Origin of the sequence: Conchiformibius steedae, from assembly GCF_014054725.1 — a bacterium.
Classification (GTDB): Bacteria; Pseudomonadota; Gammaproteobacteria; order Burkholderiales; family Neisseriaceae; genus Conchiformibius; species Conchiformibius steedae.
In genome coordinates this window covers 1,661,058-1,891,743 of sequence record NZ_CP059563.1, presented here as the reverse complement: position 1 = coordinate 1,891,743, position 230,686 = coordinate 1,661,058, and the positions used below count along the sequence as shown (strand labels likewise).

The following is a 230,686-nucleotide window of genomic DNA, read 5'->3' as shown; positions in this document are numbered from 1 at the left end:
TTTCCATAATCAGGACTTTCGGGTAAACGGGAAAAGACGGATAGAATTATAGTGAATCCGCCCAGTTTTTCCTATGGTGCTTTTAAGGAAGCGTCAAAACAGGGACCCACACCGCTAATTTGTTCCTGCTGCGCCTCAATCCATTCTTCGCAACGTGCCATCAATGCCACTTCATCGCCGCTGCTGTGGCGCACGGGTTCGCCAATCACCACTTGCACCGTTCCAGGGTATTTTAGAAACGAATTGCGTGGCCAATATTCGCCGCTGTTGTGCGCCACAGGCACCAAATCCATTTCAAATAATTTTGCCATACGCGCCGCGCCCAATTTGTATTTGCCGCGCGTGCCTGCTTTTACCCGTGTGCCTTCGGGAAAAATGGTAATCCAAAAGCCTTCGTTTTTGCGTGCCAAACCCTGCTGCATCAGTTGCTGGGTGGCTTTTGCCCCCGCTTTGCGGTCAATGCCAATGGTTTTTGCCAACTTTAAGCCCCAGCCGAAAAACGGAATTTTAAACAATTCTTTTTTGGCAACATAAATTTGCAGCGGAAAAATTTCCTGTAATGCTAAAGTTTCCCAACCGCTTTGGTGTTTGGCGCAAATGATGGCGGGCGCAGACGGAATATGTTCCTGTCCTTGTACTTCATATTTCAGCCCGATAATGTTTTTCAAACACCACAGCAGCAGCCGCGCCCATGCCCGTCCTACCTTATTCGGACCTTGCCGAAACAGCATGGCGGGTATCACACATAAAAACATTAAAATCGCGCTTACCGACAAAATCAGCCAATAAAGCAAATTACGCATCAGCAGCATTTTTCCGCTCCGCAAAAGCATACAAAGCGGCGATTGTACAAGTGGCAGACGGAATTTGCACAGTTTTTACGGTTTCAACACTTGAATTCGCCGTTTTTTTTGCGATAATCGGGGTGTCCGTCTGTGTTGGCGGACGTTTTTCAACACACACCACCAAAAGGACAGACTTAGTGAAACGCATTGCTTTATTTTTGCTGACCAACTTGGCCGTTTTAGCGGTTATTACCATTATTTTCAGTGTTTTCGGATTGGGAAGAAGCACATCGCTGGGCGGAATGCTGGCGGGTGCGGCGGTTATCGGTTTTACTGGCTCGATTATTTCGCTGCTGATGTCAAAATGGATTGCCAAAAAATCCGTTAATGCCCAAGTAATTGAACAGCCTGCCAACGAAACCGAAGCATGGCTGGTGCAAACGGTGGAAAACCAAGCGCGTCAATGGAATTTGAAAACCCCCGAAGTGGCGATTTATGATTCGCCCGAAATGAACGCTTTTGCCACAGGCGCGAGTAAAAACAATTCGTTGGTGGCAGTAAGCACAGGTTTGCTGTCGGGCATGACCCGCGATGAAGTGGAAGCGGTGCTGGCGCACGAAATGGCGCACGTCGGCAACGGCGATATGGTGACGCTGACGCTGATTCAGGGCGTGGTCAATACCTTTGTGGTGTTCTTTGCGCAACTGATTGCCCAGTTTGTATCGGGCTTTTTGAATCAAAATGATGAAGGCGAAGAAGGCGCACAAGGCGGCGGTTTGGTGTATTTTGCCGTGAATATGGTGTTGCAGATTTTGTTCGGCTTTTTGGCAAGCCTGATTACCATGTGGTTCAGCCGTCAGCGCGAATACCGTGCTGATGCGGGCGCAGCCAAATTGGTGGGCGCACCGAAAATGATTGCTGCTCTGGAGCGTTTGCGCGGTAACGGCAGCGACTTGCCCCCCGAAATGGAAGCCATGGGCATTTCCAGCGCCGAAAAAGATTCTATGTGGAGCACCCACCCCAGCTTGGATAACCGCATCGCTGCTTTGCAGCAGCTGTAATCCGATTGCTTCAGTCAATCGCGCCGCCCGATAGGTTTCGGGCGGTTTTTTGTTATACTCGCGCTTTAATTTTTGCTGTGAAAGGCGACAAAATGAGCCATCATAAACTGATTATTCTCGGTTCGGGTCCTGCGGGCTACACCGCTGCCGTGTACGCTGCCCGTGCCAATTTGCAACCCGCACTGATTACGGGCATGGCACAAGGCGGACAGCTGATGACCACCACCGAAGTGGATAACTGGCCTGCCGATGCCGAAGGCGTGCAAGGTCCTGAACTGATGGCACGTTTTCAGGCACATGCCGAGCGTTTTGGTACGGAAATGATTTTTGACCAGATTCAGCGCGTGTATTTGCAAAACCGTCCGTTTACGCTGGTGGGCGATGCGGGCGAATACACCTGCGATGCCCTGATTGTTGCCACGGGCGCATCTGCCAAATATTTGGGTTTGGCGGGAGAAGAGCAGTTTGCGGGTCGCGGCGTGTCGGCGTGTGCCACTTGTGATGGATTTTTTTACAAAAACCAAAATGTTGCTGTAGTGGGCGGGGGCAATACAGCGGTGGAAGAAGCCCTGTATCTTGCCAATATCGCCGCCAAAGTTACCCTGATTCACCGCCGCGACAGCTTCCGTGCCGAAAAAATCATGGTGGACAAGCTGATGCGCCGAGTGGAAGAAGGCAAAATTGAGTTGAAACTCAATGCCGAAGTTGCCGAAATTTTGGGCGACGACATGGGCGTAAACGCCTTGCGCCTGAAATTAGCAGACGGCAGCAGCGAAGAATTGGCGGTACAAGGTTTGTTTGTCGCCATCGGACACAAACCAAATACCGATATTTTTCAAGGACAACTGGACATGGACGAAACAGGCTATCTGAAAACACGCGGCGGCAGCGGCGACAATGTGGGCGCAACCAATATTGAAGGCGTGTGGGCGGCGGGCGATGTCAAAGACCACACCTACCGCCAAGCCATTACCAGCGCGGCATCGGGTTGCCAAGCCGCTTTGGATGCCGAACGCTGGCTTGACGGACAACGTTAATGGTGCATGAAACCAGCCTGATTACTTTGTTTATATTGGGCTTTTTGGGCGGAACGCACTGCGTGGGCATGTGTGGCGGATTAAGCAGCGCATTTGCCCTGCAACTGCCGCCCAATGTGGGGCGTATCCGCCTGATTGTGCTGTTAAATCTTGGCAGAATCGCCAGCTATGTGCTGATTGGCGCATTGATGGGCGCATTATCGCAAGCGGGCGGGCTGTTGGACCACACCCGCAGCATACAAACGGTTTTATTGTTGTTTGCCAATGTGTTGCTGCTGCTGACGGGGCTGTATTTGGCGGGTTTGTCCCGCGCCGCCGCGCTGGTGGAACACATCGGCAAACCCGTTTGGCAGCGGCTCAACCCTGTGTTAAACCGTTTACTGCCGATTCGCTCGGCAACAAGTTGTGTGGCGGTGGGGATGCTGTGGGGCTGGCTGCCCTGCGGTTTGGTGTACAACGCGGCTTTATATGCTTTAGGCAGTGGTTCGGCGGTGCAGGGCGGGGCGTATTTGCTGGCGTTTGGGCTGGGCACGCTGCCGAATTTATTGGCAGCGGGGATTTTTGCGGCGCAATTGCGCGGTTTTTTACAAAAACGTGCGGTGCGTTTGGCGGCGGGGCTGATGGTGTCGGCGGCGGCGGTTTGGCAGTTGGTGCATATTTTCTATCGGTTATTTTAATTAAAAATAAAAAATCTGCTTGAAACTGATTGTGTTTCAAGCAGGTTTTTTACGGTTCACGCAAACGCTCGCTTAAAGTTTGCAAAATATCGCCTAACATTTTACGGTCGCTTTCGTGCAAACGGGCGAATAAATGATACAAGCGGCGGGCTTGGTCGTCTGCCAGCGGACTGTTTTCGTCCAATAAATCTGCGCTGGAACAACCTAATATTTCAGCCAATTGGTATAAACGGGCAACGGTAGGCATTACCAAACCGCGTTCCATGCGCGACACTGCCACATAGCCGATGCCAAGTTGTTCGGCAACTTGTTCCTGCGTTAAACCTGCCTGTTGGCGACGGCGGGCAATGCTTTGTCCGATTTGGCGGCTGATGGCGGAAAGGTCGGGCGTGTTCATAATTGAGATTGCATTATTTGGAATGAGGGTAAAAATACTTAAATCCCCATCACAGGCAATAATAAAGGCACAAATATCGCCGTTAAAATCCCATTAAAAATCAGTCCCAGGCTGGCATAGGCGGCGAATTTACGACTTTTTTCCAGCGAAGCGGCAATGCCCATCGCGTGCGATGCCGAACCCATAGACATACCTTGCGACATCGGTTTGCGTACCGTACTCATCCGCATCATGCGGTAGCCTGCCATTTGTCCGATCATGCCTGCGGCAATCACGGTGGCAGCGGTAATCGCAGGAATCCCGCCCATGGATTTGGTGATTTCAATGGCAATGGGGTTGGTAACGGATTTGGCTGCCAAACTAATCACCACTTCGCGCTGTGCGCCCATCAGTTTGGCAATCCACACGGCGGTAACAATGCCCGTGATGCTGCCCGCGCCTTGCGACAACACAATCGGCAGCCATTGTTTGCGGATTTTTTCCCAATTGATATAAAGCGGTACGGCTAAACCCACTACGGCAGGTTTTAGCCAGAAATCAATCAGTTCTGCCGTTTCGTGGTAAACGGGGTATTCAATCCCGCATAATTTCAGATACACAATCACGACCACAGTGGTCATGACTACGGGGTTAAACAGCACGCTGCCTGTACGCGCCCGCAGCAGATTCGCTGCCCAATAAGCGGTAATGGTAATCCACAGCAGTACGGCAGGATGTTTGAGCATATCCATCAGCGTTTCCTTAACCATTCGTGGGTTTTGCCTGTTACAAACATGACGGCGGCGGTGCTGAAAAAGGTTGCCAGTGTGATAGACCAAAAATCTTTGGCAATTAAATCCAAATAACTCATCACTGCCACACAGGGGGGGACGAGGAATAGGGCGAGGTTTGCCATCAACACATCTACCAGCTGCATCAGCCACGAGGCTTTTACCCAGCCTGCCTGCAATGCGCCAAACAGGAAAAACATGCCGAAAATACTGCCCGGAAATTTTAATTGGGTAAAGTAAACCACGGCTTCGCCTAGGGCGAGAAAACCGAAAATAATGCTTAATGCGCGTATGGTGTACATAACGATAAAGGGGAAGTTGCGCCCGTGGTGGGGAACGGGCGGGGTTGGACGGGAAACGGGTTGATATAGTTGATTAAAATGGCAACGATACCGCGTTGCCAACGCCCTGATGTACTGTTTGTGCACGGCGGGCGTTGTTGCCTTGTCTCGTTTTGATTTTTATCCACTATAGCTTTTCCAGCACGGCTGCCAAACGGGCGGCAGCGGCTTGGGTGTCGGCAAGTTTGTCTAATCCGAACAAGCCGATGCGGAAGGTTTGGAAGCGGTCGCCTTCGTTGCATTGCAGCGGTACGCCTGCGGCAATCTGCATGCCTTGGGCGGCGAATGCGCTGCCGTTTTGCAGGTCGCTGCGGTGGGTATAAACCACCACCACACCGGGGGCTTCAAAGCCTGCTGCTGCGACGCTGGGGAAGCCGTGTTGGGCGAGTAGGGCGCGTACTTGTGCGCCCAATTGTGCTTGACGGGTTTTTAAGGTATCAAAACCAATGCTTTTGGCTTCTTCAAGGGTTTGATAGAGGGTGTAAAGGGCATCGGTGGGCGGGGTGGCGTGATAGGCGTGTGCGCCGTTTTCAAAGGCTTGCATAATGGCAAGCCATTTTTTTAAATCGAGGGCAAAGCTGTCGGATTGGCTGTTTTGAACCTGTGTGTGGGCGTGTTCGTTTAACAGGACGATGCCGCAGCAGGGGGAAGCACTCAAGCCTTTTTGCGGGGCGGAAACAATGATGTCAATGCCTAAGTCGCGCATATTCAACCACATACAGCCTGATGCAATGGCATCAATCACCAATAATGCGCCCACGGCATGTGCGGCTTCTGCCAAACGGCGGATGTAGCTGTCGGGCAACATCATGCCTGATGCGGTTTCCACATGGGGGGCAAACACCAAATCGGGTTGGTAGCGGGCGATGTGTTCGCACACTTCGTCAATGGGGGCAGGGGCGAAAGGGGCGTGGTCGTTATCGTGGGTGCGGCGGGCGGCGCAAACGTGGGTGTCGGCAGCCAGATTGCCTTGTTCCAGAATTTGTGTCCAACGGAAGCTGAACAGTCCGTTACGCACAATCAGGCATTTTTTTCCACGTGCCAATTGGCGTGCCACGGCTTCCATGCCCGATGTGCCGCTGCCCGGAACAAGGGCGCAGTGGTCGGCGCGGTAAAGCGATTTGAGTGTGTCGGAAACGCTTGCCAGCGCGTGGCGGAACTTTTGCGACATGTGGTTGAGGGCGCGGTCGGTGTAAACAACGGAATATTCAAGAAAACCGTCGCCATCAATTTCGGGGCGGGGCAAAACGGACGACATGGGGAATCCTCCTGCGGGTGGGTTGTAGTGAATGCTAGTGGCGAACTATAGCAGCACGCAGGGCTGGGGTAAAGACGGCGGCAGCGGGAAAGTCTTCACACAATTTAAAACAATTTAACTCAATCATATACAAGCCTACATAAAGATAAAGGTTTGCAAATAGTAATGGTTTGCATTAGTATTGGGATTATGAGAAACGAACGCCCCATCAAAATCGGAATTGTGTTGGCGGTGAGCGCACTGCATGCTGGATTGCTGGCTTTGATGTGGTCGCCCGCGCCGCCCAAGCCGACCTTGGAAGTGGAAAACCTCACTTTCATTGATTTGGATGCCGCCGCAGGCGATGCCGATGCCGCCGACGGTGCGCCTGCTGCTGCCGATTCCGCACCGCCGCCCGCGCCTGTGAAACCGCAGCCGCCTGCCCCAAAAGTCAAAAAACCCGACCCGCCCAAAAAACCACCACCGCCCAAACCGCAGCCCAAACCCGAAGTGGCGCAGGTAAAAGCCGTGGAAAATGAGCGTAAACCCGCCGATTTGAGCTCCCCGCCCAAACCTGAAAAGCCCAAGCCACAGCCCAAACCGCCTAAAGAACCCCCTGCGCCCAAACCCGAAAAACTCGAAAAATCCGAACCGCCCAAAGAGCTTCCCAAGCTTGAAAAACCCAAATTGGAAAAACCCAAGCCCGAAGCCCCCAAAGTCGAAGAAACACCTGCTGCACCGCCTAAAGCTGAAAGCAAATCCGAATTAAAAGCCCCGCCCCGCCGCAGCGACAACGCAGCAGGCGAAGGCAAAGAAGGTTCGCAAGGCAATAAAGGCAAAGACGCAGGCGAAAGCAAAGGCAGCGGCAACAAAGCCCAAGCAGGCGGACGTGCAGACGGCGGTGGCGGCAGTGACCCCAACAGCAAAGCCCCCGGCAATGGCGCAGGTAAGCAAGGTGGCGACCCGAGCAAAAAAACGGGTGACCCCAACGGTAAAGGCAAAAGCCATTCTGGTGGCACGCTGGACGGCGGACGCATCAGCGCCCCCAACCCCGTCTATCCCGCCCACATGGAAGAAGAAGGACTGGAAGGCAGCGTCCGCGTAACCTTTGTGGTGGAAGCCAACGGCAAAGTCAGCAGTGCCAACGCCAGCGGCGGTTCACTGCGCGAACCCGCCTTTGTCAAAGCCTGTATTAGTGCCGTGAAAAAAGGCAGCTACCGTCCCAAAACCGAAGACGGCGAACCGCGGCGCACCAAGTTCAACACTACCTGCAATTTCACCCTGCGGTAGTTTGCCATCAACCAATACCCAAAAGGAAATCAAATTATGAATTTAGGTTTAATGTTTAAAAGCGGCGACCCCGTGCTGATTGGCGTATCGCTGATTCTGGTACTGATGAGCGTTGCCACATGGGCGTTGCTGATTTGGCGCGTGATTAAAATTCAACACGCCAAAAAATCCAGCCGCACCGCCTGCGAAGCCGTGCGCATGGCAGAATCGCTGGACGTAGCCGAAAGCTATGCCAAACAATTTGATTCGCCCGTGAGCGAGCTGGTGTTGGATGCCGTTGCCGCCAACCGCCGCTACAACGAAAGCCAGCAAACCATGCTGTCTGCCAGTCTGCCCAAAAACCAATTTTTGGAACGCGAAATCAGCCACAGCATCACCAAAATCCTCAACCGTTACGACAGCGGCTTGAGCATCTTGGCATCGGTGGGCGCAACCGCACCGTTTATCGGCTTGTTGGGAACCGTATGGGGCATTTATCACGCCCTGATTAACATTACCGCCAGCGGACAAATGAGCATCGCCGCCGTTGCAGGACCCATTGGTGAAGCCTTGGTGGCAACCGCATTCGGTTTGTTTGTCGCCATTCCCGCCGTATTGGCGTATAACTACTTTACCCGCGTCAATAAAACCTTTGCCCGTTATATGAACGAATTTGCCCACGATATGCACCTGTATCTGCTCAACGGCAAAGACGGCAAAGCCCCGTCCGAGCCTGTCCAAAAAGCAAAAAAATAAAGGAGGAACATTATGGCGTTTTCAAGCAACAGCGGCGACGACGATACCCCGATGGCAGACATCAACGTTACCCCTTTAGTGGACGTGATGTTGGTCTTGCTGATTGTGTTTATGATTACCATGCCCGTGCTGACCCATTCCATTCCCTTGGAATTGCCCACCACTTCGCAAAAGGCAGATGAAAAACCCAAGCAGGACATCAAACCGCTTACCATCGCCATTGATAAAGAGGGCGTGTACCGCATTGGCGCGGAATCACAAGATGCAGTGGATTTGGAAGCCGTTAAAAGCCATTTAAAACAAGTGGCAAAAGACAAACCCGATACCGTGGTTGCCATTTCTGCTGATAAAGAAGTGCCTTACGATTTTGTCGCACAAGTGCTGGATGCCGCGCGTGAAGCCAAATTAGGCAAAATCGGTTTTGTGACCAAAGTGGAGCAGGAAAAAGCCCAATAAGGTTTTGGATGCCCACACCAAACGCCTGCCGCTTACCCCACGGCAGGCGTTGCCATATCCAGCCGCAGCAAAATCCGCTACAATCCGTCTCTTTGAATTCACACGGTAAAAACCATGGAAACCGAAATCGTTAATCAACTGCACAGCACCCTAAACGATTTGGCACAACGTAATCACGACATCCGCAATTATTTGGACTATCAAGGCAAAAAAGAACGCTTGGAAGAAGTGGTGGGTTTGTCGGAAGACCCCGAACTGTGGAACGACCCCAAACGCGCCCAAGAAATCGGTAAAGAACGCAAAATTTTAGAAGGTATTGTTTTAACGCTGGACAATATTGAAAACGGCATCGCTGACAACCGTGAACTGATTGACATGGTGGTAGAAGAAAACGATGCCGAAGGTTTCGCCGCCATTCAGCAGGATGTGGCGGATTTGGAAAAACAAATGGCAGATTTGGAATTTAAACGTATGTTTAACCAGCCTGCCGATGCCAATAACTGCTTTATTGACATTACCGCAGGCGCAGGCGGTACGGAAGCCGAAGACTGGGCGGGTATGCTGCTGCGTATGTATTCGCGCTATGCCGATGCCAAAGGTTTTAAAGTAGATATTTTGGAAGAAGACGAGGGCGAAATCGCGGGCATTAACCGCGCCACCGTGAAGCTGGAAGGCGAATATGCCTATGGATTGCTGCGTACCGAAACAGGCATTCACCGCTTGGTGCGCCATTCGCCATTTGATTCCAATAACAAACGCCATACCTCGTTTGCATCGGTGTTTGTTTATCCCGAAGTGGACGACAGCATTGAAATTGCCATCAATCCTGCTGATTTGCGTATTGATACCTACCGCGCATCGGGTGCAGGCGGACAGCACATCAACAAAACCGATTCCGCCGTGCGCATTACCCATGAACCCACAGGCATTGTGGTGCAATGTCAAAACGACCGTTCCCAACATGCCAACAAAGCAGCGGCGATGGATATGCTTAAATCCAAGCTGTTTGAACTGGAAATGCGTAAGCGCAACGAAGAAAAACAAGCTTTGGAAGACGGCAAGTCCGATGTGGGTTGGGGACACCAAATTCGTTCTTATGTATTGGATTCTTCACGGATTAAAGACTTGCGTACTGGCTATGAAGTGGGCAATACCAAAGCGGTATTGGACGGCGATTTAGACGGTTTTATTGAAGCCAGCTTAAAGCAGGGCGTGTAGGTTTTTTAAACACTGTTCCCTCCCCCGTCAAGACGGGGGAGGGCTAGGGTGGGGGTAATATGCAGCTGATACAAAAATTTTTGCTGCCTGAAAGAATAAAATGATAACGGAAATAATTGATTTTATTTTGCACATTGACAAACATTTGGTGGCATTGTCGGTGCAATATGGCGCGTGGCTGTATGCCTTACTGTTTCTGATTGTATTCTGCGAAACGGGCTTGGTGGTGACGCCGTTTTTACCAGGTGATTCGCTGCTGTTTGCGGCGGGGGCTGTGGCGGCGGCTTCTGCAGGCGCGTTAAACGTGCATATTATGGCAGTGGTGCTGCTGGCGGCGGCGATTATCGGCGATGCGGTTAATTTTGCCATTGGCAAATATTTTGGCGAAAAGCTGTTTGCCAACCCCGATTCCAAAGTGTTTAAACGCGAATATTTGGACAAAACCCACGCTTTTTACGAAAAATATGGCGGAAAAACCATTATTTTGGCGCGTTTTGTGCCGATTGTGCGTACCTTCGCGCCATTTGTGGCGGGTATGGGCAAAATGCACTACGGACAATTTATCCGCTACAATATTATCGGTGCGCTGGCATGGGTGTTATCGCTGACGTATTTGGGTTATGGTTTTGGTAATTTGCCGTTTATTAAAGATAATTTTGGCAAGGTGGTGATTGGCATTATTATTGTTTCGGTGCTGCCGATGGTGGTGGAAATGATTAAAGCCAAGCGTGCCAAATCTCCAAAATCTAATTGATTTAAAAACACCGCAACGGAAATTAAACCGTTGCGGTGTTTTTTATTGATTTTAATCCACTATAGTTGATTAAAATCGCAACGATACAGCGTTGCCAACGCCCTGATGTACTGTTAGTACACGGCGGGCGTTGTCGCCTTGTCTCGTTTTTATTTTTATCAACTATATATCATTAGGCGGAAATTTTTTGTGCCAATTCGCCTGCTGCGTATTTGGCAGCCATTTTTTCCAGCGAAACGGGTTTGATTTTGCCTGCCTGACCTTCGCAGCCGAAAGCCAGATAGCGGTCAATACAAATTTGTTTCATGGCTTTCACGCTTTCGCCCAAGTATTTGCGCGGGTCAAATTCGGCGGGGTGCTGCGCCATAAAGCGGCGGATAGCCCCTGTGGAAGCCAAGCGCAAATCGGTGTCGATATTCACTTTACGCACGCCGTGTTTGATGCCTTCTACAATTTCTTCTACGGGTACGCCGTAGGTTTCGCCGATATTGCCGCCGTGTTCGTTAATCACTGCCAGCCATTCTTGCGGTACAGAGCTGGAACCGTGCATCACAATATGGGTGTTGGGCAGGGCAGCGTGAATTTCTTTAATGCGGTCAATCCGCAGCACGTCGCCTGTGGGCGGACGGCTGAATTTGTATGCGCCGTGGCTGGTGCCGACCGCAATCGCCAGTGCGTCCACGCCCGTATCGCGCACAAAGCGCACGGCATCTTCCACACTGGTAAGCATTTGGTCGTGGCTCAGTTTGCCAACCGCACCGATGCCGTCTTCTTCGCCCGCTTCACCCGTTTCCAAGTTGCCCAATACGCCGATTTCGCCTTCTACCGATACGCCGCAGGCATGGGAAAACGCCACCGTTTGACGGGTAACGCCCACATTGTAATCATAATCGGCGGGGGTTTTGCCGTCTTCCATTAGCGAGCCATCCATCATCACCGAGCTGAAACCCAGTTGAATGGCGCGTTGGCACACGGCGGGGGACGTGCCGTGGTCTTGGTGCATCACCACGGGAATATGGGGGAATTCTTCTACGGCTGCCAAAATCAGATGGCGTAAAAAGGGCGCGCCTGCGTATTTGCGCGCGCCTGCGGAAGCCTGCACGATAACGGGCGAATTGACTTCGTTCGCCGCTTCCATAATGGCGCGCATTTGTTCCAGATTATTAACGTTGAAAGCGGGCAGACCGTAGCCGTTTTCGGCGGCGTGGTCTAATAATTGGCGCATGGATACCAGTGCCATGGTGTTGCTCCTTGTAACGGGTTATAGCGTGAAACGCGGGCATTATAGCAGGGATTGGACAGCGTTTGGGCTTGGGCTTACGGCAAAACGTTCGGGCGCACGGGTGCATGGTATCGGATAAATCATTTATCTGTTTGACAAATATTGCTAAAATGTAGCAGGATTTAATGGGGGGCGCATAATGTATGATGATGATATTGATACCATGACCACTGCGGAAGTGTGGCAGGAACGTTGGCAGGCGTATAAAAAGCCGATTAAGATTTTGTTGGTTGGTGTGCTGATAGGACAGTTGTTCAGTCCTGATATTGCATGCAGCGTACGTTATTGCCCCTTACCTGAAGAGATAAGCACATTGCAGTATATGGTTTTTATGTTTGGTATGAGTTATAGCTTTATTTTTCCAATTTGGATATATTGTATTTGGTTAAAACGCAAATACGAAGCAGACGGGCATTTGGATTAAAACCTACTGTTATTTTAGGCTTTGGAATGTGCGGTGCTGCGGTTTAAATAATGCGCCACCAATCTTAACAACCATCAAGAATATGGAGGGCGTGTGATGTATGATGATGATATTGACACCATGACCACTGCGGAAGTGTGGCAGGAACGTTGGCAGGCGTATAAAAAGCCGATTAAGATTTTGTTGATAATTATACTGATTGCATTTCTGTTCCGACCCGAATGGGATTGTACAGGTAAGGAAGGACGGGCTTGTCCTACGTCTGAAGATATGACGGCATTTGAAAATTTTGTTTTTATAACCGTTATGTCGTATGGGGTGTTTATTTTTCCCGCTTGGGTGCGCTTAATTTATTGGGGGCGCAAATACGAAGAAGACGGGCATTTGGATTAAAACCTACTGTTGGTTTTATGATTTTGCCCGCGCCGTTGCCTGATTTAAATGATAGACGGCAACGCCCAGCAGCAAGCCCCAAAATGCGCTGCTGATGCCGAGCAGATTCATGCCCGATGCGCTTGCCAGCAGGGTAATCAGTGAGGCTTCGCGGGTGGATTCGTCCTGCCATGCTGCCCATAAATTGCTTTGCAGGGTGCCAAACACGGCAATGCCTGCCAATGCTGCCAATAGTTCTGCAGGCAAGGCGGCAAACAGCGACACCACCATGCCGCCCGCCGCGCCCAAAAACAAATACATCACGCCCAACAACACATTGGCAAGATAGCGTTTTTGTGGGTTTTCATCTACATCTGCGCCCATGCAGATAGCGGAACTGATGGCAGCCAAGTTCACCATAAACGCGCCAAACGGGGCAAATAATACGGTAGCGGCAGCGGAACTGCTAACCAAAGGTTGCGCGGGCGTTTGGTAACCGTAGGCGCGTAAAATCGCCATTCCAGGGACGTTTTGGGTGGCGAGCGAAGCAATAAACAGCGGAATGCCAATGCCAATCATATGTCCCCAATGAAATTCGGGCGACACCCATTCCAGCACAGGCGGCGCAGCTTGGATTTTGGCGGTGTCTGCCAAACCGCCGAATACGGCGTAGCCGCAACCCACCACCAGCATCAGCAAAATACTGTAGCGCGGAAAACGGATTTTACTGAGCAAATATACGCCCAACATCACGCCCACCAGCACGGTCTGCTTTTCCATGGACACAAACACGCGGCTGCCAAAGTTAATTAAAATCCCCGCCAACATTGCAGATGCCAAAGTTGCGGGAATGCGCCGCACCAAGCGGTCAAAAAATCCCGATGCCGACACCACCCACATCAATCCCCCCGCAAACATAAACGCGCCCACCGCCTGCGCCAGCGAAATCCCCTGTAAACCCACCATCATCGCCGCACCGGGGGTACACCATGCCATCATCACGGGTGCTTGGTGGCGTATGCTTAAATATAGCGTCAGCACCCCGCACACCAGCCCGATAATGGTAAACCATGAAGCGATTTGGTTTTGCGTTGCGCCAAAGGTTTGCGCAGCTTGGAAAATAATCACTGCGCTGCTGCCATACGACACCAATAATCCAGCCACGGCAGCGGCAAAATGGGACGGGGTAAACGGTTGGCGGTTCATGGTATGGCAAACAGGCGGGAAACGGCGGGAAAATCGGTGTGCGCGGGCAATAGGGCGCGGTTGGCGGGATTGGCAGAAAAATCTGCCAAGATTTTTTGGATTTGCGGGTGGTTGCGGGTGTGACGGAACACAAAATAATCGGCGATGATGTCTGCCTGCTGTTCCATATTAAATTGGCTAAATGTGTGATGTTGAGCAAGCTGGCTGTGGTAGCGGTAGCAGATATTGTTTTTATAACCGCCTTTACACGCCAAAATGCTGCCGTCCAGCCACAGCTTCAGTCCCAGCGCGTGTTGCCAGATATGGGTCATTTCGTGGATAAATAAATGCTGTGCGCTGATGTCGGCAGCAGCAAAATCGCTGCGGTAGAGCGAGGGCGGAAAGTGCATGGTGCCAAAAGGCGACATGGCAACACGCCCGTTTTGCAGTAGGGGGATTAAACGTCCGCGGTGAACGCGCACACGCGGATAGTCAATGCTGTGACCGAACACGCTGCGTGCCAGTTCGGTTTCGGCGGGGGTAAGGGGGCGGAACATGGCAAATCCCAAACGGTTTTTTGGGGGATTGTAGCAGAAGCGCGGGCGAATTCCGATAAAAAGGGTGCGTGAATACACACGCACCCTTTGGGTTTAAGGCATCAGCATACCGCCGTTTACATGCAGGGTTTGCCCAGTAATATAACGTGCTTGCTCGGAAGCGAGAAAACACACGGCATCGGCAATATCCTGCGCTTCGCCGAAATGTCCCAGCGCGGTTTGCGCTTCAAACATTTTTCGTGTTTCTTCGGGCAACACGCGGGTCATATCGGTGTCAATAAAACCGGGGGCAACGCAATTAACGGTAATGCCGCGGCTGCCTGCTTCACGCGCCAGCGATTTGGAAAAACCTGCTAAAGCGGCTTTGGCGGCGGCGTAGTTGGTTTGTCCCGCATTGCCCATCGTGCCGACTACGGACGTAATGGTAATAATGCGTCCTGCGCGTTGCTTCATCATGCCGCGCAACACGGCTTTGCTGGCGCGGAACACGGATTTTAAATTGACGTCCATCACCGCGTCCCAATCTTCTTCTTTCATTCGCATCAGCAGATTATCGCGGGTAATGCCTGCGTTGTTCACCAAAATATCAATTTTGCCGTATTGCTTTTCCACTTCGGCAATCAGGTTTTCTACTGCGCTGTTTTCGGCGGCGTTTAACACGCGCCCTGCGCCGCCTGCCGCGCTCAAACGCTCGCCGATGGCGGCTGCGCCGTTTTCAGAAGTGGCGGTACCGATAACGGTTGCGCCTGCTTGGGCGAGGGTGTTGGCAATGGCTGCGCCGATGCCGCGTGATGCGCCCGTTACCAGAGCGACTTTGCCGTTTAAATCGTAAGACATGGTTTTTCCTTAATTGATTAAAATAAAAATTTCAGGCTGCCTGAAAACGCTTATTGCGGCGTAATCCGTTTATACCCTTTGTCTATCATACATTGGTATCGGCTTTCCCTTGTTTTGGTTTTGGCAATGCAGTCTTTGTGGTCAAGATACTTTTGGCTACCATCATCGCCATCTTTTTCCAGTGTCCTAATATCAATCACAGGGCAATCAATATAAGTGAGATGCTGAACACAACCTGTTTTAGAATCGTAATAACAAGCATTTAGTAATAAAACAGGCAGTAAGGCAAGGATTTTATACATCTTTTCGTCCTTTTATCGCTGATGCGCCAAACCGTTAATGGGATTAGGCTGGGTGGGCGTGGGCAAAGGCTGCTACGGCTTCCTGCGATACCAGCGCGGTACACACGGCGGCTTTGTCAATGCGTTTTGCCAATCCTGCCAATACTTTGCCAGGACCGCATTCGGCGGATTCGGTGATGCCTTCGCGCACCAGTTGCGCCACGGTTTCCGTCCAACGCACGGGGCTGTAAAGCTGGCGTACCAAAGCATCTTTGATTTGTTCGGGGCTAGAGTAAGCAGCGACATCGGCGTTGTGCAATACGCGGATTTGCGGGGCTTGGAACGTGATGCCGTTTAAATAGTTTGCCAATTCGTCTGCGGCGGGGCGCATCAGGCGGCAATGCGACGGCACGGACACGGGCAGCGGCAGGGCGCGTTTAGCACCTGCGGCTTTGGCGGCTTCGGCGGCGCGGGCAACGGCTTGGGCATCGCCTGCAATCACCACTTGTCCGGGTGAATTAAAGTTTACCGCTTCCACCACGCCGCCTTGTTCGGCATCGGCGCAGATTTGGCGCACGCTGTCATCGTCCAAACCCAACACGGCTGCCATTGCGCCTTCGCCTGCGGGAACGGCGTTTTGCATCAGTTCAGCGCGTTTGCGTACCAAGCGCACGGCATCGGCAAAATCCAAAACGCCTGCTGCCACTAAAGCGGTGTATTCGCCCAAGCTGTGTCCCGCCACCGTATGCGGCGCAGCACCACCCGCCGCCAGATAAGCGCGGTAAGTTGCCACGCCTGCGGTCAGCATCAGCGGTTGGGTATGGACCGTTTGCGCGATGATTTCGGCATCGCTGCCGTTCATCATTGCCCACAAATCTTCGCCCAAGGCGGCAGAAGCTTCAGCAAAAGTGTTTTGAACCAGCGTATTGCCGTCAAAACCGTTCATCATATTCAGGCTTTGCGAGCCTTGTCCTGGGAAAAAAAAGGCAAAAGCAGACATGAAAAATCATCCTTTTTTTGGTTAGAATAGAAAAACTAATTTTACACCATGATACGGCTGTGCAGAAATAGGCTATTTACTCTGCCAGCAAACGCGCAAACCAGCGGTTAAGCAGCAGCGCCACGGCGCACAAATGCGGAAAATACGTCCAAGAACCGCGCACCTGTTCGTGCATCAGCACATGGCGCACAAAATCCAATACATATTGTCCCATGCTGCTGTGGCGGCAATCGAACCAGCACTGCTGCCAATGCCATTGCAACATGGCAACAGGCACCAGCAGCAGTGCCAAAGCAAACAATACGGCATAAATCTGCGCCAAATACAGCAAATAGCGCAATAAGGCTTTTTTCAGAATATGCAAAACAAACTCCTGCGGCAAGGTGCGGAAGATGGCGCATTATACCGCCACGAAAGGCGCGTTCTCAAACCAAACTGCCCGCAGCGGACGATATCCGTTGCGGGCAGGGGTGGGGGTTAAGGCTTATTCGGCTTTTTCAGCAGCCACAGGCGGCTCGATTAAGGCTTTGATGGACAAACGCACGCGACCGCGGTCGTCCACTTCCAAGGCTTTCACGTTGACCGACTGACCCACTTGCAGATAATCGGATACGTTTTTCACGCGCTCGTGGGCGATTTGGCTGATGTGTACCAAACCGTCTTTTCCGGGCATAACCGACACAATCGCGCCCACATTATTATCCAGCAGTTTCACCACCGTGCCTTGATACACTTTACCCACTTCCACTTCGGCGGTAATCTGCTCAATGCGTTTTTTCGCGGCTTCGCCTGCTTCAGAAGTGGTGGCAGCGATGGTAACAGTGCCGTCGTCAGCGATATTGATTTCCGTGCCTGTTTCAGAGGTGATGCCGCGAATGGTTTCGCCGCCTTTACCAATCACTTCGCGGATTTTTTCGGGATTGATTTTCATGGTAAACAGGCGCGGTGCGTGTTGCGACAGGGCTTGTGGACCTGCCACGGCGTTTTGCATTTGTTGCAGGATATGCAAACGCGCTTCTTGTGCTTGCGCCAAGGCAATCTGCATGATTTCTTTGGTAATACCTTGGATTTTGATGTCCATTTGCAGCGCGGTTACGCCGTTGGTCGTACCCGCCACTTTAAAGTCCATATCGCCCAAGTGGTCTTCGTCGCCCAAAATATCGGTCAGCACGGCAAATTTATTGCCTTCCAAAATCAAGCCCATGGCTACGCCTGCAACGTGTGCTTTCAAAGGCACGCCCGCAGACAACAGGCTCAAACAGCCGCCGCACACGCTCGCCATAGAAGACGAACCGTTGGATTCGGTAATTTCCGATACCACGCGCATGGTGTAGCTAAACTCTTCGGCAGGGGGCAGCACGGCAACCAAAGCGCGTTTTGCCAAACGTCCGTGACCGATTTCGCGGCGTTTGGGCGGACCAACGCGACCCACTTCGCCAGTAGAGTAGGGCGGGAAGTTGTAATGCAGCATAAAGCGGTCGCTGTATTCGCCGCTCAAGGCATCGATAATCTGCTCATCGCGTGATGTGCCTAAAGTGGCAACCGCCAAGGCTTGGGTTTCGCCACGGGTAAACAGGGCAGAACCGTGGGTGCGCGGTAACACATTGGTTTGAATGTTAATCGGACGCACGGTGCGGGTATCGCGCCCGTCAATACGCGGTTTACCTGCCAAAATCTGTCCACGCACCACATCGGCTTCCAGCTGCTTGAAAATGCCTTTGATTTCGTTGGCTTTCAGCGTGTCGGTGTCTTCGTTAATCAAAGCGGCTTCTACGGCTGCCCATGCTTCGGCAATTTTCGCGCCACGTGCTTGTTTTTCGCGGATTTGGAAGGCTGCTTGTACGGTTTCGCCTGCGATTGCTTTAATTTGTGCAACCAGTTGTTCATCGGCAACGGGGGCTTGCCAATCCCATACGGCGGGATTAACTTCATCTGCCAATTCGTTGATGGCGTTAATCACGGTTTGCATTTGTTCGTGACCATAAACCACTGCGCCCAACATGATTTCTTCCGACAAAATATCGGCTTCTGATTCCACCATCAACACGGCTTGCGCGGTACCTGCCACCACCAAATCCAAGCGCGAACGGTTTAATTGCGCTTTAGTGGGGTTTAATACATAAGTATCATTCACATAACCTACACGCGCCGCGCCAATCGGACCAGCAAACGGCACACCGCTTAACACCAGCGCGGCAGATGCGCCCAACATGGCGGGAATATCGGAATCAATTTCGGGGTCCACCGATAACACAGTCGCCACAATTTGAATATCGTGATAAAAACCTTCGGGGAACAGGGGGCGAATCGGACGGTCAATCAAACGGCTGGTTAAAATTTCTTTTTCGCTTTGTTTGCCTTCGCGCTTGAAAAAACCGCCGGGGATTTTGCCTGCGGCGTAAGTACGCTCAAAATAATCTACAGTCAGCGGGAAAAAGTCTTGTCCTGCTTTCACTTCTTTATTGGCGGTTACCGCCACCAAAACCACGGTGTCGCCCATTGATACTTTAACGGCAGCCGCCGCTTGGCGGGCGATTTCGCCCGTTTCAAAGGTTACGGTTTGATCGCCGTATTGAAAGGATTTGGTAAATTTTTGAAACATATTTGTCTTTCCTAAATAATTTGTTTTTGCCTGAAACACTAACCATGCACACTGAGCCAATGCACATGGTTAGGGTTTCAGGCAGACGCTTGCCACCGCAGCGGCGGGCGGATTTTAACACAACGGCAATCGCGGCGGGCAGGCAAATGGTGTGAAAACAAATCAAAAAATGAAGAACGGTAAATTAACAGCCTAAAACATCATCGCGCCACGCCTGTTTTTTGTAAAACGTTGTCAAACGGCGGCTACGGCGGAATCCGAAACGTCCGCGCGCGTGGAAATCTGCCAGCAGTAACAGGGCTTCTTGGCTGCGCCCCGCTGCGGCTTGCTGTAAGTAGGCAAGTCCGCGCTCGGTTTCGCGGGTTTGGAACAGGCAGCGTTGCGCCATTTCGCACAGGGCGTGGGGATAGTGCTTTTTCAGCGATAAGGACAGCAAACGGGCGGCTAAAGTGTGATTTTGGGGTAAACCTTCCAAGCCGTGTTGGAAAAAATGTGCCAAATCATATAGGGCTGCAGGGTTGCCCAAACGGGCAGCGGCACACAGATGTTGCACATAATGTGCCTGCTGTGTGCTTTCGTGGTCTTCGGCGCAGAGTATATGGGCGAAACGGTGGTGTTCCGCGCCGTTTAGCCGTGTTTTGGCAAGATAGGGCGCGGCTTCGTGGCGGTATTCGGCAGCACAGTAAACCATGCGGGTGTGCGCCAATTGGGGATAGGGGTGCTGTTGCCAATAACGATAGGTATTCACAACAAACCTTTACCGTGCATTTGTGGCAGCGGCGCGGGGTGTTTGGACGAAGGCAAATACACTTCACGCGCCAGTTTGTGCGCGGCATCTTGGCGGGCGGTATGGGCTTGGGCGGCGGGTGTGCCGTTCAGCGACGACCATTTGTCGTGATGTTGTGCGGTTTTCAGCACTTCGGGCGGACGGTCGGGCTGCCACGGTGTGCGGGCGGCAGCGGCAGCGATATTGTGCTGTGCTGCGTGTCCGCGTGTTTGCAAAATTTCCAATAAATCCAATGCTCGCGCCGCCAATACTGCCAAAGTAGGCGAATCAATACGCACGGTTTGCACGCCTTTGATTTTGTCGGATAAGTCATTAAAATTGGGGAATAATCCGCCAATCACGCCACCCAATGCCGTTCCCAGGCCCAAAGATAAACCCATGGTCAGCGTGTCTATCCCCAAGCCGATGAGTGCGCCTGTGGCTGCGCCGCGTGTGGTGCGGATGCCGTAGTGCTTGAGCTGGCTGCTGTCAAAGGGATTCTGTTCCAAAACATTAAGCTGCCATTCGCTGCGGGTGATTTCACTGCGGTAAAAACGGTAACGCTTGAGCATTTGCTCGTGCAATTGGCGTTCCAAATCACGCACGGATTGGTGCATGTGTTGTTGCAATTGGGGCAGCTGTGTGGCATCGGTTAAACCTTGTGCATAAGCGGCGGTGTCCAGCAGGAAGTGGGCGATGTCCAAACGCGATTGCTTGTCCAATTCTGCCCATTCGCGCCGCCGTGCGGCAATTAGGCGTTCGGGAATGCCGCGTTGGGGCAACATGGTTGCCAAGTTTTCCCATAAGCGCATTTCGCCTTCAAAATCAAATGCCACGGTATCAAAACTGCCCGAAACGTGCAGATTGCGCCGCGCCAGCATTTCCTGCCACGCGCTTAAATCCTGTCCGTGGGTAAAGTTAAACACGGGCATCACAGGCTTGGCGCACCATGACAGAATGGTGAGTTCGTCCTTGTATTTGGGCAAAACGGGTTCGCGGGCATCAATCACATACAGTGCCATATCGCTGTGTATCAATTGGCGCAATACTTTGGCTTCTTGGGAAAATTCGTTTTGCGCGGCGGGGCTTTGCAAAAAAATCCGCAAACGTTCAATACCGTCGCGCTGCGGCGAGGTTTCGCTTTCCAACCAATCCAAAATCCCGCCTGCGTCTTCCAAGCCGGGGGTGTCGTACAGGCGGATAAGGGGCGTGCCGCCGTCGGTAATCACGGCTTCTTCAACGTGGCGGGTGGTAGCGGCGGCGTTGCGTACTTCGCCAAACGCATCATCGCGCAGCAGGGTACGCATCAGCGAAGTTTTACCTGTGTTGGTGTGACCGACTACGGCCAAAGAAAGGGTTTCGGACATAAAGGCTTCCTGAACATTGAATACGCGGCATGATTTTTATGGTTGGCAAATCGGGCAAAGTGCCGCCGTATCGCAAATCAAACAGTTTAACAGTTTAAAAGATTTTGCCCCCGATTGTATAATTGACCGCGTTTATTTTCCACACTTTGCCCGCAAGAACCTTTGCCTCGTGTTGGCGCGTGTCGCCATTTTGCCTACCTGCGCCACAGGCAAACCGTTTCAGAAAGCCCCTTATGTCTCAAAACATCCGCTGCCCCCACTGCCAAACCCCTTTTACGCTGGACGAAAGCGCTTACAACCACATCGCCGAACAAGTCCGCAGCCACGAGTTTCACCAAGAAATTGAACAACGTCTCGCCCAAGAACAACACAAACACCGTCAGGATTTACAACTGACCGCTGAGCGCGTGCAACACAATTGGGAACAAAAACTGGCTGAAAAAGAACGCGAACTGCTGATTCAGCAGCAAAAAAACAGCCAATTGGCAGAGCAGGCAGAACAGTTGCGCCGCAGTCAGGAATACGCTGTTCAGCAGGCATTAAACGACAAAGAAAAAGAAATCCTGCAACTGCATAACCAGCTTGCCCAAGCCGCTGCCGCCACCGAATACGCCAAACAGCAAGAACAACAGCGTTTAGCCGAGCAACTGCATGCCAAAGAACGTCAAATTCACACCCTGCAATCGCAGCAGCAGTTATTGTTGGCAGAAAAAAAACAAGAATTGGCGCAAGCTGTGTGGACGGCGCAGCAGGAAAGGGCGCAGTTGGAAAACCAATTGCGCCAGCAGCAAGACCGTCACGAATTGGACAAACATCATTGGAACGAACAGCACCGCCGCGCCCTAGAGCAAAAAGACGAAATGATTGCCTATTACAAAGATTTTAAAGCGCGTCAATCCACCAAAATGTTGGGCGAGAGCTTGGAACAGCATTGCGAAACCGAGTTTAACCGCATTCGCACCGCTGCTTTTCCGCTGGCGCAGTTTGGCAAAGACAACGATGCCAAAAGCGGCAGCAAAGGCGATTACATTTACCGCGAATTTGACGAAGCGGGCGCGGAAATCGTTTCCATTATGTTTGAAATGAAAAACGAAGGCGACGAAACCGCCACCAAAAAGAAAAATGAACATTTTTTCAAAGAATTGGATAAAGACCGCCGCGAAAAAGGCTGCGAATACGCGGTGCTGGTGTCGTTACTGGAAGCCGATAGCGAGCTGTATAACAACGGTATTGTGGACGTATCTTATGCTTATCCGCGTATGTATGTGATTCGTCCGCAGTTTTTTATTCCGCTGATTAGTATTTTGCGGAATGCAGCTTTACATTCGCTGCCGTATAAGCGCGAAGTGCAGCAGATGCGCGAACAAAATATTGACATCACCACGTTTGAGCAGGATTTGGAAAACTTTAAACATGCGTTTGGGCGCAACTATCGTCTTGCCAGCGAAAAATTTAAAACGGCGATTGAAGAAATTGATAAAACCATCAGCCATTTGGAAAAAACCAAAGCGGCGTTGCTGTCGTCTGAAAACAATTTGCGCCTAGCCAACGATAAGGCGGAAGATTTGACGGTGAAAAAATTGGTTCGCAAAAACCCGACCATGAAAGCGAAGTTTGATGCGTTGAATCATGAGGGGGATTGATTGTATTTTTTCTGAAAATTAGCCCTCACCCCAGCCCTCTCCCAAAGGGAGAGGGGGAAAGGTGTGGGAAAGTTTACACTGCGCTGACGCTTAATGCTTGTCCTGCTTTGTGCCAATGTTCGGCTTCGGCGGTAAGCGCGGCGGCGGTTAGGGGGTTGTCGTCTAACCAGCTTTGCGGCAGGCGCAGGGTGTAGTGTTTGCCTTGGCGCGATAAGGCGGCTTGGTCGGGCAGGGTAACGGGCAGGCGGGCGCGGCAGAACAGTACCGCCAAGCGCAACACCAGCACGGCACGCCACAGCAGTTCATCGTTTTTGATGATGTCGTGCATTTTTTTCAGGTCGCCGCGCTGACCTATGGCAAGGGCAGACAAAATATGTTGTTCGGGACGGGAAAACCCCGGCATATCGGCTTGTTCAAGAATATAGGCACTGTGTTTGTGGTAGGCGGTGTGGGCGATGTCCAGCCCGATTTCGTGCAGCATGGCTGCCCAACGCAGGCTGTCCTGCCAGCGGGCGGGCGGATTATCGTCGGCGGATACGTCTGTCCAAAAACGCTGCGCCAAACGGTTTACCCGCGCCGCTTGTTTGGTGCTGACGTGGTAGCGGTTTTGAAACTGCTGGGCGGTTTGTTCGCGCATATCGGTATCGGGATTACGCCCGATTAAGTCGTAAAACACGCCATCGCGCAAAGCGGCTTCGGTAAATTCCATGCTGGCGATGTCCAGCTCCTCAAACACGGCGGTCATTACCGCCAAACCGCCTGCAAAAACATCAATTCGTTCGGGTTTTAAACCTGCCAATTTGGCTTTTTTCACGCTGCCTGCGGCGGCGATGCGCTCTGCCAGCTGGTGCATGGCGGTTAGTGTGATGGTGTCGCCCAAGCCTTCGGCGGCAATCACATGGGCGATGGATTTGGCTGTGCCCGATGTGCCGAGTGTGATGTCCCAGCCTTCGCGTTTGTAAAATTTGGCGATGCGCTGGATTTCGCTACGCGCGGCGTGAATGGCGGCTTGAAAATTTTTGCGGTTGGCTTTGTCGGTAAAAAAACGCCCCGAATAACTCACACAACCTAAAGGCAGGCTTTCGGTCAAAATCGGATGCAGGGTGCTGCCGATAATAAATTCGGTAGAACCGCCGCCAATATCCACCACCAGCATTTTGCGTCCTTCGGCGGGATAGGTGTGTACCACGCCTGTGTAAATCAAACGCGCTTCTTCGCGCCCTGCAATCACTTCAATCGGAAAACCCAAAGCGGCTTCTGCCTGCGGTAAAAACGTGGCGATGTTTTTTGCCACGCGGAAAGTATTGGTGGCAACGGCACGGACACAAGCAGGGTCAAAACCGCGCAGCCGTTCGCCAAACTGCGCCAAGCATTCCAAAGCGCGGGTTTGTGAGGCTTGGTCAAGGTTTTTTTGCGCGTCCAAACCCGCAGCAAAGCGCACCATGTGTTTAATATTTTCAATAATTTGAATTTGACCGTTGCGGATTTGGCAAATTTGCAGACGGAAGCTGTTGGAGCCTAAATCAACAGAAGCGAGCATGGAAGAGGTATTCATAACAACAAATAGAAAAAACGCAGTTGGAAAGGCGCGTATGGTAGCGCAATTTCCACAGGCTTGGCAGCAGTAAAAAAGCTGCCCGCAGGGGCAGCTTGAAAAAGGGCAAAACAGAAGGCTGTTAAACGGCAGCGTTTTCCGATATCGCCATCAAATGCGCGTTACCGCCTGCGGCAGCGGTGTTGGTGCTGGTGGCGCGTTCGGCGAACAGCGGCAGAATATCAATTGCGTTGCTGCCGTCAATCACGCGCACCAGTGCGCCCGAACGGGCAGCGAGAGCGGTTTTTTGTTCCACATCGGGCAAATCCAATGCCAACACAGACAAAGTGCTGTGTTCAGGCTGACGGTGAACCACAATCAGTCCTTGTGAATCAGGGGCGAGCGCGGCGAGCGGGTGGTCTTCGCCGACTACGGTTTGAATGCCCGCCAATGCCAGCCAAATCAAGGCTTCCCAAGCGCGTTCGCGGCTGCCGCCGTACAGCCAAACTTGCGCGGGCGCGTGCCACGACAAGACGTTTTCTTCGCCTGTCGGACCATCCAGCACCGCTTCGGCATGGCGCAAGGTGTGCAAACGCGCCTGTCCCAATACTGCTGCTAAACGCAACACGGTTTCTTGTTCAAAACCGCTTTGGCGGATTAAGTGTTCCAACACGGCAGCGGCGTTATCGTCTGCCGTACCGTTGCGGGTAAGCGCGGGCAACTGCCATGAGCCTTGGCTTAAACGCTGCAAGTAAAACGCGCCGCCTGCTTTCGGTCCTGTGCCAGACAAACCGTGTCCGCCAAACGGCTGCACGCCCACCACCGCACCGACAATATTGCGATTAACATACACATTGCCTGCTTCAATATGCGCGGCGATGTGCGCCACGGTTTCATCAATGCGGCTGTGGATGCCGTGGGTCAGCGCATAGCCTTTGGCATTGATTTGGCGGATTAAATGGTCTAATTCGCCCGCGCGGTAACGCACAACGTGCAACACGGGACCAAACACTTCGTGTTGCAAATCGTTTAAATCGGTCAATTCCAACAGGGTGGGTGCAACAAACGTGCCTTGAGCGCAGCTTTCGGGCAATTCGGTTTGGTAGAAACTGCGGGCGCGGGTTTTGACGGCATCAATGTGTGCCAACAGTTTGGCTTGGGCTTCGGCATCAATCACAGGTCCGACATCGCTTGCCAAATCCCACGGATTGCCCACGCGCAATTCGCGCATCGCGCCGCGAATCATGGTAAGCAAACGGTCGGCAACGTCTTCCTGCACACACAGCAGGCGCAGGGCGGAACAGCGTTGTCCCGCGCTGTCAAACGCGGACATCAGCACATCAGCGCAAACCTGTTCGGGCAGGGCGCTGCTGTCGGCAATCATGGCGTTTTGTCCGCCTGTTTCGGCAATCAGCACGGGCAAATCGGGGCGTTGTGCCAAAGTTTGGTTAATCAACCGCGCCACTTCGGTTGAACCTGTGAAAATCACGCCCGCAATGCGTGTGTCTTGGGTGAGTGCTGCGCCCACGTCGCCCGCACCCAATACCAATTGCAAGGCGTTTTTGGGAATGCCTGCTTCGTGCATCAGCTGAACGGCGCGATAGGCAATCAGGCTGGTTTGTTCGGCGGGTTTGGCGACCACGGTGTTGCCCGCTGCCAAGGCGGCGGAAACTTCGCCGATAAAAATCGCCAAGGGGAAATTCCACGGGCTGATGGCGGCAATCACACCCAAAGCAGGACGGGAAGCGCACACGGTTTCGGCTTGCGCGGCATAGTAACGGCAAAAATCCACCGCTTCGCGCACTTCGGCAACGGCATTAGACAGGGTTTTGCCTGCTTCGCGCACCGCTAACATCATCAGTTCGGGCGCGTGTTGTTCCAATAAATCGGCGGTACGGCGCAAGCAGTCGGCGCGTTGTGCAGCGGGGGTTTGCGACCAATTTTTATACGCTGCGCCCGCCGAACCGACCACCGTTGCCACCGCATCGGCATTTAAAAACGCCGCTGTTCCCACCACATCGGCATGATGGGCGGGATTGCGTACTTCGCGGGCTGCGGCGGTATCGGCTTTTTTCAGGCGCGATGTGACCAAAGATTTGGCGGCGAGCGGGGTTTGCGCGGCGGCGTTCATGGCTTGCTGCAAAGCGTTTAAGGTATTTTCATTGCTTAAATCCCAGCCCTGCGCGTTTTCCCGCGCTGCGCCATACAAACGGCGCGGCAGCGGCACACCCGCGTGCATTGCCCCTGCGTCTGCTTGTGCAGCGGCAACAGGCGATTGCAACAAAGTATCCATATCAGTGTTTTCATCAACAATCTGATTGACGAAAGACGAATTTGCCCCGTTTTCCAACAAACGGCGCACCAAATACGCCAACAGCGTTTCGTGCGTACCGACAGGCGCGTAAATGCGTACCCGATGCGGAAAACCGCTGCTGCCAATCACTTGGTCGTACAGCGTTTCGCCCATACCGTGCAGGCATTGGCATTCGTATTCTTTGTCTTTGCCCAACTGCATAATCGCCGCCAAAGTCAGCGCATTGTGGGTGGCAAACTGCGGATAAACCGCGTCTTGCGCTGCCAACAGCTTGCCCGCGCAATGCAGATACGACACATCGGTATGTGCTTTGCGGGTGTAAACGGGATAGCCGTCCAAACCCTCTACCTGCGCCCATTTGATTTCGCTGTCCCAATACGCGCCTTTTACCAGACGAATCATCAGCTTGTGCTGGTGTTTGCGTGCCAAGTCCACCAAATAATCAATCACAAACGGGGCGCGTTTCTGATACGCCTGCACCACAAAACCAATGCCGTCAAAGCCCGCCAAATCGGGGTCGGCAAGCAGTTTTTCCATCAAATCCAGCGACAATTCCAAACGGTTGGCTTCTTCGGCATCAATGTTTACGCCGATTTGATAGCTTTTTGCCAAAATAAATAATTGTTTTAATTTGGGATAAAGCTCGTCCATCACGCGGGCGTGTTGGGCGCGGGCATAGCGCGGGTGCAGCGCCGACAGTTTGACAGACACGCCGTTGCTGTCGTAAATGCCTGCGCCTGCGGCATGTTTGCCTACGCTGTGTACGGCATTGACATAGTCTTGATAGTAGCGTTCGGCATCGGCTTGGGTCATGGCGGCTTCGCCGAGCATATCAAAGGAAAAACGGTAGCCGCGCTGTTGGCGTTCCTGACCGTTTTGTAAGGCTTCGGCAATGGTTTCGCCCGTTACAAACTGTTTGCCTAACAAACGCATGGCGTAATCGGCAGCAGCGCGAATCAGCGGTTCGCCGCCTTTGTTTAACAAACGGGTAAGCGTTGCACCCAAGCTGTCGCCACGCTGCGGCAGCGCGGAAAATTTGCCTGTCAGCAGCAAGCCCCACGCCGCCGCATTAACAAACAAAGACGGGCTTTGTCCAACATGGCTTTGCCAATCGCCTTTGGCGAGTTTGTCGCGGATGAGTTTGTCGCGGGTGGCGGCATCGGGAATCCGCAGCAGGGCTTCTGCCAAACACATCAGGGCAATGCCTTCTTCGCCCGACAAGGAAAATTGGTGCATCAGCGCATCTACCCCGCCTGCCTTGCTGCGGCTGTCGCGGATTTGGCGCACCCAAGCCTGCGCTTGTGCGGTAGCGGCTTGTTCTTGCGCGGGCGACAGGGGCATATGGGCGAGCAAATCGGCAACGGCTTCGGCTTCATCGCGGCGGTAGGCAGCGGTAATGGCTTGACGCAAAGGATTGGACGGGTCGTGGGCGAATTGGAACATAGTGGTTTTTTCCGCAAATAAAAAATCGGTACAGTAAACTGCTTAATTTTAACAAAATCAGGCTATCAATGCGAATGGCGCACAGTGTTAGCCAAACAAAACGCTGTCCTTGTGGACAGCGTTTTGTCTAAAAAGTAAACGGCATCAAGCAGCCGTTTCGCCTGCAGGTAACTGGTTTTTCAGTGTCGCCAACAAATCGCGCAATAAATCAATTTCGCGCTGTTGCGCTGCTGCCAGTTCGTCAAAATGCCGTTGTTTTTGCGACATAAGTTCCTGCTGGTAAGCCAGTTCTTGTTTTAAATTTTTGATTTCGTGCAACAGCTCTTCCGCACCGTTGTAGTAGGTGTGATGATTGGGGCTGTCTTGGTTAATCAGGCAGACAACGCTTTGTTTTAAATCTTGAAAATCTTTTAATCGGTTTTGGCGTGCGATATAGACAGTATCCGTATCCGCCGTAATTAAATCCGCCACATCCATACCGAATACCGCCGCAATCTGTTCCAGCTTGGGAATATCCAAACGCCGTTTACCGCGCTCGATTTTGGCATAGCCGTTTACCGACATACCCAATTTGGCTGCCATTTCTTCTTGAGAAAAACGCTTGATTTCGCGCAAGGTGCGTACTTTTTCGTTAATTTCCATAATAAGGGACTTTTTGGGCGGGTAAGGGGGACAGTTTGTTGGTGGTATTGGTGGACTGCTGTTGTTATTCTAACAGAATTATAGAGTCGGAAAAGAACGGGCATGGGCTTAAGCCTGTGCTTCTGATTAATTTTTTGTAAAATAAGGAGTTTGAATAATGTATGGTAAAGTGTGGGTGTGCGGGCTGGTGTCGGTACTGGCGTTGGCATCGTGTCGTTCCTTGCCTGAGCCGACTGATTGGCAAGCCATCGGCGGCAGTCGTGCCGATGGTACGGTACGGGTGGCATACGAAAAACATTTTAAACAGCGGCTGACACGCAACGAACAACAGGCACAACATATTGCCTACCAACGCTGTAAAGTATGGGGTTTTACGGGCGCGGAATCGTTTGGTGGCAGTACGCGCAGTTGTGTGGAACGCCATCCTAAAGGCGTGTGCCTGATTTGGCAGCATGTGCGCGAATATCAATGTACCGACCACCATCAGGACAAACCCGCTGCCGTGCAAAAAACGCAAGACGGACAGGGTAATGTGATTATCAACTTAAGCCCGATTAACAAATAAAAATTGTTTTTTGATTGCGCCGTTGTCTGACAACGGCGTTTTTTACGGTTTGCCAAACAGGGATTGCCGTGAAAAGCCCATCAGCAGCGCGATACCGCTTAAAGTGCAGCACAACATCATGGTGGTCATCACAGCAGCCGTGCCGTTGTGCAGTTCGGTGGCGGTAAAGGCAACGGCAGCGGCAATCAGCGATTGCGTGGCGAGCAGCAGGGCATTGGCGCTGCCACCCGCTTGGCTAAAATGTTCCATAAACAAAGCCTGCGTATTGGCAACAATTAAGCCCTGTGTGCCAACGGATACCATACACCACGCCAACATCCACGCCATTGGCGGTAAACCGTGCCACGCGCCCGCAGTCAGCATTATATTGGCGCACAATTGCACGGCAATGCCTGCCAATAAAATATTTTTCGGCTCGCTGCCGTGGCGCAAACGCCATGCGGTGGTGCGGTTAAACAGTGCCATCACAACAATATTGCCCGCAAACGCCCATGCGTACTGGTGCTGGCTTAAACCGTATAATTTCATGTAAACAAAGGGGGATTCGGTAAGAAACACCAGCATGGACGAAAAAGAAGCGGCTTGCAGGAACAAAAATCCCAAAGCGGGGCGCGTGGTCAAAACACTGCGGTAACGCGCCAGCACGGTGTGTAAAATATCGCGGGTAAACGGTTCGGCGCGTTTGTGTTTGGGTAGGAAAACCCTTATCAAAACAAATGCCAATGCGCCATAAGTCAGCAAAAAACCGAATATCAAACGCCAGCCGCCAAGGTGTTCTAGCAGCGAGCCAATCAGCGGCGCAAGCGAGGGCGCAGCCATCATAATAATGCCAATTAAAGCAAACATTTGTGCGGCTTCGCGCCCGTGGTAGTTGTCGCGCACCACTGCGCCCACCACCACCGATGCCATGCCTGCGCCCACCGCCTGCACCAGCCGCAGCAGCAAAAGTTGATTGGCGGTCTGCACCAAAATCAGTCCGATGCTGCCGAGCATATACACGCCCAAACCCGCCAATGCCAAGTTTTTACGCCCTTTAATGTCGGACAGCGAACCACCGAGCAACTGACCGACTGCCACACCCAAAATAAAACTGCTGAGGCTTTTTTCAATATGGTGGATATCGGCGTGAAGCGATTCCGCCATTTGCGGCAGCGCGGGCAGGTAGGCATCAACGGAAAAGGGCATAATCGCCACCAGCATGGCAAGCAGGAATGCCATTTGGCGGTCGGTAAGCGGGGGGCGGACAGCAGGGGGCATGGTATTGCCTTTTTGCGAATGGATAAGGGTATGCAGCGGCAACGGTAAAATACATAGCAATTCAGGCAACCCGATAAAAAGGTTGCCTGAAAAATTGGTCGGAATGAGAGGATTCGAACCTCCGACCCCTTCGTCCCGAACGAAGTGCGCTACCGGACTGCGCTACATTCCGAAAAGAGATGCCATTATACGCGCCAAGCGGGTGTTTGGCAAGCGTGAATTATCGGCGGCGCGAACCGGGCAGGGGCATATCCGCCCATTTTAAAATATTGGCGACTTCAGCGGGATTGAGTTCGTAAAACTGCCCGCGTTTCAAACGGTTGGGCAAGCCAATCGGACCAAAGCCCGTGCGCACCAAGCGGCTGACGGTTAAGCCCAAATGTTCAAAAATGCGCCGTACTTCGCGGTTGCGCCCTTCTTTAATCACCACGTTATACCAACGGTTTGCACCTTCGCCGCCTTGTTCGCGGATGCGTTCCAGTTTTGCCAAACCGTCTTCCAACATCACACCTTCTTCGGTAAGCTGGCGCATTTGTTCGCTGTCCAATCCACCCAACACACGCACGGCGTATTCGCGTTCCACTTCAAAGCTGGGGTGGGCGAAACGCTGCACCAATTCGCCCGATGTGGTCAGAATCAACAATCCGCAGGTGTTGATGTCCAAACGTCCGATTGCCACCCAACGGCTGCTGGCAGCTTGCGGCAAACGGTCAAACACACTGATGCGCCCTTGTGGGTCGTTGCGCGAAACGATTTCGCCTTCTTGTTTATAATACAAGATGATGCGTGGTAAACGGTCTGCCCATTTTAACTTGATTGCCGTGCCTTTTACGGTCACTTGGTCTTCGGGGGAAACCTTGTCGCCCAAGCCTGCAGTACGCCCGTTGATGCTTACCCAGCCGTTTTCAATCCATTGTTCCATTTCGCGGCGCGAACCGACACCCGAAGCGGCAAGGGCTTTTTGCAGGCGCACGGGTTCAATGCGCGACAAATCGGTGCGTTGTTCTTTTAAATCGCGGGAACGGTCTTGAATTTTTTGATTGGGGGCGCGTACCACCAATTTTTTGGCGCGGTTGGCGCGGGTTTTGGCGGGGGCTGGCGCATCGGTTGGGCTTTCGCGGCGGCGCACGGTCGCAGCAGGACGGCGTGATGGTTTTTTCGCCGTGCCATCACGAAACTCGCGCTTGCTTTTTGGGGTTTTGTTTTTCATAAAAAAATGCTTTATTTGCTATTCGCTGTTAAATACTTCGCCCAATTCCGCCAAAGGGGGCAGGGCGTTCAGGCTGTCCAGCCCGAAATCACTTAAAAAAGCAGCGGTGGTCGCCCACAAAGTAGGCTTGCCGATGCTGTCGCGCTGTCCTGCTGCGGCAATCCAACCGCGTTCCTGCAACACCTGCATCACGTTTGGCGAGACGGAAACGCCGCGCACTGCTTCAATATCGCTGCGCGTAACAGGTTGTTTATACGCAATAACTGCCAAAGTTTCCAGCACGGCGCGGGAATAACGCGGCGGACGTTGCTGCTGCCACTGCCCCAAACGTGCAAACGCTTCGCCGCACACTTGAAAACGCCAACCCGCAGCGGTTTGAACCAATGCCAAACCACGGTTTTGCCAACGCTTTTGCAAATTCTGTAGATAAAGCTGCAAGGCTTCAGGCGATGCGGGCGGTTCGCACAAGCGGCACAAAGCGGCTTCGTCCACCGCTTCGGGCGCAGTCAGCAGCGCGGCTTCCAGCAGCATTTCGGGCGACAGGTTCATGCAGTGGCTGGAAAATTAACGGCGTTTGCGACCACCACCGATGCGGCTGGGGCGTTGGTGATTGCTGGGCGCAGCCTGTTGGGTGGGACGGTACTGCTGTTGTGCGGGCTGGGCGGCACGTTGGTCGGGAGACTGCTGTTGCGCGGGTGCGTTGGCAGGCACAAACGGTTTGTTTTGTGGCGCGGCGGCAGCGGGTTTGGGCGGCGGAACTTGGCTGGGGTGCTTCGCCTGATAATCCTGATGCACACGCTCAACCGCTGCCGTGGGTTTGGGAGCAGGTTCGTATTTGTTTTTATTCATGGCATTAGCCGCCAAATAGCCTGCCGCCGCGCCCAATGCGCCATACAGCAGCCAACTGCCTGTGTCGGGGTCAAAAGTATATTGCTGGCCGTCTTTGCCTTGCACCACTTCACCCGCTTTGGCGGCTGCCTGCGCTTCTTTGGGAATGGTATTGGCTACTTCCGAAGCCGCCAATTGATACACCTGCGCCGCAGAAGAAGCTGCTTGAGCCACAGCCGAAGCGGCTTGTGTGCCTGCATTTTGCACTTCGCCCTGCAAACGTTTGATTTCCGCTTCCTGTTTCAGCAGTTCAATTTTCTTTTGGTTTTCTTGGATTTGCTTGTCTTGCTCGTTTTGCTGACCGCCGCAGGCAGCCAACAACATTGCTGCACCGACATAAGCCAATATTTGTTTTTTGTTCATGGGGGTTGTCCTTTGATGTTTGTGTGATCACACAGAATTCGCTAGAACGGCTATTGTAGCCGAAATCGGCGGATTTAGCGCGTTTGGCGGATGGTGTTTTATGCCTGTCCCGTTCTCGCCGCTTTTTTGGCTTCACGCGCTGCCTTTAATTCCGCTTCTTTCTGACGCGCCGTTTTCAGCCAGCCCGCCCATTGATTGGGCGTTTCCAGTGTGATGCGCCCAATGTGTCCGCCGCGAAAATCGCCCAACACCGCTTCGGCGGCTTTTTGATAATTGACACGCCCGCCGCCCAGCAATGCGCCGCGTTTTTGCGCCACCCATTCCAACCACGCCACATCGTCCCAATGGCTGGACGGGTCGCGGTCGGGCTGGTAGCGTTCCTGTAACAAGGGCAGGTAGTGACGGCGCAAATAATCCAGCAGCACCAACGCCACTTCTTCCTCGTCCAAAGCATTGCGCCCCACCGCGCCGCTTGCCGCCAAATTGTAACCGCCTTGTTCCACAATAATTTTTGGCCACAACATGCCGGGCGTGTCGTACAGCCAGAAATCGTCTGCCAAAAACAAACGCTGTTCGGCTTTGGTAATCCCCGGTTCGTTACCCGTTTTGGCGGATTTTTTGCCTATCATGCCGTTGATTAAAGTGGATTTTCCCACATTGGGAATACCGCAAATCAACACGCGCAAAGGTTTGTCCAAACCGCCGCGCTGCGGCATCATCTGGCGGCAGGCACGGGTGATTTTGGCGGTGGCATTGGCTTCCGATGCGTCCAATGCCAAAGCTTGCGTGTGTTCGCGGCTGTTAAATTCGTTGAGCCACAAGGCAGTACGTTCGGGGTCTGCCAAATCCTGTTTATTGAGGATTTTCAGCTTCGGCTTACCGCGTGAAAGCTGCGCCAGCAAAGGGTTTTCGCTGGAAGCGGGCAAACGTGCGTCCAGCATTTCAATTACCATATCAATGCTTTTGATGCGGTCGGCGATGGCTTTTTTCGCCTTGTTCATGTGTCCGGGAAACCATTGAATCGCCATGATTATTTTCTCAAACAAAAAAATGCGCATACCCGATTACGGATATGCGCCAAGTCTACAAAGGAGAAATAGAGGAGAAATATTCCAACGCATTGCTGCGTCAGAACAGAAGCCATTATGCGGCTTCGGCGCACTGCTGTCAAATTAAGATTCGCCGTGTTTGCATCATTTTTTTATAAGAAACATCAAGATTTGTAAAATGCTGCCACGGCAAAAACTTTATTTACGCGCGTCTTTCAACATTTTTTGGTGGTTTGCCAGCAGTTTGTTAAACGCCAGCATCAACTGCTCTTCGGTAAACGGCTTGCAGATAAAGCCCCGTGCGCCGTATTGCAATGCCCGCAGCCCCGTTTGACGGTCCGACAGCGCCGACACCACCAAAATGCTGACATCCGAACTCAAAGCGCGGATACGCTTGATGCATTCCAAGCCGTCCACTTTGGGCATGGTCAAATCCATGGTAATCAAATCGGGACGGTGCTGCATAAACAGTTCCACCGCGTCTTCACCGTTGGAAGCGGTGGCGACCACTTCAATATCCATATTGTCCATGCTGCGCTCGATGCGGTTGCGGATGATGTTCGAGTCGTCAACAATCATGAGTTTGGTCATTTTGCTTTATCCGTGTGTTTATTGTTTTGCTTTCGGGAACTTAATGCTAAAGCGGGTGTATTGGTGCTGGGCAGTGGCAATATTCATTTTGCCGCCCATGCCGTGTACGGTTTCTTTGATGATACCCATACCCACCCCCTTGCCAGCGTCTTCGGTGGCCTCGTCCAAAGTGGAAAAACCGTCGCCCAACATCATCATCAGCAGTTGGTTTTTGTTCAACTGCGCGGCTTGTTCGGCGCTATATTGCCCGCTTTGTACGGCTTTGGCGCGAATGGCTTCAAAATCAATGCCGTTACCGTCGTCTTCGGCAACCAGCATTAGGTGCTGTTTGTCTTTGTCTTCGCTGATGCTCAGTTTCAAACGTCCGGTTTCGGGTTTTTTGCGTTCTTGGCGTACTTCGGGAGACTCAATGCCGTGAATTACCGCATTGCGTAAAATCTGCATGGCAATATCCTGTACAGCCTGCCATTGCTTGCCCGTTACACCGTGTTCTTGGTCAAAGCCTTGCACCGAAAGGGTAACTTTTTTACCCGAACGTTCGGCAATATCGCTGACAAAACGCTGCAGGTGCAAAGCCTGTGCATGGGCAAACTGCACCGAAGCGGGTGTATTGGCAGAATGCGCGGTTTGTTTGGCGTTCAAGATTTCCTTGTTTTGGCTGCGGTTCAAACGTTCGCTGTAGTTGTCCAAAATGTCTACCAAACGGTATAAATCTTCCAACAGCACCACCATACCCAAAAAGTCCTGACCGCTCAAGCTGCTTTGGCGGCGCAACATGGCAAGTGTGTCTTCCACCGTTTCGCAAATATCCACCATGCGGCTCAAATGCAGTGCCGAAGCCTCGCCCTTGATGCTGTGGATACCGCGTCCGATATAATTGACTTTGGTTTTCAATTCCATCTGTCCCGTTTCGGGTGATTTGAGCGCAGTATTGATTTCTTCCAAACGTTCTTTGCTCACGCGGATAAAGTTTTCCAACACCATACCATCGGTATTCAAAATGGTGTTGAGCATTTCCAACTCGCGTTTTTCCTGTTCTTTTTGTGCTTCCAAGCTCGATTGCAGCATTACCGTTTCGGTACTGTCCACCACGTTGACCAAAATCCGTTCAATTACACCATTATTGGTTACGCGGAAAAACTTAAAGTCCAAATACTTGGGCGTGCTTTCGTTTTCGGGGATAAAGGTAATGCGGTGTAGCGGGTTCAAATCCTCAATCAAATCTTCCACCACCCAATCGCTGTAGAGCTGCTCCACGAAAATACGGGTGGTTTCCAATTCGCTTTCCGGCACAATGCCCGCAATCACGTCCAAAAAGTTTTTTCCGCCAATGTCTTTTTGCCCCAAAATTTCTTCCAAACGCGCCGAATATTCGTGTCCGATTTCAAAATCTTTATTCACCAAGAACAAGCCTTCGCGCACAGACGACATGATTTCGCCCATTTCGCGGTTGGCGATTTCCAGCAGCTCATCACTTTCTGCTAAACGGCGCAGCGCACCGAATACAATCAGACCAAACAGGGCAAATGCCAGCACAATGCCTGCCAGCTGTACGCGTTCCCATACGGCGGTTTCATCGGCAATCTGCCCGTGCAGGATTTGGGTAAGGTGTTCGGTTTCGGTCAGCAGCGATTGGTTGTACAAACGGGTGTATTCCACCAGATAATTACTGGTTTTGGCATTGATATAGCCTGCGCCGATGTCTTGCAGGTAGTTATCTAACAAACCCAAATAAGGTGTCCAATACACATTGAGCTTTTCAACGTGCTTGCGCACATCGGGGTCTTGGCTTAACTGCTTGTCGATATGGGCTGCGGTTTCGTTGGGCAGTTTGATTTCGCCGCCTTGTTGTAGTGCTTCCAATGCCTGTTCAAACTGGTTGCGGTATTGTTTGATTTCGCCGATGCGGTACAGCATTTCCTGCGGCAGCGTATTCAGGGCAACGCGCCCGTCTGCGGTGGCGGAAGCAGCCATGGCTTCTCGCAGGTACAAATCGGTATCCATCAGGTTTTTGGACATTTGCTGTACCAGCACGCCCTGACGGGTGGAAGCATCAATAATGAGGGCGTGGTTGGTAAAATAACGCGTGGCAAAAAAGCTGAAAATCAACAACAATACGTTTAATGCCAAAAAGACGCCAATCAACAGCACCAAAACGCGGTATTTTTTGATGCTGCGGTTAAAAAATCGGCTGTGAAACATAATGCAAGCCCTTTTGTTTTTGTTTCATCAAAGTGTGGGGGCAACGGGCGTGCCGTTGCGCCGACAGAATCAGTTGCCGGAAGGCAGGAATTGGGCGAGGTTGGAGGTGTCGATATCCTGATAGGGGACTTTTACCACGCGGTATTCCATACTGTGACCGATGCCGTCTGCCGCGTCTTTGCCTGCGGCGAGGTTGGCGCCCATGTGCAGCGCGGTACGCGCCTGTTCGCGGAAATCGTTAAACACCGTTCCTGCCAAATCGCCGCTTTGCATGGCGCGTAAAGCAGGTTCGGAACCGTCAATGCCGAATACGGGCAAACGGATATTGTTTTGTTTTAACACATTGATGGCACCCAATGCCATGCTGTCGTTGTTGGCAAGCAGCACTTCCACACCGGCAAATGCGGGCGATTTTACCCATTCGCCCACCACTTCTTCGGCGGTGGTTTGATTAAACATGGCGGTTTGCTGGAACAATTGCTGTACGGGTACGCCCAATTTGGGATAGTGTTCCATCGTGCCTACCGACCATTTGGTACGCGCCATCGCGCCTTCGTGTCCCGGTGTGCCTTCCAACATGGCATATTGGATAATGCCGTCGCCGTTTTTATCCCAAGCGGGATTGGCGCGCCAGCCTTTGAGTACCTGACGCCCCTGCAGCATGCCTGCCTGCACCGAATCGCCTTCTACCATATAGGCATCGTTACAGGAAGCCAGCGGACGTTTGCCGGGGTGGTGGTCGATATACACCACGGGGATTTTGCGTTTGCACATGGTTTGCAAAAATACGGGACCTTGTGCCACGTCTGCCAAATTTACCACCAAGGCTTTGGCATTTTTATCCAACATATTGTTCAGTTGGGTATTTTGTAAATCTTGGTTATTGCGGGCGCTGTCAAGCAGCAGGGTAAGGGTAGGTTGTTGTTTGGCGGTTTCGGCAAAAGAATCGTACATGCCTTTAAAAAACGGATTGGTTTCAATGCTGCTGACCGATGCGCCAACTACGGCAGTGGGAAACGGACCGTTGGTATCGTGTTGGTGGTCGCGCTGTTTGCTGCAAGCTGCCACGGTGAGCAGGACACACAAACCTGCCAAACCTTTTAACAGGGTTTTGTCTGCATTCATCAAAGTTCCTTTTCGTTTCAAAACCCCGTAAGGGGTGCTATGGTCTTGCTTTTTTGATTGGGAACGAAACCGAATCAAAAACGCGCACCGAACCGGCAAGGGGCGGGCATGATTCGGTGGATGGGGAATTTGGTGGTTAAATCGGGTAAAAATACCTGATTTATATTGTATTTGTTTGTTTGTTTGTTTGTTTGTTTGTTTGTTTGTTTGTTTGTTTGTTTGTTTGTTTGTTTTATAAAAATAAGAAAAAACAATTGTGGCACATTATAATCATATCTGCTGCTTGTGCCAAGTTTTGTAAAGAATACAAAAACAAACGCTTTGTATTTAACCTTTTTTTACGCGCAGGCGTGTGGTATGGGGGCAACGGCTTTGTTTGGGTGTACTTTTGCCTTTGGGGTTTTTCGGCTAAAATCGCGCATTCCAACTCAGGTTTTGAATCATGACTAAGTTTATTTTCGTTACCGGCGGCGTTGTCTCCTCTTTGGGTAAGGGCATCGCCGCCGCTTCCATTGCCACGATTTTGGAATCGCGCGGGCTGAACGTTACCATGTTGAAGCTCGACCCATATATCAATGTGGACCCCGGTACGATGAGTCCGTTTCAGCATGGCGAGGTGTTTGTTACCGACGACGGCGCGGAAACCGATTTGGATTTGGGACATTACGAGCGTTTTATCAATGCCACCATGACGCGCTACAACAGCTTCAGTTCGGGGCAGGTGTATGAAAACGTGATTGCCAAAGAGCGCCGTGGCGATTATTTGGGCGGAACGGTGCAGGTGATTCCGCACATTACCGACGAAATCAAACGCCGTATTCACGAAGGCGCGGGCAATGCAGACGTGGCGATTGTGGAAATCGGCGGAACGGTGGGCGATATTGAATCGCTGCCGTTTTTGGAAGCGATTCGGCAGATGCGTTCGCAATTGGGGCGCACGCATTCTTTGTTTGTGCATTTGAGCTATGTGCCGTTTATTGCGGCGGCGGGCGAAATCAAAACCAAGCCCACGCAGCATTCGGTAAAAGAACTGCGCGAAATCGGCATTCAGCCCGATGTGTTGATTTGTCGCATGGACAGGGTATTGCCCGAAGAAGAAAAACGCAAAATCGCGCTGTTTTGCAATGTGGAAGAACGTGCCGTGATTGGCTGTTACGATGCGCCCAGTATTTACGAAATTCCCGAAATGCTGCATTCGCAAGGCATTGACACCATTTTGTGTGAGCAATTGCAATTAACGGTGCGCCAAGCAGATTTGACCGAATGGAAAAAAATCGTTTACGCGGTACAAAATCCGCAGCATGTGGTCAAAATTGCGATGGTGGGCAAATATGTAGATTTGACCGAATCGTATAAATCGCTGACGGAAGCCTTGAAACACGCGGGCATTCACACGCAAACCGATGTGCAAATCACTTATATTGACAGCGAATCGATTGAAAAAGACGGTACGGACTGCTTGAAAGGTTTTGATGCGGTGCTGGTACCAGGCGGATTTGGTTTGCGCGGGGTGGAAGGCAAAATCGCGGCGGCGCGTTTTGCCCGCAAAAACGGCGTACCGTATTTGGGCATCTGCTTGGGTATGCAGATTGCGCTGATTGAATATGCACGTGATGTGGCGGGTTTGGCGGGCGCGAATTCCACCGAGTTTGACCCGAAAACGCCTGCGCCTGTGGTGGCTTTGATTGACGAGTGGCAAACGGCAGACGGTGCGGTAGAGCAGCGTGATGAACACGCGGATTTGGGCGGCACCATGCGTTTGGGCGCACAAGAAGTTGAGTTGAAAGACGACAGCTTGGCGGCGAAAATTTATGGGGCAAACCGTATCCGTGAACGCCATCGCCACCGTTATGAAGTGAATAACGGCTATGTGCCGCAGTTGGAAGCGGCGGGTTTGACCATCGGCGGGGTATCGGCTGGGCGTGAGCGTTTGGTGGAATGTATTGAAATTACGGGACATCCGTGGTTTTTTGCCTGTCAGTTCCATCCTGAATTTACTTCTACGCCGCGCAAAGGGCATCCTTTGTTTAATGCGTTTGTGAAAGCCGCGCAAACGCAGCAGCAGTAAAAAAACGCGCCCTGTAGTGATACGGGGCGCGTTTGGTTTATTTGTTGGATGGGGTGGGCAATTCGTCTAAATCGGCGGGGGCAAGCACCATTTTTAATTTGGCATGCAGTTTATCTTCTGTGTCGTATTTGATTTGAAACCACCAAAACGCGCCTTTTTTTACCGACCAAATATGCGGTTGCGCCCAATTGCCGTTTAGCAGAAAGGCGCAAAGCTGTCCTATCCACGGCTGGTGTCCGACAATGAGGGCGTGTCCTTCGCTGCCGAGGTTCTTAATCAGCGCGGGCAGGGTGCGGGCATCTACATCGGGATTGAGCGCGGGGGTAATGTGGTAATCTTTAAAGGCTTTGCCCAAGCTGTCGGCGGTTTGCTGGCTGCGGGCGGCTTGGGAAACGTAAATGCGGGTGTCGGCAGGCAGTTTGCCACGCAGATAGGCTGCGGCTTTTTTTGCCTGTTTGTGTCCTTTGCGGGTAAGGGTGCGCGGCAGGTCGCGCCCGTCTGCTTGGGCTTCTTCGGCTTCGGCGTGCCGCCATAAAATCAGGTTGAGAGTCATGTCGGTTCCTTGTCGGGTTGTTCGGGGGACGATGTTTGCGCTTCTTCGGCTTCTGGGATGCAGGGACGCTGACGGCGTTGGCGGAAAAAGCTGCGCATCAGTTCTTGCGACTGCTCTGCCATAATGCCGCCGAGTACGGCGGTGTGGGCGTTAAGCGTTTTTAGGGCAAACAGATTGGTAATGCTGCCCGCCGCGCCAGTTTTGGGCTCGGGCGCAGCGTAAATCACGCGGCGCACTCGTGCCTGTATCAAGGCAGATGCACACATACAGCAAGGCTCTAGGCTCACATACACATCGCAGTCGTTCAAACGGTAATTGTGCAGCATTTTGCCTGCTTTTTCCAAAGCGAGGATTTCGGCGTGTGCGCCCACGCTGTTGCGGGCGATACAGGCGTTGCCCGCGCCTGCGATGATGTTGCCCTTATGCACCACCACCGCACCCACGGGGATTTCGCCCGCTTCGCCTGCGCGTTTGGCTTCCAGCAGTGCCACGCGCATCCATTTTTCCATTTCATTGGGCGGGGGGAACAGGGCAACAGGCGGACAGTCGCGCAGGCGTTGTTCCCAAAGGGTGCGAGCGGAATCGCTTAATTGTGCCGTGTGTTCCAAGCCTTGCGCCAAGGCAACCAATTGCCAAAACACGCGCTTGGTGATGCCACCATTTTGCTTGAGCAGTAAAAACACACGGCAGGGGTCGGCATGGCGCAAGTCTTGTGCGTTGCGGATACCAAAGTGCGCCAAATTGGTTTGAACCTGTTTGGGCAGGGGTGGAAAAATATCCAACATATCAGCCAAAGATTCCACGCAAGGCAAAGAACGCACCCACCGACAGCAGCGATGCGGCAGGCAGGGTAATCACCCACGCCAAACCAATGGGTTTCATCATTTGCCAATTGGCATTTTTATTCACCAAACCGATGCCCAAAACCGCGCCCACCAAAATATGCGTGCTGGATACGGGCAAACCCATCACCGAAGCCGCCATCACCACCGTAGCGGCAGACAATTCGGCGGTAAAGCCAGACGAAGGATGTAATTCCGCCAAGCCTTTACCCACGGTTTGAATCACTTCTTTACCGATAAACCATAAACCCACCACCAGCGCCACGCCAAAAGTCAGCATGGCAACAGGGGGAATAGATGCACTCGCGCCAATATCGTTGGTACGCAGCACGTCCATAATCGCAGCAAACGGACCGATGGCGTTGGCAATATCGTTGGCACCGTGGCTAAACGCAAAACCCGCAGCAGTAAACACCTGCATCCACGAAAACATCAAAAAGGTGGATTTTGCCAAATCTTTGCGCTTGAGTGTGCGTGCGTAAATAAAGGTTGCCAACCAAATAAACGCGCCCACCATCAAGATAATCAAAGTGTTGGTTAGGGTGCTCATGCCCAGTTTGAGGTTTTGCAAGCCTTTAAACAGCAGCATGGCGGTAATCATCATGCCTGCCAGCGAGGAAATCACAGGCACCCACGATTCTAGGGCTTTGTATGCGCCAATGGTGTTTTTTTGGCTTTCAATTTCGTATAAGCGTTTGTAGTAATTGGATTCTAACTCGGAAGGGTCAAAATCGGATTTGGACGAGTAAATCTCGGCATCGCGTGCCATGGCGGCGGCAATACGCGGTTTTTCTTCGGGGGAAAGGTCTTCAAATTTTCTTTTATGTTCTTCTTTATAACGTTTTTTCTCGGCTTTGATTTTTTTGAGGGCTTCATCGGCTTTGTCGTTGTAGTCCAAAACGTGTTTTTTGACCAATGAAAACAGGAAGTAGGAAACTGCACCGCCCAGCACAGGCGACAACACCCACGAGACAGCAATCGCGCCAATTTTTTCCCATTTCACCAATGCCAAGGCATTGGCATTGGGAATCAGCCAGCCCAATGCCAGCGAGCTGCCGACAATGCCGCCAATAATGGAATGGGTGGTGGAAACGGGCAGCCCTTTATAAGTGGCAAACAGCAGCCACAGCGCAGCAGCCAACAGCGCGGACATCATAATAAATACCAAATCCAAAGGCTGCATGGGGAGGGCGTTGAGATTGACGATGCCGTTGCGGATGGTGGCAGTTACTTCGCCGCCTGCCAGCACCGCGCCACTGACTTCAAACACCGCCGCCACCATCAGCGCTTGCGGAACGGTAAGCGTGCCGGCACCCACCGATGTGCCAAAAGAATTGGCGACATCATTGCCGCCGATATTAAACGCCATAAACACACCGAAAAACGTTGCTAATAAAAACAACGTGGTATGATTTTGGTGGGTGTAGCCCAAACCCCAATACACAAAATATCCAACCATCACCACCAACATTACCGCAAACAGGGTGTTGGTTTTACGCATGGGTGCAGCAGCAGGCGAAGCCTGTAACATAGTTTTTTCCTTGCAGTAGAGAGAAAAAGTCGGCGGCAGGGCAAATGGCGTAAAAAAAGTGCCCACGCAACAAACACAACGGATGCGGCACTGTTTTCATTTTGACCATGATTCCTTTATCGGGTTTGAAACCCCGCGCAACGGGGCGGTATAATGCCAGTTTGCCGACCCGAAACACCGCTTTAAATCCAGTGTTTCAGCGTCAAACCGCCTATAGAAATTATAACCAACGGTAAGCGTTTGTAAAAGCCCCAAACGGCAGATTTACGGCGTGTTTTGCCCGTTTGCCAATACCGATTTGAAACCCCGAAGGAAATTTATGTCCAAGCGTCAAGATATTTTGCAGTATTGCGATGAAGTGTTGCAAACCGCGCTGTTTAAAGACTATGCCCCCAACGGCTTGCAGGTGGAAGGCACAGAACAGGTTGATAAAATCATTACCGCCGTGACTGCCAGCCGCGCCGCGATTGATTACGCTGCCGCCCAAAACGCCCAATTATTGCTGGTGCATCACGGTATGTTTTGGAAAAGCGAACCTGTTACCATTACGGGATGGAAAAAACAGCGTATTGCCGCGCTGTTGGCGCACAACATCAATATGGCGGGCTATCATTTGCCTTTGGACGCGCACCCCGAATTGGGCAACAACGCCCAATTGGCACAACTGTTTGATTGGAAAATTGAAAAGCGTTTTGGCGAGCAAAACCTGATGAATATCGGCGAATTGCCCAGCAGTCAGAACACGCTTGCCAAGCTGTTGGCGGCGGTGGCGGAAAAACTGGGGCGCGAAGCGGTGTTTGCAGGTGCACCCGAACAGCCTTTAAAACGGATTGCGTGGTGTACGGGCGGGGCGCAGGGCTTTTTTCAAACGGCGATTGATGCAGGCGCAGACGTGTATCTAACAGGCGAGATTTCCGAAGCGCAATATCATCTTGCCAACGAAACAGGCGTGGCGTTTGTGTCGGCGGGGCATCACGCCACCGAGCGCGGCGGTATTCGTGCTTTAGGCGAGGCTTTGTCGGCACAATTCGGTGTGGAATGCCTGTTTTTTGATGAAGCCAATCCTGCGTGAAACTGCGTGTAAAAATAACGTCAATTTTTACAATAGGCGTGGCAGTTGCGTTATAGTATGTGTTTTATTTTGATTATTTTAAGGAGCAAACAATGAAACTGTTTCAATCGGCAATCGTAGTGGCTGTGGCTGCTGCTTTGGGCTTGAGCGGCTGTGTAACCAATCCGAATACCGGCGAGCGCAGCGCCAGCAAAACAGCGGTTTATGGTGTGGGCGCAGCCGTTACCTGCGGCATTATCGGCGCGATTACCCACGGCAGCAAAGGTGCGCGTAATTCGGCTGCGGCATGTGGCGCAGTGGGTGCGGGTGTAGGCGGTTACATGGACTACCAAGAGAAAAAATTGCGCGAATCGCTGGCAAATACCGGTGTGGAAGTGGCGCGTGAAGGTAATCAAATCAAGCTGACCATGCCCGAAAGCGTAACGTTTGCCACAGGACGTTATGATTTATCGCCGCACGCGCAAAGCTCTTTGGACAAAGCCGCGCAAACTTTGGCAATGTACACCGATACCACCATCAGCATCATCGGTCATACCGACAGCACAGGTAACGATGAAATCAACAATCCCTTGTCGCAAAACCGTGCCAATTCTGTGGCGCAATACCTGAACAGCCGTGGTGTGGCAGCCAGCCGCATGAGTGTGGCAGGACGCGGTTCTTATCAGCCCATTGCTTCCAATGCCACGCCTGAAGGACGCGCCCAAAACCGTCGTGTGGAAATCCTGATTAACCCCAAAGCCAACTAATTTTTTTACTTTATCAGTATAAAAACAAAACACCATGAAAATTAAATTTTCATGGTGTTTTTTTACTTATCCGAATACAGATTGCCGCATTAGCCCTTGCGTTTTGCCGCTTGGTCTACGCGTTCGCGCAATTCCTTGCCCGGTTTGAAATGGGGGACATATTTGGCAGGCACGTCCACGCGCTCACCGGTTTTCGGATTGCGGCCGATACGCGCAGGGCGGTGGTTTAAATCGAAGCTGCCGAAGCCGCGGATTTCAATGCGCTGACCGCGTGCCAGCGAGCGTGTCATGGTATCTACCAAAACTTTGACACTGTATTCGATGTCTTTGTTTTGCAGTTGGGCATGGCTGTTTTTTTGCATAAACAGGTCTGCCAAACGTGCCATCAGTTCGGATTTGGTCATAGCTTAACCTACTTAGTTTATTGTTTACCCAAAGAAGCTTTCAGCAAGTCGCCCAAGCTGGTGGTACCCGCATTGGCAGCAGAAGCCGCATTAACGGATTTGAGTGCGTCGCGGTTGTCTTTTTCGTCTTTGGCTTTAACAGACAGTTTGATGTTGCGGCTCTTACGGTCAATCGTGATGATAACCGCTTCCACTTCATCGCCTTCTTTCAGCTTGGTGGACAAATCTTCCACGCGTTCGCTGTCAAATTCGGAAGCGGGCAGGTAGCCTTCCACTTCTTCCGCCAGCTCAATCAATGCGCCTTTGGCTTCCACAGACTTCACAGAACCTTTTACCAGTGAACCTTTGTCGTTTACGCTGATAAAGTTACCGAAGGGGTCGCCTTCCAGTTGTTTGATGCCCAAAGAAATGCGTTCTTTTTCCACATCAATGGCCAACACAACGGCTTCCACTTCTTCGCCTTTTTTGTATTTGCGAACCGCTTCTTCGCCGCTTTCGCTCCAAGACAAATCAGACAGGTGTACCAAGCCGTCGATATTACCAGGCAAGCCCACGAATACGCCGAAATCGGTAATGGATTTAACCGCGCCTTTGATTTTGTCGCCTTTATTGTAGTTGGCTTCAAAATCTTGCCACGGGTTGGCTTGACATTGTTTCATGCCCAAGCTGATGCGGCGTTTGTCTTCGTCGATGTCCAAAATCATCACTTCTACTTCGTCGCCCAATTGAACAACTTTGCTCGGATGAACGTTTTTGTTGGTCCAGTCCATTTCGGAAACGTGTACCAAACCTTCGATGCCTTGCTCGATTTCTACAAACGCGCCGTAGTCGGTCAGGTTGGATACTTTGCCGAACAGACGGGTGCCTTGCGGATAGCGGCGAGCCAAACCGTCCCACGGGTCTTCGCCCAGTTGTTTCAAGCCCAGAGAAACACGTTGTTTGTCTTGGTCAAAGCGCAATACTTTGGCTTCCACTTCTTGACCCACTTCCAGCACTTCGCTGGGGTGTTTCACGCGGCGCCATGCCAAATCGGTGATGTGCAGCAAGCCGTCGATGCCGCCCAAGTCCACAAACGCACCGTAATCGGTAATGTTTTTCACGATGCCTTTAACGATGGTGTCTTCCTGCAGGTTTTCCAGCAGGGCTTTGCGCTCTTCGCCCAAGGTTTCTTCCAGCACGGCACGGCGGGAAACGACCACGTTATTGCGTTTTTTGTCCAATTTAATCACTTTGAATTCAATTTCTTTGCCTTCAAAGTGTGAGGTGTCTTTTACGGGGCGGATGTCCACCAGCGAACCGGGCAGGAAAGCACGGATGCTGTTAATCATCACGGTCAAGCCGCCTTTTACTTTGCCATTGATAAAGCCGGACAGGATTTCGCCGTCTTCCATGGCTTCTTCCAAACGAATCCAATCGGCGGCGCGGCGGGCTTTGTCGCGGGACAATTTGGTTTCACCGAAGCCGTTTTCAACAGATTCGATGGTAACGGTAACAAAATCGCCTACTTTAACTTCCAATTCGCCTTGGGGGTTTTTGAATTCGGCGATGTCAATCAGCGATTCGGATTTCAATGCGGCATTGACGATTACGAATTTATCGGTAATCTCAACAACTTCTGCGGTGATGATTTCACCGTGGGTCATTTCTTGGGTGGCTGAATACTCTTCAAGCAACTGGGCAAAATTTTCCATGTGGTCTTGCTTTCAATGCACCGCCAAGGGGCGCGGGGGTGGGGGGTTATCAAATGCCGCCGTCCTTGGCACGGGGGCATACATAAGTAATTCTTTCGCTTACACCTGTTTGTGTGGCAAATGGGCAGGTTTGAACAAAAATAACAAATTTCAAACGCTGTGCTTTTCAAAATTTTTTGTTGAAAAACAAAATGTTTTTTATTTTTGTGCCTATCACAGGCGTTGTGAACGCGCATTATAAAGCAAAATTATTTTTTGTGATACCAATCAAGCACTTTTTTTACCGATTCTTCAATACTTAATGCAGAGGTATCCAGCAGCAGGGCATCGGGCAACTGGCGCAGCGGGGCAACGGGGCGGCGGCGGTCGGCTTCGTCGCGTGCTTCAATATCGGATAGAATCCGTTCAAACTCAATGCCTTCTAATGGTAAGCCCAATTGCTTGGCACGGCGTTCGGCGCGGATGTGGGCATCGGCAGTCAGAAAAATTTTCAATTCGGCATCAGGAAAAACGATGGCGCCGATATCGCGCCCGTCTGCCACCAAGCCTTGTGCGCTTAAAAAATCGCGCTGGCGTTGCAGCAGGGCGGTGCGGACGGCGGGCAGGGCAGCCACGGCAGATGCGCCCATGCCGATGCTTTCGCTGCGGATGGCGGCAGATACGTCGTCGCCTGCCAATAAAATGCGCCCGTCAATAAATTCGGCGGGCAGTTCGGCGGTGAGTTGGGCGAGGGCAGCTTCATCCGTCCACTCAATGCCTTGATTTTGAGCGTAAAGCGCGGTTAAGCGGTAGAGTGCGCCCGAATCCAAATAGGCATAACCCAACGCGGCGGCAACACGGGCAGCCACCGTGCCTTTGCCCGAAGCGGAAGGTCCGTCAATCGCGATGACTTTTTGCATGCTTAATCCTTTATTTATTTGAAAATTAGCGCTTAAGTTCGTCAGTCAATTTTTGCAAAAACGCCAGCCGTTCGGCGCGAATCATGCCTTGTTCGGCAGCGTTTTTCAGGGCGCAAGCAGGTTCGGCGCGATGGCTGCAATTGTGAAAACGGCATTGTCCCAACAGCGGACGCATTTCGGGGAAATACTGTGCCAATTCTTCTGCGGCGATGTGGTGTAAACCGAATTCCTGCAAACCAGGGGAATCAATTAACTGCGTTTCCGAATCCAAATCATACAGTTGGGCGTGAGTGGTGGTGTGTTTGCCACTGCCCAAAGCTGCTGATAAATCCCCCGTGCGGGCGTGATTTTGTCCCAATAGCGCATTGGTTAGCGTGGATTTCCCCACCCCGCTTGCGCCCAATAAAATATTGCTTTTGCCTTGCAACAGCGGGGGCAGTTCCGCTACCGAATGCAAAGCCGACAACGTCGTTACACGGTAAGACAAGGCGCGGTACGCTTCCAAACGCGCCAACCAATCGGCTGTTTCGGGTAAATCGGTTTTATTAACAACGATTAAGGGTTCAACGCCCGCTGCTTCCGCCGCAATCAATGCCCGTTGCAACAAGATTTCGTTGGGTGCGGGAACAGCAGCCGTAACAATCAGAATCTGCTCAACATTCGCCGCAATTAATTTGCTTTTCCAAGCATCTTGGCGGTAAAGCAGGCTGTGGCGCGGCAAATATTCTTCAATCACTGCCTGTGCGCTATTTAATATGCCAATACGCACAAAATCGCCACAGGCAAAATCGCTGCGTTTGCTGCGGGTGCTGGCTTCGTAAGTGGTGCCGTCTGCCAGACGCACGGTGTAGCGGCGACCGTAAGCAGCGGTAATTTGTGCCGTATTTTCAGGCGCATCGCTTGGAAAAAAGTGGTGCTTCAAAACAGCTAAACCTCAATTTTGTTGGGCGTAAACGTTTCCCATTTATTGCATGCGGGGCAGTGCCAGAAAAATACCTGCGATTTAAAATGGCAGTGGCGGCAGCGGTACATCAGCGATTTTTGCAATTGTCGTCCCACAATCCCGCGCATCATGTCGGCATCGGCTTTCCAAGCGGGATTCAAATCACTGATTTGTAAACCCAATAAACGGTAAACGCCGTTTAAATCGGGCTTGGCGCGTACCCGTTCCACCGCAGCGGCATTGGCAGCGGCTTCGCCGTGCAGCAGCAGCGATTTTTCATAAATCACATTCACCAAATCCAATTGCGGGAAAGTCTGCGCGTAACCCATCAGCACGTTCAGTCCTTCCTCGCCCTTGCCTTGGGCATCGTAAGCATCGTACAAACGCTCGCCCACCATGCTCAAATAAGCGTAGTTCTGCTTTTCAATCGCAGTATAAGCGGCGACAGCAGCAGGGTAATCGCCTGTTTTTTGGGCAATATCGCCCAATATCATATTGGCACGGGTGCATTTTTTATTGGCATCTAATGCGGTCAGGGCGTGGGTGCGGGCTTGCTCCCAATCGGAACGGAACAAGGCAGCTTGCGCCATTTCGCAATAAAATTGCGCGATTTCAAACTGATAAGTTTGTTCATCATGCGCCAGCAGCTTGGCGGTGGAAACGGCTTTTTCCCAATCCCTGTCCTGCTGGTAGATGTTTAACAGCACTTCGCGGGCAGGTTTTGCCATATTGCTTTGTTGCAAATCCAAAAAAATGCGTTCTGCCCTGTCCACCAAACCCGCGCTTTGATAGTCCAAACCCAATTCGTACTGAACCTGTTCGCGCCGTTCGCCCACCACATCGGGCGAATGCAGCAGGGCTTGGTGCATGGCGATGGCTTTGTCGTTTTCGCCGCGCTGACGGTAAAGTTTGCCCAAGGTTAAACTGGGTTCGTAGGGGTTTTGTGCCTGTTCCACCGCTTCGGCAAGCTGGCGGGCGGCTTTGCCGCTGTTGCGCGACACCATGGCATCCAAGCTGCCGTAAAAGCCTGTCGGCACGGTTTTGGCTTGTTTTAACACGGTTTTCATGTCAATACGCGCAGCAAACCAGCCCATGCCGAAAAACACGGGCAGCAGCGCGATGGGCAGCAGCAGCTGCCAAAGTTCCCAATCGCTCATTCAAACATCCTGCTGCGGGTTTATTTGTGTGCGCCTTCAATCGGTTGTGGGGCAGACAAGTCTTGGGTGGTCAAACGGGCGGTTTTTTCTACTTCGTGGCGCAAGCGGTTGTTTTCGCTTCGTAAACGCAAAATGCGCCCAAACATGGCAAACATGCCGAATACCGCACCAATCACAAACATACCAAACATCACCACAATCAGCGGCAGTTGTACTTCCTGTCCAGGTAGATAGGCGAAATTAACGCGGTTGGTATTGATAAATGCCAGCACCAACAACAACAGCAAAATAAACAGCTTGATAATTAAAGAAATGATTTTAAAAAATTTCATAATGATTCCTTTTGTGTTTGGCGGGGCAAGCCGCCGCGTGTTCAATTTGGGGTGCAGACGGGCTCTGTTCCCAATCGGGGCGTAAGTGTAAACGATTTGGCGTTTTTGTGATACGGTTTGCGCTGTTGTATGTGGAAAGAAAAATATGGCGGTATAATGTGGCGGAAACTTTCCGCATTCCGCGCCGCAGCGTGCGGAAACATCAGAAGCAAACCACAGGAGAAACCTTATGACTACCCCCACTATGGACAACCGTGACGGCAAAATCTGGTACAACGGCGAACTGGTTGAGTGGCGCGATGCCAAAACCCATGTTTTGACCCATACCCTGCATTACGGTATGGGCGTGTTTGAAGGCGTACGCGCTTATGAAACCGCCAAAGGCGCAGCCGTGTTCCGCCTGCACGACCACACCCGCCGCCTGTTTGATTCCGCCAAAATTGTCGGCATGAAGCTGCCGTTTACCGAAGAACAAATCAATCAGGCGCATTTGGATGTTGTGAAAGCCAACAACCTGAAATCCTGCTATTTCCGCCCGATGGCGTTTTACGGTTCGGGCAAACTGGGCATTGCCCCCAAGCCCGATGATGTGCAAGTGATTGTGGCGGCGTGGGCGTGGGGCGCGTATTTGGGCGAAGAAGGTTTAAAACGCGGTATCCGTTGCAAAATCAGCAGCTTTACCCGCCATCACCCCAATATCACCATGATTAAAGCCAAAGCCAACGGCAATTATATGAATTCCATTATGGCGAACAGCGAAGCGGTACGCGGCGGTTACGACGAAGCCATTTTGTTGGATGCACAGGGCTATGTGGCGGAAGGTGCGGGCGAAAATATTTTTGTGGTGCGTGGCGGCAAGCTGTACACCCCTGCCTTGGACGTGGCATTAGACGGCATCACCCGCCGCACCGCCATTGCCATTGCCGCCGATTTGGGCTTGGAAGTGATTGAAAAACGCATTACCCGTGATGAGCTGTATATCGCCGACGAAGTGTTCTTTACAGGTACAGCGGCGGAAATTACCCCCGTACGCGAAATTGACGACCGCAACATCGGTGCAGGCGAGCGCGGCGAAATCACCGCCCAAATCCAGCAACGTTTCTTTGATATTGTGGAAGGGCGCGATGAGCGTTACGCCGATTGGCTGACTTATGTTGCCTGATAGCAGAGTGGTGAAATAGCTATTGATTACCATGCTCCTGTATTAGGGCGTGTCCCTATTTGCTTTGCCAAGCGGTTTTTTGAGTAGAAACCCGTGTATGCAAGGCAAAAATCCGCGCAAGGTTGAACACCTTGCAAGGATTTTTAACGCGGCAGACGCGGATTTGCGCCAAAAATACCGCCGCATAAGTAAATAGGGGCACGCCCTACAGTAAGAAATTTTTATTTAAGTAGATAGGGGTGAAGTTGAACCTAAATCAACTTAATTTAATAATTATGAGTATTATGGTAATTTAAATTAAAGTTTTTTGAAAGTTAATATTTATTTTATTTAAGGAGTTGTTAATGCTTAATAATAAGAAGAAAAGGAAAAAGAAAAAAATGAAAAGAGGCAAGCAATCTATTCTTTTTCTAACAAAGTTTCGCCAAAAACTATTTGGGTGTCATGGTTCAAGTATAGGTGATGAGTTGCCGCCAAAAGGGTCGGCGCAATTTATTGGTCGTATAGAAGAGTTGCCGCCAAAAGGGTCGGCGCAATTTATTGGTCGTATAGAAGAGTTGCCGCCAAAGGAGTCGGCGCAATTTATTGGTCGTATAGATGAGTTGTTAGCTAATCAATGTAACTTTTCTGATGGTGAGAAGTGTCTTATTTCATCACAAGTTTATAAAAATAAATATGGGACTGAGTGATTCATCATAATATAAAATTGCCGCGCTCTGATGTTTTCAGAGCGCGGTTTTGTTTGTGAATAAAGAAATTTTATTGAAAAACTGAAAATATTAAATTAAACAGAATAATATCAGGGCAAAACCGCCGAAACCGCCATAAAAAACGCAATTTTGCTGGTAAAACGCGACATCATTGCTTACAATCAAAAAGAACCTTTCGGGTACGCCCGAGCTTTTCCAACCTTTCCAAAGGAGACACCGATGCACTTGAAAGCCGCCTTGTTTTCCCTGCTTTTGCTGCCCGCGCCCGCCATGGCGGCGGATATGGACGGTTCGCAATTGAGCTTGTTGTGGGGCATTCCCTTTGCCCTGATTTTATTGTCTATTGCCACTGGTCCGCTGTTTTTTTCCCATACTTGGCACCATCATTTCGGTAAAATTACCGCTGTATGGACATTGTTGTTTTTAATACCGTTTACCATTGTATTCGGTATTTCCAAGAGTATTCATGTGGTGGCGCATGCTTTGGTGGCGGAATACATTCCGTTTATTTTGCTGCTGTGGGCGCTTTATACCATTTCGGGCGGGATTTTGGTGTGGGGCAACCTGCACGGCAGTCCCAAACTCAATACCTCGATTTTGGCAATCGGTACGGTGTTGGCATCGGTTATGGGGACAACTGGCGCAGCGATGCTGCTGATTCGTCCGCTGTTGAAAGCCAACGACAACCGCAAACACAAAGTGCATGTGGTGGTGTTTTTTATCTTTTTGGTGGCGAATATCGGCGGTGGTTTAACCCCGCTGGGCGACCCGCCGTTGTTCTTGGGCTTTTTAAAAGGCGTGGACTTTATGTGGACGGTGGTGCACATGAGCGTGCCTGTGTTAATCAGCAGCGTGGTTTTACTGACTGCTTTTTATTTTCTGGACCGCCACTATTTTTCGCAAGAAGACGAAATCGAGAAAAAAGACCCCACTGCCGACAGCAAATTGCAATTGTTCGGCAAATGGAACTTTTTGTTGCTGGGTGGTGTGATTGGCGCGGTGCTGCTGTCCGGTTTGTGGAAACCCAATCACCCCGGTATTGACGTATTGGGTACGCCCTATCTGCTGCCTAATTTGGTGCGCGATGTGATTTTGATTGTGTTGGCAGTTGTGTCGCTGAAAATCACGCCCAAGCAAGTGCGTGCGGGTAACGAATTCAACTGGGACCCGATTGCCGAAGTGGGCAAGCTGTTTTTGGGGATTTTCATTACCATTGCCCCCGTGTTGGCGATTTTGCAGGCAGGTTCAAAAGGTGCGTTTGCCCCTTTGATTGCCATGGTGCATAACAGCGCGGGCGAGCCGATTAACACCATGTATTTTTGGATGACGGGCATTTTGTCGGCGTTTTTGGATAATGCCCCGACTTATCTGGTGTTCTTTAATATGGCGGGCGGCGACGCCCTTACCCTGATGCGCGGCGAGTTGTTCCATACTTTGCTGGCGATTTCTATGGGTTCGGTGTTTATGGGTGCGCTCAGTTATATCGGTAATGCGCCGAATTTTATGGTAAAAGCGATTGCGGAACAGCGTAAAGTGCCGATGCCCAGCTTTTTTGGTTATATGCTGTGGTCGTTTGGTATTTTGGTGCCGCTGTTTGTGGTGCATACGTTTATTTTCTTTGTATTTGAGTGGTTTTAAACGCTTGGGCGGGGCGCGGGTCGCCCCGTTTTATAGTTGATTAAAATTGCAACGATACGGCGTTGCCAACGCCCTGATGTACTACTGTACACGGCGGGCGTTTTCGCCTTGTCTTGTTTTTATTTTTATCAACTATATATTTGGAAACAATATGATGAAAAAATTATTTGTGGGTATGGTATTGGCGGGATTATCGGCAACTGCTGCGGCTGCGCCTTCTGCTTGCGGAAAATTGGTGAATGACGGCATGACTTTGAGTGCCTATACCGCACAATGCGCCGCGTATGGCGACGAAGCCCGTTACCGCCGTTTTGTGAAAGCGACTGCTGCCAATTTCAATCAAATCAACACGCAAAATTGTCGTGATACCGAAGTGAAAAGTAAAGACGGCTTGCCGCATCCTGCGGCGCGTATTTTGGGCAAAGCAGGCAGCGAACGCACACCCGAAGTATTGGCGTTTTGCGTGGAGCACCGCCGTCAGGCAGAGCAGTTATTGCGCGATTATGGTGCGTAAAACGTGAAACTATTGAAATTTTTACAGGCACAGGGCATAGGCAGCCGCAAAATCTGTCAAAAGCTAGTTAAAAGCGGGAGGGTGCGCATCAATGGCGAAGTGTGGAGCGACACCGAACAAGACACGGGCGAAGTCTGCAGCTTACATATTGATGACGAAGATGTGTGGCTGATGCCCCTGCCGTATTATTATTTGGTGCTGAACAAGCCTGCGGGTTATGAAGTGTCGCAACGTCCGCGCGATTATCCCAGTGTGTTTGCGCTGCTGCCCGAGCGTTTGCGCGATACAGGCGTGCAAGCAGTGGGGCGGTTGGATGCGGACACCACAGGTGTTTTGCTGTTTACCAATGACGGTACGTTTAACCACCGCATGACTTCGCCCAAACATCAGGTTGCCAAATATTATGCGGTTACGCTGAAACACGATGCCGATGACGGTTTGTGTGCGCGTTTGCAAGCGGGGGTGCTGCTGCACGATGATGATGAAACCGTTGCCGCCGACCACGCCGAGCTGCTCAATCCGCGCCAACTGCGCCTGTGCATCAGCCAAGGCAAGTATCATCAGGTGAAACGCATGGTGGCAGCCGCGGGCAACCGTGTGGAAAAACTGCACCGCGAACGCTTCCATATTTGGGATACGCAGGGTTTGGCAGCGGGCGAATGGTGTTTTGTTACGCCCGCTACATCGGCTTTGTGCGGATAATGCCACCATTTGCAGTTATTTTTTGGTTAAGAGCTTACCAAAGAACTCAAATTTCTTTACAATAGCAATTAATTTTAACCCCATTCATCAGCACAAGCCTGACACACCATTATGCAAATTACCGACCTGCTTGCATTCGGCGTGAAAAACAAAGCGTCCGACTTACACCTTTCCGCCGGGCTGCCGCCCATGATTCGCGTTCACGGCGATATCCGCCGCATCAACCTGCCAGAGATGTCTTCCGAAGATGTCGGCAATATGATTAGCTCGGTGATGAACGACCAGCAGCGCAAAAGCTATCAGCAAAATCTGGAAACCGACTTCTCGTTTGAGCTGCCCAGCGTGGCGCGTTTCCGTGTGAATGCGTTTAACACCAACCGCGGACCTGCTGCCGTGTTCCGTACCATTCCCAGCAAAGTGCTGACTTTGGAAGAACTGAAAGCACCGCGCGTGTTCCAAAAAATTGCCGATACCCCGCGCGGGTTGGTGTTGGTTACTGGACCCACGGGTTCGGGTAAATCCACCACCTTGGCGGCGATGATTGACTATGTAAACCAAAACCATCCCGGTCATATCTTAACCATTGAAGACCCGATTGAATTTGTGCATCAAAGTAAAAAATCACTTGTCAATCAGCGCGAATTGCACGAACATACGCACAGTTTTGCCAATGCCTTGAAATCCGCCCTGCGTGAAGACCCCGATATTATTTTGGTGGGCGAGATGCGCGACCCCGAAACCATCGGTTTGGCACTGACTGCCGCCGAAACGGGTCACTTGGTGTTCGGCACCCTGCACACCACTTCTGCCGCCAAAACCGTTGACCGTATTATTGACGTGTTCCCCGCAGGCGAAAAGGAAATGGTGCGTTCCATGCTTTCCGAATCACTGCGTGCGGTGATTGCACAAACGCTGATGAAAACCAAAGACGGCAACGGACGTGTGGCGGCGCATGAAATTCTGATTTCTACCGCAGCGGTGCGTAACCTGATTCGCGAAAACAAAATTGCCCAGCTTGGCTCGGTACTGCAAACCGGTCAAAACTTCGGTATGCAAACCCTTGACCAATGTTTGCAGGATTTGGTACGCCGTGGCGTGGTGTCTTTGGAAGCAGCTCGTGCCAAAGCCGCCAACCCCGATATGATTTCCTAATTTGTCTTTTTTAAGAATTGATTATGACTCAGCAAAACCAACAACCGCAAGATTTGACCGCACTGCTTTCCGGCTTGGTAAGCGACTACAAGTCCAACCACCCCGAAATGGCGGCCAAAGAGCGGGCGCAGGCGCGATTGGCGGCCAGCGAAGCGGTATCGCGGCGCGAAATGCCCACTGTGGCGGCGGGCGACCCCGCTTTGGCCTTGCGTACGCCCGCCCTGCATCCTTTGCTGGAAAAAATGGCAGTGGAATGCGAAAAACGGCTGGCATCGGATATCTTTATCAGCGCAGGCTTTCCGCCCTCGTTTAAAATCAATGGCGAACTGACCCCCGTGCCTTTAAAAGTGCTGACTGCCATTGATACGCAGGCATTGGTGTATTCCACCATGACCCCCGAACAGCGCATCAAATTTGATAAAGAGCTGGAATTGAACTACTCGGTTCAGTCGGCAGACGGCACGCGTTTCCGTGTCAATGCCTATCACGAACAAGGGCGGGTAGGCATGGTGTGGCGGCGCATTACCACCAAAATCCTAACGGTGGACGAATTAAAATTACCGCAAGGTTTGAAAGACTTGGCGATGCAGCCGCGCGGATTGTTGGTGCTGGCGGGCGCGACCGGTTCGGGTAAATCTACCTCAATGGCGGCGATGCTGGACTGGCGTAACAAACACGCCGCAGGTCATATTGTGACCATTGAAGACCCTGTAGAATACCTGCACAAACCGATTAAAAGCATCTTTACCCAGCGCGAATTGGGTGCAGACACCAACAGCTGGTCCATGGCGGTACAATCGGCGATGCGTCAAGCGCCCGATGTGGTGTGCGTGGGCGAGGTGCGTAACGAACACACCATGGAATACGCCTTGCAACTGGCGCAAACCGGTCACTTGTGTATTTTTACCATTCACGCCAACAACGCCGTGCAAGCCATTGAACGGATTTTGAACTTTTATCCCGAAGAGCGACATCAGCAGGTATTGATGGATTTGGCATTGAATACCGTGGGCATTATCGGACAGCGTTTGGCGCGTTTGAAAGAAGGCGGACGTACCGCAATTGTGGACTTGCTGATTAACACCCCCGCCATGCAAGACCATATTTTCAAAGGCGAACTGATGGAATGTATCGCCTTGATGGCGCGTTCGGAAACAGACGGTATGCAAACTTTTGACCAAGATTTGTTCCGCTTGTACACCGAAGATTTGATTACTTATGATGAAGCCCTGCGCCAAGCCGAATCGGTAAACGATTTGCGCCTAAAAATCAAATTGTGGGAAGAAGGTCAGGCAAGTACGCATATCTTTGACCGTGTGAACGATTTGGATTTGATTTAAATCCGATTGCTGTCAGGCTCAGCCGCAAAACCGTTATTTCGTTTTGCGGCTGAAGTTTTTATTCTTATATCAATATTTTGGAATCCAGACCATGAATTACCGTTTTACGCTGCCGTCTTCTTCGGGCGAGGTGTTTGACAGTGCCGACCATCTGCCGCTGGTGGTGTATTTTTATCCGAAAGACCATACCGCAGGTTGTACCACTGAAGGGATTGAATTTAATCAATTATTGCCTGAATTTGCTGAATTGGGTTATACCGTGGTAGGCATTTCCCGCGACAGCGTGAAAACCCATCAGAATTTCTGCCAAAAACAAGGTTTTGCTTTTGAATTATTAAGCGATGCCGATGAAACCGTATGCCGTTTGTTTGATGTGATTAAACTGAAAAAGCTTTACGGTAAAGAATCTTATGGTATTGAACGTAGTACCTTTGTTTTGGATACGCAGGGACAAATTGCGCACGAATGGCGCAAAGTGAAAGCGGCAGGACATGCCGAAACCGTATTGCAAACCCTGAAAGGCGCAGCATGAAACCGATTCTTCCCCCCGAGATGCTGGGGATTTTGGGTGGCGGACAATTGGGTAGTATGTTTACCGTGGCTGCAAAAACAATGGGTTATCAAGTAACGGTGTTAGACCCTGATGCCAATGCGCCCGCTGCGCGTTTCGCTGACTGCCATTTGTGTGCGGCGTTTGATGATGCTGATGCTTTGGCGGAATTGGCAAACTGCGCTGCCGTTACCACCGAATTTGAAAATGTGGATGCGGCGGCGATGCGTGAATTGGCGCGGCATACGCGGGTTTCGCCCAGCGGTGACTGCGTGGCGGTAGCGCAAAACCGCATTATTGAAAAAGGACGGGTACGCGCAGCAGGATTGCAAACAGTTGAATATCAAGTAGTTATGTCGGAAATGGACATTAATGAAAGCTGCGCTGCGCTGTTGCCTGCGATTTTAAAAACCGCCACTTTGGGTTATGACGGCAAAGGGCAGGTGCGCGTGAAGACTTTGGATGAAGCCCGCGCGGCGTTTGTCTCTTTGGGTGGTGTGCCGTGTGTGCTGGAAAAAATGGCGGATTTGCGCGGCGAAATTTCTGTGGTGGTGTGCCGTTTGGACGCGGAGCATACCGCTGCTTACGATGCGGCGGAAAACCATCATGAAAACGGTATTTTGGCTTATTCCGTTGTGCCTGCGCGTTTGCCTGCTGCGGTGCAGGACGAGGCACGAAAGATAGCTTTGCAATTGGCGCAGGCTTTGGATTATGTGGGTGTGCTGGCGGTGGAAATGTTTGTAGTGGGCGATGATAAGCAGTTGTTGGTTAATGAAATTGCGCCGCGTCCGCACAATAGCGGACACCATACCATTGATGCTTGCGCCGCCAGCCAGTTTCAACAGCAGGTGCGTTTGATGTGCGGTTTGCCGCCTGCCGATACGCGCCTGTTGTCGCCTTGCTGCATGGCGAATATTTTGGGCGATGTCTGGGGCGCAGACGGGGCGCAACCTGCTTGGGAAGCGGTTTTAAATCATGGTTCTGCACATTTGCATCAATACGGTAAAACACAGGCGCGGGCAGGGCGCAAAATGGGGCATTTTACCGTGTTGGCGGAAAATGCCGATGCCGCGTATGCAGCGGCGCAGCAGTTGCATGGGCAATTAGCTGTAAAATGAAGATTTTAATTATTGCGCCGTCGTGGATTGGCGATTGCATTATGACGCAACCTTTGCTGCGCCGCTTACACGCACGCCACGGCACAGGCTGTGTGATTGATGTGTTTGCGCCTGCGTGGTCGCAAGCGGTGTTTGCGCGTATGCCCGAAGTCAATGAAATTTTGCCTAATCCGTTTGCCCACGGCGCATTGCGTTTGCGTGAACGCTGGCGTGTGGGGCGCGAACTGGGAAAGCGCGGTTATGAACAGGTGATTGTGTTACCGGGGTCGCTGAAATCAGGTTTGATTGCGGCGGCAACGGGCATTAAGCAGCGCACGGGCTATGTGGGCGAGCAGCGTTATTTTTTATTAAACGATATTAGAAAGTTAGATAAAGCGGCTTTGCCTTTGATGGTGGAACGTTACACCGCTTTGGCAGACCCTGCTGGCAGTCCCGTTGCCAAATCTGCGCCGCCGCGTTTGCAGATTGCGGCGGATACGCAGGCGGCGGCGTTGGCAAAGTTTGCTTTAAACAGGGAAAAACCCGTGTTGGCATTGTGTGCGGGCGCGGAATACGGCGCGGCAAAACGTTGGCCGCCGCGCCATTTTGCCGAAACGGCACGCCATTTTGCCGCGCAGGGCTGGCAGATTTGGCTGTTCGGTTCGGCAAAAGATGCGCCTGTATCGCAACAAATCAATGAGTTATCGGGAAATATCTGCACCGATTTATGCGGCAAAACCGACTTGGCGGAAGCGGTGGACTTGCTTGCCTGCGCCGATACCGCCGTTTGTAACGACAGCGGTTTGATGCACTTGGCGGCGGCGGTGGGTTGCCGTGTGGTGGCGGTGTACGGTTCCAGCAGCCCCGAACACACGCCGCCTTTAAGCCCCAATGCGGTGATTGCCACCCTAAACCTGCCGTGTAGTCCGTGCTTTAAGCGCGAATGTCCGCTCGGGCATACCGATTGTTTGGAAAAACTGTTGCCTGAACAAGTGATTACTTTGGCGGAACGTTTATAATGGGCGCAGCAGAACGTTTAAACAAGCTGGTGCTGATTGGCGTGGGACTGATTGGCGGTTCGTTTGCCTTGGATTTGAAACGCTTGGGGCGGGTGGCGCAGGTGGCGGGGGTGGACGTGGACGGCGATAATCTGCAACGTGCTTTGGAACGCGGCGTAATCGACCAAGCCCATCACGCCATTGATGCTGCCGCTTTGAACGGTGCGGATATGGTGCTGATTGCCACGCCTGTGGCGGCGTTGCCTGCCGTGTGTCATGCCTTGCAGCCCCTGTTGCCGCCTGATGCGCTGGTGAGCGATGTTGGCAGTACCAAACGTTCCGCATTGGCAGCATTTCAAAACCATTTGCCACAACATTTTTCCCGATGCGTGGCGGCGCACCCAATCGCGGGTTCTGACCGCAGCGGCGCATTGGCGGCACAATTTGGTTTGTATCGCGGCAAAAAACTGATTGTCTGCCCGCATTCTGCACAACACCGCAGCAGCCTTGATACCGTATGTGCCTTGTGGCAGGCAGTGGGCGCGGAAATTTACCAAATGAATGCAGACGAACACGATGCTGTGTTCGCCGCCGTGTCGCATCTGCCGCATTTGCTGGCGTTTGCCTATGTTCATCAATTGCTTGACCATCCGCAGGGCGAGCATTATCTGCAATTTGCGGGTAGTGGTTTCCGCGACTTTACCCGCATCGCCGCCAGCCACCCGCAAATGTGGGCAGACATCGCCTTGGAGAACCGCGCTGCCCTGCTGGAGCTGCTAAACGGGCAGCAACAACAACTGGCGCAATTGCAACACTGTCTGCACACAAGCGACCGCGCCGCGCTGCTGCGTTATTTTGCCGAAGCACAAACCGTGCGCGAAAATTGGCAAAATCATCATTAAAATTCAATGAAAAAACGCAGCTGCTTATCTGTTTAAGCAACTGCGTTATCAAGCTTAATGCACTTTAATCGTCGTCATTATCGCTTTTTTTCTTTTTCGGAGCAGGCTTTTTCGCTGCCAATCCCAAAGATTTTTGCCATTGTGCGGGCTGTTTCAGCAATTCAAGGGCTTTACGCAATTGGTCGTCTTTTTCGGGATTGGGTTTGCGGCGGGAAGACAAATCCTCATCGTCTTTTTTGTCTTTGTCTTTTTTCTCTTCCGCTTTGGCGTGGTTGTCGTCCACCAAACCGCCTTTTACTTCATCATTACCCAAAGGATTGCCGATGTGTCCTTTCAAATCGGCTTCGCGGCTTTCAAAAGTACGGTTTTTGTCTGCCACTTCCACATCAGGCACAATGCCCGTGGCTTGAATAGAACGGTCGTTGGGGGTGTAATACAGCGCCGTGGTAATTTTAACCGCGCCGCCGTTGGACAAGGGAATCACCGATTGCACCGAGCCTTTACCAAAGCTGCGTGTGCCGACAATCACGGCGCGTTTGTGGTCTTGCAATGCACCTGCCACGATTTCCGATGCCGAAGCCGAACCCGAATTAATCAGCACGGTAACGGGCATTTTTTTGATTTCAGGCGGCAAATCCGCCAAGGGGTCTGCGCCCGCGCTTAAAATATAATCTTCAGGTTGGGCTTTGAGCAGCATGGAAGGCTTGTTGTCGCGCCCCTTGGTGCTGACCACCACATCATCGGATTTTAAAAATACCGCCGATACGCCCACTGCGCCGTTGAGCAAGCCACCGGGGTCGTCACGCAAATCCAGCACCATGCCTTTTAAGGGTGCGCCGTTTTCGCGGGTCAGCGCACTAACGGCTTCCGCCACAGCAGGCACGGTGCGTTCTTGGAACTGGCTGACGCGGATATAGCCGTAACCGTTTTCCAGCAGATGATGGCGCACGCTTTTTACTTTGATGATGGCGCGGGTGAGGTTAATTACAATCGGTTTGGTGCTGTCTTTGCGTGAGAGGGTAAGGGTGATTTTGGTCCCCGGTTTGCCGCGCATTTTCTTCACGGCTTCGGTGGTGGTCATGCCGCGGGTGGATTCACTGTTGATTTTGACAATCAAATCGCCGCTTTTGATGCCTGCGCGTTCGGCGGGGGTGTCTTCAATAGGGGCGATGATTTTGATAAAGCTGTCTTCCGAACCGATTTCCATGCCCAAGCCGCCAAATTCGCCGCTGGTGCTTTCCTGCAATTCCGCATAGCCTTTTTTATTCATGTATTCGGAATGCGGGTCCAAACCTGCCACCATGCCTTTCATGGCGTTTTCCAGCAGTTTTTCATCGGTTTCGGTATTAACGTAGTTGGCCTTGATTTGACCGTACACTTCTGCCATGGTGCGCAGCGATTGAATCGGCAGGTTGCGTTCGCTTTTGGGTTCGGCGGCGAAACTCTGTACGCCAATGCTTAAGGCGATGCCGCTGATGGCACCCATGGTGTAGATGGCAATTTTTTTCAAAGTATTGGGTTTTTGTGGCATGGTTTTCTCTTTGTTTGCGTGTCGCAAAAGGCATAAGGGTAGGCGATTTTGCCTAAATAGGGAAGGGGCAAAGCTGCAAAATTGCGAAAAAACACAGCAGCAGCGTGTGTTGCGGCGGCGGCGGTCAGGGTGTGTGTCGGCATTTGTCCACACACGTTGGGAACACAGCGGGCAATAGTGCCAATAGTCTGTCTGCATTATACTTGACCAAATTAGTAGGATATTGCACAATCTGCGCCGATTCAGCCAACCCGTCCGCCATTATGCGACTGACCACCAAAGGGCGTTTTGCCGTTACTGCCATGATTGATTTGGCAATGCACGCACAAGAACGCGCCGTGAAACTCAATGCCATTAGCCAACGTCGGCAGATTTCGCTGTCGTACTTGGAACAGCTGTTTGCCAAGCTGCGCCGTGCAGGTTTGGTAGAAAGCGTGCGCGGACCGGGTGGCGGCTATGTATTGGCACGACCGCCCGAACAAATCAATATTGCCGAGATTATTTTTGCTGCCGAAGACCGTTTGGACGCCACCTTATGCAGCGGCAAATCCAACTGCGAACGCGGACAAGCCTGTTTAACCCATCAGCTGTGGGAAAACCTGAACCGCACCATTAACGATTATTTAAGCGGGATTACTCTGGCAGGTTTATTGGACGAACAGCAGCAAAACCGCGAACACACCATTTCCATTACCCATATACATTAAATTTTTGAGAGAAACACAACCATGACCGTTAAAACCCCCATTTACCTTGACTACGCCGCCACTACCCCCGTTGACCCGCGCGTTGCCGAAAAAATGATTCCCTACTTAACCGAATTGTTCGGCAACCCCGCATCCAACAGCCACAGCTTCGGTTGGACGGCAGAAGAAGCCGTAGAAAACGCCCGCGCCGAAATCGCCAAACTGATTAACGCCGATGCCAAAGAAATCGTGTTTACCAGCGGTGCAACCGAATCCAACAACCTTGCCATCAAAGGCGCAGCGCAGTTTTACAAAACCAAAGGCAAACACCTGATTACCGTCAAAACCGAACACAAAGCCGTATTGGACACCATGCGTGAATTGGAACGCCAAGGCTTTGAAGTGACCTATTTGGGCGTAAAAGAAAACGGTTTGCTGGACTTGGACGAGCTGAAAGCCGCCATCCGCCCCGATACCATTTTGGTTTCCGTAATGTGGGTAAATAACGAAATCGGCGTGATTCAAGACATTCCCGCCATTGGCGAAATCTGCCGCGAACGCAAAATTATTTTCCATGTGGACGCGGTTCAGGCAGCAGGCAAAACCCCGATTGACGTAGAAGCCGCCAAAGTGGATTTATTGTCTGTTTCCTCACATAAAATTTACGGTCCGAAAGGCATTGGTGCGCTGTATGTGCGCCGCAAACCGCGTGTGCGCTTGGAAGCGCAAATGCACGGTGGCGGACACGAGCGCGGTTTCCGCAGCGGCACTTTGCCCACCCATCAAATTGTCGGCATGGGCGAAGCCTTCCGTTTGGCGCGTTTGGAATTGGAACAAGACCGCGCCCACGCCTTCAAATTACGCGAAATCTTCTTAAAAGGCATTGAAGGCATTGAAGAAGTGTACATCAACGGCGACTTGGACAGCCGCGTACCCACCAATTTGAACGTCAGCTTTAACTATGTGGAAGGCGAAAGCCTGATTATGGCGGTGAAAGAACTGGCGGTTTCCAGCGGTTCGGCGTGTACTTCCGCCAGCTTGGAGCCCAGCTATGTGCTGCGTGCCTTGGGTCGCAACGACGAATTGGCGCACAGCTCGCTGCGGATTACCTTTGGTCGCATGACTACTGAAGAAGAAGTTGCCTACGCTGCTGAACTGATTAAATCCAAAATTGACAAACTGCGCGAATTGTCGCCGTTGTGGGAAATGTTTAAAGACGGTGTGGATTTAAGCAAAGTGGAGTGGGTGGAACACTAAATTTTTTCAGGCTGCCTGAAAAATGTGTAGGTTGGGTTGAAGCGCAAGCGTAAACCCAACTGGATTGTTGGAAATCAGGTTGGGTTTCCACTTTGTTCCAACCCAACCTACCAGTGCTAAATTTTTTCAGGTTGCCTGAAAAATGTGTAGGTTGGGTTGAAGCGTAAGCGTAAACCCAACTGGATTGTTGGGAATTAAGTTGGATTTTCACTTGATTCAACCCAACCTACTAGTGTTATCTAAAATATATTTTTTGCTTTTAGGTAGCTTATTGTAAATACTTAAATTATTTAGAAATGAGTATTCTATGTTTATTAAAAAATTATTTAAATCTCTATCCAAATCTCATTTGGATGCAGTAAATAACGATGAGCAGTCTATTGTAGTTCAGACAAACATAAAAGAAATGACTGATGAAGAAATAAAGTTTGAGAAATTTAAGGAAGAAGTTCATAGGAACTTAAAAAAATTGGATAAATCTACTTTAAAAAAAGGTACTGTTTTATATAGAGGTACGGATAAATCCTCCTTGGTACATAAAAATGATAGGGAGCATGAGTATTGGTATAGTTTATATGAGAATACTGCTCAAGGGTATCCAATGAGTACTAATAAGGGTACAAGAAATTTATATCAATTAGAATTAATAGAAGACTTGGAGCTTTGTAATTTTACAAACTTGCTTGATGACTCTGATGTAGATTATAAAGAATTTAAGGGTGTGGCAACAGATGTCATGATTTTACATTCCCATTTTTTCCCCATGGATTCGAAGCCTAAGAAAATGAATAATGATTATGTAGCTGCCATAAAGAACTATAATGAAATTAATGGTAATAGATTCATTCATGGATTCTATAGAGATCATCTTGGAAAAGGAAAAAATGAAATCTTTATCCTAAACCCAAGCGAACTTTTACACAAAGTAGTTAAGATTATTAAGTAATCAAACTCTAGTAGGTTGGATTGAAAACCCAACAAAATCCATATTTTGAATATATTGTGTTTAACAACCCAACCTACCATAATTGTACAAACACGCCATCTTTTCAGGCAGCCTGAAACCTTTTTTATAACCTAATTTTAAAACACAAGGAAACACATTATGGCTTACAGCGATAAAGTTATCGACCACTACGAAAACCCCCGCAATGTCGGTTCGTTTAACAAAGACGACAGCGATGTCGGCACAGGCATGGTGGGCGCACCTGCCTGCGGCGACGTAATGAAGCTGCAAATCAAGGTAAACGAACAAGGCGTGATTGAAGACGCCAAGTTTAAAACCTACGGTTGCGGTTCGGCGATTGCCTCTTCCAGCCTGATTACCGAAATGGTAAAAGGCAAAAGCTTGGACGAAGCCTTGGCAATTAAAAACGCCGATATTGCCGAAGAATTGGAACTGCCACCCGTAAAAGTTCACTGCTCGATTTTGGCAGAAGATGCGGTAAAAGCGGCGATTGCCGATTACCGTCAGAAACAACAGGCTGCGGCTTAATCCCCAACCTTTCGGGCTGTCTGCAACAGGCAGCCCGAATCATCATAAAAGGCAGATTGAAGATGATTACTCTCACCGAAAAAGCCGCCGAACATGTCCGCAATTTTCTTGCCAAACGCGGCAAAGGCGAAGGCATCCGCTTGGGTGTGAAAACCAGCGGTTGTTCGGGCATGGCGTATCAGTTGGAATTTGTGGACGAGATTCAGCCCGAAGACCAAGTGTTTGAACATTATGGCGTAAAAGTATTTGTTGACCCGAAAAGTCTGGTGTATTTGGACGGCACGCGCTTGGATTACACCAAAGAAGGTTTGCAGGAAGGCTTTAAGTTTGACAACCCGAATGTGAAAGACGAATGCGGTTGCGGCGAAAGTTTCCATGTGTAGCGGGCTGTGGGTATAATCGCGCTTTTTGATTTGGCGGTTTTGTTTATGCCTGTATCTTCTGTGATTCGTGCCGCTGCGTGTGTGGCGGCTTTATTGTGTGTGGCGGCGTGTGGTGCGCCTTCTAGCAAAACCCAAGTGTGCCGCGATGTAAAAGCGGGACAGTATTGTGTGCAAAGCGGCGATTCCTTGAGCCGTATTGCCCAGCGTTTTCAAACCGATGTGGCGCGTTTAAAAGCTGCCAACGGTTTGCGTAGTGATGTGATTCGTCCAGGCGATGTGCTGAATTTGCCGAAAGCGGCGCGTGTGCCATCTTCCACGAATTTTGTGCCTGCCGTACCGCCGCGCCGACAAACGGTAACGGCTACGCCTGCCACGCCTGTTGCCGCTACAGGATTGCGTTTGCAATGGCCTTTGCGCGGCAGTATTGTAGTGCCTTACGGTGCGAATAATAAGGGGATTGATATTGCTGCGCCGCGCGGGGCGTTGGTGTATGCGGCGGCAGACGGGACGGTAATGTATTCGGGTGAGACGGTGGCGGGCTATGGCAAATTGTTGTTAATTCGCCATAACGACAGCACAGTAACTGCTTATGCCAATAACGACAGCTTACTGGTGCATGAGGGCGCAACGGTGAAAGCGGGGCAGATTGTGGCATCGGTGGGCGACAGCGAACGCAAAGACGGGCGCACGGCATTGCACTTTGAAGTGCGGGTAAACGGTAAGCATGTGAATCCGAATTTGTATTTGCGTTGAATAGATGGTTAATTGGCGTAAGTAGCTTGGGTTGAGGTGTAGTATCAACCCAACTAAAATGTTGGGTTACGGCTTTGCCTAGCCCAACTTATAGGATGGATAAACCGCTTGATGCTTACATACGCTAAAACAAAAATATGCACCAATCTACGCTGCGCTGCGCGGGTGGTGCGCTGCGACAATCTGCTTCAGGCGTTCGTCTGCCACATGGGTGTAAATTTGGGTGGTGGCGATGTCGGCATGACCCAGCAGCATTTGCACGGTACGCAAATCTGCGCCGTATTTAACCAAATGGGTGGCAAAAGCATGGCGCAAACCGTGTGGCGATAATTGGCGGATGCCTGCGTGTTCGGCGTAATGTTTGACAATCATCCATGCTAACTGACGGCTGATGCCGTCTTTTTTTTGTCCGACAAACAAGGCATCGCAGCGTTTGCCGTTTAAAATTTGCGCCCGTGCTTCGTGCAGGTAACGCCCCAGCCAGTGCGCGGCTTCTTCGCCCAATGGCACAATGCGCTGTTTGTCGCCTTTGCCGATGGTATTGACCAAGCCTTTGTGCAGGTTGATTTCGTTGATATTCAGTTTAACGGCTTCGCTGACGCGCAAACCTGTGGCGTATAGGGTTTCCAATAGGGCTTTGTCGCGCAAGCCTAGAGGGGTTTCGGTGTCGGGTGCGTCCAGCAGGGCATCAATTTGGGCTTCGGTGATGATGGCGGGCAGGTGGCGGGCGGTTTTGACGGCTTTAAGGTGTTTGGTGGGGTTGTCGGGGCGGCTGCCGTTTTCTTCTAACCAGCCGTACAGCCGTTTGCAGGCGGAAAGGGCGCGGTTTTGCGAACGGGGTTTTTCGTCAGGGCAATACACGGCGGCGGCGAGTTGGGTTTCATCGGCGCGGATAAAATCGCTGCCTTGCGCTACCAGCCGTGCCAACACTTTGTCCAAATCGCGGCGGTAGGCTTCCAAAGTATTGTGCGACAACCTTTGTTGTAGCCATAAATGTTCTAATAGGTTTTCTATTAAATCGTTCATTTTTAATGTGTTTAAAGTTTAAATAATTGCTGGTAAAACTTGTTGCGGCAGCGGCAAACGGGTTAGAATGCGCCGTTTATATCATCAGGTTAAAACGATGGATTTCCAACACAGCCCCGAACAATTGCTTCAGGCGGCGGCGCAGGCTTTGGATTGGGCGAAACGCGGCGGCGCAACGGCTGCCGAAGCGGAATTAAGCGAATCGCTGGGACAAAGCGTGCAGGTGCGTTTGCAGCAAACCGAACAAATTGAGCACCGCGAAGACAAATCGCTGGATATTACCGTGTATGTGGGGCAGCGCAAGGGCAGTGCCAGTACCGCCGATTTGTCGCCCGAAGCTTTGCAAAGCACGGTACGCGCTGCTTTGGATATTGCCCGTTATACCGCCGAAGACGATTGCGCGGGTTTGGCAGATGCCGAGCAAATGGCGCAGGTGTTTGGCGATTTGGACCAAGACCACCCGTGGCAGTTAAGCACCGAAGCGGCATTGGAACAGGCGCAACGCTGTGAAGCGGCGGCATTGGCGCAAGATGAACGGGTCAGCAATTCGGAAGGCGCGGCGGTGCATACGGGGCGTTTTCAATATGTGTATGGCAACAGCCACGGCTTTTTGCAACACCGTTGCGGTACGCGCCACAGTATTTCGTGCAGCGTGGTTGCCGCGCAAAACGGGCAGATGGAACGCGATTACTGGTACGACACCGCTTGTGATGCAGCCGCCTTGGAACAGGTGGAACACATCGGGCGCACCGCTGCCGAACGTGCTTTATCGCGCTTGGGTGCACGTTCTGTGCCGACAGGCAGCTATCCCGTGTTGTTTGACCGCACCGTATCGGGCAGCTTAATCGGGCATGTGGTGGGCGCGTTAAGCGGTGGCGCATTGTACCGCCGCAACAGCTTTTTGTGCGACAGTCTCGGCAAACGCATTTTGCCCGAATGGTTGCAGTTGCGCGAAGAACCGCATTTGCCGCGTGTGATTGGCAGCACCTATTTTGATGCCGAAGGCGTTGCCACGCAAGCACGCACCGTGATAGACGGTGGTGTGGTACAAGGTTATTTTTTAGGCAGCTACAGCGCCCGCAAGCTGGGTATGAAAAGCACGGGCAACGCAGGCGGCGCACACAATCTGCACCTAAATGCCACTTGCGCCGACCAAGCCGCTTTATTGCAGCAGATGGGCAGCGGTTTGCTGATTACCGAACTGATGGGGCAGGGCGTAAATCTGCTGACAGGCGATTATTCGCGCGGTGCAGCGGGTTTTTGGGTGGAAAACGGCGAGATTGCCTATCCCGTGAGCGGCATTACCATTGCAGGACGTTTGCCCGATATGCTGCTTAACATCGCTGCCACCGCCGATGACGCATTGCGGCGCACGTCTGGCAAAATCGGCTCGGTGCTGGTGTCGGAAATGACCGTAGCGGGCGCGTAGTCTGCCACATCACGCACCAGCGCAGTGCGTTTGCAAACCCCTTCTTTACGGTTACAATACCGTCCGTTTAATTTTTATTGAAAAGTGTTTCGCGGGAAAATGCCATGACGACAACAGTAACATTCGCCAAAATGCACGGCTTGGGTAACGATTTTATGATGGTGGACGGCGTAAGCCAAGCATTTGATGCCGCCACCGCACCGATTGCCCGCTGGGCCGACCGCTGCACAGGCATCGGTTTTGACCAACTGCTGCTGGTAGAACGCCCCCACAGCGGCGAAGCCGATTTCCGCTACCGTATTTTCAACGCCGACGGCGGCGAAGTGGAACAATGCGGCAACGGAGCGCGTTGTTTTGTTAAATTTGTGGTGGAACAAGGTTTAACCGACAAACGCGAAATCACCGTAGAAACTGCCAAAGGCATCATCAAACCACGCCTGAACGAAGACGGTTCCGTAACCGTAAACATGGGCGAACCCACTTTCGTTCCCGAGCAAATTCCCTTTGTGTTACGCGCAGGCGAAAGTGCCGAAGCCGTCAGCCATATTATTGTGAATGGCTTGGACAGCGCCGAAATGAGCATGGTGGGCATGGGCAATCCCCACGCCGTGATGCTGGTGGGCGATGCCGAAACCGCACCCGTTGCAGCATGGGGCGAAGCCCTGCAACGCCATCCCCGTTTTCCGCAGCGGGTAAATGTCGGTTTTATGCAAGTGGTGGACAAACAAAATATTATTTTGCGCGTTTACGAGCGTGGCGCGGGCGAAACCCAAGCCTGCGGCACAGGCGCGTGCGCCGCAGTGGTGGCAGGTGTGCGTTTGGGTTTGCTGGAAGCGGGTGCAGACGTGCGCGTACAACTGCGCGGCGGCGACTTAACCATTTCTTGGCGCGAAGGCGAACCCGTGCTGATGAGCGGTCCAGCCGTGCGCGTATTTGACGGCGAAGTTCACTATTGATGGGCGCATGGCTGACGCTGCTGGCAAGTGCTGCGGTGCTGGCATCGGCGTGGCACAGCCGCGCTTGGGGCTTTATTGCAGGTGTGTTGGCGGCGTGTGTGGGCTTGTCGGGCGCAGCGGCGTGGCTGTTTGGCGGAATCGGATTGCAATGGCTGTGGCAACAACCGTTTTTATGGCTGCATGTGTGCGTATTTGCCGGTGCGCTGGGTTTGCTGATAGGCAATTTGGAAAACGAAGACCAAGGCTTATGGCGAATCCGCCGCAGCAACGGTTTTTTAAGCCTGCTGGCGTGCTCATCGCTGCTGCAACACTTGGGCTGCGTGTTGTTGGCAATATTGATTTATCTGCAATATCCCGCAGGTGGTGCACCCGTGCTGATGGTGCGTTTGGCGCAGTTTTACTGGTTTGACCCGCAAACGTGGTGGCTGATGCAAGTGTGGCTGATGGGCTTGTTTGCCTTGCACCGCTGCCTAGTGTGCCGACAAAGCGCCAATGTGTTTGGCGTGTGGCAGTTGCAAGCAGGATTTTTATTGGCGTTGCTGTGGCAGTTTGTGCATATCAGTGGTTTGGGTGTGTGGCTGATGTGGCGTTGGTTTTCATAAGGGCAACAGATGACAGATACAGATAAACATTTTTCCCAAAATATCATCAGTGCCTTACCTGCGTTTCGTGTGGCAGGTGTGGGCGCATGGTGTCATGCCGATGCTTATGCCGACACGGTGGCACAGTTGCAGGCGCGTTGGCAGCAGGAAGCGTGGGCGCAAGATTTGCCTGCGTTCAGCCGCAGCCTGTATTGCGCCCGCCGTGTGGCAGCAGACGGACGTTTGCAGCTGGTGTGGGGCAGTTTGTGTACGCCCGATGCAACCTTACCCGATGAAGCAGCGGAAATCTGGCTGCCGCCGCAGCAATATCAAGTATTTGAATGCAATGAAATATTGCCCCTAGCAGAAATATGGCAGCAAATCCAACACCATGCACCAAACGGCGAACCATACGGCGGTTTTGAAAATTATTCCCCGCAAGGCGGCGTGCGCCTGTATATCGGCATGGGCGGAACAGTGGAAATGGACGAAGAAATCATAGATGAATAAACCCATTCAGGTGCGCGTGGTGGCGCACCTTTTTTGTATAGTTGATTAAAATCGCAACGATACCGCGTTGCCAACGCCCTGATGTACTGTTCGTACACGGCGGGCGTTGTCGCCTTGTCTCGTTTTTATTTTTATCAACTATATTTGCGCTTTCATGCCAAGCTAGGCAAATTGTGCAATAACCCGTATAAATTTATAGAGAGCGTGCTATGTCCAATCAGGTTTATGTTTGTCAATTTTCATTCGGTAGTGTGCAACAATATGATATGGAAGCCAGTGTTAAAGGCAGTGGTTTGATGTACCCAGAAATTCGGGGTATTTTGGGAATAGGACTGGAAACAGAAACACCTGAAGTTCAAGAAAAGAAGAGAAAGTATTTTCCTTTTGCTTTAGAATTAGAAAAAACAAACCATTTTGCTATACAAAGTAAGATTATTCCTAATGCGCTATGGGTGGGCATTTATCAAAATGAAGCAATCAAATTGCCTACTCATGAAGATTATATATTCAGTATCTGGAGTGGAGGAAGAATATTCAATCCGTCTTGTGCAGCTATCTTAAAACAGCACCGACTAGGCGAAAACATCCTGACACCTGTGCAAATTTATGATTTATCAACAGGTTGTTTGGCAAGTGATGAAACGTATTACTTTCTCAATCTGTATGAAAGACGAATGTGCGTTTGCGAAACCTAAGCCACACCCAGATTAAAACCCATACCTGACATCACACATGGTTTTCGTATTGCCAGCAGTGTTTTCTATGATGGGGAACTGAATATTGATAAACATACTTTAAATTGTGATGTGGATTTATGGTCTGACCCCAGACTGATTGGATATTTTTTTATGTCAGAAAATTTATACCAGTCTTTATCTAAAGTAGGAATGATTGATAAATTTAGTGCATATACTTGCAATCTGATTGAATGATTGCTTGGGTTAGGCATTGCCGTAACCCAAGTTTGCTAAATAATGGTTTGGTTTTGCTAAAAAATTATTGAATATTCAAGGGTTCAAAGGCTTTAACGGTGTCGTCCACCGCTTTTACGCGCTGTAAAAAGGCTTCCAGCAAATGCAGCGGTAGGGCGCTGGCACCATCGCATTTGGCGTGGTCGGGGTTGGGGTGGCTTTCTAAAAACAAACCTGCCAAGCCTGTTGCCATGCCTGCCAGTGCCAAATCCAATACCTGTGTGCGCCGTCCGCCTGATGCGGCAGAACCTGCTTCGCGCTGTTGTAGGGCGTGGGTGGCATCAAAAATAATCGGTGCATCGGCGCAAGTGCGTTTCATCACGCCAAAACCAAGCATGTCCACCACCAAATTGTCGTAACCGAACTGGCTGCCGCGTTCGCACAAAATCACTTGGCTATTGCCTGATTCTTTAAATTTTTCCACAATATTTGCCATTTGCTGCGGGCTGAGAAACTGCGGTTTTTTAACGTTTATCACGCGCCCTGTGGCTGCCATGGCTTGCACCAAATCGGTTTGTCGTGCCAAAAATGCGGGCAGTTGCAATACGTCTGCCACTTCGGCAGCGGGGGTGCATTGGTAGGGTTCGTGGACATCGGTAATCACGGGAACATGAAATTCGCGTTTAACGGCAGACAAGATGTCTAATCCTGCTTCCAAACCCACGCCGCGATAGGAATGTACGGACGAGCGGTTGGCTTTGTCAAACGAGGCTTTGAAAACATAGGGAATGCCCAGTTTGGCGGTAACGCGTACATAGTGTTCGGCGGCGTATAGGGTAGAATCCAAATCTTCTAATACGTTGATGCCGCCAAATAAAACAAAGGGCAGGCGGTTGGCGAGGGTGATGTTTTGAATGTGCAGGGTGTGCATGGTGGTACTCGGAAAAAAGCGCGGCGCAAAGCGGCGTTTGCCGTACAATACGCGGGGTTGAAAAACAATGATTTTACCGCTGATAAGGGCGGTTTTAAACCAAAAAGGAAACTTGATGAATATTTTGATTTCTAATGATGACGGCTATCGCGCTCAAGGCATCGGCATTTTGGCGCGGGTGGCAGGCGAATTTGCCAATGTGCGCGTGGTCGCGCCCGAACGCAACCGCAGCGGCGCGAGTAATTCGCTTACGCTGGACCGCCCTTTGCGTATCCGCCATGCCGAAAACGGTTTTTACTATGTAAACGGCACGCCAACCGATTGTATTCACATGGGATTGCATATCCTGCCGAAAGAGTGTCACCCCGATTTGGTGCTGTCGGGCATCAACCACGGCGCGAATATGGGCGACGACACGCTTTATTCAGGCACGGTGGCAGCGGCAACGGAAGCATTTTTAATGGGAATTCCTGCGGTGGCGTTTTCGCTGGACAGCCACGATTTTCCCGCTTATGCCGAAACAGCGGAGCGGGCAGTGTGGATGTTGCTCAAGCATTTGCTCAAACAGCCGCCTACTGCGCCCGTGTTGTGGAACGTGAATATTCCCGCTGTTGCGCCCGAAGATTTACAAGGGATTAAAATTACCCGTTTGGGTCGCCGCCACCATATTCAAAACGTGATTCCCAGCAGCGACCCGCACGGCGAAGCGATTTATTGGATTGGTCCGGCGGGCGCGGTGTCCGACAATGAAGCAGGTACGGATTTTGCCGCCACCGAAGCGGGTTTTATCAGTATTACCCCTTTGCAGGTGGATTTAACCGCTTATCCGCAAGCCGATGAATTACAAAAATTTTGGCAGGCATTATTATGAAATATTTACTTTGGGTAACAGCATTGGCGTTGGTGTTGGCGGGCTGTGCGCGTCCGTATGCGGCGGTGAATGCCTCTAATCACGGGGTATCGGGCAGCGTGGGGCAAACTTTCCGTTGGTAGTACCGATTAGCCGATAACCATTTAAGCAAGTGGCTTAAAGCAAGCTGCTTGCTTAAAATTTTATTGATTAAGCAACTGACATTCCCACAAATCCATCAAATGGGTCAATCCTGCTTGTTGTAAAGACTTCATCAGTCTATCTGAAATATATAATTCACCTGATAAAGATGGCTCTGCCCATAAATCAACAGGACACGATAAGGCTTTATCCGAATATGTATAGTTAGCATGAACTGCTTCTGTATGTGCAGCTTGATAAATATCAATCCCATCTTTTGCATAAACAAAATAGGGCTTGGGATTCATTAAATCAGGTAAAAAATACTGATGTTTTTCCACAATATTGAGTAAATAATAGCTTGTGTCATTAACATATTCATGATGAACCAAATCAAAAAAACGTATGGGAATCACTTGGGTTTTGCCTAAATCATGACTTTTTAAAATATTGGCAAAGCGTTCACTCATAATCATATAGCCCCCGCCAATTTGAAAAAAATCAGGTAGAACAGTATTTCTATCATAGTCAAAAGTAACATACATGGTGGCAGGTAATAAACTCTTATCAATAGGGTAAAAAGAGCGATACCGTTGTTGTTGCTTGCTGCCTTTTTGAACATAAGCCCACATTTCATCATCTTGTTCTGGGGTTCTATCTTCTGATTTAATTTGATTTAAAGCAAACCAATAGGCAAAATCGTTTTCTTCATTAAAGCCTAAATCAAAAAAATAGAAAAGACTGTCCAGTTGTTTAGCCAAATTCATATACCAAACTTTTTGATTACTCATTTTTCGCTCAAAATAAAAGTGGAACAATAAATAGTTGGGTTTACGCTGTGCTTTAATCCAAGCTATATAAGCTAATAGTTATTGACAAGAAATAAAATTAAAGTAATTGTCCATACATAGGATAATTGGGATTTTGTACGATTGTTCTATATAAGGATTCTCTGTGTGAAATTAAAAAATCAAATAAAGTGCCAAATTCCCTTACTGTTTCCTGATTGGTATCCCATTCATACACAATATCATTGTTTTCTGCTGCAAACATAAAATAAGAAATCATATGTTCGTTCATTCCAGCTATATTAATCATTTTTTTCTCAACAATATTGCCAACGATGTTAATGAAATATTGACAGTCTTGGTCATTATATAAAGCTATTCTTGCTTGTTCCCCAAAAGAATATTCTGTACCTGTGCTATATACATATATATCACTACCCGAAACCAATCCGCCTGAACATTTTCCCATTGTCATCAATAATTCTTTAAATTGACCATGAATGGGGAAATTGTATTTTTGTTCAATTTGTTTGATTTCGTCTTCTGTATAACCCCGTATCAGTTCAGGCTTATCGATAAAACCATCATAAGGGCTTTTGATGGATAGTAGGATTTTTACCAAGTTGCTCATTAATCACTCTTTAGGGATTGTATTTGTTGAGTTGTGTTTGATATGACTTAAGAATCATTTATTTAATTTTTACAATTTTGGATTGTAATATTTATACCATTCTTACCATCGCAAGTCGTTTGGACGGGTCGTTTAATTATCCTGATGCAGCAGTTGGCGCAAACGGTACAGTTCGTCTAATGCTTGGCGCGGCGACAGAGTGTCGGGGTCAAGATTGGCTAATGCGCTTAACAGCGGATGGGTGGGCGTGTCGTTTGGGGTTTCGGCGGGGGTGTCGGGGGGTTCGGCAAACAAATCGCTTTGGGCGGCGGTGGGGCGCGAGGCTTCTAAATCCTGCAAATATTGTTTGGCTTGTTTTAAGGCGCGTGCGGGCAAACCTGCGCGTTTGGCAACGGCTATGCCGTAACTTTTGGCGGCAGGTCCTGCTTCTACTTGATGCAGAAAAACAATATCGTCGGCGCGTTCGATGGCGGAAAGGTGCATATTGACGGCGGCGGGAAAACGGGCGGGCAGGTCGGTCAGCTCAAAATAATGGGTGGAAAACAGGCACAGGCTTTGGTTGTGGCGAATCAGGTGTTCGGCAGCGGCACGGGCAATCGCCAAGCCGTCAAATGTGGATGTGCCGCGCCCGACTTCGTCCATCAGCACCAGCGATTGTGCGCTGGCGTGGTGGAGAATACAGGCGGTTTCGGACATTTCTACCATAAAAGTGGAACGGTTGCCCGCCAAGTCGTCTGATGCGCCGATGCGGGTGAAAATGCGGTCAATATTGCCAATCAGGGCGTGGTCGGCAGGCACAAAGCTGCCTGTGTGCGCCATCAGCACAATGTGCGCGGCTTGTCGCATATAGGTGGATTTTCCGCCCATATTGGGACCTGTGAGCAGCATCAATCGGTGTTTTCCGCCCAAATGCAGATGATTGGGGGTAAAGCAGTCAATTTGGCGTTCTACTACGGGGTGTCGTCCGTTGCTAATATCCAAAACGGGGTAATCGGCAAATTCGGGGGCGCAGTAGCTGTATTGTTGGGCTTGTGCGGCAAATGCGCTTAATACGTCCAAGCTGGCGGCGGCTTTGGCGCATTGCTGCAATGCGGGCAAATGGCTTTGCAATTGTGCCAGCAATTCGGTGTAAAGCTGTTTTTCCAATGCCAAGGCGTTGTCTTGGGCGGATAAAAACTGTTCTTCAAACTGCTTCAGCTCGGGGGTGATGTAACGCTCGGTGTTTTTGAGGGTTTGACGGCGCTGGTAATCGGCGGGTGCGGCGGCGGATTGGGCTTTAGACAGTTCAATATAAAAACCGTGAACGCGGTTGTATTCTACTTTCAGCGTGGATAAGGCGGTGCGCTCGCGTTCGCGCTGTTCCAATTCGCTTAAAAACGCGCTGCTGTTGTGCTGCAATCCGCGCAAATGGTCTAATTCGGGATGAAAACCGTGGTTTATCACGCCGCCGTCTTTCAGCCATACCGCAGGTTCGGGCAAGATGGCGCGTGCCAGCAGTTCTGCAACGGGCAGGGCGGCGGGCAGGGCGGCTGTCAAGGTTGCCAACAAGGCAGGTTGTTCGGGCAAACGGATTTGCGCCAAGGCAAACAGGCTGTCACGCAGTGCCGACAAATCACGCGGTCGCGCCGATGCCAAGGCAATCCGCGCCGCAATGCGTTCAATATCCGCCACGCCCGCCAATACCCGATGCACGGCGTGATGATGTTCAAACAAAGCTGCCATGGCTGCCTGTCGTGCCAAAATATGTTCGCGGCGGCGCAAAGGGTGATGTAGCCATTGCGCTAACAAACGGCTACCCATGTGGCTGGCGCAACGGTCCAGCACCGACAGCAAAGTGGGGGCTTTTTTGCCGTCTAACGTGGCGGCGATTTCCAAATTGCGGCGCGTGGCGGCATCCATGGCGATGTATTCCGCTTCGCTTTCCAAGGTTAAACCGTCCAAATGGCGTGGTAACTGCGTTTGGGTTAAACGCACATAATTAAGCAATGCACCCGCTGCCGAAACCGCAGCGGGGTGGGTTTCCGCCGTCAGCCCGAAAGCGCGTAAATCTTGGCAGGCAAAATAATCCGTTAGCAGCGCAAATGCTGCGTCTGTGCCAAACTGCCAGTCGTTCAAACGGGTGATTTGCGCTGCGCCAGCAAGGGCTTTGACCTTATCGGTATCGCTTTCTGCCACCAAAATTTCCGCTGCCGCCAAACGCGCCAATTCGTCTGCCAAACTGTCGGGGGCAATGATTTTGGTTTTAAATTCGCCGTTTTGCAGCGACAGCCACGCCAGCGCGGTTTGCTTTTTACCGAAACACACGGCGGCGGTGCGGTTGGTTTCTTTGTCGTCCAACAAAGCGGCATCGGTCAGCGTACCGGGGGTAACGATACGCACCACTTTGCGCTCTACCGGACCTTTGCCCGCGCCCGCTTCGCCGATTTGTTCGCAAATCGCCGCGCTTTTGCCCAGCTTAACCAGTTTTGCCAAATAAGGCTCTAAAGCGTGAAACGGCACGCCCGCCATCTGCACGGGTTTGCCGTCTGCCTGACCCCGCGCCGTCAGCGTAATATCCAGCAGTTTGGCTGCTTCCACCGCATCGTCAAAAAACAATTCGTAAAAATCGCCCATGCGGTAAAACAGTAATTTGTCCTGATGTTCGGCTTTAATATCCAGATATTGGCGCATCATCGGCGACAGGGGTTTGTTGCTCATGGTATTCCTTTGATTGCATTAATTATTGTGGTTGACGAAAATCGCAACGCCGTATCGTTGCGATTTTCGTCAACTATTAGGCGCGTAAGGCTTGGTCAATGTCCGCCCAAATATCTTCAATATCTTCAATGCCCACCGAAAAGCGCAACAGGCTTTCGCTGATGCCCAAAGCGGTTTTGACTTCGTGCGCCATGCCGCTGTGCGACTGCGAATAGCTGTGGTTAATCAGGCTTTCTACGCCGCCCAAGCTGGAAGCCAACTGAAACAGTTTCAGGTTTTTTACCACTTGGTTGGCAGCGGCAACGGTATTGTTTTTTAAGGAAACGCTGACCACGCCGCCAAAGCCTCGCATTTGCCGTTTGGCTAATTCGTGGTGTTCGTGTTGGGGCAAACCGGGGTAGTAGATTTTATCGACAGCAGGGTGATGTTGCAGACGTTGTGCCAGTTCAAAGGCGTTGTCGCAATGCCGTTGCATGCGTACTGCCAAGGTTTTGATGCCGCGTAATACCAGCCAGCAGTCCATCGGTGCGGCAACTGCGCCTGTTTGTACCAGCATGGTGTTGAGTTGTTTGGCTAAAGCGGCATCTTTAACTGCTGCCACGCCCATCAGCACGTCTGAATGTCCGCATAAGTATTTGGTGGCAGAATGAAACACAATATCGCAACCCATGCTTAAGGGGTTTTGCAGATAGGGCGAAGCAAAGGTGTTGTCTACGCCCACCAATGCGCCTGCGGCTTTGGCTTTGCGGGCAAGGGCTTCAATATCCACCAAGCGCAACAGCGGGTTAGAAGGGCTTTCCAGCCAAACCAGTTTGACGGGCTGTTGTGCCAAAATGCGGTCTAATTCGGCGGGGTCGCACAGGTCGGCAAAGATTACGTTTACGCCCCAAGCAGCATAAACTTCTGTGAGCAAATCGTAGCTGCCGCCGTAAATGTCGCGCACGGCAACAATGGTATCTTGTGGACGCAGCACGGTGCGGAAAATGCAGTCAATGCCCGCAATGCCGCTGGCAAAGGCAAAACCGTGTGTGCCTTGTTCCAGCGCAGCAATGGTTTGTTCCAACACGCTGCGGGTGGGGTTGCCCAAGCGGGAATATTTATACGCTGCCTGTTCGCCGATTTCGTGCAGGGCAAACATGCTGTTTTGGTAAATCGGCGGCATAATGGCGCGGTTGTGCTGGTCGGGGTCGTAAGCGGCGTGAATCAATTCGGTGGCAAAGCGCATGGCGGGGTTTCCTTTATCAAACAGGTCAAACGGAAAGGCAGAAAAACGGCAATGGTAACGGTTTTTTGGTTTTCCTAAAACCATGCTGCGCCGATTGGCACGGATTTACTGCTGTGCAGGTGGTTTGCGGGTATAATTCTGTAAATCTTGTTTATTGGTTCAGATAAACTTTAGGAAAGTTTAAAAATGGATATTGTTGCGGTAATTAACTATAAGGGTGGTGTAGGAAAAACTACAGTTACCTCGAATTTGGCTGCAGGCTTGGCGTGGTCTGGTAAAAAAGTGTTACTCATTGATACTGATGCCCAAGCCAGTTTGACTTTTTCATTTATTAAGCCTGATGAGTGGGATCAAAAATACAAAGATGATAAAACCATCAAGTCTTGGTTTGATGCAATTGGAGAAAGTAAAGAGCCGCCCCCATTAAAGGATTTTATTATTACGCCGAAAAATGTCAATCAACATAAAAGTATTATGAGGGCGAATGGCAGAATTGATTTAATCTGCTCGCATTTAGGTTTGTTGAATGTGGATTTGGTGTTGGCTACATTATTGGGCGGTGCCAATATGGAACAAACCAAGCGGCGTTATATTCAGGTGCATGGCAAATTGCGGGCAGCGATTGAAACTTTAGCAAATGAAAGTGATTATGATATTGTATTGATTGACTGTCCGCCGAATTTTAATATTGTTACAAAAAACGCTATTGTTGCTGCTGAAAAAATTCTTATTCCTGCAAAGCCTGATTATTTGTCTACACTGGGGATTGATTATTTAGAGAGAAATGTTCAACTCTTGGTTAAGGAATTTAATGAGTTTGCTTCTTTTGGTACTGATGAAGTCATAGAAAAAATTCAACCTGAAATTATGGGAGTAATTTTTACGATGATTCAGATTCAAAGTAATGCCATTATTTCTGCACAGAAGCAATTTGTTGCTCAAACACGCCGTTTAGGTTTGAATGTCTTTAAATCCTATATCCGAGATAATAAGACCCTATTTTCCGTGGCACCTCAAACCATGATTCCCGTTGTGCTGCATCATCATTCCGCATTGGTTCATATTATTGATGAAATTAGGAAATTTGTGAAAGAGTTTGAAGAAAAATTATCTAATGGAAGTTCGGCAACATGAGTGATGAAACCAATAGTGTATTGATGGATAAGGTGTTTGAAGCTCTGGATAAGTTGTCGCCGCAAGAGTTGGAACGCTTGCTTGACCCGAAATATGAAGTAATAATTAAAGTTATTCGGGTAAAACAATCAAAAGAAATATCTCAAGCTATTTTGGATAATGATGAAATGCAAAATATTTTGGCAAGATTGAATGATTGTGGTCAGCGTGATGAGGCACATGAATTTTTAATTTCTCACTATCCGACAAAAAAGTATTTACAACGCATTGCACAAGAATTGGAGATTTTGGTTTCAAAATCAGACAAAGTGGCAGAATTGCGGGAGCGTATTGTAGAGGCGACTGTCGGTGCAAAAATTCGTTCCAAAGCAATACAAAAAATTGATTCTAAATAAATCCTTTTGGAAGAAAGAAATATGAGCAGCAATAAAACTTGGTCGGGGCGTTTTAACGAGCCTGTTTCCGAATTGGTAAAGCAATACACGGGTTCAATTGATTTTGACAAACGTTTGGCGCAGGCAGATATTCAAGGTTCGCTGGCGCACGCGCAAATGTTGCACGAAGCAGGCATTTTGTCGGCACAAGATTTGTTGGATATTCAAAGCGGTATGGCGCAGATTCAGGACGAAATCGCAGCGGGTAAGTTGGAATGGTCGCTGGACTTGGAAGACGTGCACATGAATATCGAACGCCGCTTAACCGACAAAATCGGTGATGCGGGCAAACGTTTGCACACGGGGCGCAGCCGCAACGACCAAGTCGCCACCGATATCCGCCTGTGGCTGCGCGGCGAAATTGACGTGATTCGCAGCCTGATTCGTGATGTACAGTCGGCTTTGGCGCAACTGGCGCAGCAAAATGCCGATGTGGTGATGCCGGGCTTTACCCATTTGCAGGTGGCGCAACCTGTTAGCTTTGGACATCATATGCTGGCGTATGTGGAAATGCTAGGGCGCGACGACGAGCGCATGGCGGATTGCCGCAAACGGGTAAACCGTATGCCTTTGGGCGCGGCGGCGCTGGCGGGAACAACGTTTCCGATTCGCCGCGAAACCACTGCCAAGCTATTGGATTTTGAAGAAATCTGCCAAAACTCGCTGGACGCGGTTTCCGACCGCGATTTTGCCATTGAATTTACCGCCGCCGCTTCGCTGTTGATGATTCATTTAAGCCGTTTGAGCGAAGAGTTGATTGTGTGGATGAGTCCGCGTTTTGGTTTTATTGATATTGCCGACCGTTTTTGTACGGGTTCGTCCATTATGCCGCAGAAAAAAAATCCCGACGTGCCCGAGCTGGTGCGCGGCAAATCGGGGCGCGTGATTGGGCATTTGACGGGGCTGCTGGTGTTGATGAAGTCACAGCCTTTGGCGTACAACAAAGACAATCAGGAAGACAAAGAGCCTTTGTTTGACACGGTGGACACGGTGGTGGACACGCTGCGGATTTACGCCGATATGATGCGCGGCATTACCGTGAAACCCGACAATATGCGTGCGGCGGTGTTGCAAGGCTTTGCCACGGCAACGGATTTGGCGGACTATCTGGTGAAAAAAGGCGTACCGTTCCGCGACAGCCACGAAGTCGTTGCCCAAGCCGTGCGCCATGCCGAACAAAACGGCTGCGATTTGGTGGATTTGTCTTTGGACGTGTTGCGTGGCTTCAGCAGCCTGATTGAGGCCGACGTGTTTGCCGTACTCACGCCCGAAGGCAGCTTAAATGCGCGTAACCATTTGGGCGGCACTGCCCCCGAACAGGTACGCGCCCAAGCTGCCCGTTGGCTGGCGCAGCTGGCGGATTAACGCGAAAACGTTGCGTTTTTACACCGCGCCTTTGTGGTAAATCACCGTAAATTTTACATTTTTCGGTGAGACGTTTACCATAAAGGCGCGGTTTTGTGCCGTTTACGCCGCACCCGTGCCATCAGGCAGAGTAGCTTTAATTCTTCCTAAACAAATTAAAGGAATTGCAATGAAATTACCTGTTTTCGTTGTGTGCTTGCTGTGTGCCGCAAACTGCGCTTTTGCCGCCGATTGGATAGCGGTGGGTTCGGAAGGCAAACACGCCGTTTACGGCGATTTGGAAAGCCGTACCGCCAACCGCGCATGGTTTGACCGTACCCATGCACCTACCAAAAAATACCTGTTTAACCAACATTTTTCCGAAAGAATTTTGGAAGAAGCCGATTGTGGCAATCGCCTGATTCGCGTGGTGTACGCCACCCGCCACGACAAAACAGGACGCATCATTGACAGCCGTGGCACAGACCTAGAGTGGCAACACGTTATCCCCGACACCTTTGGCGAAGCCGCCTTTCACTTTATCTGCGCCCATTATCCCTTGTAGGCAAGAGCAAATCGTCCTATAATCGCCGCCGTTTTAGCCATGATTATCTGATGATGACTGCCGTTTGCCACTGCTTTGTTTTGACTGCATTTGCGCTGTGGCGGTTGTTATTTTCCAGCCCGTTTCGTTTTCGCGATACGGGCTTTTTGCCGTCTTTTGCCGATAAGGAATCGCCATCATGCCCAATCCGCTTTACCGACAACACCTGATTTCCATTGCCGATTTGCGTACCGAGCAACTGCAAGCCCTGCTGGATACCGCGCTCAAGCTTAAACGCGAACCCCGCAACGACCTGTTAAAAGACAAACTGATTGCCTCGTGTTTTTACGAACCGTCCACCCGCACCCGTTTATCGTTTGAAACCGCCGTTCAGCGTTTGGGCGGAAAAATTATCGGTTTTTCAGACGGCGGACACACCAGTGCCAAAAAAGGCGAAACCCTTGCCGATGCTTCGCGCATTGTATCGGGCTATGCCGATGCTCTGATTCAACGCCACCCCCAAGACGGCGCAGCCCGTATCGCTGCCGAATTTTCGTCCGTACCCGTGATTAACGCAGGCGACGGCACCAACCAGCACCCCAGCCAAACCCTGTTAGACCTTGTAACCATTTACGAAACCCAAGGCACGCTGGAAGGCTTGGGAATTGCCATGTGTGGCGATTTAAAATACGGGCGTACTGTCCATTCGCTCGCCCAAGCCCTCAAAAACTTCGGCTGCCGTTTTGCCTTTGTGTCGCCGCCCAGCTTGGCGATGCCTGCCTACATCACCGAAGAGCTGGACGAAGCAGGTTGCGCGTGGCAAGTGTTGCCCGATTTGGAAAGTGCTGTCGCGTGGGCAGATATTTTGTACATGACCCGCGTACAGCGCGAGCGTTTTGATGCCGAAGAATTCGCCAAAATTCAAGGCAAATTCAATTTACACGCCCATATGTTAGCCCATGCCAAAAGCAATTTGCGCGTTTTGCACCCGCTGCCGCGTGTCGATGAAATCCACCCCGATGTAGATGCTACCGAACACGCCTACTATTTTGAACAGGCACAAAACGGCGTGTATGCGCGTATGGCAATTTTATCTTTGATTTTGAACGAAGAAGTATAAGGATTCCCGCTATGGAACAAAACACCCTCAGCGTACAGGCGATTGAAAACGGCACTGTAATTGACCACATTCCCGCAGGATTAGGCTTAACCATTTTGCGCCAATTTAAGCTGTTGGCATACGGCAGCGCCGTTACCGTGGGTTTTAACCTGCCCAGTCAAACCCAAGGTAAAAAAGACATTATCAAAATCAAAGAAGTGAGTTTTTCAGAGCAAGATGCCAACCGTTTGGCACTGTTTGCCCCCGAAGCGGTGGTCAATACCATCCGCGATTTTAAAGTGGTGCAAAAACTGCCGCTGCGCCTGCCCGACACCATTAGCGAAGTGTTCCGCTGCCCCAATGCCAATTGCGCCAGCCACAGCAATCCCGTTAGCAGCCGTTTTTATGTGAAACAGCAAAACGGACAAACCCGACTCAAATGCCATTATTGCGAAAAAACCTTTGCGCGGGAAGCAGTGGCGGAATCTTAATATCCAAGCTGCAAGCACAGGGCAGTTGGCTTGTCCTGTGCTGTAGCTGCTGGCATCAATATCAATTGATTACAAGGGTATCAAGCCATGTATGCCAATACAAAACTTAATCTTTGTTAACAGGTGTTTGCATTTATAAACACAGGCATGGTGCTATCAAAAATCCCTGAAAAGATAAAAACCCGCATCGTTACTGATACGGGTTTTTATCTCAACCAGAAAGGAAATCATCATGATAAAGGGTAGCGAGCCAGACCTCCGGCACTGACTTTTCCAAGTGGGCTGCTGGCTTCCGCCCCTGACCCGTTGCCTGAAATTGCCATGCGGAGAGACCCGCTACTGCGTGCGCATTATACCCAGCCGCGCCAAAACTGCAAGCGTTTTGGCATAGAATTTTTATCGGTTTGTTGTGCGGTGTTGTATTTACATAAAATTAAAATATTTTTCAGTTTGAAACTTTGCTGTTGATGGCGATAAAATGTGCTTTTATGGGATGGTATGCAAATCCTACCCAATCGGGGCAATACGTAGGGCTGCGCTTAATGTGTTGTCCTGTGTGTTGAAACACCTTTGTTAAAATTTTGTTGAAATATGATTTTATCAATCGCGTATAATATTGTTTTTTAAACTGGATGGAAATTTGAGTATGTTTGCTTCGGATACGCCGCAATATTACGGTACGGTAAGCCGTGTGCTGCATTGGTTGATGGTGGTTTTGTGTGCTTTTATGCTGTTTACCGCAGCAGCTTGGACTTATAACGAGGAATATTTAAGCCTGATGGCTTATCATAAAAGTGTGGGCTTTGTGCTGATGGTGTTGGTGGTGCTGCGGCTGGTGTGGGCGTTGTGGCAGCGGGGCAAACGTCCGCGCAGCCATGTGGGGGCGCATATCGGGCATGGTGTGTTGTATGTGCTGATGCTGGCTGTGCCTGCGGTGGCGTTGTTGCGCCAATACGGGGCAGCGGGGCAGGACTTGGAAGTGTTTGGTGTGCAGGTAATGACGGCTGCGCCCGAGCGCATTCAGTGGATGACCAAATTAGGCGGTTGGCACGGCGAATTGGCTTGGGCGTTGTTTGCTTTGGCAGGTGGACATATTTTGTTTGCCATTATTCATCAGATTCGCGGCGAAAAACTGATTAACCGCATGGCAGGTCCGCGCCGTGATGTTTCGCCTGCGCCGTCTGATTCCAGCCAAACTGCTGATAAATAAAAACCAATACATACACCATACCGCGCCTTGTGCGCGGTTTTTGCTGTTTGCGGGGCAATGCGCTACCATCGCGCCTTTATATAAACAGGTTGGATAATGGATATTGAAGAAATCCACTGCGAACGCGCCGTAATTGAAGGCATGGACGAGCAGGGCATTGTGATTGACGGACAGCATTATCAGCGCGTTACCGTGTCGGCAGACGGGGCAATTTCTGTTCCAGATGAAACATTGTGGCAGGACTTGACTGCCGACAGTTTTCAAGCCGCGCAGCAGGCAGGCGCGGAAGTGGTGTTGTTGGGAACGGGCAGCAAACAGCAGTTTGTCCACCCCAAAATCATGGCAGCGTTGGCAGCGCAGGGCATGGGCTTGGAGTGCATGACCACCGCCGCTGCCTGTCGTACCTTTACCCTGCTGCAAAGCGAAGGACGCAAAGTGTGGGCGTGGTTGTGGTTATGAAAAAACCAATGTTTTCAAGCACAGAAAAAAAATTTTGTTGCCAGTGCTTGAATTCGTCTGCCGCAGCCCTATTTAGCGGGCTGTATTGATTTACTAGCCAACTTATTTTTGGAGAAACACACATGACTATCCGTCCTCTGCACGACCGCGTGGTTGTAAAACGCCTTGAAGCCGAAGAAAAAACCGCATCGGGTATTATCCTGCCCGGTTCGGCTGCCGAAAAACCCGATATGGGCGAAATCATCGCCGTGGGCGAAGGCAAGCGCGGTAAAGACGGCGAGCGTCGTCCTTTAGACGTTAAAGTGGGCAATAAAGTGATTTTCGGCAAATACAGCGGTCAAACCGTTAAAGTAGATGGCGAAGAACTGCTGGTAATGCGCGAAGAAGACATTTTCGGTATTGTAGAATAAGTTTTCAGACTTTCTGTAACTGGTTAAAAGAATTTAATTTATTGGAGTGAAAGCCAAATGGCAGCAAAAGACGTACAATTCGGCGCAGACGTGCGCCAAAAAATGGTTAACGGCGTAAACGTATTGGCAAACGCCGTGCGCGTAACTTTAGGTCCTAAAGGACGCAACGTGGTATTGGATCGTTCATTCGGCGGTCCGCACATCACCAAAGACGGCGTATCCGTTGCCAAAGAAATTGAGCTGAAAGACAAATTTGAAAACATGGGCGCACAAATGGTTAAGGAAGTGGCTTCCAAAACCAATGATGTAGCGGGCGACGGTACGACTACCGCCACCGTTTTGGCGCAATCCATTGTTGCCGAAGGCATGAAATATGTGACCGCAGGCATGAATCCCACTGATTTGAAACGCGGTATTGACAAAGCCGTTGCCGCTTTGGTGGACGAATTGGCAAACATCGCCAAGCCCTGCGAAACTTACGAACAAATCGCCCAAGTGGGTTCTATTTCTGCCAACTCTGATGAATCTGTGGGCAAAATCATTGCCGATGCCATGCAAGAAGTGGGCAAAGAAGGCGTGATTACCGTTGAAGACGGTAAGTCTTTGGAAAACGAGCTGGAAGTGGTAAAAGGTATGCAGTTTGACCGCGGTTACCTGTCGCCCTACTTCGTGAATGATGTGGAAAAACAAATCGCTGGTTTGGACAGCCCGTTTGTGTTGCTGTTTGATAAAAAAATCAGCAATATCCGTGATTTGTTGCCCGTTTTGGAACAAGTTGCCAAAACCAGCCGCCCCTTGTTGATTATTGCTGAAGACGTGGAAGGCGAAGCCTTGGCGACTTTGGTGGTGAACAACATCCGCGGTATTCTGAAAACCGTTGCCGTAAAAGCCCCCGGTTTCGGCGACCGCCGCAAAGCCATGTTGCAAGACATCGCCATTTTGACCGGCGGTACCGTGATTGCGGAAGAAGTGGGTCTGTCTTTGGAACAAGCCACTTTGGAACATTTGGGTCAAGCCAAACGCATTGAAATCGGTAAAGAAAACACCACCATTATTGACGGTGCAGGCGATAAAGCCGCTGTTGAAGCGCGTGTGGGCGAAATCCGCAAACAAATTGAAACCGCCACCAGCGACTACGACAAAGAGAAGCTGCAAGAACGTGTTGCCAAATTGGCAGGCGGCGTGGCTGTGATTAAAGTGGGCGCAGCCACCGAAGTGGAAATGAAAGAGAAAAAAGACCGCGTAGATGATGCCTTGCACGCTACCCGTGCTGCGGTAGAAGAAGGCGTGGTTGCGGGTGGTGGCGTGGCGCTGCTGCGTGCGCGTGCTGCTTTGAGCAAAGTACACGCCGACAACGCCGACCAAGAAGCAGGCGTAAAAATTGTGCTGCGTGCGGTTGAGTCTCCCCTGCGTCAAATCGTTGCCAATGCAGGCGGCGAAGCTTCTGTTGTGGTAAACAAAGTGTTGGAAGGCGAAGGCAACTTCGGTTACAACGCGGGCAACGACAGCTATGGCGACATGATTGCCATGGGTGTGCTGGACCCCGCCAAAGTTACCCGCTCTGCGCTGCAACACGCTGCGTCTATTGCTGGTTTGATGCTGACTACCGAGTGCATGATTGCCGAACTGCCTGAAGACAAAGCTGCTGCGCCTGATATGTCTGGTATGGGTGGCATGGGCGGTATGGGTGGCATGGGCATGATGTAATGCCCGATACCCGACAGCCTTAACCGTTTTCGGTAACGCTGCCAACGGATTGTCTGCCAAGCTGCAAGGCTGGGGCAGGCAATCCGTTTTTTGTCCGAGTGTGGCAGTGGGTTTTTTATCCCCGTATTCTCTTGCCAAACAGCAGCTTTCGCGTTTACAATCCGCATGGGATTCCGATACTGCCGATAATGCCCGATACACAGGCTGACGGCGGCAGCGGACTTCATGCGGGGCAAACGCCTGCCGTTTTCCCTGTGTATGCAAACACTTTAACAAGAGCCTTAACCTCATGAAAAATAAAATTTTATCAATTATATCGGCATTTTGTTTGGCTTTGGGTGCCACCGGTGCGCAAGCCGACATGATTACCGATGCACAGGGCAACGTTGGCTACGATACCGCTGCCGAATGTGATGCTGCCGTCAGCAATGGTACTGCCCGTTTTTATCAGCCTTTCACACACAAACCCCCCTTGCTGCGTAAAGGCGAAAAAGGCGTACAGCAAGCCAAATTGAGCGATTTGGGCGAAGAATACAAAATGGGCGCATGTGATTTGGGCGTAGGGCATAAAGACGGACGCGACGGCGTATCCGTTGCCCTGCAAGGCAAATATGTTCCGTTTGGTCCCGATATGCCGATTAATGCCTATACCGATAACGAAGGTTCGGTGGTGCGCGTAACCATGGGTCAGTGCGACAACTGGTTCAGCGACAACGCGCCCCGTCCCGTACAGTTTGTGAAAGCCAAACCTGCCGAGCCTGTGGCAGAACCGGTAAAAGAGCCTGTTGCCGTTACCGAGCCTGTAGCAGTCAGCGAGCCTGCACCCAAAATGAGTGCTACCCGCATTGCCCCCTATGTATTCGGTACTTTGGGCTTTTTGCATGACGGTGTGAAAATCAGCAACAATACCACCATTACCCACCCCTACCGCAAAGACCAAGCACAGATTAATGTCAACCAAGACAGCGATGATGTGCGTTTGGGCGCACAAGTGGGCGCGGGGGTGCAGTTTAACGACCTGTTGGGCGCGGAACTGTTCTACATGGCAGGTCGCCGTCATCACTATAAAGAATTTATTTGTGCTTTGAACCGCACTTTCGGTGCGCGTGCCACCATCGGCGGCAACATCAACGAGCGTTTGCGCGTATTCGGTAAAGTGGGTGCGGCAGGCGTACAGCACGACAGTAAAGAAATCAACAAAGGCAAATACGTTGCCCGTCCGACTGCAGGCGTGGGCGTAACCTACGGCTTGAACGATAACTGGGCTGTGCGTGCCGATTACGACCATGTATTCCGCTTGAAAGATGCCAAACGTGCCAAAAACCAAGGCGCGGAATGGAAAGGCGCGAACTACTTGGGCGCAGGCGTACAATACAAATTCTAATGGTGGTTTAAACCGTTGATTTTGTAATCTCCGCCGCAAAAGGGTATCGGATTCGCCGTTGCCCTTTTGCGGTATTTTTATTTATTTTTGTAATAAGGATAATGCTTCATGACACACCATCGGGATACCACCCGCATCCGCCACAACACCAAAATCATCGCCACGTTAGGACCTGCCAGCAATAATGTTGCCCTGTTGCGCGATATGATTATGGCTGGGGGCGTGAATGTGGTTCGTTTTAATTTTAGCCACGGCACCGCCGAATTTCACGAAGAAAACGCCAAAATCGTGCGTCGTGCCGCCGAAGAAGCCGAGCGCGAAGTGGCGATTATGGCGGATTTGCAAGGTCCGAAAATCCGCGTAGGCAAAATTGCAGACGGTGCGGTGGCACTGAAAGAAGGCGCAAACTTGATTTTAGATGCGGCGTTTACGGGCGAAGGCACGGGCGAGCGCATCGGTTTGGATTACCGCGAACTGCCCAATGATGTCCGCGCAGGCGATGTGCTGTTGTTGGACGACGGTTTGCTGACCTTGACGGTAAACGAGGTGCGCGGCAGCGAAATTTTGACGACTGTGAAAAACAGCCATGTTTTAAAAAGCAATAAAGGCATCAACAAACAAGGCGGCGGATTGAGCGCGGGGGCATTGACCGAAAAAGATTTTCGCGATTTGAAAACCGCGATTAAAATCGGTTGTGATTATGTGGCGGTGAGCTTTGTGAAAGATGCTGCCGATATGGAATTGGCGCGTAAACACATTGATGCAGAATGCACAGACGGGGTGAAACCTGGTTTGGTGGCGAAAATTGAGCGCGTAGAAGCCATTGAAAATTTAGATGAAATTATTAAGGCTTCAGACGGAATTATGGTGGCGCGGGGCGATTTGGCGGTGGAAGTGGGTAATGCTGCCGTGCCTGCGCTGCAAAAACGCATGATTCAACGCGCCCGCGAATTGCGCCGTTTCAGCATTACCGCCACGCAGATGATGGAAAGCATGATTGAAAATCCTGTGCCTACCCGCGCTGAAGTCAGCGATGTTGCCAATGCGGTGTTGGATGGAACGGATGCGGTGATGTGTTCCGCCGAAACCGCGATTGGTAACTATCCGTTTGAAACCGTAATACAAATGGCAAAGATTTGTGCGGCGGTGGAAAAAGAACAGGATTCGCTGGTGGGCGCGGGCGACAGCCATATTCAGGAAACTGGGCGGATTGACCATGCCATTGCGGGTGCGGTGGCGCATATTGCCCGTCATACCCGCGCCAAAGCGGTGGTGGCATTAACCGAGCAGGGCAATACGGCGTTTCAAATCAGCCGTTATGAGCTGTTGATTCCCGTTTATGCGCTTACGCCCAGCCATTTGGTGCAACGGCGCATGGCGATGTACCGTGGGGTGCGTCCGCTGCGTTTGGCGGTAAGCTGTAACCACGATACGGCGTTGGCGGAAGTAGAGGCTTTGTTGAAATCGCGCGGATTATTGGAAAGCGGCGACCAATATATTATTACCAGCGGGCAGAAAATGTGCCACAGCGGTTCAACGGATACTTTGCAGGTGGTTCAAGCTGCTTAATGTTGTTGATTGAAATTTGAAAAAACAACGGACAAGATTTGCAGAAATCTTGTCCGTTTTGGTTTAGGCAATGCGGCGGAACGGCGGCAAACACGCCAGCATTTGTCGTCCGTAGGCATGGGTCAGTACGCGGTTGTCTAAAATGGTCACGCGCCCGTAATCGCTTTCGGTGCGAATCAGCCTGCCTACTGCCTGTACCAGTTTTACGCTGGCTTCGGGGACGGTGATTTCCATAAACGGACGACCGCCGCGTTGTTCAATCCAGCGGTTTTGGGTTTGGTCTATCGGGTGGTCGGGAATGGAAAACGGCAGTTTGGCGATAATCACATGAACGCAGGCAATCCCCGGTAAATCCAAGCCTTCGGCAAAGCTGTCCAAACCAAAAATAATGCTGGCTTTGCCTTCTGCCAATGCCTGATGGTGTTGTGCCAGCAGCGCGGATTTGCTGTGTTCGCCCTGCATCAGCAGATAGGGCAAGTGGGATTCGGGCAGGCGCAGGGCAACGTCCTGCATTTGCCGCCGCGAGGAAAACAGCACCAGCGTACCGACTGCAGCATCGGGGTCTATCAGCTTGGGTAACCATTCGGCAACGGCTTCGGTGTGGGCGGCGGGGTCTTTGGGGCTGACCGACAACGGCGGAATGTATAATTCGCCCTGTTTGGCAAAATCAAACGGGCTTGCCAATGCCAGCGTTTGCACCTTTGGAAACCAATTTAAACCTGTTTGTCGTAACAGCAAATCAAACACGCCCAAGCTGCGTAAGGTGGCGGAAGTCAGCACCGCGCCCGCAGCGCGTTTCCATAATCCGTTTGCCAACTGCGTGGCGGCGCTGATGGGGCTGGCGCAAAACTGCCATTCGGTTTTGCCGTTGTGTGTGTGGGCGGTAATCCATTTGGCGGTAGGGGCTTGGTTTTCATCGGCGCGTTGTGTTGCCATTTGCGCCCACACAGCGGCGATTTGTTCTGCCTGTGCCGTCAGTGCGCCGAATTCTACCGACAAACGGTCAATCTGAAAGGTATCGGCATCTTTTTCGCGCCGCGCTGCCAACAAGGCATCGCGCAGGGCATGAATGTGTTTTAACAGTGTGTGGGAAGCGGTAAAGCTGTTGCCCACCAAATCTTGCCAACCATCGGGAATATCGCCGTCTTGCCACAGCCACACGCTTTCGTGTCCGTCTGGCTGTGGGGTCAGTTCTTCTACAGCAGGCAAACGCGCCTGCCATTCGTCCCAACATTCGCCCAATGCCAAAGCGGCATCGTCTGCCAAATCCGCCAAAGCATCTTTATCGCAAACAGCGGTGATTTTCGCGCTTAACTGGGGCAGTTTGTCCACCAGCCACAAAGCCTGTTTCCAAGAATGTTCTGCTGCAAAACGCATTAACGCTTTTTTAGGAAGGTGATGGGCTTCGTCTATGCAGTAAAAACTTTGTTCGGGTTCGGGCAGAATCACGCCGCCACCCATATTGATGTCTGCCATCAGTAAATCGTGATTGGCAACAATCACATCAACATTATCCAAACTTTCCCGCGCCAGAAAAAACGGGCATTCGGCGCGGTTGGGGCAACTGCTTTTTAAGCAGTCTTGATGGCTGCTGGCAACGCGCATCCATACGGGTTCGGACATTTCGCCTGTCCAAGTGTCGCGGTCGCCGTCAAAACGGCGTGCGGCAAAGGCATCAGCCCATTCTTTTAACAGGGCGTTGTCGCGGGGCGTGGGTTTGCTGTCGGACAGCAAAGCGGGGTCAAAGGTAAATAGCGCGGATTGTTCGGGGTGTTGGGTTAGGCGGTAGAGTTTGTACGGGCAAAGGTAACGTCCGCGCCCTTTTGCCAGCGCAAAACGGATGTCCAAACCGCTTTTTTCTGCCAACAAGGGCAAATCGCGCCCCACCAGTTGTTCTTGCAGCGCCACCGTGGCACTGGACACCACCAGCCGTTTGCTGCGTGTTTGCGCCAGCACCGCGCCTGCCAGCAGATACGCCAAACTTTTGCCTACGCCTGTCGGTCCTTCAATCACGGCAATGCTTTCGCCTTCACGCGGGGGAAATGTGCCGTCTGAATGGGCGGGCAGGCTGCGGGCAAAGGCGTTGGCAACGGCTGCCAGCATTTCGCGTTGGGCGGCGCGGGGGCGGAAATGGGGCAGGTTTTCGGCGAGGGTGCGGTAGTGGTCGCGGATGGCGTTTTTTTCCAAATCGGTGAGCATGGCAGGGCAGTCGGCAAAAGGCGCATTTTATAGCCCTCCAGTTGGCTTGGCTATGGCATTTGGGCGGTGCGGATGCGTTTTGGGGTAGAAAGTAATTTTGCAACAGGCTTTACATAATTAAACGGTTTTTTGCACGCTGATGGAAAATGTGTTACATTCGCAATTAGGAATGATTTTCAATAGTTTTGACGGATAGCTGCTTTGTTAAGATAAGTATCTGTATGGTTTGAAGTAAATGGATATTTAAGGGGCTGCCGCCGTTGTCCCGCCGTTTCGGGCGGGATTTTTCAACCCGAGAGGAAATGTCGATGAAATCCGCCTTTCGCCCGTCTGCTGTGGCTATGTGCCTGTTGCTTGCTGCCTGTGCTGGCGGCGGCAGTTTTGACGTTCAGCCCGTTACTGTGGTCAATCCCGAATTCAAAGAACCCGTTGCCACCGAAAAAGACGAAACCACCCCGCCTAAAGTCTTGCCGCAGGAAGCCGAGGGCATCATGAAACCCGCTTTGGGCTACAGCATGCCGATTCCGCGCCGCAATGTTTCGCGTTACGATGCCGATAAAAAACTGCTTCCCGATGGCAAACAAGTAGAAGAATATCTGCCCTTAAACCCCCAAGACCTTAAAGCCTTACACCCCACCGACATTACCGCTGCGCCCCATGCTGCCGATTTGGCAAAACGTCAGGAAGGCGTGCGGATTGATGTGTCTAATCCCGCCCAACGCGGTTACGAATTTGTGCATGCGGGCTATATTTTCAGCGACTTTCACCGTTCCAAAGGCGAAGAATCAGCAGGTTTATTGCGCGAAGGTGTAGACGGCTATATTTTTTATCAGGGACGCAATCCCGCCCAAGCCCTGCCTGTAGGCAAAACCGTAAACTACACAGGACATTGGGAATTTGTTAGCGATGCCAAACGCGCCCGCGATACTTATTGTAACAATACGGGTTGCCATGTGTATGGCGGCGGCGGCGCATTGGGCTTTTGGTTGGGCTACGGCGACAGCGTGGGTGCGACTTCGTTTGCCGAAACCGCCACCGCCGAATCGCCCGATTTGGGCTGGCGCGGACGCGAACACGTCAGCGAATTTACCGCCGATTTTGCCAATAAAAAATTAACGGGCACACTCAAATACCGTCCGTGGACACGCAGGGGCGAATCACCAGCCGAATTAAAAACCCGCTACACCATTGATGCCACCATTCAAAACAACCGTTTTAGCGGCAAAGCCACGGCAGCGGACAAGCAAAATCCGAAAAACCTGCTGTTCAAATCCGATTCCGCGCTGTTGGAAGGCGGTTTTTACGGCGGGAATGCCCAAGAATTGGCGGGTAAATTTTTAACGGACGACAACACCCTGTTTGGCGTGTTTGCCGCCAAACAGCAAAATCCCGCCGAAACCGAAAAAGTGATGGATGCCTACCAAATTAACCGCGATGGCGACCACCCCGTGTTGCGCCAGCCCATGCCCAATTTCGGTAGTGCCGACAAATTGGTATTGGAAGGCAAAACCCTGTCGCTGTTGCCCGAAGATGGTAAGTTCCTAACCAGTCGCGAAATCACTTTGGATTCGGGGCGCACCGTGAAAGTGACCGTGTGTTGCGCCAATTTGGATTATTTGAAATTCGGCAGCGTCAGCAAATCCAAATTGGCAGGCGACGACCCGCCCAAAGAAGACGATGAGGAAGAGGAAGACGAAGAATTTGACGAGGGCGAAGGGTTGGATGAAGGCGAGGGCAGCGATACCGCCGAAAACAACAGCTCAACCGATAACGCCACATCTTCTGACAACGATAAGGGCGATAACACCGCCGTTGCAGGTGATAACGGCAGTACCGATACCGCCGCCAACGACAGCAGCGGCGGCGATTCGGAAGAGGGCGAAGACGAAGGCGAAGAGGGCGACACACCCAAACTGGTGGATAATCCTGCCGAAGACAGCTTGGCGTTTAGCGGTGCGCCTTATGGTTCGTTCCTGTTTATTCAGGGCGAGCGCACCCGCAGTGCCGATATGCCGCAAAACGGTCAAGCCCGTTATTTGGGGACTTGGGAAGGTTTTACCAATAAAGATTTGGCATGGCGCACCCTGCCGGGCAACGGGCGTGCCGACAGCAAAGCCGATTTTCAAGTGGATTTTGGTGCCAAAACTTTAAGCGGCACTTTAACCGAACACAACGGCGTGCGTCCCGCTTTCTTCATTGATGCCGATGTGAAAGGCAACGGCTTTGCGGGTACGGTGCGCACCCATTCCGATGGCGTGGTGTTGGACCCCGGTCGTGAAGGCGGCAGCCCCCGCTTGCTGTTTGGCGACATTCCCGTAAAAGGCGGTTTTTATGGTCCAAAAGCGTCTGAATTGGGCGGGTCGTTTTTCAGTGACGAACACAAAGCAGGTGCGGTTTTTGGCGGCAAACGTCAAAGCACGGCGCAATAAAGAATCAAGCAAGAGTATGATGCCATGAATTCTAATTATTTATCTGTTCCGTTCCGCCATCGCAGCCTGTGTGTGGTGTTGGGTATGCTGTTGTGCGGCAATGTCTTTGCTGCCGATAAGCCTAAAGCTGCCGATGAAGCAGACCAAGGGCAAACCTTGAAATCATTGCAAGGCGTGGGTAAGCGTGTGCGTACCCACCGCCGCGAAAAAGACGTGACCGGCTTGGGCAAAATTATCAAAAGCAGCGAAACCTTAAACAAGCAGCAAGTTATTGATATCCGCGACTTGGTGCGTTACGACCCCGGTGTGGCGGTGGTGGAACAGGGGCGCGGTGCCAGTTCGGGTTATTCCATTCGCGGGGTGGACAAAAACCGCGTTGCCACCACAGTGGACGGTATCGCCCAAGTGCAGTCTTATGCCGTTCAGGGGGCGCGTCCGGGTAGTGGTGCGATTAACGAAGTGGAGTACGAAAACATCGCTTCGGTGGAAATCAGCAAAGGCGCAAGTTCGTCTGAATACGGCAGCGGTTCTTTGGGCGGCGCGGTGGGTTTCCGCACCAAAGAAGCCGAGGATTTGATTGGCGCGGGCAAAAACTGGGGCGTACAGGCAAAAACCGCTTACAGCAGCAAAAACCGCCAATGGGTCAAGTCTTTAGGTGGTGCGTTCCGTCAGGGTGCTTGGGAAGGACTGTTGCAATACACCACCCGTCGCGGCGAAGCCATCCGCCCGCATAAAGACGCAGTAAACAGCACCGTTTACCAAATTACCCGTTTGGGTGGTTATCCCAACGAATACGACCACCGTTATGCAGATGGCGACGGTTTTAAACGCAGTACCGAATATTTTATTTTAGAAGACGAATGCCCCGATTTTAACTGTACGCCCAAAGCCAGAGCCGTGGTAAGCAATGCACTCAAGCCCGTAGAAGCCTTGAGCAATCCCACTGCCAAACAGCAGCAGTGGCTGGACAAAACCCAACACATTACCGAGCGTGTGAGCGCGTCTGATTACACAGGTCCAGGGCGCGTGTTGCCCGACCCGCTGACCTATCGCACAGGTTCGTGGCTGGCGCGTGGTGCTTACCGTTTTAGTCCGCGCCACAGTGTTGGTACCGTGTACGAAAACACCGTACAGCGTTACGACACCCGCGACATGAGTTTGCCCACTTTTTATCCCGTTACCCTTGCCAACCGCGAATATTTTGGACTGGCAGGCGGTGTGTACCGTGGCGGACGTTATTTAGATGGTTTGGTTGCCGAAGGGGGAACGGGTTTGCAGTGGTCGCGCACCCAATATGTTGATGAAAAACATAGAAAACAACGTTGGGGCGTGTTTTACCGTTACAACAATTCCGATAAAGATAGCGCACTGGATACTGCGCAGCTCAGTTTTGACCATCAAAACATCCGCATTGACAATACCTTGGAAAAACGCTATTGCAGCGAATATCCCACTGTAGATAAAAACTGCCGTGCCACTGCCGACAAAGCAGGCTCGTACAACCACACCGATGCCAACCGCTATTCCGAACGCCATCACCTGCTGCGTTTGGACGTAGGGAAAGAGCTGAAATGGGGCGCGGTACGCAACCGTTTGAGTGCCAGCGTGGGTGTGGACCGTTTTGAATCGGTGCTGAACCGCAACCGTTACGAAAGCGATGTGGCAGCGCGTGAATATGAATTAGTACATGTGCCAGGGCGCAGGGGCAACGGCGCGTTTGAAACCCCTTATCTGTACCGTAAAGTGGGCGAATCGGTGTCTCATGTGGATTACTGCCAACAAAACCTGTCGTCCTTCTATGCCTGCGGCAAACGGCGCATCAACGGGCATAATGCCTTTTTCGGATTACGCAACAATATTTCGTTTGGACAATATGTGGATGTGGGCTTGGGCGTGCGCTACGACCGCCACCGTTTCCGTTCGTCCGACAAATGGACTGCCAGCAACAGCTTCCGCAACTGGTCTTGGAACACGGGCTTGGTGGTGAAACCTACGGCAAACATCGCTTTGTCTTACCGTGCGTCCAGCGGCTACCGTGTACCCAGTTTTCAAGAGCTGTTTGGCTACCGCTTACCGGGGCATGAACAGGGAAAAGACGACAAATTCCACCGCCCTACCGAAGTTGTCCCCGAAAAATCTTTAAACCACGAATGGGGTTTAACGCTGAAAGGTGCAGCAGGCACGTTGGAACTGACCCAGTTTGACAACCGTTATCGCGGTTTGATTGCGGTGTCGGAAAAATACGACCCCGAATTAAAACTGGGTTTGGTCAACTACCGTAATGCCCAAGACGTGCGCTTAAAAGGCGTGAATATTGCAGGGCGTTTGGACGGCAACGGTGTGTGGGACAAAATCCCTGACGGGCTGTATGCTACGGTTGCGTTTAACCGCATTAAGCCCAAATCGGTGAAAAACCGTCCTGATTTGGCGTTTGTGGAAAGCTATTTATTGGATACGGTGCAGCCGTCACGCTATATTTTGGGCTTGGGCTACGACCACCCCGAGAAAAAATGGGGCGCAAATTTGAACTTTACCTATTCCAAACCCAAAAATCCTGATGAATTGCGGACTTATTACCAAGGCGGTACGGGGCGAATTAATAAAGCGGGTTCGGCTTTTTCGTCAAAGGCTTGGAAAACGGTTGATGTTTCTGCGTATTACAGCCCTTATAAAAACCTGACCTTGCGCGGTTCGGTATATAATCTGGCGAATTACCGTTATGTAACGTGGGAAGCCTTGCGGCAGACTTCGGCGGGCGCGGTAAACCGTCACGCTGAAGGCGGAAATTATGCGCGTTATGCCGCGCCGGGACGCAATTTTGCCGTTTCGGTGGAAATGAAGTTCTAATAATTGGAAGGCATTTCGGGGCGTTTGCCCCGATTTGTTTTTGTATATTGAAAATAAAGGATTGATGATGAAGAAGTTTATCAGATGGGCGATGGCGTTGTGCTGTGCTGTGTGGCTGTTGCCCTTGGCAGCGGCTGCCGATGCGCCCGAAGCGGTACAAAAACAGCTCAACGACCGCCGTGTGCAGGACGAACACCGTCCAGAGGTTGCGCCTGTGGTGATGCCGAATGCCAATACGCCTGCGGCGGCGGCAGGCGATACCACTTTGGAAATCAGCCCCGATGATCTGTTAAAACGCCCTGATTTGTTGGTGCGGGCGATGATGGCGGCGTTGTTGCACAACCGTGGCGAACACATTGATATTTTGCTGCCGATTTACCGCCGTTTGCCCGATTCGGTGCGTGAAACCGTTTTGGAACATTGGGCGGCGGCGGTTTCGGCGCGTTATAACGGGCAGTACCGTCAGGCGGTGCGCCACTACCGCGCAGTATTGTCGGAGCAGCCCGAATTGCTGATGGTGCGTTTGCAATTGGCAGCGGCATTGTTTGAAGACAAGCAGTTTGAAGCAGCAGAAGACCAATTCCGCCGTTTACGCAGCGAAAGTGCTTTGCCCGATGCCCTGCACGCGCAAATTGACCAATATTTAGATGCCATCCGCCGTGGCAGTCCGTGGCAGTTTGGTGGTGGCATTACCTATTTAAACGACAAAAACATCAACAACGCCCCCAAAAATCCCGATTTGGGCAACGGCTTCCGCACCGACCCACCCGAATCAGGCAACGGCATTGCCCTGTCTGCCAATGCTGCTAAAAAATGGATTGGCGGTAAGGGCGCGTTTGGCGAAGTGCGTTTTGACACCAATGGCAAATATTTTTGGAATAACAAAAAATACAATGAACTGACTGCGCGTGCCAGCGTGGGTGGCGGTTTTCAGAATGCCCGCAGCAGCATTGCCCTGTTGCCGTTTTTTGAGCATACTTGGTATGCGGGCGGCAACAAAAAAAATGAAAAACTGAAACGTTTTTCACACAGCAGCGGCGTGGGTGTGGAAGCCTCGCACCGCTTGTCCCCGCACTGGCAGGGCAGTGTGGCAGCCGAATACAGCCGTCAGCACTACCGCAACCGCCCGCATTTAAACGGACGCACCCTGTTTGCCTCCACCACCATGTCTTACCTACCAGGGGCGCGACAATACTGGTTTGGCGGGCTGGACCACACCCGTGTGCGTACCCGCGACCGTGACGATTCCTACAACCGCAGCGGCATTCGCGCAGGTTGGGGTCAGGAATGGGGCAAAGGCTTGTCCACCCGCATTACCGTTAATTACGCGCACAAACGTTATCTCGCCCCCAATTTTTTCAACAGCGCACAAAAAAACCGCGAATACGGCGTACAAACCGCCTTGTGGCACCGCAAAATTCACTGGTTGGGCATTACCCCGCGCCTGATTTGGAGCCACCAGCGCAACCGCAGCAACCAAGCCTTGTACAACTACCAAAAAAACCGCCTGTTTATTGAAGCAGCAAAACAGTTTTGACAGCACTTGATTTTTCCGTGCCAAAGGCATACACTCAAAACGTTTTCATTGTTATCATATTGCATGATGAATCATAGCGGGCGCGTATGGCGCATGGCTTTTTCGGCTGCCTGAAACGGACATTACCCCACGTTTCAGGCAGCCTTTTCACACCCGCACAAACCTTAAAATTGAAAAAAGGAAAAAATGATTATGGATTTAAGCTGGCTTGCCGAACCGCAGACATGGATAGGCTTTGTTACCCTGCTGGTGTTGGAAGTCGTATTGGGCATCGACAACTTGGTTTTTGTTGCTATTTTGGCAAACAAAGTCAAACCTGCCCAGCGCGACAAAGCCCGCATACTCGGCTTGGGCTTGGCGGTGCTGATGCGCCTGATTATGCTGGCGTTTATGGCAAAAATCATGACCCTTACCCAACCGCTGTTTGCCATTGGCACGCACAATGTGGCAGGTAAAGACCTGATTATGCTGGCAGGCGGTTTGTTTTTGCTGTACAAAGCCACCACCGAACTGCATGAGCGACTGGAAGGTGCCAATCAGTTTCACGTTGCCGAAACCCACAAAAAACACGCTGCTTTTTGGGGCGTGGTGGCGCAAATTCTGATTTTGGACGCCGTGTTTTCCATAGACAGCGTGATTACCGCTGTTGCCATGGTGGAACACATTGTCGTTGCCATGGCAGCCGTTGTTGTTGCCATGGCGTGTATGATTTTGGCGAGCAAACCGCTGACCGATTTTGTGGAACGCCATCCCACCGTGGTGATGCTGTGCTTGGGCTTTTTGCTGATGATTGGTTTCAGCCTGATTGCCGAAGCCTTCCACTTCCATATCCCCAAAGGCTATTTGTACGCAGCCATCGGATTTTCCGTGTTGATTGAAATCTTTAACCAAATTTCGCAAAAGAACCTGAAAAAGAAAGATTATGCGGGCAGTTCGTGGCGTCAGCGCACCGCCGAAAACGTATTAGGCATGATGGGTATCCGCGAAAGCTTGGTGGGAACGGCAGCCGCTTCCGACCACAGCCATTTTGAAGAAAACGAAAAATCCATGATACGCAGCGTGCTGACTTTGGCAGAACGTCCCATTTTCGGCGTGATGATTCCCCGCAGCGACATTGAACGGCTGGATATTTCGCAAAGCCGCGAAGAACAGCGTAACAAACTGATTGAAAGCCCGTTTTCCCGCCTGCTGGTGGTGGGGAAAGCAGGTGTGGACGAGCCTTTGGGCTATGTGGGTAAAAAAGATTTGCTGGTGCAGCTGCTGCAACACGGCGAAATCAACGTGCATACCGCCTTGCGCCAGCCCTTAATGTTGCCTGAAACCTCTACTGCATTGAACGCACTGGAATTATTCCGTCAGCACAGCGCCGATTATGCTTTGGTGGTGGATGAATTTGGCGCGGTATTGGGCATGATTACCGAAAAAGATTTGTTGGAAACCATTGCGGGCGAATTCCCTGAAGCCTTTGAGCGCGAAGAAGCCCCCGCAGTGCGTAACGCCGACAACAGCTTAACTGTTGATGGTGCTTTGGAATATGTGGAACTTGCCCCGCAATTGGGCTTGCCGCCGCAAAACGAAGATGCCGATTTTCACACCGTGGCGGGTTTGATGTTGGAACAAATGCAAACCCTGCCCGAAATCGGCGACCATACCGATTATTGCGGTTGGCGTTTTGAAGTGCTGGAAAAAGACGGACACCGTATTGAACGGATTAAAATCAGCAAAATCAACGAAGAAGACGAAAGCAGCAGTTAAGCGTAAAAAACAGGGTATGTGTGGCATACCCTGTTGTTTTTTATTTAAAACCGTTCATTTGGGGCGAGATAACGCCATTGTCCTTCGGGTAGATTGCCCAAACGCACGCGCCCGATGCGAACACGTTTTAATCCCACCACGCGCAAACCCACCAATTCACACATGCGGCGGATTTGGCGTTTTTTGCCTTGTTTTAAAATAAAACGCAGTTGGTCAGCGTTTTGCCATGTAACTTTGGCGGGGCGCAGGGCTTCGCCGTCCAAACTCAAACCGTGGTTGAGCAGTGCCAAACCTTGTTCAGACAAATTGCCGCGCACACGCACCAAATATTCTTTTTCGCTGTTGCTGTGTTCGCCAATCAGTTGTTTGGCGATGCGCCCGTCTTGGGTCAGTACCAATAATCCTACCGAATCAATATCCAAACGCCCTGCTGGGGCAAGCCCGCGCAGGTGCTGCGGCTGAAAATCAATGCGGCTGTGGTCGCCTTGCCAGCGGTTGGCTTCGCTAATCAGTTCGGCGGCGGCGCGGTAATGTTTTTCGGGTTGTCCGCTGACAAAACCGACAGGTTTGTTCAGCAAAATGGTTACACGTTGGGCTTGCTGTTGATGGGCGCGTTTGTCCAAATCGATGCGGTCGCTGGGGGAGACTTTTTGCCCGAGTACGGCGGGCGTGCCGTTTACGCGCACCCAGCCGTTTTCAATATACACATCGGCTTCGCGGCGGGAACACAAGCCAAGTTCTGCCATGCGTTTGGACAGGCGGACGGGTTCGGAAAGGGTCATAATGGGTTTGCCTGATAATGGGTTCAACGCTTTCCCTTGCGATTGGGAAAGCGTTGAACAGGTGGGATAAAATTATTCGCTATTGTCGCGCCGCGCCAAAATGGTGCGTTTGCCCGTGTGGTCGGCGGGCGACAAAATGCCTTCGGCTTCCATTTGTTCTACCAAGGTGGCGGCTTTGTTGTAGCCGATACGCAAATGGCGTTGAATAGAGGAAATCGTGGGTTTTTGGGTGCGTAAAACGGTTTCTACGGCTTTGTCAAACAGGGGGTCGCGCTCGTCGCCGCCTGTGCCGCCAAAGGGCAGTTCGCCGCTGCTTTCGGGCAATAAAATGTCGTCAATATAATTGGGTTCGCCCGTTTGTTTTAAATATTCCACTACATGATGCACTTCGCTATCGGCAACAAACGCGCCGTGTATGCGCAGCAAATGGCTGTTGCCTGCGCGTAAAAACAGCATATCGCCCTGACCGAGCAGGTTTTCTGCGCCCATTTGGTCCAAAATGGTGCGGCTGTCGGTTTTGCTGGGTACTTGAAAGGCAATGCGGGTGGGAATATTGGCTTTAATCAAGCCTGTAATCACATCTACGCTGGGGCGTTGGGTGGCTAAAATCAGGTGTATGCCTGCGGCGCGGGCTTTTTGGGCGAGACGGGCAATCAGTTCTTCAATTTTTTTGCCTGCAGTCATCATCAGGTCGGCGAACTCGTCCACCACCACCACGATAAAGGGCAGTTTTTCCAAGGGTTCGGGTTCGTCCGGATTCAGACTGAAGGGGTTGGCGATGCGTTCGCCACGCGCAGCGGCTTCGGCAAGCGCGGTGTTGTAGCCCGACAGGTTGCGTACGCCCAGATGCGACATCAGGCGGTAACGTTTTTCCATTTCGCCCACGCACCAGTTAAGGGCATTGGCGGCGAGTTTCATGTCGGTTACCACGGGGGCAAGCAAATGGGGAATGCCTTCATAAACCGAAAGTTCCAGCATTTTCGGGTCAATCATAATCAGGCGTACGTCTTCGGGCGCGGCTTTAAACAACATGGATAAAATCATGCTGTTGATGCCCACGGATTTGCCCGAACCCGTTGTCCCCGCCACCAGCAGATGCGGGGCAGATGCCAAGTCGGTTACCACGGGTGCGCCTGTGATGTCGTGTCCCAAAGCGAGGGTAAGTTTGGACGGGCTGCGTGAAAATTCGGGCGAATTGAAAATTTCGCTCAAGCGTATCATTTGCCGTTGCGGATTGGGCAACTCAATGCCCATGCAGTTTTTGCCCGGAATGGTTTCCAATACGCGGATAGATGCCATGCCGAGTGAACGCGCCAAATCTTTTTCCAAATTCATCACGGAACTGCCGCGCACACCCACATCGGGTTCAATTTCGTAACGGGTAATCACGGGTCCTGCTACGGCATCAATTACTTTGACTTTTACGCGGAATTCGGCGAGTTTTTCTTCAATGGTGATGCCGTTTTCCAGTAATTGTTCGTCTGTTTGAACGGCATCAATATTGTATTGCGGGGGCAATAAAAGTTCCAGCGGCGGCAGCAGGACGCTGTCGCCGTCTTCTTCATGCAGGGGATAAGGGGTGTCTTCGCTGTCGTCAGCCGCTGCGGGTGGGGGTGGGGGTGGTGGGGCGCTTGGCACGGACACGATGTCGCGCACAGGACCGGATACGGAAGACCAGTCGTGTACGGTGTTGTTGGAAAAATCAAAATCGGGCAGCAGCGGTTCGGGGAAGTTCATGGGCTGCTCGACAATCGGCGGGGCTTTGATTTCAATATCGGGTAAAGCGGGGGCAGGACGCCCTTCAAAGCGGCGGTGAACGGGGATTTTTTTAGCCGTTTTCTGCGTCGCTGGGTCATCCGATGCAGCGGGGGCAGCATCGGACTCCTGTTCTGTGTGGGCGGCGGGTGCTGCGTGTGTGGGCCGTGTGGTGTTGGGGGATTTTTTGGTTTGGGCGACTTTTGCTTCGCTGCGGCGGAAAGGGGACGCGGTGTCCACGGGCGGCGGCGGGGCGTTGCGGTTGGCTTTGCGGCGGCGGTTGATGGGCGAATCGGTGTGCGCCAAATTCGCCAGCACTTCGTCTTCGCGGATAATGCTGAGTGAATCGGTGGGGCTTTCTGCCATTTGCTGATGGTGACGGGCTTGACGCTGGCGCATCAGGCTGGCGCGGATTTCGTCCATGCCGATGGTTTCCATTTCTTCGGCAGGTTGTGCGGGGGCTGTGGCTGCGGCAGGTACGGCGGCAGACAGGGTGCGTTCGCGCACGGATTCCATGATGTCGTCCAAGCCGATTTCCTCGCCCTCCAGTGGGGGAACGGGCAGGGGCGGCGGCGGGGCAACGGCTTCTTCGTGGCGCGGGCGCAGGGCTTCTTCCAGCGTAATCACTTCCAAATCGGGTTTGGTCAGTGCAGTGGGCGGGGGCAGAATGGTTTTTTCAGCAGGGGCAACGGGGCTGTCGTCACTGTGGTGGCTACCGTGATTGAGATTGCGGGTGGCTTCTTCCAAAGTGATGATTTCAGGGGATTCTTGCTCGGCAGGCTCTAACAGCTGAAAGGGAATGGGGTTGCTTTCGGGACGGGTTTCGGCAGGCGCGGGCGCAGGCTCGGCAGGGGCTTGTGCCTGATGCAGATGCTCCAAGGGCTTGGGTGCGGGCTTACGGTTGGTGTAGCGCGGCAAACGCTCGGCGTGGCTTTGCAGGGCGTTAAGGCTGCGTTCCCATTCGGGCATGGTGTCGGGGTCGGGCTGTTTGGGTGCTGCCTGACGGGCTTCGGCTTCGGAAACGGGCTTGGGCAAGGGCAAACGCACAGGGCGGCGCGGCGCGTCCAACAGCGGGTCGGGCGCGGCGGCGGGTTCGGGTTCGGGCGCAACGGGTGGCGCAGGCGGCAGTTCGGCGGCTTCCGTTTCTTCGGACGGCATGCCGTATTCGGGCGCGGCGGGCGCAACAGGGTTGCCGTTTTGTTGGCGGTAGGCGGCAAGTTCTTGTTGCCAGTCGCGTTCCTGACGGACATACAGCCACCACAGCACAGCAAATACCACTGCCGAAATCAGTATCATCAGAAGAAAAATCCACATAAAAAAACAAGCTCCGGGCGGTTGCGTTCCGATTGCTACCTTAATGCGAAAAACAGCCGGCGCGCAGGGTGCCGGCGGTTGTGCCGTAAGGGGTTGGGGTTGAAAATACCGTGTATTTTACCGTGTTTCGCCGTGAAACTGAACGGGCGCGGCGAAAAAACGCCTTGGCAGCGGGGGATAAGTGTGGGAAATTTGCTTCAGGCATCGGGGCGTTTTGCCATCCACAGCCCTACTGCCAAACACACGCACGACACCGCCACACCCACCCACCAATATTGCGGCAAACGGTAAAACAGCATCAAGCACGATATCGTCATCATCGTCCAAGCCAGATATTTGGCGCGGCGCGGAATGGCGCGGCGTTGTTCCCAATTGCGCACCATCGGACCAAAATACGGATGGCGATGTAGCCACGCATGAAAACGCGGCGAAGCCCGTCCCCAGCAGGCAGCCGTCAGCAAAATAAACGGCACAGTCGGCAGCAGCGGCAGAAAAATCCCGATAATGCCCAACAGCAGCGACAAACCGCCACACAGCCACAACACACTGTTAATCGCCGCACGGCGCAAACGGCTTTGCGGCAGAAAAATCCCCAAAATCAGCGGCGCACCCAATAAAATCCCCGGTACCCACCAAGCATAAGGCGATTGCAAAAACTGTTGTATTTTATCCATATTGCTTATCCTTTTGATTGATGGGGATAGGGAATGTTCAGCGCGTCCCAACCTGCTTGCCCCATGCTTTCCAACAGCGCGATATTGCGCCCGAATATTGCTTCGGCATCGGGAAACGCCGCCACTGCCTTGTCTATGCTGCTTTCGCGGATTAAGTGCAGCGTGGGGTAGGGTGACTGGTTGGTGCGGTTGCCGATGTCGGTGGGTGCAGTGTCTTCAAAATAAAAATCGGGGTGAAACGGCGCAATTTGAATCACACCTTCGGCATGGTTGTCTGCCAACGCCGCTTCCGCCATGTCCAACATATCGTTAAACGCCAAAAAATCTTCATACAAACCCGCTATTACCAGCAAAGTGGTTTCCACGGTTTCGGCGGGCGTGTTGAGCAACAATTGCAATTCCGTATCCAAATCGGTGAGCAGTCCGTCCAAATGCTTGGCGCGACACACGGCAATGCGTACCTGTCCTTTGACATAGGGTGCTTTGGCAAACGGGCATAAATTCAATCCGATAACGGCTTTTTCCAGCCATTGGCGGGTGTGGGCGATAATGGTGTCGTTGTCGGGCATCATGATGCGTTACTTTCGGGCAGGCAAACGGCGAGCATTTCGGCGGCATGGCGGCGCGTGGTGTCGGTAAGGGTTTCACCGCCGAGCATACGCGCGATTTCATCGGTGCGGGTGTGCGCGTCCAATACATCAATACGGCTGAATGTCTGACCCTTATCGCTGTATTTGGACACGCGCCAATGCTGTGCGCCGTAAGCAGCGACTTGCGGCAGGTGCGTTACCGCTAACACCTGATGGCGCGTACCCAAATGGCGCAACAAACGCCCTACCGTTTCTGCCGTACCGCCGCCAATGCCTGTATCTACTTCGTCAAAAATCAGGGTGGGAATACGGGCGCATTGTCCCACCGCGCTTTGCAATGCCAAACCGATACGCGCCAACTCGCCCCCTGAAGCGGCTTTTGCCAAAGGGCGCAGCGGCGTGCCTTTGTTTACCGATACTAAAAAACGCACCTGCTCCAAACCGTGTGCAGCGGGCGCAGCAGGCGATAATTCAATCTGAAAACGCGCCCCCGCTAATGCCAGCTCTTGCAAGGTATTGGCAGTTAAACTGCTTAAACGCTGTGCGGCTTCGGCGCGGCTGTGCGAAAGCTGCTCTGCGCGGGCACGGTAGGCGGCTTCGGCTTCGGCACTTTGACGTGCTAAAGTTTCGGTATCGGCTGCGGCTTCCAACTGCGCCAGTTCGTTCAGGATTTTTTGGTGTTTTTCGTGTAAATGTTCGGGTTCGCTGCGGTATTTGCGGGCAAGGGCAATGATTTGGGCGATGCGTTCTTCCTGCGCGGCTAATTCGGCGGGATTGAGTTCCACCTGCGCCGACACATCGCCCAATGCGCTTAAAATTTCCCCTGCTTCGGCTTCCACCGCCGCCAAAATATCCAAACATTCGGCAAAACGCGGTTCAATATGCGCCAAAGGCGTGAGGATTTTGCTGCAACGGGCAATCAGGTGTTGTACGCCCTGTTCGCCGCCGATGATGTCCTGTGCGTGTTCCGCCGCTTCTAGCAAACCTGCGGCGTGTGCCAAGCGGTCGTGGCTTAAATTCACGCTTTCCCATTCGCCTGCCTGTACTGACAGTTTGTCTAATTCGCTTGCCTGCCATTCCAGCCGTTCACGTTCTAGGGCAAGCTGTTCGGCGCGGGTTTGTGCCTGTTGCCAAGCCTGTTGCGCCTGTTGCCAAACCTGATACAGACGGCGGGTGTCTGCCAGCAGTTCGCTATGTCCTGCAAATTCGTCTAATAACTGCCGTTGGGCGGCTTCGTGGTTGAGTGAGTGGTTGGCGTGTTGCCCGTGAATATCAATCAAGCCGCTGCCAATGTGTTTGAGTTGGGCGAGGGTGGCGGCATGACCATTGATAAAGCTGCGGCTTTTGCCTTTGGCATCAATGATGCGGTGCAAGGCCAGTTCGCTGGCGTGTTCGTCTAATAAGCCTTGTTCGCGCAATTGTGCCTGCAGTGAGGTTTGCTCGCTGATGTCAAACAAGGCAGACAGCCGCGCTTCGCTGGCACCGTGGCGGATTTGTCCGAAATCGGCTTTTCCGCCCAATAGCAGTGTGAGCGCGTCTAAAGTAACCGATTTGCCCGCGCCCGTTTCGCCTGTGAGTACGGTAAAACCCGATTCAAAGTTTAGGTGCAGCTGTTCAACCAAAACAAAATTGTGCAAAGAAAGGCTTAAAAGCATGACGCAGGGCGGGGATAAAAAGAAGCGGATTATAGCAAAGTTGGCGTACAATGCCGCGCCTGTTTCCAGCAGATAAGGATATTTTAGGGTGAAGATTCTGATTACAGGTGGGGCGGGATTTATCGGTTCGGCGCTGGTGCGTTACCTGTTGGCGCACACCGAACATCATGTACTGAATCTCGACAAACTCACTTACGCGGCGCATCCGCAGGCGTTAGACAGCGTACAGGGGCATCAGCGTTATGCTTTTGTGCGTGCCGATGTGTGCGACAGCGGCGCATTGGCGCGGGTATTTGCCGAATACCGTCCCGATGCGGTGATGCACTTGGCGGCGGAAAGCCATGTGGACCGCGCCATCGCTTACCCCGATGATTTTGTCCGCACCAATATCAACGGCACGTTTACGCTGCTGCAAGCGGCGACTGCCTATTGGCAAAGCCTTTCCGCCGCGCAACGGCAAACCTTTCGTTTTCATCAGGTTTCCACCGATGAAGTGTATGGTGATTTGCCCGCCCACGCCGCACCGTGGCAGGAATCCGCCCCCTGCGCCCCCAACAGCCCCTATGCCGCATCCAAAGCCGCCGCCGACCATTTTGTCAGCGCATGGCGGCGCACCTACGGACTGCCCGTACTGATTAGCCGCAGCAGCAACAACTACGGCGCATACCAGCACCCCGAAAAACTGATTCCGCTGATGATTACCCGCGCCCTAGCAGGACAAGATTTGCCCGTGTACGGCGACGGCGCACAACGCCGCGATTGGCTGTATGTAGAAGACCACGTCCGCGCCCTGTACAGTGTGTTGGCACACGGGCGCGAGGGCGATTGTTACCACATCGGCGGCGGACAGGAACACAGCAATTTGCACACCGTCCACCGCATTTGCGCCCTATTGGACGCACAATCGCCCCGCGCCGACGGCGTATCCTACAGCACACAAATCCGCCACGTTACCGACCGTCTCGGACACGACCGCCGTTACGCGCTAGACACCGCCAAAATCCGCCGCGAATTGGCTTGGCAGCCACAATGGGATTTTGAACGTGGTTTGCGCGACACCGTGGCATGGTATTTGGCACACCGTAGCGTTTAGCATAAAATCGCCCTTTTGATTTGGCGCGAAACCGATTGCGCCGCACAGGACACCCCATGAGCATCAAATCTGACCGCTGGATACGCCAAATGAGCGAACAGCACGGCATGATAGAACCGTTTGAACCGCAGCAAATCAAAGAACTAAACGGACAAAAAATCATTTCCTACGGCACGTCCAGCTATGGCTACGACATCCGTTGCGCCAACGAATTCAAAATTTTTACCAATATCAACAGCACCATTGTTGACCCGAAAAACTTTGATACGCGCAATTTTGTTACCGTGGAAGATGATTTTTGCATTATTCCGCCCAATTCGTTTGCCTTGGCGCGTACGGTGGAATATTTCCGCATTCCGCGCAATGTCTTAACCGTGTGTTTGGGCAAATCTACTTACGCCCGCTGCGGCATTATCGTCAACGTTACCCCGTTTGAACCCGAATGGGAAGGTTTTGTCACGTTGGAATTTTCCAACACCACACCGCTGCCCGCCAAAATTTACGCAGGCGAAGGCGTGGCGCAGGTGCTGTTTTTTGAAAGCGATGAAGTCTGCGAAACCTCGTATAAAGACCGTAACGGCAAATACATGGGTCAAACAGGCGTTACCCTGCCGAAAACGTAGTATGGATAAACCATTAAAAGCCATCAGTAAATTTTTAAGCTATATTTTGCGCCATCACCCCGAAGCCATTGATATTACGCTGGACAGCGAGGGTTGGGTGGAAATAGACACGTTGTTGCAACAGGCGGCGGCGCACGGGCGCATCATCAGCCATGCGCAATTACGGCAAGTGGTGGCGGAAAACAGTAAAAAACGTTTTACCGTGTCGCCGTGCGGAACGCGCATCCGCGCCGCGCAAGGGCATTCCACCGCGCAGGTGTCGCTGCAACACACGCCTGCCGAACCCCCCGAATGGCTGTATCACGGCACGGCGCAGGATTTTCTCGCACCGATTCGGGAACAGGGCTTGTTGGCGGGCAGCCGTCATCATGTGCATTTGTCGCCCGATGCCGAAACAGCACGGCAGGTAGGACAACGCCACGGCAAAGCGGTGGTGTTGAAAGTACGCGCACAGGCAATGCACGCTGCGGGTTTGCCGTTTTATATCAGCGACAACGGCGTATGGCTGACCGAACACGTTCCGCCGTCTTTTTTGCAGTTTCCGCCCGAATAAACAAATTAACGATTAGCAATTAAAAAGATTAAATTCATGAAAATAGCTACTTGGAACGTCAATTCCCTTAATGTGCGTTTGCCGCAGGTGAGCGCGTGGTTGGCACAACATCAGCCTGATGTGCTGGTGTTGCAGGAACTGAAGCTGGAGCAGGACAAATTTCCCGCCGCTGCTTTCCGTTTGAGCGGCTGGCACGCCGAATGGAGCGGACAAAAAACTTATAACGGCGTTGCCATCATCAGCCGTGCGCCGCTGCAAGACGTGCATTTGGGCTTGCCCGCGCTGCCTGACGACCCGCAACGGCGCGTGATTGCCGCCACCATTAACGGCGTGCGCGTGATTAATGTGTATTGCGTAAACGGCGAAGCACTGGATAGCCCCAAATTTGACTATAAACGCCAATGGTTTGCCGCACTAAGCGAATTTGTGCGGGCGCAAATGGCGCAGTATCCGCAGCTGGTGTTGTTGGGCGATTTTAATATTGCCCCTGCCGATGCCGATGTGTACGATGCCGAAAAATGGCGCGGCAAAATCCATTGTTCAGACGAAGAACGCCAATGGTTTACTGCGCTGTTGGATTTGGGTTTGACCGATGCCCTGCGCCATATCCACCCGCAGGGCGCACATTATACTTGGTGGGATTACCGCGGCGCGATGTTCCAAAAAGGCTTGGGACTGCGGATTGACCATATTTTATTAAGCGCAGCCCTGACAGAAAAACTGCAAGACGTGCAAGTGGATACCGACACCCGCGCCCAAGAACGCCCCAGCGACCATGCGCCTGTTTGTGCGGTATTTCAATAATTTATGATTTATAAAACTGCTTCACTCCCCATCAAGCCCTGTTTGGTGGGGAGTGTGATTTTCGGTGTGTTTGAACAAGGTGGAAATGGCTGTATGGATATTTTTAAAAACCATTGAGATAAGCAAAACGGAATAAGCCGAAGGCAATCCACCACATCACGCAGCCGATAACACATTCCAATATTTTCCATGCACGCGCTTGGCGGAATAAAGGCTGCAGCAGCTGCGCCCCCAGTCCCAAAGCAAAAAACCACACAAAAGATGCCAGCAACGCCCCCGCCAAAAACCGCACTTTTTCTGCTGCCGTCAGCGTACCGGCAATGCTGCCGATTAACACCACCGTGTCTAAATAAACATGCGGATTGAGCAGGGTAACCGCCAATGTGCCGAATACCGCCGCTTTGCGGCTGTGGGTGTTTGAGCTTTTGTCTGCTTCCAAAATATGGTTTTGAAAAAAGGCTTTTTTAAACGACAAACCGCCGTAAACACTTAAAAACACCCCGCCAAACAGGGCAAATGCACTAATCAATGCAGGCTTGCCTGCCAGTGCCGAGCCCATACCCAACACGCCCAAACTCATCAGGCAAAAATCGCAGAAAAAACAAATGGCACAAATCAGCAAAACATGGTTTTTCTGCAAGCCGTTTTTCAGCACAAAGGCATTTTGGCTGCCGATTGCCATAATCAGCCCTGCGGATGTGAGCAGTCCTTTAATAAATACAGACATTTTGTCCCTTTATTTTGCCGGTGGCGGTTGTGGCGTCTGATGCGGTGGTGAGCTTGGGTTGGTGTTGTCGTTTCAACCCAAGCTACTGCTGGTGTAAACTGAACTTTTAATTAGGGCAACGGGTTAAAACAAATTTTTTAGGAAAACCTTTCTTATTAAGAAGGTATAATTTATCACCATCAACCCGATAATTAAATTTATCTTTACTGCCAGTTTCAACAATGGGACCATCTTCCTCATCAGCAGGTATCTCAATGATGCCTTGGATATGGTTTTCCGTATATCTGCTGTACTTTATAGGATACTCCTCCCAACCCATAACATGCATTACATCATAGCTGACTTCCGCTGCACTTATTTTTTCGGAATCAATAAAGATTGAGAGGCTTTGAAATTTAGTGTTGTTTTTATAATATTTATCATAATCAATATAATCCACATCTGCCACGCCCCCCTCACTCTCATATTTATCGGAACATTCCATAGCAATTTGCTTTTCAGTCAAAGGTTTTCCGGCAATATACCCGCCTACCCATGTGCCGTGGAATGCTTCCGGAATCGGTTTGGCGGTTTTGGGCGGTGTCGCCACTACGCCCCCTGCCCATACTGATACCAAAATGGCGGCGAAAAATTTTGCTTTCATACTGTGCTCCGTAAAGTTGGGTTAAAGAAAGCAAGTATATTGTTTTTTTTTTTTTTGAATTGTCAATATTAATTTAAAAATTTAATGAATATACTATTCAGTAAGTTAGGATTGTGCAGTGCTTTGACTTAAACCATCATTGTTTATCCAGCTAATAAAAAAGCCAAAAGCTGCGGCATTTTGTCGGGAAAATTACTGATGCGGTGGTCGCCGCCTTCTTCAATTATTTGATGAACACCTGTGCAATGCGCCACCGCTTCGCGGTAGTTCAAGCGTGTATCGCCTGTTTGTACCAGCAGCAAACAGCGTTCAGGGTGTTGTGGCGGCGGCGCAGGATTGTCGGCAAACCATTGGATATCCGACCATTTGACTTGCCAACCGCCTTCTGTCGTGTATCCAACATCATTGGGCTGGGGATTATCTTGCGGAAAAAAACGCAAGAGCGATTGATGGGGGTGGACACTGGGATTGAGTAAGACAGTCGGACAGCCATAGCGTTCGTGCATTTTTAAGGCAAAAAAACCGCCTAAAGACAAGCCCATGACCACGGCAGGTGTGGGTTCTGCCATTAAACCGTCTAATAAATCCATCGCTTGCGGCGGCGGCAGGTTTAAATCGGGGCGCAACACGCGCACATTGGGGTAAAACATCTGGCAATAATTGTGCAGTTGTTTGCCTTTTTCGCCATTGGGCAAACCACCCAAGCCGTGTAAATAAATCAGTCTGATGTTTTTGTCCATTTTGCACTCTCTTTTTATTGAAAATAATCAGGATAATGGTTTATTCCCACCACACTTTTCCGTCTTGCCGTTGGGGTAGGGGATAAGTTTGTTGGCAGATATCCAAAATACTGCGCTTGGGTGCAGCACTTTGCCATGATTTTAAAATATTTTCCACCAGATGCCGCTGGGGTGCGCCAATGCCGATGCTGCGCTCGTGTTGCCATGATGATTGAACGGGCTGATGGGCGTGGCTGTGCGGACTACCGTAACTGCACCGTAAACACAAGACATGCACGCTTTCTGTCCAATCTTCGCCGTATAATCCGTGTTCGTCCAGTGCCTGCTGCAAATCTGCGATGTCTTGCGTGCTGTCGCAGGATACAAAAGCGGTAAATGTCAGCAAATCGGATGCTTGCCAACGCATGAGGGCATTGAATACGCTAAAGGTATTGCCTTGCTGGTCTTGGCGTGTGCCTGTGGGTGCGCCATCATGCAGCACAATGTCGCCCAACTGCCAACCGCTTTCGGGAAACGGCACATTTAAAATCACTGCCCGTACGGGGTCAATGCGGCGCACATACACGCATTCGCCCTGTTCCCAAGGGTTGAGGCGCACCACGGCGATGCCGAATCTGCCGTTAATTTCGCCTTCTTGCTCGGGTAGGGGAATGCCGCAGGCAGTCCACATTTTTCTGGCGGTTTGCCAATCGCTTAAAGCGGTGGCGGCGATGGCTGCGTTCCAATGATGGGCTTCGTCAAATTCGGGGGCGTGTTCAATGGCGCGTAAATTGGCATGCAGGGACATTTGCCAATCCATGCGGTTTTTCGCTACCAAGCCCTGCATATAGTGATAATCTGGGTTATGTGGGGCAATCTGTACCAATTTGGCAAAATAATCCGCAGCCTGTGCCAATTCTCCCTGATTGAACGCTGCGTAGGCTTGCGTGTGTAATTTTTTGGTTTGACGTTTGTTGGTAAACATAATTGATATTTCCCAATGGTTTGAAAAATTCCCCCTTCAGTCAGAAGAGGGAATACGATGGCAAACAGAGAAAAAGTTAGCCTAATGCTTTACGCGCCCCCGCAAATAAACGGTACCACGCACTTGTGTCGCTGTCTTTCCAGTTGTCGGGACACCAGCTCATTTGTGCGCTGCGGAATACGCGCTCGGGGTGGGGCATCATAATGGTTACGCGCCCGTCTGCGCTGCTGATGCCCGCGATGCCTTGCGGCGAACCGTTGGGGTTGAGCGGATAGGCTTGGGTGACTTCGCCTGTGCCATCAATATATTGCAGCGCGATATTAACCTTGTCTAATGCACCATGTGCGCTAAAATCGACACGTCCTTCGCCGTGGCTGACCACCACAGGCAACATCGCGCCCGTCATTTCTGCCAAAATCAGGCTGGACGATTGGGGTACGCGCACCATGCTTAAACGGGCTTCAAACTGTTCGCTTTCGTTGCGGCGGAAGCGCGGGAAGGCTTGGGCGTGGGGAATGATTTCCGCCAAGTGGCTGACCATTTGACAGCCGTTGCACACGCCCAAAGTCAGCGTGTCGGGACGGGCGAAAAACTCGGCGAATTGGTCGCGCAAGGCGGGGTGGAACAAGATGGATTTTGCCCAGCCTTCGCCTGCGCCGAGTACGTCGCCATAGCTGAAACCGCCGCAGGCGGCAAGCATGTGCATATCGGCAAGTTTCACGCGCCCTGCCATCAGGTCGGACATATGGACATCAACGGCATCAAAGCCTGCACGGGTAAAGGCGGCTGCCATTTCCAAATGTCCGTTTACGCCTTGTTCGCGCAAGACGGCGATTTTGGGTTTCAGGCTGCCTGAAAGATAGGGCGCGGCAATATCTTCTTTAACATCAAACGGAATGTCGGCAAACAAACGGGCTTTTTTATCGCCAATCAGGGCAAATTCGCTGTCGGCGCAAGCGGGGTTGTCGCGCAGGCGTTGGATTTGGTAAGAGGTTTGTTGCCATACACGTTGTAAAGCAGGGTATCCGCCACACAGTACATATTGTCCGCTAAACAGATTAAATTCAGGGTCGGTAGGATTGGGCGTACCGATTTCAAAAGTCATATCGCCTAAACCGTATTCGGAAAATACCTGTTTAATATATGCCAAATCAGAACACTTAACTTGTATTACTGCCCCTAATTCTTCATTAAACAGGATATTGGCAGCAATAGCTTCAACAAATTCCTCGCTTAAATCCCTTTCGTTACATTGTTCGATAAAATCGGCATAATTTTTAAATTCAGGGTGATGAATGGGTAAATATTTTTTCAATACCTCTTCTAAATCAACATTTAACCCACTTTGCCCTGCAAACGACATTTCTGCCAACGTGGCAAATAAACCGCCGTCTGAACGGTCGTGATAAGCCAATAATTTATCTTCTTGAACCAATTTCTGAATGGCATTGTAGAATGCTTTAAGATGGGTAGGTTCAATATCGGGGGCTTCGCCGCCGAAATCGTTCCATACTTGGCTTAATGCCGAACCGCCCATTCGCGCTTTACAAAAACCTAAATCAATCAGCAATAAATCGCTTTCTTCAACATCTTTAAAATCAGGGGTAACGGTTTTACGCACATCCTGCACGGGCGCGAAAGCGGAAATAATCAGGCTTAAAGGGGCGGTAACGGATTTTTGTTCGCCGTTTTCTTGCCACACGGTTTTCATGGACAGGCTGTCTTTGCCGACGGGAATGCTGATGCCCAGTTCTTGACAGGCTTGGGAAACGGCTTCTACGGTGCGGTAGAGTTTTTCGTCTTCGCCCGCCACGCCGCAGGCTGCCATCCAGTTGGCAGAAAGTTTGATGTTGCCGATGTCGCCGATATTTGTAGCGGCAATGTTGGTAATGGCTTCGCCGATGCACATGCGCCCCGATGCGGGTGCGTCAAACAGGGCAAGCGCGGGTTTTTCGCCCATGCTCATGGCTTCGCCGCGATGGGTGTCAAAGCCCATCAGGGTGACGGCGCAGTCGGCAACGGGGGTTTGATACGCGCCCACCATTTGGTCGCGGTGGGTCATGCCGCCAACGCTGCGGTCGCCGATGGTAATCAGGAAATGTTTGGCAGCCACGGCAGGCAGCGACAAGACGCGGTAGGCGGATTCGCTTAAATCGCGTTGGTTGGCGTGGAAGGCGCGGGGTTCGGTGGCTACGGTTTGGTCACGACGGGTGGTTTTCGGGGGTTTGCCCAGCAGGACGTTTAAGGGCAAATCCACGGGTTTGTTGGCAAACAAATCGTCGCGCACTTGCAAATGTCCGTCATCAGTAGCAGTACCGACTACGGCAAAGGGGCAGCGTTCGCGTTCGCAAATGGCGCGGAATACGTCCAAGTTTTCAGGCAGCACGGACAAAACATAGCGTTCTTGGGCTTCGTTGCACCAAATCTGCATGGGATTTAAGCCGTGTTCTTCTAAAGGCACGTCGCGCAGGGCAAACACGGCACCGCGACCCGCATCATTGACCAGTTCGGGAAAGGCGTTGGACAAACCGCCTGCGCCCACGTCGTGAATGGCGATAATGGGATTGTCTGCGCCTTTTTGCCAGCAGCGGTCAATCACTTCTTGGGCGCGGCGTTCGATTTCGGGGTTGCCGCGCTGTACGGAATTAAAATCCAAATCGGCGCTGTTGCTGCCTGTGTCCATAGACGATGCTGCACCGCCGCCCAAACCAATCAGCATGCCCGGTCCACCGAGTTGAATCAGCAATGCGCCTTCGGGGATTTCGTGTTTATGGGTTTGTTGCGCTTGGATATTGCCCAAACCGCCTGCAATCATAATCGGTTTGTGATAACCGCGTACTTTGCCTTCGTGTTCGGCTTCAAAGGTGCGGAAATAGCCCAATAAATTGGGACGACCAAATTCGTTGTTAAACGCTGCGCCACCAATCGGACCGTCAATCATAATATCCAAAGGCGAAGCGATGTGTTCGGGTTTGCCGTAGGGCTGTTCCCACGGCTGGGGCAAATCGGGCAGGTTCAGATTGGACACGGTAAAGCCTGTTAAACCTGCTTTCGGGCGCGAGCCGCGTCCTGTTGCGCCTTCGTCGCGGATTTCGCCGCCCGCACCCGTTGCCGCGCCCGCAAACGGGGCAATGGCGGTGGGGTGGTTGTGGGTTTCCACTTTCATCAGAATATGGGTGTCTTCTTCATGAAAGCGGTAATGTCCGTTGGCATCGGGATAAAAGCGTTTGATGCGCGCGCCTTCAATCACAGACGCATTGTCTTTATAGGCAACCACCGTGCCTGCGGGCGCGGCTTCGTGGGTGTCGCGTATCATGCGGAACAGCGATTTTTCCTGTGCCTGTCCGTTTAAAATAAAATCGGCATTGAAAATTTTGTGACGGCAATGTTCGCTGTTGGCTTGGGCGAACATCATCAGTTCCACATCGGTGGGATTGCGTTGCAGTTTTTGGTAATTGTCTAATAGATAATCCACTTCATCAGGCGACAGTGCCAAACCCAATTCGCGGTTGGCGCGTTCCAAAGCGGCTTTACCGCCGCCAAGCAAGTCAATAGAAGCAAAGGTTTGCGCCTGCGGATGGGCGAACAGTTGTTCGGCTGCGGCAAAATCTTTTAATACCGATTCGGTCATGCGGTCGTGCAGCAAATCCGCCCATTGCTGTTGCTGCTGCGCGTTCAGGCTACCTGAAAGCCAAAACGCGGTGGCGCGTTCAATGCGTTGAATGCCCTGCAAACCACAGTTGCGGGCAATATCGGTGGCTTTGCTTGCCCACGGCGAAATCGTACCGAGGCGCGGGGTAATCAAAAACAGGGTTTTGTCGGCAGCCGTTGCCGGCGCAGACACGGCTTCGCCTGCCAACAAGGCTTGCAGCTTGGCGGTATCGTCTGCCGACAAAGCGTTTTCGCTTTCAACAAAATACCAAAATTCGCTCTGCAACGCCGCTTCGGGCAAACCCGCAGCACGCGCTTTTTGCAGCAGTTTTTCAATTCGGAACGGAGATAGGGCGGACGCGCCGCGCAAAGACAAAACAACAGACATGGTTTCGCTCGCAAAGATAAAAGATAAAACAAGGAAAAAGTGGCGCGATTATACGCCATCTGCCACATTACCGCTGAACGCACGCGCCGAAAATCCGCTATAATCTGCCAACAATTGATTACAAATGAAAAGGAATACCGCCATGTCCGACACCCTGCTGTGCCGCGAATCGGGACTGATTGCATTTAACCGCCGTGTGCTTGCCCAAGCCGAAGACCCTTCCGTTCCCCTGCTGGAACGCTTACGCTTTTTGTGCATTGTTTCGTCTAATTTGGACGAATTTTTTGAAGTGCGCGTGGCGTATTTAAAACGCGAACAACGCCAAAATCCCGATTTGGTGCTGGATTCGGGACACACCCCCGCCGAAACCGTTGCCCGCGTATGCGAGCAGGCGCGTGATTTGATTCGTGAGCAATACCGTTTGTTTAACGAAGTGCTGCTGCCCGAATTGGAACGCGAAAACATCTTTTTCCCGCGCCGCAGCAGTTGGACCCCCGCGCAGCGCCGTTGGGTGGAGCAGTATTTTAACCGCGAACTGCTGCCGGTTCTGACCCCCATCGGCTTGGATATGTCGCACCCCTTTCCGCGCCCCTTAAACAAATCATTGAATTTTGTGGTAGAACTGGACGGAAAAGACGCATTCGGACGCGCTTCGGGCAAAGCCATTGTGCAAGCGCCGCGCATTTTGCCGCGCATTGTCAAACTGCCTGAAGAGCTGTGCGACGGTGCAGACGGTTTTGTGTTTTTATCGTCCATTTTGCACGAATTTGTATATAAGCTCTTCCCCGGTATGAAAATCAAGGGCTGTTACCAGTTCCGTTTAACCCGCGACAGCGCCCTGATGGTGGACGAAGACGATTTAAGCAATCTGCGTACTGCCATTCAAAACGAATTGCGCGACCGCGATTACGGCGACGGTGTGCGTTTGGAAGTGGCGGATTCCTGCCCCGAACACGTCAGCGGCTTTTTGTTAGACCAATTCCGCTTAAGCCGCGCCGAGCTGTATCAGGTAGATGGCCCTGTGAATCTGGTGCGCCTGAACGCCGTTCCCGATATGGTGGAACGCCCCGAATTGAAATTTCCGCCCGTTGCCGCGCAAAGGCTGTCGGAAAGCGAGAAAAACGACAATCTGTTTGCCCGCATTGCCCGCGAAGATATTTTGCTGCATCACCCCTACCAATCATTTGAACCTGTGGTGCGTTTTATCCGCGATGCCGCGCACGACCCCGATGTCGTTGCCATTAAAATGACCATTTACCGCACGGGTACGCATTCCGAATTGGCAAAAGCATTGATGGCAGCCGCATCGGCAGGCAAACAGGTTACCGTGGTGGTGGAGCTGATGGCGCGTTTTGACGAAGCCAATAATGTGGGTTGGGCGGAACGTTTGGAAGACGCGGGCGCACATGTGGTTTACGGCGTGTTCGGTTACAAAGTGCATGCCAAAATGGCATTGGTGGTGCGCCGCGAAGACGGCAAACTTAAACAGTACGCCCATCTTGGCACGGGCAACTACCATCAAGGCACATCGCGCATTTACACCGATTTCGGTTTGCTGACTGCCGATGCGGACATTACCCGTGATGTGAATGCCTTATTTATGGAAATCACGGGATTGGGACAGGCAACGCGCCTGAAAAAACTCTATCAAAGCCCGTTTACCCTGCATAAAATGGTGTTGGATGGCATTGACCGCGAAATCGCCCACGCCCAAGCAGGCAAACCCGCCAAAATTGTCGCCAAAATGAATTCGCTGATTGAACCGCAGGTGATTCGCGCCCTTTACCGCGCCAGTGCCGCAGGGGTGCAGATTGATTTGATTGTGCGCGGCACATGCGCCCTGCGCCCGCAAGTGGCGGGATTGTCGGAAAATATCCGCGTGCGTTCCATTATCGGGCGTTTGTTGGAACACGCCCGCGTGTACTATTTTTTCAACGATGGTGCGGAAGACGTGTTTATTTCCAGCGCGGACTGGATGGGGCGCAACTTTTTCAGCCGCATTGAAACCGCTACCCCGATTACCACGCCCGCGCTTAAAGCCCGCGTGATTGGCGAAGGTTTAACTTTGGCGTTGGCAGACAATGTGAAAGCATGGCAGATGGACGGCGAGGGCAATTATCACCGCATCCGTGCGGGCGAGGGTGAAGAAAGCATTGGTTTGCAGGAAACGCTGCTGCGGCAGTTTGGCTGTTTGTAAAGTATTGAATTTTTAAGAAAACAGGTGTGAACGGTTGGTCTATCCGTTTGTACCTGTTTTTTTGTGGGTTTCGCTTTACTCATGATATTGATTAACGTTACACTTGCGCCCGTTGCACACATCAGATTTTATTTTTAGCAATGGATATTTTAAATATTTTAACCACTCGCCGTTCCACCAAAACTTTAAATGCGCCCGCGCCCGATGAATTGCAGTGGGACACCATTTTACAAGCTGCTACGCAAGTGCCTGACCACGGACATTTAACGCCTTGGCGTTTTGTGGTAATACACAGCGCAGCGGGCATGGCGCGTTTTCAGCAGATTTTGCGTGATACGGCGGAACAGTCGCCGTTTGGGGCAGAAGCCATTGCCAAGGCAGAGCGGGTAGGCAAAATGGCGCCTGCGGTGGCGGCGGTGATTTACAGCCCCAAAAAGGGCAAACCCGAATGGGAACAGAATTTAAGTGCGGGTTGTGCGGCGTATGCCATTCAATTGGCAGCGAAAGCGCATGGTTTTGACAGTGTGTGGATTTCGGGCATGTGGGTGCATTCGCCTTTGCTGCGGCAGGCGTTTGCCTGTACGGAACAGGAAAAAATCATTGGTTTGATGATGGTGGGCACATCGCCTGCGGTGGTGGATATGCCGAAAAATACCGATACGGCGCAGTTTGCCGAATATTGGTAAGCAAAAAAACGGCGCAAACCTTTGGGGTTGCGCCGTGATGATTTTTTAGGGCAACAGCTTATTTTTTGGCAAGGCTGTCGCGGATTTCGCGCAGCAGCAGGATTTCTTCGCTGACGGACGGGGCTTCTTCGGCTGCCGCTGCTGCTTCTTTCTCTTTTTTCAAAGCAGCTTCTTTAAGTTTGTTAATCAGTTTCACCACAAAGAAAATGGCAGTTGCCACAATTAAAAAGCTGACTACAGTGTTTAAAAACAAGCCGATATTCAGGGTAACGGCACCGCCTGCTTTGGCAGCGGCAAGGGTGGCATAACCGTCGGCGGGCGGGTTGGCGCCGTCTCTTAAGGTTAAAAACAGGTTGGAAAAATCCACACCGCCCAAAATCAGCCCCAGCGGCGGCATAATCACATCGTCCACCAGTGATTTGACAATGCCTGAAAACGCGGTACCCACCACCATGCCGACCGCCAAATCAATCACGTTGCCGCGCAGGATAAATGCCTTAAATTCTTCTTTAATTGACATTTTTTATTTCTTTCGTATGTTTTGAAAAAAGCTGCTGTCCGATACCGTCAAAACGGTATCGGACAGCCTGTGCGGGGATTTATTTTTTCGCTGCTTTTTTGGCAGGGGCTTTTTTAGCGGGTTTTTCGGCAGGCATCAGGGCATCTTTCAGGGCTTTGCCGGGTTTGAATTTGGGCACACGCGCTGCGGGAATGGTCAGCGGTTCTTTGGTTTTGGGGTTTAAGCCTTGGCGCTCGGCGCGTTCTGCCACGCTGAAAGAACCAAAGCCCACCAGCGTGATGGTGTCGCCTTGCTGCAGGGTGTTTTTCACCACGGTGGTAAAGGCGTCCAGTGCTTTTCCGGCATCGGTTTTGTTCAAACCGGATTCTTGGGCGATGGCATCAATCAGTTCTGATTTGTTCATAATCATTCCCTTTCTATGGGGGTAAAATATGGAAAATGCCCGCCGTCAAACGGGCGTGTGGGGTGCGTAATGCAACAGTTTGGCTTTATATCAAGCGGCAAAAAGCAGTGTCAAGCATAAATTTGGGGCGCAACGGTTTTTTTTGCCGTTGCGCCCTGTTTGATGGCATCATACAACAAAAATGCCGTTTTGAAGGGAGTTAGTGGGCTTGTGCTTTGGGACTGCGTTTGCGGACGGATTTGACGGGTTTGTCGGCAGGCGCGTCATCCAAAGTGGTGGGAACGGGCAGGCGCTCCAAACCGCGCTCAAACACTTCGTCAATCCACTGCACGGCGTGAATCTGCAAACCGTCTTTCACGTTTTGCGGGATTTCTTCCAAATCTTTCACGTTGTCTTTGGGAATCAAAACGTGTTTGATGCCGCCGCGCAGCGCAGCCAGCAGTTTTTCTTTCAAACCGCCAATCGGCAGCACTTCGCCGCGCAGAGTGATTTCGCCCGTCATCGCCACGTCGGCGCGTACAGGAATGCCCGTTAAGGCAGACACCATTGCCAAGGTCATAGCAATGCCCGCGCTGGGACCGTCTTTGGGGGTTGCGCCTTCGGGGACGTGAATGTGCATATCGTTTTTTTCGTAAAAATCGGCGGCAATGCCCAAGCTGTCGGCACGCGAGCGCACCACGCTCCACGCGGCGGCGATGGATTCTTTCATCACGTCGCCCAGCTTGCCCGTGCGGACGATATTGCCTTTGCCTTTTAACGCAACGGCTTCAATGGTCAGCAATTCGCCGCCCACTTCCGTCCACGCCAAACCCGTTACCTGACCGATGCGGTTTTCACCAGCCGACACGCCGTAGTCAAAGCGGCGCACGCCAAGAAAATCGTGCAGATTGCTGCTGCTTACCGTTAAGGTCTTGGCTTTGCGGCTGCGTGATGACGGGGTTTTGCCGCCTGCGCTTTTGCCCGAACGTTCGTTTTGCATCACTGCTTTGCGGCAGATTTTGGCGATTTCGCGGTCTAATGAACGTACGCCCGCTTCACGGGTGTAGTAGCGCACAATATCGCGCACCGCGCTTTCGTCCACCGCCAGTTCGCCTTCTTTTACGCCGTTGCGCTTCATCTGCTTGGGCACCAGATACTGCATGGCGATATTGATTTTTTCGTCTTCGGTGTAACCCGACAGGCGGATGATTTCCATGCGGTCCAGCAGCGCGGGCGGAATATTGAAGCTGTTGGACGTGGCGATAAACATCACGTCGCTCAAATCAAAATCCACTTCAACAAAATGGTCGGCAAAGGCGCTGTTTTGTTCGGGGTCCAGCACTTCCAGCAACGCAGCGGCGGGGTCGCCACGGAAATCACTGCCCAATTTGTCAATTTCGTCTAACAGGAATAAGGGGTTTTTGACCCCCACTTTAATCATGTTTTGCAATACCTTACCGGGCATGGACGCGATATAGGTGCGGCGGTGACCGCGGATTTCGCTTTCATCGCGCACGCCGCCCAATGCCATGCGTACATATTTGCGCCCTGTGGCTTTGGCAATGGATTCGCCCAGCGAGGTTTTACCGACCCCCGGTGGACCCACCAAGCACAAAATCGGACCTTTCAGTTTGTCGGTGCGTTTTTGTACTGCCAAGTATTCCAAAATCCGTTCTTTCACTTTTTCCAAGCCGTAATGGTCGGCGTTCAATACCAAATCGGCTTTGACAATGTCTTTGCTGACGCGGGTTTTCTTTTTCCACGGTAAATCCAGCAGCGTGTCAATATAATTGCGCACCACGGTGGCTTCAGACGACATGGCGGGCATCATTTTCAGTTTTTTCAGCTCCGACAGGGCTTTATCTTTGGCTTCCGCGCTCATGCCCGCAGCTTGGATTTTTTTCTCCAAAGCGTCCAATTCGCCGCGCTCGTCTTCTTCGCCCAATTCTTTTTGAATGACTTTGATTTGTTCGTTCAAATAGTAATCGCGCTGGTTTTTTTCCATTTGGCGTTTGACTTTGCCACGGATGCGTTTTTCCACTTGGATAATGTCTAATTCGGATTCCAACTGCAACAGCAGGTATTCCATGCGCTCGCCCACATCGGTCAGCTCCAGCAGGGTTTGCCGCTGCGCCAGTTTTAATTGCAGGTGCGAGGCGATGGTGTCCGCCAAACGTCCGTGTTCTTCCATATCCAAAATGGAAGCCACCACTTCGTTGGGGATTTTTTTATTCAGTTTGGCAAACTGCTCAAAACGTTCCAACAGGGTGCGGCGCAGGGCTTCGGCAGCGGCGGAAGAGTCTTGGGATTCGTCTTCGGCGGGCAGGATACGGCTTTCAAAAAAGTCGCCGTTGTCCCAAATTTCGGCTGCTTCGGCGCGTTGCAGACCTTCTACCAGCACTTTGATGGTATTGTCGGGTAGGGGCAGGATTTGCAGGATTTTGGCGGTGGTACCGATGCGGTACAAATCGGCGGGCGCGGGGTCTTCTTCGCTGCCGTTTTGCTGCGCCAGCAAAAACACGGGCGTGCCGTTTTCGGAAGCGGCGTTCAGCGCGGCAACGGATTTGCTGCGCCCGACAAACAGGGGCAGCACCATATAGGGATACACCACCATGTCGCGCAGGGGCAGGGTGGGCAGTACGGCGGATTCGGAATGTGTGTGGGACATGGCTATCTCTGGGGATAAATAATAAAACCCCACATGGGGGTATGTGGGGGCAATTTCAAGCGCACGGGTGCTTTAGGCAGCGGCCGGCGGCGGTTGCACGGCGATGCGGCTTAAAAAGGCGCGGGTGCGCTCGTGCTGCGGGTCGCGGAACAAATCTTCAGGAAAGCCTTTTTCCACGATTTTGCCTTCGTCCATTACCACCACCACGTCTGCCACGTCCAGCGCAAACTGGATTTCGTGGGTGACCACCAGCATGGTGCGCCCTTCGTTGGCGAGTTCTTTCATGGTTTTCAGCACTTCCTGCACCAGTTCGGGGTCCAGCGCGGAAGTGGGTTCGTCAAACAGCATCAGTTCGGGTTGCAGGGCAAGGGCGCGGGCAATGCCCACACGCTGCTGCTGTCCGCCCGAAAGCTGTTCGGGATACAAATCGGCTTTGTCTGCCAAGCCCACTTTTTCCAACAGCTCGCTGGCTTGCAAACGGGCTTTGGCGGGCAGTTTGCCCTGCACCTGTACGGGCGCTTCCATAATGTTTTCCAAAGCGGTTTTGTGAGGGAACAGATTGTATTGCTGAAACACCATGCCCGAACGGCGGCGCAGGGCGAGGATTTCGTTTTGGTCGGGCAGGCGGGCAAAATCAATGTGCAGCGGCGGTTCGGCTTCAAATGTGATGCTGCCCTGTTCGGGCACTTCCAATGCGTTTAAGCAGCGCAAAAAAGTGGTTTTGCCTGAACCTGAAGGTCCTAAAATCACCACCACTTGTCCTTTGATGATGTCTAAATCAATGCCGTTTAAAATATTGTGCGTGCCAAAGCGTTTATGGATATTGCGGATTTTAATCATGATTTCATATTTCCGTGTTCAGTTGGAATGATTGCTTTTTCATACAAGGCGGCGCTGCTGCAGACAGTATAAAAATACGGCAAGGCAGCGCCAACGCCGTAGGGGAAATCAAGCATTTCAACTGTTAAGAAGTTTTGACGGTGTGGCGGCTGAAATGTTTTTCCAAACGCGCTTGCGCCCAAAACAGCACCCAGCAAAAACACCAGTACATCAAACCTGCCTGTATGTAAACGGGCAACATATCGTAACGGGCGTTGCCGTGCTGCTGCGCCACGCGGAACATTTCGGTAACGGTGACAAAACTTGCCAAAGAAGTGTCTTTAAACAGGGCGATAAACGAATTGCTTAACGGCGGTACGGCAACGCGGAAGGCTTGTGGGGCAATAATGCGGCGGAAAGTTTGAATATGGGTCATGCCGATGGAATAGCCTGCTTCCCATTGTCCTTTTGGAACAGACAAAATGGCAGCGCGTACCGTTTCCGAGCCGTATGCGCCCACATTCAGCGAAAAACCAATAATGGCGGCGGGAATGGGGTTGATGTAAATGCCAATGGCGGGCAAACCGTAAAACACCACGCAAATCTGCACCAGCATGGGCGTGCCGCGAATAATGGAAATATAGGCTTTGCACAGGCGCAACAAAATGCGGTGGGTGCGCGTGCGCACGGGGCTAATCCGCAGCAGCGCCACGGCAACGGCAATCGCCATGCCGATAATAAACGATGCCACGGCAAGCGGCACCGACACCAAAATGCCTGCTTTCAGCATGGGCCAAAACGCGCCGACCAACATTTCGGCGCGGGTGGCATCCATAAACGGCAGCGAAGCCAAAAGACTGTTTAACACGAAAAAATCTCTCTGTTTAGACGGGAAAAAGGCGATTTTACGTTAAATCGAGGGCAAAAGTCATGTTTTGTGCAGACGGGCGTGTGTGGCAGGCGGTAAAAGCGCGACAAAATGCGGTCTGCACTCAAGGCACAGACCGCACCACAGCCCAAACTGCCGTTTTATTTGACGGTAACGTCTGCGCCAAAAAATTCTTCACTCAATTTTTTCAGCGTACCATCTTGGTGCAGTTCGCGCATGGCTTGGTTGATTTTTTCCAAGGCTTCGGTATTGCCTTTGTTCAACACCAAACCTGCGCCCACTTTTTTGTCGCCTGCTGCCTGCCACACCACTTTTAAGCCCGAATCGGGGGTTTTTTTCAGGTAGTCCAACAGCGCCAGTGAGTCGTTGAGGGTTAAATCGGCGCGGCGTTGCTGCACCAGCAACAGGGCTTGCGCCATACCGTCAACAGGCACGATTTTGGCTTGTGCGGCAACCGCCATTTCGCCGTAGTTGCTGCTCAAGGTTTGCGCGGCGTTCAAGCCTTTAATGTCTTCTAAAGTTTTGATGCGGGTTTCGTCTGCGCGCGCCAGCATCATTGGACCGCTCCAGTTATAAGGTTCGGATTTGTCAAAGGTTGCCTGACGCTCGGGGGTGGTGAGTGCCACTTGGTTGGCAATCATGTCAAAACGTCCGCCTTTCAAACCCGCCAGCATCGCGTCCCACTGGGTTTCGCGGAATTCTACTTTTACGCCCAATTTATTGGCAACGGCGCGGGTCACTTCCACATCGTAGCCCGTTAATTTGCCGTCTTTATCGTGATAGGTAAACGGGGCGTAAGTGCCTTCCGTGCCCACGGTAATCGTGCCTTTGCTGCTGATGCGTTCCATCAGGCTGCCGTCGGAATTGGCGGCGGGTGCGGCTGTGCCTGAAGCGGCAGATGCGGCGGTTTGCTGTTGCGGCTGCTGTCCGCAGGCGCTCAAAAACAAGGCGCATACGGAAAGGGCAAGGGTGTGTTTCAACATAATGGGATTCCGAAAGGGAAAAAAGGGCATTGTAGGCGAAAACGGGCTGTTGCCAAATAAATTGTACTTATTTGGCTTATGCAGATTAAATAAAAAAGGGCAGGAATTTTTCCTGCCCCTGTGAACTATTTTTTCACTTTGTCTTTCCACGCGCCGTAGCCTTGCGCGTCCATTTGTTCCAGCGGGATAAATTTCAAACTCGCGCCGTTAATGCAGTAGCGCAATCCGCCTTTATCCTGCGGACCATCGGGGAAAACGTGTCCCAAATGTGAATCTGCCTGTTGGCTGCGCACTTCCACGCGGTGCATATTGTAGCTGTTGTCGTCGTGTTCGGTAACGGCAGTAGCTTCAATCGGGCGGGTAAAGCTGGGCCAACCGCAGCCCGAATCGTATTTGTCGGCAGAGCTGAACAGAGGCTGTCCACCCACCACGTCCACATAAATGCCATCGGCAAACAAATGGTCGTATTCGTGGCTGAAGGCACGTTCTGTGCCGTTTTCTTGGGTGATGCGGTATTGCTCGGCGGTAAGGGTGCGGCGCAGTTCGTCTGCTGATGGTTTGGCAGAGGTTTTTTGATGCGGCAGCGGTTCGTCTGCTTTGCGGATGTCAATATGGCAGTAGCCGTTGGGGTTTTTTAACAAATAATCCTGATGGTATTCTTCTGCTTCGTCAAAGCGTTGCAGGGGTAGGTTTTCCACCACGATTTTTTGACTGTGTTTTTTCTGCTCGCGGGCAAACGCTGCGTCAATCACGCTTTTTTCGGCAGGATTGGTGTAATACACGCCCGTGCGGTATTGGGTGCCGCGGTCGTTGCCCTGTTGGTTCAGGCTGGTGGGGTCAATCACGCGGAAATAGTATTGCAAAATGTCGTCCAAACTGAGTTTGTCGGCATCGTACACCACTTTAACGGTTTCGGCGTGTCCTGTGTTGCGGTGAACCACGTCTTCATAGCTGGGTTTTTCGGTTTTGCCGTTGGCATAGCCCGATACGGCATCGGCTACGCCGTCAATGCGTTGGAAATAGGCTTCCAAGCCCCAAAAGCAGCCGCCTGCCAGATAAATGGTTTGGGTATTCATCGGTTTGTTTCCTGTTTTTTTATCGGGTTGGTAAAACGATTGTTGCAGGGATTTGAGTTCTGCCTGCGGGTTGTCGAGCAGGGCAAGGGCTTGGGCGCGGTTTAAGCTGCCGCGCACCACACGGGCAACTTCGCCTTTTTCGTCCAACAGCACCCAAGACGGATACACTTTAATCCCCAATGATTTTGCCAGCGAACCGCCTTCGTTCAGCAGCACGGGCAGTTTGGCGTAATCCAAACCGCCATACCATTGGCTGAAATCGGGTTGTTTTTTCTCGCCCAAAAAGGCAGGCGATGCCACGGTAAGCAAATTGGCGCGTTGGAATTCGGCTTCCTGTGCCCATTTTTCGGTTTCGCCCAACTCGCTCAAACACAAAGGACACCAGCTCGCCCAAAATTTAACCAAAGTAGGGCGTTTGGCTTGCAGCAAGGCTTCGGCGGATTTGCCGTTTGCCTGCGGCAGTTGTTTTAACTGCTGCAAGGGCGTATCGGCAGCGGCAGCGTCTGTGCCGCGCATACCTGCCAGCGTCCCGCCCAACAGCAAAACCGCCGCTGCCACTGCTGCTGCGCTGATTTGCCACCATTTTTTGTTTGTCCGCATTATGTCTCTCCTTATCTGATGGTTACGGAAAACAGGTTTGGGAAACGATTATTTTTATCTTTTTATCATACGCCCGTTTAATGGGTTTGTCGTGTGTTTTATGGCAATGGCTTGGCGGATAGGGTGTGCAATTGGGCGTGTAAACGGGGTAAATCGGCGTGGCTTAAGCCTGTTTGTCCGTTGCATAAAAACAGATGGGGGCAATATTCGTCAAAATACCAAGCGGTGTCGTCCAATGCCAGCCAAGCATCGGTAGGATAAGCAAAATCACGCAGCCAACATTCTATTTCGCGCTGACGGCTGCCGCGTGTGCGGTTGTGGGTGTGCAGTATCGGTGTCGTACCGATAATGCGTGGGCGCAAATCAGGCGGGAAAACCGTTTGCAGTTGAGCCAAATCGCGCCCGATGCGCCACGAAGACGACACCACCACAGGCACGTCAGCCCATTCTTTTTGTGATAAAAATTCAGTGAAAACGGGTAGTTGCTGCCACAAACGGCTGCGTTGGCGCAAGGCAAGATTGGGGTGCAGTACGCCGTCAAAATCCAAGAAAATAATCATGTTGTTGTTGCTGGGGATAAATCGGGGCGCAAGCAGGCAAATAATGCCAATGCGGTGAGTGCGCCCAAGGTGTCTGCCAACATATCTTTTTGCGCGTCCCACACATCGCCTTGCGAACCAAGAAATTCAATGCCTGCCTGTCCGCCTTCCATCACGGCGTATTGCCATTCAATGATTTCGTACGCCGCCGCTACCGACATCACAAAAAACAATCCGAAAAACATCGCCGTGCCAAAGGTGCATTTGCCGCGCCGCAACAGCCATTCTGCCATCGGAAAGGCATAAAAACCAATAATATAATGGGCGAAACGGTCAAAATGGTTGCGCCCTTCGCCCAATAGCGGCGACAACAGGCGGTTGCCCCATTCAAACGGCACATCGGCAAAGGTGTAACGTGCGCCCACCGTGTGCAAAAACAGCCAACACGCCATCAGTACATAAGCCGTATTACTGAAACGGAAGCGGCGGAAGGTACACAGCAGCAGCACAAAAACCGCCAGCACGGGCAACATTTCGGCATACCACACAGCGCGGTCGGCGGGGGCGATGCCCGACCACAATGTCAGACCAATAAAAACCAATGCCAGTAGCGCAGGCAAGGCATCTGTAGAAGCTAAATATTTTATTTTCATGATTTTGGTGGATAAATAAACGCCATTTTACAATGATTTGGGCGTGATGCCTAATCGCAGAAAGATTGTGGTTTATACAATTTGTCTAAAAATTATCGCAAAAATCGCCATGTTTCACAAAATTTCAAAAACAATTTGCCAAACCGTCTAAAACTGATTATTATCGCCGCCATTCTTTCCCCTTTTTAGACAACCATGCAAGCAGACATTGAACGGCTGATTGCCTATTTTGGCGGCGTAAACGCGCTTGCCCAAGCTTTAAAACAACACTTTCCCGACCAGCCTGTTGGCACGGCTGCCATCTACAAATGGCGCGCACGCGGCTCTATGCCCCTGCATCAGCTGCAAAAACTCGCCACCCTTGCCGAATTACAGGGCAGACCTTTGGACTTAAATGCCTTTATGCACCAGCAAACCACTTTGGAGAAACCGATTATGAGCGCCGACAACCGCATCATTATTTTTGACACCACCTTGCGCGACGGCGAACAGTCGCCTGGTGCCGCCATGAGCAAAGACGACAAAATCCGCATTGCCCGCCAATTGGAAAAACTGGGCGTAGATGTGATTGAAGCGGGTTTTGCTGCCGCCAGCCCTGGGGATTTTGAAGCGGTAAGCGAAATTGCCAAAACCATTACCCAATCTACCGTGTGTTCGCTGTCGCGTGCGGTGGAACGTGATATCCGTTTGGCAGGCGAAGCGGTATCGCATGCAGCCCGTCCGCGCATTCACACTTTTATCGCCACCAGCCCCATTCACATGGAATACAAGCTGAAAATGAAACCGCAGCAAGTAATTGAAGCAGCGGTAAAAGCGGTAAAACTCGCCAAAGAATATACCGATGATGTGGAATTTTCCTGTGAAGACGCGCTGCGTTCCGAATTGGGCTTTTTAACCGAGATTTGCGGCGCGGTGATTGAAGCGGGCGCAACCACCGTCAATATTCCCGATACGGTGGGTTATTCCGTTCCCCACCGAACCGAAGCCTTTTTCCGCGAACTGATTGCAGGCACACAGGGCGGCGACAAAGTGATTTGGTCGGCGCACTGCCATAATGACTTGGGCTTGGCGGTTGCCAATTCGTTGGCGGCTTTGCGCGGCGGGGCGCGTCAGGTGGAATGCACAGTAAACGGCTTGGGCGAACGCGCAGGCAACGCTGCCATTGAAGAAATTGTGATGGCATTAAAAGTGCGCCACGATGTGTTTGGTTTTGAAACAGGCATTGACACCACCCAAATTGTTCCCGCTTCGCGTTTGGTGTCTGGCATCACAGGTTATCCTGTGCAACCGAATAAAGCCGTGGTTGGCGCGAACGCCTTTTCGCACGAATCGGGCATTCATCAGGACGGCGTACTCAAACACCGCGAAACCTATGAAATTATGTCTGCTGAATCAGTGGGCTGGGCTGCCAACCGCTTAACTTTGGGCAAGCTGTCGGGGCGCAACGCCTTTAAGACCAAATTGGCAGAATTGGGTATTGAATTGGGCAGCGAAGAAGCCCTGAACGCCGCCTTTGCCCGTTTTAAAGAATTGGCAGACAAAAAACGCGAGATTTTTGACGAAGATTTGCACGCGCTGGTGTCAGACGGTTTGGTGAGCCTGTCGCAAGACCATTACAAATTTATTTCGCAGCGTATTACCACCGAAACGGGCGAACTGCCGCGTGCCGAAATCGTGTTCAGCGTGCGCGGCGAGGAAAAACACGCCCAATCTACGGGTTCAGGTCCTGTAGATGCCATTTTCAAAGCCATTGAAAGCGTGGCGCAAAGCGGCGCGGAATTGCAGATTTATTCGGTAAACGCTGTTACTCAAGGCACGGAAAGCCAAGGCGAAACCATGGTACGGCTGGCGCGTGGCGGTAAAATCGCCAACGGTCAGGGTGCGGATACCGATGTGCTGGTGGCAACCGCCAAAGCGTATTTGTCGGCGCTGTCCAAGCTGGATGCGCCCGAGCGTTTGAAAGCACAAGGCAGCGGCGTATAAGCCTGTTTTTTGCCGAATAAACCACACGCGGCGCAGCCTGTGCGCCGCCACCACATAGGGCAGACACGCTGGGTCTGCCCTGTTTTTCTGCCTGCTGCGGATATGTAAATTTTTCTTTACCTGTTGAGATAAATGTAAGCCAGCGTTAAAATTCCCCGATAATCTTTAGATGGATTGATGCAAGTAATGTTTCAACACACAGGGCTGAACATCAAGTATAGCCCTGATTTGGAAGGGGGAATGCCCCGTCCAAATAAAAGCTTATTTTACCGCCGTAAACGGCAGGGTTTCAAACCGAAAAGGAAACTTGATGAAATTAATTGGCGAAATTCTTCCGCTTGAGCGTGTGGTGCTGGATATGGACGTGAGCAGCAAAAAACGTCTGTTTGAAGAAGTGGGACAGCTTTTGCAGGCGCAGGCGGGTTTGGCGCAGGCAGAAGTGTTTGATTGTTTGTTTGCCCGCGAAAAACTCGGTACGACAGGTTTGGGACAGGGCGTTGCCGTACCGCACGGACGCTACAGCGGCGTGGAACAGGCAGTTGCTGCGTTTGTCCGCACCCGCGAGCCGATTGATTTTGATGCGCCCGATGGACAAGCCGTTTCGCTGGTGTTTGTGCTGCTGGTTCCCGAACACGCCACGGGCGAACATCTGGAAATTTTGTCGCACCTTGCCGAGCGTTTTGCCGATAAAAACGTGCGCGATGCACTGAACCGCTGCCAAAGTGCCGATGAAGCCCGCGCGCTGCTGGTGGCGTAAACCCAATTTAACGGACTGATTATGCCCAGTATTTCCGTACGCCGTCTGTATAAAGACAATCAGCAGAAACTGCATTTGGCATGGACGGCAGGCACAGGCGGCGGCGACAACCGCATCGGTGTGGCTGCCGACAAACCCGTGCTGGCACTGGTGGGACACCTGAATTTTATCCACCACAATCAAGTGCAGGTGTTGGGCGTGGCAGAAGTGGAATACCTGAACAAGCTCGAACAAGCCGAAAACAGCACCGGCTTGGACGGGCTTTTTGATTTTCCCATGTCGCTGGTAATTGTTGCCAACGACCTGCCCGTACCCAACACCTTGCGCGATTATTGCCATACCCACAACGTGCCTTTGCTCACGTCTGCGTTGGAAAGCCCCTATCTGATGGACGTGCTGCGTATTTACCTGCAAAGGGTGTTGGCAGTCTCCACCATGAAGCACGGCGTGTTTTTGGATGTATTTGAAATCGGCGTGCTGCTGACAGGCTCTTCGGGCTTGGGCAAAAGCGAATTGGCATTGGAACTGATTTCGCGCGGGCACAGCTTGGTGGCAGACGATGCGGTAGAGCTGCACCGCACTTCGCCCGAAGTGCTGGAAGGGCGTTGTCCGACCATGTTGCGCGACTTTTTAGAAGTGCGCGGCTTGGGTGTGTTGAATATTCGCCATATTTTCGGCGAAACCTCGATACGCCCGAAAAAACAGTTGAAACTGATTATCAACCTTGTGCCTGCTGATGACGAAGACATGAAGCAGTTGGACCGTTTGAGCATACGCAGTGAAACGGAATCCATTTTAAACGTGCGTATCCGCGCCGTTACCTTGCCTGTGGCGGCGGGGCGCAACCTTGCGGTTTTGGTGGAAGCGGCGGTACGCAATTATATTTTGCAATTGCGCGGTAAAGACAGCACCCGCGAGTTTTTAGAACGCCATCAGGCAATGATGAAAGAAGAAGCGTTTAATCAGGAAGACAGCGATTATGATGACGATTGACGCGGTGATTCCGTGTTACCGTGCGGCGGCAACGCTGCGCCGTGCGGTGGAAAGTGCTTTGCGTCAGCCCGAAATCCGCCGCGTGTATGTGGTAGATGATGCTTCTGATGACGACACTTGGCAGCGGCTGTGTGAGTTGGCGCAGGCATATCCGCAAGTTTGCGCCGAGCGTTTGCCGAACAACGGCGGCGTGGCGCGGGCGCGTAATTGGGGCGCATTACAAAGCGATGCAGAGATTATTGCCTTTTTGGATGCTGATGACGAATACCAAGACGGCGCGTTGGCAGCGGCGGCGTTTGCCTTGCAGCAGCTGCCGCATTTGGGTTTAATCCGTTTGCGTTTGCAGGCAGTGGGTTTGCCCGAACGCTATGCACAGCATCCCCGATTGCCTGAAGCATGGCGGATTGTGCAAATGACGGTGGGCGGAAATACCGTATTTCGCCGCCGTTTTTTTCTGGCTTGCGGCGGTTTTCCGCAAGATGCGCTGTTCCGCACTTTGGGCGGCGAAGACGGAGCATTAGGCATTGCCACCGTGCAAAACAGCGTGGTGGGGACTTTATTTGATGAAGGCGAACCTGCGGTGTTGCACCATTGCCGCGAAGGCATGCACGCGCAAAGGCTGTTGGACGCGCATTTGTTCGGTTGGCACGACCCGCGCATCGGCGCAGAACAGATGGCGCAAGCAGAAGCCGTTACCGCTGCCATCGGTAGTGGTTTGCAGGCATTACGCCCTATTTTGAATGTGGAACGCTGCGGCAGTACGCCACTGACCGTGAGTCGCGCTTAACGCGAAACGGCAGCCAATTGCGCCCGCATTTCAGTGACAACCGCCGCATAATCCGCTTGCCCGAAAATCGCCGAACCCGCCACAAAAGTGTCTGCACCTGCTTGGGCGGCGGCGGCGATATTGGCGGGGCTGATGCCGCCGTCTATTTCCAAGGCAATGCGCCGTCCGCTTTCGGCTTGATACGCATCTAATAATTGGCGCACGCGGCGGATTTTGTCCAGCGTGGCGGGGATAAATTTCTGTCCGCCAAATCCGGGGTTTACCGACATCAACAACACCATATCCAATTGTTCCAACACATTTTCCAATAAATAAATCGGACTGGCGGGATTGAGCACCAATCCTGCTTGCAAGCCTGCGTCTTTAATCAGTGCCAAGCTGCGGTGTACATGGCGGCTGGCTTCGGGGTGGAAGGTAATAATGTCTGCGCCTGCCGCGATAAACGCCTGAATCATGCCGTCAACGGGTTCTACCATTAAATGCACGTCTATTGGCAGCGTGGTGTGCGGTTTGATGGCAGAACACACCATTGGACCAAAACTCAAGTTTGGCACATAATGGTTGTCCATTACGTCAAAATGAATCAAATCTGCGCCTGCGGCGGTAACAGCGGCAACTTCTTCGCCCAAACGGGCAAAATCGGCAGCCAAAATGCTGGGGGCAATACGGTAGTTCATCAGTTATCCTTACTATCTATAGAAAACAGTTTATTTCTTGAAAACGAAATCGGTGCAAGATTGAACGGTGCGGGTATAATTCCCATTAAAGGCGGTATTTGCCGCTGCCACCATCATTAAGGGAATCTGCTATGTTTCAATTTGTAAAGTTCGGGGCAGGGTGGGTGCTTGCCGCGTGTTGTGCCGCGTGGACTGCGCCTGCTGTGGCGTTTGATATCCGTCCCAACTGCGACATCCGCACTTTGGGTTTGAGCAGCAGCCAGCACGACAAACTGCATCAGCGCCGTCAGCAGTATAAAGACCAATTGCGCCAAATTCAAACCCAAGCCCGCCAAAGCAAAGACACGCCATTGCGCCAATTGCTGCAAAAAAGCGCGTTTGACCGCAGCCAAGCCCTGCGTATTGCCCAAGAACGCTATGCAGACGATATACAAATGACGGTGGCGGAACTGAATTTTTACCACGATTTGTTTCAGATGCTGGATAAGAACCAGCAGGAAACATGGTTGGCAAAATGTATCCGCGATTTTAGTGCGCGAGTCACGACAGGCTAGGGACACGCCCTAGGCAAGCAACCGTAAGCAAATGCTCTAAACATAAGTGCAAAAACCCCCGCAATGGCGTATGATGGCGGCAATACCGCTGCCGTCAGGTAAGCAAGGCAACCGAAAAAGGAATATTGATGAAACCCGTTTTTCTCGATTTTGAACAACCGATTGCAGAATTAACCAAAAAGATTGAAGAGTTACGTTTTGTGCAGGGCGAATCTGCCGTGGACATTTCCGAAGAAATTGACCGTTTGCAGAAAAAAAGCCGCGATTTGGCAAAATCCATTTTTGCCAAACTCACGCCCGCGCAGGTGTCGCAGGTGTCGCGCCATCCGCAGCGTCCTTATACTTTGGACTACATCGCCGCGCTGTGTACTGATTTTCAGGAACTGCACGGCGACCGCCATTTCGCCGATGATGATGCCATTGTGGGCGGATTGGCGCGGTTTAACGGACAAAGCGTGGTGGTTGTCGGACACCAAAAAGGGCGCGACACCAAAGAAAAAATCCGCCGCAATTTTGGTATGCCGCGACCCGAAGGCTACCGCAAAGCCCTGCGCCTGATGCAGATGGCGGAAAAATTCGGTTTGCCTGTGCTGACTTTTGTCGATACCCCCGGTGCCTACCCCGGCATCGGTGCGGAAGAGCGTAACCAATCCGAAGCCATCGGTAAAAATCTGTATGAATTAAGCAAATTAAAAGTGCCTGTGCTGTGTACCATTATTGGCGAAGGCGGTTCGGGTGGTGCATTGGCGATTGCCGTCGGCGATTATGTGAATATGTTGCAATATTCCACTTATTCGGTGATTTCGCCTGAAGGTTGTGCATCTATTTTGTGGAAAACCGCCGAAAAAGCTGCCGATGCCGCCGCCGCTTTGGGCATTACCGCCGAGCGTTTGCATAAATTGGGCTTGGTTGACGAAGTGATTGAAGAACCTTTGGGCGGGGCGCACCGCGACCATGCTGAAACCGCCAGCCGCATTAAAGAAGTTTTGGAAAAACAATTGGCTGAAGCGCAAGCCTTGCCCGTGCAAGACTTGCTGTCGCGCCGTTTTGAGCGCATTATGGCTTACGGACAATTTGCCGAAAAATAAGCCATCGTATCCCGTCCGATACTTGAAAAAGCCTTTCACAAACAACGGGGCATCATTATAATGATGTCCTGTTTTTACATGATTTTTGCTACAAGCCCAACTTTTTATCTTGACACACCGCCATGACCACCGAAACCGCCACCCGTTTTACCCCGCCCCCCTTTGCTAACCATAGCCCGCTGACTTGGTATCAGGCAGCCGCGCAGCAGCCCGCCTTTATCCGCGATGCCGCCCAACAACGCGCCATTGAACACCTTGACCGCCTGTGGACGGAACTGATGATGTTCAAACGCAAGCGCAACCGTTTTCTCGGGCGCAGCCTGCGTTCGCCGCAAGTGCCGACAGGACTGTATTTTTACGGCGGCGTGGGGCGCGGCAAAAGTTTCCTGATGGACGCTTTTTTCGGCTGCTTGCCCTACCGCCGCAAACGCCGCGTGCATTTTCACGCTTTTATGGCGGAAGTGCATAAGCGTATGCGCGACAAACGCGGCGAAGCCGACCCCTTAAAAGCCGTTGCCAAAAACATTGCCGAAGAAACGCGCGTGCTGTGTTTTGACGAATTTCACGTGAGCGATATTGCCGATGCCATGATTTTGGGGCGTTTGCTGGAAAGCCTGTTTGCCGAAGGCGTGGTGCTGGTGGCAACGTCCAACTATGCCCCGTCCGAACTGTATCCGCAGGGGCAAAACCGCAGCAGTTTTCTACCCACCATTGCCCTGTTGGAAAAGAAATTAACCGTGTTAAACGTGGACAGCGGCGAAGATTACCGTATGCGTACCCTGACCCCTGCCGATGTGTTTTATATCCCCAATAACGATGCAAACGAAGCCAAACTTGCCGCGCTGTTTAAACAATTAAGCGGCAGCGAAGCGCAGGCAGGCAGTGTCAGCATTCACGGGCGCGATATTCCCTGCAAAGGGCAGGCTAGCAAAGTGATGTGGTTTGACTTCCGCGCCCTGTGTTTTGGCCCGCGTTCGCAGGCGGATTATTTGTGGTTGGCGGAACATTGTACGCATGTGCTGGTGTCGGGCATGGAAAAAATGAGCCCCAACGAGAAAAACGAAGCCCGCCGTTTAACCCTGCTGGTGGACGTGTTTTACGACTACCGCGTGAAGCTGTGCGCCACCGCGCAAGTGCCGATGGAAGAACTGTATACCGAAGGCGATTTTGCCCATGAATTTGTGCGTACCGTCAGCCGTTTGGTGGAAATGCAGTCGGGGGATTATTTGGCGTTGGCGCATTTGACGGTGAAGTAGGGATTTCAGGCAGTTTTTATTCTTGTTGCGACATTGTTCCCTCCCCCGTTCGCACGGGGGAGGGCTGGGGTGGGGGAAATGGGTTGGTATTTCATTGCTTGCCCCCACCCCAACCCTCCCCCGCTTTGGCAGGGGAGGGAGTACGGTTCAGGCACAACGCAAGCTTTTTTATTGTGTACCAAAAAGCAGCCTGAAAGCCCTTTTTTATTTTAGGCAGCTTGATTTCTCTAAAAAATGATTTTATACACCTTATCCCCCAATCCCTACCCGACTACGCCCAAATCCCCGATTGCCACATTACCGATACGCTGCCTGAAAACGGCCTCTACCTGCACCACGACAGCGACGGCATCAGCCTGTGCCAAGCAGGGCAAAAAGGACGGGTGCGGGTGGATTTTGTCGGCGGCGCGGCGCACTACCGCCGTACCAAAGGCGGCGGCGAGCTGTTGTCCAAAGCGGTTAACCGCCGCGCCTGCGCCAGCGTGTGGGACGCAACGGGCGGTTTGGGGCGCGATGCCTTTGTGTTGGCGGGGCTGGGTTTGCGCGTGCGTGTGTTTGAACGCCATGCCGCCGTGTATTGCCTGTTGGCAGACGGTTTGGCGCGCGCCGCGCAATGTGCGGAAACGGCGGAAATTGTGCAAAATATTTCGCTGCATCATGGCGATGCCGCCGTTTTGTTGCCCGAATACGCCGCGCAATACGGCAAGCCCGATGTGGTTTACCTTGACCCGATGTATCCCGAACGGCAAAAATCCGCTGCCGTGAAAAAGGAAATGGCGTATTTTCATGCCTTGGTGGGGCAGGCAACAGCGCAGGACGATGCCGATTTGTTGGCGGCGGCGCGTGCCTGTGCCGGCAAACGTGTTGTCGTGAAGCGTCCGCGTTTGGGCGAATATTTATGCGGCGCAACGCCCGCCTACCAATACACGGGCAAATCCACCCGTTTTGATGCTTATCTGCCAACGCCTTAAACGCCGTTTTCGCTTATAATGCGCCCCTTTATACTTTGTCTGCCGTAACAAATCATGTCGCAAATCACCGTTTCCCCCAGTCAAACCGTTTTTACTGCCGCGCCCGATGAAACCATTTTAGCCGCTGCCTTGCGCCACGGTCACAACCTGCCCCACGCCTGTCAAAGCGGGGTGTGCGGTTCGTGTCGGGCGCGGCTGGTGTCGGGAAAAGTTGTGCCAAACGGCGAATATGATGATTATGTCCTTACGCCAGACGAACACGCCAACGGCATGATTTTATTGTGTTGCAACCGCGCCGATGGCGATGTGGAAGTGGATATGCCTGCTTATGCGGGCGCAAAAGCGGTCAGCATCCGCACCTTGCCTGCACGGGTGTTGTCGGTAGATGTGCGCGGCAGTATTGCCGTGGTTAAAGTGGCGTTGCCCAAAGCGCCACCGTTTAAATTTTACGCAGGGCAATATATGGACGTGCTGTTAAAAGACGGCAGCCGCAGCTATTCCGTTGCCAATGCCCCCGCGCAAACCGATGTATTGGAATTTCACATCCGCCATCACGAAAACGGCTTGTTTTCGCCGCTGTTGTTTGACGGACGGGTAAAAGCAGGCACGATTTTGCGCCTGCGCGGACCTTTGGGCGGATTTACTTTAAACGAAGACAGCAGCCGTCCGATGATTTTTTTAGGCACAGGCACGGGGTTTGCGCCTTTAAAAAGCCTGTTGGCGCATTTGGCGGATACCGCGCCTTACCGTCCTGTGCATCTGTATCACGGTGTGCGCCATGCTGATGAATTATATGATGAAACCGAATTAAAAGCCTTGTTGTCGCGCTTGTATGGGGCGCGTTATACGCCCGTGCTGTCGCGCCCCGATGCGGATTGGACGGGCGCACAGGGCTATGTTCAGCAGCAGTTGGAACAGGATTATGCGGATTTGGCGGGTTGTGAGGTGTATGCCTGCGGTTCGCCTGCGATGATTGCGGCGGCGCGTGCCGTGTGTTTGGCACGGGGTTTGGACGATGCAGCGTTTTACAGCGATGCGTTTTTAAGTAATTGATTAAATATGGAACAACACGCCGTTTGTTTGCAAAACGGCGTGTTGTTTTTTAGGGCAAATCACACATCATAAGTACCGGTAACGGTGGCTTGTGCCAAAATATGCCCCTGCATGGCGTAATGCAGTTCGTTATAACGGAAAGCATGGGGCAGATTGAGTTTGCAATCTAGGGCGTACACGGTAAAGTCGTAACGGTGCAGGCAGTTGGGCGGAGCAGGTCCGCCGTAACAGGCGGCTTCTTCGGCTGTCAAACCACCCAATACGCTTGCCCAGCTGTTGGCACCCTGTGTGTAATCCTGCGCGGACTGGCTGTCGTTTTCGCTGACGGATGTGCGGGTTAAATCGGCAATCAGCCAATGCACCCACACAAAACCTGCGGCGGTAACGGCATCTTTGTCGTCAAACACCACGGCAAAAGATTGTGTGCCTGTGGGGGCATCGCTGATTTCAAACGGCAGCGACAGGGTGGGCATGTCGTTTTTACCCAGTTGGCTGCCGCGTTTGCCATAACGGTCGGGAATCACGCCGTTTTCTAGAACGGGAATGCTGACTTTCATCGGATTTCCTTTATGTGGTCGGAAAAGGGGGATTATCGCGGTTTTGGTGGTGGAATAAAAGGGCTGATGGGATTTAAATAACGTATTCCACCATTTGCGGCAAACGAAAAACGGTAACGGCATGCGGCAGCAGCCACACGCGCTCGCCCGTTTGCAGCGGTTCGGTACGGAAGCGGGCGTGTTCCAACACGACTTGTACAGGTTTGCTGCTGTGTGGGGATTCCAGCAGTACACGCACATTGCCACCTATGGCACGGACGTTAAGCACGGTGGCTGCACCGATGGCATTGGCAGGTTCGCTGCGGTGTAATGAAATATCGTGCGGACGCACATAGGCGCTGACGCTTTGCCGTTGTGCGGCGTGGTCGGGAACGCTTTGGCGGTAGCTGCCGATGCGCAATTGTCCCTGCTCGATACGGGCTTGGTCAAATACATTGCTTTCGCCCAAAAATTCGGTAACAAACACGCTGGCGGGGTGGTGGTATAAGTCTTGCCCGTTGCCGCTTTGTTCAATCACGCCGTGATTCATCAGCACAATTTGGTCTGCCATTTCTAGGGCTTCTTCTTGGTCGTGGGTAACCAAAATGCTGGTAATGCCCAATTCGTGATGGATTTGTTGCAGCCATTGGCGCAGTTCTTTACGCACTTTGGCATCTAATGCGCCAAAAGGTTCGTCCAGCAGCAACAGGCGCGGCTCGGTGGCGAGTGCGCGTGCCAAGGCGATGCGCTGGCGTTGTCCGCCTGATAATTGTTCGGGATAGGATTGGGCGAGGTGTTCTAACTGCACCAGTTGCAGCAGTTGCGACACTTTGGCGGCAATGGCGTTTTTGTGCGGACGTTGGTGGCGCGGCAGTACGGTTAAACCAAAAGCCACGTTGTCAAACACGCTCATGTGGCGGAACAGGGCGTAATGCTGAAACATAAAGCCGATGCCGCGTTCACGGACGTGCGTGCGGGTAACATCTTGCCCGTCAAACAGGATTTTTCCGCTGTCGGGCTGTTCCAAGCCTGCAATCAGGCGCAATAAGGTGGTTTTGCCGCAGCCTGAAGGTCCTAATAATGCAGTCAAACTGCCTGCCGCCACATTTAAAGAAATGTCTTTTAGGGCATGAAACGAACCAAAATGCTTGTTAAGGTTTTGAATGTCAATCATGGTGTTCCTTTCCGAAGGCTTTGCGCCGCACCAAAAGCTGTTGTATCAGCAGGGTAAGCAATGCCAGCAGTGCCAGCAGGCTAGACAGGGCAAAAGCAGCGGTAAACTGATATTCGTTATACAAAATTTCCACTTGCAGGGGCAGGGTGTTGGTTTGACCGCGTATATGCCCCGACACCATGCTCACCGCGCCAAATTCGCCCATGGCACGGGCGTTGGTTAAAATCACGCCGTACAGCAACGCCCATTTGATATTGGGTAGGGTAACGCGGCGGAACATCTGCCACGCATTCGCCCCCAATATCAGCGCAGCCTGTTCTTCACTGTCGCCCTGTGCCTGCATCAGCGGAATCAGCTCGCGGGCAACAAAGGGGAAAGTTACAAACAAGGTTGCCAACACCATACCGGGTAAGGCAAAAATAATTTGTATGCCATGCGCTTCCAACCAACTGCCAAACGCGCTGTGTGCGCCAAACATCAGTACAAACATCAGCCCTGCCACCACGGGTGACACCGAAAATGGCAAATCCAGCAAAGTGGTTAATAATTGTTTGCCGCGAAATTGAAAACGGGTCAGCAGCCATGCCAATGCAATCCCCAATAAGGCATTAACGGGAACAACAATTGCGGCAATCAGCAGCGTCATCTTTACGGCGTGTAAGGCTTCGCTGTCGCGCAAGGCGGCAAGATAAACCGACCAGCCTTGTTCCAGCGCATACCAAAACACCGCCACCAAAGGCACAGCCAGCATCAGGCTCAAAAACACCCACACCAAGCCAATCAACAACACACGCACTGCTTTGGGTTCAATAATTAAGGGATTGGTTTTCATTTTTTCTTGCCCCGTTTGGACAAACGCCATTGCCATGCGTTTAAAGCCAGCAAAATCACAAATGAAATTGCCAACATAAACAAAGACACGGCAGCTGCGCCCTGTATGTCAAACAATTCAAACTTGCCCGCGATAATCAGCGGCAAAATTTCCGATTGCATGGGAATATTGCCTGCAATAAAAATCACTGAACCGTATTCGCCTGTTGCCCGCGCAAACGCCATGCCTGCACCCGTGACCAAAGCGGGTAGGATTTCGGGCAACAGCACGCGGCGGAACACGGTGAAACGTCCTGCGCCCAAGACGGCAGCGGCTTCTTCGTATTCGGGCGACAACTCTTCCAATACAGGCTGTACCGAGCGCACCACAAACGGCAGTCCCACCACCACCAGCGCAATCCAAATGCCGATGGGGGTAAAGGCGATTTTTAAGTCAAAAGGGGCGAACCAGCGTCCCAGCCAACCGTTGGGGGCGTACAGGGTAGCCAGTGCCACACCTGTGACGGCAGTGGGTAGGGCAAAGGGCAGGTCCACCAGCGCATTGATGATGTTGCGCCCGACAAAACGGTAACGCACCAATACCCATGCGGTCAGCGTGCCGAAAACGGCATTGGTGAGCATCGCCCAAAACGATGTTTGTAAAGTTAATTGAACGGCTGCTAAGGTGCGCGGTTCGGATACGGTTTGCCAAAATCCGGTCCAACCCATGCCCGATACCGTCCACAGCAGCATGGCAAACGGCAACAGAACCAGCAGCGATAAGGCACTGATGCTGATGCCAAAACTTAACCCGAATGCGGGCAATACGGAAGAACGCGCCATGGTGTGATTGCTTCGCCGATAAAAGAAGCAGCCACTTTATCTGTCTTGTGGGAAATTGGGAAAGAATGAATGGTTATGAACCATATTCGTGTTTGAAGAATGGGGATTGACCGTTGTGATGGAAAATAAAAACTGCCTGAAAATTTTTATTTCTCAGGCAGTTGGGGTTTATGGGGATTCGTCGTGGTGTAGCTTGGGGGCGGGGGCTTTGCCGCGTTGCAGGTAGATGGTGGCTTTTTGTCCGTTGTCGCCGATGGCAATGCTTTCGCTGTCGAGAAATTCGCCGTTGTCTAACTGCTGGTAGCGGATAAAGTATTCGCCTGTGTCTAAATTTTTAAGCGGCAGTTCGCTGCGCTCTTGTAAAAAGAAGGTACGCAGGGGCTGCGGGCTGTGTTTTTCGTATAGCTGGGCGAATACGTCGGAGGAATTGCGGACGTTGTCGGCGTAAATGGTGCTGCCGCCGCTGCCGCTGACAATGGGGTAGCCGCCGATATAGCCCGATTCGCCCGGCCAAGGTGTGCCGTTGGGGGCGGTGTCGGTGCGGATGTAGTAGGCAGGGGCGGCGGGCAGGGGCGGCGGTGCGGCAGGAACGGTTTCTGCCGCTGTGCCGCTGTTGACACCAATGTGGATTTGAATGGGCTGCGCGGGCGCGGGGGCAGCGGTTTCCACAGGGGCTTGGTTGCTTTGTTGCAGCCAGCCCAAACCCAACCACAATGCCAGCACCGCTAACAGCAGCGACACGCCAAATAAGGCAAACATCAGTTTGACGGGCGTGCGGGCAGGGGCAGCGGGTGCGGATTCGGCATAATAGTAGGTAATGGGCTGCGGCATCACTTCATACTGACGGCGGTATTGTGCGCGAATCCAGCGGTCGTGTTCGGCGCGGCTGGAAGGGTCGGACAGCACTTCATAGGCGCGGTTAATCAGCTGCATGATGCGGTGTGCATCGGGGTCGGCGTTTAAATCGGGGTGGTAACGCTTGGACAGGCGGCGGTAGGCTTGGCGGATTTCGGCATCGGTGGCGCTTTGAGGCAGCTGTAAATTGTCGTAATGGGTGTGAATGTGCATAGTGGTTTCGGACGGCGCATTGCATACGCCGCATGGGGGTTGGGACGGACGCTGCGGCATCTGCTGCCCTGCTGCGGCGTGCGTTTCAGGTTTGGGCTGTTTTTTGTTGTGCGCCTAGGTTGGCAAGTTGGTCGGCGCGTTCGTTGTCGGCATGACCGGCGTGGCCTTTTACCCACGTCCAGCAAATATCGTGCTGCGACACCAAACTGTCCAGCATCTGCCACAAATCGCCGTTTTTAACGGGGGTTTTGGCGGCGGTTTGCCAGCCGTTGCGTTTCCAGCCGTGTATCCAGCTTTCCATACCGTTTTTCACATATTGCGAATCGGTGTGGATATGCACGCGGCAGCGGCGGGTGAGTGCCTGTAAGCCACGGATGACGGCGGTCAGTTCCATGCGGTTGTTGGTGGTGTGTGCTTCGCCGCCAAACAGTTCTTTTTCGTGACGGCCGCAGCGCAGCAGCGCACCCCAGCCGCCGCGTCCCGGATTGCCTTTACAAGCGCCGTCGGTATAAAGATAAACGGTTTGCATGGGTGTTAAGTTTTTGTTGCAATGGGGCGAATCATATCATAAGCGGCGGCGGTGCGTGGCGGCATTTTGTGCGGAAAGTGTGCCTTTTTCGGCACGGACGGGTGAGCCTTGCGCCATGCGGCTGCCACAAAACGGGCGTTTTGGGGTAAACTGCTTTCCGGCTGCGCACGTTTTCAGGCACAGAAACAGGAAAGCCCGCCGCATCAGCGGCTGTTGCGCCAGAATGTTGCCACTGCGTCTTGAAAGGCATCGGCGTGCGGGCTGTTTTCATAATCCAATTGGGCAAGCTCGTCTTCAAACGCCTGCTGTACCGATTCGGCGGCATCTTCCGCCCAATCGGCAGGCAGGGCGCGAAACAGCCCCTGCAAAGCCGCCGTGAGCATACGGTTGTGCATGCGTAAGGCATCATGGGCGGCTTCCAAGTCTTCGAGTCTCTGTTCTAATTGGGTATCCACGGCATCTCCGGCAAAAGGGAAAAACGGCGCATTGTAAAACCGCCTGTAGCAATTCGGCAACCGCCCGCCGGTGTTTTTCAACGAACCACCCCGTTTAACCATCGGGAAAAATACGGAAAATCATTGATATGGAAGAGCGAGACAATAACCAGAATGCCTCCATGGTGTTTACCTTGCAAGACGAGCACAACGCCTTGCCCGACGCGCACGAACAAGACACTTGGGAAACCGCACCGCACGACTGGCGCGAACCCGAATCCCCCGCCGAATACGGCACGGCAGACCCTGCCGCTTATGCCCCGCAAGCCGCCGCGCCCGTGTCGGCAGCGGACGACATCCCTGAACCGCCGCCGCAGTCGGAAGCGCAGGAAGCCCCGTTCCGCCCCGCCGCAGACGAAAGCGCCGCCGTGCACGGCACACAGGCAGAAGAAAACGAACAGTCGGCAGACGAACAATTTGCAGACAAAGTGGCTGCTGCCGCCTTGGACGCGCTTAATCAGGCAGAAAACGACAGCCAAGAAACCGCACAAGAAACCGCAGACGAAGCCTCGTCCGAACCCGCAATCATACGCGACCCCGCCGCTGTGCCCGATTACCGTCTGCCCGACCCGCCCCCTGCCGATAACGAACCTGCGCCCGAACGCGAAAAACCCTTGGCAGAACGCGCCGCCGAGTTGCCTGCCGGTTCGCTGGCTGCCCGCATTGCCGGACTGCACGCCCCCGAAGCCCTTGCCGACCATTCCGACAACGCCCTGCCCGAACCCGCGCCCGCCAAACCTGCCCGCGAAACCACCCCCGAAGAGCGCGAATACGGACGTTTGCGTTATCTGCAACATCTGGCAGACGAACACAACCGCAACCTGTTTGACGACAGCGGCGAACAAAATGCCATTTTGATTCAAGAAGATTGGCTTGCCGCTCAAAACGCCCTAGAATCCGAACAAAGCAAAGAGTTTTTACTGCCCGTGCATACCCATACCCTGAAAAGCCCCGAAACGCCCGATGCCCCCGAAATCACCGTGCATGTGTACAACCCGCCCGAACTGCCCATCGGCAAGCGCGTGAAAATCCTGTCGGAAGAAGCCCTGATTGACGGCATCCGCAGCCGTCTGCAACCGCATATCGCCAATGCCGTAGCGGGTTTGACCCACCGCGTACTGCTGCGTAAAACCGCTGCCCTGTCTTACGATTTGCAAATGCAGTTAAACGAAGAAGTGCCACAAGTGGTGGAAGAAATTTTGCAACACCATTTGGACGAAATCATCCATCTGGTCAAACGCGAAGCCGCGCATGAAGAAGTGCGCGAATATACCGCCGTTCCCGATGATGAAAATGTGTAAGTAAATTTAAAAAAACCAAACGATGATAACCGTTTGGTTTTTTATTTATGCCTGCGCCAAATAATCGGCAAATACCCCGTCAGGCATCATGCCCCCGCCTGTTGCCCACACAATATGCACCGCATCGTGTTCTGCAAAGTGCTGCCACGCTGCCAAGCCCGCACAGGCAGAAGGTTCCAGTTTCAGCCCTTCATCGCGGTGCGCCCGTGCCAACCATTGCAGCAAATCCTTATCCGCCACCGTCACAAACGCCTCAATCATGCGCCCAACTGCCCGTCCCACCAAGCCTGAAGGACGTGCCACCGCCAACCCGTCTGCCAACGTTTCCCCACTCAAGCCAATATCGCGCACGCTTATCTGTTCGTGTTTGCCCGTGTACACGCCCAACAGCATGCACGGCACATCAACAGGCTCAACAAACACACAGCGCACCGCATCGCCAAACACCAGCTTTAAGCCAAACGCAATCCCACCCGGTGCGCCACCCACGCCGCAGGGCAGGTACACATACAGCGGACGTTCGCGCGAAACCGCCACGCCTGCCGTGTCCAACTGCGCTTTTAGCCGTTCCCCCGCCACCGCATAGCCCAAAAACAGCCGTGACGACTGTTCGTCATCGACAAAATAAGTCTGCGGGTCGTTTTCTGCCAACTGTCTGCCCGCTGCCACCGCCGCGCCGTAATCGCCCGCGTATTCAAACACCTGTGCGCCCGCTTCACGCAACAGCTGTTTTTTCCAATCTTGGGCATCGGCAGACATATGTACCGCTGCTTGAAAACCCAGTTTCGCCGCCATAATGCCGATGGACAAACCCAAGTTACCCGTTGAACCCACAGCAATGCAATATTGCGAAAATACTGCCCGCGCAGGCGCAGCGGCGAGTTTGGCGTAATCGTCTTCAGTGTTTGCCAACACGCCGTGGCGCAAAGCCACTTCTTCGGCATGGCACAACACTTCATAAATACCGCCACGCGCTTTTACCGAGCCGGAAATCGGCAGTTCGCCATCGCATTTCACCCATAATTCACCTGCGCCGTTTGCGTGTTGTTGCAGCGTGGGCGTGCGCCGTAAAGGGCTTTCAATCAAACCTGTGTCGGTTTCGGGGAAAAGTGCGCGAATACACGGCGCAAAACGTTGCAAACGCGCAGCAGCAGCGGCAACATCGTCTACATCAAACGGACAAGCGGTGCGTGCCTGTGCAAACGGGGCAAGTTGGGTATTGTGCCAACACAGCGGCTGGCGCGATTGCAGGGTGCGAATCAGCGGGTCGGGATTTTGAGACATGGATTTCCTAAAAAATGCGGTTGAAATGATTGATTTTCCAGACAAGGCGGCGCTGCCGCAGACAGTATGCGTAATACGGCAAGGCAGCGCCAACGCGGTATGGGAAAGCAGGCATTTTAACTTTTATCTTTCGCGCAGGGCTTGTTTCAGGCGCGTAATCGGTTTAATCAGATAATCAAACACGGTTTTTTCGCCCGTTTTGACATCCACAGTTGCCACCATACCGGGGATAATTTCCATCGCTTTGCCGTTTTTATCGGTAATGCCCTTGCCATCGGTTTCCACCAAAATACGGTAATACTGCTGATTGGGGTCCAGTTTTAAATCATCGGCACGGCGTTGGTTGCTTAAAGTGTCGGGCGAAATCAACGTAACTTTGCCGTTTAAACCGCCGTAAATGGCGTAGTCGTAAGCACTGATTTTGACCACTGCATCCAAACCGGGGCGCATAAACGCTACGTCTTGCGGACGGATATAGGCTTCTACCAACAACTTATCATCTAAAGGCACAATTTCTAAAATTTCCTGACCAGCTTGTACCACACCACCCAAAGTATTGATTTTGATGTTTTTCACAATACCACGCAGCGGGGCGCGGATTTCGGAACGTTCCACAGGGTCGGCGCGTACCGCCATGTTTTCACGCGCTTGTGCCAATTCGGCTTCTACTTTTACCAATTCGTTATTGGCTTCGGCGGCGTATTGGTTTTGTTTGTCGGCAATTTGCAGGGCAAGATTGGCGGATTCGCGTTTCATGCGCAGCAGCTCTACTTCCGACATCACGCCTTGTTTAACCATCGGTTCGGTAATGGCGATTTCGCGGTCTAATGTGGCTTTGCTGACGCTTAAACCTTGTACCGAATCGGTCATGGCGCGGCGGCGAGCGTGGTAGGCGGCGGATTCGCGTTGGCGCAGTTCGGGAGGGATGTGTTTGGGAAAAGACAGCTCGGCGTGATAGGCTTCGGCGCGTAAACGGGCAATCATGGCTTCCAAGTTAATTACTTTGGCGGCACTTTCGCGCAACACTGCCATGCTGCGGGTGTCGTCTAACTTCAGTAAAACTTGGTCTTTTTCTACCACATCGCCTTCTTTAACCAGCATTTCGGCAATGGTGCCGGGGTCTAGGCTTTGTACGATTTGTTCGCGGCTGCTGGGAATCACGCTGCCTTGCCCACGGGTAACTTCTTCCACTTTGCTGTGGTATGCCCATATGACAAAAGCAGCAGCAAGAGCAAACAACAACAGCACCACGGCGAATAAGCCTCGGTGTTTTTCGGTTTGCAGGGCGGCGTTCAGGTCGTTGATTAAATGCAGGTCGGCAGGCGAGACAGAGTCATCGCGGCGGGGTTTTGACATAATGTTTCCAATATTTATTTTTTATACACAATGGTTTCGCCGTTAAAGGCAAAATATTTTTGTTTTTCCAAATTTGCCACATACTGTTCTGCCTGTTGGCGGCTGCATTTTAAGGTGGTAGTAATGGCATTCAGCAATTTTTTGCGTTTGGTGGGGCGGTTTTTTACCTGAATAATTGCCAATAGTTTTTCGGGAATTGGCTGCTTGACCGGGGCTTTAACGGGGGCAGCTTGGGAGGGTGTTGGGGGCTTTACCGTTGGGGTGGTGCTTGGGGCTTCAGACGGAAACGGCGGATACAACATGTTGTTTTGCACCTGCCGCAACAAGCCTTCTTGTACCAATAAGCGGGTAAAATCAACCACATCATTCTCGCCAACAGTTAAAGCAAGGGCTTCGGCGCGTTCCAGTACCATTGCTTGAAATTCGGCGGCGGTTTTCGGTTTGTGTTGTAATACATACTTACGGATTTTCTGCAAAATGTGCCGGTCGCTTAAATGATAGGTAACGGTTTGACGGGCATCGTCAATGTCAATCAGTTTGTGCTGCGTTAATTTACGGATAATGATGTGGACAATGTGTTCGCGTTCCGCTTCGTCTTTGTCGCTTAATTGTTCTAGTAGAATATGGTTTTTGATATTCAAAAACAAATTGTGGACACGGCTGGGGCGGAAAGCGCCAGCTTGTCGCAAAGCTGCCAAAGCGGTGCGGTAATAAGGGGCGACAGGGCGGTGCTGTGGTGTAGTGTCTGCTTCGGGTGTTTCGGGCAACACGGCAGGCACGGCAGTAGCGGGGCTGCTGCTGTCTAATGCGGCAAGGCGCACAATGCCTTGCGCCTGCTGCTCGTCTTCAATGTGTTCCAGCAGCAAATCATAACCGCCATCTTTGGATAAGATAACAATGGTGGCTTCGGGGTCGGTGGCGGTAATTTTGCCCAAGTAATAGCTTAAATAGAAGTCCAACGCATTTTTACCGGTTTTTTTCACACGCACGATATGGGCGCGTTCGCCAAAGCGCAGCAGCGATTGTGCCAATTCAATGGTGATGTTTTTTTGGATAGCGCCGACAAATAACCAAATATGGGTGTGGGCAACAGGTATTTGGTCAAGATTTTCAGGTTGCAGGTTTTCAAAGTCAATTAGCAGGTGTTTCATTGCCGTTCCTTATTTTGATTTTGCGCCCGTTCGTTTTCCATCAATTTTTGCAAAACGGCATCACGCGCACCATCTATAGCAACTACGCCGTTGTCCATCACAATCACGCGTTCCACCATTTTCAGCACCTGCGGACGATGGGTAACGACAATCAGGGTTTTATCGTGCGCCCATTGTGCCAAGGCATTGAGGGCAAGATTTTCGCTGTGGGGGTCCAGCCCTGTGGTGGGTTCGTCCAGCAACACCACACGCGGTTGGCGCAGGGTCAGGCGTGCCAGTGCCACAATTTGTTTTTGTCCGCCTGATAAGCCCAAGCCGTCTTCGCCCAAAGGCATATCCAAGCCTTTGGGGTGGTTTTGCACCAGTTTGTCCAAACCAAAACGCGCCAACGCGTCCAATAAGGCTTGGTCGCCGTGAAAAAAGCCGTCTGCGCGTGCCAAATCCATGTTTTCGCGCAGCGTGCCGAGAAACAGGCGCGGGGCTTGGTTCAGCAGGGCAATGTTTTGGCGTAAAAAGCTGGGGTCAAGCTGGCGCAAATCGGCGTTGTCTAGGGTGATGTTGCCCTGTTGGGCTTCGTAAAGCCCCGCTGCCAGTTTTAACAGCGTGGATTTGCCCGAACCGATGCTGCCCAAAATGGCGACTTTTTCGCCAGCGCGAATGTGCAGGTTGCAGCCGTTTAAGGCGGGGGGTAGGTCAGGGCGGTAAACAAAACGAGCTTGTTTAAACTGCATCTCGCCGCGCGGTTCGTCCAACGTGATGTATTGGCGTTCGGGCTGGCGTTCAATCGGGCGTTCCACAATTTTGTTTACGCCGTCCAAAGCGTGTTTGGCGGATTGGTAACGCGTTGCCAAACCTGCAATTTGTCCCAGCGGGGCAAGGGCGCGTCCCGATAAAATCACCGAGGCAATCAGTGCGCCCATGCTGATTTGTTCGGCGGGATTGGTGCTGTGAATCAAAAACGTTCCCACCACCACCAATGCCACGGTGTTGAACTGCTGCATGGCAACGGCAAAATTCACTAAAAAATTGCTGGTGTCGCGCACTTTAATGGAAGCGGCGGCGGTTTTGGCGGTGTAAGCGTCCCATTTTTGTTGCGCCCAATTGGCGGCGTTGTTTACTTTTAAGGTTTCAATGCCTTCTACGGCTTCTACCGCCAAGCCCTGACGTTGCGAACTTTCGCGCATGGATTCGTTGATGTAGCGAGAAAGGGGGCGTTGTATCAACAGGCTGACCAGAATCACAGTAGGAATAATGGTAAGCGGAACAAGCGCAAGTTTGCCGCCAATCAGAGCAATCACGCCAACAAACAACAGCAAAAACGGCAAATCCACCAATGCCAGCAGACTGGCGCTGGTCATAAATTCGCGCACCGCTTCAAAATCACGCAAATTGCTGGCGTAAGAACCTGATGAAGCGGGTTTTTCTGCCAATCGTAATGCCATCACGCGGCGAAACAGGGCAGAGCTGATGATTAAATCGGCTTTTTTACCAGCAATATCCGTTAAATGCCCGCGCACCAGTTTGGCAATCAGTTCAAACACAATGGCAATCACCACGCCTATGCTTAACGCCCATAGGGTTTCATAGGTTTGGTTGGGAATCACGCGGTCGTACACCTGCATCACATACAGCGAGCTGACGAGCGCGAGAAAGTTAATCACCACAGTGGCAAGAATCACTTGGTAATAATAGCGGCGGAAACGGGCAATCACTTTCCAAAACCATGCTTTGGGCAGGCTGTATTCGGGCAGTTCCGAACGTCCGTCTGCGCTGATTTTGGGTTTGATAAACCAACAGTAGCCTAAATAACGCTGCATCAGTTCGTGATGGTCGAGCTGGACAGCGGTGTGTGCGCCTTGGCGCAGGGTGTAGCGGCGGGCGATGCCTGCGCCGTCTATGCGGGTAAGCAAAGCGGCTTCGTTGTCGCGCAATACCAACACCACAGGCAGGGCAAGGCTGGGAATGTCGCCTAGGGCGCGTTTGTCCAAATGGTTGTCAAAACCAAAACTGAGCAACACTTCTGACAAGGCGCGGGCGCTGTCGCCCAATGCACCGCCGTGCGGAACTTGGGCGGAAAGGGCGGCTTCGGCAACAGGCGTGCCGTGCAAACGGGTGGCGAGCGACAGGTGTTCGATAATGGCTTGCATGAATGGGACTTTCTAGAAAGTTTTGGCTTGGACGGCGGTGGGGGTAAAGACGGCTTCTGCGCCCACGCTTAATATGGGGGCATGGCTGCGGATAATGGGGCTGCGGTCGCGGTAACGGTGTGGTTTTTTCTGTGCGGATTGGGCGAGCTGGCGGGCGCGTTGTGCGGTGGGATACAGCCAAGCGCGGTCGCGGAAACGTTGGCTGTCGGGGGTGCGCGGTGCGGGTATCAAATGCTTGGAACGGTGTGCCTGTTGTTCGGGCGCAACAGATAGGGCTTCCGCCGCCGCAGGTAATGAGGCAGATACGCCTGCCCATTTGACCAACGCACCTTGCGCCGCCAAATAATTCCACGCGGCATCACGAAAATCGTTTTGCGCCGATACTTCCGCCAATTCAATAGACGACAAATCGGAATAGGCGTCTAATACGTCCAACAGGGTGCGCCGTGCAATTTTAAATTGCAATTCATAGGCTTTAACCACTTGTTTTTGTGCGGCGATTTGCTGTTGGGCGATGGCGGCGCGTTTGAGGCTCTGGCGCATATCCACTTCAGCACTGCGGCTGCGTTCGGCACTGTCGCGTAAAACGGCATCCATTTTGGCTTCGGCGGCGGCAAGGGTGTGGGCGCTTTTTTCCACTTCGGCAGCGGCGGCGGGGTTGTAGGCGTCCCACGACAGGCTGATGTAGATTTCGCGGTTGTCGCGGCTGGCGTTGGCAATCAGGTTGATGCCGGGATAGCGTGAGGCTTTGCGGGTGTTGCCTTCTGCCAACACGCTTTCACGCTCGGCGGCTTGTGCGCGATAGCTGGGCAATGATGCCAAATCACGGTTGCGGTAACGCTGAATCAGGCTGTCGGGAGTGTCGCGGACAAAGGGGTCGCGCAAATGCTGCGGGGCAATGCGGTTACCGGTGTATTTTCCCAAACGGCTCAAGCCCAATTCCAGCAAACGGGTTTGCTCTGCCAAATACGATTCTACCTGCAAGGCGCGGGCGCGTGCCTGTACCAGTTCCGACAGCCGTCCTTTGTCGTGGCGGGTAATGATTTGTAAATCTTTAATAATGGCGTGATGGCGTTTGAGGTTGTGTTGGGCGGCGCTAATCAGTTCTTTGGCGCGTAGGGCAGACAGATACAGCGCGCCGATTTCCTGACCGACGGTGTCGCTGACTTCGTTGGCTTTGTGGCGGTAATAGCCCAAACGGTGACGGCTTTGGCTGATTCGGCTTTCCACCGCGCCCCACGAATACAGATTTAAGGTGGCTTGCACACCGGGGTTGAAACGGGCTTTGCGGTTGTTATAACGTTGTTTTTGCAGCAGGGTTTGCGAACCCGTTAGGGTGATGACGGGCTGGTGTCCGGCGCGGGCAATGTCCACGTCGCTTTCGGCAGCGGCGGCATCGGCTTGGGCTTCCAAGACGGCGGGGTCGTTCCGTAGGGCGTTTTGCAGGACTTGTTGCAGGTTTTGTGCGGCAGCGGGCGCAACAGCCAGCAGCAGGGCGGAAGGGATTAGGCGCATCGGTGTCATCATGGCGTGGGTACTTTAGATTTTGGCTTTGGCGGCAAAAGTTTGGGCAGTAGCAGAGGCAACCGCCGCAGGTTTGCTATTTTAGCGCAAATTGCCGCCGTTCTGCGCGTACTTGGCACAAACTCGCTGCTGTTGCCGTGGTTTCCCGAATATGCCGACTCTGTTAAAATATTTGTTTTGTTTTATCCGAAGTAAGGAATCACGATGATTGAATTTGCCCACGCCGCCGATGCTGCCGCGCAGCCGAACACTTGGATGGCGATTTTGCCGTGGATTGGTATTTTTGCCCTGATGTATTTTATGATGATTCGTCCGCAGCAAAAGCAGGAAAAAAACCGCCAAGCCATGATTAGCGAGCTGAAAAAAGGCGACCGCGTGCTGTTGAGTTCGGGCTTGTACGGCAAAGTGGTTAAACCAGGCGAAAACGTGTTTACCATCGAGCTGGCAAAGGGCGTACAGGTGGAAGTGGCGCGTAACGCCATCGCCGCCAAAGCGCCTGAAGGTGCGGAAGCCGCTGCCGAAGCCCCGAAAGCCGAATAAGCCCCGTTGGAACGGTATGCGTTTTCAGCACGCCTGAAAGCGCGTACCGCTTTATTTATTTTCCGTTTGCCATTAAAGGCTTGCCTTATGAACCGTTATCCGCTTTGGAAATACCTGCTGATTGCGTTTACCGTGGCATTGGCTTTGGTTTATACCTTGCCCAATTTTTACGGTGTTACCCCCGCCATTCAGATTTCCACCAACCGCCAGTCCCTTCAAATCAACGAGCAGACCCAAAACCAAGTTACACAGGCACTGGAAAAAGCCAAAATTCCGCACGGCGGCATGTTTATTGCTGGCGGCAGCCTGAAAGTGCGCGTGTCTGATGCCGACAAAATCAGCGCCCGTGATGCCATTGATGCTGCTTTAGGCGAAGGCTACATCGTGGCGCAGAACCAAATTTCCAACAGCCCCGAGTGGTTGAGCAAAATCAATGCCAACCCCATGTTTTTAGGCTTGGATTTGCGCGGTGGTGTGCATTTTACCATGCAGGTGGACATGAAAGCCGCCTTGGAAAAAACGCTTGACCGCTATGCAGGCGACGTGCGCCGCGAATTACGCAAACTCAAAATCCGCAGCGGCACGATTCAAAAACAAAGCAACAGCCTCACCATTCCCTTTCAAGACGAAAGCGACCTGAACAAAGCCCTGCCCGAGCTGACCCGTCTGCTGGAAGGCGTGCAATTGTCGGCAGAAGGGCGCAACTTAAAGCTGGTGTTGCCCGAAGAGTTGCTGGCACAAATGCGTAAAGATGCCGTCAAGCAAAACATCAACACCCTGCACAACCGCGTAAACGAATTGGGTACGTCCGAGCCTGTGATTCAGCAGGCAGGCGCAGACCGCATTGTCGTGCAGCTTCCGGGCATGACCGATACCGCCAAAGCCAAAGACATTATCGGGCGTACCGCCACTTTGGAAGTGCGTTTGGTATTGGACGACCCCGTGCAGTTGCAGCAGGCACTGGCAGGCAATGTGCCTGACGGTTACGAACTGCTGTACAGCGGGGGCAGCGAAAAATACCCCATGTTGGTCAGCAAACAAGTAGAACTGACGGGCGACAACATCAATTCCGCCCAAGCGGGTTTTGACCAACACGAAAGCCCCGCCGTCAATATCAATTTGGACAGCACAGGTTCAGCGATTTTTGCCGACCTGACCACCGCCAATAAAGGCAAAATCATGGCGATGGTATTGATTGACCAAGGCAAATCCGAAATCGTTACCGCCCCGCAAATCAACGAGCCCATTACCGGCGGGCGTGTACAGATTACCGGACGCTTTACCCCCGCCGAAACCCACGACGTTTCCCTGCTGCTGCGTGCTGGTTCGCTGGCTGCGCCGATGGAAATTGTGGAAGAGCGCACCATCGGTCCGTCTTTGGGCGCGGAAAACATCAAAAAAGGTATTGATTCCACCGTGTGGGGTTTTGTTGCCGTAGCGGTGTTTATGGTGATTTACTACCGCTTGTTCGGTGTGTTTTCCACTGTGGCATTAAGCGCCAACCTGCTGTTCTTATTTGCTATTTTGTCAGCATTGCAAGCCACGCTTACCCTGCCGGGTATTGCCGCGATGGCATTGACTTTGGGTATGGCGATTGACTCGAACGTATTGATTAACGAGCGTATCCGCGAAGAACTGCGTAACGGTCAAAAACCGCAAGTGGCGATTAAAGAAGGTTACGACCACGCTTGGGACACCATTTTGGACTCTAACCTGACTTCGCTGATTGCGGGTATTGCCCTGCTGATTTTCGGTTCAGGACCTGTGCGCGGTTTTGCCATTGTGCATTGCTTGGGTATTATCACGTCCATTTATTCTTCGGTTGTGGTATCGCGTGCCTTGGTGAATCTGTGGTACGGTCGCCGCCGCAAACTGAAAAAACTGTCTATCGGCGTGTCTTATCCGCCTGTGCTGGACCGCGACTTTGACACCGCAGAAAAGGAATCATAATGGAACTGTTTCAATTCAAACGGGACATCCCGTTTATGAGTTATGGCAAACTCACCACGTTTATTTCCTTGGTCACCTTTATTTTATCGGTGTTTTTTCTGGTAACACGTGGGCTGAACTATTCGGTTGAGTTTACTGGCGGTACGCTGATGGAAGTGGAATACCAGCAGGGTGCGAAGCTGGACGACGTGCGCCACAGCTTGGAAAGCCTCGGTTTGGGCGAAATTCAGGTACAGGCTTTGGGTACGAACAAACACATTATGATTCGTCTGCCCAATAAAACCGATGTGTCGTCCGCGCAGTTGTCCAACCGCGTAATGGATGTGCTGAAAAAAGACAGCTCGGATGTGTCGTTGCGGCAGGTGGAATTTATTGGTCCGTCTGTGGGTGAAGAGCTGGTCAGCAATGGTTTGCTGGCATTGGGCATGGTGATTATTGGCATTATTGTGTATTTGGCGATGCGCTTTGAATGGCGTTTTGCGGTATCGGCGATTATTGCCAATATGCACGACGTGATTATTATTTTGGGCTGTTTTGCCTTTTTCCAATGGGAATTTTCGCTGACGGTATTGGCGGGTGTGTTGGCGGTGCTGGGCTATTCGGTAAACGAATCGGTGGTGGTGTTTGACCGTATCCGTGAAAACTTCCGCAAAGGTTCCATGCGTAACCGTTCAGTGCCAGACATCATCAATAATGCGATTACCGCCACCATGGGGCGCACAGTGATTACCCACGGCTCTACCGAAGCAATGGTGATTTCCATGCTGGTGTTTGGCGGCGCGGCGTTGGAAGGCTTTGCGCTGGCATTGACCATCGGGATTGTGTTCGGTATTTATTCTTCGGTGCTGGTGGCCAGTCCTTTATTGCTGATGTTTGGATTAAACCGCAGCAATATTGTGAAGCAGCAGCAGGAAAAAGAAGAAGTGGTGGTGTAAAGGCAAGGTTTTCCCCCTGTGTTGGGCGCAGGGGGAAACAGTTATAAGAATATAAGTTCTAAAATGAAACTTTCAGGGTATAATCGCAGCCAATTTCCCAGAAGGAGCGTGCTATGAGCTGGTTGGACAAAATCCTGCCCCCAAAAATCAAACGCGAAGACAACGGCAGATCCGCCATTCCCGAAGGCTTGTGGAGCAAATGTGCCGCTTGCGGTACCACGCTGTACACCACCGAGCTGGCAAACAATCATCACGTTTGCCCCAAATGCAACCATCATCACGCCATCAATGCCCGTGAGCGTTTGGCGATGCTGTTTGACGAAAACGACAGTGAAGAAATTGCTGCTCATATCAAACCCATTGATATTTTGAAGTTTAAAGACAGCAAAAAATATCCCGACCGTTTGAGTGCTGCCCGCAAAAGCACGGGCGAAGAAGATGCGCTGGTGGTGGCGGAAGGCAAAATCTGCGGCGTGCCTGCGGTGGTGGCGGTGTTTGAATTCCGCTTTATCGGTGGTTCTATGGGTTCGGTGGTGGGCGAGCGTTTTGTGCAGGGCGTGCGCCGTGCGGTAGAAAAAAATTGTGCTTTTATCTGCGTGGCGGCTTCGGGCGGGGCACGGATGCAGGAAGGCTTAAACTCATTGATGCAAATGGCAAAAACCTCTGCTGCGCTGCATTTGTTGTCGGAACGCAAGCTGCCGTTTGTTTCGGTGCTGACCGACCCGACCATGGGTGGGGTGTCTGCCAGTTTTGCCTTTTTGGGCGATGCGGTGCTGGCTGAGCCCAATGCGTTGATTGGTTTTGCGGGTCCGCGTGTGATTGAACAAACCGTGCGCGAAACCTTGCCAGAGGGCTTTCAACGTGCCGAATTTCTGCTGAAAAAAGGCGCGATTGACCAAATTGTCGACCGCCGCGAGTTAAAAAACCGTTTGGCGCAACTGCTGTGCCTGCTGCAAAATCTGCCGCAGCCCCAGCCGTCAAATGCCTGCTGCAAGGACGATGCACCGTCCGAACCGCCGCTTACTGAAGCAGATATCTAAAAGCAAAAACAGTCTTTCCCTAATTCGGAAAGACTGTTTTGTTATGGTATGTTAGCCGTCAATTTAAAAAGATTTGCTGCTTTCTACACCGCCGCTGATTTCGCCGTACATTTGCGTATTGCCTTGACCGCCGTTTGCCGCACACGCGCCCAAAATGGCGCAGCAAAATACCAATAAACCCAAGCGTTTCATTATTTTATTTCCTTTTGCGTAGTTGAAAGAGAAGAATCGGACCATTTGGCTGCCGCCTGCTTTTTCTGATAAGCCGCACGAAAAGCCTGCAATTGGCGGCGTTTCCATTCGGCGGCAGACAGTTTGCGGTTTTCCGTATCAGTCATGATGCCTCCTGATAATGAGGGGTTTGAATAAAAAAGCAATCTTGATACTCGCCCAAATTCATAATCGGAACAAAGTCTAACATATCATTATTTAAATGGGTACACATTTTTTGATACATGCGCTTGAGCGATGGGCGTTCTGCCACAAATAAATAAGCATCGGGCTGAAACTGTTGATAATGCGCCCAAACCAATTGTTCCAGTTGCTTTTTTAAGGCAATGATTTCCGTTTTGCCGAAGCCGTGTGCGGGCGGTGGGGCGTATAAGTCCTCATTGCCTTGTTCCAAATAGGATTTTACTGCAAATTTTATGGAATAAACCCGTTTGCCGCGCATCAAATGGGCTAAAGTTTCCTCTTCTTGAAAATACAGCAGGGTAGCGGCATCGTCAGAAAAAACAGCCATATAATCAATATTAGCAACGCGGAAGTCGGCAAAATGGTAAACAATGCCGTTATCTTCCGCCGTTTCAAAGCGTATTGCCATATTAAACGGTATTGCAGTTTTTATCCAATAATTTGGGTTGAACGCCTTGTTCGACCACATCGGCATCTACCACCACTTTTGCCACGTTTTTGTTATCGGGCAGGGCGTACATGGTTTCTAGCAGGGCTTTTTCTACCAGCGAACGCAAACCGCGCGCGCCTGTTTTGCGCTTCATTGCCAGTTTGGCGATGCTTTTTAGGGCGGCGGGGGTGATTTCCAATTCCGCGCCTTCCATGCCAAACAGGGCTTGATATTGTTTGACGAGGGCATTTTTCGGCTCGGTTAAGATATGCACCAGCGTTTCTTCGTCCAGTTCTTCCAAGGTGGCGATAACGGGCAAACGTCCGATAAGCTCGGGAATCAAACCGAATTTAATCAAATCTTCGGGTTCAACCTGTTGGAATAATTCAGTAATGTCAGCATTGTCGTCTTTGCTGTGAACCTGTGCGCCAAAGCCGATGCCGCCTTGTTCGGTGCGTTGGCGAATCACTTTTTCCAATCCCGCAAATGCGCCGCCGCACACAAACAAAATATTGCTGGTATCCACGGCAACCAATTTTTGGTCGGGGCTGCGCCGTCCGCCATGCGGTGCAACGTTTGCCACTGTGCCTTCAATCAGTTTCAGCAAGGCTTGTTGTACGCCTTCGCCCGACACGTCGCGGGTAATGGACGGGCTGTCGCTGCGGCGTGAGATTTTGTCAATTTCGTCAATATAAATAATGCCGCGTTGGGCTTTATCGACATCGCCGTCGCAATTCACCAGCAATTTGGTGACAATGCTTTCCACATCTTCGCCCACATAGCCTGCTTCGGTCAGCGTGGTGGCGTCTGCCATGGCAAAGGGGACGTTTAATTTACGCGCCAGCGATTGCGCCAACAGGGTTTTGCCCGAACCTGTCGGACCAATCAGCAGAATATTGGATTTGGACAATTCCACTTTGCCGTCTTCTTGCGGATGGCGCAGACGTTTATAGTGGTTGTACACGGCTACGGCAAGGGCTTTTTTGGCGGTTTCCTGACCGATAACGTGGTCGTTGAGCTGGGCAACGATTTCAGACGGGGTGGGCAGGTGGCTGTTGTCGGGTACTTCGGTAACTGTGTCTTCGGCGGCGGCTGGCGCAGCGGGTTTGAGACCCATTATTTCCGCGCTGTCTAAAATACATTCGTCACAAATTAAAATATGGTCTTCATTACCTTCAACCAAATGTTTGATTTCGTGTTCTGCCTGACCGCAAAACGAGCAATAACGGGTTTTTTTCAACATAAGGGGTGCATTCCGATTCGCGCCACAGGGCGCAGACAAAATAGGCAAGTATAAGCGTGGGTGCGGAAAAATTCAATTTCCGTACGGCGGCAAACGGCTGCCGTTCTTGGTTTTGACGGCGATTGCCGTTACAATCCGCGCTTTTGTGCCTGTTTTTGCCATGTTAAGCCCTGTTCAATTAAACCATTGCGCCGCTGTATTGGCGCAGATGCTGACCTTTTCCCAGCCTGCCGATGCCGTTTTATCGGCGTATTTGCGCCGTCATCCTAAATTGGGGCGCAACGACCGCCGCGAAATCGCCGAAACTGCGTTTGCTGCTTTGCGCCATTATCAAAAAATCAACGCCGTGTTGCCCAAGCCTGCGGAAGATTCACGCCGTGCCGCGCTGGCTGCTTTGATATTGGGACGCGCTTGCAATATCAGCCAATTAGACAGCGTGTTAGACGAAGGCGAGCGCGAATTTTTAAGCCGTTTGAAAGCCCGCAAAAGCGAATTTGCCGCACAGTTAAACACCGCTGCCGAATTGCCCGAATGGTTGATTTTGCAATTGCAAGCCCATCTTTCTGAAGCAGAAATTTTGGCATTCGGGCGCAGCGTGTGCCGTGGTGCGCCTTTGGATTTGCGCGTGAATACTTTAAAAGGTAAGCGCGATAAGATATTGGTGCAATTGCAAAACGAGTTTGCCGATGCCCAAGCTGCGCCTTATGCGCCGCACGGTATCCGTTTGCACGACAAACCCGCACTCAACCGCCATCCGCTGTTTTTAGACGGCACGTTGGAAGTGCAGGACGAAGGCAGTCAGCTGTTGGCGTGTTTGGTGGGTGCAAAACGTGGCGAAATTCTGGTGGATTTTTGCGCAGGCGCCGGCGGAAAAACCCTTGCCATCGGTGCACAAACCGCCAATACAGGGCGAATTTATGCTTTTGATGTATCAGAAAAAAGATTGGCAAAACTGAAACCGCGCATGACCCGCGCAGGTTTGACCAATATCAGCCCCGAACGCATCAGTTCCGAGCGCGACCCGCGCATTGCCCGTTTACGCGGCAAAGCCGACCGCGTGTTGGTGGACGCGCCCTGTTCGGGCTTGGGAACGCTGCGGCGCAATCCCGATTTAAAATACCGTCAATCTGCTGCTACGGTAAATAATTTGATTTTAGAACAACACAGTATCCTAAATGCTGCTGCCGAGCTGGTGCGTGTGGGCGGGCGTTTGGTGTATGCCACTTGCAGCGTGTTGCCCGAAGAAAACGAAGCGCAGGCAGAACGCTTTTTGGCGGAACACCCTGATTTTGTTGCGGTGGACTGCGCTGCCCTGTTAAAAGCGCAAAAAATTGATTTGGATACGGGTATGTATTTGAAATTAAATACCGAACAACACGGCACAGACGGTTTTTTTGCCGCTGTGTTTGAACGCAAAACCGCCTGATTCAATGCCAAAATTCATGGTGTGTTGCCTGTTGCGCCAAAAATGCTGCCAATGCGTCCTGTTGTGCTGCTGCTGAATCCAATTGATTGAATGCTTTGCGGAAAATTTCGCCATCGGGCAGTCGCGCCACATACCAGCCTATGTGTTTACGGGCAATGCGTACCCCTGCCGTTTCGCCGTAAAAATCGTGGATGGCGCGTAAATGTGCCAACACGGTTTCGCAGGCTTGCTGGAAGGGCAGCGGCGGGGGTAATTGCTTGTTGGCAAAAAAATATTTGATTTGTGCGAACAACCACGGATTGCCCTGTGCTGCCCGTCCTATCATCACTCCGTCTGCGCCCGTTTGTGCCAACACCGCCGCTGCTTTTTGCGGGGAATCAATATCGCCGTTTACCCAAACGGGTAGGTCAATCTGTTGTTTTACTTTTGCAATTAAATCGTATGATGCTTCGCCGAGATACATTTGCGTGCGCGTGCGCCCGTGTACCGCCAGCGCGGCAATGCCTGCTTGTTCGGCGATGCGGGCAATGGTGGGTAGGTTTTGATGTTGGTCGTCCCAGCCCAAACGGGTTTTCAGGGTTACAGGAACGTTTACCGCGCCCACTACGGCGGTTAAAATCTGTTCTACCAATTTTTCATTTTGCAACAAGGCACTGCCTGCCAATACATTACACACTTTTTTGGCGGGACAACCCATGTTGATGTCAATGACTTGTGCGCCGTTGGCGACATTGTATTGAGCGGCTTGCGCCATTTGTTGTGGGTCGCTGCCCGCAATTTGTACGGCAATGACGCCGCTTTCTCCTGTGTGGTCGCTGCGGCTGAGGGTTTTGCGGGTGTGGCGCAGGCTGGGATTGTCGGTAATCATTTCGCTTGCTGCCCAATCTGCACCGAATTTTTTTGCCAATATTCTCATTGGTTTATCTGTGATTCCTGCCATGGGGGCAAGCAAGACCCGTGCTTGTTTGATGGCATCTTTAACCGATATTGGCGCTGATGGCTGTGTGTTCATAATAGTTCAATAAAAAATCAGGCACATCTTGTCAGATATGCCTGAATAATCAAAATATCGGCATTACGGGGCAGTAATGCGAACCGTTTCGCCGCAGGCTTCGCCCAATACGCGGCTGAGTACGGCGAAAAATTCGCTGCCGTCGCGTGTTGCCAACCAGCTATTATTTTGGCGGGAAAAATGATAACCGCCGCTTTTGGCGGCAATCCATAATTCTTGATTGGGGGTGTGGCGGTTAACAATAATTTGTGTGCCATCATCGGCTTCAATGGTCAGTACATTGCCGCTGTGTTGGCAATCCAAATCCCAGCCGCCTTCGTCAATGGCATCTTCAATATGGGCAAACAGGGCATCGGAATGTTGTAAAAATTCGGTTTCGGTCATGGCGGGCTTTCTTAAAAATCGTCGTCATCGTCATCAAAATACGAACGCCGCCGCGGTCTGCGGTGGTGGGCTTCGCGGTGTGGGTGTGTTTCATCGGGTTCGCGGTGGGTATCGGGCAGGCGGAAGGGTTCGTCCAACATGGCTTCTTCTTCGGCTGCGGCAGCACCTGCCGATTGTCGCCAGCGTTTCCAGCCCAGCCACACCAAAGGCAGACCCAATGCCAAGGGCCACACGCCGATAAAAAATAAAACCACGCTTAAAAAGCCGCTCCAGCCTTCACGAAACATGGGCGCAAGCTGATGTCCGAAACCAGGGCGGTACTGCCCAACCAGCGTGTCAAGATTGGTGTTGGGCAATACCCTGCTGTCTACCCTAATGGGCTGGGAAAAGTGCAGGTAAATGGTGGCAAAGCGGATTTTGTCTTGCCAATAACGGCGTTGCAGGGTGTCAAATTCGTTTTGGTATTTCCATTTGGACGGGGCAGGTGCGGCGGCTTGAGCCGTCAGCACGGTGTTTTCGGTAACGGCGGCAGGCAGCGAAGCGGCAACTGCAGACGCGGCTTCTGCCAATGAAATCTGCTGTTGTATTGCCAAGCCGTTTTGTGGGGACGGCAGCTGGGGCAGTGAGGCTTCCTCTACCAGCGGTTCGTGCTGTGCCGTGGCGTCTGCCTGCTGTTTTTGATAGGCATTAAACAGGGCTTTGAGGCGCATATCGGTCAGCAAATCTTGAGTGGTTTTGACTTCGCTTTTCAAAACCGTCATGTATTTTTGAATGGCAATCAAAAAGTTTTGGGTTTGTTCACGCGGAATCTGCACCACCATATCGGCTTTGTAGCTGTAACGGGTCAGTTCCAGCGTTTTGCCTTCGCTGTGTTTGTAGTGTTGGGCGGGGTCGTTGAGGTAAAAAATGCGGTTGTCCGCCACAATACCGCGGTATTGGTAGGTCAGCTTGGCGATTTCTACTGCAACGGTACGTACATCTTCTGTTTCAAACGTTAAATCGGCTTTGGTGATTTTGTCCTGCATGGGAACATGCGGGATGCTTGCATCAGACGCATTCAGCTGCTGCTGCCCGTCAAACGGAAAAGTTGCCGAAGTCAGGTAGTTGTATTCATTGGGGTCGCTGGCGGCGGCGGGCAGTGCAGTGTGGTCAAGACGGTCTTCCACAGGCTGACCGCCGCACGCTGCCAGCAACAGCGACAAACCGCCGCAAAATAATAAATTTCGGATTTTTTCCATAACAAACCTCTTTTGTTTTCGGACGTACCGAAAACGCACATCGTCCAAATTATACCAAATCTTTTGCCGTGTATCGGATTTATCGGCGAATATTGCGCCAATATCCGCTATAATCGCCTTTCCGACTGTTGTCGCAGTGTTGGAACTTTTTTATTTTCAGGAAGCTAAATCATGACTTTTGCCTATTTTTGTGTATTTTTCGCCATTTTTTTGCCCTTGTTTTGCGCGGTTTACGCCAAAAAAGCTTCGGGTTTTACCGTGGCAGACAATCGCAATCCGCGTGAATTCCTTGCCAAAGCCGAAGGCGCGGCTGCCCGTGCCAACGCCGCCCAACAAAACAGCTATGAAATTTTCCCCGCCTTTGCCGCAGCAGTAATTATTGCCCACGCCACGGGCGAAGCCGCGCAGGGCGTGATGAATTTTTGGGCATTCGTCTTTGTGTGCAGCCGTGTTGCCTTTATTTATTTTTATATTAAAGACCAAGCCCTGCTGCGTAGTGTGAGCTTTGCTGTGGGCTTGTTGAGCATTATTGCTCTGTTTTTGGCTGCGTTTTAAGCGGTTAATACCATGTCTGAAAAAAGCAAAACCGAACTGGAAAACAATAAATTGCACAAACGCCTGCGCCACGCCGTGGGCGATGCGATTAATGATTTCAATATGATTGAAAACGGCGACAAAATCATGGTGTGCCTGTCGGGTGGGAAAGACAGTTACGCGCTATTGGATATTTTGCGCCATCTGCAAGCGTCTGCGCCCGTGGATTTTGAGCTGTTGGCAGTCAATTTGGACCAAAAACAGCCCGGATTTCCCGCACACGTTTTGCCCGATTATCTGGACAGCATCGGCGTGCCGTATCATATTGTGGAAGAAGACACTTATTCGGTGGTGAAACGGGTAATTGCTGAAGGCAAAACCACATGTTCGCTGTGTAGCCGTTTGCGGCGCGGCGTGCTGTATCGCGTGGCAAAAGAACACGGTTGCAGCAAAATCGCGCTGGGACATCACCGTGATGATATTTTGGAAACCTTGTTTTTAAATATGTTTTACGGGGGCAAGCTGAAGGCGATGCCGCCCAAGCTGGTGTCGGACAACGGCGAACACATTGTTATCCGTCCCTTAGCCTATTGTAAAGAAAAGGATTTGGCGCGTTATGCCCAAGTGAAGCAGTTTCCGATTATTCCGTGTAATTTGTGCGGTTCGCAGCCCAATTTGCAAAGGCAGGTGATTAAGGAAATGCTGAACGATTGGGACAGGCGTTTTCCAGGGCGGATTGAGAGTATGTTTTCGGCGCTGCAAAATGTGGTGCCTTCGCATTTGGCGGATACGGAACTGTTTGATTTTTCGGGATTGCAGCGCGGACAGGCGTTGCGGCACGGCGGCGATACGGCGTTTGACCGCGAAACTGTGCCTGCTGCGTTTCACGGCAGCGGCGCAGCCGATGCGCCACCGCGCAAGGTAATCAATATTTTGGGCAATAAACCCAAATAAATCATGGTAAAAACACGCGCCAATGTATACATTTGGCGCGTGTTGTTTATAGTTGATGAAAATAAAAACGAGAGCAACGCGGTATTGTTGCGATTTTAATCAACTATGGTTAAATCAAGAATAAACTTGCTAAACCCAAGAAAATCAAAAATCCGCCCGAATCGGTTACGGCGGTAATCAATACCGAACTGCCTAGGGCAGGGTCTTTGCCGAGTTTTTCCATGGTAACGGGAATCAGCACGCCCAGCAGTGCCGCGAGCAGCAGGTTGAGCGTCATGGCGGCGACCATCACCAGCGCAATGCCCGTATTGTGGTAGAGCAGGTAGGAAATCACGCCCATCACGCTGCCCCACACCATTCCGTTTACCAGTGCCACGCCGATTTCTTTTTTCAGCAAATGCAGCGCCTGAATGCCTGAAAGTTGCCCCATTGCCATGGCACGGACAATCATGGTGATGGTTTGGTTGCCTGAATTGCCACCGATGCCCGCCACAATCGGCATCAGTGCTGCCAAGGCGACAATTTGGGCGATGGTGTGTTCAAAATGGCTGATAACGCGGCTGGCAACAAATGCCGTTCCCAAATTGACCGCCAGCCAAAACCAGCGGTTACGCACCGATTTTAACACGGGGGCAAACAGGTCTTCTTCTTCCTGCAAACCCGCCATGTTTAACATATCGGCTTCGCCTTCTTCACGAATCACGTCTACCATTTCATCAACGGTTAAGCGTCCGATAAGCTTGTTAGCGGCATCGGTAACGGGCGCGGTTACCAAGTCGTAACGTTCAAAAGCGGCGGCGGCTTCTTCGGCATCGTCATCGGGGCTGAAACGGACAATATCGCGTGCCATCACGTTTTCCACCAAATCATCGGGGTCGGATACCAGCAGTTTGCGAATGGGCAGCACGCCCTGCAAAATATCGTGGTCATCTACCACAAAGATTTTATCGGTGTGGTCGGGCAGGCTGTCAAAACGGCGCAAATAGCGCAACACCACTTCACAACTGACATCAGCACGCACGCTGACGGTTTCAAAATCCATAATCGCGCCCACTTGGTCGTCGCGGTAAGACATGGCGGCGCGGACTTGGGCGCGTTCTTCGTCGTCCCAATCTTTCAGCACTTCGGCAACGACTTTGTCGGGCAGGCTGTCGGCCAGTTCTGCCAACTCGTCTGCTTCCATGTCTTCCACCGCTGCCACCAGCTCGGCTTCGTCCATGTCTTCAATCAGGCTTTCGCGCACCGCTTCCGACACTTCCAACAACACATCGCCGTCTTCTTCGGGCTTGACCAACGCCCACACTAAGGCGCGTTCTTTTTGCGGCAGGTGTTCCAGCGCAGTGGCAACGTCGGCGGGGTGCAGCTCGTGCAAAATGGCGGTTAGGGCAGACAAACGCTCGGCGGCTTCGCTGCTGGCGGGGGGGATTTCGGGGGCATCGCCGATGTGGGGCAACAGGGTTTCGGCCAGTTCGTGAATGCGCTCAATATCGGCGGCAAGACGTTCGGTTTCGTTGATACGGCTGGAAATGTGAGACATGGTTTACTCCGCCTGCCGCGCAGGAAGAAGCAAACGGCAGGGTTTACACAGGGTGAATCGGGCAAGATGACGGCGGTTCGTCCATTACAGGCGGCGTGCGCGAAAATAAAAACAGCCAATTTTAACATATTTTCACACAGGGCAAAGAAGCGGAAGTTTGACTATAATCGCCGTTTTGCCCTGATTATCCCTTATGCAGATTCTTCACTTTCCCGATTCCCCGTTTGTGCTGCACCAGCCCTTTCCGCCTGCGGGCGACCAGCCTACTGCCATTGCCGCCTTATTGGAAGGTTTGGCAGACGGCTTATCGGCGCAAACCCTGCTCGGCGTAACCGGTTCGGGCAAAACCTACACCATGGCAAACGTGATTGCCCAAAGCGGACGACCCGCCATTATTATGGCGCACAACAAAACCCTTGCCGCCCAGCTTTACGCCGAAATGCGCGGATTTTTCCCCGACAACGCCGTCGAATACTTTGTTTCCTATTACGATTATTACCAGCCCGAAGCCTACGTTCCCAGTCGCGACCTGTTTATTGAAAAAGATTCCGCCATCAACGAACACATTGAACAGATGCGCCTTTCCGCCACCAAAAACCTGATGACGCGCAACGACGTAGTCATTATCGCCACCGTGTCCGCCATTTACGGCATCGGCGACCCGCGCGAATACCAGCAAATGATTTTGTCGGTAAAAGAAGGCGATATCTTGGCGCGGGAAGACATTGTTAAAATTCTCGTGTCCATGCAGTACGAGCGCGGCGAGATGGATTTTAAACGCGGCAGTTTCCGCGTGCGCGGCGACAGCATCGATATTTACCCCGCCGAAAACGCCGATATTGCCTTACGCATCAGCCTGTTTGATGACGAAATTGAACGTTTGGATTTATTTGACCCGCTTTCAGGCAGCCCGATTCGGCGTATCGGGCGTTATACCGTGTTTCCGTCCAGCCACTACGTTACCCCGCGCGATACCGTATTACGCGCCTGCGAAGCCATTAAAGCCGAATTGCGTGAACGCATTGATTTTTTTACCCAAGAAAATCGCCCCGTAGAGCAGCAGCGCATTGAACAGCGCACCCGTTTTGATTTGGAAATGCTGTATGAAATGGGTTTTTGCAAAGGCATTGAAAACTACTCACGCCACTTTTCGGGCAAGGCGGAAGGCGAACCGCCGCCCACGCTGCTGGATTATCTGCCGCGTAACGCCTTGATGTTTATTGATGAAAGCCATGTTACCGTGCCGCAAATCGGCGCGATGTACAAAGGCGATGCCGCGCGTAAACAAAATTTGGTGGATTACGGTTTCAGGCTGCCGTCTGCGCGTGATAACCGTCCGCTAAAATTCCATGAATTTGAACGGATTATGCCGCAAACCGTGTTTGTTTCCGCCACGCCCGCGCAATACGAAGCCGAACACGCCAGTCAGGTGGTGGAACAAGTCGTGCGCCCCACAGGTTTGCTCGACCCGCAAATTATTGTCCGTCCCGTTGCCACACAGGTTGATGATTTACTGGCGGAAATCCGCGCCCGCAGCGACAAGGGCGAGCGCGTGTTGGTAACCACTTTAACCAAATGCATGGCGGAACAGCTTACCGAATATTACGGCGAGTTGGGCGTGAAAGTGCGCTATTTGCACAGCGATATTGATACGGTGGAACGGGTTGAAATTATTCGCGATTTGCGTTTGGGTGTATTTGATGTGCTGGTGGGGATTAACCTGCTGCGCGAAGGCTTGGACATTCCCGAAGTGTCACTGGTGGCGATTTTGGATGCGGATAAGGAAGGCTTTTTGCGCTCGCACCGCAGCCTGATTCAAACCATCGGACGTGCGGCGCGGAATGTGAACGGCGTGGCGATTTTGTATGCCGATAAAATCACCGATTCCATGCAATCCGCCATAGACGAAACCGAACGCCGCCGCGACAAACAAAAGGCGTTTAATCAGGCACACGGCATCACACCGCAGCAAATCAACAAGCAAATTAAAGATTTGATTGACGGCGTGTATCACGATGATGCCCCCGCTAAAAACTGTGCAGACCCGTTGTCTGGCAAGGTAATCAGCGAAGACGATGCCTTAAAAGAAATGGCGCGTTTGGAAAAAGCCATGCAGCAAGCGGCGCGGGATTTGCAGTTTGAAGAAGCGGCGGTATTGCGCGACCAAATTCATGCTTTGCGGGACAGGATTTTATTGGAAAAAGGATAATTTCTACTCGTGGGCTAGGGCGTGTCCCTATTTGTTTTATAACTTGAATGTCTTTAGTAATAAGCCCGATGTTCTTTCCCAAAAATGCGCTGTCCCGTTAAGATGGGCGGCGTATTTTACTGTGTACAAAGGAAGTAAGCATGTGGAAAAAATCTTTTTGGGCAGCGGCAGCGGTGGTATGGTTGGTAGCGTGCGGCGATGGCGGACAGGGCGGCAATCAGGCTGCTTCGGGCAAAGATGGCGCACAAGTGCAATTGCTGAATGTGTCGTATGATGTGATGCGTGATTTTTATAAGCAATACAATCCGTTGTTTGTGAAACATTATCAACAAAAACATGGCGCGATAGACGTTCAGCAGTCGCACGGCGGTTCCAGCAAACAGGCTTTATCGGTTGCCAATGGTTTGCAGGCCGATGTAGTAACCATGAACCAAAGTTCTGATATTGAATTATTGCAAAACAAAGGCTTGGTGGCTGCTGATTGGCAGCAGGCGTTTCCCAATCAGGCTGTGCCTTTTGGCAGTACAACTGTATTTTTGGTACGCAAGGGCAATCCGAAAAACATCCGCGATTGGGACGATTTGGCGAAAAACGGGGTGTCGCTGGTGTTGGCCAACCCGAAAACGGCAGGTAACGGGCGTTATACGTTTTTGGCGGCTTACGGACACGCATTAAAACAATCGGGCAATCAGCATGATGCAGCGAAAGATTTTGTCCGCAAACTGTTTGCCAATGCTGCGGTAATGGAAGCAGGCGGGCGCGGCGCAACCACCACATTTGTGCAGCGCAAAATTGGCGATGTGTTGATTACCTTTGAAAATGAAGCCAATTTAACCGCCAAGCAGTTTGGTGAAGACGGTTTTGAGATTGTTTATCCCAAATATTCGGTGGCAGCAGAAAGTCCTGTGGCGGTGGTGCAAAGCGTTAGCCAGAAAAAAGGCACTGGCGAAGCCGCCAAAGCCTATTTGGCGTATTTGTGGTCAGACGAAGCACAAGCATTGGCGGCAGAAAATTATCTGCGTCCTGCCAAGCCCGAAGTGTTAGCAAAATTTGCCGACCGTTTTCCGAAAGTGGAAACATTCCGTGCCAACGATGTATTCGGTTCGTGGGATGAAATCATGAAAACCTATTTTGCCGATGGCGGTGTGTTTGACCAAATCAGCAAACGTTAAGCCAAGTTTAAAATCATACAGGCTGCATTTTGATGCAGCCTGTTGTTTTTTTAAACGTCTGTATTATCGACCAAGCCTTCTGCCACTTCCGCAGGCTTAAAGCGCACCGATTGCGGATAGGGATAAAAATCGTCCAATTCGCCGCGTTGCAGGCGTTCTTTTTTATTTTGCCAAAATTCGGGCGTGAGCAAATCGGCGTGATGCTGCATAAATACTTGACGCACATCGGGTTCGCCCAGCAAAAACGGCGCAAATTCTTCAGGGAAAACATCGCCTTTATGCACGGGATACCACACTTCGCCCGACATTTCCATTTCGGGATTGGGTGCAGGCGGAATGCGGCGGAAGTTGCAATCGGTCATGTATTCAATTTCATCGTAATCGTAAAAAATCACACGCCCGAAACGGGTCATACCAAAGTTTTTATACAGCATATCGCCAGGGAAAATATTGGCGGAAGCCAGCTCTTTCAGGGCAAAACCGTAATCAATCACGGCGGCGGCTTTGGCTTCGGGTTCGGCGGATTGCATAAATAAATTCAAGGGTTTCAGGCGGTATTCAATATAAACGTGCTTAATCACGACCCAATCTTCCGATTCTTCCATTTGGCTGGGGGCAAGCTGGCGCATTTCCTGCAAAAAGGCTTCGCTGCAACGCGATTTGGGCAGGGCAACATTGGAAAATTCCATCGTATCCGCCATGCGCCCAACACGGTCGTGTTTTTTTACCAGCAGGTATTTTTGGCGGACGTATTCGCGGTCAAAATCTTTATTTGCACCAAAAACGTCTTTAATTACTTTAAAAACATAGGGAAACGAGGGCAGGGTAAACACGGTCATCACCAGCCCTTTAATACCGGGGGCAAGGATAAATTTGTCGTCTGAATGGCGCAGGTGTTGCAAAAATTCGCGCCAAAAGATGTTTTTACCCTGTTTGTGCAAGCCCAAAAGGGTGTAAAAATCGCCGTTGTTACGCATCGGCAGCATTTTGCGTAAAAAGCGCACATAGCTGCTGGGAACGGGCATATCGGCAAGAAAATAGCTGCGGGCAAAGGAAAACAGCACGGAAATTTGTTGCGGTTCAAACAGGGCGGCATCCACCACCAGCTTGCCACGGCTGTTGTGCACCACGGGCAGGGCAAAGGGGTGGGAATGGTTGCCGTTGATAATACAGCCGAAAATATAGGCGGATTTGTTGCGGTACAGCGGCGAGTGTAACACCTGAATATGCAGGTTGAGTTCTTGCGGCGGCCATTCTTGATGGCGGCGCAGGTGGTCGCGGGCGGCGTGCAGGATATTGGTAATGTCGCGTTTGATGCAGGCAAACGGGGTTTGCCAGTTAAAATGGCAGAGCAGGTTTTTCAGGCAGCCTGCCAGCCCTTCTTCTTTGGGATAGAACGATACGAAAGTGGGTTCGTCGCTGTCGATGTATTCGGTGCTGGTGGCGGGTTTGAGAAACAGGTGTTCGTTATTGTAATAACGTTTGTCCAGCAATTTGGTGGATACGGAATTAAAAAAGGTTTCCGCCAGTTCGGGTTGAGGGTGATTGACCAGCAGGGCAATGTATTCGCGTTTGGCTTGCGCCCACAAGTTGTCGGCGGCGGACTGGTGGTTTTGGCGCAGCAGCGCAACGGTTTCGTTTACGCGGCTGTCGTACATTTCAATGCGGTCGGTGCCAAGCTGCTGAATACCGTGCCAGTCGCCCGCATCAAACAGGGCTTTGGCGGCGGCGGATTTGGCGCGGAACAGGGTGTAGTGTTTGTTAAAGCCAGCGAGAATGGCGGCGGCGGTTTGATGCGGGGTGTTCATGATAACAAATCAAGTCCAGTTAAAGGTAAACAATACAGTTCTGCTTTCAGGTTCATACATCAAAATAATCGCATCTGCACCGTCTGAGCACCAATTATAGCCTGCTACTTCAGCAATATGAATCATGGGGTTACCTTGGTAGCTTATGTTTGAAAAATCATATATCAGCCAGTCCTCAAAATCAGGGTGCGGTGGTGAGAAAGCTGGTTCGGAGGGAATGGTAAAAGCAGAGGGTGGTATATGGCTGCCGCTTGACCAGTTGTCATCTGTGAAGTCACCACCCAAAACATCTAAAAACGCATTATTGTTAGGTAATTGATCGTGTTCTTGAAAAAATTGTTTGGCGTGCTGGTAGCTTTCCCGCATTTCCGCTTCCTTTTGCAGTAAATAGGTATTGACTTTATGAAACGGTGTATTCTGGAAATAGCCTTCCTGACCTAAAAAAACATAGCGGTTGTCATCGTTTAAACGAAATGCCAGCCAATTGGGGCAGGTAAATTCATTATGGTATTCCGTTGTTGTATCGCCAATAACGCAGTCATAGGGTTCAATCGGATTGAGCATATGCACGACTGTGCCTGCCCATTCGGGATTGAATACTGCCAAATCAATGGATAATAAAGGAATAAAGTGTTTGGATAACCAAGCCTGTTCGGGGCAAAAAACAGCTTCTGCTTCAGGAAAAGGTCTTAAATGTTCATTTAATACGGTAATGTTGGTGGTTTCGGGAAGCATGGTTTTATCCTTAAATTTAAATGGATTCGTGGCAGGCTGGGTTAGGCGTAGCAGTAACCCAGCGTTTGTTGATTAAATTAAGTGAGTTGGGTTTATACTACGCTTCAACCAAAGCTACTTGCTATGTTTGCTTTCTATATTATATATTATAATTCTTCATAAAATTAAATTCATTATGATATGATGCCAAAGGGGTCATATCCATCCATTCCATTGGAATGTATTCACTATCAATATAGATTTGATAACCGTGATACCACGCCAATTTGGTATATAAAACCACAAAAGTATAAATTAAATCCAAGGTGTATCCACTTTCCCAATTACGCCTACCGTTAAATTTTCTAGCATCTAATAACGCATACAATGCTATTTGCATTTTTTCCGTATCGCCATCAGCTAAAGCAAAATAAAATTCATAGTCTGGCAAAAAGGTTTTCATAACAGAATTTTTAATCTCTGTATTAAAAATCATTTCACATCTTTGCTTTAATAAATCCCAATCGCCACGCAAAGCAAGAAAAAAATTTCTTTTGCAAAAATCAACTGATTTAGGACTGTTAGCAGTTTCTCCGAAATATCTATCCAGATTTAAGTACCACTCAATGAGTTTTTGATGGTTAGATAACAAACACCACAAACCATTAGTGATATAAATACCTTCAATATAATTATAAGGAGGCTGATTAGCTACATAATCCAATTTCACATGATTAAAAGCATATTTTCTAACTGCTTCTATATCATGACAATGAAACCAATTTCTCATGATTTGTAAAACACAGTAACCTTGTAATCGCACAAAGCCCCATTTGTAGTTTTCAATATTGGACAGTTTCTTATCCCAAAATTGAACATCGTTCGTTTTTAACCAACCTGAATTAAAATGGGCATCTATATGGTTTAAACGTTCTAATGCTTTTTGTTTATTAAACTTTTTCATTATTTTTCCTTGAATTCAGGTGCGATAAACGGAATGAAAGAAATGCTGCTTTTGTCTAAACTGTCCCCTTTTTTAACGCCGATTACAATAATTTTCAGTTAAGTCAGTTGGGTTTTTAACCCAAGCTGCCTTTATTTTCCCCACCCCATCCCTCCCCACCAGTGGGGAGGGGGTAAGTGGGTTGCGTTGGCTTTTAGCCCTGCGCTTTGGCTACGCGCCGCCAATGGTGCAGCAAAGGTTCGGTGTAGCCGTTGGGCTGTTCCGTGCCTTTAAATACCAAATCGCAGGCTGCCTGAAAGGCGGGCGAACTGTCAAAACGTCCCACCATCGGCGTGTAGGCGGCATCGCCTGCGTTTTGCGCGTCCACCACCGCTGCCATGCGTTCCAGCGTGGCGCGTACTTGTTCGGGTGTCACCACACCATGCGCCAGCCAGTTGGCGATGTGTTGGCTGGAAATGCGCAGGGTGGCGCGGTCTTCCATCAGTCCGACATTGTGAATATCAGGCACTTTGGAACAGCCTACGCCTTGTTCCACCCAGCGCACCACATAGCCGAGAATACCTTGGCAGTTGTTGTCCAATTCCTGCTGTTTTTCTTCGTCTGACCAATCGGTTGAAGCAGCAAGCGGAATGGTCAGCAAATCGTCTTGCAGGGCGTTTTCAGGCAGCCGTGCCAGTTCTTTTTGCACTTGGAAAACATTAACTTGATGATAATGCAGGGCGTGCAGGGTGGCGGCGGTGGGCGAAGGTACCCATGCGGTGGTTGCGCCTGATTTGGGGTGTCCGATTTTTTGTTTCAGCATTTCCGCCATCAAATCGGGCATCGCCCACATGCCTTTGCCGATTTGGGCTTTGTTGGGTAAGCCGCAGTCCACGCCTGTTTGTACATTGCTGTTTTCGTAGGCATGAATCCATTTGCTGGCTTTCATTTCGCCTTTGCGGATCACTGCGCCTGCTTTCATGGAAGTGTGGATTTCGTCGCCTGTGCGGTCCAAAAAGCCTGTATTGATAAACACCACGCGCTCGTGTGCGGCACGGATACAAGCTGCCAAGTTTGCCGAAGTGCGGCGTTCTTCGTCCATAATGCCCATTTTCAGGGTGTTGGCGGGCAGGCGCGTTAATTTTTCAATGGCGGCAAACAAATCGTTGGCAAACGCCACTTCTTCAGGACCGTGCATTTTGGGTTTAACGATGTACACGGAACCGCTGCGACTGTTTTTGTTTTCGCTGCGGGCAAAGTCAAACGGGGCAATCAGCGCGGTCATCACGCCGTCTAAAATGCCTTCGGGGATTTCATTGCCTTCTGCGTCCAACACGGCGGGGGTGGTCATCAGGTGTCCGACATTGCGGATAAACAGCAGCGAGCGTCCGGGCAGGGTAAAGCTGCCTGAGCCGTCGGGCGTGGTGTAGGGGCGGTCGGCATTCAGTTTGCGGGTAAAGGTTTTGCCATTTTTTTCCACTTCTTCGGTGAGCGTACCCGTCATCAGCCCCAGCCAGTTGCGGTAAACCAGCGTTTTGTCTTCGCCGTCCACCGCCGCTACGGAATCTTCGCAGTCCATAATGGTGGACAACGCCGCTTCCAAAATAATGTCTTTCACGCCTGCGGGGTCTTGTGCGCCGATAGGACTGTTTTTATCAATCAAAATATCAATATGCAAGCCGTTGTGCAAAAACAGTAAAGAATCGGGTGCGTCTGCTGAGCCGTTGTAGCCGACAAAGTTTTGCGGTTGGCACAAACCGCTTTCGCTGCCGTTTTTTAAGGCTGCCTGAAGCGCACCGTCGCGCACAAAATAGCGCAAAACATCGCTGTGGCTGCCTGAAACCAAAGGCAGGCTTTCATCTAAAAAGCGGCGCGCAAAAGCAATCACGGCATCGCCGCGTTTGGGGTTATAGGCTTTGGCGGGGGCGAGTTCGCCGTCTTGGGGAATGGCATCGGTGCCGTACAGCGCATCGTACAGGCTGCCCCAACGCGCATTGGCGGCGTTTAAGGCATAACGCGCATTGTTAATCGGCACAACCAGTTGCGGACCAGCCTGTTCCGACAATTCGCGGTCCACATTTTCTGTGGCGATTTGGAAGGGCGCGGGCGTATCTAGCAGATAAGCAATTTCGCGCAAGAATGCGCGGTATTTTTCCGCATCAAATTGCGGGTTTTCAGCGTGCCACGCATCAATTTTTGCCTGAATCTCATCGCGTTTTTGCAGCAAGGCGCGGTTGCGCGGGGTAAATTCGTTCAGCAAAGCGGCAAAATCCGCCCAAAATTCATCTGCTTTAACATTCGGATGCTGTGCCAGCAATTCATTTTGCACAAAATCATATAAATGGGTTTCTACTTGCAAACCTGCGGCGGGGGTGTAGTGTTGGGTCATTTGAAATTCCTTTTTCAAACTGGCTTCCCTTCCCTGTTTGCAGGGAAGGGAAGTAAGATAGGGGATTGAACAATTTGAAAAAAACGGGGTATGCCTGTGTTTGGCATACCCCGCGGTTGATCAGGCAAACTGGTTCATCGTATTGTCTTTACCGCCCGCTTTCAGTGCGGCTTCACCGGCAAAATACTCTTTGTGGTTGTCGCCGATGTCCGAACCCGCCATATTTTGGTGTTTCACACAGGCGATGCCGTTGCGGATTTCCTGACGCTGAACGTTTTTCACATAAGCCAGCATACCTTCTTCGGCGAAGTAGCCTTTTGCCAAAGTGTCGGTAGACAGCGCAGCAGTATGGTAAGTGGGCAGGGTAATCAAGTGATGGAAGATACCTGCTTGTGCCGAAGCGTCTTTTTGGAAAGTACGGATTTTCTCGTCCGCTTCTTTCGCCAATTCGCTGTCGTCATAATCCGCGCTCATCAGCTTGTCGCGCTCGTAAGCCGATACATCTTTGCCTGCTTCTTTCCACGCATCAAACACTTGCTGACGGAAATTCAAGGTCCAGTTAAAGGACGGGCTGTTGTTGTACACCAATTTGGCATTGGGAATGGTTTCGCGGATTTTGTCCACCATTTCTTTAATCTGACCGATATGCGGTTTTTCGGTTTCAATCCACAGCAAATCCGCGCCGTTTTGCAGCGAAGTGATGCAGTCCAGCACCACGCGCTCCACGCCTGTGCCTTTGCGGAATTGGAACAGATTGCTTGCCAAACGGGTGGGCTTGATGGTTTTGCCGTTGGTACGCACCACCACATCGCCCGCTTTGATTTGGCTGATGTCGGTGATTTCTTCACCTTCCAAGAAGCTGTTGTATTGGTCGCCCAAATCGCCTTCTTCGGCAGAAAATGCGATTTGCTTGGTCAAGCCTGCGCCCAAAGAGTCGGTACGCGCCACAATCACGCCGTCATCGACGCCCAATTCCAAGAATGCGTAACGCACGGCATTGATTTTCGCCAAAAAGTCCACATGCGGAACGGTTACTTTGCCGTCTTGGTGACCACATTGTTTTTCATCAGACACTTGGTTTTCAATTTGAATACAGCACGCGCCCGCTTCAATCATTTTTTTCGCCAGCAGATAAGTGGCTTCGGCATTACCGAAACCCGCGTCAATATCGGCGATAATCGGCACAACATGGGTTTCGTAATTGTTGATTTGGTTCAGCAATTCTTCTTCTTTGGCTTTGTCGCCTGCGGCGCGGGCGTTGTCCAAAGCGGTAAACAGCAAATCCAGTTCACGCGCATCGGCTTGGCGCAGGAAAGTGTACAGCTCTTCAATCAGCGCAGGCACAGAAGTTTTTTCGTGCATGGATTGGTCAGGCAGGGGGCCAAACTCGGAACGCAGCGCGGCTACCATCCAACCAGACAGGTAGAGATAACGCTTATTGGTGCTTTTTTGATGTTTTTTGATGGAAATCAGCTTTTGCTGTCCGACAAAACCGTGCCAGCAGCCCAAAGATTGGGTGTAATTGGCTGAATCGGCATCGTATTCCGCCATGTCGCGGCGCATAATCGCGGCGGTGTATTTGGCGATGTCCAAACCCGTTTTGAAACGGTTTTGCAGGCGCATACGGGCAACGTATTCGGGATTGATGGCTGCCCAGCTTGCGCCTTGTGCATCGGTTAAGGCGGCGGCAGATTGAACGGTTTGCTGGTAATTGCTCATAAATGAAGCTCCAAGTGTAGGTAATGTGAAGATTTTTCTTGTGAAACCGAATTCAAAACACCTGTTGAAACGGGTGTAATGCGGCGTAGGCAAACTATACGAAATTTATTGTCTGATTGACAAGTATAATGCGGTGGTTTGCCATAAATATGCTGGTTTTTTAATAAAAGTGAATTTTTATGCCAATTGTGTGATGTGATTTACATATCCATACACTTTTTTTGCAAAACAATGCCTTATGTAAAGTAGGCGCGTGATGCGGCTGCGTTTTGGATAAAAACAGGCTAAAATAAGCAGTTTGAATTTTTTTGCCGCGCCATGTCCCAGCTTCCCGATATCGCCCAATGTATTGAGCAAAATTTGGATAAGTATTTTCATGATTTGCAAGGGGAAAATCCGTCTGATGTGTATGCGATGGTGTTGTTGCAGGTGGAACGTCCGCTATTGGGCTATGTGCTGAACATGTGCGGCGGCAACCAGTCGCAGGCAGCACGGATATTGGGCTTGAACCGCAATACGCTGCGTAAGAAACTGGCAGAACAGGGCTTATTAGTAGAATAAGCAATCGGTAGATAGGTGGTATCTGTTGAATGGAATGGTTTTTGTTTTATCTGTAATTTGTTGATGTTGATAAGGAATATTTTATGCCGAAAATCCAACGCGCTTTAATCAGTTTGTCCGACAAAACGGGGGCGGTAGAATTTGCCCGCGCTTTGCACGAGCTGGGGGTGGAAATCCTTTCTACGGGCGGCACTGCCAAGCTGCTTGCCGATAACGATATTCCCGTGATTGAAGTGGCTGATTATACGGGATTTCCCGAAATGCTGGACGGACGTGTGAAAACCCTGCACCCGAAAATCCACGGCGGGATTTTGGGGCGGCGCGATGTGGGTGAACACGTTGAAAAAATGGCGGAACACGGCATCGGCAATATTGATTTGGTGTGTGTGAACCTGTATCCGTTTGCGGCGACCATTGCCAAACCGGGCTGTACGCTGGAAGATGCGGTGGAAAACATTGATATCGGCGGACCGACTATGGTGCGTTCCGCCGCGAAAAACTGGAAACACGTTGCCATTGTAACCGATAACGGCGATTTTGAGCCGATTGTCGCCGAAATGAGCGAAAATGACGGCAAATTGTCGGAAAAAACCCGTTTTGCGCTATCGTGCAAGGCGTTTAGCCACACGGCGCAGTATGACGGCATGATTTCCAATTATTTAACCAGTGTTTCGCCTGATAAATTGGACGGCGAGCCGCAAATCGGGACGTTTCCCGCGCAGTTTAACCAAAGCTGGTTGAAAGTTCAGGAAATGCGTTATGGCGAAAATCCGCACCAGCACGCGGCGTTTTACCGCGATGTTTATCCTGCGGCGGGCAGCTTGAGTGCTTACACGCAGTTGCAAGGTAAGGAATTGTCTTATAACAATATTGCCGATGCCGATGCCGCTTGGGAAGCGGTTAAGTCGTTTGATGCGCCTGCTTGTGTGATTGTCAAACACGCCAATCCTTGCGGCGTGGCGGTGGCGGATACGCCCTTGAATGCGTATAAATTGGCGTTTGCAACGGATACCACCAGCGCATTTGGCGGCATTATTGCGTTTAACCGCGAAGTGGATGCCGATACGGTGGAAGCGGTAACGGGGCAGTTTTTGGAAGTGCTGATGGCGCCGAAGTTTACCGATGCTGCCAAAGAGCTGATTGCCAATAAGAAAAATGTGCGTGTGTTGGAAATTCCTTTGGCGGCGGGGGCGAACCGTTTTGAATTGAAACGTGTGGGCGGCGGTTTGTTGCTGCAATCACCCGATTTGCACCGTTTACAGCGTGAAGACGTGAAAGTGGTGTCCAAACGCCAACCTACCGAGCAGGAATGGCAGGATTTGCTGTTTGTGTGGAATGTTGCCAAGTTTGTGAAATCCAATGCGATTGTGTTTGGTAAGGGTGGACAGACTTACGGCATTGGCGCGGGTCAGATGAGCCGTGTGGATTCTACGCGCATTGCGGCGCGTAAGGCGCAGGATGGCGGTTTTGATTTGCAAGGCGCGTGCGCGGCTTCCGATGCGTTTTTCCCGTTCCGTGATGGTGTGGATGTGATTGCTGAACAAGGCATTAAGGCGGTGATTCACCCCGGTGGTTCGGTGCGCGATGAAGAAGTGTTTGCCGCTGCAGACGAACACGGCATGGCAATGGTGGTAACGGGCGTGCGCCATTTCCGCCACTAATTTTGATTGCTGAACTTAAATCCCGCCGAATCATGATGATTGGGCGGGATTTTTTTGCGGGATTTACATGGGCGAAACATTCACATCGGAAGCATTGCCGACAATACGCACACGCCGTCCGGGGGTAAAGCCTGCTTCTTGTTTTTGTACCACCACGATTTCATTGCCGTCGTCTTTGCGGATAACCATTTCCAAAGAATTGACCAAAGCGGCTTTTTGTTCCAATTTGCTGCCCAGCAGCGAGCCGGCAATCGCGCCTACCGTACCCATAATGGCACTGCCGCGTCCGCCGCCCACCGATGAGCCGGCAATACCGCCGATAATCCCGCCGCCAAGCGACCCGACCGCACCCGAATGGGGGGCTTGGATTTGCACGGGGCGCACCGATACGATGGTACCGTAGCTGATGTTACGCATTTCTTTGGCTTGATTGCCACGGTAAACATTGCCACCATATACATCGGTATTGGCGCAGCCCGATACGGCAAGCATGGCAGCCAGTGCCGCGCTTAAAGTCAGTTTTTTCATGATGATTCCTTTCTTGTTTGAAACAAGGTTTGGTTTGATGGCGGAATATACCGCAAGTGTGGTGGCGCAACAATCTGTTTAGCGGTATTTAACCTTATTGCACAAATATTTAACACCTTATATGAATAACAACGCGCCCGAAACCTTGTGGGCTTCGGGCGCGGCAAAACGGAAAATTAACCCAGTTGTGCCAACAGGCGTTCGGCCTCGGCTTTCACTTCGCCGCTGGATTCGGCAACCAGTTCGCCCAAGGTTTCCCGTGCGGCGGACAGGTCTTCAATTTCCACATACATTTTCGCCAGCTCCAATTTGGCTTCCTGCGGTTCTTCTGTGCCTACGGCTTCGGAAACGAAACCGACATTGGACAATGCAGGTTCGTCGTCTGCCCCCCAATTGGCATCAAAGTTTTCCAATTCGGTCAAATCGGTACTGCCGTTGCCGTTACCGTTGGCGGCAAAGTCGTCTTCGGCGATGTGCAGGCTGTCCAAATCGTTTAACCACGATTCTTCTTCGGGCAGGGCGTCGCCCATGGCGGTGGCGGCTTGATTTGCCAACACGCGGTCCACGGCATCCAATTCATGCTCGCTGTCGTCGGGCAGGCTTAAGTCAAAATCTGCCAAGCCATTGTCTGCCGCGCTGTCCAAATGGGTTTCGGGGGTTTCCACCACCAGTTTGGGCGTGGCATTGCTGACGGGGGTCAGTACGTCTGCCATGTTCAAATCGGCGAGTTTGGCGGCGAGTTTTTCGTCCAGCAGGGAAGACAAACCGGTGTCGCTATTGGGTTTGTCGGCAGGCTGCTCAAACGGCTCGGCTGCGCCGAAATCGGCTTGGGCGGGTGGGGTGGTTACCACGGTGTCGCCATAGTCAAAATCGCTGAAATCGCCAAAATCCATATCGGCGACGGCGGCTGCGGCAGGTTCGGCAGCGGGTGCGGCGGGCTTGGGTGCGGGGGGGGTATCGGTAACGAAAGCATCCAAGCCGCTAAAGTCCAAGTCGTCCAAGGCAGGCGCAGCGCCGATGGCGGCGGTTTCGATGTCGTTCAGGGCGAAATCGGGCAAATCGTCTGCTGGGGGGGCAGCAGCGGTGCTGGGGGCGGCGGCGGGTTTTTCTTCCACCAAACTGTCCAAACCGCTGAAGTCCAAATCGCCAAAATCGGGCAGGGAAGTGTCGGCTGCTTGTTGTGGGGCGGCAGGCAAATCATCCATGCCGGGCAAATCCAAGCCGTCCAATGCGGCAGCGGCAAGCGCGTCCAAATCGTCTGCAGCGGCAGGCGCGGCGGCGGGTGTTTCGGGCAGGCTGAAATCGTCAAACGACAAACCGTCCAAACCGCTGTTGTCGGGCATGGCGGACATATCCACGCTGTCGGGCGGGGGCAGCTCAAACGAGTCCAAATCCTGCAAGGCGGCATCGGCAAGCGAATCCAAATCATCGGCAGGCGCGGGCGCAGCAGGGGTGTCTTCCAGTACCAAATCGTCTAAAGAATCAAAAGACAAATCGGCAAAACCGGAATTTTGGCTCGGCACGGATACGGATGAAACGTGCGGTTGTTGCGGCTGTGCGGCATCGGGCAGTTCAAAACTGTCCAAGCCTTCCAGTGCGGATTGGGCGAAAGCGTCCAAATCGTCCATGGCGGGGGCGGCAGCGGCTGCTGCAGGGGCGGCGGGAATATCGTCCAAATTGAAATCGCCGAAGTCGCCAAAATCGCCCAAGCTGTCATCGGCGGCGGGTGCGGGTGTGGCAGCGGGTGCGGCAGGCGCGGGGCTGTCGTCCAAATTGAAATCGCCAAAGTCACCAAAATCGCCGAATTCGTCATCGCTGACGACAAATTCGTTTTCTTTGGCAAGATTCGGGGCGGCAGCGGCAGCGTTTTCTTTTTCTACCGACCAATCATCTACTTCAAAATCGCTGCCCAAGCCGTCTGACGTGCCTTCTTTTTCCAAAGACCAGTCGTCCACTTCAAAATCGTTGCCGCTGTCGGCAGGCGCGGCATGGGTTTTGCCTGCACCTTCCAGCCAATCCCAATTGTCGTCCGCATCGGCAGCAGGTGCGGCGGCATCGGTTTGGGCGGGGCTGTCTGAACCGAAGAACACGCCGTCGTCTTCTTCGGCAACATAATCGGCAGTGGCGGCAGCACCTGCCGCGCCCACAGCAGCGGCTGCTGCGGTGCTGCCGTGTGATTCTACCGCAGCGCGGGCGCGGGACAAATCGTCTTTGGCGCGTTGGGCGGTGCTGGAAGGCTCTTTATCCACATCCCATTGGTCGTCATCATCACCATCGATAATGACATCGTCATCATCAATGTAATCATCATCAGGGGCGTATGCGGAAGCATCATTACCGCCTTGCTGACGGCGGCGGCGCATCAGCAGCAAACCGCCTGCCACCAAACCGCCTACGGCAAGCGCACCTGCGCCCGCCATCGCCCACATCAGGGTATTGTCGCTTTCTTCACCTTCTTCTTCCACCACTTCCGATGCGCCGTTGTTGGCAACAGGCGGCGGAGTGGGGACGGGCGGCGGCACCACGGCGGCAGATACGTCTGATGAAGCGGTGTCCGACACGGCAGCAGTGGCAGAAGCGGCATCCGACACTGTTGGGGGAGTTTGTGCGGAAGCGGCGGCAGACGATACGGCATTGGGCGCGTCATTAACCGAAGCTGCGGTTTGCGGCGGCGGCGAAGCCTCTTGCGGCACCGTTTCCTGCGGGGGAGGCGGCGGCGGTGGGGGAGGTGGGGGCGGCGGCGGTGCCACACTCGGTTGCGGCGGCGTTACCGGTGCCACCGAAGACGGCGCAACTGCATTCGGTTGCGGTGCGGGCGCGGCAGGCGCAGGTATCGGACGCGGGGCAGGTGCGGCACGGTGTTGCGGCGCGGCGGCAGACTGTTGCTGCTGCGCTGCCCGTTGTGCATACACATGCCATTGTGCTTCAGTGGGGATATACAGGGTAACGCTGCGGCGCACGGTGGTGCCGTGGCGGAACGCGCGCGGATTTGCCATCACCAAAGCACGCATGGCGGTTTGCTGGCTCATATTGTGCGGACGGTAACGTGCCGCAATATCTGCCAGTTTTTCGCCCGCATATGCACGGTGGCGGCGCGGCGTTACCGCGGCTTTGCTCGGTTTTTTCACTTTTGCCGTTTCCGCGTTGCGCTGTTGCGGCTCGGCGGCGGGTTTTCGTTCGGCTTTTTCTTGTGCGCGGGTTTTGGTTTTTTCGCTGGGTGTCGCTTTGGGCTGGCTATCGTTTTCGGTTTTTTTCTTTTCAATAAAATCTTGGTTAATCGGTACTTTTACCCCTTTTTCGGCAGAAGGTTTCGCTTCGGCGCGGGGTTTTTCCGGTTTGGGCTTGGGTTCGGCTTTGGGTTTGGCGGGTTTGTAGCGCGGCGGGTCCAGCAATGCCGTGTATTGGCGCGTTTGCTGACCTGCGCTCACGGTAAACGACAATACCGGTTCGTGTACCGGTGTGGCAGAACGCAGATGTACCGTTACCGTACCGTTACCGTTTTTGGAAACACTGCCGCGCACCCCGCCCGAAACGCTCAGCCTGCCGCCTTCCATCAAAGCTTTGGCCTCATCGCCGCTTACGGTAATGCTGCCGGCAAAAGGCTCGCCCAAATGGGAACGCACGTTCAGCCCGCCCATTGCCCCCCATGCGCTAACCGATGCCGCCAACGATACGGAAGCAACAATGATCTTGATATTGGTATTCAAAATTTATCTCCCATCCGGGATACCGGTTTCTTGGTTGATTGCAAATAGGCGTTATGATAGCGGGTTACTGGCTTGTCTGCCAAGTAAAAAACGCGTTTTGTTTAACACCGCTTAACCCAAAAGCACAAAACAACACAGGGTATTTTGTCTGCACCTGCCGCTTGCGGCAGCAGCCAAAACCGTAAAATTGCAGGCAAAAATCGCCCGAATGTGCGGATATGCGGACGTTTGTCCCGTTTGGCGCGGTGCAAAACAGTGTGTAACCAATTGCCAACAAAACAGACAGACTGTAACAAAACCCCAAACACTGCTATGATGCCGTGCTAAAGCGTGTGCGGCAGCGGCTGCCGTTTATCCGTAAAATAATTTTCAGTTCAAGGAAGATTTGTGAAAGCACTCAGCGACTTTTTAGCATTATTTTTGTTTTTTATTACCTATTCCCTAACCAAAGACATGGTGGCAGCGACTGCCGTTGCCGTGGTTATCGGCTTGGCACAAGCTGCCTACACATGGTGGAAAACCAAAACTTTAAGTGCCATGCAGTGGGTGAGCCTGATTGTGGTGGTGGTATTTGGCGGCGCCACCATTTTATTGAAAGATTCCGTCTATATTATGCTCAAAACCACCGTTATCTGCTGGATTAGCGCCATTGCCGTGTTGGTGTGTCAGTTTATGGGCAAAAACGGCTTAAAAATGCTGATGGGCAGCGAATTAAGCTTGCCCGAAAACGTATGGACACGCCTATCGTATGCGTGGGCGGGATTTTTCTTTGTGATGGGCGTGGTCAATTTGGCGATTGCCTATCCGTTTACCCCAGAGCGCGAAGCGTTTTGGGTAGATTTTAAATTTTACGTTTACCTGCCGATTACGCTGGTTTTTTCCATCGCGCAGGGCGTGTACATTATGCGCCATCTGCCCAAAACACAGGACAAATAAACAATGTTGTACGTTTTTCTTGCCACCGATAATGATAACAGCGGCGAAGCCCGCGCCCAAGCGCGTGAAGCCCATTTGGCGCGTTTGCGCGAATTGCAGGCGCAAAACCGCCTGTTTACCGCAGGTCCCACGCCCATGCCCGACAGCCAAGACGGTACGGTATCGGGCAGTTTGATTATCGCCGATTTTGATGATTTGGACGCCGCCGAAGCATGGATTCAAAACGACCCTTATGTAGATGCGGGCGTGTATGCCGAAGTGATGATTCGCCCTTATGTGAAAGTGTTTCCTGATGAATGAAGCCGAACACATGGAACGCGAAATGGCGCAGTGCTTGGCAGATTTGTCGCCCGAAGTGTTTGAATTCCGCGACGACAGCCACCTGCACATCGGACACGCGGGCAACCGTGGCGGCGGACATTACGCGCTGACTGTGGTCAGTACACATTTTGAAGGCGTATCGCGGCTGGCGCGGCAGCGCATGGTGCAGCAGCGTTTGCAGGAAGCGTTTGCACAAGGGCGCATTCACGCGCTGTCGCTGACGGCAAAAACGCCTGCCGAGTTTTTTGGTTTATAATGCCGTGTTTTGTCAAAATTTGTTCCTAATTATCTTAAATGAACTAATTATCTTAATGAATTGAAAGAAAGGTTGAACATGAAAATGCGTTTGTACCAAAAGGCAGCGGCAACGGCTCTTTTGCTGGTGTCTGCCGCCCTTTCCGCCCAAACGGTGGTAACGGTAAACGGCACGCCTGTGGACAGCAAAGACGTTGAACGCCGCGCCCGAATTTTCCAAGCCAACAGCAACGGTCAGATTCAGGACGGACCCGAACTGCGCAACGAAATCACCCGCGAGCTGATTATTGAAACGCTGGTTACGCAAGAAGCCAAACGGTTAAAACTGGACAAGGGCAGCGATTATCAAAAAATGGAATCCGAAGCCCTTAAAGCCCTCAAAGCCGAAGGCTTGGACAAAGACAAAAACTTTCAGCAAAATTGGGCAGATTACCGCAATCATTTATTGATGCGGGCTTATGCTTTGGATATTGCGCGTAAAAATCCCATTAGCGATGCCGAATTGCGCCAACAATACCAGCGCATTGCCGATTATTACCGCAACAGCGAAGAAGTACAGCTGGGTTTGATTGTAACCGATAAGGCGGAGCAGGCACGCGCCGCTTTAAAAGAACTGAAAGCCAAGAAAAAGTTTTCTGAAGTGGCGGTAAAATACAGCCTGCGTGCCGATGCCAAACAAACAGGCGGTATTGACCCCGAATACATGCCTTTGAAAAACCTGAAAGAACAAAATCCGACCGTGTATCAGGCAGTATCGGGCTTAGGTAAGGGACAGTACACCCCATCGCCGCTGCAAGAAGGCAATATCGGTTTGATTTTGTATGTGAACGACAAACGCAAAGTGCAATTGCCCGCGTTTGAGGCACTCAAACCCGAAATCGAACAAAACCTGCATCAAATCCATTGGGATGCGGCGGTAGATGCTTTGGGACAAAAAGCCAAAATCGTGCCTGCCAAATAAACCTGCGGGTTAGGGCGTGTCCCTATTTGCTTTGTTGAGCGGTTTTTTGAGTAAAAATCCGCGCAAGGTTGTGGACACCTTGCAAGGATTTTTAACGCGGCAGACACGGATTTGTGCCAAAAATACTGTCGCATAAGTAGATAGGGACACGCCCTAATACGGCATTTGGTATTCCGTACAACAGTTGCCGCTGTTGTACGGTTTGTTTGTTTGCCGGTGTGCCCGTATCGGTTAAGATTCAGGCAGAGTGATGTTTTGTTTACTAGGGACAAGCCCTAAACCAATCTGTTAATTGGAGTGTTTTATCATGAGCAAACCCCGTGCTTTACTTTTGCCGGTGTCGCTGCTGGTGGCTTGGCAGCAGATGGCGCAGGCGCAAACACCCGATAAAAAAGGTGTGCTTCCTGCCGATGTGCAAAGCTGCACTTCCTTGTCTGACCGTAACAAACGCTTGGCGTGTTTTGACCGCCTGTTTGCCGATAGCGAAACGGCAGCCGTCAGCAGTCCTGAAATCCTTGCCGCCACCCCGTCTGTGGAAAACCTGCACAAAACCCCTTTGGATTTGGAACAAAGCTATATCGCCAGCAAAGAAAGCCGCAGCCCGCAAATTGTGTTGGCAGAAAAAGTGATGCCCGCATACACGCCTTTGAGCGATTTGTATGATTTGGATGCCAACAGCGCCGAAGGACTGCTGACCATACGCGAGCACCAGCCCACTTATATCCTGCCCGCGTGGTACAACAGCAGCCCCAATTACCGTCCGTATTCCCCCACCCGCGGCACGGTGAACAACGAAATCCAAGCCCAGCAGAAACGCTTGGAAACCAAAATGCAGATTTCGTTCAAAACCAAGATAATGGAAGATTTGTTTAAAACCCGCGCCGATTTGTGGTTTGGTTATACCCAGCAATCCAACTGGCAGATTTTCAATCAGGGGCGCAAATCCGCGCCGTTCCGCAACACCGATTATATGCCCGAGTTTTTCCTGACCCAGCCGGTAAAATCGCGTTTGCCTTGGGGTGGAAAGCTGCGGATGTTGGGTGCGGGCATCGTCCATCAGTCTAACGGGCAAAGCCGTCCCCTGTCGCGTTCATGGAACCGTGCGTATCTGATGGCAGGTATGGAATGGGGCAAACTCAGCGTAATACCGCGCTGGTGGCTGCGTATTGATAAAAAAGACCAACAGGACGACAACCCCGATATCGGACGTTATATGGGCTATGGCGACATCAAATTTGCCTACCGTTTTAACGATAAACAGAGTCTAACGTCCACCGTGCGTTACAATACCCGTCGCGGTCGCGGTGCCGTACAGATGGATTATGCCTTTCCGATTAAAGGTAAATTAAAGGCTTATGTGCAGGGTTTTCACGGCTATGGCGAAAACTTGAGCGACTACAACCACAAACAGACAGGCATCGGCATCGGGCTGATGTTTCAGGATTGGGATGGGATTTAAACCCGAATCCGCGCTTTTTGCGGCGGCGGTGCTGCCGCAATGCGCCACAAGCGGGCGGAAACGGGTATAATCGCCCGTTTCCGTTTTTTATTTGTAAACCAAACACAGAGACACTATGGCAGACAACGGTTTCGGCATCGGCAAAGCCGTAAAAAGATATTTGATTACCGGTGTATTGGTATGGCTGCCCATCGCCGTAACCATTTGGGTGCTTACCTATATTGTAAACATGGGCGACCGCCTGATTGCCCTGATTCCCAGCCAGTGGCAGCCTGCCAAATACATCGGTTTTACCTTTCCGGGCATGGGTGTGCTGGTGGCGGTGGTGCTGCTGTTTATTACCGGTATTTTGGCAGCCAACGTATTGGGGCGAAAAATTTTGGAAGGCTGGGATTCGCTGCTGGGGCGCATTCCCGTGGTGAAATCCATTTATTCCAGTGTAAAAAAAGTATCCGAATCCTTGTTGTCGGACAACAGCCGTTCGTTTAAAACGCCCGTGTTGGTACCGTTTCCGCAGCCCGATATTTGGACGATTGCCTTTATTTCGGGCAACCTGCCGCAAGCAGTAGCCAATGCGTTGCCCGAACAAGATGAATATGTTTCCGTGTATGTGCCGACCACGCCCAATCCTACGGGCGGTTACTATATTATGGTGCGCCGCCACGACATCCGCGAGCTGGATATGAGCGTGGACGATGCTTTGAAATATATTATTTCATTGGGGATGGTGATGCCTGAAGCGTTGCCTGTTAAGCAAAGCTAGGTTTTGAAAAATTTTAAAAAGGATTAAATGATGGAAAAGTATGATTTTGATGAAACGCCAGAATTGACAGATGATGAGCAAACACAATTTATTGGTAGAAAAATTTTTACCGACAAAATCGATTCTTCCATTTTTGAGTTGGCAAGACAATCCAGTAAGGGAAGATTGAAATTACAACCTGATTTTCAGCGTGATTATGTTTGGGACGTTAAAAAAGCCAGCCGCCTGATTGAGTCTGCTTTGTTAGGTGTGCCATTACCCATTGTTTATTTTGCGGAAGAAGATAACGATACCAAGTGTGTGATTGACGGGCAACAGCGTTTAATGTCTTTTTTCTCCTTTATGTCAGGCGTATTTCCTGATAAGCGTGAATTTAAATTAACGGGTTTGAATGTGCTGGCGGAATTAAATGGAAAAACATTTAAAGAATTGAGTGCTGAACAACAGGAAAAAATTGAAAATTATACGGTTCCTTCCGTTATTTTTAAGAAAGAATCCGATTCGGATTTGAAATTTGAAATTTTTGAACGTTTAAATACTGGTTCGGTACAGTTAAACGACCAAGAATTAAGAAATTGTATTTATCGTGGCGAACTGAATGAATTACTGAAAAAATTGTCGCAATATAAAGAATTTAAGGAATTGATGGGCTTTGATGAGCCTAGAATACGCATGGAAGATTGTGAATGGGTGTTGCGTTTTTGTGCCTTTTATTATTTCACCACTGAAAAATACAAACCTTCCATGAAAAATTTTATGAATCAGATGGCTAGAGAAGGACGTAATCTGTCTGAAAATGAGTTGCAGGAAATAGAAACTGCCTTTAAAAATGCTTGCCAAATGGCAAAAAGTATTTTTGGCGACCACGCATTTAAGCGTTATTATGCAGGCGAATCGCAAACGCAGCAAAACGGGCGTTGGGAAAGTAAAAGATTTAATGCTTCATTGTATGATATTGTTTTGAATTCGTTTGCCCGCCGTAAGAAAAATTCGCTGATGCGTCATGCCGATGCAATCCGTGAGGCGCTGATTGATTTAATGGTTAGCGATAGTGAATTTAATCAGGCGATTACGGCTTCTACCAGTTCGGAAAAACACGTTAAATTGCGCTTTCGAAAATGGAATGATGCATTAGATGCGATTTTGATGAATGAAACCGATGAACCGCGCACATTTTCCTTTCAGTTGAAAAAGCAAATGTGGGACAGCAATCCGACTTGCAGTATTTGTGGGAATCAGATTTTGAGTGTAGATGATGCTGCGTTAGACCATATTGAGCAATACTGGCGCGGTGGTAAAACTGTTCCCGAAAATGCACGTTTGGCGCACCGTTTCTGTAACAATAGCCGTTCACGGAAAGATTAGGTTTCAGGTAGCCTGAAAAATATTTACCAATTGATTAGTAAGGAAATTAAAAACTATGCGTACCAACTACTGCGGCTTAATCAGCGAGCAATATTTAGACCAAACCGTTACCGTCAAAGGCTGGGTACACCGCCGCCGCGACCACGGTGGAGTGATTTTCATTGACCTGCGCGACCGCGAAGGCACGGTGCAGGTGGTGATTGACCCCGATACCCCCGAAGCCTTTGCCACGGCAGACGCTTCGCGCAGCGAATATGTGTTGAGCATTACCGGACGTGTGCGCCGCCGCCCCGAAGGCACGGAAAACCCGAAAATGGTTTCAGGCAAAATCGAGATTTTGGGCAAAGAAATTGAAGTGCTGAACACCGCCGCCACACCGCCGTTTCCGATTGATGAAGAAAACATCAGCGAAAACGTGCGTTTGACCCACCGCGTGATTGACCTGCGCCGCCCACAAATGCAGCAAAACCTGCGCTTGCGTTATCAAGTGGCGATGGGCGTGCGCCGTTATTTGGACGAGCAGGGTTTTATTGATATTGAAACCCCCGTGCTGACCCGTTCCACCCCCGAAGGTGCGCGCGATTATTTGGTTCCCAGCCGTGTGCATCCAGGTGAATTTTTCGCGCTGCCGCAGTCGCCGCAGTTGTTTAAACAGCTGCTGATGGTAGCGGGTTTTGACCGTTATTATCAGATTACCAAATGTTTCCGCGATGAAGATTTGCGCGCCGACCGCCAGCCCGAATTTACCCAGATTGACTTGGAAACGTCTTTCCTGAACGAAGACGAAATCATGAGCATTACCGAAGGCATGGCAAAACAAGTGTTTAAAGATGCTTTGGGTGTGGATTTGGGCGATTTCCCGCGTATGCCGTTTAGCGAAGCCATGTTCTATTACGGTTCGGACAAGCCCGATATGCGCGTGTCGCTGAAGTTTACCGAGCTGACCGATGTGATGAAAACGGAAGAATTTAAGGTTTTCCGTGGCGCAGCCGATATGCAAGACGGGCGCGTGGTGGCATTGCGTGTGCCAAACGGCGCGAAACTGAGCCGTAAAGACATTGATGAATATACTAAATTTGTCGGCATTTACGGCGCGAAAGGTTTGGCGTACATCAAAGTAAACGATGTGTCCAATTTGAGCAACGGCGAAGAAAGCGGTTTGCAGTCGCCGATTGTAAAATTCCTGTCCGAGAGCTGCCTGAAAACCATTATTGAGCGCACGGGCGCACAAAACGGCGATTTGATTTTCTTTGGTGCGGACAAAGCCAAAATTGTCAATGAAGCCATTGGCGCGTTGCGCGTGAAAATCGGGCATGAACACGGCGCGGCGGACGGTTATTTTGTAGATGAATGGAAGCCCTTGTGGGTGGTGGATTTTCCGATGTTTGAATACGATGAGGAAAATCAACGCTATGCAGCAATGCACCACCCGTTCACTTCGCCGAAAGCGGGGCATGAAGATTTGATGGCGACTAGCCCCGAACAATGCTTGGCGCGTGCCTATGATATGGTGTTGAACGGTTGGGAAATCGGTGGCGGTTCAGTGCGTATCCACCGCGCCGATATTCAGGAAAAAGTGTTTGCCGCGTTGAACATCAGCCCTGAAGAGCAACAGGAAAAATTCGGCTTCCTGCTGGATAACCTGAAATACGGTGCGCCCCCGCACGGCGGTTTGGCGTTTGGTTTGGACCGTTTGGTGACACTGATGGCGGGTGCGGAATCCATCCGCGATGTGATTGCCTTCCCGAAAACCCAACGCGCCCAATGCCTGCTGACCAATGCACCGAATGCGGTGGACGATAAGCAGTTGCGTGAATTGAGTTTGCGCCTGCGTCAGAAAGCAACAGAAAATAAAGAAGCATAAGATTTTGATGTGATATGAAAAACGGTTGTTCTTTTCGGACAGCCGTTTTGGTTTAGATAAACCACAAAATCCGTTTGATGCGGTAAAAATATTTGGGTTCGGCAAATTCGTTTAAGCCGATAAAGCGGCAGAGCAGACGGAAATTGGCGATTTTGTCGAGATGTACGGTGGCGCTGGAACGGATACGGGCGTTGCCTTTTTTGTTTTTGGTGTAGATTTTGAGTTTGCCTTGATTAACGCTGATTTTGGCAATGTCGTCGCGGGCAATCACGGTGTCGTTTGCCACGATATGGCGGCGGTTGAGTTGTATCGCGCCAAAATTCAGGGTTTCATCGGTATCGTAGGTTTGGTTGAGCATGTGCATGGAATGGCTGAACAAATAGCTTTCAATCACATTGATGATTTTTTCGTTTTGGCGGAAAGCGGGGGGTAGGTGGTAGTGGTAGCCGTCGTCCAGCGTGATGGCGGTGTGTTTGCCGATGGTCAGGTTGAGCAAGCCATAACGCCAGCGGGCAATATACAGGCGCATATAGGGGCTGAAGTAAAAAGCATGTTTGCTGAAAAAACGTTTCTGTACCAATGCGTTGCTGTAAACATCAATACGGGTAAACAGGAAATTAAGCAACATGGCGGCAATTACCACCAGCAGAAAAATACCGATGGCGATTTGGTTGCCAGTAAGGTTGTCGATATTGCCACGCGCAGCAAGTAAAAACAGGGCGATGGGGGCGAGAATCAGCAGCGTCCAACCGCTTAAGCGCAGATGGGATTTGCCCGTGCTGAAACGGAATTCGCCAAGGGGGGCTTCGGGGTGTGTCATGATGCAACAAAACAGAAAAAAAGGTCAGCTTTGCGGGGGTAGGGCGTGGGGACGACGCAGCAGGTACAGTGAATATCCGATGCCTGTTGCCAATACCAACAGTACCACCGCCAATCCTGCGCGTACATCTACTTGTTGTCCGTGCGCCAGCCAATAGCCGCTCAAGCCCAATAATAAGGCAAACGAGCTGAAAAACAACAGGATAATTAAGGATTTTTGTAAAGGTGCGCGATGGGCTTCCAATATGAGGCGCACAGTGGGTGTGGCGCACAGGCTGCGGGTTCCCAATAGGGCGCACCACAGGGCGCAACAGGCAGGCGCGGCACTACCTGCCAATGCCCATACCGCAGGCAGGGCTTGCAACATCAACACCGCACCAATCCACACCGCCGCTGCCAAACACATGGCAAGTGAAGTGGCAGCAGGTGCGTTTTTCTTCAATAAGGGGCGCTTGGCAGCGTGTAGGGCAACATCGGGGTAATCGCGTTGGGCGCGGCGCAATGCTTTGGGCGACAACCAAAAATGTTGTCCGCTGGGCTGGGGCCAAATGGCGAACCAGCGGTTGAGCAGGGCATAGGCATGATGATGTTGCGGCTGTGCGTCCTTACCCAGCAAACGCCATGCCGTATAAGCCGCTGCAAGCGCAAGCAACAGGGGCAACAGCGGCGCAGCCAATGCGTTTACCCCAGCCAATATTCCTGCTAACAGTACGGGCAGCAGCGACAACAGCATTAAGGCGCAGTTTAACAAACGTTTTTGCAGCGCAGTAGGTGGATTGAAACGGGCAGTGATGTCGTTTAAGTAGAATGCGTAAAACAAAAACCATGCCCGTGCAAACAGATAGGCAGCAAAAAAGCCCGTGCCTGCGTCTGTGTCGTACACCCACCACGCCGCACCTGCTACAAACGGCAGCAGCCACCACACGGGCAAACTCCACAACAGCGGTTTACCGTTTAGTCTGCCGCTGTGGTGCAGATACAGTTCCAATGCCAGTGCTGCCAAGGGCAACAATAGGGCGATAAGGGCGCTCATGGCTGCTCCGTGGTGGCGGACGGGTGGGCGTACAACATAAATAAAGGGCTTTCGTGAATGCGGAAAACGCGCATTCTAACCGAAATCGCGCCAATGCGTGCAGCGCTGTGGCGGGTGGTGCGGCGGATTGGCAACACCTGTGCGCTTTGTGCTTGGGCATCCGCCGTTTCGGGGAACGATTATGGGTTTTCCCTTGGGTCGTTTGTTCCGCTTAACCATGTTTGCAGGGCTTGGGCATCGTTGATTTTCAGCAAGGCGGTTTCAGGCGCGGCGTTTTGTACGGTTAATTCGGTTTGGTGCAGCACGCCGTGGCGGAAAAAATGCACAATGTGCTGTTCGCCTGCTTCGGTTTGCGCCTGTGCGGTGAAATCGGTGCAGGCAAAACCATCTACGGCGATGATGCGGTCGTCTGGTTTGAGTCCTGCGGATTCGGCTGCGCCACCGTTAAACACATGGCTTAACAGCGCGTGTTGGGCTTCCTGACGGAAACGGCAACCCAAATCGGTATCGGGTTCGTTGTTGTCGGGGAATTCTGCCACCCATGCGCCTGTGTGCTGACGTGCCAAGGGATACAGGCGCATTTCCACGCCTGCTTGTTGCAAACAGGCGGCTACGGGCAAATCGTCAGTGCTGTGCAGGGCAGTGGCGAAAAATTCGCGCAAATCCAAACCCGTTACTTCTTGAACACAGGCTTCAAAATCGCCGTCTGCCAAACCTTTGCCGTTGTCGAGCCAGTTTTGATACAGGTGTTGCATTACATGGTCAAGGCTGTAGGGGCTGCGGGCGCGTATCAGTAAATCCAAGCACAAGGCAGTGAGTGCGCCCTGCTGGTAATAGCTGGTGATGGCGTTGGGGCTGTTTTCGTCTTGTTTGTAATATTTGTGCCACGCGCAAAAGGCGGATTGGGCGAGGGTTTGCCGTTTGCGCCCCGGCGTGCGCCATACGCGGGTGATGGTTTGTGCCAACAACTTGAGATAGTGTTCGGGGGAAATCACGCCGCTGCGTGCCAGCAATAAATCATCGTAATAAGAGGTGATGCCTTCAAAAATCCACAGTTGTTCGGTGTAGGTTTCGTGGTCCAAACGGTAGGGGATAAAGGCGGCGGGTTTGATGGATTTGACGTGCCATGAATGGAAGTATTCGTGCGAAATCAAGCCTAAAAGTTCGGTATAGGCAGGCGATTGGTCGGCGCGGCGGGAAGGTAGGGCGCGACGGTCAATGTGCAGGGCGGTGCTGCTGCGGTGTTCCAAACCGCCGTAAATATGCTCGCCAACGTGCAACAGAAACACATATTCGTCAAACGGGGCAGGCTGGGGGAAAAGATTGTGTGCGGCTTCGCAGATTTTGCGGGCATCGGCAATCAGGCGGTCGGGGTCGTAAGTGGGACGGTGTCCGCTAATCACAATGCGGTGTTCAATCCCGCTCACGTCAAACAGTAACACATCGTTATTCGCACCCATTTCAAAGGGGTGGTCAATCAATTCGGCGTAATCGGACGCGGTAAAGCTGTGTTCGCCATTGCTGGTCATGGCAGTGTGAATGCGCCATTCGGCAGGCAAACCTTGAAATTGTATGCTGTGGCTTTCTTCGGTGCGCTCGGGCAGGTATAAAAACAGGCACGCGCCGTCAATAAAACCGCGTTGGGTGTCCAGCAGCGAGGCGCGTACGGATAAGTCGTTGGCATACACGCTGTAGCTGATTTGCCAATTGCCGCTGCGGGCAGGAATCTGCCATTCGTTTTTGGCGGTTTGGGTCAGCAAAACGGGATTGTGGTTGCAGGTGGCGGCGATGGCGGTAATGTGGCGGGAAAAGTCGCGAATCATATAGCTGCCGGGGGTCCAGTTTGCCAGTTTCAGCGTTTGCGGAGTGTCGGCGCTGTGTTCAAACGACAGGGTAACGTGCCATTGGCGGGCGAGGGTGTCGGGGATAACGGTATAGTGAAGCATGGGGATTCCTTGAATGTTTTGCACCGTTGCGGCGGGGCAGAGTGTTAAGATTTGTTGCGGCGGGAAATTTTGACTTCTGTCAAAAAGCGTGCGGAAATTTTCGCTCTGCCCCGCCAAAGTCGCGTGTTTACGCGCAACAATGCGGGCAAAGGCGGCGTTTTACCATTATTTGTATTGGTAGGAAAGGGGGTTTTGTTTTAAAATGGCTGTTGGTTTATCTTTGCGTGTTTTAACGCAAAGGTTGTCGGACAGAAAAACCGGCCGTGTGTGCTTGTGCGCGTGCGGGCAAAACCGGAATAAAGAGATTTTAATTGCCATGTTAATGGAGATTGTTCATGGAAACGCAAACTTATAACTACAAAGTGGTGCGTCAGTTCGCCATCATGACAGTAGTTTGGGGCATCGTGGGCATGCTGGTGGGTGTGATTGCCGCCGCACAACTGCGCTGGCCCGAACTAAACCTGTCGGGAGTGGGCGAGTGGTTTCACTTCGGGCGTATTCGTCCACTGCACACCAACGCAGTGATTTTTGCCTTTGGCGGCTGCGGTTTGTTCGCCACCTCGTATTATGTGGTGCAACGAACCTGTAATGTGCGCTTGTTCGGCGAAAAATGGCACTTGCCCGCCATTACCTTCTGGGGTTGGCAGCTGGTGATTCTGCTGGCGGTGATTACCCTGCCTTTGGGCTACACTTCGGGCAAGGAATACGCCGAACTGGAATGGCCGATTGACATTCTGATTACCTTGGTTTGGGTGGCTTACGCCATTGTGTTTTTCGGTACGATTGCCACCCGTAAAATCAAGCACATTTATGTGGCAAACTGGTTTTACGGCGCGTTTATCTTGGCGGTTGCCCTGCTGCACATTGTGAACAGCCTTGCCATTCCCGCCGGTCCGATGAAATCCTATTCCGTGTACTCTGGCGCAATTGATGCCATGGTGCAATGGTGGTACGGACACAATGCCGTGGGCTTCTTCTTGACTGCCGCTTTCTTGGGCATGATGTACTACTTCGTCCCGAAACAGGCAGGTCGTCCCGTGTATTCTTACCGTTTGTCGGTAGTACACTTTTGGGCATTGATTTTTACCTATATGTGGGCAGGTCCGCACCACTTGCACTACACCGCTTTGCCCGACTGGACACAATCGCTGGGCATGGTGTTGTCGCTGATTCTGTTTGCACCGTCTTGGGGCGGCATGATTAACGGCATCATGACCTTATCGGGTGCATGGAGCAAACTGCGTACCGACCCGATTTTGAAATTCTTGGTGGTATCGCTGTCTTTCTACGGTATGTCCACCTTTGAAGGTCCGATGATGTCCATCAAATACATCAACGCCTTGAGCCACTATACCGATTGGACGGTAGGACACGTTCACTCCGGCGCATTGGGCTGGGTGGGTTTTGTGACCATTGGTTCTATTTACTATTTAGTACCGCGTCTGTTCGGTCGTCAAGAAATGTACAGCGTCAAACTGATTGACCTGCACTTTTGGATTGCCACCATCGGCGTGGTGTTGTATATCACCGCCATGTGGATTTCGGGTGTTACCCAAGGTTTGATGTGGCGTGAACTGAACCCTGACGGCACGCTGACCCATTCTTTTGTGGCTTCTGTAAGCGCATCTATGCCCTACTATGCCATTCGTGTGGCAGGTGGTGTGTTCTACTTGGCAGGTATGTTTATCATGGCATACAACGTGTACCGTACCATTGCGGCAGGCAAACCCGTTGATGCGGAAATCCCCGCACTTTCGCCCGCCCAACACCACTAAAGCAACAGAAAGAGTAGGCAAATCAAATGAAATTACAAGCATTGGTTGAAGAAAAAGTCGGTTTTCTGATTGCGTTTGTGCTGATGGTAATCAGTGTCGGTTTGTTGATTGAGGTGGTGCCGCTGTTTTTCAGCAAAGAAGTCACCACCCCCGTCAAAGGACTGAAACCTTACAATGCCTTGCAAGTGGCGGGACGCGATGTGTATGTGCGTGAAGGCTGTTACAACTGCCATTCGCAAATGATTCGTCCGTTCCGTGCCGAAACCGAGCGTTACGGTCACTATTCCGTGGCGGGCGAATCGGTGTACGACCACCCTTTCCAATGGGGTTCCAAGCGCACCGGTCCTGATTTGGCGCGTGTGGGCGGACGTTATTCGGACGAATGGCACCGCATCCACCTGATTAACCCGCGCGATGTCGTACCCGAATCCAATATGCCCGCTTTCCCGTGGCTGGCGCGTAATAAGGTAAACCCCGACCAAGTGGTGCGTCACATGAAGGCTTTGCGTGCGGTGGGTGTGCCGTATTCTGACGAAGAATTGGCAAAAGCCCCTGAAATGCTGCAGGACAAGTCCGAATTGGACGCGGTGGTGGCGTATTTGCAAGGCTTGGGTCTGGCATTGAAAGATAAGAGATAAAAGGTAAATAAATTATGGATTTGAATTCGGCACGGACGTTGTTTACCGTATGGGTGTTTGTGTGTTTTGCATTGGTGTTGTACATCGTGTTGAGCAAGCGCAATAAAGACGGTTATCAAGATGCGGCACGCAGTATTGTGGACGACCCCGATACGCCTGATGCGCCTGCCGAATCCCACCATAACAACGGAGCAAAATAATGGAATCACAATTCACGAGCAGCTTCTGGCATTGGTATATTGTTGCCATTGTCGTGGCGTCGTTTATCTTCGTTATTTGGGTATTGCTGTCGCAAGACAAGGTGAAGCCTTTGAAAAAAGGCGAAGAAGTCAAAACCACCGGTCATGCTTGGGACGGTATTGAGGAATACAACAATGGCTTGCCGCGCTGGTGGTTTTGGATGTTTATCTGTACCATTTTGTTTGGTATTGCCTATTTGTTTGCCTATCCGGGCTTGGGCGACTACCGCGGCTGGAAGTTCGCCGAAGGACATTGGAGCAGCAAAAACCAATACGAACAGGAAATGAAAGCTGCCGAACAGGAAGTGGCACCGCTGTATGCCAAATACGCGGGCATGCCTGTTGAGCAGGTGGCAAAAGATGCCGATGCGATGAAAATCGGTCAAAACCTGTTTAATACTTACTGTATTCAGTGCCACGGCTCGGACGCGCAAGGTTCGCGCGGTTTCCCGAACTTAACCGATACCGACTGGCTGTATGGCGGTACTGCCGAGCATATTCGTGAAAGTATCGAAAAAGGACGTGTGGGCGTGATGCAGCCTTGGGGTCCGAAGTTGGGCGAAGAGCGCGTTAAAGATGCGGCAAACTATGTGATGTCGCTGTCGGGTAAAGAGCATAATGAAGACCGTGCTTTGCGCGGTAAGGAAGTGTTTGCGGCAAACTGCGCGGTGTGCCACGGTGAAGACGGCGGCGGTAAGCAAAATATGGCACCGAACCTGACCGATGATGTGTGGTTGTGGGGCGGTAGCGAAAAAGCCATTATTGAAACCATTACCGGTGGTCGTCATAACCAAATGCCTGCATGGGGTGGTTTCTTGAGCAAAGAAAAAATCCACATGCTGACTGCCTATGTATGGGGTAAATCCCATCCTGACGGTAAAGGTTTGCCCACCGATACGCAAAATGCCGTAGGCGGTAAAGTGCCTGCCGCCGATAAAGCAGCAGCGGACAAACCCCAAGCGGCAGCATCGGTTGCTTCTGCGCCTGTGGCGGCTTCGCCTGTTGTGGCTTCCGCGCCCGCTGCTTCCGCGGTGATTGAGCAAGCTGTTGAAGCGTCTGCACCTGCTGCCGACAAAGCCGAAGTGAAGTTGGAAAACGGCGTGTTGAAGTTTTACTTTGCTACTGCCAGAAGCGATGTTGCGCCTGAAGCGGTAAAAGTGGCTGCCGAAGCGGTAAAAGCTGCTAAAGCGGGTAAGAAATTGGTGATTAGCGGTTTTGCCGACAGCACGGGTAATGCTGCTGCCAACGAGCGTTTGTCCAAACGCCGCGCCCAAGCCGTGCAAGCGTTTTTGGTGCAACAGGGCGTGAAAATCGAAAACATTGAATTGCGCAAACCTGAAAACACCACCGGTGCGAAAGGCAATAATGCCGAAGGTCGCCGCGTAGAGGTGAAAATCGAAGGCTGATTGGTCTTTTAAAAACACAGGCGTTGTCCGATTGGGGCAACGCCTTTTTTGCGGGTAAAACGACAAATGGTTTTACATCATTTGACTAATCTTGACGAAACATCGGCAGTTGCGGTTAAATGCCTTGAGTTTTGCTTGGTTTGAAATGTTTTGTTTGGCATTGGTTTAACCTGTGTAAAAAATAAATTATTTTAAATGGATAAGTAAAAACTGAAAATTCAATAACGTCTCTTTGGGACCATCAACGAAAGGTGTTTAACAATGAGTTACAACCCCATGTACATTACCTTCGGCATCTACCTGATAGCGGTGTTGCTGATTGGTTTGGCAGCGTATTTTTCTACGCGCAATTTTGACGATTATATTTTGGGCGGACGCAGCCTTGGCAGCTTTGTTACCGCTATGTCGGCGGGGGCATCGGATATGTCGGGCTGGCTGCTGATGGGCTTGCCTGGTGCGGTGTACCTGTCGGGCATGAGCGAAGCGTGGATTGCCATCGGCTTGACCGTGGGCGCGTATTTTAACTGGCGTTTGGTGGCGGGGCGTTTGCGCGTGCATACCGAGTTTAATAATAACGCTTTGACGTTGCCCGATTATTTTTTCCACCGCTTTGGTGCGAAAGGACAGGCGATGAAGGTGATTTCCGCCGCCATTATCCTGTTTTTCTTTACCATTTACTGCGCTTCGGGCGTAGTGGCGGGGGCGCGTTTGTTCCAAAGCCTGTTTGACATCAGCTACACGCAAGCGATGTGGCTGGGCGCGGGTGCAACCATTGCCTACACCTTTATCGGCGGCTTTTTGGCGGTAAGCTGGACAGACACCATTCAGGCAACACTGATGATTTTCGCGCTGATTTTAACGCCGATTATGGTGTATTTGGCATTGGGCGGCGCAGACGAAATGTCCGCCGCGCTTCAGGCAGCCGCGCAAAGCACGGGCAAGGAATACGCCAGCCTGTTGGCAGGTACGACACTGGTCGGCATTATTTCCACCGCCGCTTGGGGCTTGGGCTATTTCGGGCAACCGCATATTTTGGCGCGTTTTATGGCGGCGGAAAGCGTGAAATCGCTGCATCAGGCGCGCCGTATCGGCATGACTTGGATGGTGCTGTGTTTGGCGGGCGCGGTGGCGGTAGGTTATTTCGGCATCGCTTATTTCGGCAACAACCCCGACAAAGTAGCTGCGATGGCAGACAATCCCGAACGGATTTTTATTGCTTTAACCACTTTGCTGTTTAACCCGTGGGTGGCTGGCGTGATTTTGTCGGCGATTTTGGCGGCGGTAATGTCCACCTTGTCTTGCCAACTGCTGGTGTGTTCCAGCGCGATTACCGAAGACTTTTATAAAGGTTTTCTGCGCCCGAATGCGCCGCAAAATGAATTGGTGTGGGTGGGACGGATTATGGTGTTGGCGGTAGCGGTGATTGCGATTGTGATTGCCGCCGACCCTGACAGCAAAGTGTTGGGCTTGGTATCGTATGCGTGGGCAGGTTTTGGCGCAGCGTTTGGTCCTGTGGTGATTTTGTCGCTGCTGTGGAAACGCATGACCTCTGCGGGTGCGCTGGCGGGCATGATTGCGGGCGCGGTGGTGGTGGTGGCATGGAAGCCGCTGACTGGCAGCAGCCTGTATGAAATCGTACCGGGCTTTATCGTGTCGCTGCTGGCGATTGTGGCGGTATCGCTGATGGGCAAAGAACCCAGCGCAGAGGTACAACAACGCTTTGAGCAAGCTGATGAAGCATTTAAAAAAGCCGTGTAAAACGTTGGCATAGCCGCTAAAATCAGGCAGTCTGAAACGGAGAATCCGCTTTCAGGCTGCCTGAAACACTTTCAAACAGATAAAACCTTAAAGCAAGCGCGGGTATCACACCGATTTGGGCTATAATCGCGCCCGTTTCCCCTACTTTTTGCAAAGGATTTCCCATGACTTCCCCCACCGCAAACGCCTTGCGTTTTTTGTCTATGGACATGGTTGAACAAGCCAAATCGGGTCACCCCGGTGCGCCGATGGGCATGGCGGATATGGCAGACGTGCTGTGGCGCGGTTTTCTGCGTCACAATCCCGCCAACCCGCGTTTTGCCAACCGCGACCGTTTTGTGCTGTCCAACGGACACGCTTCCGCGCTGCTGTACAGCCTGCTGCATTTAAGCGGTTACAACCTTTCTACCGATGATTTGAAAAACTTCCGCCAACTGCACAGCAAAACCCCCGGACACCCCGAATACGGCTACACCGACGGCGTGGAAACCACCACAGGCCCGCTGGGACAGGGCATTGCCAATGCCGTGGGCATGGCGTTGGCGGAAAAAATCCTTGCCGCCGAGTTTAACCGCGACGGTTTGAATATTGTGGACCATCATACTTATGTGTTTTTGGGCGACGGCTGCCTGATGGAAGGCGTGTCGCACGAAGCCTGCTCGCTGGCGGGAACGCTGGGTTTGGGTAAACTGATTGTTTTGTATGATGATAATAATATTTCCATTGACGGCAAAGTAGACGGTTGGTTTACCGAGAATATTCCGCAGCGTTTTGAAAGCTATGGTTGGCACGTTGTGCCGAATGTGGACGGACACAATGCCGAAGCCGTCCGCGCCGCCATTGAAGCCGCACGCGCCGAAACAGGCAAACCGTCCATTATCTGCTGCAAGACCTTGATTGGCAAAGGTGCAGCCAATAAAGAAGGCAGCCACAAAACCCACGGCGCACCTTTGGGCGCAGACGAAATCGCCGCCACCCGCGCCGCGCTGAATTGGGCGCACGAGCCTTTCCATATTCCCGCAGACATTTACGCCGCATGGAACGCCAAAGAAGCAGGCGCAAAACTGGAAGCGGAATGGAATGTCCTGTTTGCCGAATACCAACAGCGTTTCCCCGAACTGGCTGCCGAATTTGTCCGCCGCAGCGAAGGCAGGCTGCCTGAAAACTTTGACGCGCATATTCAGGCTGCCCTGCAAGCCGTTTGCGAAAAAGGCGAAAAAATCGCCACGCGCAAAGCCAGCCAAAACAGCATTGAAATCTTGGCGCAAGTGTTGCCCGAACTGGTGGGCGGTTCGGCGGATTTGACCCCGTCCAATTTAACCGACTGGTCAAACAGCCGCGCCGTAACACGCGAACACGGCGGCAATTATATTCATTACGGCGTGCGCGAATTCGGCATGGCGGCGATTATGAACGGCATGACCCTGCACGGTGGTGTTAAACCCTTTGGCGCAACCTTTTTAATGTTCAGCGAATACGCCCGCAATGCCCTGCGCATGGCAGCATTGATGAAAATCAACCCCGTATTTGTGTTTACCCACGATTCCATCGGCTTGGGCGAAGACGGTCCCACCCATCAGCCTGTGGAACAAACCGCCACCTTGCGCCTGATGCCGAATATGGACGTTTGGCGTCCGTGCGATACCGCCGAAAGCCTGATTGCGTGGGCGCAAGCGGTAAAAGCCGCAGACCACCCCAGCTGCTTGGTGTTCAGCCGTCAAAACCTGCCCTTTGTGCCGCGTGATGCCGAAACTTTGGCGAATATTGAACGCGGCGGCTATGTGTTAAGCGCAGTGGAAAACCCCCAAGCCGTGATTATCGCCACGGGTTCGGAAGTGGAACTGGCATTAAACGCACAAGCGCAGTTGGCAGAACAAGGCATCGCCGTAAACGTGGTGTCCATGCCCAGCACCAATGTGTTTGACCGCCAAAGCGATGAATACCAAGAAAGCGTATTGCCCTTGGATTTGCCGCGTGTGGCGGTGGAAGCAGGCGTAACAGACGGTTGGTATAAATACGCTGATGTATTGGTGGGCTTGGACCGCTTTGGCGAATCTGCGCCTGCCGAGCAGCTGTTCCGTGAATTCGGCTTTACTGTTGAAAACGTGGTAGATGCCGTGAAAGCCGTTTTGTGAACCGTAAAGGTTGGGCATTCCGCCTGAAACAGGGCGCACAGCTGCTGCTGATTGTGGCGCTGGTGTCGGCATTGGCAGACTGGTGGCGCAGTCCCAAAGTGCCTGCCGATGCCGCGCAAATGCGTTTGCCCGAATCGGCGCAAACCTTGGCACAAGCCAGCCAAAACGACACTGTGGTGCTGTATTTTTGGGCGACATGGTGCGGAATCTGCCGCCACACTTCACCCGCGCTGGAAAAACTGCACCAAGACGGCGTAAAAGTGGTGGGGATTGCCCTGCAATCGGGCAGCGATGCCGAAGTACAGCGTTATTTGCGCGAGCACAACTGGCATTTTGCCACGCTAAACGACTCACACGGCGAATGGTCGCGCCGCTGGAAAATCCGTGCCACGCCCACTATTGTGTTTGTGCGCGGCGGCAAAGTGCGCCACAGCACCTCAGGCATGGCAAGCTATTGGGGTTTGAAAGCGCGTTGGGCAGCGGTATCGCTGATGTCTAAATAATCAAAAAAGGCTTGGTTTTTGACCAAGCCTTTTGTTTTTTTAAAGATTCTGATGTTAGAACGACACATTCACGCCAAATACAAAATTCCGTCCGGGGCGCGGAACATAAGGCAGATGCGAATTGTGGATATAAACCTTTTTGTTCAGTAAGTTAAATGCGTCTAAAGACACGCGGTAATCCGCTTTGCCGATGCGTTTGCGGTAGGCAATGCCTGCGTTCAACAAATGATAACCGCTGGTTGGGTCTTCCAACACAGGTTCGGCATACAGTTTTTGTTGGCGCGGTTTCGGATTGCCTTCATCTTCATCTTCGTCGTCTTCATCATCACGTTCTCGGGGGAACTGCGACACGGCGGTGCGGTTTTGCGCCCACACACGCGCATATTCTAATGAAGCCGTCCAGTTATCACCCCATTGGCTGTTCAGGCGCAAGCCCAAACGTGTGGGCGGAACGCGTGGCGCGTGGCGGTCGGGGCGCTCAATTTTTTCACGTCCCACCACTTCAAAGCAGGTGTCTTCCAAACCGTCTTCATCTACGCATTCGTATTCGCGGTAGATTTTATCGCCGTAAACGGGCGACAGTCCGAACAAGCGTCCGCGCACCATATCGCCAAACAGGGTAACTTGGTGGGTGGGTTTGAAGCGGTAGCTTACTTCGCCTTCCACGCCGTGAAAACGCCCTTGCGCCTGCGTATTGCGGCGGATAAACAGATTGCCGCTGCGGTACAGGTTTTCGTTGTAAATATAGTTTTTAAAGCGGTTGTGGTACACGCTCAGTTTGTAGTCCCATTTGTCGCCGAAATAGCGCAAGCCGATTTCGTAGTTGTTGGAACGTTCTTTTTTCAGGTCTTTGTTACCATATTCAAACGAGTTGGTCGCCAAATGTTTGCCGTGGTAATACAGCTCCATCGGTGTGGGCAGGCGTTCGTTGTGCGATGCGGTCAGCGACAGGCGGTATCCTGGTTTGAAATCCCACAATAAGCTGCCCGAATACGACAGGGCTTTTTGCGAATAGGGTTTTAAATCGGGCTGTTGGGTGCCAGGTTTAACGTATTGCGCCAACAGGTCGTGGTCGTAACGAATGGGAATACGCTGTTTCTCCCAACGCACGCCACCTTCTGCCAACCAGTTGCCACGGCGGTATTGTTGCAAGGCAAATAGGCTTAATTGTTTGTTGGTGTTGTCCACCAAGGGGTTGCGCTCGTTGATGTAGCGTTCGCCGCCAATCATCGGCGGCATCACGCGGCGTGCGCTGCTGCGTTGGGTTTGATATTGCACGCCCGCCATGCCGTTCCATACGCTGCCAAAGCGGTGGAAGAATTCCAAACGGGTATTCAAACCTTTATTTTTCAAAATAATATCGGGTTTGCCTTTGCGGGCAGCGGCATCTTTCAGCTTGCGTTCGCGCCAGCCTTCGGGGTCATCGGGGCTGATATAGACTTTACCGTCATTTTTTTCATCGTGGTAATAATCGGTGTAGGCGCTGGTCAAACGGATTTTTTCCAAAAAGGGCAGTTGGGTACGCCATTCGCCGCGCACATCGTAACGGCGCACACGCATATCAATCCACGGTCCCGGTTCGCCGTGGTCGTGTTTGTGTCCGTACACATTGTCGTGGCTGTGTTTGGCGTTGCTGCTGTGTTCGGTGTGGCAGTGGAAGTGTTGCGACAAATTCACGTCTTCATCGCCAATCAGATGCGGATAGGGCAGCAGGTAATTGCGTTTGACGGCAGAAGCGGTGGTGACGTCAAAAACGTGTCCGCTACAGTTATCCAGCATGTGGTTGTGTCCAGGTAAACCATAACGGTCTTTGCGGTGGCTGTAGGATACGCCCAAATGTCCGTTTTGCCCGACCCACGATACGCCCAAAGTGCCGGTATGGGAACGGTTGTAGGTATCGGGAACGTATTTCAGGGTTTCGCCCAAATTGATACCCGGAACGCGGTAATCGTCTGATTTGCGCTCCAAACCTTCGGCGCGCACGGCAAAGTGTTTGCCAATGCCGAAAGTTGCGCCTGCGGTAAGGGCTTTTTCTTTGGCAGCGGTGTCAAAACGCACGCCTGTTTCCGCTTCCCAACCTTTGGCGGGCAAGCGGTCGGGAATGCGTTTGTCGGTAATGTTAATCACGCCTGCGGGCGACGCGGCGGCATACGCTAAAGTAGACGTACCGCGCAACACTTCCACCTGTTGCGCCAACAGGGTGTCGGCAGCCACAGCGTGGTCGGGCGAAAGGGCAGACATATCCACCACATCCGAACCGCCTTGCAAAATTTTCACGCGCACGCCTTCTTGTCCGCGAATCACGGGCGCACTCGCGCCACCGCCAAAGGGATTGCCGTGAATCCCCAATTCGCCTGCCAGTGCTTCGCCCAAATTGGCAGAACGGCTTTTCAGTTTTTCTTGGCTAATCACCATATCGCTGGCTTTGCGGTTGCCTGAAAACGGCTGGGCGGTGTCGCGGCGTTTGCCTACGCCCTGCATGGCGGGCAAGGTTTTGCCTTCGTTATCTTCTGTGGCGGGTTTGGCGGGGCTGGTGTTCTGTTCCGCATAAGCTGCGTTCGCGCCCAAGCCTAGCAGCAGCGGTAAAATCAACATACGGGAAAACATCATCGTCATCTTTTTTGAATGTTATAATGTAACAATTATTGTAAACGCAAGCCTGTTTTTTCGCAAGCAAACGCCCGCAGCCTGATGGGGACTGCGGGCGTGTGATTTTGATGTTTTTAATTGAAAATAAAGGGTTTTAAGGGCTAGTGTTGCGGTCAAAACTCATGGATTTTGTGTTAAAAACGCTTTACAAAAACTCACGGTTTACATTTGGGCAATAAACTGCAAAATGTGTTGCGCCCCTGCTTGCACGGCAGCGGCAAAACGCGCCGCTTCTACTGCTTGGTCGGCGTGAAAGCTCACGGTAAACAGCCAAGCATCGGATGTTAAAGTATAATTCACACCCAATCCCCCTTCGCTGGTGGGCGCAAAGGCAAAATTGCGCACCAAAGCATCGTCGCCCACGGTGGATGTGGACAAAAAGTCTTGGGTAAACAATTGGTAAGCCTCGCCCTCAAACCAAGAGGTATCCGCGCCCGCTGCCCGCGCTTCGGTGTGCAAACCCAATAAATGTCGGTTTGCGCCCAAGCCTGTTTTGGCGGTTTTGATGCGGGCTTTGTGTTCTGCCAATGCGGCGGTAAACGCATCGCCTGCGGCGCTGCCTGTCAGCAAACTTTGCACAAATGCCAGCGATTCCACCGACACGGGGCGCACGCATTCGGTGCGTCCGCGCAAAAAGTGGCTTACATCTACGGCTTCATAAGTATTGCGTACCTTTCCGAATGCCACTAATTGTCCGTATTGCAAAGCAAACTGCATCAGTGCATCTTGGCTGATGCCTTTGGGAATAGTAATGCCGTTAAGCGGTGCGCGGAAACTGTGAACGTGCATGGCACGGGCGCGGCGGGCGTATTGCTGCTGCCATTTCGCCCAATTGTGCTGCTGTTCGGGGCTTAATTGCCAGCTTTGACGGACGGGGGCGGTGCTTTCTGCGGCTGTTGCGGTTTGTTCGGTATCGGACAATTTGGCAACGGCGCGGGCAATCATGCCTTTTAGTGCGCCGCCGTCTTCCCAAGTGTGTTCCACATGCAAAAACAGCCTTTGGGTGGCAAGGTTGTGGCAGAAGGTCAGCGGTTTGTAAAACCAAATGCCGCCATCGGGCGCGAAAGTGGCGCGGGCAAGGTCTTCATCGGCAGACAAGGCTTCGTGATACAGGCTGATGTGGAACAAATCGTCTGCAATGGCGTCCAACAGCGCGGCGTTGGCGGGTTCGCGGCGCAAATCGGCGTACAAACGGGCGCTGTCGTCGCCACCTAATACCACAGGCACGCTGACGGGATAGGGATTGAGTTCGTGTTGTGCGCCAATGTGGGCGAATACGGCGCGGAAATGGTCGGCAGACAAGGCTTCGCCGTGTTCGTCCAGTGCGGGAACGCGGTAATACCAACCTTGATGCAATACCCCGATATGGCGTGAATGTGTGGCAAAACGGTATTCATCGCAACCTTGCGCGGGGATTCGCGCCGCGCCCGCCAAAATGCGCCATTGTTCCATGCACACGGGCGCACCTTGCGGCGAAACGGGCGTTTCAATGCGTTGATGATGCCAATCGGCGCACACGCCTGCCATTGCCGCGCACCATTGCGCGATGTCTGCGCCGTGCATGGGTATGCCGAAACCGACATTGCTTGCCAAAGGCAGCGGCGTACGGATACTTAAATAGCTGTTCAGCCAAGTATCAATCAGCCAACTGCTGTCGGGGCGTGATTGGGCGCGTTGTTGTAAGGCTTGTTGCAGGGCAGGGGCGGTATCGCGCCAAAACGCACGGGCATCGCTTTCGGCTTGGGCGTAGGCGTGGTCGTCCAGCAGAGGGCGGATATGGTTGAGAAAACGGCGTAAAGTGTCGTCCAATTCGGCAACGGGTAACAGTGGCGGGGTAGGGTTCATGCTTGGGTTTCCTTATCGTGGGTTTCGGCGTTTACGGGGGTGTCTTCATCATCGCGGTCAAAAAACGCCAATTTGACCACATACGCCAAAAATACCAACACCAGCACAATCATCAGTGTTTCAATCAGGTTGTCTTGCCAAGGCTGATGCCAATACAGTTTTTCTTTCATATTTTTCCTTATTTTGTCGTTATATCATTAAGATTTTAATTAATTATTTTGTATCTTGGCGCAGCTGCCGCCACAATGCAGCGAACCACAAATACATCACCAGCACAAACGGAAAGCCCGCAAACGAACCCACCGCTTTAATGCCTTTGATTTCGCCAGTTACCACAACAGCATAGGCAATCAGCGTCATCAGCACGCCCCACACTACGGCGCGGGTTTTGCTTTCGCTGCGCCCGTCCCGCCCTGTCATAATCCCCAATGAAATCGCTGCGCTGGTTACGGTGGTCACAATAAAGCCCAAAAACAGGACAACGGTAAGTGGTTTGGTGGCATCGTTTAGCGGCAACATATTGAGCAGGTGGTAAAACGTGCCTTCATAATCGCCTTTTTCGGCAATTTCTGCCAGTTTTCCCGTGCCTTCCAGTGTATCCAGCAGGCTGAAGCCTGAAAAAACGGAAAACCAAATCACGATAAAACCCGTAGGCACAAGTACCGAAGCCAACACAAATTCTCGCAAGGTGCGTCCGCGTGAAATTTTTGCCAAAAACACACCTACAAATGGTGCCCATGTTACCCACCACACCCAATACGCCATCGGATACCACACAATCCAATCGCGTTTGTGAAACAGGTAGAGTTCAAAGGAATGATGCACGGTTTGGGTCAGGATATTGCCGATGGCGACTGCCATGGTGCTGACAAAATAGTGGGTGGGTCCGACTAAAAAGATAAACACCAGCAGCAATAGGGATAAATAGACTGTCCAGTTGCCTAAAAAGCGCATGCCTTTTTCAATGGGTAGCACCGAGCCGCCGATATACAGTGCCGCTAACAGGGCTAAAACGGCGGTTTTCCATAATGTGCCGTCAAATACTGCCGAACCACTGATGATTTTTAAACCCGAAGCAATTTGCGCAGCTGCCATGGCTATGGAAGACGATACCGACATGGCAATCGACAGCACTGCCAAGCCTGTAATCAATATGCCTGCAGGTTTCGCCCATTTTTTGCGGCGGAAGGCGTATTCAATCGGGGCGGCGGGGGTGCATTCGGTGCGGTGCTGATAGGTAAAATATGCCATCACCAAGCCCGCAATCATATACAGCGACCACGCGGGAATGCCCCAAACGTGCAGGGCAAGGCTCATGGCGTTGGCAACCTGCTGGTGTGCGGGCAAATGCGTTGCCTGTATGCCGATGGGCGAGTGAAAATAATGCCACAGGGCTTCAATCGGTCCGAAAAACACAATGCCTACACCAATGCCTGCGGTAAACAGCATATTCATCCACGCGGCAAAGGAAAAATCGGGTGTGGCATCTGCGCCGCCCAAACGGATATTGCCCCAACGCGGCGATAGAGCAACCGCCATACCGACAGCAAACGCCAGCAGCGGCAGCCACATAATCAGCCAGTCAAATTTTAAATAAAAAAATTCGCTGACGGTTTGCACGGCACCAGTGAGTAGCTGTGGTCGCCACACGGCAACAAACGCCATTGCGCCCACCAGTGCTGCCGTCCATTTAAAATAATCGGGACGGCGCGGAACGGTATCGGGTGTCGGGTTCATGATAAGGTTTCCTAAATTAAATTGGCGCTGCGCCGTCTTGGGCGGTGCAGACAAAAATTTCTTCGTGCAAACCGCTGCGGGCGTGGTAGTGTTTGGCGATGTGCTGTTTCAGTTCGCCGACTTGTTCGTGCGGCAGCAATGCCACCACGCAGCCGCCGAATCCGCCGCCCGTCATACGCGCACCGCCTTGTGTGCCAATCACTTCGTCTGCCAATTCCACCAGCGTATCCACCGCGGGATGGGTAATATTAAATTCATCACGCATACCCGCATGGCTTTGCGCCATCAAACACCCTAAAGCAGCGGTGTCGCCGTGGCGCAGCGCATCGGCAGCGTCCAAGGTGCGTTGGTTTTCGCCGATAATGTAACGAGCGCGGCGGGCGACGGTATCATCTAAACCTTGTTTGCCCGCTTCAAAATTCGCCCAAGTCAAATCGCGCAGGCTGGCAACGCCGAAATGCCGTGCAGCGGCTTCGCATTGGGCGCGGCGCAGATTGTATTCGCTGTCCACCAGCCCGCGCCGCACATGGGAATGAATAATCGCCACACTTAATTGTTCGGGCAGGGGAATGGGTTCGGTGTGCAGATTACGGCAATCAATCAATAAAGCATGATTGCGCCGTCCTTTCGCGCTGGCAAGCTGGTCCATAATCCCGCATTGACAGCCAACAAAACGGTTTTCGGCAAACTGGGCGATGCCTGCCAACTGCGCCGCATCCAACTGCAAATCAAAATATTCCTGAATGGCTTTTGCCACGCCTACTTCCAGCGCCGCAGAAGAACTTAATCCTGCGCCCTGCGGCACATTGCCTGTAATGGCAAGGTCAATGCCTGCGGGCAGCGGGAAACCGTGTTCCGCCAATGCCCAAATCACGCCGCGCACATAGTTGCACCATATTTGCGTGGGGTGGGGCGTAATGGCTTGGTCTAGGGAAAAAACATCGTGTTCGCGGTAATCCGCCGCATACACGCGCACCTGATGGCTGTGATTGGGCGCAAGGGCGATATAAGCAGCAAAATCAATGGCGCAAGGCAAAACAAAACCTTGATTGTAATCGGTGTGTTCGCCAATCAGATTTACCCTACCGGGGGCGCGTACCGTCAGCGCGGGGGTGGCGGAAAATTGTTCGGTAAAGTGGCGGACGATAGTTTGTTGCACGGTTATTTTCCTGTTTTGTAATGGATAAGGGGCAGTTCGGACAAACGCGCCGCTGCTTGTTCGGGTGTTAAATCGCGTTGCGCTTCGGCAAGCATTTCATAACCCACCATAAATTTGCGAACGGTGGCAGAGCGCAGCAGCGGCGGATAAAAATGCGCGTGCAACTGCCATTTGGGGTGGTTTTGCCCGTCAAACGGCGCACCGTGAAAACCCATAGAATAAGGAAAGCTGGTGTGGAACAAATTGTCGTAACGGGTGGTGAGCTGTTTGAGTGCCAACGCCAAGTCATCGGCTTGGGCGGGGGATAAATCGGTAATGCGTTGGACGGGGAATTTAGGTAGCAGTAGGGTCTCAAACGGCCATGCTGCCCAGTAGGGTACAACTGCCAGCCAATATTCGGTTTCTACAACAATGCGTTGGCGTTTCTGTTGTTCGGCGGCAGCGTAATCGGCAAGCAGGGCGCGTTGGTGTTGTTGAAAATACTCGGCTTGACAGGCGGCGGCGCGGGCGGGCAACTGGGGCAAAAAGTCGCTTGCCCAAATCTGCCCGTGCGGATGCGGGTTGGAACAGCCCATAACTGCGCCTTTGTTTTCAAAAATCTGCACCCACTGATAGCGTTTGCCCAATTCCTGTGCCTGCGCCTGCCACACGCGCACCACGCGGGCGATTTGTGCCACGTCCAATTCGGGCAGGGTTTTGGCGTGGTCGGGCGAAAAGCAAATCACACGGCTGATGCCGCGCACGCTGTGGCTGCGGAACAATGCGCCATCGTCTTCGCCGCCGTGCGGGGTGTCGGGCAATAGCGCGGAAAAATCATTATCAAACACATAAGGTTCGTGATAATCGGGATTGGGCGTGCCGTTGATGCGGGTATTGCGCGGACACAAATAGCAGTCGGGGTCGTAAGACGGTTTCACAGCGGTATCGGCGTGTTCCTGCTGACCCTGCCAAGGGCGTTTGGCGCGGTGCGGCGACACCAGCACCCATTCCCCAAGCAGCGGATTGTAACGGCGGTGGGGGTGGTGGTCGGAATCAAACATCATGGTTTTGTCCTCATGCCCTAAAAGGTTTGATTTTAACAAAATTTTTCCCGTTTTTCCAATGCGCCAAGCAGAATTGGTGCGGGTATTATTTTGATTTATAAATACTTATTGGCTATATTGACGATTGTCGCCGTTAAAAAACAATTTACAAAAAGCCTGTTTTGATTCAAACTCGCGCGAAAGCCGTATTTGGTGTGTTTGGCTGTCAAATACCTTTTGTTTTAAACAGGCTTTTGGGGGCGTTTGTCCGTCCCGTCTGAAATATTTTTGGAGAATATACTCATGTTTTTGAAAAAACGTTTTGCTTTGGCCGCTGCAGTAGCGGCTTTCGGTTTGGGCGCGTGTGGCGGCGAACAAGCTGCCACGTCCGCTGCATCGGGTGCTGCTGCACAAGCCCCTGCCGATGCCCCCAAAATCGGCGTAACCATTTACAAATACGACGACAACTTTATGTCTTTAATGCGTAAAGCCTTGGAAGGTCAGGCTGCCACCCATCAAACCGCTACCCTGTTGTTAAACGATTCGCAAAACAACCAATCGGTGCAAAACGACCAAATTGACGTGATGATTGCCAAAGGCGTGAAAGCCTTGGCAATTAATTTGGTGGACCCCGCCGCTGCCCCCACCGTAATTGAAAAAGCCAAAGCCAAAAACCTGCCTGTGGTGTTTTTCAACAAAGACCCCGGTGAAGCCGCTTTGAAAACTTACGACAAAGCCTATTATGTCGGCACCAATCCGCAGCAGTCGGGCGAAATCCAAGGCAGCCTGATTGCCAAAATGTGGAAAGCCAATCCCGCTTGGGACGCAAATAAAGACGGCGTATTGGATTTTGTACTGCTTAAAGGCGAGCCAGGACACCCCGATGCCGAAGCGCGTACCAAATATGTGGTGGAACAACTGAATTCAGAAGGTGTGAAAACCAAGCAATTGCAAATGGATACAGGCATGTGGGACGCTGCCAAAGCCAAAGACGTGATGCAGGCATGGCTGTCCGGTCCTGAAGGCAAGTCTATTGAAGTGGTGATTGGCAACAACGATGCCATGGTAATGGGCGCAGTAGAAGCCATGAAAGCGCAAGGCAAAATTTTGCCTTCGTTTGGTGTAGATGCCTTGCCCGAAGCCCTGCAAATGATTAAAGCAGGCACATTGGCAGGTACGGTGCTGAACGATGGCGACAATCAGGCGAAAGCCGTGTATGCCTTGGCAGTGGATTTGGCAAACGGCAAAGACCCCGCCCAAAACAGCGCAATCAAGCTGGAAAGCAATCACAATATCCGCATTCCCTATGTGGGCATTGATAAAGAAAACCTGCAACAATTTTTGAAATAAACGGCAGATGGGGCAAGGGTAACGGTTTGGGATCAACGGCGAAACCGCATACACCAAACGACACCTTGCCCCTTCCATGCAGCAAACCGATCGGCGGAACGTGTTTCCTGTCGGTCGGTTGTCTGCGTTATCAGCCTTATATTGTAAGGACGGAATATGACAACTTCGCAAGCAGCGGAGCAGGTAAGGGAACAGGCAGAAACCGCTGCCGAAACCGCCGAACCGACAAGCGGACAGCCAAGCACCGAAACATCGCAGCCCGAAGTGCCGACAGCAGACCCCAATATCTTGCTCACCATGACCGACGTGCATAAGTCTTTCCCCGGTGTCAAAGCATTGGACGGTGTCAATCTTACCGTTAAAGCCCATTCGGTACACGCCCTAATGGGCGAAAACGGCGCAGGCAAATCCACCCTGCTCAAATGCCTGTTCGGTATTTACGCCAAAGACGCAGGCAGCATTCGTTTTTTAGGCAAAGAAATTGATTTTCGCAATGCCAAAGAAGCCTTGGAAAACGGCATTTCCATGGTGCATCAAGAGCTGAATTTGGTCAAACAGCGTTCGGTAATGGACAATTTGTGGCTGGGACGTTATCCCGCCAAAGGTTGGTTTGTTGATGAAGCCAAAATGTACCGCGACACCAAAGCCATTTTTGACGAATTAGGCATCCATATTGACCCGCGCGAAACCGTAGCCAAACTGACCGTTTCCGAAATGCAGATGATTGAAATTGCCAAGGCTTTTTCTTACGATGCCAAAATCGTGATTATGGACGAACCCACGTCGTCTTTATCCGAAAAAGAAGTGGCGCATCTGTTTTCCATTATCGATAAACTGAAACAACGCGGCTGCGGCATTATCTATATTTCGCACAAAATGGAAGAAATTTTCAAAATTTGTGACGAAATTACCGTATTGCGTGACGGTAAGTGGATAGACACGGTTGCCGTTGCCGATACCAATATGGACGACTTGGTTGCCAAAATGGTGGGGCGCAGCCTAACCCAGCGTTTCCCCGAAAAAGAAAATACCCCTGGTGAAGTGCTGTTGCAGGTACGCAATCTGACCGCCAAAAACCAACCTTCCATTCAAGATGTGTCGTTTGAATTGCGCCAAGGTGAAGTATTGGGCATTGGCGGGCTGGTGGGTGCGAAACGCACCGATATTGTGGAAACCTTGTTCGGCATCCGCGAACGCGCCGCAGGCGAAATCGTGTTGCGCGGGCAAACGCTGGAAAACGCCTCGCCTGTAGAAGCAATTAAAAACGGCTTTGCGCTGGTAACGGAAGAGCGGCGCAGCACAGGCATTTTTGCGGGTTTGGACATCAGTTTTAATTCCCTGATTGCCAATATCAAGCAATATGAAAAGCACGGTTTATTGAGCAAAGGGCAGATGCGCGAAGACACCCAATGGGTGATTGATTCCATGCGCGTGAAAACCCCCGACCAAAAAACCCGCATCGGTACGCTTTCAGGCGGCAATCAGCAAAAAGTGATTATCGGGCGTTGGCTGCTGACCCGTCCCGATATTTTGATGTTGGACGAACCCACACGCGGCATTGATGTGGGCGCGAAATTTGAAATTTACCAACTGATTGCCGATTTAGCGAAACAAGGCAAATCGGTGATGGTGATTTCGTCTGAAATGCCTGAACTGCTGGGCATTACCGACCGCATTTTGGTGATGAGCGCAGGACGCGTGGCAGGTGTGGTGGAAACCGCCAAAACCAATCAGGAAGAAATTTTGCAGCTTTCGGCAAAATACCTGTAAATCTTAATCAGAAAGGGAAATCATTTCATGAAAACCGATGTTTCGGCAAAGGCATTGAATCTGTTTAAAGATTACGCCTTATATTTTGTTTTGCTGATGTTGTTGGCAGTGATTGTGTTTAAAGACACCAGCTTTTTAAGCCTGACCAACTTCAGTAATATTTTAACCCAATCGTCTGTGCGGATTATTATTGCGCTGGGCGTGGCGGGGCTGATTGTCACCCAAGGCACGGATTTGTCGGTAGGGCGGCAGGTGGGTTTGGCGGCGGTGGTGTCTGCCACCATGCTGCAATCCATGGAAAACGTGAACAAAGTGTTCCCGCAATTGGACGTTGTGCCGATTCCCTTGGTGATTTTGCTGGTGTGTGCCATCGGTGCGCTGCTGGGGCTGATTAACGGCATTATCGTTACCGTGATGAACGTTACCCCGTTTATCGCCACTTTGGGAACAATGCTGATTATTTATGGTTTGAATTCATTGTATTATGATTTTGTCGGTTCTGCACCTGTGGCGGGTTTTGATGCGGGCTATTCGGCGTTTACCCAAGGTTTTGTGAATTTGGGGGGATTCCAGTTGTCTTACATCACCATTTACGCGGCGGCGGCGGTGGCGCTGGTGTGGGTGATTTGGAACAAAACCCGTTTCGGTAAAAACCTGTTTGCCATTGGTGGCAACCCTGAAGCGGCGAAAGTGTCGGGGGTAAACGTTACCCTGAATTTGCTGGGGATTTACACGCTGTCGGGGGTGTTTTATGCCTTTGGCGGATTTTTGGAAGCGGGGCGCATTGGCTCGGCAACCAATAATTTGGGCTTTATGTATGAATTGGATGCAATTGCGGCGTGTGTGATTGGCGGGGTGTCGTTTAGCGGTGGTGTCGGTACAGTAATTGGCGTGGTGATTGGGGTGATTATTTTTACCCTGATTAACTACGGTTTGAGCTATATCGGCGTAAGTCCTTATTGGCAGTATATTATCAAAGGTGGCATTATTGTGTTGGCGGTGGCGATTGATTCGCTGAAACACGCGAAGAAAAAATAAACAGTCATAAAAAACAAACCCTTGTATCAATAGATGCAAGGGTTTGTTTTTTTATTGAAGTTTAAATTTAACAGCAAGATAAAACAACAGGGCGATATTGGCAAACACACTGACAAAATACACCAAGCGGAATTCCGCTTTTTGTGATTTGTGGCGCAAATAAGTTTGTGCCAGCAGCGCAGCAGGCCAGCCGCCTAATAAACTGAGCAGGTGCAGGGTATTTTCAGGGGTACGCCATGCGCCGTTTAAAGCCGCTTGTTTGTCGCGCCAATAGCTGAGAAAAGTTAGCAACCCAAGCACAGCATACCATACCAGCACCCACCAAAACAGCTTGCCTAATGCCACCGCTGCCAACAGCAGGGCATAAGCCGTGACCACGATTGCCACATTGCGTTTTTGTCCGCTGACAAATTCGGCTTGGTGTTTTTGATGGCGGCGTTGGCGGTCTTGTTTTTTCTGCACAAACGCCCATTCCTGCACCTGTTCGGCTTGTGGTTTGCCGTTTTTGCTTTGACCTAGAACAAATGCTACTTTATCGCCTATTGCGGGCGTTTGATTGGGAACACGGTAGGCGCGGATATGAAAAAACACATCTTGCCCCAAAGCGCGGCAATGGATAAAGCCAAAGCCCCTATCAGCCTGCCAGCGCACAATTTCGCCCATATACTGTTGCTTATTGCTCATGTCCCAACCTTGTCAAACAGATTTACTGCAATTTTGCCCGCATCAGTTCCTGCACCTGCTGCGGATTGGCTTTACCTTTACTGGCTTTCATCACTTGTCCGACCAGTGCGTTAAAGGCCTTGTCTTTACCCGCTTTAAATTCTTCTACCGATTTGGCGTTGTTGGCAAGCACTTCGTCAATGATTTTCTCAATTGCGCCGCTGTCGGTCATCTGTTTTAAACCGTGCCGTTCAATAATTTCGTCAATGCTGGCATCGGACTCTTCCCACATTTTTTCAAACGCGGTTTTCGCCAGCTTGCTGCTGAGCGTGCCATCGGCGATTTTGCCTACCAATGCCGCCAAACGTGCCGCGTCAATCGGGCTTTGCGCCAGTTCCAAACCTGCTTTGTTTAAAGCCGCTGCCAATTCGCCGTTCATCCAGTTGGCAACCAATTTGCCTTGCTGGCTGCTTTGCGCCGCACTTTCAAAAAACGCTGCCTGCGCCCGCGAAGCGGTAAGCAGACGGGCATCGTAGGCGCTGACACCAAACTGGTTTTCAAAACGCGCCGCCATTTCTTGCGGCAATTCGGGCATTTCAGCGCGAGCTTTTTCAAGCTGTTGTTCGGAAATAATAATTGGCAGCAAATCGGGGTCGGGGAAATAGCGGTAGTCGTGCGCGTCTTCTTTAGAGCGCATGGCTTTGGTTTCGCCCGTATCGGGGTTGAACAGGCGCGTTTGCTGAATCACTTTGCCGCCGTCTTCAATCAGTTCGATTTGGCGTTCCACTTCATAGTTAATGGCTTGTTCCAAAAAGCGGAATGAGTTTAAGTTTTTGATTTCGCAGCGTGTGCCAAATTCGTTGCTGCCTTGCGGACGCACCGATACATTGGCATCAATACGGAATGAGCCTTCCGCCATATTGCCATCGCAAATATCCAGCCATGTAACCAAACCGTGCAAGGCTTTGGCATAGGCAACGGCTTCGGCGGCGGAACGCAGTTCGGGTTCGGAAACCACTTCCAGCAGCGGTGTGCCTGCGCGGTTCAAGTCAATCCCCGTTGCGCCGTTTAAGCCTTCGTGTACCGATTTGCCTGCGTCTTCTTCCATGTGGGCGCGGGTGACGTTAATGGTTTTGACTTGTTCGCCCACCACGATTTCCAGCTTGCCATGCTCAATAATCGGCAATGCCAACTGACTGATTTGATAACCTTTAGGCAAATCAGGATAAAAATAGTTTTTGCGGTCAAAAACGTTTTTGCGGTTGATGGTGGCATTCAGTGCCAAGCCCAATTTAATGGCTTTTTCGGCAACGGCGCGGTTAAAAACAGGCAACACGCCCGGCAGGGCGCATTCCACCACGCCCGCATGGGCATTGGGCAGCGCACCGAATGCGGCAGACGAGCCGCTGAAGATTTTAGATTGTGTGTTTAATTGAACGTGGATTTCCAATCCGATAACGGTTTCCCAAGTCATGTTTTGGCTTTCTAACTAAAAAATAAGGGGATATGGACAGGAAGGGCAGAAACGTATTTCCCGCCCGTGTGTGGTGGCGGGATTTATTCGGGCTCGTAGTCTGACAAATCGCCTGCTGCCAGCAGTTGTGCCACGGCTTCGCGCAATTCGTAATCGGTAAAAGGTTTGTATAAGAAACCACGCGCACCGTATTGCAATGCCAGCAGTCCGCTGTATTCGTCCGACAGGGCGGAAATCACCAAAATATTGACATTGCGGTTGATGGCGATCATTTCTTTGATGCACTGCAAGCCGTCCATTTCGGGCATGGTTAAATCCATGGTAACCAATTGCGGTTGGAATTTTTTAAACATCACCATGGCTTCCAAGCCATTTTTGGCTTTGCCCACCACTTGCAGCGGCGGGTGGACACCATCGGCAATATCGCGGTCAATTTTATTGCGGATCACGTCGGAATCATCAACAATCAACAGGCGTTTCATTCTGTTCCTTTGGGGCTATTGTCCTGATAAACTTTCTTTCGGGGTACTGACAAAATACACTATTTTGTCGGAATGGGAAAGGTTATCACAAAACAACTGAATTTGCCTGTTTCTGTGGTGATGGAAATGCGCCCGTGCAGGGTTTGGATACGGGCGCGGACAATGTCCATGCCGATGCCGCGTCCTGCGTCTTGATTGCTTTCGGGCAGGGTGCTGAAGCCCAAGCGGAACAACAGGCTGTACAATTTGCTTTCGGGCCAGTTGGTGACTTCTTCCAACGGCGCAATCTGCATTTGTACGGCTTTGGCGCGCACCGCATTCCAATCAATACCGCGCCCGTCGTCTTCAATCAAAATCCGTAATTTGTTTTCCACACGCGACACATTCAAACGGATGCGCCCTTCGGTGGGTTTGCCGTTCAGGGTACGCACGCGCACGGGTTCAATGCCGTGTACCACGGCGTTACGCAGAATTTGAATGATGATGTCTTTAACGGCAGGGAAGGTGGGCGAATCCTGCTTCAGGTATTCCAATCCGCCCGTTTCCATAATCACGCTCTTATTGTGGCGGTAGCCCATATTCACGACAAAACGTCCGAACAGCGTGCCTAAATCGGTGGCGGTAGCGGCAGTGGGTAAGGCGGCGGGATTGTTGAGTCGTCCGGTGATTTTGCGGTGCAATTCTTCTGCCTGCGCCACTTTTTCCAACAGGCTTTCCAGTTCCACCACCAATGGCAGAAAGTCGTTACCCGTAATCGGACGTTTTTGCCGCAGCTGCTGGATAATGTCTTCAAAGGCTTCGGCTGCCAGCACAAAGGCACTCATGTTCAGCACCGAGGCTTCGCCTTTAAACGCATGGATTTCCTGACTGATTAAGCGGGCTTTATTACGCAAATCTTCGGCATTGTTGCCCGGATTTTTCAAAATATTGTTGATTTGTGCCAGTTGCTTTAACGAGGCGTGCAAAAAGCTGCGCATAATGCTTTCATCGGCATTGAGCATGCGGCTAATCATTTCAATTTGCAGGTCGTTTTGTTCTTGTTCGCGTTGCAGGCGCGATTCAATACGCACGGTATCGGTTAAATCGCGCACGCTTACCAGCACTTTAACAATTTTTTTGTCTTTAATCACGCGGGTAAAATGAAAACCCAAAACGTGTTTTTCGTCAGAGTCGCGTTTGAGCGGTACTTCTACTTTACGCATGGGATTGAGCCCGTAAATCAGGCGTTCTACCACGCGGGGGTTGTAGAGTTGCTCGATAAACATTTTTACGGCACTGAGTTTGCGGCGGTCGGGCAGGATTTCGGCAGCCAAATCCATAAAGTTTTGTCCGCCGTCGCCAATTTGCGGCAGCAGGGTGTGCAGCATTTTGGACTGCTGTGTGCCAATCATCATGTCTTTATCCAGCAAAAACAGCCCTTCAGAAAGGGTGTCGAGAATTTCGTCTGTTTCCAAACGCACGGCTTCGGCTTCGCGGTCAATGCCGGTTTGTTTGATAAAGTGAAAGGCAAACAGGCACACGCCGGTAAAAATCAGCAGCGCACCCAAAAAATGCAGGATTTGCGAAACGGAAGCGGCGCTGCGCGATTCTTCCAGCAGCGAGGTGCGCAAGGCTTGCAGGGAATCGTTGCGCAGTTTTTGCGAACGGCGGGCGTATTCGTTTAATTGGTGCAGCATCTGCTGGTTTTTGACGGCGGTTTGTCCGATTGCGGGCAGGTTGCGGCGGTATTCCTGCCAGATGTTTTCCAAAGGCTTGAGGTGTTCGGCAACGGATTGCTCCAATCGGGACGGGCTTTCTTCTTCTTTTAATGCGGAAAACAGCTTGTCTGCCTGCTGTGCGGTTTCCTGCAGGGCATTGATGTGTCCGTCGCTGATGCGTTTGCCTGCCGACAGGTATTCAACCGACAGGTTGATTTGATGAACGGCATCGCTCAGTTTGTTTACGGTGTCGATTTGTGCGGTAAAGCGGTTGAGTTTGCTGGAATAAGCATAACTGCCTGATAACACGGCAGCCAATAAGATGGTGAGAACGAAGACCGATAAAGCAGGCAGCGTGTAGCGGCTGCTGGCGTAGTTGAACGGAATAGGGTGTATGTTCATAATGTATTCCATGTGGAACAGCGGCAGTGGAATGTTTGTTGCTTGTTTTTATTTTGGACGCGCCGAAGCGGAAAACCTTTCGGCGCGTATGCTGTAATGCCGTTGTCCGTTAGGACTTATCCGGGCGCGTTTTGGTGCCAACTACTGTGCAATTGGATTTGGTGTGCCGCGCCCAACAGCTTGGCTTCACTAAAATAATTGCCGATTAATTGTGCGCCTACGGGCAAACCTGCCGCATCAAAGCCTGCGGGCAGCGACAGCGCGGGCAAACCTGCCAAGTTTACCGAAACGGTGAAAATATCCGACAGATAGGCTTTCACGGGGTCGCTTTGCACACTGCCCGACAGCGGCGCGGCGGTGGGGGCATTGGGGGCGAGTATCACATCGCAGCTTTGAAAAGCGGTTTGGAAGTCGTCTGCCACCAAACGGCGCAGTTTTTGTGCTTTTAAGTAATAAGCATCGTAATAGCCGTGGCTCAATACATAAGTGCCAATCATAATGCGGCGTTTGACTTCGCTGCCGAAACCTTCGGCGCGGCTGCGGCTGTACATGTCTTCCAAATCGGTAAATTCGGCGGCGCGGTGTCCGTAACGCACGCCGTCATAGCGCGACAGGTTGGTGCTGGCTTCGGCAGACGCCAATACATAATAAGCAGGAATGGACAACTCGGTTTGCGGCAGTGAAACTTCTACCGTTTCCGCGCCTTGTTCCTGCAGCAGTGTGATGATGTTTTGCAAGGCATTTGCCACGCCTGCATCCAAGCCGCTGCCGAAATATTCTTTGGGCAAACCCACTTTTAAGCCTTTAAGCGGCTGATTCAATTGGCGGGTGTAGTCTTCGGCTTCGCGTTCCAAGCTGGTGGAATCGCGCGGGTCGGAACTTGCCATGGCGTTGAGCAGCAGGGCGCAGTCTTCGGCGGTTTGCGCCATCGGACCGGCTTGGTCAAAGCTGGACGCATACGCCACCATACCGAAACGCGACACAATGCCGTAAGTGGGTTTTAAACCGGTGATGCCGCAGTGTGAAGCAGGCTGACGGATGGAGCCGCCCGTGTCCGAACCCAAAGCGGCAGGGGCAAGCCGTGCAGCCACTGCCGCTGCCGAGCCGCCCGAAGAACCGCCGGGGGTGTGTGCGGTGTGCCACGGGTTTTTACACGCGCCGTAAAACGACGTTTCGTTGGCAGAACCCATGGCAAATTCGTCCATATTGGTGCGCCCCAATGTAACCATGCCGCAATTGAGCAGGTTTTGCACCACTGTGGCAGTATAGGGCGAAATAAAGTTGTCCAGTATTTTGCTACAGCAAGAACTGTGCCATCCTTGTTGGCAAAAGATGTCTTTGTAGGCAATCGGCACGCCTGTGAGTGCGTGGGCGTTGCCTTGGGCGATGCGCTGGTCGGCGGCGCGGGCTTCGGCAAGGGTTTTTTCGGCATCCAAATGCACATAGGCATTGAGTGCGGGATTGTGTTCTTGAATGGCGTTCAGGTAGTCTTGCGCCAGCTCTACGGCGGAAACCTGCTTGCTGTGCAGCAGTTGTGCGGCTTGGGCGAGGGTGTGTCGGGGCATGGTATGGGTAGTCTTTTATAAAAGAATCAAATCGTTAAAAATAAAATCAGCCTTCAATAACCTGCGGGACGATATACAGGCGTTCGCGCACATCGGGGGCGCATGCCTGATAGTCGGCGGCGCGGTCGCTTTCGGTCACGACATCATCGCGCAGGCGTAAGGCGGTTTCGTGGGGGTGCGCCATCGGCTCTACGCCATCGGTATCTACTGCCTGCATTTTTTCAATTAAGGCAAAAATATCGTTTAATTCGCTTAACATGGCGGCTTTTTCGCTGTCGTTTAGGCGCAGGCGCGACAAACGGGCGATTTTTTCCACATCATTGGGGGTAAGTGCCATAAGGTATCCTTAAAAATCTGTTTTAGCATTTTGGCAAATTAGGGTATCATTGCGGGCTTGAATTTGCGCCGCAGATGGCGCGATTATAGCCAATGTGTTTGAAAATTTATACCGTGTTGCGATGTGTCGGCACGGTTTGCGCGGATGCCGCGCCCGCGCCGCCATATTTGGCGGCGTTTGAAACGCTTTTCCGATATTTTGCCGATGCCGTGCTTGATGCGCCGCTTTTAGTTAAAACCTCAGGAATTTTCTATGCTGTCTTTTTTTACCCGATTTTTTTCCAACGACCTTGCCATTGATTTGGGGACGGCCAACACCCTGATTTATGTAAACGGCAAGGGCATTGTGTTGGATGAGCCTTCGGTGGTGTCGATGCAGCGCGACCCGATGGGCAGCGGTAAAAACATTACCTTGGCTGTGGGTGCGGAAGCCAAAAAAATGCTGGGGCGCACCCCCGGCACGATTGAAGCGGTACGCCCGATGAAAGACGGCGTGATTGCCGATTTGAACGTAACCGAGCGGATGTTGAAAGAATTTATCCGCAAAGTCAACAACAACCGTTTTATTTCCACCCCGCGTGTGGTGATTTGTGTGCCTTGCGGTTCCACGCAGGTAGAACGCCGCGCCATTCGCGATTCGGCGTATTCGGCGGGTGCGTCAGATGTATTTTTGATTGAAGAACCGATGGCGGCGGCATTGGGCGCGGGTTTGCCCGTAGCCTCGCCCACGGGTTCTATGGTGGTGGATATTGGTGGTGGTACGACCGAAGTGGGGATTATTTCCCTGTCGGGCGTGGTGCATTCGCAATCGGTGCGCGTGGGTGGCGATGCTTTTGACGAAGCCATTGTGCATTATGTGCGCCGCAATTACGGCATGATGATTGGCGAATCCACTGCCGAAGAAATCAAAAAACAAATCGGCTCGGCTTTTCCCGGTATGGAAGTAACCGAAATGGAAGTCAAAGGGCGCAATTTGGCAGAAGGCGTGCCGCGTTCGTTTATTATTACGTCTAACGAAGTGTTGGAAGCCTTGGCAGACCCGATTTCGCAAATTGTGCAGGCAGTGCGCAGCACTTTGGAAAAAACCCCGCCCGAATTGGGCGCAGACATTGCCGAACGCGGTTTGGTGCTGACGGGCGGCGGCGCGTTGCTCAAAGGTTTTGACCGTTTGTTGGCAGAAGAAACGGGTTTGCCCGTTACCATTGCCGAAGACCCGCTGACCTGTGTGGCACGCGGCGCAGGCGTGGCATTAAACGAAATTGGCAAACTCAATTCCATTTTTATTATGAATCCTTAAACATACCGGCGGCGGGCGTTTCTTTCTTTTCGGTTGGAAACCCCGCTGTTTGCGGTGGTAATATAGGTTTTTGTTCGGGAAGGACATTATCCTGTCCGAATCAGGGCAACGTATCAAACTGTGCTTGATGTGCCGCCCTGTGGGTTGAAATTAAACAAACAAACAACAAACATGCCGAACGATATTTATTTTTCCCGAAGAAAAGGTATGCGCCCAGCGTTAAAGCTGGCGTTGCTGGCGGGCGTGTCGGTGCTGCTGATGGTGCTTGATAAGCGTTTTGCTGCGGTTGCCTCCGGCAAAAAATACCTTGCCGCCGCGCTGTATCCCATGCAGTGGGTGGCGAATAAACCTGTTGAACTATACGATTATTTCGACAATCTTTTTCATTCCCAAAACCATTTGTTAAACGAAAACCGCCGCTTGAGTGCCGACAACGCCCGTTTGCGCCTGCAAGTGAGCCAAAACCAAGTTCAACTGCACGAATTGGCAGAATTGAAAACCTTGGCGGATTTGCAGCGGCACGGCTTGTCGGTAACGGCAACTGCGCCCGTGGTGTCGGGCGGTAAAGAATCGCTGTCGGGACGTATGGTGATTGGCAAAGGCAGCCGTCACCGCGTGCAGACGGGCGATGCCGTTGCCGATGAAGGCGGATTGCTGGGACAGGTGGGTTTGGTGCATCCCTTGAGTGCCGAAGTCAATGTGCTGACCGAAAGCAGCTTGGTGGTGCCTGTGATGGTGGAACGCACGGGGGTGCGTACTTTGGTGTATGGCGGTGGCGGCGCCTTGTCTTTGCGTTACTTCCCCACTGATGCCGATTTGCGTAGCGGCGATTTATTGGTTACATCAGGATTGGACAGCGTTTATCCTGCGGGCATTCCCGTGGCGCGGGTGCTGCAAAGCGGGCGCAACGCGGGTACGCCGTATTATAAAGTGCGTTTGCAGCCCATGGCAGCCGCCGAGCGCAGCAAATATGTTTTGGTGTTGCCGCAACGCCCTGAAAGCCCTTGGCGCGAAGAAGCCGCCGAACAGCAGGAAACCCCGCCCGCATCCACACCCGCCGCATCAGATACGGAGAACGGATAATGGGACATTACGATGATTTTTCCATACCGTTCAAGCCCATATTTTGGAGCTTTGTGCTGTGCATGGTGTTGGACTTTATCCCTTTGGGCGAGCCATTTTTTTGGTTGCCCGAATTTACCGCGCTGCTGCTGGTGTATTGGTTGGTACACGCGCCGCAGCGGATTGGTTTGTTCAGTGCGTTTTTGGTGGGTTTGCTGATGGACATCGGCACGGTTGCGCCTTTGGGCAGTCATGCGCTGGCGTATTGCCTGTCGTCTTTTGTGATGATGCGCCACCGCCGTCAGTTCAGTATGCAAAATTATGGTTTTCAGGCACTCGCCGTGGTGTTGGTGCTGGCAGCCAATGAAGTGGTGCTGGCAGCGGTGCGTTGGGTGATGGAACAACGTTTTGCGGGCTGGCAGATTTTCGCCGCACCTTTAACCGCTGCGCTGATGTGGCCTTTGTTAAACAAAATCATGCTGTATTTCACCAATTACAAACGGCTGCACCGATGATGGAAACCAAAGATATTTGGCGGACACCCCGTCAGGTGGAAGGACAGCTTGCCGCAGACGATACGGAAGTGCGCGATTTTCGTGTGCGTCTGATTGTTGCCTTTTCGCTGGTGGTGCTGATGTTTACGCTGCTGCTGGCGCGGCTGGTGTATTTGCAGGTGGTGCAGTATGAAGAATACACGGTAAAAGCCACCACCAACCGCATTACCTTGATTCCCACCCCGCCCATACGCGGCGAAATTCTCGATGCCAACGGCGTGGTGTTGGCACACAATTACCCTGCTTATTCGCTGGAAGTGATTCCAGGGAAAATTGACGGCAAAATCAGCGATGTGATTGAGCAATTACAGAAATATGCTGATATTAGCCCTACCGACCTCAAACGTTTCAAAAAATTCCGCGCCGAATACCGTTCTTACGAAAAAATCCCGTTAAAATTGCGCCTTACCCCCGAAGAAGCCTCGCGCTTGGCGGCGCAGCTTTACCGCTTTCCGGGGGTGGAAATCAATGCCCGCACGTTCCGCGAATATCCTTATGGGGCATTAACCGCGCATTTTCTCGGTTATATCGGGCGCATCAGCGACCGCGACCAAAGCAAATTGGCAGAAAACAAACGCAGTGCGCTCTACCGTGGCACGACACACATCGGCAAAAGCGGTTTGGAAGCCTTTTATGAAGAGCAGCTGCACGGTTCACCGGGGTATCAGGAAGTGGAAAAAGATGCGGCAGGCAATATTATTCGTGTGATTAAATCCGAACCCGCGCAAACAGGACAGGCGTTGCGCTTATCAATGGATATTCGTTTGCAGCAGGAAGCCGACCGCCTGATGTCAGGCAAGCGCGGTGCTTTGGTGGCGATAGACCCGCAAACGGGCGGGATTTTGGCATTTGTTTCCAAACCCGATTTTGACCCCAATTTGTTTATTGACGGCATTGATACCGAAACATGGAACACGCTGAATACCGATTGGCAGCGTCCTTTGATTAACCGTGTCACACAAGGTTTGTATCCCCCAGGTTCAACGTTTAAGCCGTTTATGGGTATGGCATTATTGGAAAGCGGTAAAATCACCCCGCACAGCGTGGTGGCTGCGCCCGGTGCGTGGAGTATTCCGGGGAGTAAACACCTGTTCCGCGATTCGGTGCGGCGCGGACACGGCTCGGCGAATCTGATGAAGGCCATTCAAGTTTCATCCGATACCTTTTTTTACAAATTGGGCTACGAGCTGGGCATTGAAAAAACCCATCCTTATTTAAAACAATTTGGTTTGGGGCAAAAAACAGGCATTGATTTGCCCAACGAATATCGTGGTGTGTTGCCCAGCCCCGAATGGAAAGAAAAACGTTTTGCCAAATTGCCCGAAAACCGCCGCAAATGGAATCCTGCCGAAATGGTGCCTGTGGCTATCGGGCAGGGCTACAACACCTATACCCCGCTGCAACTGGCACACGCCACCGCTATGTTGGCAAACAACGGCACGGTTTACCGCCCGCATTTGGTA

General features: G+C 51.7%; 213 protein-coding genes, 1 tRNA gene and 1 other RNA gene (2 of these 215 only partly in view). 105 read left to right on the top strand and 110 right to left on the bottom strand.

Annotation, left to right across the window (positions count from 1 at the left end; genetic code table 11):
- From murA to H3L98_RS09680, 3 genes are all read right to left on the bottom strand, one after another.
- Positions 1-7, bottom strand: the beginning of a protein-coding gene (murA, locus tag H3L98_RS09690) for a UDP-N-acetylglucosamine 1-carboxyvinyltransferase (protein ID WP_027021851.1). The gene continues 1,247 nt to the left of window position 1, outside the view; only the first 7 of its 1,254 coding nucleotides appear in the window; it begins with the start codon at positions 5-7; the stop codon falls past the left edge of the window.
- A 64-nt stretch (positions 8-71) separates the two neighbouring features.
- Positions 72-812, bottom strand: coding sequence for a lysophospholipid acyltransferase family protein (locus H3L98_RS09685; RefSeq protein ID WP_027021850.1), 741 nt, complete (start codon positions 810-812; stop codon positions 72-74).
- Positions 796-1,041 (bottom strand): hypothetical protein, encoded by a 246-nt coding sequence (locus H3L98_RS09680; protein ID WP_182078464.1) that lies wholly within the window; start codon positions 1,039-1,041, stop codon positions 796-798. The genes H3L98_RS09685 and H3L98_RS09680 overlap by 17 nt, the downstream gene beginning before the upstream one ends.
- Between H3L98_RS09680 and htpX the strand changes: the two genes are divergently transcribed.
- The 3 genes from htpX to H3L98_RS09665 all read left to right on the top strand — a co-directional run bounded on the left by htpX (position 983) and on the right by H3L98_RS09665 (position 3,560).
- On the top strand, positions 983-1,846 hold the full coding sequence (gene htpX / locus H3L98_RS09675) for a protease HtpX (RefSeq protein WP_027021849.1): 864 nt from the start codon (positions 983-985) through the stop codon (positions 1,844-1,846). The two genes, H3L98_RS09680 and htpX, sit on opposite strands and share 59 nt — an antisense overlap.
- 92 nt (positions 1,847-1,938) lie before the next feature.
- Positions 1,939-2,883, top strand: coding sequence for a thioredoxin-disulfide reductase (gene trxB, locus H3L98_RS09670; protein WP_027021848.1), 945 nt, complete (start codon positions 1,939-1,941; stop codon positions 2,881-2,883).
- Positions 2,883-3,560, top strand: a complete 678-nt coding sequence (locus H3L98_RS09665; protein WP_027021847.1) for a sulfite exporter TauE/SafE family protein — start codon at positions 2,883-2,885, stop codon at positions 3,558-3,560. Before trxB ends, H3L98_RS09665 begins: the two co-directional genes overlap by 1 nt.
- Before the next feature lie 49 nt (positions 3,561-3,609).
- Here the strand turns inward: H3L98_RS09665 and H3L98_RS09660 are convergent, their stop codons facing one another.
- The 4 genes from H3L98_RS09660 to H3L98_RS09645 all read right to left on the bottom strand — a co-directional run bounded on the left by H3L98_RS09660 (position 3,610) and on the right by H3L98_RS09645 (position 6,326).
- The gene (locus H3L98_RS09660; protein WP_027021846.1) at positions 3,610-3,957 is read right to left on the bottom strand and encodes a helix-turn-helix domain-containing protein; all 348 of its coding nucleotides are present in this window, start codon (positions 3,955-3,957) and stop codon (positions 3,610-3,612) included.
- A 38-nt stretch (positions 3,958-3,995) separates the two neighbouring features.
- Positions 3,996-4,691: an LrgB family protein gene (locus H3L98_RS09655; protein WP_027021845.1), complete on the bottom strand. Its 696-nt coding sequence runs from the start codon at positions 4,689-4,691 to the stop codon at positions 3,996-3,998.
- On the bottom strand, positions 4,688-5,029 hold the full coding sequence (locus tag H3L98_RS09650) for a CidA/LrgA family protein (RefSeq protein WP_027021844.1): 342 nt from the start codon (positions 5,027-5,029) through the stop codon (positions 4,688-4,690). Before H3L98_RS09650 ends, H3L98_RS09655 begins: the two co-directional genes overlap by 4 nt.
- Before the next feature lie 166 nt (positions 5,030-5,195).
- Positions 5,196-6,326, bottom strand: coding sequence for an aminotransferase class V-fold PLP-dependent enzyme (locus H3L98_RS09645; protein ID WP_027021843.1), 1,131 nt, complete (start codon positions 6,324-6,326; stop codon positions 5,196-5,198).
- Positions 6,327-6,515: 189 nt separating this feature from the next.
- Between H3L98_RS09645 and H3L98_RS09640 the strand changes: the two genes are divergently transcribed.
- From H3L98_RS09640 to H3L98_RS09620, 5 genes are all read left to right on the top strand, one after another.
- On the top strand, positions 6,516-7,595 hold the full coding sequence (locus H3L98_RS09640) for an energy transducer TonB (protein ID WP_051532029.1): 1,080 nt from the start codon (positions 6,516-6,518) through the stop codon (positions 7,593-7,595).
- A gap of 36 nt (positions 7,596-7,631) precedes the next feature.
- Positions 7,632-8,330: a MotA/TolQ/ExbB proton channel family protein gene (locus H3L98_RS09635; RefSeq protein ID WP_051532028.1), complete on the top strand. Its 699-nt coding sequence runs from the start codon at positions 7,632-7,634 to the stop codon at positions 8,328-8,330.
- A 12-nt stretch (positions 8,331-8,342) separates the two neighbouring features.
- Positions 8,343-8,786: an ExbD/TolR family protein gene (locus tag H3L98_RS09630; RefSeq protein WP_027021842.1), complete on the top strand. Its 444-nt coding sequence runs from the start codon at positions 8,343-8,345 to the stop codon at positions 8,784-8,786.
- 114 nt (positions 8,787-8,900) lie between these two features.
- Positions 8,901-10,004 (top strand): peptide chain release factor 2, encoded by a 1,104-nt coding sequence (prfB, locus tag H3L98_RS09625; protein ID WP_027021841.1) that lies wholly within the window; start codon positions 8,901-8,903, stop codon positions 10,002-10,004.
- A 100-nt stretch (positions 10,005-10,104) separates the two neighbouring features.
- On the top strand, positions 10,105-10,758 hold the full coding sequence (locus tag H3L98_RS09620) for a DedA family protein (RefSeq protein ID WP_027021840.1): 654 nt from the start codon (positions 10,105-10,107) through the stop codon (positions 10,756-10,758).
- Positions 10,759-10,930: 172 nt separating this feature from the next.
- Here the strand turns inward: H3L98_RS09620 and fba are convergent, their stop codons facing one another.
- Positions 10,931-11,998, bottom strand: coding sequence for a class II fructose-bisphosphate aldolase (gene fba, locus H3L98_RS09615; RefSeq protein WP_027021839.1), 1,068 nt, complete (start codon positions 11,996-11,998; stop codon positions 10,931-10,933).
- A 181-nt stretch (positions 11,999-12,179) separates the two neighbouring features.
- Between fba and H3L98_RS09610 the strand changes: the two genes are divergently transcribed.
- Entirely contained in the window at positions 12,180-12,464 is a 285-nt protein-coding gene (locus tag H3L98_RS09610) for a hypothetical protein (RefSeq protein WP_027021838.1), read from the top strand.
- Between the two features lie 96 nt (positions 12,465-12,560).
- Entirely contained in the window at positions 12,561-12,857 is a 297-nt protein-coding gene (locus H3L98_RS09605; protein WP_027021837.1) for a hypothetical protein, read from the top strand.
- A gap of 15 nt (positions 12,858-12,872) precedes the next feature.
- Here the strand turns inward: H3L98_RS09605 and H3L98_RS09600 are convergent, their stop codons facing one another.
- The 9 genes from H3L98_RS09600 to H3L98_RS09560 form a co-directional block, all read right to left on the bottom strand.
- Positions 12,873-14,042, bottom strand: coding sequence for a benzoate/H(+) symporter BenE family transporter (locus H3L98_RS09600; RefSeq protein ID WP_027021836.1), 1,170 nt, complete (start codon positions 14,040-14,042; stop codon positions 12,873-12,875).
- The gene (locus H3L98_RS09595) at positions 14,039-14,578 is read right to left on the bottom strand and encodes a hypothetical protein (protein WP_051532027.1); all 540 of its coding nucleotides are present in this window, start codon (positions 14,576-14,578) and stop codon (positions 14,039-14,041) included. Before H3L98_RS09595 ends, H3L98_RS09600 begins: the two co-directional genes overlap by 4 nt.
- Before the next feature lie 93 nt (positions 14,579-14,671).
- Positions 14,672-15,415 carry a 3-oxoacyl-ACP reductase FabG gene (gene fabG, locus H3L98_RS09590; protein ID WP_027021835.1) on the bottom strand — a complete coding sequence of 248 codons (744 nt, stop codon included), beginning with the start codon at positions 15,413-15,415 and terminating at the stop codon, positions 14,672-14,674.
- Between the two features lie 50 nt (positions 15,416-15,465).
- The gene (locus H3L98_RS09585) at positions 15,466-15,717 is read right to left on the bottom strand and encodes a hypothetical protein (protein ID WP_027021834.1); all 252 of its coding nucleotides are present in this window, start codon (positions 15,715-15,717) and stop codon (positions 15,466-15,468) included.
- A gap of 43 nt (positions 15,718-15,760) precedes the next feature.
- Positions 15,761-16,696, bottom strand: coding sequence for an ACP S-malonyltransferase (gene fabD, locus H3L98_RS09580; protein WP_027021833.1), 936 nt, complete (start codon positions 16,694-16,696; stop codon positions 15,761-15,763).
- Between the two features lie 76 nt (positions 16,697-16,772).
- Entirely contained in the window at positions 16,773-17,060 is a 288-nt protein-coding gene (locus H3L98_RS09575; protein WP_156932250.1) for a hypothetical protein, read from the bottom strand.
- A gap of 120 nt (positions 17,061-17,180) precedes the next feature.
- Entirely contained in the window at positions 17,181-19,298 is a 2,118-nt protein-coding gene (gene pnp / locus H3L98_RS09570) for a polyribonucleotide nucleotidyltransferase (RefSeq protein ID WP_027021831.1), read from the bottom strand.
- Between the two features lie 184 nt (positions 19,299-19,482).
- Positions 19,483-20,046 (bottom strand): hypothetical protein, encoded by a 564-nt coding sequence (locus H3L98_RS09565; protein ID WP_027021830.1) that lies wholly within the window; start codon positions 20,044-20,046, stop codon positions 19,483-19,485.
- A complete protein-coding gene (locus H3L98_RS09560) occupies positions 20,043-21,431 on the bottom strand; it encodes a GTPase/DUF3482 domain-containing protein (protein ID WP_051532026.1) in 1,389 nt (462 codons plus the stop codon). Before H3L98_RS09560 ends, H3L98_RS09565 begins: the two co-directional genes overlap by 4 nt.
- Before the next feature lie 233 nt (positions 21,432-21,664).
- Between H3L98_RS09560 and H3L98_RS09555 the strand changes: the two genes are divergently transcribed.
- Positions 21,665-23,074 (top strand): DUF2130 domain-containing protein, encoded by a 1,410-nt coding sequence (locus tag H3L98_RS09555; RefSeq protein ID WP_027021829.1) that lies wholly within the window; start codon positions 21,665-21,667, stop codon positions 23,072-23,074.
- Between the two features lie 73 nt (positions 23,075-23,147).
- On the opposite strand, the gene H3L98_RS09550 is transcribed toward H3L98_RS09555, so the two are convergent.
- From H3L98_RS09550 to H3L98_RS09540, 3 genes are all read right to left on the bottom strand, one after another.
- Positions 23,148-24,629, bottom strand: coding sequence for a Ppx/GppA phosphatase family protein (locus H3L98_RS09550; protein ID WP_027021828.1), 1,482 nt, complete (start codon positions 24,627-24,629; stop codon positions 23,148-23,150).
- 121 nt (positions 24,630-24,750) lie between these two features.
- On the bottom strand, positions 24,751-28,365 hold the full coding sequence (gene putA / locus H3L98_RS09545; protein WP_027021827.1) for a bifunctional proline dehydrogenase/L-glutamate gamma-semialdehyde dehydrogenase PutA: 3,615 nt from the start codon (positions 28,363-28,365) through the stop codon (positions 24,751-24,753).
- Between the two features lie 144 nt (positions 28,366-28,509).
- The gene (locus tag H3L98_RS09540; protein WP_027021826.1) at positions 28,510-29,007 is read right to left on the bottom strand and encodes a helix-turn-helix domain-containing protein; all 498 of its coding nucleotides are present in this window, start codon (positions 29,005-29,007) and stop codon (positions 28,510-28,512) included.
- A gap of 157 nt (positions 29,008-29,164) precedes the next feature.
- Here H3L98_RS09540 and yecR point away from each other — a divergent pair, with 157 nt between their 5' ends.
- Positions 29,165-29,572 (top strand): YecR family lipoprotein, encoded by a 408-nt coding sequence (yecR, locus tag H3L98_RS09535; RefSeq protein WP_051532025.1) that lies wholly within the window; start codon positions 29,165-29,167, stop codon positions 29,570-29,572.
- A 42-nt stretch (positions 29,573-29,614) separates the two neighbouring features.
- Here the strand turns inward: yecR and H3L98_RS09530 are convergent, their stop codons facing one another.
- From H3L98_RS09530 to H3L98_RS09490, 9 genes are all read right to left on the bottom strand, one after another.
- Positions 29,615-30,829, bottom strand: coding sequence for a multidrug effflux MFS transporter (locus H3L98_RS09530; protein WP_246327813.1), 1,215 nt, complete (start codon positions 30,827-30,829; stop codon positions 29,615-29,617).
- Positions 30,830-30,924: 95 nt separating this feature from the next.
- Positions 30,925-31,001: transfer RNA gene (locus H3L98_RS09525), tRNA-Pro, on the bottom strand.
- Between the two features lie 48 nt (positions 31,002-31,049).
- A complete protein-coding gene (locus H3L98_RS09520; protein WP_027021823.1) occupies positions 31,050-32,039 on the bottom strand; it encodes a pseudouridine synthase in 990 nt (329 codons plus the stop codon).
- Between the two features lie 18 nt (positions 32,040-32,057).
- Entirely contained in the window at positions 32,058-32,588 is a 531-nt protein-coding gene (gene scpB / locus H3L98_RS09515; RefSeq protein ID WP_027021822.1) for an SMC-Scp complex subunit ScpB, read from the bottom strand.
- Between the two features lie 15 nt (positions 32,589-32,603).
- The gene (locus H3L98_RS09510; protein ID WP_182078430.1) at positions 32,604-33,290 is read right to left on the bottom strand and encodes a hypothetical protein; all 687 of its coding nucleotides are present in this window, start codon (positions 33,288-33,290) and stop codon (positions 32,604-32,606) included.
- Positions 33,291-33,388: 98 nt separating this feature from the next.
- Complete coding sequence (ylqF, locus tag H3L98_RS09505) at positions 33,389-34,318, bottom strand: ribosome biogenesis GTPase YlqF (protein WP_027021821.1); 930 nt, start codon at positions 34,316-34,318, stop codon at positions 33,389-33,391.
- Positions 34,319-34,537: 219 nt separating this feature from the next.
- Positions 34,538-34,930, bottom strand: a complete 393-nt coding sequence (locus tag H3L98_RS09500; RefSeq protein ID WP_027021820.1) for a response regulator — start codon at positions 34,928-34,930, stop codon at positions 34,538-34,540.
- A gap of 18 nt (positions 34,931-34,948) precedes the next feature.
- On the bottom strand, positions 34,949-37,132 hold the full coding sequence (locus H3L98_RS09495; protein ID WP_034333145.1) for an ATP-binding protein: 2,184 nt from the start codon (positions 37,130-37,132) through the stop codon (positions 34,949-34,951).
- A gap of 69 nt (positions 37,133-37,201) precedes the next feature.
- Positions 37,202-38,257 (bottom strand): galactose ABC transporter substrate-binding protein, encoded by a 1,056-nt coding sequence (locus tag H3L98_RS09490; protein WP_034333143.1) that lies wholly within the window; start codon positions 38,255-38,257, stop codon positions 37,202-37,204.
- Positions 38,258-38,699: 442 nt separating this feature from the next.
- Between H3L98_RS09490 and H3L98_RS09485 the strand changes: the two genes are divergently transcribed.
- The gene (locus tag H3L98_RS09485; protein ID WP_027021816.1) at positions 38,700-40,325 is read left to right on the top strand and encodes a CTP synthase; all 1,626 of its coding nucleotides are present in this window, start codon (positions 38,700-38,702) and stop codon (positions 40,323-40,325) included.
- Positions 40,326-40,362: 37 nt separating this feature from the next.
- On the opposite strand, the gene H3L98_RS09480 is transcribed toward H3L98_RS09485, so the two are convergent.
- From H3L98_RS09480 to H3L98_RS09470, 3 genes are read right to left on the bottom strand one after another with little or no spacing between them, the layout of a single operon-like run.
- Entirely contained in the window at positions 40,363-40,878 is a 516-nt protein-coding gene (locus H3L98_RS09480) for a SixA phosphatase family protein (protein ID WP_027021815.1), read from the bottom strand.
- Entirely contained in the window at positions 40,875-41,663 is a 789-nt protein-coding gene (gene tadA / locus H3L98_RS09475; RefSeq protein WP_084481855.1) for a tRNA adenosine(34) deaminase TadA, read from the bottom strand. The genes H3L98_RS09480 and tadA overlap by 4 nt, the downstream gene beginning before the upstream one ends.
- A 1-nt stretch (position 41,664) precedes the next feature.
- Positions 41,665-43,251 carry an inorganic phosphate transporter gene (locus tag H3L98_RS09470; protein ID WP_027021814.1) on the bottom strand — a complete coding sequence of 529 codons (1,587 nt, stop codon included), beginning with the start codon at positions 43,249-43,251 and terminating at the stop codon, positions 41,665-41,667.
- A gap of 319 nt (positions 43,252-43,570) precedes the next feature.
- On the opposite strand from H3L98_RS09470, the gene H3L98_RS09465 reads away from it, so the two are divergent.
- Together H3L98_RS09465 and H3L98_RS09460 are read left to right on the top strand one after the other, a co-directional pair.
- Positions 43,571-44,323 (top strand): Nif3-like dinuclear metal center hexameric protein, encoded by a 753-nt coding sequence (locus H3L98_RS09465; RefSeq protein WP_027021813.1) that lies wholly within the window; start codon positions 43,571-43,573, stop codon positions 44,321-44,323.
- A gap of 92 nt (positions 44,324-44,415) precedes the next feature.
- Positions 44,416-45,069 carry a YiaD family glycine zipper/OmpA-like lipoprotein gene (locus H3L98_RS09460; RefSeq protein ID WP_027021812.1) on the top strand — a complete coding sequence of 218 codons (654 nt, stop codon included), beginning with the start codon at positions 44,416-44,418 and terminating at the stop codon, positions 45,067-45,069.
- Positions 45,070-45,158: 89 nt separating this feature from the next.
- On the opposite strand, the gene H3L98_RS09455 is transcribed toward H3L98_RS09460, so the two are convergent.
- From H3L98_RS09455 to H3L98_RS09430, 6 genes are all read right to left on the bottom strand, one after another.
- On the bottom strand, positions 45,159-45,473 hold the full coding sequence (locus H3L98_RS09455) for an integration host factor subunit beta (protein WP_027021811.1): 315 nt from the start codon (positions 45,471-45,473) through the stop codon (positions 45,159-45,161).
- A gap of 17 nt (positions 45,474-45,490) precedes the next feature.
- Complete coding sequence (gene rpsA / locus H3L98_RS09450) at positions 45,491-47,164, bottom strand: 30S ribosomal protein S1 (protein ID WP_027021810.1); 1,674 nt, start codon at positions 47,162-47,164, stop codon at positions 45,491-45,493.
- Between the two features lie 248 nt (positions 47,165-47,412).
- The gene (gene cmk / locus H3L98_RS09445) at positions 47,413-48,063 is read right to left on the bottom strand and encodes a (d)CMP kinase (protein ID WP_034333140.1); all 651 of its coding nucleotides are present in this window, start codon (positions 48,061-48,063) and stop codon (positions 47,413-47,415) included.
- A gap of 25 nt (positions 48,064-48,088) precedes the next feature.
- A complete protein-coding gene (gene rsgA, locus H3L98_RS09440) occupies positions 48,089-48,985 on the bottom strand; it encodes a ribosome small subunit-dependent GTPase A (protein WP_051532024.1) in 897 nt (298 codons plus the stop codon).
- Between the two features lie 5 nt (positions 48,986-48,990).
- Entirely contained in the window at positions 48,991-50,163 is a 1,173-nt protein-coding gene (gene lapB / locus H3L98_RS09435) for a lipopolysaccharide assembly protein LapB (protein WP_027021807.1), read from the bottom strand.
- A 20-nt stretch (positions 50,164-50,183) separates the two neighbouring features.
- Positions 50,184-50,495: a LapA family protein gene (locus H3L98_RS09430; protein ID WP_027021806.1), complete on the bottom strand. Its 312-nt coding sequence runs from the start codon at positions 50,493-50,495 to the stop codon at positions 50,184-50,186.
- A gap of 229 nt (positions 50,496-50,724) precedes the next feature.
- Here H3L98_RS09430 and H3L98_RS09425 point away from each other — a divergent pair, with 229 nt between their 5' ends.
- From H3L98_RS09425 to H3L98_RS09375, 11 genes are all read left to right on the top strand, one after another.
- Positions 50,725-51,657: a branched-chain amino acid transaminase gene (locus H3L98_RS09425; protein WP_027021805.1), complete on the top strand. Its 933-nt coding sequence runs from the start codon at positions 50,725-50,727 to the stop codon at positions 51,655-51,657.
- A gap of 344 nt (positions 51,658-52,001) precedes the next feature.
- Positions 52,002-52,346: a hypothetical protein gene (locus tag H3L98_RS09420; protein ID WP_027021804.1), complete on the top strand. Its 345-nt coding sequence runs from the start codon at positions 52,002-52,004 to the stop codon at positions 52,344-52,346.
- Positions 52,347-52,586: 240 nt separating this feature from the next.
- Complete coding sequence (locus H3L98_RS09415; protein WP_027021803.1) at positions 52,587-54,005, top strand: sodium:proton antiporter; 1,419 nt, start codon at positions 52,587-52,589, stop codon at positions 54,003-54,005.
- Positions 54,006-54,156: 151 nt separating this feature from the next.
- The gene (locus tag H3L98_RS09410) at positions 54,157-54,519 is read left to right on the top strand and encodes a hypothetical protein (RefSeq protein ID WP_156932247.1); all 363 of its coding nucleotides are present in this window, start codon (positions 54,157-54,159) and stop codon (positions 54,517-54,519) included.
- Positions 54,520-54,522: 3 nt separating this feature from the next.
- Positions 54,523-55,221 (top strand): pseudouridine synthase, encoded by a 699-nt coding sequence (locus tag H3L98_RS09405; protein ID WP_027021801.1) that lies wholly within the window; start codon positions 54,523-54,525, stop codon positions 55,219-55,221.
- A gap of 111 nt (positions 55,222-55,332) precedes the next feature.
- Positions 55,333-56,373 (top strand): type IV pilus twitching motility protein PilT, encoded by a 1,041-nt coding sequence (locus tag H3L98_RS09400; RefSeq protein ID WP_027021800.1) that lies wholly within the window; start codon positions 55,333-55,335, stop codon positions 56,371-56,373.
- Between the two features lie 170 nt (positions 56,374-56,543).
- Positions 56,544-57,713 (top strand): PilT/PilU family type 4a pilus ATPase, encoded by a 1,170-nt coding sequence (locus H3L98_RS09395; RefSeq protein ID WP_420838896.1) that lies wholly within the window; start codon positions 56,544-56,546, stop codon positions 57,711-57,713.
- Between the two features lie 91 nt (positions 57,714-57,804).
- Positions 57,805-58,245, top strand: coding sequence for a peroxiredoxin (locus tag H3L98_RS09390; RefSeq protein ID WP_027021798.1), 441 nt, complete (start codon positions 57,805-57,807; stop codon positions 58,243-58,245).
- A complete protein-coding gene (locus H3L98_RS09385; protein ID WP_027021797.1) occupies positions 58,242-59,381 on the top strand; it encodes a 5-(carboxyamino)imidazole ribonucleotide synthase in 1,140 nt (379 codons plus the stop codon). Before H3L98_RS09390 ends, H3L98_RS09385 begins: the two co-directional genes overlap by 4 nt.
- Positions 59,378-60,379 (top strand): lipopolysaccharide heptosyltransferase II, encoded by a 1,002-nt coding sequence (waaF, locus tag H3L98_RS09380; protein WP_034333137.1) that lies wholly within the window; start codon positions 59,378-59,380, stop codon positions 60,377-60,379. The genes H3L98_RS09385 and waaF overlap by 4 nt, the downstream gene beginning before the upstream one ends.
- The gene (locus tag H3L98_RS09375; protein WP_027021795.1) at positions 60,379-61,260 is read left to right on the top strand and encodes a prephenate dehydrogenase; all 882 of its coding nucleotides are present in this window, start codon (positions 60,379-60,381) and stop codon (positions 61,258-61,260) included. The genes waaF and H3L98_RS09375 overlap by 1 nt, the downstream gene beginning before the upstream one ends.
- A 64-nt stretch (positions 61,261-61,324) precedes the next feature.
- On the opposite strand, the gene H3L98_RS09370 is transcribed toward H3L98_RS09375, so the two are convergent.
- The gene (locus H3L98_RS09370; RefSeq protein ID WP_027021794.1) at positions 61,325-62,791 is read right to left on the bottom strand and encodes a S41 family peptidase; all 1,467 of its coding nucleotides are present in this window, start codon (positions 62,789-62,791) and stop codon (positions 61,325-61,327) included.
- 263 nt (positions 62,792-63,054) lie between these two features.
- Here H3L98_RS09370 and H3L98_RS09365 point away from each other — a divergent pair, with 263 nt between their 5' ends.
- From H3L98_RS09365 to H3L98_RS09340, 6 genes are all read left to right on the top strand, one after another.
- Positions 63,055-63,498 (top strand): Rrf2 family transcriptional regulator, encoded by a 444-nt coding sequence (locus H3L98_RS09365; protein ID WP_027021793.1) that lies wholly within the window; start codon positions 63,055-63,057, stop codon positions 63,496-63,498.
- A 21-nt stretch (positions 63,499-63,519) separates the two neighbouring features.
- Positions 63,520-64,734 (top strand): IscS subfamily cysteine desulfurase, encoded by a 1,215-nt coding sequence (locus tag H3L98_RS09360; RefSeq protein ID WP_027021792.1) that lies wholly within the window; start codon positions 63,520-63,522, stop codon positions 64,732-64,734.
- 307 nt (positions 64,735-65,041) lie between these two features.
- Positions 65,042-65,680, top strand: a complete 639-nt coding sequence (locus H3L98_RS09355; RefSeq protein WP_027021791.1) for a hypothetical protein — start codon at positions 65,042-65,044, stop codon at positions 65,678-65,680.
- Between the two features lie 159 nt (positions 65,681-65,839).
- A complete protein-coding gene (gene iscU / locus H3L98_RS09350; protein ID WP_027021790.1) occupies positions 65,840-66,229 on the top strand; it encodes a Fe-S cluster assembly scaffold IscU in 390 nt (129 codons plus the stop codon).
- A gap of 62 nt (positions 66,230-66,291) precedes the next feature.
- Complete coding sequence (iscA, locus tag H3L98_RS09345; protein ID WP_027021789.1) at positions 66,292-66,612, top strand: iron-sulfur cluster assembly protein IscA; 321 nt, start codon at positions 66,292-66,294, stop codon at positions 66,610-66,612.
- A gap of 45 nt (positions 66,613-66,657) precedes the next feature.
- Complete coding sequence (locus H3L98_RS09340) at positions 66,658-67,365, top strand: M23 family metallopeptidase (protein ID WP_034333134.1); 708 nt, start codon at positions 66,658-66,660, stop codon at positions 67,363-67,365.
- A 147-nt stretch (positions 67,366-67,512) separates the two neighbouring features.
- On the opposite strand, the gene xerD is transcribed toward H3L98_RS09340, so the two are convergent.
- The gene (gene xerD, locus H3L98_RS09335; RefSeq protein WP_027021787.1) at positions 67,513-68,391 is read right to left on the bottom strand and encodes a site-specific tyrosine recombinase XerD; all 879 of its coding nucleotides are present in this window, start codon (positions 68,389-68,391) and stop codon (positions 67,513-67,515) included.
- Positions 68,392-68,488: 97 nt separating this feature from the next.
- On the opposite strand from xerD, the gene pmbA reads away from it, so the two are divergent.
- The 5 genes from pmbA to H3L98_RS09310 all read left to right on the top strand — a co-directional run bounded on the left by pmbA (position 68,489) and on the right by H3L98_RS09310 (position 72,562).
- Positions 68,489-69,820, top strand: a complete 1,332-nt coding sequence (pmbA, locus tag H3L98_RS09330) for a metalloprotease PmbA (protein WP_027021786.1) — start codon at positions 68,489-68,491, stop codon at positions 69,818-69,820.
- Positions 69,821-69,924: 104 nt separating this feature from the next.
- The gene (gene dapF / locus H3L98_RS09325; RefSeq protein ID WP_027021785.1) at positions 69,925-70,776 is read left to right on the top strand and encodes a diaminopimelate epimerase; all 852 of its coding nucleotides are present in this window, start codon (positions 69,925-69,927) and stop codon (positions 70,774-70,776) included.
- The gene (locus H3L98_RS09320) at positions 70,776-71,378 is read left to right on the top strand and encodes a hypothetical protein (protein ID WP_051532023.1); all 603 of its coding nucleotides are present in this window, start codon (positions 70,776-70,778) and stop codon (positions 71,376-71,378) included. The genes dapF and H3L98_RS09320 overlap by 1 nt, the downstream gene beginning before the upstream one ends.
- Before the next feature lie 9 nt (positions 71,379-71,387).
- On the top strand, positions 71,388-71,867 hold the full coding sequence (locus H3L98_RS09315; RefSeq protein ID WP_027021784.1) for a hypothetical protein: 480 nt from the start codon (positions 71,388-71,390) through the stop codon (positions 71,865-71,867).
- 209 nt (positions 71,868-72,076) lie between these two features.
- Positions 72,077-72,562, top strand: a complete 486-nt coding sequence (locus H3L98_RS09310; protein WP_156932245.1) for a hypothetical protein — start codon at positions 72,077-72,079, stop codon at positions 72,560-72,562.
- Positions 72,563-72,863: 301 nt separating this feature from the next.
- On the opposite strand, the gene kdsA is transcribed toward H3L98_RS09310, so the two are convergent.
- Positions 72,864-73,709: a 3-deoxy-8-phosphooctulonate synthase gene (kdsA, locus tag H3L98_RS09305; RefSeq protein ID WP_027021782.1), complete on the bottom strand. Its 846-nt coding sequence runs from the start codon at positions 73,707-73,709 to the stop codon at positions 72,864-72,866.
- 115 nt (positions 73,710-73,824) lie between these two features.
- On the opposite strand from kdsA, the gene surE reads away from it, so the two are divergent.
- Together surE and H3L98_RS11020 are read left to right on the top strand one after the other, a co-directional pair.
- Positions 73,825-74,580 carry a 5'/3'-nucleotidase SurE gene (surE, locus tag H3L98_RS09300; RefSeq protein WP_027021781.1) on the top strand — a complete coding sequence of 252 codons (756 nt, stop codon included), beginning with the start codon at positions 73,825-73,827 and terminating at the stop codon, positions 74,578-74,580.
- A complete protein-coding gene (locus H3L98_RS11020) occupies positions 74,577-74,702 on the top strand; it encodes a hypothetical protein (RefSeq protein WP_276512630.1) in 126 nt (41 codons plus the stop codon). Before surE ends, H3L98_RS11020 begins: the two co-directional genes overlap by 4 nt.
- A gap of 60 nt (positions 74,703-74,762) precedes the next feature.
- Here H3L98_RS11020 and H3L98_RS09295 read toward each other — a convergent pair whose 3' ends face one another.
- The 4 genes from H3L98_RS09295 to H3L98_RS09280 form a co-directional block, all read right to left on the bottom strand.
- Positions 74,763-75,491, bottom strand: a complete 729-nt coding sequence (locus H3L98_RS09295; RefSeq protein ID WP_156932243.1) for an imm11 family protein — start codon at positions 75,489-75,491, stop codon at positions 74,763-74,765.
- Between the two features lie 97 nt (positions 75,492-75,588).
- Positions 75,589-76,119, bottom strand: coding sequence for an SMI1/KNR4 family protein (locus tag H3L98_RS09290; RefSeq protein ID WP_051532022.1), 531 nt, complete (start codon positions 76,117-76,119; stop codon positions 75,589-75,591).
- Between the two features lie 132 nt (positions 76,120-76,251).
- Positions 76,252-78,816, bottom strand: coding sequence for a DNA mismatch repair protein MutS (gene mutS / locus H3L98_RS09285; RefSeq protein ID WP_027021779.1), 2,565 nt, complete (start codon positions 78,814-78,816; stop codon positions 76,252-76,254).
- A gap of 76 nt (positions 78,817-78,892) precedes the next feature.
- Entirely contained in the window at positions 78,893-80,041 is a 1,149-nt protein-coding gene (locus H3L98_RS09280; protein WP_027021778.1) for a trans-sulfuration enzyme family protein, read from the bottom strand.
- Between the two features lie 186 nt (positions 80,042-80,227).
- Between H3L98_RS09280 and H3L98_RS09275 the strand changes: the two genes are divergently transcribed.
- The 4 genes from H3L98_RS09275 (at position 80,228) to H3L98_RS09260 (ending at position 83,518) form a co-directional block, all read left to right on the top strand.
- Positions 80,228-81,175 (top strand): ParA family protein, encoded by a 948-nt coding sequence (locus H3L98_RS09275; RefSeq protein WP_027021777.1) that lies wholly within the window; start codon positions 80,228-80,230, stop codon positions 81,173-81,175.
- On the top strand, positions 81,172-81,570 hold the full coding sequence (locus tag H3L98_RS09270; protein WP_027021776.1) for a hypothetical protein: 399 nt from the start codon (positions 81,172-81,174) through the stop codon (positions 81,568-81,570). Before H3L98_RS09275 ends, H3L98_RS09270 begins: the two co-directional genes overlap by 4 nt.
- Positions 81,571-81,591: 21 nt before the next feature.
- Positions 81,592-82,974: an argininosuccinate lyase gene (gene argH, locus H3L98_RS09265; protein ID WP_027021775.1), complete on the top strand. Its 1,383-nt coding sequence runs from the start codon at positions 81,592-81,594 to the stop codon at positions 82,972-82,974.
- A 169-nt stretch (positions 82,975-83,143) separates the two neighbouring features.
- Positions 83,144-83,518 carry a surface-adhesin E family protein gene (locus tag H3L98_RS09260; protein ID WP_051532021.1) on the top strand — a complete coding sequence of 125 codons (375 nt, stop codon included), beginning with the start codon at positions 83,144-83,146 and terminating at the stop codon, positions 83,516-83,518.
- 33 nt (positions 83,519-83,551) lie between these two features.
- Here H3L98_RS09260 and H3L98_RS09255 read toward each other — a convergent pair whose 3' ends face one another.
- The gene (locus tag H3L98_RS09255; RefSeq protein ID WP_156932241.1) at positions 83,552-83,698 is read right to left on the bottom strand and encodes a hypothetical protein; all 147 of its coding nucleotides are present in this window, start codon (positions 83,696-83,698) and stop codon (positions 83,552-83,554) included.
- Here H3L98_RS09255 and pyrB point away from each other — a divergent pair.
- Entirely contained in the window at positions 83,697-84,617 is a 921-nt protein-coding gene (gene pyrB / locus H3L98_RS09250) for an aspartate carbamoyltransferase (protein WP_027021773.1), read from the top strand. The genes H3L98_RS09255 and pyrB overlap by 2 nt on opposite strands.
- A gap of 11 nt (positions 84,618-84,628) precedes the next feature.
- Positions 84,629-85,087, top strand: a complete 459-nt coding sequence (gene pyrI / locus H3L98_RS09245) for an aspartate carbamoyltransferase regulatory subunit (protein ID WP_027021772.1) — start codon at positions 84,629-84,631, stop codon at positions 85,085-85,087.
- A 241-nt stretch (positions 85,088-85,328) separates the two neighbouring features.
- Here the strand turns inward: pyrI and ffs are convergent.
- Positions 85,329-85,425, bottom strand: an RNA gene (gene ffs, locus H3L98_RS09240) — signal recognition particle sRNA small type.
- Positions 85,426-85,733: 308 nt separating this feature from the next.
- Here ffs and H3L98_RS09235 point away from each other — a divergent pair.
- The 7 genes from H3L98_RS09235 to pyk all read left to right on the top strand — a co-directional run bounded on the left by H3L98_RS09235 (position 85,734) and on the right by pyk (position 91,826).
- The gene (locus H3L98_RS09235; protein ID WP_051532020.1) at positions 85,734-86,297 is read left to right on the top strand and encodes a cytochrome b; all 564 of its coding nucleotides are present in this window, start codon (positions 85,734-85,736) and stop codon (positions 86,295-86,297) included.
- A 96-nt stretch (positions 86,298-86,393) separates the two neighbouring features.
- Positions 86,394-86,756 (top strand): Mth938-like domain-containing protein, encoded by a 363-nt coding sequence (locus tag H3L98_RS09230; RefSeq protein ID WP_027021771.1) that lies wholly within the window; start codon positions 86,394-86,396, stop codon positions 86,754-86,756.
- A 122-nt stretch (positions 86,757-86,878) separates the two neighbouring features.
- On the top strand, positions 86,879-87,166 hold the full coding sequence (locus H3L98_RS09225; protein ID WP_027021770.1) for a co-chaperone GroES: 288 nt from the start codon (positions 86,879-86,881) through the stop codon (positions 87,164-87,166).
- A 57-nt stretch (positions 87,167-87,223) separates the two neighbouring features.
- Positions 87,224-88,873: a chaperonin GroEL gene (groL, locus tag H3L98_RS09220; protein WP_027021769.1), complete on the top strand. Its 1,650-nt coding sequence runs from the start codon at positions 87,224-87,226 to the stop codon at positions 88,871-88,873.
- Positions 88,874-88,922: 49 nt separating this feature from the next.
- Entirely contained in the window at positions 88,923-89,081 is a 159-nt protein-coding gene (locus tag H3L98_RS09215; protein WP_156932239.1) for a hypothetical protein, read from the top strand.
- 126 nt (positions 89,082-89,207) lie between these two features.
- Positions 89,208-90,257 (top strand): outer membrane beta-barrel protein, encoded by a 1,050-nt coding sequence (locus H3L98_RS09210; protein ID WP_246327812.1) that lies wholly within the window; start codon positions 89,208-89,210, stop codon positions 90,255-90,257.
- A gap of 108 nt (positions 90,258-90,365) precedes the next feature.
- The gene (gene pyk, locus H3L98_RS09205; RefSeq protein ID WP_027021767.1) at positions 90,366-91,826 is read left to right on the top strand and encodes a pyruvate kinase; all 1,461 of its coding nucleotides are present in this window, start codon (positions 90,366-90,368) and stop codon (positions 91,824-91,826) included.
- 63 nt (positions 91,827-91,889) lie between these two features.
- On the opposite strand, the gene dinG is transcribed toward pyk, so the two are convergent.
- Complete coding sequence (gene dinG / locus H3L98_RS09200) at positions 91,890-94,025, bottom strand: ATP-dependent DNA helicase DinG (RefSeq protein ID WP_027021766.1); 2,136 nt, start codon at positions 94,023-94,025, stop codon at positions 91,890-91,892.
- A gap of 308 nt (positions 94,026-94,333) precedes the next feature.
- Between dinG and H3L98_RS09195 the strand changes: the two genes are divergently transcribed.
- The 4 genes from H3L98_RS09195 (at position 94,334) to H3L98_RS09180 (ending at position 102,593) form a co-directional block, all read left to right on the top strand.
- The gene (locus H3L98_RS09195; RefSeq protein ID WP_027021765.1) at positions 94,334-96,454 is read left to right on the top strand and encodes a transferrin-binding protein-like solute binding protein; all 2,121 of its coding nucleotides are present in this window, start codon (positions 94,334-94,336) and stop codon (positions 96,452-96,454) included.
- 24 nt (positions 96,455-96,478) lie between these two features.
- Positions 96,479-99,301: a lactoferrin/transferrin family TonB-dependent receptor gene (locus tag H3L98_RS09190; RefSeq protein WP_034333129.1), complete on the top strand. Its 2,823-nt coding sequence runs from the start codon at positions 96,479-96,481 to the stop codon at positions 99,299-99,301.
- Between the two features lie 64 nt (positions 99,302-99,365).
- The gene (locus H3L98_RS09185) at positions 99,366-100,838 is read left to right on the top strand and encodes a surface lipoprotein assembly modifier (protein ID WP_156932237.1); all 1,473 of its coding nucleotides are present in this window, start codon (positions 99,366-99,368) and stop codon (positions 100,836-100,838) included.
- A 192-nt stretch (positions 100,839-101,030) separates the two neighbouring features.
- The gene (locus H3L98_RS09180) at positions 101,031-102,593 is read left to right on the top strand and encodes a TerC family protein (RefSeq protein ID WP_027021762.1); all 1,563 of its coding nucleotides are present in this window, start codon (positions 101,031-101,033) and stop codon (positions 102,591-102,593) included.
- A gap of 44 nt (positions 102,594-102,637) precedes the next feature.
- Here H3L98_RS09180 and H3L98_RS09175 read toward each other — a convergent pair whose 3' ends face one another.
- The 5 genes from H3L98_RS09175 to recN all read right to left on the bottom strand — a co-directional run bounded on the left by H3L98_RS09175 (position 102,638) and on the right by recN (position 109,363).
- Positions 102,638-103,375, bottom strand: a complete 738-nt coding sequence (locus H3L98_RS09175) for a pseudouridine synthase (RefSeq protein ID WP_027021761.1) — start codon at positions 103,373-103,375, stop codon at positions 102,638-102,640.
- A gap of 72 nt (positions 103,376-103,447) precedes the next feature.
- Positions 103,448-106,444 carry a DNA translocase FtsK gene (locus H3L98_RS09170; protein ID WP_027021760.1) on the bottom strand — a complete coding sequence of 999 codons (2,997 nt, stop codon included), beginning with the start codon at positions 106,442-106,444 and terminating at the stop codon, positions 103,448-103,450.
- Between the two features lie 197 nt (positions 106,445-106,641).
- Positions 106,642-106,998, bottom strand: coding sequence for a YbaN family protein (locus H3L98_RS09165; RefSeq protein WP_034333447.1), 357 nt, complete (start codon positions 106,996-106,998; stop codon positions 106,642-106,644).
- A gap of 125 nt (positions 106,999-107,123) precedes the next feature.
- Positions 107,124-107,690: a DUF1415 domain-containing protein gene (locus H3L98_RS09160; protein ID WP_027021758.1), complete on the bottom strand. Its 567-nt coding sequence runs from the start codon at positions 107,688-107,690 to the stop codon at positions 107,124-107,126.
- Positions 107,687-109,363 (bottom strand): DNA repair protein RecN, encoded by a 1,677-nt coding sequence (gene recN, locus H3L98_RS09155; RefSeq protein WP_027021757.1) that lies wholly within the window; start codon positions 109,361-109,363, stop codon positions 107,687-107,689. The genes H3L98_RS09160 and recN overlap by 4 nt, the downstream gene beginning before the upstream one ends.
- An 88-nt stretch (positions 109,364-109,451) precedes the next feature.
- On the opposite strand from recN, the gene rfbB reads away from it, so the two are divergent.
- Genes rfbB through xth form a run of 4 tightly spaced genes read left to right on the top strand, consistent with a single transcriptional unit; the run spans position 109,452 to position 112,436 of the window.
- Positions 109,452-110,456 carry a dTDP-glucose 4,6-dehydratase gene (gene rfbB, locus H3L98_RS09150; RefSeq protein WP_027021756.1) on the top strand — a complete coding sequence of 335 codons (1,005 nt, stop codon included), beginning with the start codon at positions 109,452-109,454 and terminating at the stop codon, positions 110,454-110,456.
- Positions 110,457-110,512: 56 nt separating this feature from the next.
- Positions 110,513-111,079: a dCTP deaminase gene (dcd, locus tag H3L98_RS09145; RefSeq protein ID WP_027021755.1), complete on the top strand. Its 567-nt coding sequence runs from the start codon at positions 110,513-110,515 to the stop codon at positions 111,077-111,079.
- Between the two features lies 1 nt (position 111,080).
- Entirely contained in the window at positions 111,081-111,632 is a 552-nt protein-coding gene (locus tag H3L98_RS09140) for an RNA 2'-phosphotransferase (RefSeq protein WP_027021754.1), read from the top strand.
- A 36-nt stretch (positions 111,633-111,668) separates the two neighbouring features.
- A complete protein-coding gene (gene xth, locus H3L98_RS09135; protein ID WP_027021753.1) occupies positions 111,669-112,436 on the top strand; it encodes an exodeoxyribonuclease III in 768 nt (255 codons plus the stop codon).
- 103 nt (positions 112,437-112,539) lie between these two features.
- Here the strand turns inward: xth and H3L98_RS09130 are convergent, their stop codons facing one another.
- From H3L98_RS09130 to purL, 5 genes are all read right to left on the bottom strand, one after another.
- Positions 112,540-113,163: a LysE/ArgO family amino acid transporter gene (locus tag H3L98_RS09130; RefSeq protein ID WP_027021752.1), complete on the bottom strand. Its 624-nt coding sequence runs from the start codon at positions 113,161-113,163 to the stop codon at positions 112,540-112,542.
- A 106-nt stretch (positions 113,164-113,269) separates the two neighbouring features.
- Positions 113,270-113,806, bottom strand: coding sequence for a hypothetical protein (locus tag H3L98_RS09125; protein WP_027021751.1), 537 nt, complete (start codon positions 113,804-113,806; stop codon positions 113,270-113,272).
- A gap of 143 nt (positions 113,807-113,949) precedes the next feature.
- On the bottom strand, positions 113,950-114,546 hold the full coding sequence (locus tag H3L98_RS09120; protein ID WP_051532019.1) for a YqiA/YcfP family alpha/beta fold hydrolase: 597 nt from the start codon (positions 114,544-114,546) through the stop codon (positions 113,950-113,952).
- Between the two features lie 40 nt (positions 114,547-114,586).
- Positions 114,587-115,510, bottom strand: coding sequence for a tetratricopeptide repeat protein (locus tag H3L98_RS09115; protein WP_034333127.1), 924 nt, complete (start codon positions 115,508-115,510; stop codon positions 114,587-114,589).
- A gap of 76 nt (positions 115,511-115,586) precedes the next feature.
- On the bottom strand, positions 115,587-119,549 hold the full coding sequence (gene purL, locus H3L98_RS09110; RefSeq protein ID WP_027021749.1) for a phosphoribosylformylglycinamidine synthase: 3,963 nt from the start codon (positions 119,547-119,549) through the stop codon (positions 115,587-115,589).
- Between the two features lie 142 nt (positions 119,550-119,691).
- Here purL and ppk1 point away from each other — a divergent pair, with 142 nt between their 5' ends.
- Together ppk1 and H3L98_RS09100 are read left to right on the top strand one after the other, a co-directional pair.
- Positions 119,692-121,746, top strand: coding sequence for a polyphosphate kinase 1 (gene ppk1, locus H3L98_RS09105; RefSeq protein WP_027021748.1), 2,055 nt, complete (start codon positions 119,692-119,694; stop codon positions 121,744-121,746).
- Positions 121,747-121,886: 140 nt separating this feature from the next.
- A complete protein-coding gene (locus H3L98_RS09100; protein WP_027021747.1) occupies positions 121,887-122,432 on the top strand; it encodes a nitroreductase family protein in 546 nt (181 codons plus the stop codon).
- A gap of 58 nt (positions 122,433-122,490) precedes the next feature.
- On the opposite strand, the gene mscL is transcribed toward H3L98_RS09100, so the two are convergent.
- From mscL to H3L98_RS09055, 9 genes are all read right to left on the bottom strand, one after another.
- Positions 122,491-122,952: a large-conductance mechanosensitive channel protein MscL gene (gene mscL / locus H3L98_RS09095; protein ID WP_027021746.1), complete on the bottom strand. Its 462-nt coding sequence runs from the start codon at positions 122,950-122,952 to the stop codon at positions 122,491-122,493.
- A gap of 79 nt (positions 122,953-123,031) precedes the next feature.
- Positions 123,032-123,355: an HU family DNA-binding protein gene (locus tag H3L98_RS09090; protein WP_027021745.1), complete on the bottom strand. Its 324-nt coding sequence runs from the start codon at positions 123,353-123,355 to the stop codon at positions 123,032-123,034.
- Between the two features lie 199 nt (positions 123,356-123,554).
- Positions 123,555-126,002 (bottom strand): endopeptidase La, encoded by a 2,448-nt coding sequence (lon, locus tag H3L98_RS09085; protein WP_027021744.1) that lies wholly within the window; start codon positions 126,000-126,002, stop codon positions 123,555-123,557.
- Between the two features lie 72 nt (positions 126,003-126,074).
- Positions 126,075-126,842: an amino acid ABC transporter ATP-binding protein gene (locus H3L98_RS09080; protein WP_027021743.1), complete on the bottom strand. Its 768-nt coding sequence runs from the start codon at positions 126,840-126,842 to the stop codon at positions 126,075-126,077.
- Positions 126,843-126,966: 124 nt separating this feature from the next.
- On the bottom strand, positions 126,967-127,689 hold the full coding sequence (locus tag H3L98_RS09075; RefSeq protein ID WP_027021742.1) for an amino acid ABC transporter permease: 723 nt from the start codon (positions 127,687-127,689) through the stop codon (positions 126,967-126,969).
- A 161-nt stretch (positions 127,690-127,850) separates the two neighbouring features.
- A complete protein-coding gene (locus H3L98_RS09070; RefSeq protein WP_027021741.1) occupies positions 127,851-128,693 on the bottom strand; it encodes an amino acid ABC transporter substrate-binding protein in 843 nt (280 codons plus the stop codon).
- A 125-nt stretch (positions 128,694-128,818) separates the two neighbouring features.
- The gene (gene msrAB, locus H3L98_RS09065; RefSeq protein ID WP_027021740.1) at positions 128,819-130,369 is read right to left on the bottom strand and encodes a bifunctional peptide-methionine (S)-S-oxide reductase MsrA/peptide-methionine (R)-S-oxide reductase MsrB; all 1,551 of its coding nucleotides are present in this window, start codon (positions 130,367-130,369) and stop codon (positions 128,819-128,821) included.
- Positions 130,370-130,467: 98 nt separating this feature from the next.
- Complete coding sequence (locus H3L98_RS09060; protein WP_034333125.1) at positions 130,468-130,929, bottom strand: HAD domain-containing protein; 462 nt, start codon at positions 130,927-130,929, stop codon at positions 130,468-130,470.
- Positions 130,926-131,561: a DUF2238 domain-containing protein gene (locus H3L98_RS09055; protein WP_034333123.1), complete on the bottom strand. Its 636-nt coding sequence runs from the start codon at positions 131,559-131,561 to the stop codon at positions 130,926-130,928. Before H3L98_RS09055 ends, H3L98_RS09060 begins: the two co-directional genes overlap by 4 nt.
- A 195-nt stretch (positions 131,562-131,756) precedes the next feature.
- Here H3L98_RS09055 and H3L98_RS09050 point away from each other — a divergent pair, with 195 nt between their 5' ends.
- From H3L98_RS09050 to H3L98_RS09035, 4 genes are all read left to right on the top strand, one after another.
- Complete coding sequence (locus H3L98_RS09050; RefSeq protein WP_027021738.1) at positions 131,757-133,544, top strand: 2-isopropylmalate synthase; 1,788 nt, start codon at positions 131,757-131,759, stop codon at positions 133,542-133,544.
- Between the two features lie 310 nt (positions 133,545-133,854).
- Positions 133,855-134,301, top strand: coding sequence for a PTS IIA-like nitrogen regulatory protein PtsN (gene ptsN, locus H3L98_RS09045; protein ID WP_027021737.1), 447 nt, complete (start codon positions 133,855-133,857; stop codon positions 134,299-134,301).
- 21 nt (positions 134,302-134,322) lie between these two features.
- On the top strand, positions 134,323-135,294 hold the full coding sequence (gene hprK, locus H3L98_RS09040) for an HPr(Ser) kinase/phosphatase (RefSeq protein ID WP_027021736.1): 972 nt from the start codon (positions 134,323-134,325) through the stop codon (positions 135,292-135,294).
- The gene (locus H3L98_RS09035) at positions 135,284-136,081 is read left to right on the top strand and encodes a glycosyltransferase family 2 protein (protein WP_027021735.1); all 798 of its coding nucleotides are present in this window, start codon (positions 135,284-135,286) and stop codon (positions 136,079-136,081) included. The genes hprK and H3L98_RS09035 overlap by 11 nt, the downstream gene beginning before the upstream one ends.
- Here H3L98_RS09035 and rpe read toward each other — a convergent pair.
- Complete coding sequence (gene rpe / locus H3L98_RS09030) at positions 136,078-136,761, bottom strand: ribulose-phosphate 3-epimerase (protein WP_156932235.1); 684 nt, start codon at positions 136,759-136,761, stop codon at positions 136,078-136,080. The genes H3L98_RS09035 and rpe overlap by 4 nt on opposite strands.
- Before the next feature lie 128 nt (positions 136,762-136,889).
- Between rpe and H3L98_RS09025 the strand changes: the two genes are divergently transcribed.
- From H3L98_RS09025 to H3L98_RS09005, 5 genes are all read left to right on the top strand, one after another.
- Complete coding sequence (locus H3L98_RS09025) at positions 136,890-137,312, top strand: Spy/CpxP family protein refolding chaperone (RefSeq protein WP_051532018.1); 423 nt, start codon at positions 136,890-136,892, stop codon at positions 137,310-137,312.
- A gap of 128 nt (positions 137,313-137,440) precedes the next feature.
- Complete coding sequence (locus tag H3L98_RS09020) at positions 137,441-138,400, top strand: acetyl-CoA carboxylase carboxyltransferase subunit alpha (protein WP_027021732.1); 960 nt, start codon at positions 137,441-137,443, stop codon at positions 138,398-138,400.
- A gap of 122 nt (positions 138,401-138,522) precedes the next feature.
- Entirely contained in the window at positions 138,523-139,656 is a 1,134-nt protein-coding gene (gene zapE / locus H3L98_RS09015) for a cell division protein ZapE (RefSeq protein WP_027021731.1), read from the top strand.
- A gap of 251 nt (positions 139,657-139,907) precedes the next feature.
- Positions 139,908-140,627 (top strand): class I SAM-dependent methyltransferase, encoded by a 720-nt coding sequence (locus H3L98_RS09010; protein WP_420838895.1) that lies wholly within the window; start codon positions 139,908-139,910, stop codon positions 140,625-140,627.
- 54 nt (positions 140,628-140,681) lie between these two features.
- On the top strand, positions 140,682-141,680 hold the full coding sequence (locus H3L98_RS09005) for a 2Fe-2S iron-sulfur cluster-binding protein (RefSeq protein WP_027021729.1): 999 nt from the start codon (positions 140,682-140,684) through the stop codon (positions 141,678-141,680).
- 59 nt (positions 141,681-141,739) lie between these two features.
- Here the strand turns inward: H3L98_RS09005 and H3L98_RS09000 are convergent, their stop codons facing one another.
- The 7 genes from H3L98_RS09000 to H3L98_RS08970 all read right to left on the bottom strand — a co-directional run bounded on the left by H3L98_RS09000 (position 141,740) and on the right by H3L98_RS08970 (position 147,095).
- Positions 141,740-142,237 (bottom strand): YbhB/YbcL family Raf kinase inhibitor-like protein, encoded by a 498-nt coding sequence (locus H3L98_RS09000; RefSeq protein ID WP_027021728.1) that lies wholly within the window; start codon positions 142,235-142,237, stop codon positions 141,740-141,742.
- Positions 142,238-142,310: 73 nt separating this feature from the next.
- Complete coding sequence (locus H3L98_RS08995; RefSeq protein ID WP_027021727.1) at positions 142,311-143,390, bottom strand: sulfate/molybdate ABC transporter ATP-binding protein; 1,080 nt, start codon at positions 143,388-143,390, stop codon at positions 142,311-142,313.
- The gene (gene cysW, locus H3L98_RS08990; RefSeq protein WP_027021726.1) at positions 143,383-144,222 is read right to left on the bottom strand and encodes a sulfate ABC transporter permease subunit CysW; all 840 of its coding nucleotides are present in this window, start codon (positions 144,220-144,222) and stop codon (positions 143,383-143,385) included. The genes H3L98_RS08995 and cysW overlap by 8 nt, the downstream gene beginning before the upstream one ends.
- Complete coding sequence (gene cysT, locus H3L98_RS08985) at positions 144,219-145,043, bottom strand: sulfate ABC transporter permease subunit CysT (RefSeq protein ID WP_027021725.1); 825 nt, start codon at positions 145,041-145,043, stop codon at positions 144,219-144,221. Before cysT ends, cysW begins: the two co-directional genes overlap by 4 nt.
- 168 nt (positions 145,044-145,211) lie before the next feature.
- Entirely contained in the window at positions 145,212-146,171 is a 960-nt protein-coding gene (locus H3L98_RS08980; RefSeq protein ID WP_246327811.1) for a J domain-containing protein, read from the bottom strand.
- A 25-nt stretch (positions 146,172-146,196) separates the two neighbouring features.
- Positions 146,197-146,640 (bottom strand): ribonuclease HI, encoded by a 444-nt coding sequence (gene rnhA / locus H3L98_RS08975; protein WP_027021723.1) that lies wholly within the window; start codon positions 146,638-146,640, stop codon positions 146,197-146,199.
- 203 nt (positions 146,641-146,843) lie between these two features.
- On the bottom strand, positions 146,844-147,095 hold the full coding sequence (locus tag H3L98_RS08970; protein ID WP_027021722.1) for an NGO1151 family protein: 252 nt from the start codon (positions 147,093-147,095) through the stop codon (positions 146,844-146,846).
- A gap of 128 nt (positions 147,096-147,223) precedes the next feature.
- On the opposite strand from H3L98_RS08970, the gene H3L98_RS08965 reads away from it, so the two are divergent.
- Positions 147,224-148,435: a hypothetical protein gene (locus H3L98_RS08965; protein ID WP_051532017.1), complete on the top strand. Its 1,212-nt coding sequence runs from the start codon at positions 147,224-147,226 to the stop codon at positions 148,433-148,435.
- A 45-nt stretch (positions 148,436-148,480) separates the two neighbouring features.
- Here the strand turns inward: H3L98_RS08965 and H3L98_RS08960 are convergent, their stop codons facing one another.
- The 5 genes from H3L98_RS08960 to H3L98_RS08940 all read right to left on the bottom strand — a co-directional run bounded on the left by H3L98_RS08960 (position 148,481) and on the right by H3L98_RS08940 (position 155,900).
- A complete protein-coding gene (locus H3L98_RS08960) occupies positions 148,481-149,719 on the bottom strand; it encodes a D-serine ammonia-lyase (RefSeq protein ID WP_027021721.1) in 1,239 nt (412 codons plus the stop codon).
- Positions 149,720-149,842: 123 nt separating this feature from the next.
- Complete coding sequence (locus tag H3L98_RS08955; RefSeq protein WP_027021720.1) at positions 149,843-151,075, bottom strand: HlyD family type I secretion periplasmic adaptor subunit; 1,233 nt, start codon at positions 151,073-151,075, stop codon at positions 149,843-149,845.
- A gap of 14 nt (positions 151,076-151,089) precedes the next feature.
- Entirely contained in the window at positions 151,090-152,226 is a 1,137-nt protein-coding gene (locus tag H3L98_RS08950) for a PIN domain-containing protein (protein WP_027021719.1), read from the bottom strand.
- The gene (locus H3L98_RS08945) at positions 152,223-154,373 is read right to left on the bottom strand and encodes a type I secretion system permease/ATPase (RefSeq protein WP_027021718.1); all 2,151 of its coding nucleotides are present in this window, start codon (positions 154,371-154,373) and stop codon (positions 152,223-152,225) included. The genes H3L98_RS08950 and H3L98_RS08945 overlap by 4 nt, the downstream gene beginning before the upstream one ends.
- Positions 154,374-154,385: 12 nt before the next feature.
- Positions 154,386-155,900 (bottom strand): TolC family protein, encoded by a 1,515-nt coding sequence (locus tag H3L98_RS08940; protein ID WP_051532016.1) that lies wholly within the window; start codon positions 155,898-155,900, stop codon positions 154,386-154,388.
- A gap of 201 nt (positions 155,901-156,101) precedes the next feature.
- Between H3L98_RS08940 and yajC the strand changes: the two genes are divergently transcribed.
- The 4 genes from yajC (at position 156,102) to accD (ending at position 160,362) form a co-directional block, all read left to right on the top strand.
- Positions 156,102-156,437: a preprotein translocase subunit YajC gene (gene yajC / locus H3L98_RS08935; RefSeq protein WP_027021716.1), complete on the top strand. Its 336-nt coding sequence runs from the start codon at positions 156,102-156,104 to the stop codon at positions 156,435-156,437.
- Positions 156,438-156,524: 87 nt separating this feature from the next.
- Complete coding sequence (secD, locus tag H3L98_RS08930; RefSeq protein ID WP_027021715.1) at positions 156,525-158,387, top strand: protein translocase subunit SecD; 1,863 nt, start codon at positions 156,525-156,527, stop codon at positions 158,385-158,387.
- Positions 158,387-159,322: a protein translocase subunit SecF gene (gene secF / locus H3L98_RS08925; RefSeq protein WP_027021714.1), complete on the top strand. Its 936-nt coding sequence runs from the start codon at positions 158,387-158,389 to the stop codon at positions 159,320-159,322. The genes secD and secF overlap by 1 nt, the downstream gene beginning before the upstream one ends.
- A gap of 113 nt (positions 159,323-159,435) precedes the next feature.
- Complete coding sequence (gene accD / locus H3L98_RS08920; protein ID WP_051532015.1) at positions 159,436-160,362, top strand: acetyl-CoA carboxylase, carboxyltransferase subunit beta; 927 nt, start codon at positions 159,436-159,438, stop codon at positions 160,360-160,362.
- Between the two features lie 63 nt (positions 160,363-160,425).
- Here the strand turns inward: accD and H3L98_RS11015 are convergent, their stop codons facing one another.
- From H3L98_RS11015 to clpX, 4 genes are all read right to left on the bottom strand, one after another.
- Positions 160,426-160,554 carry a hypothetical protein gene (locus H3L98_RS11015; RefSeq protein WP_276512628.1) on the bottom strand — a complete coding sequence of 43 codons (129 nt, stop codon included), beginning with the start codon at positions 160,552-160,554 and terminating at the stop codon, positions 160,426-160,428.
- Positions 160,554-160,700 (bottom strand): hypothetical protein, encoded by a 147-nt coding sequence (locus tag H3L98_RS08915; protein WP_156932233.1) that lies wholly within the window; start codon positions 160,698-160,700, stop codon positions 160,554-160,556. Before H3L98_RS08915 ends, H3L98_RS11015 begins: the two co-directional genes overlap by 1 nt.
- Complete coding sequence (locus H3L98_RS08910; protein ID WP_211247095.1) at positions 160,697-161,104, bottom strand: hypothetical protein; 408 nt, start codon at positions 161,102-161,104, stop codon at positions 160,697-160,699. The genes H3L98_RS08915 and H3L98_RS08910 overlap by 4 nt, the downstream gene beginning before the upstream one ends.
- Positions 161,105-161,186: 82 nt before the next feature.
- Positions 161,187-162,449, bottom strand: coding sequence for an ATP-dependent Clp protease ATP-binding subunit ClpX (clpX, locus tag H3L98_RS08905; RefSeq protein ID WP_027021712.1), 1,263 nt, complete (start codon positions 162,447-162,449; stop codon positions 161,187-161,189).
- Positions 162,450-162,609: 160 nt separating this feature from the next.
- On the opposite strand from clpX, the gene H3L98_RS08900 reads away from it, so the two are divergent.
- A complete protein-coding gene (locus H3L98_RS08900) occupies positions 162,610-163,875 on the top strand; it encodes an RsmB/NOP family class I SAM-dependent RNA methyltransferase (RefSeq protein WP_027021711.1) in 1,266 nt (421 codons plus the stop codon).
- 1 nt (position 163,876) lies between these two features.
- Here H3L98_RS08900 and dusB read toward each other — a convergent pair whose 3' ends face one another.
- From dusB to H3L98_RS08885, 3 genes are all read right to left on the bottom strand, one after another.
- Positions 163,877-164,887, bottom strand: a complete 1,011-nt coding sequence (gene dusB / locus H3L98_RS08895; protein ID WP_051532014.1) for a tRNA dihydrouridine synthase DusB — start codon at positions 164,885-164,887, stop codon at positions 163,877-163,879.
- A 63-nt stretch (positions 164,888-164,950) separates the two neighbouring features.
- A complete protein-coding gene (cyaY, locus tag H3L98_RS08890) occupies positions 164,951-165,271 on the bottom strand; it encodes an iron donor protein CyaY (protein WP_027021709.1) in 321 nt (106 codons plus the stop codon).
- 11 nt (positions 165,272-165,282) lie between these two features.
- Positions 165,283-166,509 (bottom strand): DUF4349 domain-containing protein, encoded by a 1,227-nt coding sequence (locus tag H3L98_RS08885; RefSeq protein ID WP_027021708.1) that lies wholly within the window; start codon positions 166,507-166,509, stop codon positions 165,283-165,285.
- Positions 166,510-166,680: 171 nt separating this feature from the next.
- On the opposite strand from H3L98_RS08885, the gene H3L98_RS08880 reads away from it, so the two are divergent.
- Both H3L98_RS08880 and ttcA read left to right on the top strand, forming a co-directional pair.
- Positions 166,681-167,064, top strand: coding sequence for an MAPEG family protein (locus H3L98_RS08880; RefSeq protein WP_027021707.1), 384 nt, complete (start codon positions 166,681-166,683; stop codon positions 167,062-167,064).
- 12 nt (positions 167,065-167,076) lie between these two features.
- The gene (gene ttcA, locus H3L98_RS08875; protein ID WP_027021706.1) at positions 167,077-167,997 is read left to right on the top strand and encodes a tRNA 2-thiocytidine(32) synthetase TtcA; all 921 of its coding nucleotides are present in this window, start codon (positions 167,077-167,079) and stop codon (positions 167,995-167,997) included.
- A 109-nt stretch (positions 167,998-168,106) separates the two neighbouring features.
- Here ttcA and mgtE read toward each other — a convergent pair whose 3' ends face one another.
- A complete protein-coding gene (gene mgtE, locus H3L98_RS08870) occupies positions 168,107-169,534 on the bottom strand; it encodes a magnesium transporter (protein ID WP_027021705.1) in 1,428 nt (475 codons plus the stop codon).
- 193 nt (positions 169,535-169,727) lie between these two features.
- Between mgtE and uvrB the strand changes: the two genes are divergently transcribed.
- Positions 169,728-171,743: an excinuclease ABC subunit UvrB gene (gene uvrB, locus H3L98_RS08865; protein ID WP_027021704.1), complete on the top strand. Its 2,016-nt coding sequence runs from the start codon at positions 169,728-169,730 to the stop codon at positions 171,741-171,743.
- A 140-nt stretch (positions 171,744-171,883) separates the two neighbouring features.
- A complete protein-coding gene (locus H3L98_RS08860; RefSeq protein WP_027021703.1) occupies positions 171,884-172,915 on the top strand; it encodes a sulfate ABC transporter substrate-binding protein in 1,032 nt (343 codons plus the stop codon).
- Between the two features lie 50 nt (positions 172,916-172,965).
- Here H3L98_RS08860 and aceK read toward each other — a convergent pair whose 3' ends face one another.
- The 5 genes from aceK to H3L98_RS08835 all read right to left on the bottom strand — a co-directional run bounded on the left by aceK (position 172,966) and on the right by H3L98_RS08835 (position 180,488).
- A complete protein-coding gene (gene aceK, locus H3L98_RS08855) occupies positions 172,966-174,723 on the bottom strand; it encodes a bifunctional isocitrate dehydrogenase kinase/phosphatase (protein WP_027021702.1) in 1,758 nt (585 codons plus the stop codon).
- Positions 174,724-174,732: 9 nt separating this feature from the next.
- Positions 174,733-175,458: a hypothetical protein gene (locus H3L98_RS08850; RefSeq protein ID WP_051532013.1), complete on the bottom strand. Its 726-nt coding sequence runs from the start codon at positions 175,456-175,458 to the stop codon at positions 174,733-174,735.
- 139 nt (positions 175,459-175,597) lie between these two features.
- On the bottom strand, positions 175,598-176,401 hold the full coding sequence (locus H3L98_RS08845) for an Imm49 family immunity protein (RefSeq protein ID WP_027021700.1): 804 nt from the start codon (positions 176,399-176,401) through the stop codon (positions 175,598-175,600).
- 193 nt (positions 176,402-176,594) lie between these two features.
- On the bottom strand, positions 176,595-178,769 hold the full coding sequence (locus tag H3L98_RS08840) for a malate synthase G (RefSeq protein ID WP_027021699.1): 2,175 nt from the start codon (positions 178,767-178,769) through the stop codon (positions 176,595-176,597).
- A gap of 120 nt (positions 178,770-178,889) precedes the next feature.
- On the bottom strand, positions 178,890-180,488 hold the full coding sequence (locus H3L98_RS08835) for an isocitrate lyase (RefSeq protein ID WP_027021698.1): 1,599 nt from the start codon (positions 180,486-180,488) through the stop codon (positions 178,890-178,892).
- Positions 180,489-180,806: 318 nt separating this feature from the next.
- On the opposite strand from H3L98_RS08835, the gene H3L98_RS08830 reads away from it, so the two are divergent.
- Together H3L98_RS08830 and purH are read left to right on the top strand one after the other, a co-directional pair.
- Positions 180,807-181,049: a Fis family transcriptional regulator gene (locus H3L98_RS08830; RefSeq protein ID WP_027021697.1), complete on the top strand. Its 243-nt coding sequence runs from the start codon at positions 180,807-180,809 to the stop codon at positions 181,047-181,049.
- A gap of 83 nt (positions 181,050-181,132) precedes the next feature.
- The gene (gene purH / locus H3L98_RS08825; protein WP_027021696.1) at positions 181,133-182,710 is read left to right on the top strand and encodes a bifunctional phosphoribosylaminoimidazolecarboxamide formyltransferase/IMP cyclohydrolase; all 1,578 of its coding nucleotides are present in this window, start codon (positions 181,133-181,135) and stop codon (positions 182,708-182,710) included.
- Positions 182,711-182,773: 63 nt separating this feature from the next.
- On the opposite strand, the gene H3L98_RS08820 is transcribed toward purH, so the two are convergent.
- Both H3L98_RS08820 and H3L98_RS08815 read right to left on the bottom strand, forming a co-directional pair.
- The gene (locus H3L98_RS08820) at positions 182,774-183,238 is read right to left on the bottom strand and encodes an outer membrane lipoprotein (RefSeq protein WP_027021695.1); all 465 of its coding nucleotides are present in this window, start codon (positions 183,236-183,238) and stop codon (positions 182,774-182,776) included.
- 176 nt (positions 183,239-183,414) lie between these two features.
- Complete coding sequence (locus H3L98_RS08815) at positions 183,415-186,945, bottom strand: motility hub landmark protein FimV (protein ID WP_156932231.1); 3,531 nt, start codon at positions 186,943-186,945, stop codon at positions 183,415-183,417.
- A 387-nt stretch (positions 186,946-187,332) separates the two neighbouring features.
- Here H3L98_RS08815 and ispZ point away from each other — a divergent pair, with 387 nt between their 5' ends.
- From ispZ to aspS, 8 genes are all read left to right on the top strand, one after another.
- Positions 187,333-187,881 (top strand): septation protein IspZ, encoded by a 549-nt coding sequence (ispZ, locus tag H3L98_RS08810; RefSeq protein ID WP_027021693.1) that lies wholly within the window; start codon positions 187,333-187,335, stop codon positions 187,879-187,881.
- A 3-nt stretch (positions 187,882-187,884) separates the two neighbouring features.
- A complete protein-coding gene (locus H3L98_RS08805; RefSeq protein ID WP_027021692.1) occupies positions 187,885-188,181 on the top strand; it encodes a YciI family protein in 297 nt (98 codons plus the stop codon).
- Positions 188,174-188,458 carry a BolA family protein gene (locus H3L98_RS08800; RefSeq protein ID WP_034333114.1) on the top strand — a complete coding sequence of 95 codons (285 nt, stop codon included), beginning with the start codon at positions 188,174-188,176 and terminating at the stop codon, positions 188,456-188,458. The genes H3L98_RS08805 and H3L98_RS08800 overlap by 8 nt, the downstream gene beginning before the upstream one ends.
- A gap of 78 nt (positions 188,459-188,536) precedes the next feature.
- Complete coding sequence (locus H3L98_RS08795; RefSeq protein WP_051532012.1) at positions 188,537-189,418, top strand: peptidylprolyl isomerase; 882 nt, start codon at positions 188,537-188,539, stop codon at positions 189,416-189,418.
- Positions 189,419-189,782: 364 nt separating this feature from the next.
- On the top strand, positions 189,783-190,877 hold the full coding sequence (locus tag H3L98_RS08790) for a phospholipase A (RefSeq protein WP_156932270.1): 1,095 nt from the start codon (positions 189,783-189,785) through the stop codon (positions 190,875-190,877).
- A 115-nt stretch (positions 190,878-190,992) separates the two neighbouring features.
- Entirely contained in the window at positions 190,993-191,640 is a 648-nt protein-coding gene (locus tag H3L98_RS08785) for a DUF502 domain-containing protein (protein WP_027021688.1), read from the top strand.
- A 27-nt stretch (positions 191,641-191,667) separates the two neighbouring features.
- A complete protein-coding gene (locus H3L98_RS08780; RefSeq protein ID WP_027021687.1) occupies positions 191,668-193,005 on the top strand; it encodes a GmrSD restriction endonuclease domain-containing protein in 1,338 nt (445 codons plus the stop codon).
- Between the two features lie 55 nt (positions 193,006-193,060).
- Positions 193,061-194,869, top strand: a complete 1,809-nt coding sequence (gene aspS, locus H3L98_RS08775; RefSeq protein WP_027021686.1) for an aspartate--tRNA ligase — start codon at positions 193,061-193,063, stop codon at positions 194,867-194,869.
- A gap of 52 nt (positions 194,870-194,921) precedes the next feature.
- Here aspS and H3L98_RS08770 read toward each other — a convergent pair whose 3' ends face one another.
- The 3 genes from H3L98_RS08770 to H3L98_RS08760 form a co-directional block, all read right to left on the bottom strand.
- Positions 194,922-195,689, bottom strand: a complete 768-nt coding sequence (locus H3L98_RS08770; protein WP_027021685.1) for a DUF6585 family protein — start codon at positions 195,687-195,689, stop codon at positions 194,922-194,924.
- A gap of 24 nt (positions 195,690-195,713) precedes the next feature.
- On the bottom strand, positions 195,714-196,721 hold the full coding sequence (locus tag H3L98_RS08765) for a hypothetical protein (RefSeq protein ID WP_027021684.1): 1,008 nt from the start codon (positions 196,719-196,721) through the stop codon (positions 195,714-195,716).
- 179 nt (positions 196,722-196,900) lie between these two features.
- The gene (locus H3L98_RS08760) at positions 196,901-198,667 is read right to left on the bottom strand and encodes a M61 family metallopeptidase (RefSeq protein ID WP_027021683.1); all 1,767 of its coding nucleotides are present in this window, start codon (positions 198,665-198,667) and stop codon (positions 196,901-196,903) included.
- A 335-nt stretch (positions 198,668-199,002) separates the two neighbouring features.
- Here H3L98_RS08760 and ccoN point away from each other — a divergent pair, with 335 nt between their 5' ends.
- The 7 genes from ccoN (at position 199,003) to H3L98_RS08725 (ending at position 207,121) form a co-directional block, all read left to right on the top strand.
- Complete coding sequence (gene ccoN, locus H3L98_RS08755; RefSeq protein ID WP_027021682.1) at positions 199,003-200,442, top strand: cytochrome-c oxidase, cbb3-type subunit I; 1,440 nt, start codon at positions 199,003-199,005, stop codon at positions 200,440-200,442.
- Between the two features lie 26 nt (positions 200,443-200,468).
- Complete coding sequence (ccoO, locus tag H3L98_RS08750) at positions 200,469-201,080, top strand: cytochrome-c oxidase, cbb3-type subunit II (RefSeq protein WP_027021681.1); 612 nt, start codon at positions 200,469-200,471, stop codon at positions 201,078-201,080.
- Between the two features lie 14 nt (positions 201,081-201,094).
- Entirely contained in the window at positions 201,095-201,280 is a 186-nt protein-coding gene (locus H3L98_RS08745; RefSeq protein WP_027021680.1) for a cbb3-type cytochrome oxidase subunit 3, read from the top strand.
- Entirely contained in the window at positions 201,280-202,725 is a 1,446-nt protein-coding gene (gene ccoP, locus H3L98_RS08740; RefSeq protein ID WP_084481847.1) for a cytochrome-c oxidase, cbb3-type subunit III, read from the top strand. Before H3L98_RS08745 ends, ccoP begins: the two co-directional genes overlap by 1 nt.
- 261 nt (positions 202,726-202,986) lie before the next feature.
- On the top strand, positions 202,987-204,483 hold the full coding sequence (putP, locus tag H3L98_RS08735) for a sodium/proline symporter PutP (protein WP_034333110.1): 1,497 nt from the start codon (positions 202,987-202,989) through the stop codon (positions 204,481-204,483).
- Positions 204,484-204,647: 164 nt separating this feature from the next.
- Positions 204,648-206,618, top strand: a complete 1,971-nt coding sequence (gene tkt / locus H3L98_RS08730; RefSeq protein ID WP_027021678.1) for a transketolase — start codon at positions 204,648-204,650, stop codon at positions 206,616-206,618.
- Complete coding sequence (locus H3L98_RS08725; RefSeq protein ID WP_027021677.1) at positions 206,615-207,121, top strand: protein disulfide oxidoreductase; 507 nt, start codon at positions 206,615-206,617, stop codon at positions 207,119-207,121. The genes tkt and H3L98_RS08725 overlap by 4 nt, the downstream gene beginning before the upstream one ends.
- Before the next feature lie 54 nt (positions 207,122-207,175).
- Here H3L98_RS08725 and H3L98_RS08720 read toward each other — a convergent pair whose 3' ends face one another.
- The 6 genes from H3L98_RS08720 to H3L98_RS08695 form a co-directional block, all read right to left on the bottom strand.
- A complete protein-coding gene (locus H3L98_RS08720) occupies positions 207,176-209,731 on the bottom strand; it encodes a TonB-dependent receptor (RefSeq protein ID WP_246327810.1) in 2,556 nt (851 codons plus the stop codon).
- 201 nt (positions 209,732-209,932) lie between these two features.
- Positions 209,933-211,615 (bottom strand): choline/carnitine O-acyltransferase, encoded by a 1,683-nt coding sequence (locus tag H3L98_RS08715; protein WP_027021675.1) that lies wholly within the window; start codon positions 211,613-211,615, stop codon positions 209,933-209,935.
- On the bottom strand, positions 211,612-211,785 hold the full coding sequence (locus H3L98_RS08710; RefSeq protein WP_169733456.1) for a hypothetical protein: 174 nt from the start codon (positions 211,783-211,785) through the stop codon (positions 211,612-211,614). The genes H3L98_RS08715 and H3L98_RS08710 overlap by 4 nt, the downstream gene beginning before the upstream one ends.
- 43 nt (positions 211,786-211,828) lie before the next feature.
- Positions 211,829-213,352, bottom strand: a complete 1,524-nt coding sequence (locus H3L98_RS08705; protein WP_027021674.1) for a BCCT family transporter — start codon at positions 213,350-213,352, stop codon at positions 211,829-211,831.
- Between the two features lie 16 nt (positions 213,353-213,368).
- Complete coding sequence (galK, locus tag H3L98_RS08700) at positions 213,369-214,511, bottom strand: galactokinase (protein WP_246327809.1); 1,143 nt, start codon at positions 214,509-214,511, stop codon at positions 213,369-213,371.
- Between the two features lie 2 nt (positions 214,512-214,513).
- A complete protein-coding gene (locus H3L98_RS08695) occupies positions 214,514-215,554 on the bottom strand; it encodes a UDP-glucose--hexose-1-phosphate uridylyltransferase (protein WP_034333108.1) in 1,041 nt (346 codons plus the stop codon).
- 282 nt (positions 215,555-215,836) lie between these two features.
- Here H3L98_RS08695 and mglB point away from each other — a divergent pair, with 282 nt between their 5' ends.
- The 3 genes from mglB to mglC all read left to right on the top strand — a co-directional run bounded on the left by mglB (position 215,837) and on the right by mglC (position 219,691).
- Positions 215,837-216,883 carry a galactose/glucose ABC transporter substrate-binding protein MglB gene (mglB, locus tag H3L98_RS08690; RefSeq protein ID WP_027021671.1) on the top strand — a complete coding sequence of 349 codons (1,047 nt, stop codon included), beginning with the start codon at positions 215,837-215,839 and terminating at the stop codon, positions 216,881-216,883.
- Between the two features lie 156 nt (positions 216,884-217,039).
- Entirely contained in the window at positions 217,040-218,653 is a 1,614-nt protein-coding gene (mglA, locus tag H3L98_RS08685; RefSeq protein WP_084481846.1) for a galactose/methyl galactoside ABC transporter ATP-binding protein MglA, read from the top strand.
- 27 nt (positions 218,654-218,680) lie between these two features.
- Positions 218,681-219,691 (top strand): galactose/methyl galactoside ABC transporter permease MglC, encoded by a 1,011-nt coding sequence (gene mglC / locus H3L98_RS08680; RefSeq protein WP_051532011.1) that lies wholly within the window; start codon positions 218,681-218,683, stop codon positions 219,689-219,691.
- Positions 219,692-219,742: 51 nt separating this feature from the next.
- Here the strand turns inward: mglC and H3L98_RS08675 are convergent, their stop codons facing one another.
- From H3L98_RS08675 to gatC, 6 genes are all read right to left on the bottom strand, one after another.
- Positions 219,743-220,375 (bottom strand): DUF1294 domain-containing protein, encoded by a 633-nt coding sequence (locus H3L98_RS08675; RefSeq protein WP_027021668.1) that lies wholly within the window; start codon positions 220,373-220,375, stop codon positions 219,743-219,745.
- A 22-nt stretch (positions 220,376-220,397) separates the two neighbouring features.
- A complete protein-coding gene (gene gatB, locus H3L98_RS08670; protein WP_027021667.1) occupies positions 220,398-221,828 on the bottom strand; it encodes an Asp-tRNA(Asn)/Glu-tRNA(Gln) amidotransferase subunit GatB in 1,431 nt (476 codons plus the stop codon).
- 83 nt (positions 221,829-221,911) lie between these two features.
- A complete protein-coding gene (locus H3L98_RS08665; RefSeq protein WP_034333107.1) occupies positions 221,912-222,310 on the bottom strand; it encodes a response regulator in 399 nt (132 codons plus the stop codon).
- Positions 222,311-222,369: 59 nt separating this feature from the next.
- Complete coding sequence (locus H3L98_RS08660) at positions 222,370-224,409, bottom strand: ATP-binding protein (RefSeq protein ID WP_169733455.1); 2,040 nt, start codon at positions 224,407-224,409, stop codon at positions 222,370-222,372.
- A gap of 116 nt (positions 224,410-224,525) precedes the next feature.
- Complete coding sequence (gatA, locus tag H3L98_RS08655; RefSeq protein ID WP_027021664.1) at positions 224,526-225,974, bottom strand: Asp-tRNA(Asn)/Glu-tRNA(Gln) amidotransferase subunit GatA; 1,449 nt, start codon at positions 225,972-225,974, stop codon at positions 224,526-224,528.
- Positions 225,975-226,020: 46 nt separating this feature from the next.
- Entirely contained in the window at positions 226,021-226,311 is a 291-nt protein-coding gene (gene gatC / locus H3L98_RS08650) for an Asp-tRNA(Asn)/Glu-tRNA(Gln) amidotransferase subunit GatC (RefSeq protein ID WP_027021663.1), read from the bottom strand.
- A 252-nt stretch (positions 226,312-226,563) separates the two neighbouring features.
- On the opposite strand from gatC, the gene H3L98_RS08645 reads away from it, so the two are divergent.
- The 4 genes from H3L98_RS08645 to mrdA form a co-directional block, all read left to right on the top strand.
- Positions 226,564-227,607, top strand: a complete 1,044-nt coding sequence (locus H3L98_RS08645; RefSeq protein ID WP_027021662.1) for a rod shape-determining protein — start codon at positions 226,564-226,566, stop codon at positions 227,605-227,607.
- Positions 227,608-227,814: 207 nt separating this feature from the next.
- Complete coding sequence (mreC, locus tag H3L98_RS08640; protein WP_246327808.1) at positions 227,815-228,690, top strand: rod shape-determining protein MreC; 876 nt, start codon at positions 227,815-227,817, stop codon at positions 228,688-228,690.
- Positions 228,690-229,184 carry a rod shape-determining protein MreD gene (mreD, locus tag H3L98_RS08635; protein WP_027021660.1) on the top strand — a complete coding sequence of 165 codons (495 nt, stop codon included), beginning with the start codon at positions 228,690-228,692 and terminating at the stop codon, positions 229,182-229,184. Before mreC ends, mreD begins: the two co-directional genes overlap by 1 nt.
- Positions 229,181-230,686 carry the 5' portion of a penicillin-binding protein 2 gene (gene mrdA / locus H3L98_RS08630; RefSeq protein WP_246327807.1) on the top strand. It continues 597 nt past the right edge of the window, so only the first 1,506 of its 2,103 coding nucleotides appear in the window; it begins with the start codon at positions 229,181-229,183; its stop codon lies off the right edge, out of view. The genes mreD and mrdA overlap by 4 nt, the downstream gene beginning before the upstream one ends.

What these genes read in the sequence shown, in the direction of transcription:
- H3L98_RS09685 (WP_027021850.1), bottom strand. Translation starts at nt 812, where the DNA reads ATGCTGCTGATGCGTAATTTGCTTTATTGGCTGATTTTGTCGGTAAGC.
- H3L98_RS09680 (WP_182078464.1), bottom strand. Translation starts at nt 1,041, where the DNA reads ATGGTAATAACCGCTAAAACGGCCAAGTTGGTCAGCAAAAATAAAGCA.
- trxB (WP_027021848.1), top strand. Translation starts at nt 1,939, where the DNA reads ATGAGCCATCATAAACTGATTATTCTCGGTTCGGGTCCTGCGGGCTAC.
- H3L98_RS09665 (WP_027021847.1), top strand. Translation starts at nt 2,883, where the DNA reads ATGGTGCATGAAACCAGCCTGATTACTTTGTTTATATTGGGCTTTTTG.
- H3L98_RS09660 (WP_027021846.1), bottom strand. Translation starts at nt 3,957, where the DNA reads ATGAACACGCCCGACCTTTCCGCCATCAGCCGCCAAATCGGACAAAGC.
- H3L98_RS09650 (WP_027021844.1), bottom strand. Translation starts at nt 5,029, where the DNA reads ATGTACACCATACGCGCATTAAGCATTATTTTCGGTTTTCTCGCCCTA.
- H3L98_RS09645 (WP_027021843.1), bottom strand. Translation starts at nt 6,326, where the DNA reads ATGTCGTCCGTTTTGCCCCGCCCCGAAATTGATGGCGACGGTTTTCTT.
- H3L98_RS09640 (WP_051532029.1), top strand. Translation starts at nt 6,516, where the DNA reads ATGAGAAACGAACGCCCCATCAAAATCGGAATTGTGTTGGCGGTGAGC.
- H3L98_RS09635 (WP_051532028.1), top strand. Translation starts at nt 7,632, where the DNA reads ATGAATTTAGGTTTAATGTTTAAAAGCGGCGACCCCGTGCTGATTGGC.
- H3L98_RS09630 (WP_027021842.1), top strand. Translation starts at nt 8,343, where the DNA reads ATGGCGTTTTCAAGCAACAGCGGCGACGACGATACCCCGATGGCAGAC.
- prfB (WP_027021841.1), top strand. Translation starts at nt 8,901, where the DNA reads ATGGAAACCGAAATCGTTAATCAACTGCACAGCACCCTAAACGATTTG.
- H3L98_RS09620 (WP_027021840.1), top strand. Translation starts at nt 10,105, where the DNA reads ATGATAACGGAAATAATTGATTTTATTTTGCACATTGACAAACATTTG.
- fba (WP_027021839.1), bottom strand. Translation starts at nt 11,998, where the DNA reads ATGGCACTGGTATCCATGCGCCAATTATTAGACCACGCCGCCGAAAAC.
- H3L98_RS09610 (WP_027021838.1), top strand. Translation starts at nt 12,180, where the DNA reads ATGTATGATGATGATATTGATACCATGACCACTGCGGAAGTGTGGCAG.
- H3L98_RS09605 (WP_027021837.1), top strand. Translation starts at nt 12,561, where the DNA reads ATGTATGATGATGATATTGACACCATGACCACTGCGGAAGTGTGGCAG.
- H3L98_RS09600 (WP_027021836.1), bottom strand. Translation starts at nt 14,042, where the DNA reads ATGAACCGCCAACCGTTTACCCCGTCCCATTTTGCCGCTGCCGTGGCT.
- H3L98_RS09595 (WP_051532027.1), bottom strand. Translation starts at nt 14,578, where the DNA reads ATGTTCCGCCCCCTTACCCCCGCCGAAACCGAACTGGCACGCAGCGTG.
- fabG (WP_027021835.1), bottom strand. Translation starts at nt 15,415, where the DNA reads ATGTCTTACGATTTAAACGGCAAAGTCGCTCTGGTAACGGGCGCATCA.
- H3L98_RS09585 (WP_027021834.1), bottom strand. Translation starts at nt 15,717, where the DNA reads ATGTATAAAATCCTTGCCTTACTGCCTGTTTTATTACTAAATGCTTGT.
- fabD (WP_027021833.1), bottom strand. Translation starts at nt 16,696, where the DNA reads ATGTCTGCTTTTGCCTTTTTTTTCCCAGGACAAGGCTCGCAAAGCCTG.
- pnp (WP_027021831.1), bottom strand. Translation starts at nt 19,298, where the DNA reads ATGTTTCAAAAATTTACCAAATCCTTTCAATACGGCGATCAAACCGTA.
- H3L98_RS09560 (WP_051532026.1), bottom strand. Translation starts at nt 21,431, where the DNA reads ATGTCCGAAACCCTTTCTTTGGCCGTAGTCGGTCACACCAACACAGGT.
- H3L98_RS09555 (WP_027021829.1), top strand. Translation starts at nt 21,665, where the DNA reads ATGTCTCAAAACATCCGCTGCCCCCACTGCCAAACCCCTTTTACGCTG.
- H3L98_RS09550 (WP_027021828.1), bottom strand. Translation starts at nt 24,629, where the DNA reads ATGAATACCTCTTCCATGCTCGCTTCTGTTGATTTAGGCTCCAACAGC.
- putA (WP_027021827.1), bottom strand. Translation starts at nt 28,365, where the DNA reads ATGTTCCAATTCGCCCACGACCCGTCCAATCCTTTGCGTCAAGCCATT.
- H3L98_RS09540 (WP_027021826.1), bottom strand. Translation starts at nt 29,007, where the DNA reads ATGGAAATTAACGAAAAAGTACGCACCTTGCGCGAAATCAAGCGTTTT.
- yecR (WP_051532025.1), top strand. Translation starts at nt 29,165, where the DNA reads ATGTATGGTAAAGTGTGGGTGTGCGGGCTGGTGTCGGTACTGGCGTTG.
- H3L98_RS09530 (WP_246327813.1), bottom strand. Translation starts at nt 30,829, where the DNA reads ATGCCCCCTGCTGTCCGCCCCCCGCTTACCGACCGCCAAATGGCATTC.
- H3L98_RS09520 (WP_027021823.1), bottom strand. Translation starts at nt 32,039, where the DNA reads ATGAAAAACAAAACCCCAAAAAGCAAGCGCGAGTTTCGTGATGGCACG.
- scpB (WP_027021822.1), bottom strand. Translation starts at nt 32,588, where the DNA reads ATGAACCTGTCGCCCGAAATGCTGCTGGAAGCCGCGCTGCTGACTGCG.
- H3L98_RS09510 (WP_182078430.1), bottom strand. Translation starts at nt 33,290, where the DNA reads ATGAACAAAAAACAAATATTGGCTTATGTCGGTGCAGCAATGTTGTTG.
- ylqF (WP_027021821.1), bottom strand. Translation starts at nt 34,318, where the DNA reads ATGGCGATTCAATGGTTTCCCGGACACATGAACAAGGCGAAAAAAGCC.
- H3L98_RS09500 (WP_027021820.1), bottom strand. Translation starts at nt 34,930, where the DNA reads ATGACCAAACTCATGATTGTTGACGACTCGAACATCATCCGCAACCGC.
- H3L98_RS09495 (WP_034333145.1), bottom strand. Translation starts at nt 37,132, where the DNA reads ATGTTTCACAGCCGATTTTTTAACCGCAGCATCAAAAAATACCGCGTT.
- H3L98_RS09490 (WP_034333143.1), bottom strand. Translation starts at nt 38,257, where the DNA reads ATGAATGCAGACAAAACCCTGTTAAAAGGTTTGGCAGGTTTGTGTGTC.
- H3L98_RS09485 (WP_027021816.1), top strand. Translation starts at nt 38,700, where the DNA reads ATGACTAAGTTTATTTTCGTTACCGGCGGCGTTGTCTCCTCTTTGGGT.
- H3L98_RS09480 (WP_027021815.1), bottom strand. Translation starts at nt 40,878, where the DNA reads ATGACTCTCAACCTGATTTTATGGCGGCACGCCGAAGCCGAAGAAGCC.
- tadA (WP_084481855.1), bottom strand. Translation starts at nt 41,663, where the DNA reads ATGTTGGATATTTTTCCACCCCTGCCCAAACAGGTTCAAACCAATTTG.
- H3L98_RS09470 (WP_027021814.1), bottom strand. Translation starts at nt 43,251, where the DNA reads ATGTTACAGGCTTCGCCTGCTGCTGCACCCATGCGTAAAACCAACACC.
- H3L98_RS09465 (WP_027021813.1), top strand. Translation starts at nt 43,571, where the DNA reads ATGTCCAAGCGTCAAGATATTTTGCAGTATTGCGATGAAGTGTTGCAA.
- H3L98_RS09460 (WP_027021812.1), top strand. Translation starts at nt 44,416, where the DNA reads ATGAAACTGTTTCAATCGGCAATCGTAGTGGCTGTGGCTGCTGCTTTG.
- H3L98_RS09455 (WP_027021811.1), bottom strand. Translation starts at nt 45,473, where the DNA reads ATGACCAAATCCGAACTGATGGCACGTTTGGCAGACCTGTTTATGCAA.
- rpsA (WP_027021810.1), bottom strand. Translation starts at nt 47,164, where the DNA reads ATGGAAAATTTTGCCCAGTTGCTTGAAGAGTATTCAGCCACCCAAGAA.
- cmk (WP_034333140.1), bottom strand. Translation starts at nt 48,063, where the DNA reads ATGCAAAAAGTCATCGCGATTGACGGACCTTCCGCTTCGGGCAAAGGC.
- lapB (WP_027021807.1), bottom strand. Translation starts at nt 50,163, where the DNA reads ATGAGCGATTGGGAACTTTGGCAGCTGCTGCTGCCCATCGCGCTGCTG.
- H3L98_RS09430 (WP_027021806.1), bottom strand. Translation starts at nt 50,495, where the DNA reads ATGAAATTTTTTAAAATCATTTCTTTAATTATCAAGCTGTTTATTTTG.
- H3L98_RS09425 (WP_027021805.1), top strand. Translation starts at nt 50,725, where the DNA reads ATGACTACCCCCACTATGGACAACCGTGACGGCAAAATCTGGTACAAC.
- H3L98_RS09420 (WP_027021804.1), top strand. Translation starts at nt 52,002, where the DNA reads ATGCTTAATAATAAGAAGAAAAGGAAAAAGAAAAAAATGAAAAGAGGC.
- H3L98_RS09415 (WP_027021803.1), top strand. Translation starts at nt 52,587, where the DNA reads ATGCACTTGAAAGCCGCCTTGTTTTCCCTGCTTTTGCTGCCCGCGCCC.
- H3L98_RS09410 (WP_156932247.1), top strand. Translation starts at nt 54,157, where the DNA reads ATGATGAAAAAATTATTTGTGGGTATGGTATTGGCGGGATTATCGGCA.
- H3L98_RS09400 (WP_027021800.1), top strand. Translation starts at nt 55,333, where the DNA reads ATGCAAATTACCGACCTGCTTGCATTCGGCGTGAAAAACAAAGCGTCC.
- H3L98_RS09395 (WP_420838896.1), top strand. Translation starts at nt 56,544, where the DNA reads ATGCCCACTGTGGCGGCGGGCGACCCCGCTTTGGCCTTGCGTACGCCC.
- H3L98_RS09390 (WP_027021798.1), top strand. Translation starts at nt 57,805, where the DNA reads ATGAATTACCGTTTTACGCTGCCGTCTTCTTCGGGCGAGGTGTTTGAC.
- H3L98_RS09385 (WP_027021797.1), top strand. Translation starts at nt 58,242, where the DNA reads ATGAAACCGATTCTTCCCCCCGAGATGCTGGGGATTTTGGGTGGCGGA.
- waaF (WP_034333137.1), top strand. Translation starts at nt 59,378, where the DNA reads ATGAAGATTTTAATTATTGCGCCGTCGTGGATTGGCGATTGCATTATG.
- H3L98_RS09375 (WP_027021795.1), top strand. Translation starts at nt 60,379, where the DNA reads ATGGGCGCAGCAGAACGTTTAAACAAGCTGGTGCTGATTGGCGTGGGA.
- H3L98_RS09370 (WP_027021794.1), bottom strand. Translation starts at nt 62,791, where the DNA reads ATGCCACAAAAACCCAATACTTTGAAAAAAATTGCCATCTACACCATG.
- H3L98_RS09365 (WP_027021793.1), top strand. Translation starts at nt 63,055, where the DNA reads ATGCGACTGACCACCAAAGGGCGTTTTGCCGTTACTGCCATGATTGAT.
- H3L98_RS09360 (WP_027021792.1), top strand. Translation starts at nt 63,520, where the DNA reads ATGACCGTTAAAACCCCCATTTACCTTGACTACGCCGCCACTACCCCC.
- H3L98_RS09355 (WP_027021791.1), top strand. Translation starts at nt 65,042, where the DNA reads ATGTTTATTAAAAAATTATTTAAATCTCTATCCAAATCTCATTTGGAT.
- iscU (WP_027021790.1), top strand. Translation starts at nt 65,840, where the DNA reads ATGGCTTACAGCGATAAAGTTATCGACCACTACGAAAACCCCCGCAAT.
- iscA (WP_027021789.1), top strand. Translation starts at nt 66,292, where the DNA reads ATGATTACTCTCACCGAAAAAGCCGCCGAACATGTCCGCAATTTTCTT.
- H3L98_RS09340 (WP_034333134.1), top strand. Translation starts at nt 66,658, where the DNA reads ATGCCTGTATCTTCTGTGATTCGTGCCGCTGCGTGTGTGGCGGCTTTA.
- xerD (WP_027021787.1), bottom strand. Translation starts at nt 68,391, where the DNA reads ATGAACGATTTAATAGAAAACCTATTAGAACATTTATGGCTACAACAA.
- pmbA (WP_027021786.1), top strand. Translation starts at nt 68,489, where the DNA reads ATGGATTTCCAACACAGCCCCGAACAATTGCTTCAGGCGGCGGCGCAG.
- dapF (WP_027021785.1), top strand. Translation starts at nt 69,925, where the DNA reads ATGACGACAACAGTAACATTCGCCAAAATGCACGGCTTGGGTAACGAT.
- H3L98_RS09320 (WP_051532023.1), top strand. Translation starts at nt 70,776, where the DNA reads ATGGGCGCATGGCTGACGCTGCTGGCAAGTGCTGCGGTGCTGGCATCG.
- H3L98_RS09315 (WP_027021784.1), top strand. Translation starts at nt 71,388, where the DNA reads ATGACAGATACAGATAAACATTTTTCCCAAAATATCATCAGTGCCTTA.
- H3L98_RS09310 (WP_156932245.1), top strand. Translation starts at nt 72,077, where the DNA reads ATGTCCAATCAGGTTTATGTTTGTCAATTTTCATTCGGTAGTGTGCAA.
- kdsA (WP_027021782.1), bottom strand. Translation starts at nt 73,709, where the DNA reads ATGCACACCCTGCACATTCAAAACATCACCCTCGCCAACCGCCTGCCC.
- surE (WP_027021781.1), top strand. Translation starts at nt 73,825, where the DNA reads ATGAATATTTTGATTTCTAATGATGACGGCTATCGCGCTCAAGGCATC.
- H3L98_RS11020 (WP_276512630.1), top strand. Translation starts at nt 74,577, where the DNA reads ATGAAATATTTACTTTGGGTAACAGCATTGGCGTTGGTGTTGGCGGGC.
- H3L98_RS09295 (WP_156932243.1), bottom strand. Translation starts at nt 75,491, where the DNA reads ATGAGTAATCAAAAAGTTTGGTATATGAATTTGGCTAAACAACTGGAC.
- H3L98_RS09290 (WP_051532022.1), bottom strand. Translation starts at nt 76,119, where the DNA reads ATGAGCAACTTGGTAAAAATCCTACTATCCATCAAAAGCCCTTATGAT.
- mutS (WP_027021779.1), bottom strand. Translation starts at nt 78,816, where the DNA reads ATGAGCAACAAACCCCTGTCGCCGATGATGCGCCAATATCTGGATATT.
- H3L98_RS09280 (WP_027021778.1), bottom strand. Translation starts at nt 80,041, where the DNA reads ATGCGCTTTGCCACCGAATTGATTCACGCCGCTTACGACCCCGACCAG.
- H3L98_RS09275 (WP_027021777.1), top strand. Translation starts at nt 80,228, where the DNA reads ATGGATATTGTTGCGGTAATTAACTATAAGGGTGGTGTAGGAAAAACT.
- H3L98_RS09270 (WP_027021776.1), top strand. Translation starts at nt 81,172, where the DNA reads ATGAGTGATGAAACCAATAGTGTATTGATGGATAAGGTGTTTGAAGCT.
- argH (WP_027021775.1), top strand. Translation starts at nt 81,592, where the DNA reads ATGAGCAGCAATAAAACTTGGTCGGGGCGTTTTAACGAGCCTGTTTCC.
- H3L98_RS09260 (WP_051532021.1), top strand. Translation starts at nt 83,144, where the DNA reads ATGAAATTACCTGTTTTCGTTGTGTGCTTGCTGTGTGCCGCAAACTGC.
- pyrB (WP_027021773.1), top strand. Translation starts at nt 83,697, where the DNA reads ATGCCCAATCCGCTTTACCGACAACACCTGATTTCCATTGCCGATTTG.
- H3L98_RS09255 (WP_156932241.1), bottom strand. Translation starts at nt 83,698, where the DNA reads ATGATGGCGATTCCTTATCGGCAAAAGACGGCAAAAAGCCCGTATCGC.
- pyrI (WP_027021772.1), top strand. Translation starts at nt 84,629, where the DNA reads ATGGAACAAAACACCCTCAGCGTACAGGCGATTGAAAACGGCACTGTA.
- H3L98_RS09235 (WP_051532020.1), top strand. Translation starts at nt 85,734, where the DNA reads ATGTTTGCTTCGGATACGCCGCAATATTACGGTACGGTAAGCCGTGTG.
- H3L98_RS09230 (WP_027021771.1), top strand. Translation starts at nt 86,394, where the DNA reads ATGGATATTGAAGAAATCCACTGCGAACGCGCCGTAATTGAAGGCATG.
- H3L98_RS09225 (WP_027021770.1), top strand. Translation starts at nt 86,879, where the DNA reads ATGACTATCCGTCCTCTGCACGACCGCGTGGTTGTAAAACGCCTTGAA.
- groL (WP_027021769.1), top strand. Translation starts at nt 87,224, where the DNA reads ATGGCAGCAAAAGACGTACAATTCGGCGCAGACGTGCGCCAAAAAATG.
- pyk (WP_027021767.1), top strand. Translation starts at nt 90,366, where the DNA reads ATGACACACCATCGGGATACCACCCGCATCCGCCACAACACCAAAATC.
- dinG (WP_027021766.1), bottom strand. Translation starts at nt 94,025, where the DNA reads ATGCTCACCGATTTGGAAAAAAACGCCATCCGCGACCACTACCGCACC.
- H3L98_RS09195 (WP_027021765.1), top strand. Translation starts at nt 94,334, where the DNA reads ATGAAATCCGCCTTTCGCCCGTCTGCTGTGGCTATGTGCCTGTTGCTT.
- H3L98_RS09190 (WP_034333129.1), top strand. Translation starts at nt 96,479, where the DNA reads ATGAATTCTAATTATTTATCTGTTCCGTTCCGCCATCGCAGCCTGTGT.
- H3L98_RS09185 (WP_156932237.1), top strand. Translation starts at nt 99,366, where the DNA reads ATGATGAAGAAGTTTATCAGATGGGCGATGGCGTTGTGCTGTGCTGTG.
- H3L98_RS09180 (WP_027021762.1), top strand. Translation starts at nt 101,031, where the DNA reads ATGGATTTAAGCTGGCTTGCCGAACCGCAGACATGGATAGGCTTTGTT.
- H3L98_RS09175 (WP_027021761.1), bottom strand. Translation starts at nt 103,375, where the DNA reads ATGACCCTTTCCGAACCCGTCCGCCTGTCCAAACGCATGGCAGAACTT.
- H3L98_RS09170 (WP_027021760.1), bottom strand. Translation starts at nt 106,444, where the DNA reads ATGTGGATTTTTCTTCTGATGATACTGATTTCGGCAGTGGTATTTGCT.
- H3L98_RS09160 (WP_027021758.1), bottom strand. Translation starts at nt 107,690, where the DNA reads ATGATGCCCGACAACGACACCATTATCGCCCACACCCGCCAATGGCTG.
- recN (WP_027021757.1), bottom strand. Translation starts at nt 109,363, where the DNA reads ATGCTTTTAAGCCTTTCTTTGCACAATTTTGTTTTGGTTGAACAGCTG.
- dcd (WP_027021755.1), top strand. Translation starts at nt 110,513, where the DNA reads ATGAGCATCAAATCTGACCGCTGGATACGCCAAATGAGCGAACAGCAC.
- H3L98_RS09140 (WP_027021754.1), top strand. Translation starts at nt 111,081, where the DNA reads ATGGATAAACCATTAAAAGCCATCAGTAAATTTTTAAGCTATATTTTG.
- xth (WP_027021753.1), top strand. Translation starts at nt 111,669, where the DNA reads ATGAAAATAGCTACTTGGAACGTCAATTCCCTTAATGTGCGTTTGCCG.
- H3L98_RS09130 (WP_027021752.1), bottom strand. Translation starts at nt 113,163, where the DNA reads ATGTCTGTATTTATTAAAGGACTGCTCACATCCGCAGGGCTGATTATG.
- H3L98_RS09125 (WP_027021751.1), bottom strand. Translation starts at nt 113,806, where the DNA reads ATGAAAGCAAAATTTTTCGCCGCCATTTTGGTATCAGTATGGGCAGGG.
- H3L98_RS09120 (WP_051532019.1), bottom strand. Translation starts at nt 114,546, where the DNA reads ATGGACAAAAACATCAGACTGATTTATTTACACGGCTTGGGTGGTTTG.
- H3L98_RS09115 (WP_034333127.1), bottom strand. Translation starts at nt 115,510, where the DNA reads ATGTTTACCAACAAACGTCAAACCAAAAAATTACACACGCAAGCCTAC.
- purL (WP_027021749.1), bottom strand. Translation starts at nt 119,549, where the DNA reads ATGTCTGTTGTTTTGTCTTTGCGCGGCGCGTCCGCCCTATCTCCGTTC.
- ppk1 (WP_027021748.1), top strand. Translation starts at nt 119,692, where the DNA reads ATGTCCGACACCCTGCTGTGCCGCGAATCGGGACTGATTGCATTTAAC.
- H3L98_RS09100 (WP_027021747.1), top strand. Translation starts at nt 121,887, where the DNA reads ATGGATATTTTAAATATTTTAACCACTCGCCGTTCCACCAAAACTTTA.
- mscL (WP_027021746.1), bottom strand. Translation starts at nt 122,952, where the DNA reads ATGTCAATTAAAGAAGAATTTAAGGCATTTATCCTGCGCGGCAACGTG.
- H3L98_RS09090 (WP_027021745.1), bottom strand. Translation starts at nt 123,355, where the DNA reads ATGAACAAATCAGAACTGATTGATGCCATCGCCCAAGAATCCGGTTTG.
- lon (WP_027021744.1), bottom strand. Translation starts at nt 126,002, where the DNA reads ATGTCCCACACACATTCCGAATCCGCCGTACTGCCCACCCTGCCCCTG.
- H3L98_RS09080 (WP_027021743.1), bottom strand. Translation starts at nt 126,842, where the DNA reads ATGATTAAAATCCGCAATATCCATAAACGCTTTGGCACGCACAATATT.
- H3L98_RS09070 (WP_027021741.1), bottom strand. Translation starts at nt 128,693, where the DNA reads ATGTTGAAACACACCCTTGCCCTTTCCGTATGCGCCTTGTTTTTGAGC.
- msrAB (WP_027021740.1), bottom strand. Translation starts at nt 130,369, where the DNA reads ATGCGGACAAACAAAAAATGGTGGCAAATCAGCGCAGCAGCAGTGGCA.
- H3L98_RS09060 (WP_034333125.1), bottom strand. Translation starts at nt 130,929, where the DNA reads ATGATTATTTTCTTGGATTTTGACGGCGTACTGCACCCCAATCTTGCC.
- H3L98_RS09055 (WP_034333123.1), bottom strand. Translation starts at nt 131,561, where the DNA reads ATGAAAATAAAATATTTAGCTTCTACAGATGCCTTGCCTGCGCTACTG.
- H3L98_RS09050 (WP_027021738.1), top strand. Translation starts at nt 131,757, where the DNA reads ATGCAAGCAGACATTGAACGGCTGATTGCCTATTTTGGCGGCGTAAAC.
- ptsN (WP_027021737.1), top strand. Translation starts at nt 133,855, where the DNA reads ATGAAATTAATTGGCGAAATTCTTCCGCTTGAGCGTGTGGTGCTGGAT.
- hprK (WP_027021736.1), top strand. Translation starts at nt 134,323, where the DNA reads ATGCCCAGTATTTCCGTACGCCGTCTGTATAAAGACAATCAGCAGAAA.
- H3L98_RS09035 (WP_027021735.1), top strand. Translation starts at nt 135,284, where the DNA reads ATGACGATTGACGCGGTGATTCCGTGTTACCGTGCGGCGGCAACGCTG.
- H3L98_RS09025 (WP_051532018.1), top strand. Translation starts at nt 136,890, where the DNA reads ATGTTTCAATTTGTAAAGTTCGGGGCAGGGTGGGTGCTTGCCGCGTGT.
- H3L98_RS09020 (WP_027021732.1), top strand. Translation starts at nt 137,441, where the DNA reads ATGAAACCCGTTTTTCTCGATTTTGAACAACCGATTGCAGAATTAACC.
- zapE (WP_027021731.1), top strand. Translation starts at nt 138,523, where the DNA reads ATGACCACCGAAACCGCCACCCGTTTTACCCCGCCCCCCTTTGCTAAC.
- H3L98_RS09005 (WP_027021729.1), top strand. Translation starts at nt 140,682, where the DNA reads ATGTCGCAAATCACCGTTTCCCCCAGTCAAACCGTTTTTACTGCCGCG.
- H3L98_RS09000 (WP_027021728.1), bottom strand. Translation starts at nt 142,237, where the DNA reads ATGAAAGTCAGCATTCCCGTTCTAGAAAACGGCGTGATTCCCGACCGT.
- H3L98_RS08995 (WP_027021727.1), bottom strand. Translation starts at nt 143,390, where the DNA reads ATGATTGACATTCAAAACCTTAACAAGCATTTTGGTTCGTTTCATGCC.
- cysW (WP_027021726.1), bottom strand. Translation starts at nt 144,222, where the DNA reads ATGAAAACCAATCCCTTAATTATTGAACCCAAAGCAGTGCGTGTGTTG.
- cysT (WP_027021725.1), bottom strand. Translation starts at nt 145,043, where the DNA reads ATGGCGCGTTCTTCCGTATTGCCCGCATTCGGGTTAAGTTTTGGCATC.
- H3L98_RS08980 (WP_246327811.1), bottom strand. Translation starts at nt 146,171, where the DNA reads ATGCCGCAGCGTCCGTCCCAACCCCCATGCGGCGTATGCAATGCGCCG.
- rnhA (WP_027021723.1), bottom strand. Translation starts at nt 146,640, where the DNA reads ATGCAAACCGTTTATCTTTATACCGACGGCGCTTGTAAAGGCAATCCG.
- H3L98_RS08965 (WP_051532017.1), top strand. Translation starts at nt 147,224, where the DNA reads ATGGAAGAGCGAGACAATAACCAGAATGCCTCCATGGTGTTTACCTTG.
- H3L98_RS08960 (WP_027021721.1), bottom strand. Translation starts at nt 149,719, where the DNA reads ATGTCTCAAAATCCCGACCCGCTGATTCGCACCCTGCAATCGCGCCAG.
- H3L98_RS08955 (WP_027021720.1), bottom strand. Translation starts at nt 151,075, where the DNA reads ATGTCAAAACCCCGCCGCGATGACTCTGTCTCGCCTGCCGACCTGCAT.
- H3L98_RS08950 (WP_027021719.1), bottom strand. Translation starts at nt 152,226, where the DNA reads ATGAAACACCTGCTAATTGACTTTGAAAACCTGCAACCTGAAAATCTT.
- H3L98_RS08945 (WP_027021718.1), bottom strand. Translation starts at nt 154,373, where the DNA reads ATGCAAGCCATTATCGAACACCTGTCGCTCGCCACCCGTTTGCACGGC.
- H3L98_RS08940 (WP_051532016.1), bottom strand. Translation starts at nt 155,900, where the DNA reads ATGATGACACCGATGCGCCTAATCCCTTCCGCCCTGCTGCTGGCTGTT.
- yajC (WP_027021716.1), top strand. Translation starts at nt 156,102, where the DNA reads ATGATTGAATTTGCCCACGCCGCCGATGCTGCCGCGCAGCCGAACACT.
- secD (WP_027021715.1), top strand. Translation starts at nt 156,525, where the DNA reads ATGAACCGTTATCCGCTTTGGAAATACCTGCTGATTGCGTTTACCGTG.
- secF (WP_027021714.1), top strand. Translation starts at nt 158,387, where the DNA reads ATGGAACTGTTTCAATTCAAACGGGACATCCCGTTTATGAGTTATGGC.
- accD (WP_051532015.1), top strand. Translation starts at nt 159,436, where the DNA reads ATGAGCTGGTTGGACAAAATCCTGCCCCCAAAAATCAAACGCGAAGAC.
- H3L98_RS11015 (WP_276512628.1), bottom strand. Translation starts at nt 160,554, where the DNA reads ATGAAACGCTTGGGTTTATTGGTATTTTGCTGCGCCATTTTGGGCGCG.
- H3L98_RS08915 (WP_156932233.1), bottom strand. Translation starts at nt 160,700, where the DNA reads ATGACTGATACGGAAAACCGCAAACTGTCTGCCGCCGAATGGAAACGC.
- H3L98_RS08910 (WP_211247095.1), bottom strand. Translation starts at nt 161,104, where the DNA reads ATGGCTGTTTTTTCTGACGATGCCGCTACCCTGCTGTATTTTCAAGAA.
- clpX (WP_027021712.1), bottom strand. Translation starts at nt 162,449, where the DNA reads ATGTTGAAAAAAACCCGTTATTGCTCGTTTTGCGGTCAGGCAGAACAC.
- H3L98_RS08900 (WP_027021711.1), top strand. Translation starts at nt 162,610, where the DNA reads ATGTTAAGCCCTGTTCAATTAAACCATTGCGCCGCTGTATTGGCGCAG.
- dusB (WP_051532014.1), bottom strand. Translation starts at nt 164,887, where the DNA reads ATGAACACACAGCCATCAGCGCCAATATCGGTTAAAGATGCCATCAAA.
- cyaY (WP_027021709.1), bottom strand. Translation starts at nt 165,271, where the DNA reads ATGACCGAAACCGAATTTTTACAACATTCCGATGCCCTGTTTGCCCAT.
- H3L98_RS08885 (WP_027021708.1), bottom strand. Translation starts at nt 166,509, where the DNA reads ATGGAAAAAATCCGAAATTTATTATTTTGCGGCGGTTTGTCGCTGTTG.
- H3L98_RS08880 (WP_027021707.1), top strand. Translation starts at nt 166,681, where the DNA reads ATGACTTTTGCCTATTTTTGTGTATTTTTCGCCATTTTTTTGCCCTTG.
- ttcA (WP_027021706.1), top strand. Translation starts at nt 167,077, where the DNA reads ATGTCTGAAAAAAGCAAAACCGAACTGGAAAACAATAAATTGCACAAA.
- mgtE (WP_027021705.1), bottom strand. Translation starts at nt 169,534, where the DNA reads ATGTCTCACATTTCCAGCCGTATCAACGAAACCGAACGTCTTGCCGCC.
- uvrB (WP_027021704.1), top strand. Translation starts at nt 169,728, where the DNA reads ATGCAGATTCTTCACTTTCCCGATTCCCCGTTTGTGCTGCACCAGCCC.
- H3L98_RS08860 (WP_027021703.1), top strand. Translation starts at nt 171,884, where the DNA reads ATGTGGAAAAAATCTTTTTGGGCAGCGGCAGCGGTGGTATGGTTGGTA.
- aceK (WP_027021702.1), bottom strand. Translation starts at nt 174,723, where the DNA reads ATGAACACCCCGCATCAAACCGCCGCCGCCATTCTCGCTGGCTTTAAC.
- H3L98_RS08850 (WP_051532013.1), bottom strand. Translation starts at nt 175,458, where the DNA reads ATGCTTCCCGAAACCACCAACATTACCGTATTAAATGAACATTTAAGA.
- H3L98_RS08845 (WP_027021700.1), bottom strand. Translation starts at nt 176,401, where the DNA reads ATGAAAAAGTTTAATAAACAAAAAGCATTAGAACGTTTAAACCATATA.
- H3L98_RS08840 (WP_027021699.1), bottom strand. Translation starts at nt 178,769, where the DNA reads ATGACCCAACACTACACCCCCGCCGCAGGTTTGCAAGTAGAAACCCAT.
- H3L98_RS08835 (WP_027021698.1), bottom strand. Translation starts at nt 180,488, where the DNA reads ATGAGCAATTACCAGCAAACCGTTCAATCTGCCGCCGCCTTAACCGAT.
- H3L98_RS08830 (WP_027021697.1), top strand. Translation starts at nt 180,807, where the DNA reads ATGTCCCAGCTTCCCGATATCGCCCAATGTATTGAGCAAAATTTGGAT.
- purH (WP_027021696.1), top strand. Translation starts at nt 181,133, where the DNA reads ATGCCGAAAATCCAACGCGCTTTAATCAGTTTGTCCGACAAAACGGGG.
- H3L98_RS08820 (WP_027021695.1), bottom strand. Translation starts at nt 183,238, where the DNA reads ATGAAAAAACTGACTTTAAGCGCGGCACTGGCTGCCATGCTTGCCGTA.
- H3L98_RS08805 (WP_027021692.1), top strand. Translation starts at nt 187,885, where the DNA reads ATGTTGTACGTTTTTCTTGCCACCGATAATGATAACAGCGGCGAAGCC.
- H3L98_RS08800 (WP_034333114.1), top strand. Translation starts at nt 188,174, where the DNA reads ATGAATGAAGCCGAACACATGGAACGCGAAATGGCGCAGTGCTTGGCA.
- H3L98_RS08795 (WP_051532012.1), top strand. Translation starts at nt 188,537, where the DNA reads ATGAAAATGCGTTTGTACCAAAAGGCAGCGGCAACGGCTCTTTTGCTG.
- H3L98_RS08790 (WP_156932270.1), top strand. Translation starts at nt 189,783, where the DNA reads ATGGCGCAGGCGCAAACACCCGATAAAAAAGGTGTGCTTCCTGCCGAT.
- H3L98_RS08785 (WP_027021688.1), top strand. Translation starts at nt 190,993, where the DNA reads ATGGCAGACAACGGTTTCGGCATCGGCAAAGCCGTAAAAAGATATTTG.
- H3L98_RS08780 (WP_027021687.1), top strand. Translation starts at nt 191,668, where the DNA reads ATGATGGAAAAGTATGATTTTGATGAAACGCCAGAATTGACAGATGAT.
- aspS (WP_027021686.1), top strand. Translation starts at nt 193,061, where the DNA reads ATGCGTACCAACTACTGCGGCTTAATCAGCGAGCAATATTTAGACCAA.
- H3L98_RS08770 (WP_027021685.1), bottom strand. Translation starts at nt 195,689, where the DNA reads ATGACACACCCCGAAGCCCCCCTTGGCGAATTCCGTTTCAGCACGGGC.
- H3L98_RS08765 (WP_027021684.1), bottom strand. Translation starts at nt 196,721, where the DNA reads ATGAGCGCCCTTATCGCCCTATTGTTGCCCTTGGCAGCACTGGCATTG.
- H3L98_RS08760 (WP_027021683.1), bottom strand. Translation starts at nt 198,667, where the DNA reads ATGCTTCACTATACCGTTATCCCCGACACCCTCGCCCGCCAATGGCAC.
- ccoN (WP_027021682.1), top strand. Translation starts at nt 199,003, where the DNA reads ATGGAAACGCAAACTTATAACTACAAAGTGGTGCGTCAGTTCGCCATC.
- ccoO (WP_027021681.1), top strand. Translation starts at nt 200,469, where the DNA reads ATGAAATTACAAGCATTGGTTGAAGAAAAAGTCGGTTTTCTGATTGCG.
- H3L98_RS08745 (WP_027021680.1), top strand. Translation starts at nt 201,095, where the DNA reads ATGGATTTGAATTCGGCACGGACGTTGTTTACCGTATGGGTGTTTGTG.
- ccoP (WP_084481847.1), top strand. Translation starts at nt 201,280, where the DNA reads ATGGAATCACAATTCACGAGCAGCTTCTGGCATTGGTATATTGTTGCC.
- putP (WP_034333110.1), top strand. Translation starts at nt 202,987, where the DNA reads ATGAGTTACAACCCCATGTACATTACCTTCGGCATCTACCTGATAGCG.
- tkt (WP_027021678.1), top strand. Translation starts at nt 204,648, where the DNA reads ATGACTTCCCCCACCGCAAACGCCTTGCGTTTTTTGTCTATGGACATG.
- H3L98_RS08720 (WP_246327810.1), bottom strand. Translation starts at nt 209,731, where the DNA reads ATGATGTTTTCCCGTATGTTGATTTTACCGCTGCTGCTAGGCTTGGGC.
- H3L98_RS08715 (WP_027021675.1), bottom strand. Translation starts at nt 211,615, where the DNA reads ATGAACCCTACCCCGCCACTGTTACCCGTTGCCGAATTGGACGACACT.
- H3L98_RS08710 (WP_169733456.1), bottom strand. Translation starts at nt 211,785, where the DNA reads ATGAAAGAAAAACTGTATTGGCATCAGCCTTGGCAAGACAACCTGATT.
- H3L98_RS08705 (WP_027021674.1), bottom strand. Translation starts at nt 213,352, where the DNA reads ATGAACCCGACACCCGATACCGTTCCGCGCCGTCCCGATTATTTTAAA.
- H3L98_RS08695 (WP_034333108.1), bottom strand. Translation starts at nt 215,554, where the DNA reads ATGATGTTTGATTCCGACCACCACCCCCACCGCCGTTACAATCCGCTG.
- mglB (WP_027021671.1), top strand. Translation starts at nt 215,837, where the DNA reads ATGTTTTTGAAAAAACGTTTTGCTTTGGCCGCTGCAGTAGCGGCTTTC.
- mglA (WP_084481846.1), top strand. Translation starts at nt 217,040, where the DNA reads ATGACAACTTCGCAAGCAGCGGAGCAGGTAAGGGAACAGGCAGAAACC.
- mglC (WP_051532011.1), top strand. Translation starts at nt 218,681, where the DNA reads ATGAAAACCGATGTTTCGGCAAAGGCATTGAATCTGTTTAAAGATTAC.
- H3L98_RS08675 (WP_027021668.1), bottom strand. Translation starts at nt 220,375, where the DNA reads ATGAGCAATAAGCAACAGTATATGGGCGAAATTGTGCGCTGGCAGGCT.
- gatB (WP_027021667.1), bottom strand. Translation starts at nt 221,828, where the DNA reads ATGACTTGGGAAACCGTTATCGGATTGGAAATCCACGTTCAATTAAAC.
- H3L98_RS08665 (WP_034333107.1), bottom strand. Translation starts at nt 222,310, where the DNA reads ATGAAACGCCTGTTGATTGTTGATGATTCCGACGTGATCCGCAATAAA.
- H3L98_RS08660 (WP_169733455.1), bottom strand. Translation starts at nt 224,409, where the DNA reads ATGAACATACACCCTATTCCGTTCAACTACGCCAGCAGCCGCTACACG.
- gatA (WP_027021664.1), bottom strand. Translation starts at nt 225,974, where the DNA reads ATGCCCCGACACACCCTCGCCCAAGCCGCACAACTGCTGCACAGCAAG.
- gatC (WP_027021663.1), bottom strand. Translation starts at nt 226,311, where the DNA reads ATGGCACTTACCCCCAATGATGTGGAAAAAATCGCCCGTTTGTCGCGC.
- H3L98_RS08645 (WP_027021662.1), top strand. Translation starts at nt 226,564, where the DNA reads ATGCTGTCTTTTTTTACCCGATTTTTTTCCAACGACCTTGCCATTGAT.
- mreC (WP_246327808.1), top strand. Translation starts at nt 227,815, where the DNA reads ATGCGCCCAGCGTTAAAGCTGGCGTTGCTGGCGGGCGTGTCGGTGCTG.
- mreD (WP_027021660.1), top strand. Translation starts at nt 228,690, where the DNA reads ATGGGACATTACGATGATTTTTCCATACCGTTCAAGCCCATATTTTGG.